Source organism: Rhodococcus sp. ACPA4, assembly GCF_002300185.1.
Lineage (GTDB): Bacteria > Actinomycetota > Actinomycetes > Mycobacteriales > Mycobacteriaceae > Rhodococcus_F > Rhodococcus_F globerula.
Genome location: NZ_NSDY01000001.1, coordinates 57,672 through 288,357, shown reverse-complemented (window position 1 = coordinate 288,357; position 230,686 = coordinate 57,672). Strand labels below are relative to the sequence as shown.

The following is a 230,686-nucleotide window of genomic DNA, read 5'->3' as shown; positions in this document are numbered from 1 at the left end:
GGCAACGGCCAGCGCTGTGTCGAAACCGAATGTGACGTCGGTGCAGTCGATGTCGTTGTCGATTGTCTTGGGCACTCCGATCACCGGAACACCGCTCTCCGCGAGCCAACTGGCCGCGGTGAGTGTGCCTTCACCGCCGATCGGGATCAGGACGTCGATTCCGTTGTCGTCGAGAGTTTGTTTGATCTGATCGAGTCCGGCCCGCAGTTTGTCGGGGTTGACGCGTGCGGTTCCCAGAATGGTTCCGCCGCGCGTGAGGATGCGATTGATGCGGTCGTCGGCCGCGAGGGGAACCTTGCGATCTTCGAGCAGACCACGCCAGCCGTCGCGGAAGCCGACGACGGTACTGCCGTACCGCCCGTCCGACGTGCGAACCACCGCACGGATAACCGCGTTCAACCCTGGGCAATCGCCGCCACCTGTGAGGACTCCGATTCGCATTGTAAAAAGCACCTCTCAACAGTTGGGTGATTGCAGGATCTGCTGTCCATCTTCCCCCAGCAGGCGCGGTGGCGCAGGATTGTCACTTTTCAGATCAAGCCCGGCAATCATCCCGGTGTGACAAGTCCACTTTCGTATGCAACGACAACCGCTTGTGCTCGATCTCGCAGGTCCAGTTTCGAGAGAACCTTGCCGACGTGTGTCTTCACCGTCTGTTCCGCGACAAACAGGTGCTCGGCAATTTCGATGTTCGACAGCCCTCGTGCGATCAGTTCCAGCACTTCACGCTCGCGTGGGGTCAACATGTCGAGAGCGCTGGAACGAACCCGGGTGGGTGTTCTCCTACTCGTCACTTCCTCGATCAACCGCCGTGTCACGGTCGGAGCCAGCAATGCATGCCCTTCGGCGACGACGCGCACCGCCCGAATCAGTTCCTCGGCGGGGGCGTCCTTGAGCATGAAACCACTCGCCCCGATCCGCAGAGCCTCGTAGACGTAGTCATCGATGTCGAAAGTCGTGAGCATGAGGACCCGAACCGGTGGCTCCCCACCCGTTGCCAGAATCTGGCGCGCTGCATCGAGGCCGTTCATCTCCGGCATCCGCACGTCCATCAACACGACGTCGGGGCGCAGGCGCGCTACTTCGGCAACCGCAACCCTGCCGTCGGGGGCATCTCCGATGACGCTGATATCGGGTTGCGCGGCGAGCAGGGCTCCGAATCCCTGTCTGACCATTGCCTGATCGTCGGCGATGAATACTGTGATGGGCACTCCGACAGCCTAGGCGGCGACCGTCGGCAATATAGCGCGGACCTCGAACCCGCCGCCCGCCAGCAGTTGCGTGTCAACCATTCCGCCGACGGCGGACGCACGCTCGACCATCCCGCGGATTCCATTGCCACCGGCGGTATCCGAAGACTTGGCGACACTGGAAGTCGGGACACCGCCACCCGCCGGCGGTCCGTTCACCACCCGAACCTGCGTGGACGCTTGGCCGAACTCGACGGACACCTCGATGGGGCTACCCGGTGCATGCCGGACGGCATTGGTGATCGATTCCTGCACGATGCGATACACGACAAGACCGGTGGACGCCGACACGCGTGTTCGATCACCATCCACGTTCCATACCAACGGAATTCCCGCGCGGGCGCTGCCTGCCAGTAGCTCGTCGAGTTGCAGCGCTCCCGGTTGCGGCGCGACCTGGGTGGCTTCGGCGTCGCTGCGCAGTACACCCAGCAACCCGCGAATCTCGTTGAGCGCAGCGCGCCCCGTGTCACCGATCGAATCGAACTCGGCGCGGATCTCGGGCGTCACGTCGCCGAGTCGGTACGGCGCACTCTGCGCCTGCACCACCACCATCGACATGTGGTGGGCGACAATGTCGTGCAGCTCGCGGGCTATCCTGGCCTTCTCTTCCAACACGGTTCGGCGGGCACGTTCGACTTCATTTACCTCTTCCTGCTTCGCCAACGCACGACGTGAAAGAACAAGCCACCGAATCAGGAAGCAAAAAACCACCAGCGCGGTCAGACCCACCGCCCACCCGGCACCGTCCTGGCCCGGCGTCTCGGCAAAGAACAACAGGACCGTCGAGATCCACGCAACCCCCACCACCGGTACCGCAGCAGTGAGACTGACCGCGGCAAGCAGAGCCATGATCACCATGATGTGAACGACCTGCCAGGGATATTCGTACCCGGGCACGAGATCGAATACGTGTGGAATCACCAACGCCGAGATCGCGGAAACAGCCCATCCCAGAGCGGGATTGATTCGGATCAGGACAAAGGGAAACGCGGCCAACGCAGCCACGAACGGCTGAATCGGCGGTGACACCGCATGCGTCAGGTGCAACGTCGGCCAGGCGACCGTAAAGAGAATCAACGTCACGACAACTACAGCTACGTTCGCGAACTGATCACCGGTCAACCGCCGCGACGCGCGGGTCACACTCGCCTGCGCCACTTTCATCTTTCCTGCCTTCATCACCTGTCCAGCCTAGAAAGCGAACCCTCGAAAGTCGTCATACTGCGGAGTGAGAAACCCCTAACTCCGCAGTATCAGTGGTCCAGGGTTCCTCTCACCCCAGAGCACAGACAAACCACTCTGCGGAGCGATGCTCAGGTGCACCCGCCGTTCATAGCGTCAACTGCATGCGAATCACACGAGCAACGACGCTGCCCCAGCGCAGCGCTATCTGGGCGACACAGCGTAGCGCAACCTGGGCAGCGCTGAGTGTTGTCGCAGCGGCGACGGTCACCATCAGTGCCGCGCCTCGCGACGTGCAAGCGGCAGCGCCGGAGAATCACCTTGCCGCACAGGCCGTTGCAGCGGTCACCAGCTCTGATGCCGCACCAAGCGTGCCGCGCGACTTTGCCGCGTTCTCAGGCTACGAACCCGTCATCGTCGCCGGTCACCTCGCCAATCCGAAGGGTGCCTGCTCGTCCCCCGTTCCCCTTCCCGACGAGTTCGACTCCGCCTGCAAGGCCCACGATCTTGGCTACGACCTGCTCCGCTACGCACGGTTCCACGGCGACGAGCTCGGCCCATGGGCACGGCAAGCACTCGACGGCCAACTCGACCAGAGAATGCACGATGCCTGTGACACGAGGGAATCCCCGGCGTCGCGGTCCTACTGCTTTGCCATGGCCGACATCGCAACCACTGCCGTGAACGGGAATTCGTGGCGTCAGAACTACCTGACGCCGGTTCAGGAATCCGGGTTCGGATACGCCGCCGCTGGTGTGCTCGGCCTCTCCGCACTCGGACTCACCTTCCTTCGGTCACGGCGACCTGCCGCGGCCGGCGCCTACTCGCAGAAAGCCGTTGCAGCATGAGCGTTCTCGATACCGTCCAACCGTCGGTGCTCTCCCGGATCGCAGCGGTCCCGCTCCCCCGCATCTCGGCAACGGTAGCCACGGGTTCGATGGCCGCAGTATCTCTGGCACCCGGCCTGTTGCCGAGAACCGCCGTACTGCAAGGACTCTTCAGCGGTGTGCTCATGGCGGTGGGAATCTTTGTTGCCTGGGCACTGACGACTGCATGGCACGCACTGCCGCTGCGGGCACGATCGGAACGGTTCGACACTCGATCCTGGCGCACCCGAACTGCGATCGTTGCCACCGCCGTTGTTGCGCTGTTCGCTACGTCTGCCAACGGCTGGCAGAACTCACTCCGCGTTGCAATGGGGGCGCCGCCGGTCGGAATTCGCCACTGGATCGAAGTCATCTGCATCGCTGCACTGACCGTACTGATCCTGACCACAATGGCATCCGGCATTCGGAAAGTACTGCACCGCCTGGGTTTTGCCCGCACCATCGGCATAGCAGCGATCTGCGCCTTCGGACTTCAGCTGACCTTCGGCAGCATCGCCACCGCGTCGGCGCAGTCAGTGGAAGGGCAGAAGTTCCTTGCCGCCGGAACCGATTCGGTGCGTGTCTATGCCGATCTCGACTCCGGACCGGACGCAGGATCGCGGGCCAACCACGCGGTGGCCGAACTCGACCGCGTCGGCGGATTTGCTCGTAGCGCCGTCGTTGTAGCCGTCCCCACCGGTTCGGGGTGGATCGACACTCGGGCCGTCGACGGTATCGAGCAGCGATTCGGCAGTGACGTCGCGATCGTCGGTCAGCAGTACTCCGCTGCACCGAGTTGGGCTGCATTTCTGTTCCAACGCTCCGATGCCGAGGAATCGGCGCAGGCAATACTGACCGCGGTCGCCACCCGCATCGCGGAACTTCCCGCCACCGAACGCCCCGACCTCTATCTCTACGGCCAGAGTCTTGGCGCCGTGGGCGGCAGCGCTGCCCTGGCCGAGGCCCTTCCGACGCAGTTGTGCGCCGTCCTCTGGGCCGGACCGCCCGCCGGCGCTACCCGAGTGGACGGGACAACCGTTCTGGCCAACACCTCCGATCCTGTGGTGTGGTGGTCGCCGGCCCTCGCGACGACGCCACCAGACCTGAGCCGCGCGGTCCAGGACGCCCCGATGCCGCAGTGGATTCCGGTGGTCAGTTTCCTTCAGACCAGCGTCGACATGCTCGCCTCCCTCGACGTCCCCGCGGGTCACGGTCACCGATACGGCACCGAGCAGGGCACGCAACTCGGAACCTGCCACTAGAACACAAGCGCCTAGAGTGGGTGCAGTGGCCAAAGGAACGCGCAAGACCAAGACTCGCAGCACCACCCCCGACCGCCGAGACGACGGACCTGTTCCCGGCGTCTTCCCTATCGACACCGGCACGTGTGAACTTGTTCGTGATCAGTACTCGGACACGGGGTGGATTCTGCAGATCAACGGTGTTCCCAGCTCACACATCGATCTGGCCGACCCGAAGACCTTGGACTTCGAGTACATGCGCTGGATCGCCCACCTGGTCGATTCGGAACGCGATCCGAAAGAGCGTCTGCGCGTCCTGCACCTCGGCGGCGGCGCCTGTTCGATGGCTCGGTACATCTGCGCGACGTACCCCGACGCCCGTCAGGTTGTTGTCGAAATCGACGGCGCATTAGCCGAATTGGTTCGCGACTGGTTCGATCTGCCGCGTGCACCACTGCTCCGCATCCGCGTCGGCGAAGCGCGCGCGGTCACGGAAACTCTCACCGATTCGACGCGGGACATCATCATCCGAGATGTCTTTGCGGGCAGCACAACTCCGGTTCCACTGACCACGGCGCAGTTCACCACACACGTACGACGCGTCCTTGCGCCGGGCGGGATTTACCTCGTCAACTGTGGCGACACCCCGGACTTGCAGGGGGCGCGCGCCGAAGCCGCAACTATCGGTGCGCAGTTCGAGCACCTGGCCATCATCGCCGATCCGGCAATGCTCAAGGGCAGGCGCTACGGAAACATGATCATCGCGGGTAGCGACGTTCCGATCGCGCAGTCGCCGGCCCTTGCCCGTGAACTCCTGGGCGGCGGAGTTCCCGCACATGTGTGGGGAGACGCCGAGGTCCGCAAGTTTGCGGCCTCGGCATCCGTCCGAGAAGACTGAAGTCGGCGTTACTCTCCGCCGAACACCCGTTCCACCACAGCTTTTGCCCGTCGCGTGATGCGGAGATAGTTGTCGAGGAACTCCCCCGAGTCATCTCCGTATCCCGCAACCTGCGCCACGGCGGACAGGACGCGTCCCGGTCCTGGCAGTTGATCGGTCGGCTTTCCGCGAACCAGCACAAGGCAATTGCGGGCCTTGGTCGCCGTGATCCACGCATCGCGCAGCAACTCCACGTCGGATTCACTGAGCAACTCGGCTGCACCGATCGCGTCCAGCGTTTCCAGCGTCGATGTGTTGTGCAACGACGCGATCTTGTCGGCGTGACGCAGCTGGATCAGCTGCACGGTCCACTCGATATCGGCCAGTCCGCCGCGACCCAGCTTGGTGTGTGTCGCGGGGTCGGCTCCACGAGGGAGACGTTCGGAATCGACGCGAGCCTTGATTCGGCGAATCTCGCGAACCGCCGTTTCGCTGACGCCGCCCTCTGGATAACGGGTCTTGTCGATCATGTGCAGGAACCGCAGTCCCAGATCGGGATCACCGGCTACCGGGTGGGCGCGAAGCAGTGCCTGAATCTCCCACGCCTGCGCCCATTTTGCGTAGTAGGCGTCGTACGATTCGAGGGTGCGGACCATGGGGCCGTTGCGTCCCTCGGGGCGCAGTCCCGTATCCACCTCGAGCGGCGGATCCGTGCTCGGTGCACCGAGAAGCTTGCGCACCTTGTCCGCAATGCTGTTGGCCCACTTGACCGCAACGGTCTCGTCGACGCCCTCGACGGGCTCGCACACGAACAGAACGTCGGCGTCGGAGCCGTATCCCAGTTCGCCGCCGCCGAGTCGGCCCATGCCGATCACGGAGAACGCCGCAGGGGCGGGCGTTCCCAGTTCGGCAACACTGGCCTTGATCACGGCGGACAGCGACGCGTTGAGTACCGCGGCCCACACCGACGACAGTGCCTTGCACACCGCCGGAACGTCGAGCATTCCCAGAATGTCGGCCGACGCGATGCGCGCCAACTCGTGGCGACGCAACGAACGTGCCGCTGCGACAGCGCGATTGGGGTCACTGTGCCGCGCTGAGGCGGTGAGAATACCGCGCGAGACGTCCTCGGGTACCGGTTCGATCAGACGCGGGCCACTCGGCGAATCCGCATACAGACGAATGACGTCTGGTGCCTTGATCAGCAGATCCGGCAAGTACGCGGAAGAGCCAAGCACCGTCATCAGACGTTCGGCGACGGCAGCCTCGTCGCGAAGCAACCGAAGGAACCAGGTCTGATCGACCAGTGCGTCGGACAAGCGTCGGTACGCCAACAGTCCGGCGTCGGGATCCGGTGTGTCGGCAAGACATTCGAGTAGCGTCGGCAAGAGCAGCGCCTGGATCCGCCCCTTGCGGGACGCTCCCGCAGTCAAGGCCGTGAGGTGACCGAGCGCATTCTCGGGGGCGGTGTATCCCAACGCCGCCAACTGGCGAACGGCAGCTTCCGGCCCGAGAGCCAACGATTCCTTGTCCATCCGCGCCACGGACTCGAGCAGCGGACGGTAGAACAGCTTGGCGTGCAACCGGCGGATTCGATGGGAGTTCCGTTTGATCTCGGCGCGCAACACCCCGAGCGCGTCGAGGCGGCCGTCGGGACGCATGTGCGCGGCGCGGGCCAGCCAACGCAACGCCTCGTCGTCGTCCGGCGGCGGCAACGTGTGGGTGCGCTTGAGCTTCTGCAACTGCAGACGATGCTCGAGGAGACGCAGGAATTCATAGGACGCGGTGAGGTTCGCGGCGTCGTCTCGGCCGACATAACCACCGGCGGCCAGCGCTGTCAGCGCATCGACTGTGCTCTGCACGTGCAGAGTGTCATCGGCGCGGCCGTGCACCAATTGCAGGAGCTGAACGGCAAATTCGACGTCTCGCAAACTTCCGCGACCGAGTTTGAGCTCGCGCTCTCGCATCTCGGGCGGAACCATTTCCTCGACGCGTCGGCGCATGGCCTGCACTTCGGGAACGAAGTCCTCACGTTCGGACGCCGTCCAGACCATCGGGCTCATGGCCTCGGCGTACTGACGCCCGAGTTCCATGTCCCCCGTCATCGGACGGGCCTTCAGAAGAGCCTGGAACTCCCACGTCTTGGCCCACCGCTTGTAGTATGCGATGTGGGAATCGAGTGAACGCACCAGTTCGCCGCGCTTACCCTCGGGGCGGAGCGCAGCATCCACTTCGAAGAACGCGGACGTGCCGATCCTCATCAACTCGCCCGCTACGCGAGAAGCAGTAGCGTCGGCCGGTTCGGCAACAAACACGACGTCGACGTCGGACACGTAGTTCAGTTCGCGCGCACCACATTTGCCCATCGCGATAACCGCAAGGCGGATGGGGCATGTGCCTTCGGGGCACACGGTGGCGATCGCTACCGACAGAGCCGCAGTCAGTGCCGCGTCGGCCAGATCCGAGAGCTGATGCCCGATGGTCTGATACGGAACCACGGGTTCGTTTTCGACGGTGGCCGCCAAATCGCACGCGGCCAGCAACATCAGCTGATCCTTGTACGACTTCCGAAGCGCAACAACCGCGTCCGGACCGGTCATCGCAGCGCGGTACGTCTGCGAGCCTCGGGTTGCGCCCTCGTCCAACGTTGCGCCGACGGCCCCGAGCAGCGCCGTGGTGGCGGCGGCCTTGGTAGGCAGCGATGCGCCGTCGAGAATGCGCCACGCGGACGGATCGGCAACGATGTGATCACCGAATGCCGCCGACGCTCCGATCAGTCCGAGCAGCCGTCCGCGCAGGCTCTTGTCCTTACGCAGCGCGTCGTCGAGGTCACTCCATCCGTCGCCCAGCGAATCCTTGATGCGCACCAACGTGCGCAACGCAAGATCGGCGTTGGCGGAACGCGAGAGTGACCACAGGAGTTCGATGCTCTCCGAGTCCACCCAGCCGAGTTGGCGAAGCTCGTCGGCTGCGGTGTTCTCGACCAACCCGAGCCGGCCCGGCCCGGGTACCACGGATCGTGCGGACGGCGGCTTGACCATCACAGGCCGAGGTAGGTCTTGAGCTCGAACGGCGTCACGTGGCTGCGGTATTCCTCCCATTCACGCCGCTTGTTCCGCAGGAAGAAGTCGAAAACGTGCTCGCCGAGAGCCTCGGCCACCAGCTCCGACTTCTCCATCTCGCGCAGAGCACCGTCGAGGTTGCTCGGCAATTCCTTGTACCCCATGGCGCGACGCTCGGCGGAGGTCAACGACCACACGTCGTCCTCGGCCTCGGGAGGCAAGGTGTAGCCCTTCTCGATGCCGCGCAGACCGGCCGCGAGCAGCACCGCAAACGTCAGGTACGGGTTGCATGCCGAATCTGGGCTGCGGATCTCGACACGACGCGACGACGCCTTGTTCGGCGTGTACATCGGCACGCGGATCAGCGCCGAGCGGTTGGAGGGTCCCCACGACGCTGCCGTCGGAGCCTCGCCGCCGTGGACCAGGCGCTTGTAGGAGTTGACCCACTGGTTCGTGACGGCACTGATCTCGTTGGCGTGCTCGAGAATGCCGGCGATGAATGCCTTGCCGGTCTCCGAGAGCTGCATCGGATCGTCCGGGTTGTGGAACGCGTTCGTGTCGCCTTCGAACAGGCTCATGTGCGTGTGCATCGCCGAACCGGCCTGATCGCTGAACGGCTTGGGCATGAAGCTCGCCCGCACGCCTTCGCCGATCGCGACCTCCTTGACGACGTACCGGAACGTCATCACGTTGTCGGCCATGGACAACGCGTCGGCGTAGCGGAGATCGATCTCCTGCTGCCCGGGAGCGGCCTCGTGATGGCTGAACTCGACCGAGATCCCCATGGACTCGAGAGCGTCGATCGCGTGACGACGGAAGTTGGGAGCCGAATCGTGCACGGCCTGATCGAAGTAGCCACCGGAATCGGCCGGGATCGGCGGAGTGCCGTCCAAGGGACCGTTCTCGAGGAGGAAGAACTCGATCTCGGGATGCACGTAGCAACTGAAGCCCAGGTCACTGGCCTTGCTCAGCTGACGACGCAGCACGTGCCTCGGGTCAGCCCACGACGGCGAACCGTCCGGGTTGGTGATGTCGCAGAACATGCGAGCCGAATGCTGCGCGCCGTCCTTGTGCGCCCACGGCAGGATCTGGAAAGTCGACGCGTCAGGGCGGGCAACGGTGTCCGCTTCGGACACTCGGGCGAATCCCTCGATGGCGGAACCGTCGAAACCGATTCCCTCTTCGAAGGCACCTTCGAGTTCCGCGGGGGCGATCGCCACCGATTTGAGGTAACCGAGAACGTCGGTGAACCACAAGCGGACGAACCGAATGTCGCGCTCTTCCAGGGTACGAAGCACGAATTCTTTTTGGCGATCCATGCACGCGAGAGTAAGCAAGCCACGTTAAATCTGTGTTACATCAGCGGCACGAGTTACCCGAGTGATGCGTCACTCTCACATAGCCCCTGCATGCGGGCCTACAGGCGCTAACATGTCAGGCCGTCCTCCGGGACCTTCAGGTAGACGAGGTAGTTGACGACCGCGTCGTCGACGCACGGTTCGCCGTCCAGAACAACGGTGTGCTGTGTTCCCTCGAACGTGATGAGCGCGGCCCCGAGTTGCTTCGCGAGATCCACGCCGGCCTGATACGGAGTAGCCGGATCCTGCGTCGTCGACACGACGACCAGCGTCGGGAGGCCGGCATCGGCCAGAGCCTGCGGATCGAGCTCATGCGGACTGCCCGTCGCCGGGACCGGCCAGAACGCACACAGATCCAGCGGCGCCTGACCGGTGCCTCGGCCGTCGTCGAGGAACGGTGCGGCCTCGCGATACCGCGTGTCGGCCTCACCGGCTTCTGCCCGATCGGTTGTAGCCGGATCGTCGACGCACCGGATGGCATTGAACGCATCGTTGATATTGGAATACGTGCCGTCGTCATTTCGCCCCTCGTACTGGTCGGCCAAACTCAACAGCGCATCACCCCGGCCGTCCGCCAGGCCGGACAGCCCCATCCGCAACGTGGTCCACAACTGCTGTGAATACAGCGCCTGCTGCACACCGGTGATCGCGTCCCCGTAGCTGAGACCGCGCGGATCCGTGGTGTCGGCAGGGTTGTCGATCAGCGGTTCCAGCAACGCCTGCAATCTCTCGCGCGCCTGCGCCGGATCACTTCCGAGCGGGCAGTCCCGCTGCGACACGCAGTCGGCGACAAAGGCGTCGAACGCGACCTGGAAGCCCTCTCCTTGCAGTACAACTTCGTCGACGACGTCCTGATTCGGATCCAACGCGCCGTCGAGCACCATCGCCCGAACGTTCTGCGGGAAGGTTTCGGCGTAGGTCGAACCGATTCGCGTCCCGTACGAGAACCCGAGGAAGTTCAACTCGGAATCACCGAGCGCACCGCGGATCACGTCCATATCTCGCACCACTTCATACGTGCCGACGTGGGCGAGGAAGTCGGTTCCGGTGTTCGCCACGCACGCGGCGGCATAGTCCTTGCTGTCCTGCTCCGCGTCGGCAATCCCTTCGGGCGTCATGTCGATATCGACATCCGCGCGCTCGGCATCGAACTCCGCCGGCGTCAGGCAGCGCACCTGAGGCGTCGACGCACCCACGCCCCGCGGATCGAACCCGATCCGGTCGAAGCGCTCGGCGAGCTGTGTCCTGGAGCCCTGAGTTGCCATCGCCAGCCCCGATGCACCCGGTCCACCTGGGTTGATCAGCAGCGATCCGATTCGATCCCCCGTCGCTGCCGCTCGCGAGATGACAACCTGCGCCGTGTCTCCGGTCGGATTCGCGTAGTCGACGGGAACCGTCACCGCGGCGCAGTCGACCGAACTACTGAGCGGCGAATCACCTGGCGTGGCAAATCGTTCGCAGGAACCCCAGTCGAGGGTCTGCTCGTAGAACTTCTCCAACCCTGCCGGAACCGAAGCGGGTGCCGCGGACGTTGCAGACCCCGAAGAATCGGTGGAGGGATTGTCGCCGTCGGCAACAGTGCAACCGGCAACTAACAGGAGAGCAGCGACGCTTGCGGCACACACACCGGAGAGGCGAACTAACTTCGACATACCGTCGATGGTGCCAGGAAATAGCGGTTACCAGCCATTCGCTACTTCGGATGGCCGCTCGCCGATGTGACCCATCGCACCAGGTTTTGCTATTCGCACCGACGGTTTCCGGTGGCAGACTGATCGTGTCATCACCCACACCCGGGGACCCGACGGCAATCAACGCCTAAGGCCTCGAGGCACGAAAGGGACAACGATGTCCGAGACTCCTCTGTACGGTTCTGCAGCTGCTACCCCGGCTGCTCCTATGCGCAAGACCCGCGTCCATCACCTCGCCGAGATGAAGCAGAACGGCGAACGTTGGTCGATGCTCACGGCCTACGACTACTCGACGGCCCGAATCTTCGAAGAAGCCGGCATTCCGGTTCTCCTCGTCGGTGATTCCGCCGCCAATGTCGTATACGGCTACGACACGACGGTGCCGATCACCGTCGACGAACTTCTCCCGCTGGTTCGCGGTGTTGTTCGCGGCGCACCCCACGCACTGGTTGTTGCCGACCTCCCGTTCGGCACCTACGAAGCCTCCGCCGAACAGGCTCTGGCAACTGCCACCCGCTTCATGAAAGAGGGCCTCGCCCACGCCGTGAAGCTCGAGGGCGGCGAGCGGATGACCAAGCAGATTGCCGCTATCACTGCTGCCGGTATTCCCGTCATGGCGCACGTCGGCTTCACCCCGCAGAGCGTCAACTCGCTCGGCGGATTCCGCGTCCAGGGCCGCGGCGACGGTGCCGACCAACTTGTGGCCGACGCCATTGCCGTGCAGGAAGCCGGCGCTTTCTCGGTGGTCATGGAAATGGTTCCGGCCGACATCGCGGGCCAGGTCACACGCAAATTGACCATCCCCACCGTCGGCATCGGGGCGGGCAACGAATGCGACGCCCAGGTCCTCGTCTGGCAGGACATGGCCGGCTACACGAGCGGTAAGACAGCCAAGTTCGTCAAGCGTTTCGGTAACGTCGGTGACGAACTGCGCTCCGCGGCCGCAGCCTATGCATCAGAAGTTCGCACAGGCGCCTTCCCGGCCGTCGAGCACAGTTTCTGATCCGAGACCGGCGAACGCCGCCTGTCTCTCGAAAAGAAATTCAGGGGTGCGTTCATGATCGGTAACCGTCGTCATTTCACAGCTGCCGTTGTTGGTTCGGCTGCTCTCGTGACGGTTCTGAGCGGATGCGCGGGAGGGACCACAACCTCTCCCGCGCCCAGCTCGGCCACACCGACCACATCGGCCGCGGCAACCACGACCGCTGCCGCGGCGGGCACGTTCACCGAAGCGCAGGTGCAGCAGCTGTGCTCGGACATGGAAGCCGAACTGCAGAATTGGCGAACAGTCACCCCGACGCTCGGCAAGGGCGCGCTCAACCTCCTGGTCGGATCCTGGGCGAGCCAGAACGGCATCAATCTGATCGACCTTGCGGCGCATCGTGATCGCGTCGACACGGCGATGGCGGCCACGTGCCCGGAAATCCGGGATGGCGCGTTGTACGCGCTGGAGATCCCCGACCTCGCTTCGGGCATGGTCGGTTTCTGATGACCGAAACCGGTGAACTCCGCGAACTCTATCCCCCGATCGAGCCACACACGTCGGGCTTTCTCGACGTCGGCGACGGCCAACGCATGTACTGGGAGATCAGCGGAAACCCCGACGGCAAACCCGTCGTATTCCTGCACGGCGGCCCCGGCGGTGGGACACACCCGTCGCTGCGGCAGTTCTTCGATCCCGACGCATACCGGATCATCCTTCTCGACCAGCGCGGATGCGGTCGGTCGACGCCGCACGTCGCCGACGGCGCCGATCTGTCGGTCAACACCACCGACAAACTGCTGCACGACATCGAAGCCCTGCGTGAGCATCTCGGAATCGAGAAGTGGATGGTGTTCGGCGGGTCGTGGGGTTCGACTCTCGCACTCGCCTATGCCGAAACCTTCCCGACTCGGGTCACCGAACTCGTGCTGCGCGGGATATTCCTCCTGCGCCGAAGCGAAATCGATTGGTACTACAACGGCGGAGCGGGTCATATGTTCCCCGAACGTTGGGCCAAGTTCCTCGAACCGGTACCCGAGAACGAGCGCGGCGATGATCTGGTTGCGGTCTACCACCGCCTCCTGCATTCCGACGACGCGGATGTGGCAGAGCGCGCCGCTGTCGCCTGGTCCGCATGGGAGGGTTCGACAAGCTTCCTGATCCCGAAACCGGAGAAGGTCGAGGAGAATTCCGAAGTACGCTTTGCCCTGGCTTTCGCGCGGATCGAGAACCATTACTTCGTCAATGCCGGCTTCATCGACGAAGCTCAACTGCTGACCAAGAGTTCGGCCCTGCACGGCATTCCCGGAACAATCGTGCAAGGCCGCTACGACGTCGTCTGCCCCGCAACCAGCGCCTGGGACCTCCATAATGCCTGGCCGGAGTCGAAGCTCGTCATCGTCGACGACGCCGGCCATTCCGCGATGGAACCCGGCATCACCCATCACCTGCTCGAGGCAACAGACTCCTACCGGTAACTCGGCTCTATGCCGGGAAGCTGAACTCCACAGTTCGCTTAGCTGTGTCGACGGCGGTGAGTCGCACCTTCACCAGCTCACCGTCGTCGGGAGTGCCGACGCACTTGGCGATCACGGTCACCGACGGTATGAACACCTCGGCAGCGCGCTTGCCGTCCTTGGATCGCATCACCACAGCATCGAATACCTCGCCGACGCGGCCCTCGAGCAACGTCACCTCGGTCAGATCGATGCATGCGCGATCCACCTTGTTCGCGACGGAATCCGATCCGCTCATGATCGGCGGCAATTCAGGCAACGCGGTCCGCACCCAATCCGGTACGGGCGTACCAGCACTGATCGCCAGACATATCTCGGTACTGAATCGATCGGACAGCCGGCGCAGCGGAGCAGTCACGTGAGCGTAGGGCGCGCCGATGCCCGCATGCACTGTCAGATCGGGCAATTGGCCGTCGAACGCCGCATAGTCGGCGCCGCGCAGCAAAGACGGCGCTACCGACATCAAGGCCATCGTGGACGGCTCCTGCGCGTCGAGTCCGGCAAGAATCTGCCCCACCGTCTTGCCCGGCGGCCACGTAATACCCAGCGCAACCGCAGTTCTCCGCAACGTGTCCACTGCCGATTGCTCGGCCGGCGGCAACGTCCGCAACAATCCGACACCTGCGTCGATCATCATCCGGCCGGCGCACATCCCGGTCAACAGAGACACTTCGGCATTCCAGTCGTCGGCTTCCGTCCGCGGTTCCAACACAATTCGCCACCGACCGGATTGATCCGGTCCGGCCTCTTCCCGCACCACGGACTGCTCCGGCAACTTCAACTCGATGGCACCGCGGGCTACCGCCGAGTCACCGCGGAGACGGCCGAATTCCGGTAGCGCCGCGATCGACGGGTGCAAGGTACCGGCATCAGCGTCGGCCTGAACCGTCGAATAGTCCAGACGCGCCACGGATTTCACGAGGGCTCGGGTTACGGACCACGACGTCGGCTCGGCGTTGACGTCGAGTTCGATTCGCCAGAGTGCAGCCGGACGAACCACGTCCGGCAAGAGACTGGCCGAATCTTCCGACAACACACGCGGATGCAGGGGTACGGAACCGTCCGGGAGATAAAAGGTTTGGCCCCGTCCCCGGGTTTCGACGTCGAGCGCGGCGCCCGGAACCACCACCGCGGCAACGTCCGCGATGGCGTAGTGGACGACAAAGCCGTCTGCTGACTTCTCCAGATGCACTGCCTGATCGAGATCCATCGATCCGGGCGGATCGATGGTGACGAACTCGATGTGCGTAGCGTCCAGTCGGCCGTCCGCATGGCGATCTCGGGCATTCTCGGCCTCGACCATCGCCGCACTGCCGAACGCGTCGGGCAACGAAAACTCAGCCCGAATCGTCCCGAAGTCGATTCCCTGCACCGTTATTCGACCTAGGGGCACGCGTCCTCCACCTTCGATTCGGCGCATAAACCGAACTTAGTTGTTCCAGTCGTCGTCGGCCCGATCAGCGGCTTTGTTGCGTTCCGCGGCGATCTGCAGTGCATGCTCTGCCGACTCCCGATCAGGGTACGGCCCCATTCTCGTCAAAGATGAGGGACCCTTGCCTTGGGAGACAGAACCATCGGACACATCGAAGTACCAGAGTCGATCTTCATCAGTCATGAATACAGTGTGGCATTTCAGTGGGAGTCAGGCTTGTAGATCGCTGTGAGACTGCTATTCTTTCGACTTGGCCTGGCAGGTGAAAACCGGACAATCGAACGGTGAGTTCTGCTTGATCGCCCTCGACAAGCTACGAACAGAAATTGGAGCGCGCAATGTCCGCAATTCTTTACGATTACCTTCTCCCGCTCATGGGCCATGACGCGGCAACCTACTGGGCGACCCTGTTGGTCATCAAGCCCATCTGATAACCGCCACACGAACTACGACATACAACCCCCGTCGGCCATGCCGGCGGGGGTTGTATGCGCTTGCGAAGCCTTGAAAAAGTCAGGGCGAACGAGTTGGCGTATAAGCCGGATCCTGTCCTCGACACCGAAGTGACGAGTGGCGACCATCCATCTGGACACACCGTCGCCGGGTGCCTCACGCGGTTCACCCGCAAGCTCGGGCGAGCAGCCCTCGAACACTTGCGCAGCCGCACCGCACGCGATGCGACCTTCAACCTTGCTCCGGGCGGGGTTTACCTAGCCACCCCGGTCACCCGGGGTGCTGGTGCGCTCTTACCGCACCGTTTCACCCTTACCTGCCCCGAAAGGCAGGCGGTCTGTTTTCTGTGGCACTGTCCCGCGAGTTGCCTCGGGTTGCCGTTAACAACCGCCCTGCTCTGTGGAGTCCGGACTTTCCTCGACTCGGGGCCTGTGCGCAGTACGCGCTGGTTCCCTGATCCGCGGCCGCCCGGCCAACTCGTCCGCCCCAGTAGGTTACCGGGTGGCTGTCGGTGACCCGAACTATGGTCGCTGTATGACTCGGTACGTGGCCCTGCTACGCGGCATCAATGTCGGCGGTATCAACATCAAGATGGTGGACCTTGCGCGCGTCTTCACAGAACTCGGATTCGAGCGTGTGAAAACGGTCCTGGCGTCAGGCAATGTCCTCTTCGACAGCACCAGTGCCGATGTGCCCGCGCTGAAGAAAGCCATCGAAACCGCCCTCAACCGCGAATTCGGGTACGAAGCCTGGGTCTTCGTGCTCGACACCGCAGCGCTGCAGGCCATTGTCGACGGATATCCCTTCGACCCCGGCCGCGAAGGGTGGCACGCATACGCGATGATCGCGTCAGAGCCGTCGGTGCTCGCAGAGCTCGCCGAATCGGCCGCGGGACTCGACCCGGCAGTCGAACAGGTAGCACCGGGTGACGGCGTTTTGTACTGGGAGGTCGAGAAAGGCATGACCGTCAAGAGCGCCTTCGGCAAGAACACCGGTAAACCGAAATTCAAGGCGTACACCACCACCCGCAATCTGAACACGCTCCACAAACTTCTGAAGTGAGTCTGCTTCCGATCATTCTGGTCGGCGTTGTGCTCGTGTTCGCGATCGTTCGCCCACGCGGGCTGCCCGAGATCGTGGTAGCCGGCCCCGCCGCGATTGCCGTGGTTCTCGCCGGCGCGGTCACTGTCGGTGAAGCCCGCGATGAAGTGACAGCAATGGCACCGACCGTCGTGTTCTTGGTTGCGGTGCTGATCCTCGCTCATGCCGCCGACGCTCTCGGTGTCTTTCACTGGGTGAGTCAGGTACTGCGGCAAGGCTCGCGCCGCGATCCGCGCCGCCTGCTCACCTACGTCTTCGGCGCAGCGGCCCTGACAACCGCGGTACTGAGCCTCGATGCAACGGTCGTGCTGCTCACGCCGGCCGTGATCGTTGCCGCCCGATCCATCAACGCCAGCCCACAACCGAACTCGTATGCCGCTGCGCACCTCTCGAATTCGGCGTCTACCCTGCTGCCCGTCTCCAATCTGACCAATCTCATTGCGTTTTCGGCAACTGGACTGACCTTCCTGCACTTCACCGCCCTGATGGCGCTGCCGTGGATCGTGACGATCGTGATCGAGTACGTGATCTTTCGATGGTTCTTCCGATCGGAGCTGCGCGCGGACACAACCGACGGACCGGTTCCGGAAATCCGTCACTCCCCCGCACCCGTGCTGCCGTTGTCGATCATCGGCGCAACGCTGTTCGGCTTTGCCGCTTCGGGATTCGTCGGCATCGAACCGGCGTGGGTGGCCGTCGCCGGCGCGGCAGTGCTGTCTGCGATCGCTCTCCGTCGCCGCAGAACCGACCTGAAGCGCATCGTGTACGCGGCTGATCTGTGGTTCTGCGCATTTGTGCTGGTGCTCGGCGTTGTGGTGGCAGGCGTCGCACACGGTCCCGTCGGGGACGCTGTTGCACGGATACTGCCGTCGGATACCGGCTATGTCTCGCTGCTCGTGGTGGCAGCGGTCGCGGCGATCGCGTCGAACCTCGTGAACAACCTGCCGGCCACCTTGCTGATGATCGCGGCCCTTGGCCCCTCGGCCCCGACCGGCCTGGTACTGGCCATGCTGATCGGGGTGAACCTCGGCCCTAATCTGACCTACGTCGGCTCACTCGCAACAATGCTGTGGCGGCGAGTGGCCACCAGCGTGGACGCTGCGCCCACGCTGGCAACCTTCACACTGCTCGGTCTAGCTACGACGCCACTGACCCTTCTCGGGGCAGTCAGCGCGCTCTGGCTTGTTCTGTAGTCAGCGCAGGTGCGACGTGTCGTTCACGAGTCGCACCGATGCTCCACCGTCGGGGTAGAACTCGGCGATGCTCAGCGACGCCAAATCCAGGTGCAGGCGGTACAGCAACGACGGACCAGCGTCGAGCGCCAATTGCACCAGGGTCTTGATCGGTGTCACATGAGAGACGACGAGCAGTGTCGACCCACCGTACGTTGCGATCAGATCGTCACGCGCGGCAATAACGCGCTCCCGAACCTCGTCGAAGCTCTCACCGCCGGGCGGCTTCACGGACGTGTCGGACAACCATGCCGTGTGCAGTTCCGGATCACGCTGCGCCGCTTCACGAAACGTGAGCCCGTCCCAGTCACCGAAATCGGTTTCGATCAGACCTTTGTGCTCGATCACCGGCAGGCCGAGAACTCGCGCCGACTCTTCAGCTGTCTCGCGCGTGCGGCCGAGTGGAGACGAGACAATGGCGTCGATACCACCGCGACTGCCGAAACGTGCTGCTGCGCCGGCGGCCTGAGCGCGCCCCAGTGCCGTGAGGATCGGATTACCCCGGCCCGAATAACGGCGATCGACCGACATCGCTGTCTGACCGTGACGCAGCAACAACATCCGCGTCGGCTTGCCCACGCTGGCCGTCCACCCAGGCGAACCGGCGATCTGCGGTTCGGACGAGGTCTCGGCGGGCGCAGTTCTCGGTGTGGACACCGGGACGGGTTCGCTTGCGGTCTCGATACCTGCAGAGTCAAGGCCGGCAGTTTCCATTCCGGCTGCCGCGTCCATCGCCTCGTTTGCCAGCCGATCCGCATGCGAATTCTCCGCGCGGGGAATCCAGGTGTACGTCACGCTCGCGAACTGCGCCGCCACCTCTGCGGCCTTGCGCTGGAGCGGAATCATGTCCGGGTGCTTGACCTTCCAGCGACCGGACATCTGCTCGACAACCAGTTTGGAATCCATCCGGACATCAACATCGGAGGCGCCGAGTTCACCGGCAGCGGTCAATCCCGCAATGAGCCCGCGATACTCCGCAACATTGTTGGTGGCAGTGCCGATGCTTTCCTTGCGTTCGGCCAGCACCGTGCGAGAGCTGTCGAACACGACAGCGCCGTACCCCGCCGGACCTGGGTTTCCCCGCGATCCACCGTCGGCCTCGACGATGACTCGTGACAAACTCACAGACCGGACTCCTTGGTACGCACCATGATTGCGCCGCACTCGGGGCAACGGACAACAACGTCGGATGCCGTGCCGGCAATGCGCGAGATCTCACCGCGGTCGATTTCGATCCGGCAGGCACCACAGCGGCGAGCCTGTAGCAGGGCTGCGCCCGGTCCCCCGAGGGTGCGCTGCTTTTCGTAGACTGCCAGGAAATCGGCGGGGAACTCGCCGACCAGACGCTCACGGTCCGCGACGCAGCGCTCCTGCGCCTTGTTCAGATCGGCCATAGCGTCGTCGCGACGACGCTTGGCGTCGATCAGTTCCTCTTCTGCCTGCGACAGCTGCGCGCCGGCGTGATCGTAATCTGCCTGCAGCGCCTCACGCTGTTCCATGACCTCGAGCAACTCGTCTTCGAGAAGCCCCTGCCTACGCACAAGGCTGCCGAGTTCGTGTTCGAGTTCGGTGAGCTGCTTGGCTGCTACGTTGCCGCTCTGCAAGAGAGTGCGGTCTTTGTCTTCGCGCTGACGGACAGCGTCGATCTCACCTTCGAGCTTGCGGATATCGCGATCGATGTCGTCGATCTGGATTTCGACGCCGACGGACGCGTCCTTGCGGCTGATGCGCTCAGCCTCGAGACGGTCCACTTCCTGCTGCTCGGGAAGCGCACCGCGTCGATGTGCGATCCGGGTGAGCTCCGCATCCACGCCGGCGAGGTCGAGAAGCTTGGCTTGCACCTGTGGTTGGACGTTCACGCTGTGTAACTCCTGCTGTATGTCCGGTGACGGGTCTGCTGTTGAAATGTTCGTGCAACCGTACCTTGATCGGTGGCCACCTACGACGCACTCAGGCACCACGGATCGGTGCGGATGGTGCTGACTCGACTGTGCCACTCGGGAACGGACCCGAATGCGGCGTCGACCACCGACTTCGCCTGGGCACACCACGGATATTCACTGGCCCAATGTGCAACGTCGACGAGCGCCGGTCCACCGGCCCGCAGATGCTCGTCCGCCGGATGATGCCGCAGGTCGGACGTCACGTACGCGTCGACGCCCAGCGCGGACACCACACCGAGATACGAATCGCCGGAACCGCCGCAGACCGCGACGGTACGCACCATCGCGTCGGGGTCGCCGGCCGCGCGAACGCCCCATTCCGTCGACGGCAGTGCTCCTGCGACTCGCGCCGTGAACTCACGCAGCGTTTCGGCGTGCGGAAGCTCACCGATGCGGCCGAGGCCCCGAGAACTCGGGAAGGTGGCCAGCTCGAACACGTCGAAGGCCGGTTCTTCGTAGGGGTGTGCGGTGCGCAGAGCGTCGAGTACCGCCGCGCGTTTGGTGCGCGGCGCGATGACCTCGATCCGATCTTCCGAGACCTGCTCGAGCGCGCCGACGCTTCCGATTGCGGGAGTTGCCTTGTCGCCGGGAAGGAATTGCCCGGTGCCCGTGACCGTCCAGCTGCACTCGCTGTAGTCGCCGATGCGGCCGGCGCCCGCCTCGAAGAGTGCGCCCTGCACTGCGTCGGTGCGGTCGATCGGCACCATGACCACCCACTTGTCCAGGAGCGGTGAAGGCTTCGGCTCGATCGGGCGCAGCACTGTCAGACCCAAGGCGTCCGCCAAAGCGTCGGAGACGCCGGGATCGGCCGAATCGGCGTTGGTGTGCGCCGAGAACAAGGCACACCCCGCTTTGATCAGCTTGTGTACCAAGGCGCCCTTCGGCGTGTGCGCGCCGACCGTGTCCACTCCGCGCAGCAACAACGGATGGTGCACAACCAGCAGGTCCGCACCGGAGGCAATTGCGTCGTCGACCACGGATTCGGTGGGATCCACGGCAAAAACGACGCGGCTCACCGAATCGGCCGGGTCACCGCACACCAATCCGACGGAGTCCCACGACTCGGCCAATGCCGGTGGGTACGCGGCCTCGAGTACAGCTATGACGTCGGCGAGGGTTGTGCTCACAAGATCTCCTTCATCGCGTCGATCAGGATCGACACCTGATGCGGCGGGCGGACTGCCAACCGCAGATGATTCGGGCCGAGTCCGGGGAACGTATCGCACCGTCGAACAGCGATGCCGCGCTCGCGCAGATGCAGACGCATCGCTTCGCCATCGGCAAGTTCGAGAAGGACAAAGGGTGCCGACGCAGGCTCGTGGACCGAAATACCGTTGGCCGAAAAGCTGAGGGCGCGAAGCTCGCGGCACAACGACTCGCGATCACGGGCAATTGCCGCTGCCTTCTCTTGCGACTGCGCCACCGCCGACGGTTCACAACAGGCCCTGATCGCTTCGATCTGCAAACTTCCGAGGGGCCAATGTGCCCGGCCTTCGGTGAGCCGCGTCAGCACGTCGGGTGCTCCGAGAGCGTAGCCGCATCGCAATCCCGCCAGCGCCCATGTCTTTGTCAGACTGCGCAGCACCAGCACGTCCGGCAGAGACTGATCAGCGACACTCTCGGTTTCACCTGGCACCGCGTCGCCGAAGGCCTCGTCCACGACCAGAATTCGGCCCGGTCGACGCAGTGCAAGCACATCGTCTTTCGGATGCAACACCGACGTCGGATTGGTGGGGTTACCCAGAACCACCAGATCTGCCGATTCGGGGACGGCTGCGTCACGCAACAGATACGGCGGTTCCAGGATCACCTGCGTCACGGGTACACCGGCTTCCCGCAGAGCCAATTCCGGTTCCGTGAACGAGGGATGGATCAACGCAGCCGATGTCGAGCCGAGCCGGGGCAGCATCGCAAATCCCTCGGCCCCACCGGAGAGCAACAACACCTCGTCGAGCCGTCGGCCATGGCGCGCAGCGACGGTTTCCCTGGCCCGCAGTTCCGCGGCCGCAGACGGGTACGCACCGAGGCTCGACAACTCCTGAGCCAGGCGCTCCCGCAGCCACTCCGGTGGCCCGTCGCCTTGAACGTTGACGGCAAAATCGAGAAGGCCCGGCTGCGCGTCGACGTCCCCGTGGTGACGCAAACTGTCCAGGTTGTCCGCTGCGATACTCACGGTGACGAGACTACGGGTGCGGACAGGGCTCCCCACGTGCGGGATAATGACCTTCTGTGAGCTCACTTCCCCTCGATAGTTTTCCCGTTGTCCTCTTCGACCTCGACGGAACCATCACCGATTCGGCCCCCGGAATCCACCGCGGGTTCCGTCATGCGCTGGCTACCGTCGGCCGGCCCGAACCCACCGAAGAGATGCTCGCCGCAGTCATCGGCCCGCCCATGATCGACACGTTCCGCTCAATGGATATGCCCGCCGACGAGGTCGAGGCGGCGATCGGCGCGTACATCGAGCGCTACGACGCCGTCGGCTGGAGTGAAAACTCGGTCTTCGACGGTATGGACGATGTACTCGCCCGGGCCAGCGCGCACGGCACCCGCTTGGCGGTCGCGACGTCGAAGTCGGAACGGTTTGCGATTCGTATCCTCGAGCACTTCGGCCTCGCCCACTATTTCGAGTTCATCGGCGGCGCCAGCGACGACGGTTCCCGGCGGGCCAAGCCGGATGTCATCGCGCATTCGTTGACCGAACTCGGGCTGACCCCGGTGAGCGCAACCGACGGCGGCACCGCGGATGTGATCATGGTGGGCGATCGCGATCACGACGTTCTGGGAGCAGCCAAGTTCGGAATTCCCGCGCTGTTCGTCGAATGGGGTTACGGTCACGCATCCGAAGCGGACGGCGCCCGTCACTCGGTTGCGTCGACCACCGAACTGGGAGGACTACTCGATGGCCGGTACTGAGTCAGTACTGCAGTGACGTTTGTCTGCACCGGCAATATCTGCCGGTCGCCGATGGCAGAGAAAATCCTGCTCGGCCATCTGCAACGCGAAGGTCTCGACGATCAGGTTCGGGTGACCAGCGCCGGTATCGACGGCTGGCACAGCGGCGAGGAAGCCGACTCACGAACCAACAAGATTCTCCTCGCGGCCAACTACCCGACCGGCCACAGCGCAGCTCAGGTCAACGACGACCACCTGTCGGCGGACCTCGTCGTACCCCTCGACACCGGCCACGATCGTGAGCTCGCTCACCTTGGCGTTCCGACGGAACGACGTCGGCTGCTGCGTTCCTTCGACCCCGATGCCGACGGGGACTCGGTGCCGGACCCCTACTACGGTGACTTCTCCGATTTCGAACTGGTCCAGGATCAGATCGAAGCGGCAATTCCGGACATCCTGGTCTGGATCCGCGAACGACTGTAGGACGCGGAGCTGAATTCACTCAGTTCGGAAGAACGGATACCGTAGTAGTCGTGCGGAGACTCAAATTCTTGTTGCGGCCCGGTTGGTTGGTACTGGCAGCTGTGGTCGGCATCTTCGCCTACATGTGCTTCACCGTGCTGGCGCCATGGCAGCTCGGAAAGAACACGTCCACCGAGTACCGCAACGATCTGATCTCCAATTCCATCAACGCGGAGACAGTGCCCATCGGCAATGTCATCGCCGACGGCACCATCGCGCCGGCCGACGAGTGGCGAAACATCACAGCCACCGGGTCCTATGTCCCCGATGCCGACATCCTCGTCCGCCTTCAGTCCGTCGAGGGTGCACCGGCCTACGAGGTCTTGACTCCGTTCGCCCTCGACGACGGCCGAACCATCCTCGTCAATCGCGGCTTCGTGCGGCCGATCACGGGTGCGGAAGCGCCTCCGATTGCCGCGCCGCCCACCGATCCCGTCACCTTGAACGGCCGGGTTCGCTTGTCGGAGGGCACGGCCCCCGGCCGAGTTCCGATGTTCGAAGACGGCGCTAAGCAGGTCTACTCCATCGACGCGGGCCCGATCGGCGAATTCATCGGCACCGATCTTGTCAACGCGTACATCCAGCTCGAGCCCGACCAGCCAGGCGGACTCGGCACCATTGCGCTCCCCCAACTCGACGCCGGCCCGTATCTCTCGTACGGATTCCAGTGGCTCGCATTCGGCATCATGGCACCACTCGGACTGGCGTACTTCATCCGTGCGGAATGGCGGGAGCGACGCAAGGAGAAGGAAGAGTCCGCCGATACAGCTGGCGACGACTCGACTCCAGCGCCGACTCCGACCCCGGCACGCACTATCGGGCGTCGCAAAAAGCCGGAGCCCGAGTCAGTTCCGCGAACGGCGAAGGAAGTCAAACTTGCCGACCGCTACGGCAACAGCCGCTGACGTTATCGCGGCTCCGATCTGAACTATCGAGGACAGCCTCGACGCCCGGCGCAAATCCGTCGGCGTCGGGGCTTGTCCGTTTCCGAGCACTGGACGCATTTCGACGCCGTAGGAGTACTGCGTGCGTCCTCCGAGCGAGATACCCAATGCTCCCGCAGCGGTGGCCTCGGCCACGCCCGCATTGGGACTCGGATGCGCCGACGCGTCACGACGCCACGCGGACAGAGACTCGCGCGGCGAACCGCCGACCAACGGTGCCGATGCGGCGGTGATCACACCGGTCAATCGGGCGGGCACAAGATTGACCAGATCGTCGAACCTGGCTGCGGCCCATCCGAAGTTGCGGTACTTCTCGGAGCGGTAGCCGATCATCGCGTCCAATGTGTTTGCGGCGCGGTAGACGAACAAGCCCGGGATACCGAGCACGGCACCCCACAGCAGCGCGCCCACTGTCGCGTCGGACGTGTTCTCGGCCACCGATTCCAGAGCCGCTCGGGTGAGGCCCTCCTCGTCCAGGACCGATGGATCGCGTCCGCACAGTGACGGGAGTAGGTCGCGCGCAGCGGTAAGGTCCCCACTTCGCCTGGATTCCTCGAGCCGCACGGCCATGTCGTGTCCGGTGCGCGCGAGCGACGTCCCGCCGAGCACCGCCCACGTGGCCGCGGCCATGACACCGGCGTGTGCGAGCCACCCGCCGCGTCGAGCAACGCTTTCGGAGACCAGTCCGAGTGCCCCCACTCCGGTCAACAACACCGTTACGTGCACGGTGCCCGCAACCTTGCTGTCGGAGTAGGAAACCCGCTGCAGAGCAATCGCACTCGTACCGAAACCGGCGACGGGATGAAACCTTGCGGGGTCGGCAAAGTAGCGGTCGGCCGCAAAGCCGAGGAGCAGGCCGGCGGCGCGAGCAGTGACAGGGTGACGGTTCTTGGACGCGTTGAGCACAGAACAGTTCTACCCGCGCCCGCTGCCGTCAGGTTCAGACGGCCTGGAACCGCATGGTTTCCGCGGTCAGTCCCGGACCGAAAGCCATCGCACAACCGGCCTTTCCACTGTGCTCGCCGTTCTTGTTCTGCTCCATCATCTCTGCCAGCACGAAGAGCACGGTGGCCGAGGACATGTTTCCGTAGTCGTTGAGGATCTTTCGTGATGCGGCCAGATCGGTCGGCGCCAACTCCAAAGACGTTTCGACGGCATCGAGTACGGACCGACCGCCGGGGTGCACAGCCCACAAGCCGATGTCACTCTTGTCCGCACCGGCAAGAATCAGCTTCATGCTTTCATCGTCCAAAGCGCGCGACAGGGTCCCGGGAACCTTGCCGGACAACACCATGTCGAAGCCGAGCTCACCGATTCTCCACGTGATCAGTTCCGCGGAATCGGGAACCATCACTGCCTGGAAGGAATTCATCGCCAGCCCTTCGGACTCGGCGGAGATCAGGACGGCGGCACAACCGTCGCCGAACACGAGGAACGAGAGCATCGTCTCGAGATCCTCGGACTTCTGCAGATGCAGCGAGCAGAGTTCCGTGCTGACCACGAGGACCCGCGCATTGGGCTCCGAACGAACGATGTGATGCGCCAGCTTGAGTCCGTTGATGCCGGCGAAGCAGCCCATGAACCCGATCTGCGTGCGCTCGACGGACGGGCTGATCCCACACTGTTTGATGATCTCGAAGTCGATTCCGGGAGAATAGAATCCGGTACACGTGATGACGATCAGGTGGGTGACCTCGGAGGCACGGTCACCGAGATTCAGACCGTTCACGGCGCGCACGGCCAGTGCCGGTGCGGTGCGTTCGAACTCGATCATGCGCGTTTCGGTGTTGATTCCGTTGGGGTCGCCGCTGTAAAAGTCGTCAACCGAGCTGATTCCGGAGTATCGGTGCGAAATCTGCGCCCGATCGGCCATACGGCGGAACAGCAACTGCTTGCGCCGAAGAGTGAAGGAATTGTCTGCGAACTCCACGAAGGCATCGTGTATGTCATGCTCTGGCACAACCGTCGAGATCTTGTTGATGTAGGCGGTAGTCATGTCGAGCCTCCGAGGCACTTGGTTGAAGCTTCTACAGTGTGCAGAATTCAGATGAAATCACATCGGAGAACAAAACGGGGACCTACGTCGTTTGGCGGACTGTCCAGTCTCACAATGCATCCGAGACCGATACACAGAAACAAGGAGACCGGTGAGTTCGATACTGCTCTGCAGCGCACCGCTGACAGGCCACGTTGTTCCGATGCTCGCTGTCGGAAAAGCTCTGATCGAAACGGGTCACTCCGTATCGATACTGACCGGCGACAAGTTCGCGCGGCGCGCCGACTCAGCGGGAATCACACACATCCCCCTTCCCCCCGAATGCGATTTCGACGAGCACAACATGGAAGCCGCGTTCCCAGGACGGTCACGTCGGCCCGGACCACTTCGTTCCCGATTCGACCTCGAGAGAATCTTTGTCGCATCGATGTCCGCGCAGTACAGGGCAGTTGAGCGCATCATCGAATCCACATCCGTCGATGCCGTCGCCGCCGAGAATTTGTTCATGGGATTGATCCCGCTGCTGAGCGGATCACCCGCTTCCCGACCGCGTGTATTCGCGATCTGCACATCACCTCTCATGTGCACGAGCATCGATACCGCACCGTTCGGACCGGGGTTTCCACCGTCGTCGACCCGCGCCGGACGCATCCGCAACCAGGCGCTCAACAGCGCTTTCGAGTACGGAATTCTGCGCGCCGCACAGTCGTCCGCCGACCGCCAACACCAACAACTGACCGGCACACCGATCCCGGATTTTGTTCTGAACTGGCCCATACTCGCCGATGAAACATTTGTGCTGACCACCGAATCGTTCGAGTATCCGCGCAGCGATCGCGACCACCGATTGACGTTCAGCGGCCCGATCCTCTCGACATCGAGCAGCGATTTCACGCCACCCACATGGTGGAACGACCTCGACGGAGACCGACCAGTGGTGCTCGTCACACAAGGGACCCTCGACAACGGTGACCTGAATCGATTGATGGAACCCACAATTCGCGGCCTGGCCGATCAGGACGTACTTGTGGTCGCCACTACGGGGGGCCGCCCGATCTCCGACGTGTCGGCCACCGCCGAGAACCTCCGCGTCGCGGAGTTCCTCCCCTACGATCAACTTCTTCCCAAGGTCGATGTCATGGTCACCAACGGAGGCTGGGGCGGCGTGCACTACGCCCTCGCACACGGCGTCCCCTTGGTCGTTGCCGGAACCACCGAGGACAAAGCCGAAATCTGCCGCCGGGTGGAAATCTCCGGCACCGGCATCAACTTGCGACGCGGCACCCCACGTGCGCGTTCCATCGCCACCGCCGTCCGACGTGTCCTCGACGACAAAGCGTTCCGCACACGCGCTCAGGAATTGCAACGAGACCTCTCCGAGCTATCAGCCAGCGCAACCATCGCGGCAACCATTGCGGGGGCGTCCGAAAACGTAACTCCCCCATCTGGTTCACAATTGCACTAATCTTCGCCCTCATGAACAAACGATGGTGGTGGGTGATCGGCTCCGCGGTGGCCGTAGTGCTGGCAGTCGTACTTGCCGGACCCTGGGTGTACGCAAATTTCATTCACGGTGATCAGCCGGACGCGCTCGGACTGAGCGACGACGCCGCTCCCGCCGACGCGTCGGCAGAAATCGACGGTACGTGGACCGTCGGGCCCGGATCGAAGGCCGGCTACGAAGTGTGGGAAACGCTCCAGGGACAACGGGTCTTCGTCCGCGGACAGACCGAGAAAGTCAGCGGCACCGCGACCGTCGAATCCGAGAAGCTGACCGAGGGAACCGTCGAGGTCGCCGTTGCCACCATCGCAACCGACGACGGCCGACGCGACTTCCAGTTCAGCAACTCCGTGATGAACGCCAGCAAGTTCCCCAAGGCGACGTTCACCATCACCGAACCCGTTGACCTGAGCACAGTCCCAGCCGACGGCACCATCACCACCATCCCGATCACCGGCGAGCTCACTCTCAAGGGCGAAACCCGTCCGGTGACAACTGATTTCGATATCCGTAGGTCGGCTGCCGGAATCGAAGCCGCCGGCGCCATCGATGTCACGTGGACCGATTACAAGATCGACAAGCCCACCATGTTCGCCAACATCATCGTCGAGGATGCCGGCCAGATTCAGTTCTCGATCATCCTGTCCAAGTAGTTCGCCGCGACTCGGGAACCGACCAGCGCACGCGCCCACGTGGATTCGCGCGCAGGCCCGTTCCCGAGTTTTGCATAATCCGCCACCACCCGATCCGGGCGCACGAGAACTGCGCGGGCGCGGTGTCGATCCATCCACGACGACACCGCGCGACCGGTTTCGTCACTACCGACGAGCACTTCCACAGCTCCGAGCGCCGACGCGAGAACCCTGAGATGGGTGTCCATCTCACCGCGATACACCAGAGAAAAACCAGTGCCAAGACGATCGTCGTCCCCGGCATGTGGCTGTGGAAACATCAATCCGACAGGGTTTCTCTCCAACACGGGGCGCCTCGCCAACAGCCCTGCCCGCAGCCTCGGAGAAATCGACTTCATCGCCGGTCCACTGAACCCCGGCACTCGGCACACCGCTGTCAGGATGGATTGACGCGCCTGCGAGATGAAGCCCTTTCCGCCGGCCATCACCCAGCCGATCGCCACAGCAGCTCGAACAATCTGCGTCACATGCGGTTTCCGTTCCTCCTGATAGCTGTCGAGGATCGACCGTTCAGCAGTGCCGTCCACCACCGCCGCCAGCTTCCACGCCAGATTGGCCGCGTCACGCAACCCTGCACCCATGCCTTGCCCGATGAAGGGTGGCGTCAAGTGCGCGGCATCGCCGAGCAGGAAGACGCCCCCGCGCCCCCACACGTCGGCCACAGCGGCACGGAATGTGTATCCGGTATGACGCAGCACTTCCGCTGCCTCCCAGGGCACCTCGCGGAACCACGGTGCCAGTAATGCGCGTAAAGAATCCGCTGACGCGAGTTCGTCGACGCTCTCCCCGGGATTGATCCGGAACTCCCACCGGTAGCGGTCTGGGCCGATCTGCATGAACGTCGACGGGCGCGACGGGTCGCACACTTGGTAGACGCCATCCCACACGTCGAGGGAGACGCCGCACCGCACATCGACAACCAACCAGAGTTCTTCGAAATGGAGATCACGCATCTTCGTGCCGAGGAACTCGCGGGTCCGACTGTTCGCGCCGTCGCATCCGAGCACAAAGTCAGCAGTGACTGTGCGCCTCGCTCCGGAATCCTGTTCCACCAGTTCAACTTCGACAACGGAATCCACGCTGCGAGTCACTGTCGCCTCCACCCCGGCGACTACGGTGGCTGCGGGAAAGCCCGCAAGATTGTGCCTGAGCAGGTTCTCGAGGTCAGGCTGATCGAACATATTCGCCTGGGGCCAGCCGTGTTCTCCGACGCCCTCACGGCGTAACTCCAACAGGGTTTCCAAACTGCCGTCCACCAACCGCATCCCTCTGGCGGTTTTGCTGATTGCGGCGAATTCGTCAGCTACACCCAGCTTTTGGAGTATCCGGTGGACCTCGTCGTCGAGGTGCACCGCACGGGGCAGCGGGTAGATGCCGCGGTGGCGTTCGACGACCATGGTCTCGACACCACGTTGGGCGAGCAACGTCGCGGCGGCAATACCAGTCGGTCCGGCTCCGATGATCAGTACAGCTACATGTTGGGCGTGCGTTGGCACCGATGCTCCAGAGTTCGACGTGCAAGAGTTCGATCATCTGTGGGCGGGCCCGCTGCGTCAAGGGGTTCCTCAGCCAGATTAACCCGGAGACCGGGATACATCGGAGACTAGAAACAACAAAACCCTGACCGCGCCGGAGCGCAGATCAGGGTTTTGTCATTCGGTGGGCGCGGAGGGTTTCGAACCCCCGACCGCTGGTGTGTAAAACCAGAGCTCTACCACTGAGCTACACGCCCGAACTCCCGGCGAGAACCTCACCGGGAGTGCTCTAAGACTCTAGCGCGGCAATCGCATTTGCCCAAAGCGCGTGGTCACGGGCCTCTCCGGGGCCATTCATCTCGGCAAAACGAATGATTCCGTCCTTGTCGATGACAAAGGTTCCACGGTTAGCGAAGCCCAGCTTGTCGTTGAACACGCCGTACTTCTGCGCAACCTCACCGTGCGGCCAGAAATCGGAGAGCAACGGGAAGGTGTAGCCCTGCTCGGCGGACCAGATCTTGTGTGTCGGCGAAGCGCCGACGGAGATGGCCAGGATTGCCGTGTCGTCGTTTTCGAACGTCGGAAGCTCGTCGCGGACCTTGCAGAGTTCGCCCTGGCATGTTCCGGTGAAAGCCAACGGGTAGAAGACGAGCAGAACGTTTTTCTTACCGCGGAAGTCTGCGAGGGAGACTTCCTGGTTGTTCTGATCCTTCAACGTGAATTCCGGTGCCTGAGCACCAACTTCGAGAGGCATGGATTTCATCCTTCACTGACGATAGGAAAAGTTTCGGAAATACGACAGTGCATCGGACGTCGCACTTGCGTCATCCGATGCACTGTTGCTTGATGCCGGCTTGATCAGCGCTTGCCTGCCGGGCGAGCCTTCGGCTGAACGAGTCGGCTTGCCGACCAGTCACCGAGGTTCGCAGCAGACGTCTGAGTCAGTCCTGCTGTAGGGGCAGATTCAGCGATCTCGCTGGGCTCGACGTGTCCGTCGCGCCCTGTCTTAGGTGTGAGAACCCAGACAAAACCTTCGTCTGCGAGAGGACCGATGGCATCCATCAGAGCGTCGACAAGGTCTCCGTCTTCGTCGCGCCACCACAGCAGCACGACATCAATGACTTCGTCCGAATCCTCGTCGAGCATTTCCCCGCCGATGGTTTCCTCAACCGCGGCACGAATGCCGTCGTCGGTATCCTCATCCCAGCCCAGTTCCTGCACCACCATATCGGCAGTAATCCCGAGTTTCTGAGCGTAGTTCTGGGCATCCGCCGCGGCGACCACGGTGGGGTCCTCCTTTTGTTGATGGTGCACGGAGTCCCCGCGCACCGACCGTTTAACGTTCGATTAGGGAAAGCGAACATGGTCGAAGGCGTTAGCGCAAGCCGACCACGCCGAAAACTTTTCCGGATTTGTGTCCGCAGACACGCCCGGAACCCTACGCCTTCGAAAATCTGCAGGTCACAGCGCTCCGCATTCGGTGCGGATCGAATCCCGAATTGAATTGGTTGTATCGGTGATCGAATTGATTTCGTCCGGCGAATGGTCGCGCTTGACGACGCCGGCGATCGACCGGAGGTTGTCGGCCAGGTCTCCGAACAGTCCGGACAGCGCGGCTGGAACGTCCGCGGTCGCGGTGTCGAGCCACCCTGCGAATTCGTCTGCCGAGGACGCAGCTGCCTGCGCTTTGCTCGTCACGTCGGACTCGTCGTTGTTGTTGGCGTCGATGTAGGCGTTGAAGACGGCCACGTCGTCCTTCGATCGGCGTATCAGCTCTTCACAGGTCTGGAACGCGATCTCGACCGCGTCGGCTGCAGCTTTCGACGACGATGCTGCAATCGACGCCGTCACCTCGGCCTGATAGGCAGCAGCCTGCACCCTGTTCGGAGTCGGTGATCCCTCGACGGCACCCGAACACCCCACGATCACCACAGAACCCACCGTCAACGCGCCGATCGCGACAACTAATCCACGACGTCGATACCGGTCCACGCTTTTTCCCGATCCCCTGACCGGTCCCGCCTTCATCACCGACGAATCCCCCCTCACATCGCGTTGCCACCGGCAACTCTTGCAGCCGAACGTCGAACTCGAGAACGCTACCCGACGGTAACCGGGGCCACAGTGTGCCGGGCCGACCGGGATGGTGAAAGATGAGGTACGCGCCATATTCATCATGGAAGTGGATCGGACCTAACAAGGTCCCGGTCACCTACGTAAGGACGCCCAACCACGCGTCCCTAACCCCTCTGAGGAGCACACGTTGTCTGACCTGATCCAGGGTCCCTCGTCCGAGCCGAACGCCGAGTCCGGGGGCACGGGAGTGCCAGGTTCACCATCCCCAAGCGCACCCCCTGGAGCGGACGGCCGTGTTCGCGTCATTCGCGAAGGCGTCGCGTCGTACCTGCCGGACATCGACCCGGACGAAACCACTGAATGGCTCGAGTCGTTCGACGGACTTCTGGATCGATCAGGACCGACCCGCGCCCGCTACCTGATGCTGCGCATGCTCGAACGCGCCGGCGAGAAGCACGTCGCACTGCCCGCTCTGACGTCCACCGACTACGTCAACACGATCCCGACCGAGAACGAACCGTGGTTCCCGGGCGACGAAGAAGTCGAACGCCGTTACCGCGCTTGGATCCGCTGGAACGCAGCCATCATGGTGCACCGCGCGCAACGCCCCGGCGTCGGCGTCGGTGGCCACATCTCCACCTACGCGTCCTCCGCCGCCTTGTACGAGGTGGGCTTCAACCACTTCTTCCGCGGCAAGGATCATCCGGGCGGCGGCGACCACATCTTCATCCAGGGCCACGCCTCCCCCGGCATCTACGCGCGAGCGTTCCTCGAAGGCCGCATCCCGGCCGAGCAGATGGACGGCTTCCGTCAGGAGCAGAGCCACGCCGACAAGGGCGGCGGACTCCCGTCGTACCCGCACCCCCGCCTGCTCCCCGACTTCTGGGAGTTCCCGACGGTATCGATGGGCCTCGGCCCGATGAACGCCATCTACCAGGCGCGGTACAACCACTACCTCAACGATCGCGGCATCAAGGACACCACCGATCAGCATGTGTGGGCATTCCTCGGCGACGGCGAGATGGACGAGCCGGAGTCGCGCGGTCTTGCACACGTCGCGGCGACCGAAGGCCTCGACAATCTGACGTTTGTCGTCAACTGCAACCTGCAGCGCCTCGACGGCCCGGTTCGCGGCAACGGCAAGATCATCCAGGAGCTGGAGTCGTTCTTCCGCGGCGCAGGCTGGAACGTCATCAAGGTCGTATGGGGCCGCGAGTGGGATTCGCTGCTGCACGCCGACAAGGACGGCGCGCTCGTCAACCTGATGAACGTGACTCCGGACGGCGACTTCCAGACGTACAAGGCCAACGACGGCGCGTTCGTGCGTGATCACTTCTTCGGTCGCGACCCGCGCACCAAGGAACTGGTCAAGGACCTCACCGATCCGGAAATCTGGAACCTCAAGCGTGGTGGCCACGACTACCGCAAGGTTCACGCCGCATACGCCGCCGCGATGGCTCACAAGGGCCAGCCGACGGTCATCCTCGCGCACACCATCAAGGGCTACACGCTCGGCAAGCACTTCGAGGGCCGCAACGCGACGCACCAGATGAAGAAGCTGACGCTGGACGACCTGAAGGCCTTCCGCGACATGCAGCACATCCCGATCTCGGATGCCGAGCTCGAGAAGGATCCGTATCTGCCTCCGTACTACCACCCAGGCAACGACGCTCCCGAGATCCAGTACATGCTCGATCGCCGCAAGGCACTCGGCGGTTTCCTGCCGTCCCGCAATACGGACGCAGCACCGCTGAAGCTTCCCGAGGACAAGACGTACGACGTCATCCGCAAGGGATCGGGCAAGCAGGAAGTGGCCACGACCATGGCCATCGTCCGCATCCTCAAGGAACTGCTGCGCGACAAGGAGATCGGCAAGCGCATCGTGCCGATCATCCCGGACGAGGCCCGCACCTTCGGTATGGACTCGTGGTTCCCGTCGCTGAAGATCTACAACCGCAACGGACAGCTCTACACGTCCGTCGACGCCGAACTCATGCTCGCCTACAAGGAGAGCCCGGTCGGCCAGATCCTGCACGAGGGCATCAACGAAGCCGGCTCGACGGCGTCGTTCACCGCGGTCGGCACGTCGTACGCCACGCACGGCGAACCGATGATTCCGCTGTACATCTTCTACTCGATGTTCGGTTTCCAGCGCACCGGCGACGGCCTGTGGGCAGCAGCCGACCAGATGGCCCGCGGATTTGTTCTCGGCGCAACCGCCGGTCGCACCACGCTGACCGGCGAGGGCTTGCAGCACGCCGACGGACATTCGCTGCTCCTGGCATCCACCAACCCGGCCGCGGTCACCTACGACGCGGCGTTCTCGTACGAGTTGGCGCACATCGTCAAGGACGGCCTGCGTCGTATGTACGGCGGTACCGAGGGTGTTGCCGGCTTCGGCGGCGAGAACATCTTCTACTACCTCACCATCTACAACGAGCCGTACGTGCAGCCTGCCGAGCCTGCCGACCTGGACGTCGAGGGACTGCTCAAGGGCATCTACCTCTACAAGGCATCCGATGCGCAGGGCCCGAAGGCTCAGATCCTCGTTTCCGGTGTTGCCATGCCGGAAGGCCTGCGGGCTCAGCAGATGCTCGCAGACGACTGGGGTGTCTCGGCTGACATCTGGTCCGTCACGTCGTGGGGCGAACTGCGCCGCGAGGGTGTCGAGTGCGAGCGTCAGGCTCTGCTCAACCCGGGCGTCGACGCTCCGGTTCCCTTCGTCACCAACGCGTTGGCGTCGGCGCAGGGTCCCGTTGTGGCGGCATCGGACTGGATGCGCGCCGTCCCGGATCAGATCCGCCAGTGGGTTCCGGGCGACTACATCACGCTGGGCACCGACGGATTCGGATTCTCCGATACCCGCACTGCCGCTCGTCGTTACTTCAACGTCGATGCCGAGTCGATCGCCGTGGCCGTGCTCAACGGTCTGGCCAAGGAAGGTTCGATCGACCGAAGCAAGGCCGTCGAGGCAGCTGGTCGGTACCGCATCGACGATGTGAATGCTGCTCCCGAGCAGACCGGGGACACCGGTAGCGCATAGTTTCCACCGCTACCGATAACCACTTCCGCCCATTGCTGCGGGTGTCATCACGACATCCGCAGCGATGGGCGTAGGTTTTTGTCATGCCTGATCCTGATTCTGATGTGCCTGCATCCGGGGTACCTCCGGTAGGAGTACGACGCATCCGGTCGTCGACTTCCGGGTTGCAGGCGTCGCTGTCGCGGCGGCGTCAGGTTCGCGATCCACTGCCCGAGGCTTTGCTGCGGCGGGTCAAACAGTTCTCCGGACGGCTGGCGACCGAAGCCGTGACGGTCATGGAGGAACAACTCCCGTTCTTCGACACCCTGGACGCGTCCCACCGCGCAGACGTTCAACTTTTGGTGCAGACGTCAGTGGTGAATTTCCTCGAATGGCTCAGGCAGTTGGATTCGGAGATCAGCTTCGGATACGAGTCCTTTCCGGTCATTCCTCAAGAGTTGGCGCGGCGGCTGACGCTGCGGCAGACGGTCGACATGGTTCGCGTTGCCATGGAGTTCTTCGAGAAGTGGTTGCCGGCGTTGGCTCGCAACGATCAGCAGCTCATCGCGTTGACCGAGGCTGTTCTTCGGTACGGACGTGAACTCGGATTTGCTGCTGCATCGGTGTACGCCAGCGCCGCTGAATCGCGTGGCGCATTGGACAGCCGACTGGAAGCACTGGTGGTCGACGCCGTTGTGCGCGGCGATACCGGCTCGGACATGCTCTCGCGCGCTGCCACGTTGAATTGGGATGCAACTGCTCCGGCAACGGTCATCGTCGGATCACCGCCGCCCGATGAACGGGTCTCGGTCGCAGGAACCGTCCACGCCACTGCTGCGGCCCACGGCCGAGCGGTACTCGCAGTCGTTCAGGGCAGCCGCCTGGTGATGGTTGTCAGCGGCGACGTGACCAGCAAGTCCGCGCAGAGCGAGTTCATGCAGGATCTTCTGCGAAGCTTCGCGGGCGGCCCGGTGGTGATCGGCCCGACGACCCCAAGTCTGAGCGCCGCGCATTTCAGTGCGTCTGAGGCTTTTGCCGGAATCAAAGCGGTCGTGGGATGGCGGGGAGCGCCGCGCCCGGTGTTTGCGACGGAGCTACTGCCGGAACGCGCACTACTCGGCGATCAAGCTGCCGTCGACGCTCTCCAGGATCATCTCGTTACTCCGTTGGCGGAAAGTGGCTCCGTCTTGACCGACACTTTGGACACTTATCTCGACTGTGGAGGTGCGGTTGAGACTTGTGCACGTCAGCTGTTTGTTCATCCAAATACGGTGCGATACCGCCTGAAACGAATTACCGAAGTGACCGGTCGGGATCCAACCAATCCACGCGACGCGTACGTCCTGCGTATAGCCGCTACCGTGGGCCGATTAAGCGAAATCGATAACAAATCGGACACAACGTTCACTCCCGTCACACCGTTCACAGTGTGACAAATTGCCTTGTAACCCTTTCGCGTCCAATTCCGATGAGCAAACGCGACGTGGGAATTTGTGGGAAACCTACAAAACACACCACCAGAGTTCATCGCCACCGACATCTCGAACTTCACTGCTGCCAGTGTTCTCTTAATAAGTGATTTCCTTGCTTGCCCCCGGACAGGGCTCTCAGACACCCGGCATGCTCAGCCCATGGCTGGCATTGCCCGGAGCGCAAGACCGCCTGGAAATGTGGTCGAAAGCCGCAGGTCTCGACCTCGTCCGTCTCGGAACCACCGCGACCGCGGAAGAAATCACGGACACGTCCGTGACTCAGCCCCTGGTCGTCGCAGCAGCACTTCTTGCCTACGAGGAAATCGAATCGCAGGGCCTCCTCGGAACTGACGTCATTGCCGCCGGTCACTCGGTTGGCGAACTCGCCGCGGCGGCAATCGCGGGCGTCATCACTGCTGACGAAGCTGTCGCACTCGCAGCACTGCGCGGCGCGGAGATGGCCAAGGCATGTGCACTCGAGCCCACCGGCATGTCCGCGGTCCTCGGCGGTGACGAAGCCGAGGTACTGGCCCGCATCGAGGAACTCGGACTCGAAGCCGCTAACCGAAATGCTGCGGGTCAGATTGTTGCAGCCGGTTTACTCAGCGCCCTCGAAGAGCTTGCTGCCAGCGCACCCGAGAAGGCTCGCGTGCGGGCACTTCCCGTCGCCGGTGCCTTCCACACCCGATTCATGGCTCCGGCCCAGGACGCTGTTGCAGCTGCTGCCGCCAAGATCACCCCGTCTGATCCCACGCGCACGCTGCTGTCCAACTCGGACGGCGCACCGGTCTCCTCCGGTGCCGACGCACTCACCAAACTTGCCGCGCAGGTAACTCGACCCGTTCGTTGGGACCTCTGCTCCGCTTCGTTGCGGACCGCAGAAGTCACCGCGATCGTCGAACTCCCGCCGGCCGGAACCCTCGTCGGTATTGCCAAGCGCGAAATGCGTGGCACTCCGACGGTGGCACTCAAGAACCCGGAGGATATCTCCGCTCTTTCCGGACTGACCTAGCCCGGGCGCTTCACCCTGAGTTCAGCTGACCAGAAGCTGGACTTGGTTCACCACCTCAATCGATCAAGAAGGGAGCCACACCAGTGGCCCACACTCAGGAAGAAATCATCGCGGAACTCGGCCAGATCGTCGAGGAGGTCACCGGAATCGAGCCTTCCGAGGTCACCGCTGACAAGTCGTTCGTCGACGACCTCGATATCGACTCCCTGTCCATGGTCGAGATCGCAGTTCAGACGGAAGACAAGTACGGCGTCAAGGTTCCGGACGAGGACCTGGCCGGCCTGCGCACCGTCGGCGACATCGTCGCGTACATCCAGAAGCTCGAAGCCGAAGGCGCCGAAGCCAAGAACGCAGAGTGAGCCGACCGTGACTTCCGCTTCTACCCGCAGGGGGAAATTTCCCGACATCGTTGTCACGAGCCTCGCGACGACGACGTCGGTGGCTGGTGATGTGGATGGCACGTGGAAGGCTTTGCTCGCCGGCGAAAGCGGCATCGGAGTCCTCGACGACCCGTTCATCGACGAATTCGACCTTCCGATTCGCATCGGCGGGCACCTCAAAGTTTCACCGGACGAGGGTCTGTCGAGAGTTGAAATCCGACGGATGAGCTGGGTCGAACGACTCGCGCTGACCCTCGGCCGGACTGTGTGGAGCAATGCCGGCAGTCCCGAGGTCGATCAGGACCGCCTCGCGGTTGTCATCGGCACCGGACTGGGCGGCGGCGACACGCTGATCGACGCAGTCGACAAGCTTCGCGGAGGTGGATACCGCAAGGTGTCCCCGTTCTCGGTGCAGATGGTCATGCCGAACGGGCCGGCAGCAACGGTGGGACTCGAGCTCGGCGCCCGTGGTGGCGTCATTACTCCCGTCTCCGCATGTTCGTCGGGTTCCGAAGCGATCGCCCACGCTCACCGCATGCTTGTCATGGGTGACGTGGACATGGTGGTGGCCGGCGGAGTCGAGAGCTTCATCGACGCCGTTCCCATCGCAAGTTTTGCCATGATGCGTGCGATGAGCACCAATAACGACAATCCGACCGCGGCTTCGCGTCCGTTCGACAAGGACCGCGACGGATTTGTGTTCGGTGAAGCCGGCGCGCTGATGATCCTCGAAACCGAGGAGCATGCAAAGGCGCGTGGCGCCACGATTCACGCACGTTTGTTGGGCGCGGGAATCACATCCGACGGTTACCACATCGTGGCACCGCATCCCGAGGGTCTGGGCGCGGCTCGAGCCATGACGCGGGCAATCGAGATGGCCGGTCTCTCGAAGGCCGACATCAAGCACATCAATGCTCACGCCACCGCGACGCCGATCGGCGACATCGCAGAGGCAACGGCAATCAACTCCGCCGTGGGCAACCACGCGGCGGTGTACGGACCGAAATCCGCACTGGGACACTCGATCGGCGCTGTCGGTGCCCTCGAGTCCGTTCTGACGGTTCTGGCTGTGCGCGACGGGATCATTCCGCCGACGCTCAATCTCGACAACCAGGATCCAGAGATCGATCTCGACGTCGTCAAGGGCGAAGCCCGAACCGGCAGTTTCGATTTCGCACTGAACAACTCGTTCGGTTTCGGTGGGCACAATGTTGCGCTCGCTTTCGGCCGGGCATAGCCAGTCGTTGACCTTGTCCGCGGGTGATGTTGGAACGGAAATGACAACATCACCCGCGGGCACACCGATCGGCATTTCTGCCGAAGGCACGTATTGAAGGAGGACGCGATGACCATCCTGGCCCCCGTGACTAAGTCCGAATCGTCGACAGATCCGCGTGATCCCCTTGCGCGCCTGGAGAATCTGTTCGATCCGGGAACCACGGTTCCGCTTCACCCGCGCGACAAGTCAGGTGTGCTCGCCGCATCCGGAAAAATCGACGGCGTCCGCACCATCGCCTACTGTTCCGACGCCACCGTCATGGGTGGCGCCATGGGCCTCGACGGATGCAAGCATCTGGTCGACGCCATCAACACCGCCATCGACGAGCAGACCCCCATCGTGGGGCTCTGGCATTCCGGTGGCGCTCGCCTCGCTGAAGGCGTCGAAGCTCTGCACGCTGTCGGACTTGTCTTCGAGGCAATGGTCCGCGCATCAGGCCTTATCCCACAGATTTCGGTTGTCCTCGGATTTGCCGCAGGCGGCGCCGCGTACGGGCCGGCTTTGACCGACGTCGTCATCATGGCGCCCGAAGGTCGAGTGTTCGTCACCGGACCCGACGTCGTACGCAGTGTGACCGGCGAACAGGTCGACATGGTCTCGCTCGGCGGACCGGACACCCACAGCAAGAAGTCAGGCGTCGCACACATCGCCGCGCATGACGAGTCCGACGCCCTGCACCGGGCCCGCCGACTCGTGTCCATGCTCTGCGACCAAGGCACCTTCGATCAGCGCGCCGCCGAACTCGGCGATTCCGATTTGCGGGCGATGATGCCGGCGTCGGCGAAGCGCGCATACGACGTGCGTCCGATCGTTCACGAACTGCTCGACAACGTCGAAGGTGAATCGAGTTTCGAAGAGCTGCAAGGTAACTACGCGCGCAGCATCGTCACAGGATTCGGCCGGATGGCCGGTCGCACTGTTGGTGTCATTGCCAACAATCCGCTGCGACTCGGCGGCTGCCTCAACTCCGAGAGCGCCGAGAAGGCCGCGCGATTCGTTCGCCTCTGCAATGCCTTCGGTGTGCCACTCGTCGTAGTCGTCGACGTCCCCGGATATCTCCCCGGCGTGTCGATGGAATGGGAAGGCGTCGTCCGCCGCGGGGCAAAGCTGTTGCATGCCTTTGCCGAAGCCAGCGTCCCCCGCGTCACCGTTGTCACCCGAAAGATCTACGGCGGCGCCTACATTGCCATGAATTCACGGGCCCTCGGTGCCACGGCTGTATTTGCGTGGCCGAATTCCGAGGTCGCCGTCATGGGCGCAAAGGCCGCGGTGGGCATCCTGCACAAGCGCGCCCTCGCCGCCGCTCCCGACGACGAACGCGAAGCCCTCCACGACCGGTTGGCCGCTGAACACGAAGCCATCGCAGGCGGCGTCGACCGGGCCGTCGAGATGGGTGTGGTGGATCGGGAAATCGATCCCGCGAAGACTCGCAGTATCGTCACGGCCGCCCTTGCCGCCGCTCCGAATGTGCGTGGGCAGCACAAGAATATTCCGCTGTAGGAACGCGTCGAACGCAAGGTGAGCCCCGCCGATAACGGCGAGGCTCACCTTTTCATTCACGCTTGCGGATCAGCTGACGCGGCGGTGCAACCACATCACTTCAGCGCCCTCGCCGGAGCATCGATACGGTTCCAACTCTTCGTCCCAGGGCGCCCCCATTGCCCGGTCGATTTCTCCGACGATGTCGCCGCCCGCGTCGATGATGGATCGAAGCCGCAGTTCGCCGACAACAACGTCTCCGTTGGCACTGGTTGAACCGCGCCACAGACCGAGACTGGGAACGTGGCTGTAGCGCTCACCGTCCACGCCGGCACTGGGGTTCTCGGTGACCTCGAATCGAAGCTTCGGCCACGCCCGTAGTGAATCCACCAGTCGGGCACCGGTTCCGACGGGCCCCGACCAATCCGTTGTTGCACGCAGCAGTCCATTGTCTGCCAACTGCGATGTCCACCGCAGTTTGGCAGGACAGCCCAACGCGGCGGACAAAGCCCAATCCACGTGCGGGCACAGCGCTGCGGGTGACGAGTGGATGAAGACCACACCAGTCGTCAGTTCCGCGAGGTGATTCGGTTGCACTCGAGCCTCCTGCTTCGACGAGGGACGTCTTCCCCAACGACCTCTGTCGAATGTGTGAAGCAGGCTCGATTGAATAGTGTGCCTGTGTTACCCGTGTTGCGCTAGTGGAACAAGAGAAAATTGTTACCGAATGTCCGTTATAACGTGATCGGACAATTCAGTCCATAGCGGCTTTGCCCAATCACCGAAGGCGCGATCGGTCAGGACAACGCAGGCAGCGTCGATATCGGGATCCACCCACAGGAAGGTTCCGGACTGACCGAAATGGCCGAAAGTCGACGCGGAATTCTCGCGTCCGGTCCAATGCGGATTCTTTTGTCCGCGTATTTCGAAGCCCAATCCCCAATCATTAGGCCGCTTGGAGCCGTATCCCGGCAAAATGCCGTTGAGCCCGGGGAATTGCACCGAGGTCGCCGTTTTGTACGTCTGCGGTGAAATCAGCGTCGGGGCTAGTAGTTCAGCAGCGAAGCCGGCCAGGTCGGCCGCCGATGCCTGCGCTCCGTGGCCCGCCGGGCCGACCAGCGCCGCGCTCGTCATCTTCAGCGGTTCGAACACCGCCTCAGCCAGGTAGTCGGCAAACGGAATCGAGGTTTCGTGTTCGACCAATTCGGCAAGCACCTCGAATCCCGCACTCGAATAGATCCGCTTCGACGCGACGGGAGCTTGGACGGTCCGCTCACCGAAGGCCAGGCCGGACGCGTGAGCCAGCAGATGCCGCACCGTGGATCCTTCGGGGCCTGCTGGTTGATCCAGCTCGACGGCGCCTTCCTCCACGGCAACCAGAATTGCGTAGGCGCACAGGAGTTTTGTTACCGAAGCCAATGGGAACACGCGGTTCTGGTCGCCGTTCGACGCAGAAATGCGGCCGCCCCCGCCGGAATGTTCTCCCGTGAGGACGACCGCTGCCGCATTGTCGACGGGCCACTGATCGATGACGTCAAGACTGTGCACCCGATCAGACTACTGGCCCACGAATTCAGCTGTAGATCACCAGTCCGCTTCGGTGTAACGGATCACGCCGCGGATATTCTTGCCGTCCAGCATGTCCTGGTAGCCGTCGTTGACACCTTCGAGGGTGTAGGTGCGGGTGACCATGTCGTCGAGGTTGAGCTTGCCCGCCTTGTACATCGCGAGCAGGTTCGGAACGTCCTGGCGGGCGTTGCCGCCGCCGAAGATGTTGCCCTGGAGGTCCTTCTGCAGCATCGACATCAGGAACAGATTGAGCTTGACGTCCATGTCCGTCAGATGCCCCATCGCAGTGACAACACAACGTCCGGCCTTGGCCGTAAGGATCATCGCCTCTTCGACGTATTCGCCCTTCATCTCACCGACGGTGATGATGGTCTTCTGCGCCATCCGTCCGTGTGTCGCCTCGATGATGGGTTGAATTGCCGCAGCAGCACTCTCGAACGCGTGGGTGGCACCGAACTTCAGAGCCTGCTCACGCTTCCACGGCACCGGGTCGATGGCAAAGACGTACCGCGCACCGGATGCAACGGCACCCTGCAGCGCGCTGATTCCCACGCCGCCGACGCCCATGATGACAACGTCCTCGCCTGGCTTGACGTCGGCAATGTGCGTCGCAGATCCCCAACCGGTGGGCACGCCGCAACCGACAAGCGCGGCAACCTCGAACGGGATGTCCTTGTCGATCTTCACCACCGAGGACTGGTTCACCACCATGTACGGGGCAAACGTTCCGAGCAAGCACATCGGGATCACGTTCTCGCCGCGAGCCTGAATTCGGTACGTGCCGTCACTGATTGCCTGACCGCTGAGGAGTCCCATGCCGAGGTCGCAGAGATTCTGATGTCCGGCCGAACACGCGGGACAAGTTCCACATGCCGGGATGAAGGACAGCACGACGTGGTCGCCCACCTCGAGACCTGAGACCTCGGGGCCGAGTTTGGTGATGACGCCCGAGCCTTCGTGGCCGCCCATCACGGGGAACGACGGCATCGGCGTGGCGCCGGTGACGATGTGGTGATCGGAGTGGCACATTCCGGCCGCTTCCATGCGGATCTGGACTTCGCCGGCTACCGGATCGCCGATCTCGATCTCCTCGACGGACCATTTCTCGCCCAGGCCCCACAGGATTGCACCCTTGGTCTTCACGTCAGTTCACCCTTTCATTCGCACACCCGCATCTATCACTGTGACCATAGCCACAAATAGCGGAAATTGGAACGTGTTCTAACGAAAGTTTTCGTGCCGCAGGTCAGACGTCCAATTGAGCAGGGAAAACACGTGCCGGGTATTTCGGAATCGGCCCGCTCAGTGGGACAACCTCTCAATGGGACAACTCTGCCGACCACGGCGGGTCCGCGCCGGGTCGTGACACCGTGACGGCAGCCGCACGCGCCGCAAACTCCAGCGCCGCCTGCCATTGAGGTGCCGTGAAGCTGCGAACAGCTGCCGGATCGAGTGCGTCGTGGCGCTCCAAGTAAGCCAACAGAGCGCCGTGCACCGTGTCCCCCGCTCCGATGGTGTCGGCAACGCGAACCGTCGGCGCCGGTACCGAAACCTCGAATCCCGATGTCAGCACTGTCAATCCATCGCCGCCTCGCGTCAACAAGATTGCTCCGACACCGTCGGCCAGCCACTCACGACCGTCGACCGAACCCAGCCACGCCGCGTCGTCGTCGCTCACTTTGAGAATGTCGATGGACGGCAACCAGGTGCGGAACCGTCGACGGTACGCGTCGGGGTCGCTGATGACGGCCGGTCGAATATTGGGGTCCACCATGGTCAGTCGTCCGCGTCGATGCGCCTCGAACAGCAACGCTTCGTACGCCGACGCTCCGGGTTCCAAGACCAGCGAGAGGGTTCCGAACGAGAAGGCGCGGGCGTCGGGAAGTTCCGGCGCACTGAAAAGCCGATCCGCTGTCCCCTCCAGATAGAAGCTGTACCGGGCGCTGCCGTCGTCGGAAAGATTGACGACGGCAAGTGTGGTCGGTTCAGGTCCCCGTTCCACCGCGCCGGTGTCGACGCCCGATGCGGTCAACGAGTCGATCATGCGATCACCGAACGCGTCGGACGACAATCGGGAGACAAACCCGACGGCCGACCCGAGTCTGCCCAACGCGAGTGCGACGTTGAACGGTCCGCCGCCGAGCTTGGGCGAGAAGTTCTCCCCCACCGGCACCAGATCGACCAGTCCCTCACCACACACCACGACGGATCGATTTCGGGTATCACTCATCGGTAGACCTTAACTTTGAGGCGATCATGCTAATGCCCTGCTCGGCGCGATCGAGTTCGAGCGCCGAGCAGGGCACGATTTCGGATGGGGACTCAGTTACCCACGCGCTCACCCGTCGTGGGGTCGAAGAGGTGCACCGGTCCGTCTACCCGCTCGAACCCGAGCGTCTGGCCGTACTGCAGTTGAGATCGCCCACCTGTACGTGCGACGAGTGAAATCGGGTCGGCATCCGTTCCCGGCACATGGGCGTAGATGTACGACTCGTTGCCCAGTTCTTCGACCAGATCGATCTGAGCGGCGATGCCGGTTCCCGCGGGAACCACCTGGAATTGTTCCGGCCTGATTCCGACGGTGACTGAATCCAGTCCGGCGGCAGCAATTGCCGTCATCTGCTCTCGCTCCAAGGGAACGTCGACGGATCCGAATCGAACGCCGCCGGACGTGACCGGCGCCGTCACCAAGTTCATTCCGGGCGATCCGATGAAACCAGCGACAAACGCGTTTGCGGGACGATCGTAGAGTTCGGTCGGTGACGCAAACTGTTGCAACTTGCCACCTTTGAGCACTGCGACTCGATCACCCATCGTCATCGCTTCCACCTGATCGTGAGTGACGTACACGGTGGTGGTTCCGAGTCGACGCTGCAATGCCGCGATTTGCGTACGTGTCTGGACCCGCAGCTTTGCGTCGAGGTTGGACAGCGGCTCGTCCATGCAGAACACCTGAGGTTCACGAACGATGGCACGTCCCATGGCAACTCGCTGACGCTGACCACCGGACAGCTTGGCGGGCTTGCGGTCCAGGTAATCCGTCAGATCGAGGAGCTTTGCCGCTTCGGCAACCTTCTTCTTTCGTTCCTCCAAAGGAACTCCACGCATCTTCAGCGCGAAACCCATGTTCTCGCCGACGGTCTTGTTGGGATACAGGGCGTAGTTCTGGAAGACCATCGCAATGTCGCGATCCTTCGACGGGACATCGGTCATGTCCTTGCCGTTGATCGTGATTGCACCGGAGTCGATGTCCTCGAGCCCGGCCAACATGCGCAGCGCAGTTGACTTTCCTGATCCTGACGGTCCGACGAGGACGATGAACTCACCGTCCTTGATATCGAGGTCGAGCGAATCGACAGCGAGGGTTCCGGCACCTTCGTAGATGCAAGACGCTTTCCGGTAAGAGATTTCAGCCATGACGAACTCCTGAAAGTGTGGGGCGAACTAGTGGATTGCGCCGGGTCATTTGATGGCGCCGAAGGACAGGCCGCGCACCAGCTTGTTCTGGGCGAACCAACCGGCCAGGATGACGGGCAACGCCGCCATGGTTGCTGCTGCAGAGAGGCGAGCCCAGTACAGGCCCTCGCCCGTGATGAAGCCGACCAGGAAGACCGGAATCGTCTGCGCTTGAACAGCTGTCAGGTTGACTGCGAAGAAGAACTCGTTCCACGAGAAGATCACGCAGATCAGCGCAGTGGCAGCGATTCCGGGCGAGATCAGGGGCAAGATCACCTCGCGAACCGAGGTCCACAAACTGGCGCCGTCCATGCTGGCTGCTTCGAGGAGCTCGCCGGGTACTTCGAGGAAGAACGAGCGCATCATCCACACCGCAATCGGCAGATTCATCGACGTGTACAGGATGACCAGAGCCCAGATGTTGTCGAGCAATCCGATGTCGTTGACGATCACGTACAGCGGCACGATCGCTGCCACGACGGGAAGCATCTTGGTACTGATGAAGAAGAACAGCACATCTTGCGTCTTCTTCACCGGGCGAAGCGAGAGCGCAAACGCCGCTGGAACACCCAGTAGCAGAACAAGAATGGTGGACATTCCCGTGGCAAATGCCGAGTTCGCCAGCGTCGTACCCAGACCCGAATCGAGAACGGCACGGAACTGCTCGAGTGTCGGGGTGAAGAACAACTTCGGCGGATCCGTGTAGGCATCGGCCTCGGTCTTGAACGCCGTCAGAACCATCCAGAAGACCGGAAAGAAGAAGCCCAGAGCGGCAATCCACGCCACTACCGACCAGGGACTGAACTTGCTGCTTTTCTTTTTCTTCACTACGGGCTTGTCGGTCGTCGCGCTTGTCGTATCTACGGTAGTCATCACGCAGCCTCCTCATTACCGGTGAAGCTCTTGAAGATCAATCGGAGCGCGAGTGTCGACACGATGATGGTCGCGATCACTGTCACGACGCCCATCGCCGCAGCTTGACCGACGTCGAAGCCGAGGAACGCACGCTGGTAGATGTAGAACGGCAGGTTCGAGCTGGCGACTCCTGGCCCTCCCGCCGTCATCATGTACACCGCGTCGAAGGTGTTCACGAGGTAGATCGCACCGAGCACGGCGCCGAGTTCGATGAATCGGCGCAGATGCGGCAAGGTCAATTCGCGGAACATCGCAAACGGCTTGGCGCCGTCGACTCGCGCGGCCTCGAGAATGTCGCGGGGCATGGACTGCAGCCCGGCCAGGATCAGCAACATCATGAACGGGGTCCACTGCCAGATCAGATTGATCATGACTGCCGCGAGCGGGAACTTGCTCACCCAGTCGACCTGGCCGACACCGAATGGTTGGAGGACGAAGTTCACGATGCCGAATACCGGGTCGAACATCGTTGTCTTCCACAGCAATGCGCCGGCGACCGGGGTGATGAGGAACGGCGTGATCAGCAGCGTTCGCACAATCCCGCGGCCGAGGAACGCCCGGTCGAGAAGCAGTGCCAGCGCCAGTCCGAGTATCACGGACACGATGACCGTTCCCACGATCATGATGACCGTGTTGACAGCCACCTCACGGAACTGACTGTCCTTGAACACCTCGATGTAGTTGTCCAACCCATTGAAATGCCGTGATCCCGGCCGCACGAGGTTCCACGACTGCGTGGAGTAGTACAGCGTGAACAGGAACGGAATCTGGGTGACGACGATCGCGAAGATCAACGCCGGCAACAACGGACCTCGACGACGCCATCCCTCGGCGCGGGAGATCTTCTTGTCGATTCGGACCGGCGGCGCGTCGTCCACCGCAGTTCTGGGCTCAGCAACCGTAGTCATCGGTTCTCCTGATAGGTCTTGCCGACCACCTCGGCATACTGCTGCGATTGTTCGAGTGCTTCTTTCACACTCTTCTGACCCGCGATGGCAGCGCTGATCTGCTGGCTGACGCGAGTGCCCAGATCCTGGAACTCAGGAATGGTGAGGAACTGGACTCCGGTGTACGGAACCGGTTGCACTGTAGGGTTTTTCGGATCTGCGTTATTGATCGATTCGAGGGTGATTTCACCGAATGCCTTGGAGGCTTCCTGATACTCCGGAATCTCGTACGTCGAAAGACGACTTCCCGGCGGCACCCTCGACCAGCCGAGCTCCGTGCCGACTCGCTGGATGTAATCCTTGTTTGTCATCCACGAGATGAACTTCCACGCATCGTCCTTGTTCTGGGCCGACTCCGGGATCCCGAGCGCCCACGTGTAGAGCCATCCTGGATCTGATTTCTCGACCTTCGGAGCCTTGGCGTAGCCGATGTTTCCGAACACCTTCGACGACGCGGGATCTTCGAGAACCGACACCGCCGACGTCGCGTCGTACCACATTGCGGTATTGCCCTGCGCGAATTGTGTTGCACACTCACCGAATCCACTGGTCGCGGGACCTGGTTGACCATGTTCCGTGACCGTGTCCACGTAGAACTGAACGGCGTCTTCCACCTGCGGACTGGTCAGCTGCGCATTCCAGTCTTCGTCGTACCAGCGACCTCCGAAGGTGTTGATCACGGTATTCAGTGGTGCGAGGACCTCGCCCCAGCCGGGCTTTCCGCGAAGGCAGATGCCCGACATCTTGGCGTCTGGGTTGTCGAACTGCTCTGCCCAACCGGCAACTTCCTGCCACGTCGGATCTTCGGGAACCGTGATGCCGGCCTGGTCGAACAAGTCTTTGCGATACATCAGGAACGACGACTCACCGTAGAACGGAACGGCGTACATGCTGTCCTCGTAGGACAGGGACGTCTTGATGGACGGAATGAAGTCGTTTTCGTCGTAACCCGTTGTGGCATTGGCATACTCGGACAAATTCACGAGCCAACCATTGGCAGCCCATTGCGGCGTCTCGTAGTTGCTGATCATGACTACATCGAATTCACCGCCGCCCGTAGCCGTCGATGCCGTGATCTTGGCGCGCGCCTGATTCTCGGAGAGGCTGACGAACTTGAGGTCGATCCCCGGGTTCTCGGCTTCGAAAGCGGGTGCCAATTTGATGGCGTCCTGCATCTGTGAGTTCGACACCATCGCAATGGTGACGGTTCGTTCGCCGGAACCACCGAGTGCGCCCGCACCCGCACATCCCGACACCAGGAGGCAGAGAGCCGCAGCAGCAGCGCCCCACACTCGTCTTCCTGTTTTCACGGATTACCTTCCTTCACACTCACGTGTCAGTTGCACGCTCAGCCGGCAGAACTCGTGAGAGCTAGCTTTCGAGCAGCCACTGGGCGCACTCGACATCGGTGACGAGTACGTGTGCCAAACCTCCGCGCAATGCGCCCAGAACGGCCTGGCGTTTGTGTGTTCCCCCCGAAATCAGAATGGTCTGATCACAGGATTTCACTGCGTCGAGCGATACGGATACCGTGCGCTCGGGTAGTGGCCCCTCCACTGGAGTTCCGTCGATCGTGTAGAAACGGCCCCCGATTTCGCCGACCGCGCCACGACTTTCCAACTCGTCCAGCATGGTCGAGTCGACAAAGCTACCGGCAAACAACGTGGTGGCCGTGGATACGGCGCCAACACCGAAAACCATGATGTCGGAATCGGTTCCAGCTTGCAGCGCCTTTGATATGACCGAATCGTTTTGCATCGACTCCACAGTCGCCGGATCGGCGTACAACGGAGCATTGAGGCGAATCGGATTGGCCTGCAACTGTTGTGCACATCGGCCGATAGTGAAGTCAACGCCGGTTTGATAGTCGGTCACCGTCATGGAGCCGTCAAGTTGTACCACAGCCGAGCACTTTGCCGCCCGGTCCGGCAAAGAACCCGCTACTGCAACGGTTTCCGGCCCCCACGTGAATCCGAGAACACTCGACGGCTGCAGACGCCGAACCAGCACGTCAGCAGCGCGACGGCCCAACGCATCGTAGTCGGGATCGTCTGAATCCGAATTCGCTTCGGGGACAACCAAAACTTCCGCCAGGCCGAAACGCTTCTCGAGCTCGGACTCCAATTCCGTGTTCACCGAACCTTCCAACTCCGGCGGAACCAAGATCTCGACCCTGACCAAGCCTTGCGACCGCGCCCGAGCCAGCAAGCGGCCCGCCGTCGGCCTCGAGACACCGAGTTTTGCCGCGATCTCCGCCTGAGTAGCACCTTCGAGGTGATACATCGTTGCCGCGCGCAGCGCGAGTCGGACATCCTCGGACGCCGGCGTCTTCGACGTCTTGAGTCCCGTTGGCTGAGCCGACTGGTTCACGCGTTCTCCTCGTTGATTCTTTTGGTTGATTCTTTTGGTCGTGAGCAAATGCTCACTAGATGTTCTTATGCTCATTAAGCTAACATCTACGTTGTGACCCACACAACAGTTTCCGGTGAATCCATCGATCTACCTGCGACAATTCGGGCAAATGTCCTTATTTCAGTCGGAAAGATGCAGATGGAGGAAAGACCGCGACCGTCGCCCAGGCCTGGCGAAGTGCTCGTCCGCGTCCATGCGGTTGGCGTATGCGGATCGGACGCCCACTATTTTCGCGAAGGCCGCATCGGCCCCTACGTCGTCGAGGCTCCCCTCGTTCTCGGGCACGAGGCGTCAGGTCGGATCGCAGCCGTCGGGGACGGCGTTGATCCCAGTCGCATCGGACAACGGGTCTCCATCGAGCCACAGAAGCCCGATCCGACCAGTTCGGAATCGAAATCCGGCCGATACAATCTCTGCCCTCACATGGAGTTCTTCGCGACGCCTCCCATAGACGGTGCGTTGACGGACTACGTGACCATTGGCGCAGACTTCGCACATCCCATCGCCGATTCCGTGTCCTATGAAGCCGCAGCGCTGTTCGAGCCACTCTCCGTGGGCATCGCTTCCGTCCAGAAGGCGGGTATCACCGGTGGGTCCCGAGTCCTCATCGCGGGCGCCGGACCGGTGGGAATCGTGACGACACAGGTAGCCAAGGCTTTTGGCGCCACCGCGGTCATCGTCTCGGACATCGACGCCGCCCGACGCGAGGTGGCACTGACGTTCGGCGCCACCGCCGTGGTGGATCCCCGCGAGTGCGATGTACGTTCACTCGGCGTCGACGCGTTCATCGACGCCTCGGGAGCCACAGCCGCCGTGATCGACGGCATCCATGCTGTTCGGCCGGCCGGGACAATAGTGTTGGTCGGAATGGGCGCAGACGAAATCCCGCTGCCCGTCCCCATCATTCAGGGTCGCGAGCTCGTCCTCACCGGTGTGTTCCGATACGCCAACACGTGGCCGATCGCCGCGGCACTGGTCGCGTCCGGTCGCGTCGACCTGGATTCGATGGTCACAGCCCGCTTTTCACTCGAACGCTCGCGCGAGGCGCTGGAAGCCGATCGCGTCCCCGGCAGCATCAAGGCCGTTGTCATCGTCGCCGAAGGAGACTAGAACTTTCATGGAACTCAACACGAAGACCTTGCGCGACTTCGATGCTTCACTCGAAGTGCCGAACTACGACCGGAGCAAAGTCACCACCGGCATAGTGCATTTTGGTGTCGGCGGCTTTCACCGCGCGCATCAGGCCATGTACATCGACACCCTCCTACGCCAAGGAGAAGGCTTCGACTGGGGAATCTGCGGCGTCGGAGTGATGCCGTCGGACAAGCGGATGAAGGATGCGCTCGGCGCTCAGGACGGTATGTACACGCTGGCGCTCAAGCATGCCGACGGAACGCTCGAAGGCCGTGTCATCGGGTCAATTGTCGAGTACCTGTTTGCTCCGGACGATCCACGTGCTGTCATCGAGAAGATGGCGTCGGAGTCGACAAAGATCGTGTCCCTCACCATCACCGAGGGCGGTTACAACATCTCGCACACCACCGGTGAGTTCGAGGCATCCAATCCCGATGTCGTACATGATCTTCGGCCAGGAGCTCTCCCCCGCACGACGTTCGGACTGGTCTGCGATGCTCTCGCCCTTCGCCGAGAACGCGGCCTCGCACCCTTCACGATAATGAGCTGCGACAACATCGAAGGAAACGGCGCCGTCGCACGAACAGCTTTCGGAGCCTTTGCCGCCCTGAAAGATCCGGAACTTGCAGAGTGGATCGAGCAGAACGGTGCGTTCCCCAACTCCATGGTCGACCGGATCACGCCCGTCACTACTGCCGAGGTGACTGCCGAGATCGCCCAGGCATTCGGCGTCGACGATCAATGGCCTGTCGCAGCGGAACCGTTTACTGCGTGGTTCCTCGAGGACGAGTTCACGGTGGGCAGGCCACCTTTGGAAAATGCCGGCGTGAATGTGGTGCCGGACGTGCGCCCGTACGAACTCATGAAGCTGCGTCTCCTCAATGCCAGCCATCAGGGCATCGCTTACTTCGGCTACCTCGCCGGATACCGTCTCGTTCACGAGGCATGCCAGGACGAACTCCTGTCCGGGTTCCTGCTCGACTACATGAACCTCGAAGCGACCCCCACCCTCGATCCGGTCCCCGGCGTCGACCTCGATCAGTACAAGAAGACGCTCATCGAGCGCTTCTCGAACCCACAGGTTCGTGACACGATTGCGCGTCTGTGTGCCGAATCGTCCGATCGAATTCCCAAGTGGCTCTTGCCGGTCATCCGCAAGCAACTCGACACCGGAGGGCCCATCAATCTGTCCACGGCCATCGTGGCCAGTTGGGCGCGCTACGCCGAGGGCGTCGACGAGAAGGGCGACCCGATCACCGTGGTCGATCAATTGGCCGACACGTTGGTGCCCCTTGCCCAGAAGCAGGCGGTCGACCCACTCGCCTTCATCGGCAACCGTGCCGTTTTCGGAGATCTGGTCGACAACCGGCGATTTGTCGCGAGCTTCCGAACAACACTCGACTCGTTGCACTCGGTCGGAGCGCGGAAAACTCTCGAGGAGGTGCGTGGGCTCTGACTACCCCGACACGTCGTGCAGGTGATGGATCGGATCATGAATGAAGTACATGGCCAATGATTCGACGGTGAACGCCGATCCGTCACCGCGGAGCCCACGCCTACCCAGCTGACCCTCCGCGACTGATTCGAATGCACTCGCAACGGCGTCAGCAGCGTCGGCCAATTCCGAAGCGACTGTCGCCGAATCCTGCTCGTTGTAGCGCTCGGCAATTGCTGTCGCGTCCTGATCCCAGTTCTCGAAGTACGGATCGTCGAATGTGAGCATCTGCTCCAACCGGGCTCTGAAAATCCTGAACACGTCACGCACATGGGCGGAATACTCCAACGCGGACCAGGTTTCGCTGTTCGGCCGTACCGTCACGTCCTCGCGCTGCAGCACCTCACCCCAAGCGGCGGCATTCCTGCGAACCAGATCGGGAACATCAGCGAAGGTGATGGTGGTCGAGTCGAACCCGCACTCTGTGCACGGGCGTTCGAGTACCCATGTCCAATTCTTTGTGTCCGGCGTGATCGGCATGGATCGAGAATAGTCCGCTCACGGCGGGTATTGATTCCATCGCCGATCGTGGAAGAGAGTTGTGGGGCGGGCGGGGCTCGAACCCGCGACCAATGGATTATGAGTCCACGGCTCTAACCGACTGAGCTACCGCCCCATCCGAGTTGCCTGACATCTCGGCGCGTCCGAATGTTACCGGCACCGCTGACGCGAATCACAACCGGGCAGGGTGTGACTGGTGTAACTCATATCGGAGCAGGTACCTCGACTTGGTTCGCACGGGTGCCGGAACCCGATAACGTTGGAGAGCACACCCCACTGAACAGGATCATCACATGAAGCTTGCACTCTCTGAATTCAAGAACTCCAAGGCCACGATCCGGATCATCATGTCCGACGGCGCAAAGCTCAACGGCACCGTCAAGGACTTCTCCGAGGACACGTTGGTGCTCAACTCCCCCAACGGGGTCTACTACATCAACCCGGCCCACATCGTTCGCTTGTTCGAGCCTTCGGACCGCGCAGCGAAGTAGTCGCTCGCACCATGAACACCGAAGCCCGGCGCAGAATCCTGCGCCGGGCTTTCGCTTCAGACAACCACCGACTTCGAACGACCACCGACAGGAAGGGCAACAAATGAAGGTCACCGCCAAGGTCACGAAATCCGGCGATTGGTGGGCCGTCGAGGTGCCCGAGGTCGACGGCGCATTCACCCAAGCACGCCGACTCGATCAGATTCCCGACATGGTCGCTGACGCGGTGCACCTTCTCACGGATGTTCCTGCCGGGGATGTCGAGGTCACGCTCGACGTCAACCAAACCCACAGCCCCGGCGCGCAATTCGAATAGATCTCAGTCGGCCGACTCGCCCTGCAGCCTCGGGGGCTCGTCCGGGCGATCATCTTGTAGACAGGGCGGAATGTGTCCGCTAGCGGCATAGTTGGCATGGTGTTGGATATGCGGCGATGTCGTTTGGGGCCGGTATTGGCTGGCTCCGTTGCTGTTCTCGCGGTTGGGGTAGTTGTTGCTTTCCAGATTGTGGACGACCGACGGTCCCCGGCAGCTGCCCCGCAGGGGCAGGTTATCGGGCAACCCACATGTCTGGCGCCTGACGTGCTCGAGGCGGTCATTCCTATACCGGTCCAGTCACCGGAGTACCTAGTAGACCCATTACCTCCGGCAGGAACGATTCCCGAGAGCTTCCAACCGACATCGGTGGTGGTGTGCGAATTCCTGAAGTTCGCGGACGACAACAGTGGGGCGATCCTGAGGCAGACGAGGAGAAGCGGTGATTTGACGCGAGTCATCGCTGAATTGGCGCAGCCCTCGCTCGATCGTCCGTGGTTCGGCGAATGCCCCACTGCGTCGACCATTCCCACTCCTGTGGTTTGGCTGGTCGATGCCAGCGGACACGGTGTGAGAGTTGCTTTTCCGACAGGAGGTGCGTGTGGGCACCCACTACCGGAGGCATACGAGGAAGTCATGAACCTGGCCGTGCAGGACGACCAAGCGCACTATCTTCCCAGTGCATTGTGAGGTTCTTACCTACCTGACAACGATCAAATCTCGGACGAATACCTCCCCTAGATATCTGAGTACCCGTCCGGATCCAGCTGATCAGCGCCAGCCTTCGCATCATCGCGGTCACGCGCCCCAAAAAAACCTAACCCAGTGGTCTGCCATAGACGATCAGGGACGCGGCGGCATAGATCTACCGACTGCGCCAGCGATCAACCTGCGGCATGGCACCGGCGCATGGCGGCGTTCGCACAGTCTTGCCACACTTGCGGCAGTAGTGCGTTCGATGCCCGCCGTTCTCGGCCGTCACACAGCCGCAGACTTCCCATCCGACGAGACAGGTGCCACCGGTGAGGGCGTGCCCGCTGGGGCAACTGGTCGGCGCAGACTCGACAGACATATCAGAATCTTCGCACACACATTCGAATGACAGTTGTCGGTCACGCGGCGCCTGGCAGGCCTTCGACATAATCGTGCAACAAAAAAATCCCTGATCCGCATTGCTGCGGATCAGGGATTCTTCTGAACGCTCCCCCGGCTGGACTCGAACCAGCAACCGTCCGATTAACAGTCGGAAGCTCTGCCAATTGAGCTACAGGGGATTGTCTTGCTCGCTTCGCCCGTTCCGGCGTTGCCTGAGAAACTGTAGCGAATCCACCGCCGAAGTACCAAATCGCCTGCCCAGCGAGTCATCAGGCAGGATGGAGTCAGGACGATCGGTGCTGGAGGGAAGCAGGAATGATGCGTTTGTTAATCGGTGTTGCCGCTGGGTACGTCCTGGGGACGAAAGCAGGGCGGGCCCGGTACGAACAGATCAGTCGGGCCGCGAAGGCGGTGGCGACCAGTCCTGCCACGAAGAAGGTGCTCGACGCGTCGCGTCAGAAGCTGGCTGATTCGCTCAGCACGCAGCCGAAATTGGAGCCCATGAAGCCGATCAACGAGGAAACCACGATCCTGATCCCTCATGACCAGTTGAAGAAGAACCGCTAGTCAGACGCTGTTGTCGCCGACGGCTTGCTCACGCAGCTGTCGGCGGTACTGCTCGAGGGCGACGAGGTCGCCGAACAGCGAGTTGTACTCGTCCGGTGCTGCGGCGGGTGAGATGCGCTGCAGTTTCGATTTGAGGTCTGCGACCTGTTCGCCGACCCAAGCCTCCTGCAGTCGCGCGAGCACGCCGCTGATGTAGCGGGGAACTGTGTCCTCGTCACATGGCATCGGTTCGACGGCAAGTTCGGAGATCACTGAGGCAACTGTCACATCTTCGACTCCCTTGGTGACAACCTCGATCCATTCGGCGCCGCCGAAGCCCTTGCTGGTGCCGCCGGCGTCGGACATCGACTGCCTGATTGCCACGTAGGCGGGATGAGTGAACGTCTCGACGGGCAGTGAGTCGAACACCGTTCCGGCGATCCCTGGGTACTGTAGGGCCGCTTTGAGCACCGCTCGCTGCGTGGACAGCCCCGGGTCGTTGGGCCGGGGCCGTGAGATGCCGATCGGGAGGGCAAGGGCGTCGTCGCTCGGCTCCGGAATGACCTGACGACGCTTCGGGGCGGGTGAAGAACCTCGGGTGGACGCACGTTTGCGAGCTTCGTCACGGACACGTCGACGCACGGACGGCAGGTCGTCCCACCCGACCCATCCGCACAGCAGGTTGGCGTAACTGTCACGCAGAGTCGATTCCTTGATCTGCGCGACGACGGGAACGGTGCGACGCAAAGCCTCGACGCGACCTTCCGCTGTGTCGAGATCATGCTCGGTGAGTATCGACTTGACCACGAACTCGAACATCGGGGTTCGCCTCGCCACGAGGTCGCGGACTGCGGCGTCGCCCGACGCCAGCCGAAGATCGCACGGGTCCATTCCGTCGGGTGCGACGGCAACAAACGTCTGCCCGGCCATCTTCTGATCACCTTCGAAAGCCTTCATCGCGGCAGCTTGCCCCGCGGCATCGCCGTCGAAGGTGTAGATGATTTCGCCGCGAAAGTAGCTGTCGTCCATCAGGAGTCGGCGCAGCATCGCGAGGTGTTCCTCGCCGAATGCGGTGCCACACGACGCGACAGCGGTCTTGACGCCGGCCAGATGCATCGCCATGACGTCGGTGTACCCCTCGACCACCACAGCCTGATGCCCCTTGGCGATGTCGCGTTTCGCGAGATCGAGGCCGAACAAGACCTGAGACTTCTTGTACAGGATGGTTTCCGGGGTGTTGACGTACTTGCCTGGCATGGTGTCGTCGTCGAAAAGTTTGCGGGCACCGAAGCCGATTACGTCGCCGGCAACGCTCCGGATGGGCCACAGGAGTCGACGATGGAAACGGTCGATCGGGCCGCGTCGCCCCTCCTTGGCCAGGCCGGCGGCTTCGAGCTCCTTGAACTCGAATCCCTTGGCCATCAAGTGCTTTGTGAGTGTGTCCCAGCCTTCGGGGGCGTAGCCGCAGCCGAACTGCAAGGCCGCAGCGCCGTCGAAATTTCGCTCGGTGAGGTAGTCGCGCGCAGCTTGGGCGTCTGGCTCCCGCAGGCGCGCCGCATAGAACTCCTGCGCTGCCGCGTTGGCCGCGATCAAGCGCGCACGGGTGCCGCGATCGCGCTGAACCGAGGGACCGCCGCCCTCGTAGGAAATCGAGTAGTTCAGCCGGTCGGCCAACTGCTCGACAGCCTCGACAAAACTGATGTGATCCATCTTCTGCAAGAAGGAGTAGACGTCGCCGCCCTCACCGCAGCCGAAGCAGTGATAAAGCCCGTGGTTGGGGCGAACGTGGAACGACGGCGACTTCTCGTCGTGGAACGGGCACAGCCCCTTGATGGAGTCGCCACCCGCACGCTTGAGCGAGACGTATTCACCGACGATGTCTTCGATGCGTGTGCGTTCGCGAATGGCCGCGATGTCTCTGTCAGAAATTCGGCCCGCCACGTATGTCAGTCTAGGCGGTCCACGAACTGCGCCTGACACGGCAAGTTCGTCACGGGTGGTCTGGAGCCTGGCGGTACGAGTTCGGTGTGAAACCGAGGACGTTGCGGAAGTCGGCGGACAGGTGGGCATGGTCTGCATAACCGAGATCGGCCGCCACCTGCGCGATCTTCACCGACGGATCTTCGCGTAGCCGTTGTGCGGCTTCCTGAAGTCGGTAGCGTCGAATGATTGCCAAGGGCGGCAACCCGACGTATCGCTGGGCAAGGCGTTGAACACCACGGACAGAGGTGCCGAGAAGTTCGGCGATATCACCGACACGGATCACTGTCCGATCCGAAGCGATCAGGTCTTCCATTGCATTTGCCTGTCGACCACTCTCGTCGTCGGGCGCAATGTGCTGGGCCGCCCACTCGGAGAAAGCCGCAATCGCACGCTGCCTACCCACCTCGTGGTCAGCCTCACCCATCGCCGACATCACTGCCTCGTGCAAGTCCGGCGCGGCGATCTGCACTTCGGTGTTCTGGATGGTCTGCGGATCAGCTCGCAACGACGCGAGGCCCGCCGGCCGCAACAGTGCACCCACCGCCCAGCCACTGCCGGACAGGTCACGGTGCGACGCCCCTGTCGACGGGCCGACCAGGGACACCCCGCCGGGTTCGACCACGAGATTGGAAGCGGGGAATGGCAGCACTTCCTGTCGGACAGTTCGGCCGGGCGCCAGCTGCCATCGCGGAATCCAGAACCAGCGGATACGCCCTTCCAACGAGGCGTCGGCCGGTTCGCGGTGGAACGTCGGGAGTTTGGTCGGGTACAGAATCCCGCGACTGTCATTGGGCGTGACCAACTGCCGTCCTCCTCGTTCGTCGCAAATCTTCAAGCCACAGCCCATCTGACGGCGCTACCTTCGTTTCATGAACGCAGACAGCATTTCCCAGCAGGGCGTGACCGGCGAGCACACAACAGACGGCATCCCGCACGGCTCGACGAGCTTGACCCCGTTTCTGGCGATCAAGGGAGCCGCCGACGCGATTGAATTTTACCGGTCGGTGTACGGCGCACGCGTCGTCGACATCACCGAGTTCAGCGGCGTCGTCGTCCACGCCGACCTCGATTTCGGAAACGGTCGGCTCCAACTCGGCGAACCCAACCCCGATTACGGCCTCGTCGAGGCACCTTCCGGCGACGCCGACTCCTACTCGATGGGCCTGTACTGCTCAGATGTCGACGCAGTCGTCGAGCGCGCAGTACAAGCCGGCGCGACCGTTCGTGAATCGGTAAGCACGTTCGTCTCGGGCGACCGGTTTGCCTCGATCCGCGACCCCTTCGGCGTGCGTTGGTCCATCATGACGCGCGTCGAGGACCTCAGCGAAGCCGAGAGTGCGCGCAGGGTCGCAGAATGGGCGCTGACGCAAACGCCGTCGAGTTGAGCAGTCAGCCCCAACTCGCCTGGGCGCCGAGGCTCGCCTTGTCGACCCGCTCGAGGCGACTCTCGGTGTACGACGCGATCTGATCCACGACAACGCGCGTGCGCGCCGCATCGTTTTCCGCTCGCTCCCAGGCAGGCAGCAAGATGGGGTCCAATCCGGCGGGCGCTGTTGCCAGCAGCCATTCCGCGACACGATGAACTCGGTCACGTTGACGGTCTTGGCGGGCCTTGTGCCCGTTGTCGGACATCACGTAGTACAGCGCAACGGTTTTGAGCAGCGCTACTTCGGATGCCACCGCTTCGGGGATGTCGAGGTCTGCTTGGTACCGCGACAGCGGCCGGTCTCCGTTGGTCAGCCGGGTGCGGGCGATGGCTGCCGTCGCAAAGCGTCCGACCAATTCGCTGGTCAGGTTTTTCAATGCCACGGAACTGTTCAGGGTCCCGTCGTAGCTGCCGACGCTCTGCACGACGGGCAGTTCCGACAACCGCTGCGCAGCGTCGATCAGATCGTCGATCACCAGGCCGCGAAACTCCGAGGCACCCAACTCGGCGAGTGCCCGTTGCTCGCTCGGATCGGCCAGTGACCGAAGGTCGATACGGCCGGCGATCACGCCGTCCTCGACGTCGTGCACCGAATAGGCGACGTCGTCGGCCCAGTCCATGACCTGAGCTTCCAATGCTTGCCGACGCCCGGGCGCTCCGTCGCGGACCCAGGCCAGCACATCGGCGTCATCGTCGTAGGCGCCGAACTTGGCTCCGGGTTCCGGCCTGGTCCACGGATATTTGATCGCGGCGTCGAGGGAAGCCCGGGTGAGGTTGAGTCCGGCACTGCGACCGTCGGGCCCCAAGATCTTGGGTTCGAGGCTCGTGAGGATGCGCAGGTTCTGGGCGTTGCCTTCGAACCCGCCGCAGTCTTTCGCGACCTCGTCGAGTGCCTTCTCACCGTTGTGCCCGTACGGAGGGTGCCCGATGTCGTGGGCCAAACCGGCGAGGTCTACGAGATCGGGGTCACAGCCGAGGCCGTCGGCGATACCGCGACCGATCTGCGCAACTTCCATCGAGTGCGTGAGCCGGGTACGCGGGGTGTCACCATCGCGAGGACCGACTACCTGGGTTTTGTCGGCCAGGCGTCGTAGCGCCGCGGAGTGCTGCACGCGAGCGCGATCCCGCGAGAAGTCGGATCGATGTTGGGCGGCGGCAATCTGAGTTCCGGGCAATCCCGCTCGCTTCGGCGCCTCGACAATGCGGCGCTCCAGATCGTGCTCGGAATAGGTTCCGCCGCCGTACGTGGTGTGTGCCGTCATGTCGGTTGTTCCTATTGCCCTGCCGTGTAGGGAAAATCAGCGGAGAAGTGCGTCAGTTGGTACCAGAGCAGAGCGCCCGTTTCGCGCGCGATGCCATGCAGTTGGGATTCGCGGGTGAACACGGCCGGCCCTTGTCTGGTCGGCGCCGTCCAGGCTTCGAGGCCGGTGTCGCGGGCCATGGTTCGAGTGCGCAGTGAATGCCACGGGTCACTGACCAGAACTGCGGAATTGATTCCCTGCGAAGCCATTTCGTCACTGACGGCATCAATGCTCAGCAGGGTGTCCGAGCCGGTTTCCACAGCGGTAATCGCACTCGACGGAATCCCGCGGTCGGTGAGATACATCTTTCCGGACGCGGCTTCGGTGTACTCGTCACCTTCCTGCTTGCCGCCGACGGTGATGATCTGCGGCGCTACCCCACGCTTGTACAGCTTGTACGCCTGCTCGAGCCTGGCTTCGAACACCGACGACGGAGTTCCCGAATACTGAGCGGCTCCGAGAACAACAATCGCGTCGGCTGGTGTTGTGTCGTCGATCCGCGCAACCTGCCAGACCCGGACGGCGGTTCCGCCGATCAAGACGAAGGTCATCAGTAGAGCCCCGGCGATGAGGCGTCGGGTCCATCGAGCCAGACCTTCGCCGAAGCCGCCGCCAGCCCCGGAGGGCGCAGAGTTGCGGGAGCGGTTGCCGAAAGCTGGTTTCACTCCCGCAATTGTGCCAGCCCTGATCGCTCCCCCGCGCTGCCGACGCGCCATAACGGTTAGATTTGCGTCATGGCCTTCGCAGCACACATCGAGCAGTCGTCTCCAGCAGACCACGACCGGGCATTCGTCCGGCCGATCCGGCGTTGGGGCAGCGCGAGCGCCGTTGCGGCGATCTTCGCGATCCTGGCATTGATCTTCAGTCCTGCCACTGCGTCGGCTGATCCGCCGTTGGTCCTTCCCAACCAGATCACCGATACCTCTGGCGTACTCAACGACGGCCAGAAGGAGGACATCCAAGCTGCGCTCGACCAACTCAGCGAAGACCATCAGATCGATCTGTGGGTTGCGTTTGTCCCCGACTTCAACGAGATGGGTGGCCAGGCGTGGGCCGATCAGACAGCAACGAAGTCCACTCTCAGCGGCACCGACGTCCTGCTTGCCGTCGCGACCACGGAGGGCGCCTACTACCTCGACGTGCCGCCAGCTCTGACAAACATCACACAATCCGACATCGACTCCATCAAGTCCGACGCGACGGAACCGGCTCTCGCCGACGGTGATTGGGCAGGTGCGGCAATCGCCACCGCCGGCGCGCTCGGCGACGCAAACGCCAAGAGCGGCGGCATGTCCGTGAGCACCCTCCTTATCGGCGGCGGCGCGGTCATCGTCGGAACCGGTGGAGTGGTTCTGTACTCACGCAAGCGGAAGAGCGATCGAGACAAGGCCAGCCTCGAGGCCGCAAAGAACATCGCACCCGACGACATCGCCGCCTTGAACGCACTTCCGTTGCCGACGCTGGACGAGCGAGCTCAGGCCATTCTCGTCGAGACCGACAACGCCATCGCGTCGAGTCAGGAAGAACTCGAACTGGCGCGGAGCGAATTCGGTGATGCGGCGGTCGCGCCGTTTGCCCAGGCCTTCGACAAGGCCAAAGCGACACTCGCCGGAGCCTTCGGCATCAGGCAGAAGCTCGACGACGCCATCCCGGAGTCACCCGAGCAGCGGCGCCAGATGCTCATCGACATCATTTCCTCGTGTGGCCGTGCCGATCAGGAACTCGATGCGCGGGTCGACGAGTTCGACACGATGCGCGACCTTCTCATCAACGCGCCCGCTCGCCTCGATGCACTGACTCAGGCCGTTGTGGCCGTCAGCGTGCGACTGCCGGAGTCCGAGAGGATCCTGAACGAGCTGAAGAACCAGTTCCCCGCTCCAACGTTGGCGCCGGTCGCCGGCAACGTCACGATGGCCGGAGAACGGTTGACTCTGGCCGAGCAGTCCATCGAACAGGGCCGCGACGCTGTTGCCTTGCCCGCCGGTAAGCAGGGCGCCGCCGTCACAGCGATTCGGACCGCGGAGGCCGCGCTTGATCAGGCTCGCAAACTTCTCGACGCCGTGGATCACGCGGCAGACGACATCCGCAACGCTATCGCTACCCTCCCCGCCGCGATGGACGACGTTCAGCAGGGCATCACCGCTGCCGACGCCTACCTGGCCCAGGGCGGCGATCGATTGGCCGCCGCCAAGGCTGGTGCACAAGCCGCGTTGGCTCACGCACAGACATCGAAGGACAGTGATCCACTCGGCGCCTTCAACCAGATTGTGGCCGCCGACGCACAACTCGACGCATTGCTCGCAGAGGCTCAGGAGCAGAAGCAACAGCTCGAACGGGCGCAGCAGCGCCTCGCGCAGGACATCCTGGCGGCCCAGGCACAGGTCACTGCTGCCGGCGATTTCCTCAATACGCGACGCGGCGTCATCGGCGCCGAGGCGCGCACCCGCTACGCCGAGGCGCAGCGCCATCTGCAGGCAGCTCAGCAGTTGCAGGGCACCGATCCGTCGACGGCTCTGCAGCACGCGCAGGCTGCAACGACGCTGGCCACGCATGCTCTGCGGGCGGCCCAGAGCGACGTCAGCACATGGGAGGCAAACCAGCGTCCCCGCGGCGGAAGCGGCGGCGGCGGCAACGCGGCAGGCGCCATTCTCGGCGGCATCCTGATCAACAGCGTTCTGCGTGGCGGCGGCGGTGGACCGCGTTCGTACGGCGGTCCGAGCAGCAGCGGCCGGGGCGGCGGATTCGGCGGCGGCGGGTTCGGCGGCGGCGGTGGAGGACGCGGCAGTCGCGGCGGTGGCGGCGGCGGCCGGTTCTGAGTCAACTACCCGAGGTAGTAAAATTCTGACTTTGTTCGCGACCGACCTCGTCGTACGCTTCATCCGGCAAGTCGGGATCACAGATCATACGAAGGTGTTATGAACAACGTCGCTCCGCAGATTACCGTCGTGGTACCCACGTACAACGAGCGTGAAAACCTGCCCAAGCTCGTCGATCGTCTCGCCGCATTGAAGATCCCGAACCTGGCAGTACTCGTGGTGGACGACAACTCCCCCGACGGAACCGGCGAGGTAGCTGACAAGCTCGGCATCGACGGCCCCATCCCGGTGGGTGTTCTGCATCGCACCGCCAAGGACGGACTTGGCCGCGCGTACGTCGCCGGTATGACGCGGGCCCTCGCCGAGAACGCCGACATCGTCATTCAGATGGATGCGGACCTGTCTCATCCGTCCGAAGTGATCCCCGCCATGATCGAGATCCTCACCACAACCGACGCTGCGGTGGTGCTCGGTTCGCGTTACGTCGAGGGCGGCGCCGTGGCCGGCGACTGGCCGTGGCACCGCAAGGCACTGTCGGCATGGGCCAACTTCTACGTCAACGCAATCCTTCGGCTGCACGTCAAGGATGCCACCGCCGGATTCAAGGCGTGGCACGCAAAGACGTTGCGCGCCATCGACGTCGAATCGGTGCAGAGCAACGGTTACGCCTTCCAGGTCGAGATGAACTACCGAGTTGTGCAGCGCGGCATGAAGATCGCCGAAACCCCCATCCGTTTCGAGGAGCGCACCGACGGCGTCTCGAAGATGAGCCTGGCTGTTCAGCTCGAATCGGCACTGGTTCCCTGGAAGCTGAAGTTCGGCAAGAAGTCACTCTGATTTCGCTCTGAAGAACTCCGCGGTCTCGCGGTCCGATGGATAAAAACATTCGATCGCGATCTCTGCCAAAGTGACATCGCGCGGCGTACCGAACACGGTGGTGGTACTGAACATCGCCAGTTCGGTGTCGCCCGCGCGAATCCGCAAGGGCACCAACAGAGAACTCTCGTCCTCATACCACTCGCCGCCGCTGGGATAAGTCAGCAATTCTTCCAACAGCGCACCCAACTGCGCGTCGGCGGTTACCTCGACCTCACGCCGCAGCCGAGCGATCACGTGATTTCGCCACTGCGCCAAGTTCACGATGCGCTCAGCCATGCCTTCGGGATGCAAACTCAGCCGCAGAACGTTGACCGGCGGCTCCAGAAGAAACGACGCAGCGCCCTCCGTCAGGATGCTTACCGCCCGATTGCCGACGATCAGATCCCACTGGTGATCGACCACCACAGCCGGGTACGGGTCATGGGCGTCGACGATGCGATTGATGGCGTCGCTGACCGCGGACATCGGCGTTTCCGCCAGCGCATTCTCCGAATAGGCCGGTGCATGACCGCCCGCAAGCAACAGCGTATTCCGCTGCCGTAGTGGCACTTCCAAACACTCGGACAGATGGATGATCATGTCCTTGCTGGGTTTCGATCGACCGGTTTCGATGAAACTCAGGTGCCTCGTCGAAACTCCGGCAGCGGAGGAAAGCCCCAACTGAGTGAGCCGTCGTCTCTCACGCCACGACTTCAGCTGGGCTCCCACATGCGTGCTCTGAGTCATCCACTCAACGTAGCGACAAGGTGTAATCAACGCCATGACCTCCGAGGTAATCGACGGACGACACATCCGCTTGGCACAGTGATCTCAGCCGGGAAACAAACCCCGGACCTCGACAACCAGGAGGATCTGCCATGAGCGACTTCGACGCAATCGCACACGCCTACATCGACCTGTGGAACGAAACCGATGCCGGCGCTCGTCAGGAACGAATCGAGCAACTGTTCGCGGCCGACGGCCGGTACACCGATCCACTGGCAGATGTGACCGGACACAGCCAGATCGACGCGATGATCAGCGCTGTGCAGCAGCAGTTTCCGGGCATGACCTTCACACTCGCCGGACCGGTGGACTCACACCACAGCCAAGCTCGCTTCGGCTGGAAGCTCGGCCCGGCCGGCAAAGAATCCCTGATCGACGGATTCGACGTGCTCGAACGAAATGACGACGGCCGGTTGACCCTTGTTCTCGGGTTCCTCGACAAGGTGCCCTCGGCCTGAATCCCCCACCACCGACAGCGCTGCACCTTCAGCGCTGTCGGTGCCCCGTGCCATCATCATTGCCGATGAACGCTCACGGATGTACCTGGTCCACACCGATTCCCGAACCCGAGGGCGCGGAGTACAGCGCTCACTCCCTCACTGTCGACGGGCGCAGCGCCGTATACCGTCGCGCAAAGACGACTCCTACCAAACTCGGGCAGTTCGTGACGCTGTGGCGACGATCGGACGCCGGGCCGATCCGCCCGTTCGATGTTTCCGACGGCGTCGAGTTGTTCATCGTGAAGGTATACGACGGAGAACAACTGGGGCACTTCATTTTTCCCGTCGACGCTCTCATCACGAATCGAGTGGTTTCGACAGACTTCACGGGCGGTAAACGCGCCATTCGCATCTACCCGCCGTGGGTAACGCCGACCAGTGTGCAGGCCGTCAAATCCCAGCGCTGGCAACTCGATTATTTTCGCCCCACTCACTGCAACTGATACGTCGCCATGATGACTCCGGTTGTGGTGGAAACACTTTCGGCGAGAGTGAACCGCGCGAGTGCGGCGCCGTCAGGAAACAACCTGCGTCCCGTTCCGAGAACCACAGGATGGATGAGCAGAATGTAGGTGTCGATCAATTGGCGCTGCGCCAACGACGTGATCAGTTCCCCACTACCCAGAATCACCAGATCCGGCCCCTCGGTGTCCTTCAACTCGGCAACCGCGTCGGCGGCGTCACCGCGGAGCAACGTCGAGTTCTTCCACGGCAGCGGTTCGGTCAATGTCCGCGACGCAACATATTTCTGCGTGTTGTCGAGCACTTCGGTGAACGGATTGTCGGTCTGGTGCGGCCAGTACGACGCAAAACTCTCGTACGTCCGTCGCCCGAAGAGTAGCTGCGATCTTGCAGCCATTCCCTCGCCCATCTTCCGCGCCATGACCGCGTCACTGAACGGCGCAGCCCATCCCCCGTGCTCGAAGCCGCCACGACGGTCCTCGTCGGGCCCACCCGGCGCCTGCATGACACCGTCGAGAGTCACGCTGTTGGTCACACTGAGTTGTCTCATATGTCTGTTCTTACGCCTCGAAGGCCGCCGGGAACAGCAAACGGGCGGCCTCCCTCGTTATCGAGGAAGGCCGCCCGAGACGGATACGGCTTAAGAACCGATCAGTCGCGTCGCAAGGTAGCTCTCGACCTGATCGAGTGCGACGCGTTCCTGAGCCATGGAGTCACGCTCGCGAACGGTGACGGCCTGGTCTTCGAGGGTGTCGAAGTCGACCGTGATGCAGAACGGGGTGCCGATCTCGTCCTGACGACGGTAGCGGCGGCCGATGGCGCCGGCGTCGTCGAATTCGACGTTCCAGTTCTGACGCAGTTGCGCTGCAAGATCTTTTGCCTTTGGCGTGAGATCCGCATTGCGCGAGAGCGGCAGGACAGCGGCCTTGACCGGAGCGAGACGACGATCCAGGCGCAGCACCGTGCGCTTGTCGACGCCACCCTTGGCGTTGGGGGCTTCGTCCTCGGTGTACGCGTCGACGAGGAAGGCCATGAGCGAACGGGTAAGACCTGCGGCCGGCTCGATGACGTACGGCGTGTAGCGCTCGCCGGTTGTCTGGTCGAAGTAGTTCAGCTCGGTGCCCGAGTGCTTGGAGTGCGTCGAGAGGTCGAAGTCGGTGCGGTTCGCGATGCCCTCGAGCTCACCCCATTCGCTGCCCTGGAAGTGGAAGCGGTACTCGATGTCCGTGGTGCCCTTGGAGTAGTGCGAGAGCTTTTCCTTCGCGTGCTCGTACAGGCGCAGGTTGTCCTTGTTGATACCGAGGCCGGTGTACCAGTCCATGCGGTAGTCGATCCAGTACTTGTGCCACGCGTCGTCCTCGCCGGGCTTGACGAAGAATTCCATCTCCATCTGCTCGAACTCGCGGGTGCGGAAGATGAAGTTGCCTGGGGTGATCTCGTTGCGGAAGCTCTTGCCGATCTGGCCGATGCCGAACGGCGGCTTCTTACGCGACGTGGTCAGCACGTTCGCGAAGTTCACGAAGATGCCCTGCGCGGTTTCGGGACGCAGGTAGTGCATGCCCTCTTCGCTCTCGACGGGGCCGAGGTACGTCTTGAGCATCATGTTGAAGTCGCGCGGTTCGGTCCACTGGCCGACGGTGCCGCAGTCGGGGCACCCGATGAGGTCCATCGTGACGTCGTCCGGGTTGTCGAGCTTCTTCTTCTCCGCGTACGCCTCCTGCAGGTGATCCTGACGGTGACGCTTGTGACAGTTGAGGCACTCGACCAGCGGGTCGTTGAAGACGCCGACGTGTCCGGATGCAACCCACACCTCGCGGGGCAAAATCACCGAGGAGTCGAGGCCGACAACGTCCTCGCGGCTGGTGACCATGTTCCGCCACCACTGACGCTTGATGTTCTCCTTGAGCTCGACACCCAATGGGCCGTAGTCCCATGCGGACTTGGTGCCTCCGTAGATCTCACCGCACGGGTAGACCAGGCCTCGCCGCTTGGCGAGATTGACGACGGCTTCGATCTTGGACTTGGGTGCCACTGGATTGCTCTCCATCTGGGTAATAGATGCACGGTTTTCCTGCGCTTTTTGCATGTCCAGACTAACCGGCCCCGGAAGTGGACTTCGCGCCACGGTTGACATGCGTACTTGTGCATATCAAAATGAATGTGATTTGCAATAGTGTGGTCTTATGGCTACGCAGGAACGTTGTGACACACCCCTCGAAGGAGCCTCGCTGTGAGCATTGCGGATACCGGCGATCTCCACAACCACCATGATCACGACGCGCTCGATCACACACATGACCCGTTCGAACCCGTCCCCCCAGCCGTGGTTCCACCCAAGGAAACTCTGGCTGCGGCCGGTGAGATCCTGCGAGCGCTCGCCGCACCTGTCCGCATCGCGATCGTGCTCCAACTCCACCAGTCGCAGCGGTGCGTCCACGAACTTGTCGGCGCCCTCGGCGTCACCCAACCGCTCATCAGCCAGCACCTTCGTGTCCTGAAGGCTGCGGGCGTCGTGCGTGGCGAACGCCACGGACGCGAAGTTCTCTATCGACTGGCCGACGACCATCTGGCCCACATAGTCGTGGACGCTGTCGCCCACGCAGAAGAAGGATGATCACCACCAACATGAACACCACCGGTCAGTCTGCATTCAAGCGCAGCGCCACTGTCGGCATTCGATCGACCAAACAGCGCAGCGCGATCTCCGCACTGCTCGACGACATCGGCGAGTTCAAGTCGGCGCAAGAGCTGCACGATGAACTGCGCAAGCGTGGTGAAGCCATCGGCCTGACCACCGTCTACCGAACCCTGCAGACCCTCGCCGACGCCGGAACCATCGACGTCCTACGCACCGACACCGGTGAATCCGTCTATCGCCGTTGCTCTTCCGGCCACCATCACCACCTCGTGTGCCGCAATTGCGGCTACACCGTGGAGGTGGAAGGCGCGATGGTCGAGCAGTGGTCACAGACCATCGCCGACGACAACGGTTTCACCGACGTCAGTCACACCGTCGAAATTTTTGGTACCTGCCGCGATTGCGCGGCCGCGACTTAATCAGCCAGCGAAAACCGAAGCAGATTGGATTCGCGCGGCTCGAAACCGAGTTTCCGGTAGAGCTGATTCGCGGCTACCCGCGAGCTCCTCGAGGTCAGATCCACAGTGCGGGCACCGAGCTCCTCGGCGCGAGCGAGGGCTGCTGTGGTCAGCGCGGATCCGACCTGTCGGCCTTGAGCCGCCCCGTCGACCACAACGTCCTCGATCCAGGCGCGGTAGCCGGTCGGGGTCGGAAAGACGACCAGGGTCAGCGTTCCGACGATACGACCGTCGAGCCTGGCCACGAAAAGTGTGTTCGTGGGGCAGGCCACAACCTTCTCGAGCGACGCCGCGGTGACTGGTGGCGCCGACTTCGACAGCTGCGGAATGAGTCTCGCGCAGGCTTCAACCAGCTCGTCGGTGACTTCGCAGGCCTTGTGGATCTCGAGCGTCATGGACTACTCCTCGAAGAATCGGTGCGTTCAGGTTTAAGGAAGTAGTCCCTGTCGAGCCGTATCGGCTCCCGTGAGCGCCAGGAGCAGCATCGTAGTGAGCGCTTCGTCTTCCAGTCCCGCTGCCGGGAACGTGTACCGCAGAATGACATCTGCGAGACTGCCGTGCCCGAACACCGCGATGGATCCGAACTGGATGGTGCGGTTGCGCTCGGCTACCTTGCGGTGCAGCGCGGCGCTGACCGGTCGGTCCCACGCCAGCACGCACGTCATCGACAGAACGTCGAGGCCGTCGGAGAGGTTCATCGCCTGAACCGAGCACAATGCGCCGGAGTACTGGAAACCCAGTGAACCGTCGTCAGCCACGTCGACGGTCACAAAATGTGCCAGCGCTTCGGCGGCACGCTCTTGCAGTCGCGCGGCGTTGTCGGTCTCGGTCATATTTTCACCTGTCATTTCACTCCACCAAATCGGCGGTCACGTGAGGCATATTCGACACACGCGGCCCACAGGTCGCGACGATCGAAATCGGGAAACAGCTTCTCCTGGTACACCATTTCGGCGTACGCGGACTGCCAGATCAAGAAGTTGGACGTACGCTGCTCCCCTGACGGGCGCAGGAACAGGTCGACGTCCGGCATGTCGGGTTCGTCGAGGTACTTGGCAACGGTGGCCTCGGTGATCTTGTCTGGATTGATCTCGCCGGCAGCCACCCGCTTGGCGATTTCCTTGACCGCGTCGGCAATTTCGGCGCGCCCACCGTAGTTGACGCACATCGTCAGGTTCATCACCGTGTTGTTCTTGGTGAGCTCTTCGGCGATCTCGAGTTCCTTGATGACACTCGCCCACAATCGTGGCTTCCGGCCCGCCCAGCGAACACGCACGCCCATCTCGTTCATCTCGTCACGTCGACGACGAATCACGTCACGGTTGAAGCCCATGAGGAAACGCACCTCGTCGGGGCTGCGCTTCCAGTTCTCCGTGGAGAAGGCGTACGCGGAAAGCCACTCGACGCCCATCTCGATGCACCCGCACACCGTGTCCATCAGTACGGCTTCGCCGCGCTCGTGACCAGCTGTGCGCGGCAAACCGCGCTCCTGAGCCCAGCGTCCGTTGCCGTCCATCACCAGCGCAACATGGCGCGGGATCAATTCGGTTTGCAGGATCGGCGGTTTTGCTCCGGACGGGTGTGGGTCCGGTGGCCGGATCACCCGATCTGCAGCAGAATCAAGCGGGGTGCGCGGTTCGCGTCGTCGAATCACGCGTTCCATCCTGCCCCACCGCCGCAGCGCCCTCGACCGCCGCATGCGGCCTTGACCGTTCGATGAGCGGTAGCGTGCGCAATTGCCGCTCCAGATGCCACTGCAAATGCGCTGCGACCAGGCCACTTGCCTGAGTGCGTAGTGAGGTCGGCGCCACGTCGGTACCTTCCCACTCCCCCCGCAGCAACGCTTCCATCAGATCAAGGACACCGGGCGACGGAGTCGCAGATCCGGGTGGGCGACAGTACGTACAGACCGCCCCGCCGGCCGCGACGTGGAAAGCGCGGTGCGGGCCGGGAGACGAACACTTGGCACATTCCCCGAGTGCGGGCGCCCAACCCGCGTAACCCATGGCCCGGAGAAGAAAAGCGTCGAGAACAAATTCGACGGGACGGCCCTGCTCGGCGATAGCCCGCAGGGCGCCGACAGTGAGCCGCTGAAGTTGCGGCGCCGGTGCACGTTCTTCGCCGGCCAGTCGTTCCGCGGTTTCGAGTACCGCGCAGGCCGTGGTGTACCGGCTGTAATCGTCGACGATGTCGGTGGCAAAGGCGTCCACCGTCTGGACCTGCGTGATGATGTCCAGATTTTTACCCGGCAGGAGTTGGACGTCGACATGCGCAAACGGTTCGAGTCGCGCACCGAACTTGGAGGTAGTTCTGCGGACACCCTTGGCCACGGCACGCACCAACCCGAATTGACGGGTGAGCAACGTGACGATGTGGTCGGCTTCGCCCAGCTTATGCAGGCGCAGCACCACCGCCGTGTCTCGATACAACCTCACCGAACAAGTGTCCCACGCGGCACCGACGGTTTATACGACCGCTAGCGACGGGATTTTGTCCAGCGCCTCGGTTCACCGCGATACCGGGCCCTGTCGCCGGCGATTCCGAACTTCTTCCAAGCCCGTCGCGAGACGGGATTCATCAGCCCCAACTCGTCTGCCAATGCGCGCATTTCACCGAAGTAGTTACCCAGGATTCGGCGCGACGTAGGACTGTCCCAAAATGCTTCCCGGATCACCGAGTCGGGAATGTCGAACTTTTCCGCAAACTCCTTCGGCGGTGCCATGATTTCGCCGGACAGCCAACGCATCGCGCCGGGGAAGGCGACAGACGTCATCGCGCGGCCGAACGGGCTCAGTCTCGGAACATGCGTGCGCAGGAAATCGTGCGCGAAGGAAATGTGCCTGGCCTCTTCCGCGATGTGAATCTCCATGGTGCGCAACATCACCGGGACGGTGTCCTTGCCTTCGCGGATGAGATCCTTCTGGAAGTGATCAATCGGTTCCTCACCGGCCAGGATGCCGATGAAGAAGATGACCGGGAACCTAGCGCCCAGCAAGCCGACATACGGAGACATTCGGCGAAACAGCGGGCGCATCCCCGGCACGTCGACGCCAACCCGATTGACGAATTCCTGGAACATCTGAATGTGATTGCACTCTTCGGTCATCTCGTGCAGGCAGTACCGAAACTCCGGGGATTGGTTCGGCAGCGCCATGATGTAGTCCATCATTCCGCGAATCAGGATGCTCTCGAACGCCGAACCCACCTTGGTGACGTTGGCCTGGCGCCACTTCCCCATCGCGATGCGACGCTCGAGGGACTGCTCCTGATACCAACTCGTGGCACCGAGCGGATCGGATATCGACGACAGCACCCACCGGGGGTCGTCGGGATCGATCGCGTATTCCGGTGCATCCCAATCGATGTCGAGATAGGGGTCGAACCTCCTGTGCACCGAGCCGTCGGACAGCGTCGCCAGCAACTCGCGGTACGACTGGTCCATGGTGATCGATGTCGACCTGGCCATCGGTGTCTCCTCACAGTGCCTGTAACTCGATGTGGCTCAACTTAGTGCTACGGCGAGTCTCACACAACCCCTCTTGGTGTCGACGCGGTAAGCGAGCATGGTTTCTGTACAGTGAACACGCACTCCAGCAGGCCGAAACAGCTGCTCACTACACACAAACCGTGCTCACTTCAGCTCATTCATCGCCTCTTCCCGAATACGCGGAAACTGCTCACCCATGGCGGCAGCAAGAGCATTGGCACCCGACAGCGGCCGGACCATCACCGTGAACTCGTCGATCAGCCCGTCGTCGTCGAAATGCAGAAAGTCGCAACCGTTTACGAGCTTGCCGTCCACTGTTGCCTCGAAGACCAAGGCATGATCGCGACCGTCTGCCGACTCGATCTCGCGCACATACCGGAAATCCTCGAACACCCGCATCACACCGCGCAGGATCGACGCCGTGATCGCCTTGCCGGGATACGGCATGAAGGCAACAGGACTGGTGAAGACCACGTTGTCAGCGAGCAGCGCCTCCATGGCGTCGGTATCGCGCGCTTCGACAGCACTTCGGAAGGACTTCATGGTGACTCCTCGTCATGGGGTTGTTCGGCGGGGTTGTTCGGCGGCCAAGTAATCATGCGCGCTGCGACGCCCACCCACGCAGCAATCGAAGACCGTCGTTCAGCCCTATCGCACGCGTCACTCGACCGAGGACAATGGAACGTACGCCGAAGGGGGTCACATCATGAACGAAAAGCACTGGTCGGTGGATATCACCATCGACGAACACACATCCGACACGGCAAACCGAACTCGCGCGATTGCCCGACTGCGGGCGCAGGAAGACACGCACTTCGCAGGAGCTGGTTTCGCGCGCTGCAATCCCGCCGACCGAGACGTACCCGAGATCGGTGACGAACTTGCGGTCGCGCGCGCTTTGGCCGACCTTTCTCGTCAATTGATCGAGGCCACAACTTCTGATCTCGCAAGCGCTACGCACGAAACAATTCGGCTGACGTCCTGACGCTGCTGCGCGAGCGGCTAGTCCGGGAGCAGCGGCACCGAAACGTCGGGATCGCGGCCGATCAGCACTGCCCGCGTGAGCGCCCCCGAGCCGAACTTCTTCCGCACACTGTCCATCGCGGAGTCGAGGGCCGCGGTATCCGGCCCGCCGTCGAAGGACAGTTCCAATTGCTCCGCGCCGCTTCGGTCCAGATTGGATACGGCAACACCGATCAGCGTGATGCCTTTGTCGGCGATGAGTGGCGCCGCATCGCTCAGCAGCGCCATCGCCGCATTCAACAGATCTGTGGTTTCCGCCGTCGAACGGCGCAGCGTGTGAGAACGGGTTGCCCGCGTGAAATCGCCGAAACGCAGCCGGAGTGTGACGGTGCGGCCGGTTTGTTGCGCGGAGCGCATGCGGCGCGACACCCGATCGACCAGCGACATCAACGACACCTCGAGTTCGGATCGTGAGTGCACACCTCGACCTAATGCGTGCTGAGCGCCCATCGAGCTTCGGCCGCCGTACGCACGCACCGGCCGCGGATCCCGGTTGTGCGAGAGCGCGTACAGGTGTCGGCCGGCGCCGCGACCCAGAATCGACACGATGGACGACTCGTCATGCCGCGCGATGTCCCCCACCGTCGCGATGTCGAAATTCCGCAGCTTCTGCGCCGTGATCTTTCCGACGCCCCACAGCCTTTCCACGGGCAGCGGATGCAGGAATTCACGCTCACCGTCCGGTGGCACCAGCAGCAATCCGTCGGGTTTGGCATAGGCACTGGCGACCTTGGCCAGGAACTTCGTGCGGGCAATGCCGACGGTGATGGGGAGGCCAACCTGCTCGGCCACGTCTCGTCTGAGGTTGGCGCCGATCTGCAGTGGCGTGCCGACAATGCGTGCCAGTCCCCCGACTTCCAGGAAGGCTTCGTCGATCGAGATCCCCTCTACTAGCGGCGATGTGTCATGAAAGACCTCGAATACGTCCTTGCTCGCCTGTGAGTACGCGTCCATGCGCGGCGGAACGACAATTGCCTGCGGACACAACGTACGCGCCTGACCACCACTCATTGCGGTCCGGACCCCGAACGCTTTGGCCTCGTAGCTGGCCGCCAGCACCACACCCCCGCCCACGATGACGGGTCGCCCGATCAAACCAGGATCGTCTCGCTGTTCGACGGAGGCGTAGAACGAGTCGAGATCGGCATGCAGGATCGTGGCGCCACCGGACCGGTGATCGCCGCGAGCATCTGACGACATCGACACGAACAGATGTTCGCACAGGCCACCGACACACTTCGCCCTCTTCCACGGGGAAGCGCTGAGGCGCACGATTAAGTGGTGAACGACATCGCCGGAACTTCGACGCCAATGGCCTCGTGGCAGGTACACCAGCCTGGGCCGGTCCGAACGCACCCATTGGTCGAGGTTCAGCAATCGCGGCCGGTGCCTACCTCGGGCGAATTACTGGTCCGGGTTCTCGCCTGCGGAGTGTGTCGCACCGACCTGCATATTGCCGAAGGCGAACTGCCCGTACATCGCGCAAATGTGGTTCCCGGCCACGAAATTGTCGGTGTGGTCGAAGAGGTCGGTACGGCGGTCGAGGACTTCTCCCCTGGCGATCGCGTCGGAATTCCGTGGCTGCATTCCACGTGCGGCGCGTGCGAGTACTGCTTGCGCGGCCGGGAGAACCTGTGCCCGAACTCCACGTACACGGGCTGGGACATCGACGGCGGCTACGCCGAATATGCCGTGGCGACAGCCGAATTCGCGTTGCGCTTGCCGGACGGGTACAGCAATGCCGAAACCGCACTGCTGCTGTGCGCCGGCATCATCGGATTTCGGGCACTTCAGCGCGCCGAGGTCCCCGATGGTGGGCGACTGGGGATTTACGGTTTCGGCGGGAGCGCACACATTGCCGCGCAAGTCGCGATTGCGCGGGGCGCAGAAGTCCACGTCATGACGCGCAGCGAATCGGCGCGCGCACTGGCCTCTCAGCTCGGCGCGGCCTCGGTGCAGGGTAGCCGCGACCGTCCACCCACTCCGCTGGATTCAGCCATCCTCTTTGCTCCCGCCGGAGATCTGGTTCCGACTGCACTCACCGCGCTGAACCGTGGCGGAATCCTGTCGATCGCCGGGATACACCTCTCCGACATACCGAGCCTGAACTATCGGCACCACTTGTTCTACGAGCGCGAAATTCGTTCGGTCACCGCAAACACACGGCGCGATGCTCGGGAGTTCCTCGCGTTTGCCGGCGAGCACCACCTCGAAATCACCGCCAACACGTATCCACTAGCCGATGCGAATCGGGCCTTGGTCGACCTGGCCGAGGACCGAATTACCGGCGCTGCCGTCTTACTGCCTCAACTTGTCGACTCAGGAGGACGAGCATGAATGCACCAATTGTCGTGGGAGTGGACGGTTCGACGCGCTCGTTGGACGCGGTTCGCTGGGCGTCGCACGAGGCAGTTCTCCGCCGGCGGCCTCTTCATATCGTTGCCGCGATCCGCGGCGAACCGAGCACGTACGGAAACGCTTTCACTCTCGCTGCGCCGCAGTTTGCCGCGAAGCGCCGGGAAGGAAAACTCAGACTGTCCCGTGGCCGAGCGGCGGCGCTGCCTGCAACAGGTGACGGCCCGGTTGTCACCGAACATCTCGGTTTCGGTCACCCCGTCGACATTTTGCTCGAACAATCAGCGGACTCCGCAATGCTGGTCGTAGGCTCGCGTGGCCTCGGCCGGTGGGCTGACGGGATCCTCGGTTCCGTCAGTACCGCGATCGTCTTGCACGCCCGGTGTCCGGTGGCCGTGATCCGAGAACTACCCTCGGAGGACGAACCGGCGCGAGGCCGTCCCGTTGTTGTCGGCGTCGACGGCAGCGAACACAGCGAACCTGCACTGGCCCAAGCCTTCGAAACGGCTTCGCTGCACGGCGTCGAACTTGTTGCCGTCCACGCTTGGAGCGATTCTCACCTGTCCACAGCATTCCGCACCGATCCCGACGGCGAGTCTCTCGACTGGGATGCCGTCGCTATTGCCGAGCACGCAGTTCTCGCCGAACGGCTTGCCGGATGGAAGGACCAGTATCCCGACGTCGTCGTTCGTCGAGTTGTGGTGCACGACAACCCTGCTCAAGAGCTAATCACCGAGTCGAAGTCTGCGCAATTGGTTGTTGTCGGCCGACGGGGACGCGGCGGTTTCAAGTCCATGTTGCTGGGCTCGACAAGTCGAAACCTCTTACACCGAGCGCTGTGTCCACTGCTGATCGTCACGCACCCCTGAGCCGACACCACCCGAATTCTCACACCACCGAGCTCTCACACCACGAAGCGGTAACCCATCCCCGCTTCCGTGATCAGGTGCTTGGGGTGAGCCGGGTCGTCTTCGAGTTTGCGACGCAGTTGAGCCAGATATACCCGCAGGTAGTGGGTCTCTGTGTCGTAGGCCGGTCCCCACACCTCACGGAGAAGTTCCTTCTGCCCGACCAACTTTCCGCGGTTGCGCACCAGCATCTCGAGCATTCCCCACTCGGTGGGCGTCAGATGTACCTGCTCGCCGCGCCGACTGACCGTCTTCGCCGACAAATCGACGGTGAACGAGGCCGTCTCCACCGACGGTTCCGACGTGTCGGTTGCCGATACTCCTCGCCGCGCTGCCGCGCGCACTCTCGCCAGGAATTCGTCCATCCCGAACGGCTTGGTGACGTAATCGTCCGCACCGGCGTCCAACGCTTCGACCTTGTCTGCCGAGTCGGTGCGTGCCGACAACACGATGACCGGTGCGGTACACCAGCCACGCAGTCCGGCAAGCACTTCGGTGCCGTCCATGTCCGGCAGACCGAGGTCGAGAATCACCACGTCCGGCGGCCGTTCCGCTGCAGCGCGCAGCGCCCCTGCTCCGGTGGACGCCGTCACCACGTCGTATCCACGCACAGTGAGGTTGATGCGTAGTGCCCGCAAGATCTGCGGTTCGTCGTCGACAACCAGTATCCGGCTCATGACTCGCTTCCATTCGTTCCTGCACCGGCCAGTTCGACCATCATCGTCAACCCACCGCCCGGAGTGTCGGTGGCACTGACCGTTCCGCCCATCGCGTCGACAAATCCGCGAACCACGGACAGTCCGAGCCCGACGCCGCCCGTGTTGTCGCGATCCCCCATTCGCTGAAACGGCTGGAACATCGATTCGGCTTCGCCGCGGGGTACACCGGGGCCGGTATCTGCGACGGTGATGACGGTGCGGTCTCCGACGCGTGCTGCTCCCACCCGCACCGGAGTTCTGCCGCCGTACCGCAAAGCGTTGTCGACGAGGTTGGCGATCACTCTCTCGAGCAAACCCTGATCGGCTTGCACGGCAACAGTACCCACGTCGACGATCACACTGTGGGATCGGGAGTCCGACCGGCCGCCGATGCCCAATCCGAGCAGCGCCCGGTGAACAACTTCGTCGAGGTATACCGCCCGCAACGTCGGCTTGACCACTCCCGCAGCCAGTCTGGACGAATCGAGCAGGTTGCCGACCAGAGCGGTCAACTGATCCGCCGACTCCTCGATGGTGGCCAGTAGTTCTGCCGTGTCCTCGGGTGAGAACTCGATGTCGTCGCTGCGCAAGCTCGACACAGCAGCCTTGACGCCGGCAAGAGGTGTCCGAAGGTCATGGCTCACAGCCGAAAGCAACGCTCGGCGCAGTTGATCGGCCTCGGTCAGTGCTGCCGCTTTGCTCGCTTCGACCGTGAGCTTGTCCTGACGGATCATGCCGACCGCCTGGTGCGCGACAACGGTCAGCACCCGTCGATCACGCGCACTCAGCTCCGGCCCCGATAGCAGTAGCGCGTATTCGCCGTCGTTGACCTCGCACACGGTATCCGCGTCAGCCTCACGTGCCGGCGGTTCGGCGCCCACCGCAGCGACTACGCCGTCCTCATGATGCACCACCGAAACCCCACGTTGACGGTAGATTTCGCGAGCTTTCTCGAGCAGCGTGGACAGGTCAGCGCCGCGGAGAACCGACCCCGCAAACAGTGTCAGAAGTTCCGCTTCCTCCGAAGCGCGCTTCGCTTCCCGCGCTTTTTTGGCGGCCGCATCCACCAGAACAGCCACTGCCACAGCCACTATCAGCAGAACGACCGTCGTGATGAAGTTGTCGGGTTCGGCAATCGTGAAGCTGTATTTGGGGTCGGTGAAGAAGTAATTGAGCAGTAGTCCCGATATCAGAGCAGACACCATGGCCGGCCCAACACCACCGAGTAGCGCGACCAGAACCACCACCACGAAGAACAACGCGTTTTCGCCCTGCACACCGGAGATCCGGTCGATCAGACCCATGAGTCCGGCTGCGGCCGTCGGAACCACCACTGCCGCAATCCACGACAGCAAGCGGCGCTCGGATCGGCCGAACAACGAGATCCGACGGCGGACGGTCGCTTCCTCGTGGGTGACCATGTGCACGTCGATGCCGCCGGACTGCTGAACGACCGCCGCGCCGATCCCCTCGTCGAGAATTCGGGCCAACCGCGACCGCCGCGACGTCCCCAAGACCAACTGCGTGGCGTTCTCCTCACGCGCGAACTCGAGGAGCGTCGACGGTACGTCGTCGCCGACCACGGTGTGCAGAGTTGCGCCCACCCCGGTTGCCAGTGCGCGCACCTTTCCCATCTCCGGTGCCGAGACACCGGTGAGGCCGTCGCCGCGAACGACGTGCACCACCATGAGTTCGGCACTCGACTTGGAGGCGATCCGAGAAGCGCGTCGTACCAGGGTTTCCGACTCCGGTCCCCCGGTCACCGCAACCACAACGCGCTCGCGCGCTTCCCAGGTGTCGGTGATCTTGTTCTCGGCCCGGTACTTCGCCAGCGCCGCGTCCACCTGATCGGCTACCCACAGAAGCGCCAACTCGCGTAGCGCGGTGAGGTTTCCGCGCCGGAAGTAGTTTCCGAGGGCCGCGTCGACTCGTTCGGGGGCATAGACATTTCCGTGGGACAGTCTGCGTCGCAATGCTTCCGGAGTGATGTCGACCAACTCGACCTGCGCCGCACCGCGCACAATTTCATCCGGAACCGTTTCCTGCTGTGTCACTCCCGTGATGTGCGCGACTACGTCGTTGAGGCTTTCGAGGTGTTGCACGTTGACGGTCGAGAGGACGTCGATTCCGGCGTCCAACAACTCCTGCACGTCCTGCCACCGCTTGTGATTCTTACTTCCCGGTGTGTTGGTGTGCGCCAATTCGTCTACCAGCACCAAGGCGGGGCGACGGGCGAGCACCGCCTCGACATCAAGTTCCGGCATCCGTGTGCCCCGATATTCGACCAGCTTGGGCGCGATGATCTCGAGGTCGCCGATCTGCTCGGCGGTGCGGGCGCGGCCGTGTGATTCCACAACGGCCGCGACCACATCAGTTCCACGGGCCCGGCGGCGATGAGCCTCACCGAGCATCGCAAAGGTCTTTCCGACGCCTGGCGCTGCGCCGAGGTAGATGCGCAGTTCACCTCGTTTGCGCGTACCGACCTTCTCAGAAGAACTCACGTGACAATCATCCACCAGCAGTCGACGTGGCACACGTAGGCGCCGTCAAACCGAGAGCAAGATTCAGTTCGAGGACGTTGACGCGCTCCTCACCGAGGAAGCCCAACTGCCGCCCGTCGGTGTGCTCGCTCACCAATTCCCGTACCGCGTCTTCGGATATCCCGTTGGTCGAGGCAACCCGGGGCACCTGCAGCAGCGCGTAAGCCGGGCTGATGTGCGGATCGATGCCCGAGCCCGAACCGGTGACGGCGTCAACGGGGACGGACGACGGGTCTACGCCCTCGCGATCCGCGATGGCGGCCCGACGCTCGGCGATGAAGTCGGCAAGAATCTCACTGCTAGGCCCCTGGTTCAAGGGCAACGCAGCGGCGGGATCACCCGTTGCAAAGGGGTCCTCGTCCGCAACCGAGCCCACAACCCGGTTGTGGAAGAACGGGTCGCGCGCTCCCTCCGGCACCTGCGGATCGACGCCTACCCAAGCACTTCCGACTACGCACCCGGCCGCATCGGTCACTGGTGATCCTTCAGCGGAACCGGAACTGATCCGGCCAACTCCCCAGACCGCGGCGGGATAGATCACGCCGAGAATCACGGTGAGCGACAGCAGCACCAGAAGGCCCGCCCACACCTGTTTGGCAAAACCGATAGTGAAACGCATGGCAGGTCACCCAATCCCGGGAATCAAACGAACAACAAGATCGATCAGCCAGATACCGATGAACGGCGTGATCACACCGCCGAGTCCGTACACCAGCAGATTTCGGCCGAGCAGCGCCGATGCCGTCGACGGCCGGTATCGAACGCCCTTCAGGGACAGTGGAATCAGCGCGATGATGACGAGCGCATTGAAGATCACGGCCGAGACGATTGCCGACTCGGGAGTGGCCAGTCGCATGATGTTCAGCGCATCCAACTGCGGGTAGATACCACTGAACAGCGCCGGCAGAATGGCAAAGTACTTCGCGAGGTCGTTTGCCAGCGAGAACGTGGTCAACGCGCCGCGAGTGATGAGCAACTGCTTGCCGATCTCGACGATCTCGATCAACTTGGTGGGATCGGAATCAAGATCCACCATGTTCCCGGCCTCTTTGGCCGCCGAGGTACCGGTGTTCATCGCGACGCCGACGTCCGATTGCGCCAGTGCGGGAGCGTCATTGGTACCGTCGCCGGTCATCGCCACGAGGCGACCACCCTCCTGTTCCTTTCGGATCAGGGCAAGCTTGTCTTCCGGCGTTGCTTCCGCCATGAAGTCGTCCACACCAGCTTCGTCCGCAATGGCCTTGGCGGTCAACGGATTGTCTCCGGTGATCATGATCGTGCGGATTCCCATGGCGCGCAGTTCCGCAAACCGCTCTGCCATACCGGGCTTGACGACGTCCGAGAGTGCGATGACGCCCAGAACCGACGCTTTCTCACCCTCTGCGACAGCCACAACAAGTGGTGTACCGCCCGCCTGGGCTATCTCGCCCACGGAATCGGTGACGGCAACATCGACTGTTCCGCCGTTTCGCGCAATCCAGCCCAGGACGGCATCGGCCGCGCCTTTGCGGATCTCGCGACCAGGCAGGTCCAGTCCGCTCATACGCGTCTGCGCTGTGAACGGAACGAACTCTGCCCGGTTCTCGTCCGCTGTCGGTTCGGTTCCCAGGCCGAACTGTGCGGCGCACAGTTCGACAATGCTGCGTCCCTCGGGAGTTCCGTCCGCAAGGCTCGACAACCGCGCTGCGGCAGCAAGTTCGAGCGCCGAGACACCCGGAGCGGGATGCAGCGCCGTGGCCCGGCGATTACCGAAGGTGATGGTTCCGGTCTTGTCCATCAACAGCGTGTCGATATCCCCGGCAGCTTCGACGGCGCGTCCCGACATCGCAAGCACGTTGCGCTGCACCAGACGATCCATCCCGGCGATGCCGATAGCGGACAGCAGTGCGCCGATCGTAGTCGGGATCAGGCACACCAGAAGGGCGATCAATTTGATCGGATCCTGCTCGTGGCCGGCGTACAACCCCATCGGACCGATCGCAACGACCGCGAGCAGGAAGATCACCGTGAGCGACGCAAGCAGGATGTTGAGCGCAATCTCGTTCGGTGTCTTCTGACGCGAAGCGCCCTCGACCAACGCAATCATCCGGTCCACGAACGACTGGCCCGGTGCCGCCGTGATCTCTACGACGATGCGGTCGGAGAGTACCGTCGTACCACCGGTGACGGCGCACCGGTCACCGCCCGATTCGCGGACCACCGGCGCGGATTCGCCGGTGATGGCGGACTCGTCGACGGACGCGATGCCTTCGACGACATCGCCGTCGCCCGGTATGACCTCACCCGCCACCACGATCACCCGGTCGCCGACAACGAGGTCGGTACCGGACACCATCTCGATGGCACCACTCTGCGTGATGCGATGGGCAGTAGTGTCCTGCTTCACCTTTCGCAGACTGGCGGCCTGCGCCTTACCGCGCCCCTCGGCCACGGATTCGGCGAGGTTGGCAAAGATCACCGTGAACCAGAGCCACAGTGTGATCACCCAAGAGAAGACGGACGGTTCGGCAATCGCCATGACCGTCGTGATGACGGAGCCGACGAACACTACGAACATCACCGGATTGCGGGCGAGATGCCGCGGGTCGAGCTTGCGTACGGCGCCCGGTAGTGCAGTGATCATCTGCCGCGGGTTGAACGCGCCGGCCTTGACGTGGTGGGAATGGACGGCGCCGTCGACGCTGTCCACCGCCACAGGTTTTTCTTCGGTATTGAGGGTCGCTTCGGTATTCATGGTCATTGGAGCGCCTCCGCGATAGGGCCCAGTGCGAGGGCCGGGAAGAATGTGAGTGCGGCAACCAACACAACGGTGCCGGTGAGGAGTCCGGTGAACATCGGCCCCGACGTGGGCAGGGTACCGACGGTGGGCGCCACCTTCTTCTGCGACGCCAATGATCCGGCCAATGCGAGCACAAAGATGATGGGCAGGAAGCGGCCGAACAGCATGGCGATACCGAGCGAGGACTGGAACCAGTCGCTCGTGACGGTCAAACCGCCGAATGCGCTGCCGTTGTTGTTCGACGCCGACGCGAAGGCGTACAGCACTTCACTGAAGCCGTGGATGGACCCCGGCGAACCCGGATCTCCGCCGTTTCCTTGATATCCCAAGGTCGACCCGAGAATCACTGTGATGCCGGTGCCGATCAACACCAGCGCAGGCATCACCAGAATCGAGAGCGCTGCCAGGGTGATTTCACGTCGGCCGAGTTTCTTACCGAGGTACTCGGGCGTGCGGCCAACCAGGAGTCCGCCGACAAACACCGCGATCAGCGCGAGGACCAAGATGCCGTACAGACCGGTTCCGACTCCGCCGGGAGCGATTTCTCCGAGCAGCATATTGAGTAGGACCGCACCGCCGCCCAAGGGAGACATACTGTCGTGTGCGGAGTTGACTGCGCCGGTGGATGTTCCGGTGGTGCTCACCGCGAACAATGCCGATCCGGGAATCCCGAAGCGAACTTCCTTACCTTCCATCATCGAACCTGCTGCGGTTGCGGCGACACCGCGGGCACCGGATTCAGCGGCCAATGTGACGGCCAGCAATCCGCTCCACAACAGACCCATCACAGCGAGCAGCGTCAGCCCTTGACGGCGGTCACTGACCATCGTTCCGAAAGTCCTTGTCAGACACACCGGAATCAGCAGTATCGCCAGAATCTCGACGATGTTGCTGAGCGGCGTCGGATTCTCGAACGGATGGGCGGAGTTAGCAGCAAGGATTCCGCCGCCGTTGGTTCCGAGTTCCTTGATCGCTTCCTGCGACGCCACCGGTGCGAGGGCATTGGTGACGGCATTTCCGTCGAGACCCGTCGACGCAAATCCGCTGTGGAACGACTGAATCACGCCCTGACTCAACAGGATCAGTGCGATCACAAACGAGAACGGCAACAGGATACGAAGGCATCCTCGCGTGAGGTCTACCCAGAAGTTCCCGATCTCACCGCCCCTCGCTACTCGGACGAAGCCGCGAACGAGCGCAATCGCCACCGCCATACCTACAGCTGCCGATACGAAGTTCTGAACAGCCAAACCCAACGGCTGAACGACATTGCTCATCGTCGTTTCCGGAGTGTATGACTGCCAGTTCGTATTGGCCACAAAGGAAATCGCCGTATTGAACGCCACCGCCGGGCTCACCCCTGACAGCCCGTCACTGAGCGGCAATACACCTTGGATCCGCTGAAGGAAGTAGAGCAGCAACGCACTCGCGAGCGAGAATCCCAGCACACTGGCGGCGTAGCCGTACCACGTCTGCTCAGCCCGTGAATCGATCCGGCCGACTCGGTAGATGACGCTCTCCACCCGCAGATCACGGGTCGAGGTGTACACCCGAGCCATGTAATCGCCGACCGGAACGTACGCGATCGCCAACACAATCAGAACAAACGCAATCTGCAGTCCGGCTGCCAGAGCGGGCGACATCAGAACCTCTCAGGATCTACGAGCGCAACAAGGAGATAAACAACCAGAGCCGCGGCCACGGCAATCAGCACGACGCTGACAACACCGGCGACCGTCATTTGGGAGCGCTCGCTTGTAAGGCGCGAAGAACCAGTGCGCACACGAGAAAACCACCAAGAATCAGAGCAACGTAGGCCAAGTCGGCCATGAGCTTCCCTCTTCGACATCAAAAACCGTGCTGCAGTTCATCGCAGCCATGACGCACCAGGAGCGCTCTCCCAGCTTCGACCTGAAAATGCCGGCTTTGACGCTCTCTGACGATCCGTTTACACAGCGAACAACCGTCTTGACGGAATCTTGACGCGCCACCCACCGTCGTCAATACTGAAACGCGTTGCTGATCGGTCGCTCCATAAGTTCCGAATAAAGGAGTTCAATGCCGCCGAGACCGCATACGGAACTGCGCGATGCCCCTACCTTGATCGATCAGGTAGCCGGTCTGACGTCGGGCGCCACGTCGTCCGTAACGGCCACGACCGAGACACTCGACCGCATCGACGCAGCGCAGTCGACTCTCAATGCATTCAAGATCGTTCGCCGCCAGAAAGCACTCGAGGAAGCCGCCGACGCAGACCGCCGGCTTGCCCGCGGTGAGCGACTCCCGCTCCTGGGCGTACCCATCGCGGTCAAGGACGATGTCGACATCACCGGCGAGCCCACCGCATTCGGTTGCCCCGGCGACTTCCCCGTCAAGACGGAAGATTCCGAGATGGTTCGACGGTTACGCGCCGCCGGCGCTGTCATCGTCGGAAAGACCAACAGCCCTGAACTAGGCCAGTGGCCGCTCACCAGCGGTAGCGCCTTCGGATACACCCGCAATCCATGGTCACGTGAGCACACTCCCGGCGGTTCGTCCGGCGGTACCGCAGCCGCGGTTGCGGCCGGATTGGTCAGCGCCGGAATCGGTTCCGACGGAGCCGGGTCGATCCGGATACCGGCGGCCTGGACCAATCTGGTCGGCATCAAACCACAGCGTGGCCGCATCTCCACGTGGCCCGACGCCGAAGCGTTCTACGGCCTGACCGTCAACGGACCGCTTGCCCGCACGGTCGCCGACGCAGCCCTTCTCCTCGACGTAGCAGCCGGAAACCATGACGGCGACCTACACACGCCGACGCCACTCACGGTCAGCGACGCGGTCGGCCGCGATCCCGGAAGGCTGAACATTGCTCTCTCCCTGCGTAATCCGTTCACCGCTACACCAGTCACACTCGATCCCGAAGTGCGAAGGGCTGTATATGCCGTCGCCGACACGCTGCGCAGCCTCGGCCATCGCGTCGTCGTGGACGATCCCGCCTACGGACTGATCTTCGGCCTCAACTTCCTGCCACGCTCACTCGTCGGGGTACACGATTGGCTCGGGCGCCTCCCCGACCCGGCGCTCGCAGACCCGAGAACTCGCGGAAATGCACAGAGCGGCAAGCTACTTCGCGGGGCACCGTTGCGTGCCGCTCGGGCGGCCGAGCCGAGAATGCGCAGGCGCATCGGCGCAATCTTCGACAAGTACGACGTCGTCCTTGCGCCAACCACGGCAACTCCGCCGATCCCGGTCACCGCTATCGACGGTATCGGCGGCTGGGAAACCGACAAGGTGATGACTGCGGCGTGCCCGTATGCCTGGCCATGGAATGTCCTCGGGTGGCCCTCGATCAATATTCCCGCGGGATTCAGCAGCGCCGGACTGCCGATCGGAGCACAATTGATGGGTAGCGAGAGCACTGAGCCGTTGCTGGTTTCGCTCGCCTCGCAATTGGAGTCGGTGCTCCGCTGGGATCAGAGTCGTCCTCAACAGTGGTGGTGAGCCCAAATGGCCGCAGTAGACATCCGAACAAGCATCCTCGACGCGGTACTTCACATCGTTGCCACCGAAGGTATCTCCGGTGTGAGTAACCGTCGCATTGCATCCGACGCCGGGGTGTCACTGGGTTCCGTCACGTATCACTTTCCGAGCCAGTCGGACATGCTCCGGGCCGCACTGTCCCGGTTTGCCGCCGAGGAGACTGCCCGCATTCTCGACCTCGTCGAGCAGTACCGCGACCAGGATTTGAGCGCGGAGGATGCGGCGGCCGCCACGGAGAGCATCGCGGAGGACATCGCTTTTGTGGTCGAGCGGATCGCACCGTTCGAAATGTTCGTCGCCGCAGGCCGCGATCACGAACTTCACCAGATTGCCGCGGAGTGTTTTGCGGCGTACGACTCTTTGGGAGTCGCAGTCCTGACCGCGCTCGGGGCACCTGATCCGGAATCCGTCGCGTCCTACCTCGTCGCGATGATCGTGGGCCTACAACTGCGCCGCCTGGCAACAGGTATCGACAACGCGGATGTTGCGTCGTCGATCCTGTTGGTACTCAAAGGGGCTGCGCCCTAGAACCCGAGCCGGCCCAACTGCTTGGGGTCGCGCTGCCAGTCCTTGGCAACCTTGACGTGCAACTCCAGGAAGATCCGCACACCGAGGAGCTTCTCGATCTGCAGACGCGCGCTGGTGCCGACTTCCCGTAGGCGCGCTCCGCCCTTGCCGATGACGATGCCCTTCTGGCTGGGCCGCTCGACATAGAGCAAAGCGTGGACGTCGAGCATCTCGCCCTGCTTCTCGGTGCGTCCTTCACGCGGAATGACCTCTTCGATCACGACGGCGAGGGAGTGCGGCAATTCCTCGCCCAGACCCTCGAGCGCGGCCTCACGGATGAGTTCGGCCATGAGTACCTCTTCGGGCTCATCCGTCAATTCACCGTCGGGGTAGAAGGCCGGACCCTCGTCCATCAGACCGGACAGCACGTCGACCAGTATCTCGACCTGCTCACCCGACTGGGCGGACACAGGCACAACTTCGCACTCGGGTCCGAGCAGGGTGGACAGTGCTAGCAACTGCTTGCCGACGGCGTCGCGGCTGACCTTGTCGATCTTGGTGACGATGCCGACCAGCGTCGTCTTCGGCGCCATCTGGCGGACCTGCTGCACGATCCAGCGGTCGCCGGGGCCGATGGGCTCGTCAGCCGGAATGCACAGGCAAATGACGTCGACCTCGGAGTACGTATCGCGAACCAGGTCGTTGAGGCGCTGGCCGAGCAGGGTGCGCGGCTTGTGCAAACCCGGGGTGTCCACCAGGATCAGCTGGGAATTCTCGCGGTGCACGATGCCGCGGATCGTGTGGCGCGTCGTCTGCGGACGCGAGGACGTGATGGCGATCTTGCTGCCGACCAACGCGTTGGTCAACGTGGACTTACCCGTATTGGGCCGGCCGACGAAACACACGAACCCCGACCGGAATTCCTTCTTACTCATACCTACTCCTCGTAGAACGTCTCGCTCAGTCATCGTTGTCTTCTGCCGCATCGTCTTCCGAGCGAGGCGCACGCTGCACAAAAACCGTGCTGATGCGCACACGTCCACGGCCGGTGTTCGTTCCCTCACCGCGCAGGATCAAACCGTCGTACTCCACCTCGGATCCGGGTAGCGGCACCCGGCCGAGCACGTAACCGATCAAACCGCCGACGGTCTCGACTTCGTCGTTCTCGAGTTCCAGATCGAACAGTTCGCCGAGGTCCTCGATGGGCAGGCGCGCCGAGACGCGGAACATCCCGTCACCAAGATCTTCGACGGGTGGTGTCTCGTCTTCGTCGTACTCGTCCGCGATCTCGCCGACGATTTCCTCGATGACGTCCTCGATGGTCGCGAGGCCGGCAATTCCGCCGTACTCGTCGACGAGGATCGCCATGTGGTTGCGGTCGCGCTGCATTTCGGCGAGCAGGCTGTCGAGTGGCTTTGAATCCGGAACGAATACCGCCGGACGCATCACCTCACAGACATTGACGCTGCGGCCGCCGTCGGGCAGGTGATAGGTCTGTTTCACCAGATCTTTCAGGTACACGACACCAAGAACGTCGTCGACGTTCTCACCGATCACCGGTAGGCGCGAGTGTCCGCTGCGCACTGCCAACGATGTTGCCTGTCCGGCGCTCTTGTCGTTCTCGATCCACACCATGTCGGTGCGCGGCACCATGACCTCGCGGGCGGACGTGTCGCCGAGATCGAACACGGACTGGATCATGCGACGCTCTTCGTCGTCCACGACGCCGCGAGCCTGTGCCATGTCGACCAGTTCACGCAGTTCGATTTCCGACGCGAACGGGCCGTTCCGGAAACCTTTACCCGGCGTCAGCGCATTACCCAGAAGAATGAGGATGCGACTGACCGGCCCGAGAAGAACACCGATCCACAACAGCGGCAACGACGCCGTCAGAGCAATCGAGTACGCATGTTGACGACCGAGCGTCCTCGGCCCGACACCGATCACCACGTACGAGACCAGCACCATGACAGCCGCCGTGGTTGTCAGAGCCCAGCCCATCGACATCACATCGATGAGTGCGCCTGCCAACACGACTGTTGCGGTGATCTCGCACAAAATGCGAAGCAACACCATGAGATTCACGTATCGCGGACGATCGGTCAGAATGCGTTGCACGCGCTCAGCGCCTGCTCGCTCCTCTTTTGCCATCTCGTCGATGCGTGCCGACGATATTGTGTTGAGCGCCGAATCCACGGCGGCGAAGAGTCCACCGACCGGGACCAGAGCAACGGCTAGTACCAACAGCGCGATTGCGCTACTCACTACAGATCCCCCGGCTGTTCGATTATCGGTCTGCGCCGTCGACGAACCCGGTCTTGCCGAGCAGTTTCTGATCTCGCTCCGCCAGCGCGGCCTCGCGTTCGATCCGACGCAAATCCTCGTACCACTCTTCGAGGAGACTGTTCTGCAGTCCGAACATCTCCTTCTCCTCTTCCGGCTCCGCGTGGTCGTAGCCGAGGAGGTGCAGCACCCCGTGGACCGTCAGCAACGCAAGCTCGTGGGCCAGTGAATGCCCGGCCTTGTCTGCCTGATCGGCCGCAAACGACGGGCACAGGACGATGTCGCCGAGCATCGACGGTCCGGGTTCCGGGGAGTCGGGGCGTCCGCCTGGCTCCAGTTCGTCCATCGGGAAGGACATGACGTCGGTCGGACCCGGAAGATCCATCCACCGGACGTGCAGATCTGCCATCGTCGCGGAGTCGACGAGAACCATCGACAGCTCGGCCGCCGGATGGACATCCATCCGTGCGATCACGAAACGGGCGACACTGATCAACTCCGGTTCGGAGATGTCCATGCCCGATTCGTTCGAGACCTCGATGCTCATGTGCGACGCTCTTTCCTGGGAAAAGTAGGGGTTGGTGCGTCGCTCAGCCTACCGTCGAGGTGAATGAGCATGCGCAGCGCGGCGTTGTGCTCGGTTGCCGAGCCTCGGCTCCCCGTCGCGATCCGTTTCGTGGCGTTCATAGGCGTCGACGATGTCGGAGACCAATCGATGGCGGACGACGTCGCTGCTGTCGAGCTTCGCGAAGTGGATATCGTTGATGCCCGTAAGGATTTCGGATGCCGCCCGTAGTCCCGATCGCGCACCGCCAGGCAGGTCGACCTGCGTGACGTCTCCGGTGACAACGATCTTGGATCCGAATCCGAGCCTGGTGAGGAACATCTTCATCTGTTCGGCCGTGGTGTTCTGCGCCTCGTCCAGGATGATGAACGCGTCATTCAGGGTGCGACCACGCATGTACGCCAGTGGCGCTACTTCGATGACCCCGGCTGCCATCAACTTCGGAATGGCTTCGGGATCCATCATGTCGTGCAAGGCGTCGTGCAAGGGGCGCAGGTACGGATCGATTTTCTCGTGCAACGTGCCGGGCAGGAATCCCAACCGCTCGCCCGCCTCGACGGCCGGACGCGTCAGGATGATGCGTGAGACCGACTTGGACTGTAAGGCCTGCACAGCCTTGGCCATCGCAAGGTACGTCTTACCGGTGCCTGCCGGCCCGATGCCGAAGACGATGGTGTTCTCGTCGATCGCGTCGACGTAGCGCTTCTGGTTGAGAGTCTTGGGACGAATTGTCTTGCCACGCCGCGACAAGATGTCGAGCGAGAGCACCTCGGCCGGGGACTCCCCGACCTCGTTGGTGAGCATGCCGATGGTTCTGCGGACGGCGTCGGGTGCGATGGGCTGCCCGCGCCTGGCCATCACGGCCAGCTCGGCGAATACCCGCTCCGCGAGAGCAACGTCGGCCGGCGTTCCGGACAGTGTGATGGTGCCGCCACGAACATGAATATCGGCAGAAAGCTCACGTTCGATCGCGGTGAGATTTTCGTCCGTCGATCCCAGGAGTTGACGCACGGTCTCCGGCGCCAGGTCCATACTCGATCGGACGGTGCGCTCTGCCGGCAGAGCGCGCTCGGTAACGGTGGATGTACGGTTGCCGCCGAACTCACTGTGTTCACTCACGTGGAGAATATGGCCTGCTTCCTGGTCCGAAAGAGCCCGCTCGACCCGAGGGCTCCGATACCTCGAAGTCTAGCGCCCGAGTCCGACACCGCCCACTTGTTAATCCCCGGGCGCAACGGGCGGCACTGACTTTCGGATCCATTTCCAGGCGTCCGCGACTATCTCCGCACTGCGGTCCGGGCTGATCCCGACCAGGACGAGACACACGATCGCGAAGGACTCTCCCGAGTCCGTGATCACCCCACTGTTTGCCTGGTCGAACAGCGTGATGGTCACCGATTCGGTCATCGCAACCAAGGTTTCGGCCGGCAGATAGGTCGAGAAGATACCTTCCCTCTGGCCTTGCTCGACAACTCTGATGCTCAAGGCGCGAGCGGGTTCCATCAGGTCGAGGATGCGCTGCTCACCCAATTCTTTTCGGGCGAAACTGAGCAGCACCCGGAACCGATCTCCCACCGGCCAGGCCAACAACGCCAGCACGGCGGTCGCAAGTTCCGGGTTCTCGGGAGGCTCCCCCGCGCGACTCAATGCCGCCACCAGATCAGCGGACGCCTCGTCCACGATTCCGTTGATCAGGGCGTCACGGCTCTCGAAGTGTGCGTACACGGTCCGCCGCACGACGCCGGCGGCTTTTGCGACGTCGTCCATGCTGGCGTCGGGATCGACTGCAAATGCTGTGATCGCCGCTTCGATGATGCGACTGCGGTTCGCCCGCGCCTGACTGCGTCGCTGCCGCGTTGCCGGCACAGCAGTTCCCGATTCCGTCAACGCGTTGTCCACCTTCCTCGTGTGATCTACATCAATGATAGTTGCACAATGGTGTGCAAGTTATTAACTTACACAGCACTGTGCAAATAGATCAGAAACGGAGTCGCGCCATGACAACACTCGTGAGCAAACCGGTCACAGAAATGGACCAGCCGTATCCACGGCGATGGGCCGCGCTCGGGGTGCTGTGTCTGAGCTTGCTGATCGTGGTCATGGCCAACACGGCACTGATCGTCGCGGCGCCGGACATGACCCGCGACCTCGGACTCACCAGCACACAACTTCAATGGGTCATCGACGGCTACACGGTCCCCTACGCCGCGTTGATGCTGCTGTTCGGCGTGATCGGCGACAAGTACAGTCGTCGCGGGGCACTCCTCGCCGGGCTCGCGGTCTTTGCCGGCGGCGCAGTCTTCGGCAGCATTGCCGACACCACCAACGCCGTCATCGCGGCCCGCATGATCATGGGCGTCGGTGCCGCGATCATCATGCCCGCGACGCTGTCACTCCTGGTCGCGACCTTCCCGAAATCCGAACGCTCACGCGCTATCGCAGCGTGGGCAGCCACCTCGGGTCTTGCCATCGCGCTCGGCCCTCTGCTGGCCGGATGGATTCTCGAAAGTCATTCCTGGAGTGCCACATTCCTGATCAACGTTCCAATCGCAGCAGTTGCGGCCCTGGCCGCCGTATTCCTGGTGCCGCCGAGCAAGGCCGAGCACCTCGGTCGCATCGACTGGATCGGCGGCGCGCTGTCGGTTGTCACCATCGGCGCACTTGTCTACTCGATCATCAACGGCTTCCACTTCGGTTGGACCGCAGGACCCATCAGCGCAGCAGTGCTTGCCGCACTCGGCCTCGCGATGTTTGTCGTCTGGGAACTGCGTCATCCCCAACCGCTCCTCGACGTCCGTAAACTCGGTCAGCGTGTGGTCGGCGGCGCAACACTTGCCGTACTGCTTCTGTTCCTGGCCGCATTCGGCGCTATCTACTACATCTCGCAGCAATTCCAGTTCATTCTCGGATACGGAGCACTCGAGACCGGTGTCCGTCTGTTGCCCTTGGCAATTGCCGTGTCGATCGGTGCCGTGGTCAGCGGCCGGATCACCCCGCTGATCGGTGTACGCGCGTCCATCGTCGGTGGCATGCTCATCGCTGCGATCGGCGTCCTCATCCTCACGCAGGTGGACGGTGACTCCGGCTACTGGATGTTCGCGGTCCCGCTGATCCTGCTCGGTCTCGGCATCGGCCTCAGTGAACCACCGGCCACCGACGCCATCATGGACAACTTCTCCGAGGACGATCTTGGCGGTGCCGGCGGTCTCAACGACACTGCCATCGAACTCGGCGGTTCACTCGGAATTGCCGTCCTCGGCTCGATTCTGGCTGCAAGCTACAAAGATTCGATTGCAGGATTCATCAGCGGAATGCAGGTCCCGCAACTGACCGGCGAACTGGCCGAGCAAGCCGCATACGCACTTGAAGTATCCGGAGAATCCGTCGGCGGCGCTTCCCTGGTCGCCGAAGAGATGGCCCACAATCCATTGGCCGCGGCTCGAGCGCAGCCGCTACTCGACGCAGCCGGTGCCGCGTATGCCGACGCGATCTCGGCCGCCAGTTGGGCGGGCGGCCTCGCACTGCTCGTCGGCGCGATCGTCGTCGCGTTCATCCTGCCGGGCAAAAAGGCTCTGGTATCAGTGTGACGTAGCCGGTGGGTCTTCCAGAACCAGTTCACGGGAGACCCTCCACGACTCGGCCCCGGGCGAGAGAAACGCATCGTGCCCCTCGCCCTCGACCACACGCAATGCCACGGGATCACCGGCTGCCTGCGCCGCTTTCACATACCGCGCACTGACCTTGGCTGGGACTTGCAGATCATCGCTGCCCGTCACACATACGACGGGAACGCCGATCGGTAACCGATGTTGCGGCGACGCACTCCGATACAGATCCGGATCCGATTCGAAGGGGATGCCGAAAAGATCCTCGATGTAGCTGATCCGTCGACCACGCTCGGCCGCCGACGCAAGATCCAGTGCGGCGGCCTGCGCGACAACGCGCTCCGGGCGCGTGAACACGTCCTTCTCCCCCGCCAGCCAGACTGCGAGGTGCCCACCGGCGGAGTGCCCGACAAGGCGAACCTTCGTCAGGTCGAATTCGACCTCGGTAGCTTCGGCCACAATCCCGGGAATCGCGTCGTACGCGGTTTTCACGTCTGTGGACATCTCCGGCCAGCCGCCGCCGGCCCCGAGGCGCCGGTACTCGATGTTCCAGACCGCCACACCAGCTCGCGCGAGTTCGACGGCAAACGCGGTGCCGAGGTTCAGCCCGTACTGCCCGCTCCAGAATCCGCCGTGGATCTGCACGACAACAGGCACTGGGCCGTCAACGGTATCGGGAACGTACAGATGACCGAACTGCTGACCGTGGGAACCGTAGGAGATCTTGATCCGAGACACCAGGAAAACCTAGCTCAGGCGAGGGCGCTGCCCGCGGCCCACTGGTCCCAGGACAGGGTCCAGTCGCCGTTCTGCCACACCTCGAGCGGAGCGCCACCGGTGTTCTTGATCTCGACAACGTCACCGGGCTGTGCGAAGTCGAAGAACCATTTGGCATTGGCCGCACTGAGATTGAGGCAACCGTGTGACGTGTCGGTGTTGCCCTGAGCCCAGACGGTGCTTTCCAACTCGTGCAGATAGATACCGTCGGTGCTGATGCGCGTCGCCCAGTTGATGGTCTCCTTGTACCCGAGCCGCGAGTTGATGGGCAGACCGTACGTGGACGAGTCCATGATGACCGGGTTTGCCTTGTCCATGACGGTGTACGTGCCTGGTTGTGTCCAGAAGGACAGTGTGGTGTCGCCGATGGTTTCGGTTCCACCCATGCCCATGGACGTCGGCATTTCCTTGATCACCTGACCGTTTTCGTACACGGTCACCATCTTGGTGTTGTCGTCGGCAATGGAGATGTGGGAGTCACCGATCGTGAAGGCGACGGTGTCATCCTGCTCGCCGTACAGACCCTTGCCTAACTCTTTGCCGTAAATGTTTGCGCTCACCGACACCGTGGTTCCCGGCGTGTAGTACTCCTGCGGGCGCCAGTGCACGTTCTGGCTGTCCACCCAGTACCAGGATCCGGTGACCGGCGGATTGGTCGTCACCAGTAGCGACTTCTCGGCAGCGGCCTTGTCTCCGATCGATTCGTCGAAGTGAACCGCAACGACGGTGCCGACGCCGTAAGTGCCGCCCTCGGAGATCGACGCGCCGCCGGTCGTGTTGATGTATGCCCGCGTCTGATTGCTCGGGGCGACGGTGGTGAGCGTCGTATTCTTGGTTGTGGCAACACCATTCGAGTCGACTGCGTCGACAACCAGGTCGTAGGACTTGCCGTAGCCGAGTGGCTCACTCGGCTTCCACGCGGTCTTGTCCGGGGTGATGATTCCGGCGACGTCCTTACCCTCAGGGTTCGTGAGGGTGACACTCGTCAAAGTGCCTTTGGCGACCTCGACGGTGATGGGGTCGAGCGGGTTGATCGGAGTGCCGCCTTCTGCAGGCGACACCGAGATGACAGCGACGCTGGTTGCCGTGGTGGCAACAGCACTCGCAGCCGGATCGGCCTTGTCGTCAGTGGATACGGTGCACCCCGCAGCCAGCATCATTGCCGCGACGGCAGCCACCGCGCCTGCAACTCGCTTGTGCGCACGTGAGCGCATCATTCCTCCTGAGATTTCCGAACGAACCCGCGGAACGCCGCCGGGCAATTCAACGATAGTGGTCATGGCTGACACTTCGCTGAGCGCAAGGTCTCAATTGGCTTCAGATCACATACCGATCAGTGCAGCGGTCGTGGTCCCCAGCGATCGGTCAGAACACCGATGGCCCCCAATGCAACTGCGCCGGCCGTCGAGGTTCTCAGCACAGTCGGGCCGAGTAGCACGGGGGTTGCGCCCGCCTCCGAGAGTGCAGCGATTTCCGAGTCGTCGAGCCCACCTTCAGGTCCGACAACCAGAAATACTTCTTCCGCACTTGCCAGGGGAAGTGCCGCCAGCGCAGTGGTGGCCGACTCGTGCAGAACAGCTACCACGGCGCCGCGCGCAACGGCTTCGCGAACCACCGCGACCACAGCCGCGGTCTTGTGCAGCTCAGCGATCTCCGGAACAAATGCCCGGCGCGACTGCTTGGCCGCCGACACCGCGGCACTACGCCAACGAGCGACGCCTTTGGTGAGCTTCGCGCCTTCCCATTTGGCGACGCACCGCAGTGACTGCCACGGAATGACGGCGTCGACACCGGCCTCGGTGGCCAACTCGACAGCCAACTCGGAACGCTCCGCCTTTGGCAATGCCTGAACGAGCGTCACCAGCGGCTTCGGTTGCTCGAGTACCTGTACGTCACTGACCAGAAGTTCCAAGCGGTCTTTCCCGGCTGCGGTCACCTCGGCGTCGGCGACGCGGCCACGGCCGTCAGCCAGTACAAGGCGCTCACCGACACCGATCCGGCGGACGGTCGCCGCATGGCGACCCTCCGGACCGTCCAGAACCGCAGTCTCACCGACGCCCGGAACGGGGTCGAGGAAAAAGACCGTCGCAGCCACTGTCAGCGGCCGCTGAATGCTTCGCGAAGACGCGAGAACAACCCGCCACTGTTCTGCGACCCGGTGGAGACAACTTCGGCCTCGTCACGATCGCGGAGCAACTTGAATTCCTTGAGCAACTTGGACTGCTTGTTGTCGAGGCGGCTCGGGATGACCACTTCGAGGTGAGCGTGGAGATCGCCGCGCGTACCGGACCGCAACTTCGGCATACCGTGTCCGCGAACAACGGCGACGTGACCGGGCTGAGTTCCCGGCTCGATGACGATTTCCTTGGGGCCGTCGATGATGGTGTCAACGGTGACCGTCGTACCCAGCGCCGCATCGACCATGGGGACGCGAATGGTGCAGTGCAGATCTTCGCCGTCGCGGACGAAGACCTCATGCTGCTGCTCGACGATCTCGACGTACAGGTCGCCGGGATGTCCACCACCGGGGCCGACCTCACCCTGCGCGGTCAAACGGATACGCATGCCGCCTGCAACACCCGCCGGAACCTTCACGGTGATGTCGCGCTTCGCGCGGACGCGGCCGTCGCCACCACACTTGTGGCACGGATCGGGAATGGTCTCGCCGGCGCCGCGGCACGTGGGGCACGGACGCGACGTCATGACCTGGCCGAGGAACGAACGCTGGACAGACTGCACTTCACCGGCGCCGTTACACGTCTCGCAACGGACAGGCTTGGAATCACCGTTCGTGCCGGCGCCCGTACAACTGTCACACAGAATCGCGGTCTCGACGGTGACGTGCTTGCTGACGCCCGTCGCACATTCTTCGAGAGTCAGTTTGGTGCGCAGCAGGGAATCGGCACCGGGTTGCACGCGTCCGCGAGGTCCACGGCCTGCGCCACCGCCGCCACCGAAGAACGCTTCGAAGACGTCGCCGAGGCCGCCGCCACCGAATCCACCGCCGAAGCCGCCACCGCCGCCCCCACCGGATTCGAGGGGATCGCCGCCGAGATCCACGATGCGACGCTTCTCCGGATCGGTGAGAACCTCGTACGCCGTCGAGATCTCCTTGAACTGGGCCTGCGCTGCCTCGTCCGGGTTGACGTCAGGGTGCAGTTCGCGAGCCAGCTTGCGGTATGCGCGCTTGAGTTCCTGATCGGTCGCGTTCTTGTCGACGCCGAGCAATCCGTAGTAATCCCGTGCCACGTTTTTTCTCTCGTCCTTCTCTTACTTCTAGTTTTCCTCGTACCTCACGAAGAGGAGCGTCGGCCTGCGGCGACGCACGTCATCGTTCGGAGAGGACTTCGCCGATGTATCTGGCAACGGCGGCAACCGATGCAATTGTTCCCGGATAGTCCATCCGAGTGGGACCGAGCACACCGACACCACCGAAAACGGTACCGGCCGCACCGTAGCCCGTCGAAATCACGGAGGTCCCGCGCATTTGCTCGACCTGAGTTTCTTCACCGATCCGGACGGTGACCATCCCGGCGTTCTGGGTCGATGCCAGCAGTTTCAGCACCACCACCTGCTCTTCGAGCGCTTCGAGAACCGCCCGCAACGAACCCGGGAATCCGGCCAGGCCGGAGAAGTCGGAGGCGTTGCGCGTCAGGTTGGCCGTTCCGCCGAGGACAAGACGCTCCTCGGGATGCTCGACCAGCGTCTCGACCAGGATCGTCGCGGACCGGACAACGGCGTCGCGCAGATCGTCGGGAGCCTCGTCGGCCAGTTCGGAGACGGCGATGGAGGCTGCTGCCAGACGCTTGCCTTCCAGCGCGCCGCCCAGCAGTGCACGCAACCTGGACAGATCCTCGTCCACCAGAACGTCACCCAACTCGACGATGCGTTGATCGACGCGCCCGGAGTCGGTGATGAGAACGAGAAGCAACCTCGCCGGGGTCAACGCCACCACTTCGAGATGACGGACCGACGACGCCGAGAGTGTCGGGTACTGAACTACGGCTACCTGCCGGGTCAATTGAGCCAGCAGACGCACACCGCGCCGCAGCACGTCGTCGAGGTCGACGCCGGATTCCAGAAATTCCAGAATGGCGCGGCGCTCGGGCCCGGACAGCGGTTTGACGTCGGCTATGCGGTCGACGAACTCACGGTATCCCTTGTCTGTCGGCACGCGCCCAGAACTGGTGTGGGGTTGGGCGATGTAGCCCTCGGCTTCGAGAAACGCCATGTCGTTGCGCACGGTGGCACTCGACACACCAAGGTTGTGACGCTCGACCAGAGCCTTCGATCCGACCGGATCCTGCGTGGAAACGTAGTCCGCGACAATTGCGCGCAGAACCTCGAATCGCCTGTCGTCGGTACTCGACATCGTTGCGACCTCCGTTTCCCGCGCGCTGTGTGCACTGATCTCAACTGGCAGTCTAATCGCCCGAGCGCCAGTCTCGGGTGGTGGCCTTACTGTGGAGTCATGATTTTCAAGGGCGTGATGGACGGCAAGCCGTATCCCGACCACGGACTGTCCCTTCGTGACTGGTCCAAATTTCCGCCGCGTCAGGTCCGGCTCGACGAGATCGTGACCACCACCAAGGTCCTCGAGCTTGACCGCCTTCTGTCGGAGGACTCCACGTTCTACGGCGATCTCTTCCCACACGCCGTCCAGTGGAAGGGCACCTTGTACCTCGAAGACGGCCTGCACCGGGCGGTGCGTTCAGCACTGCGGAATCGCGTCGTTCTCCATGCGCGAGTCTTCGACTACGACGCGATGCCCGGAATCATCGAAGGTTCGCACTAACCGATCTGCAGCGACGCGAGCAAGGCGCGCTCAGCCTGGCCGGGCCACGTTCCGGTCAGGCTGAGTTCACCCAATTCAGCGCCGGCGTCGATCACTCTGAACACCGTCAGTTCCAGCATCCCGGATGTGATCGTTGTTGCCGAACCCATCGTTGTTGCCGAACCCGCGGTGGAGCAGTTCACCGCCCCGATCGACGGAACGTCTCCGGACCCGCTACCCAACACATGTGTTGTGACCTCACGGGCATTGCCGGGGTCAGCGAACTCCAGCGCCGCTTCGGTTCCTCCGGTGACGATGGTCGTTGCCAGTGCGCGGACGTACACCGGATCGCAGCACGCGTCGTACACCCAGCGCTGCCCCAGGACGGAATGGTCCATGGTGGAGACCAGGAAGGCTTCCGCCCCGACTAGTGGAGCACCTCGATACGTGAGCGGGATCTGGAGAACCGCTCCGTCCGCAGTGCGGAGCAGATGCGTCTCGATGCCGACCTCGCCGTCCGGATCATCGAAGCGGTACGCGTCGATGTGCTCGAGGCTCGAGGTATCGGCGGATCCGACCCACGGTTGCCCAGGCACCCAAGCACTGAGCAGTTCGATCTTCGACGGATTCAATTGCGCACTGTGTATGAGGGCCACGCAGGTGAGGTTACTGCGACAGCGCGGTTACTGCGATGACGAGTAGCGCCGCACTGCAATCGGGATCGCGACCGCTAGCAGCACCGCAGTCCACCCGAACGCCGCGGCAACGGGATGCTGCATGGGCCACGATGCATCGGGCGCAACACTGGTACCCGAACCGAACAGCTCACGCAGCGCTGCGACCACCGCACTGACGGGATTCCACTCGGCCACCGTTGCAACAACACTCGGCATGGTCTCGGTGGGGACAAAGACGTTCGAGAGCATGATCGTCCCGAAGATCAGCGGGGCGAGCTGTTGGAGCATCTGCTCGTCCCGGATGGCACTGCCGAGCACGATCCCGAGCCAGGCGAGTGCCCACCGGAATGCGACGAGCAGCACGATCGCAAGCGCCACGTCTGTGGCCGACGCGTCGATCCGCCATCCCGACAGATACCCGACTCCCGCCATAGCGGCCAAAGCCACTGCGCCGGTGACGGTTTCCGCCAGTGCCAGGCCCGCAGGCATAGCAACAGGATGGATGGGCAATGCACGAAGTCGGTCGGTCAGGCCGCTGTGCAGATCGGCATTCACTGTCGAAGCGGTGACCACCAAGCCCATCGACGCAACAAGGACAAGTACACCCGGAGTGAGATACGACCGATACGCGACCCCGTCGGCGCCACCGGACAGTGCACCACCGAAAACGAAACCGAACAGCAGCATCATGCCAAGGGGCGCAGCAAGAGTCACTGCAACCAGTGCGGGCGCGTGGCGATACACCGCAACGATCCGCATGAACAGAATTCGGGTGCCGGTAAACGCCGAGACGGCACTTCGGGTGGGCGTGGTCATGCGGAAATCCTCTCGCTGGTGTGGCCGGTGAGGGCCAGGAAGGCGTCGTCGAGTGTTGCCCGGCGACGCCCGATGTCCTGCACGGCAATTCCGGCGTCGTCGAGCGCCCGCAGTATCGGCAGCAGCGCGATCGACTGCCCGTCGAAGGCAAAGGACAGTTCCGTCGCCGAATCGTGAGAAGCACCTGGCCGGCCGCCGAATCGCCCGACAATCTCGGTGACCTCACCACATCGGTGCTCGTCGGCGATCACCACGTCGAGACCTGTTCCCACAGCCTCGACGATCTCGTCCGGGGTTCCGGCAGCAACTACTTTTCCGGCGTCGATGATGGTGACGCTGTCCGCCAGCTTGTCGGCCTCGTCGAGGTATTGGGTGGTCAGTACGACGGTCGTACCGTCGTTCACGAAACTTCGTACGTATTCGTAGATTTCGTGTCGGCTTCGGGGATCGAGACCTGTCGTCGGTTCGTCGAGGAACAGAACGGCCGGGCGCACCACCATTCCCGCGACGATGTCGAGTCGCCTTCGCATGCCGCCGGAATACGTCTGCACCTGCCGGTCGGCAGCATCGAGGAGTTCAAATCTTTCTAGTAGTTCCCCCACATGCAGACGCGCAGCCTTAGCCGCATATCCATTGAGCCGAGCAAACATAGCGAGATTCTCGGCGCCGGTCAGACGAGGATCCACGGCATGAAATTGTCCGACCAGTCCGATGCTCTTCTTCACCTGCGCGGCGGCCAGGACTGTGTCGAAACCGAGAACACGAGCGCTGCCCGCACTGGGCCGCAACAGCGTGGCAAGCATCCGCACGATCGTCGTCTTGCCGGAACCGTTCGGTCCGAGCAACGCATGAACAGTCCCCGCGGGGACGCTCAGATTCACACCGTCGACCACCGTGCGTTTTCCGTAACACCTGGTGAGTGATTCCGCTTCGATAGCCGGCATGTCTACCTCCTCAATTGGGAACACTGTTCGCAATTAGAGAATAGACAACTGCGAACAGTGTTCGCAACTACTGAAGTGGGGCATGCTTGGTGCTATGACCAACGCCGGACCACCGGCCTCGATGTGGCTGCGAGGCGAGGACACCAAACGAGGACCCCGCCCGGCTTACACGCTGGAACAACTTGCCGACACGTGCGTCCGAATCGCCGACGACCAGGGGCTCCGCGCAGTGTCGATGCGCGGTGTCGCACAAGAACTGGGCACGGCCGCCGCGTCGTTGTACCGGTACGTCAACGGCAAGGACGACCTGATGGCGCTCATGGCCGACTCCGTCGGGGCCGAATACGACTACCCGCCACTGACCGGAAACGTGCGCACCGACGTCCTCGCCATCGCCGTGCAGTCGAGGGCGATTCACCGCCGACACCCTTGGCTCAGTCAGATCCAGCCGACCGGCCTCGGCCCGCAGTCGATGCGCTACCTCGACCAGATGGTCGGCGCGCTGTCACCGACCGGCCTGAGCGCACCAGCGACGATGACCGGAATCGCACTACTCACAGGCTGGGTTACCAGCTTCGCAGCGCAAGAATCTGCGGGAATGTCCGCCCGCTCCTCTGCCAACAGCGGGGCCGAACACATCGGCGCACTACTCGCCCACGGCGACTATCCGCACCTGGCGGCACTGTATGCGAGCACCGATATCAGCACACCCACAACAGAATCAGCACCCACAACAGAATCGATAGACAACAACACGGCATTCGAAGCCGGAATCGACGCACTACTGTTCGGCATCGCCCCGAATAATTGAGCCCCCACCACCACATCGCAGTGGCCAGTTTCGTCCACACGCACATAGTGGCCAAAAATGGCCCTAAATAATGCGTGCTTTTGACCCAACTGTCCGTTATCTTTGCTCAGTGGTTACCGACGGTGCCACACCGCCCCTGTGCGGGATTTTGCCGCAGAGAGGCACAGCCATGGTTCACCGGCGCCGATTACGCCCTGTCAGTCGTTTACAGGGTCTCGCCGTCGTATTGACTGGAGGTGTGCTCACTCTTGCTGCTGTGACAATCGCTGCGGCCGGACCAGATGACATGCCGGTCGAACCACTCGGAAACGTGGCCTCCTGGGGATGGGACGGCTCCGCCCTCGCCGCAAAGACCCCTCGAGGTAGTGGCTTCACCGCCTACGCCGAAGGCGGCAGCCATTCGCTGGCGCTGAAATCCGACGGCACCATCACATCTTGGGGAAACGACGGCTCCAAGCTGGTCACGAACACCCCCACCGGTAGCGGCTTCACCGCCATCGCCACCGGCACCTACCATTCGGCGGCACTGAAATCCGACGGCACCATCACATCCTGGGGCTGGGACACCTACAAACAGGTCACGAACACACCTACCGGCAGCGGGTTTACCGCCATCGCCGCCGGAGACAGCCATTCGGTGGCGCTCAATGCCGACGGCACCATCACATCCTGGGGAGACGACGGCTTCAACCAGGTCACGAACACCCCCACTGGAAACGGCTTCACTGCCATCGCCGCCGGCAACTACCACTCGGTGGCATTGAAATCCGACGGCACCGTCGTCTCCTGGGGAGGCGACAGCCACCGGGTGGTCACCGGCTCTCCTCGGGGCAACGGTTTTACTGCGGTCGCCGCCGGCGCACACCATTGCGTGGCACTGAAATTCGACGGCACCATCACCTCGTGGGGCTGGGACAACGACAAGCAGGTCACGAATACGCCCAGGGGTAGCGGCTTCACCGCCGTCAGTGCCGGCGCCAACCATTCGTCGGCCCTGAAATCCGACGGCACCATCATCTCCTGGGGCGATGACAACTTCACTCAGGTAACGAACACCTACCCGAAGTAGCCGCTCAGGTCAGTACCGTGCGGATGACGGCGTCGGCAAGTAGCCGACCACGATCGGTCAGGATCAGATGGCCGTCGTCGACGATCGCCAAACCGTCGACAACAACCTGATCGGCCGAATCACGTTCGGACACAGTTAATTCCGATAACGGCAGGCCGGTGCGCAACCGTGCGGTCAGCATCACCCGCTCCATGTGAATGTCGTCGGCGGACAGTTCCTCACTGCCACCGACGGGCAGTTCACCCTGTGCGAGTTGCTCCGCGTAGCGCGCCGGGTGCTTGACGTTCCACCACCGCACTCCGCCGACGTGACTGTGCGCGCCGGGACCGGCACCCCACCAGTCGCCGCCGTCCCAGTAACCGAGGTTGTGACGGCAACGGGTATCCCCGGATTCGACTGTTTCCGTCTTCGCCCAATTGGAGACCTCGTACCAGGACAATCCAGCCTCGGACAGCCGCGCGTCGATCCGTTCGTACCGCGACGCCAACACATCGTCGTCGGGCGCGGGCAATTCACCACGGCGAACCTTGCGTGCCATCGCAGTGCCGTCCTCCACGATCAGCGCATAGGCCGAGACGTGATCGACGTCGGCGGAAAGAACTGCATCCAAGGAAGCATCGAGATCAATATCCCGCTCCCCCGGCGTTCCGTAGATCAAGTCGAGGTTCACGTGCGCAAACCCTGCCGCGCGCGCCTCTTTTGCGGCCGCTACTGCCCGGCCCGGTGTGTGCGTGCGGTCCAGGATCTTGAGCACATGCTGGGCCGCCGACTGCATACCGAGAGAAATTCGCGTGAAACCGGCGCTGCGCAGGGCGTCGAAAAACTCCGGCGACGTCGATTCGGGATTCGATTCCGTCGTGACCTCGGCACCGGGAGCCAGACCGAAACTGCTCCGTACTGCCTCGAGCACCTCGGACAGACCGTCGCCGCCCAGCAGCGACGGGGTTCCGCCACCGACAAACACCGTCTCGGCCGCCGGTGCTCCGGTCATCTGCGCCGCGAGGTCGAGTTCGCGTTTGAGCCCTTCAAGCCAGGACTGCGGCGACGCCGAGGTCCCCAACTCGCCCGCGGTGTACGTGTTGAAGTCGCAGTAGCCACATCGCGTCGCACAGAACGGGACGTGGACATAGATTCCGAACGGCCGCGTCCCGACGCCCTCGAGCGAGCGAGCGGGCAACACGAAGGGGGTTGTAGCGGTGACATTCACTCCACCAGTCTCCCAGCATCGCGCGTGCCGACCTATTCGCCGACCTGGCCGGACCACCAAGTCCCCTGAGCACGCTATTTCCCCCATTTTTCGTGGAAATAGGTCCCCGAGTCGGAATTATCGAGTTGACGTGGCACAATGGTCCGCATGACCGGACCAGGAGTACGACTTGTGGCGCGTCGCCACGTCGACTTCAAGCGCGTGTGCAGTTCCACGTGTCTGCACTGCTGTTGCTGTTGATCTTCAACTGATCAACAAGCCTTCCCCGCTCATCTCCACCTGTTTCCCCAGCCTTCAGCGTTTCCGCTGCCTGCTTGGTGAGCACATCTGCCGGCCGCAAGCCTTTCGAGCCCGAGGACAGCCCCCTCACTCGACACGGTCCGGTGCACCCCGATCGGACAGAGTCACAATGCTGCAGCGTTTGCGTGCCTCGTGCCTGATCAACACCGCCGAAGATCCAGGAGTTCATCGATGACGTCGACAACCGACGCCGCCCCGACTGCCGATTCGGCAGCGCCCGCCGAGGCACGGCCCGCTCGCGCTGCTCGCCCCACGAAGCAGCGCGCCGAAGGTCAGTGGGCCCTCGGATACCGCGAGCCGCTCAACGCCAACGAGCAGGCCAAGAAGGACGACAACCCGCTCAACGTGCGAGCGCGCATCGAGAACATCTACTCGAAGCAGGGTTTCGACAGCATCGACAAGAGCGACCTGCGCGGCCGGATGCGGTGGTGGGGCCTCTACACCCAGCGAGAGCAGGGATACGACGGCACCTTCACCGGCGACGAGAACCTCGATCTCCTCGAGGCCAAGTACTTCATGATGCGAGTGCGCTGCGACGCCGGCGCTCTCAACGTCGAGCAACTGCGCACCATCGCCGGTATCTCGAAGGAGTTCGGCCGCAACACCGCAGACCTCTCCGACCGTGAGAACGTTCAGTTCCACTGGATCGAGATCGAGAACGTCCCGGAGATCTGGAAGCGTCTCGAAGACGTCGGACTCAAGACCACCGAAGCCTGCGGTGACTGCCCCCGCGTTGTCCTCGGTTCTCCCCTGGCCGGCGAATCGTTCGACGAAGTCCTCGATCCCACTCCGGCGATCGACGAGATCGTGCGCCGCTACATCGGCGACCCCAAGTACTCCAACCTGCCGCGCAAGTTCAAGACCGCCATCTCCGGTCAGCAGGATGTTGTTCACGAGATCAACGACATCGCCTTCATCGGCGTGAACCACCCCGAGCACGGCCCCGGCCTCGACCTCTGGGTCGGCGGCGGACTGTCCACCAACCCGATGCTCGCGCAACGCGTCGGCGCCTGGATTCCGCTCGACGAGGTTCCCGACGTCTGGGAAGGTGTTGTCTCGATCTTCCGCGACTACGGCTACCGTCGTCTGCGCGCGAAGGCCCGGCTCAAGTTCCTCATCAAGGACTGGGGCATCGAGAAGTTCCGCGAAGTTCTCGAGACCGAGTACCTGAAGCGTCCGCTCATCGACGGTCCCGCACCGGAGAAGCCCACGCGCCCGATCGACCACGTCGGCATCCAGAAGACCCGAAACGGCCTCAATGCAGTCGGTTTCGCGCCGATCGCCGGCCGAGTGTCCGGCGATATCCTGGCGAAGGTCGCCGACGCGGCAGAGAAGGCCGGCAGCGACCGGATCCGCTTCACCCCGTACCAGAAGCTCATCATCCTCGACGTTGCAGACAACACGCTCGAGCCGCTGATCGCCGACCTCGACGCACTGGGCCTTCCCGCCCGTCCGTCGCACTGGCGCAAGAACCTGATGGCCTGCTCCGGCATCGAGTTCTGCAAGCTCTCGTTTGCCGAGACCCGCAAGCGCTCGCAGGTTCTCGTTCCGGAACTCGAAGAACGTCTGGCCGACATCAACAGCCAGCTCGACGTGCCGATCACCATCAACATCAACGGTTGCCCCAACTCGTGCGCCCGCTCGCAGGTCGCGGACATCGGCTTCAAGGGCCAGCTCGTCGACGACGGCGACGGGAATCAAGTTGAGGGTTTCCAGGTTCACCTGGGAGGCAGCCTCGGATTCGACAGCGCCTTCGGACGCAAGCTGCGCCAGCACAAGGTCACCAGCGTCGAGATGGGTGACTACATCGACCGCGTCGTACGTCAGTTCGCGAAGAACCGCAACGAAGGTGAGCGGTTCGCCGAATGGGCAGTGCGAGCAGACGAAGGAGATTTGCGATGACAGTGGACATTTCGCGAGCAACCGTCGACGAGCTTCGGGCGATCGCCGAACGCGGTGCCGTAGAACTCGACGGAGCCAGCGCGCAGGAACTGTTGCAGTGGACCGAGGACACGTTCGGCGACTCGTACATCGTTGCATCGAATATGCAGGACGGTGTGCTGGTTCACCTTGCCGCACAGGTACATCCGGGCGTCGACGTACTTTTCCTCGACACCGGCTACCACTTCCCCGAGACCATCGGCACGCGTGACGCTGTCGAGCAGGTGTACGGCGTCAACGTCATCAACGCTCGCGCATTGGCAAGCGTCGGTGAGCAGGACATCGCGGAGGGCAAGGACCTCTTCGCCCGCGATCCCAACCGTTGCTGCGCACTTCGCAAGGTCGCGCCGCTCAAGCAGACGTTGTCCGGCTACAGCGCCTGGGTTACCGGCATCCGCCGCGTCGAAGCTCCTACTCGCGCCAACGCTCCGCTGATCTCCTTCGACGAGGGCTTCGGACTCGTCAAGATCAATCCGATCGCTCCGTGGTCGGACGAGGAGATGCAGAACTACATCGACACCCATTCCATCCTCGTCAATCCGCTTGTCGACGAGGGCTATCCATCCATCGGCTGCGCGCCCTGCACCAGCAAGCCAGCCCCCGGCAGCGATCCGCGTAGCGGTCGTTGGGCCGGTGCCTCCAAGACAGAATGCGGGTTGCACGCATCATGACAGTTGACTTGACACTTTCACGTCCTCAGCTCGACGGCACACAGTTCGATACTCTCGACGCCCTCGAGTCCGAAGCGATCCACATCTTCCGAGAGGTGGCCGGCGAGTTCGAACGCCCGGTCATCCTGTTCTCGGGCGGCAAGGACTCCACGGTGCTTCTGCACCTGGCGATCAAGGCCTTCTGGCCTGCACCGCTGCCATTCACGCTGCTGCACGTCGACACCGGCCACAACCTGCAGGAAGTCCTCGACTTCCGTGACCACGTCGTGGCGAAGTACAACCTGCGCCTGCACGTGGCCAGCGTCGAGGAGTACATCGCGGACGGTCGCCTCACCGAGCGTCCCGACGGTATCCGCAACCCGCTGCAGACCGTTCCGTTGCTGGACGCGATCTCCGAGAACCGCTTCGACGCCGTCTTCGGTGGCGCTCGCCGCGACGAAGAGCGGGCCCGCGCCAAGGAGCGAATCTTCTCCTTGCGCAACGCTTTCGGCCAGTGGGATCCCAAGAAGCAGCGCCCGGAACTGTGGAACCTGTACAACGGTCGCCACTCCCCCGGCGAGCAGGTCCGCGTCTTCCCGCTCAGCAACTTCACCGAGCTCGATATCTGGCGCTACATCGCCCGCGACAACGTCGAACTCGCCAGCATCTACTACGCCCACCAGCGTCCGGTGTACCAGCGCGACGGCATGTGGATGACCCCCGGCGTCTGGGGCGGACCGGCCGAAGGCGAAGAGCTGCAGACCCTTTCGGTGCGTTACCGCACCGTCGGCGACGGTTCGACCACCGGTGCTGTTCTCTCCGATGCAGCCGACAATGAAGCCATCCTGGCCGAGGTTGCGGCATCACGTTTGACCGAGCGCGGCGCGACCCGCGGCGACGACCGAGTTTCCGAAGCGGCCATGGAAGACCGCAAGCGAGAGGGCTATTTCTGATCATGAGCGACTTGCTGAGACTGGCAACTGCCGGCAGCGTCGATGACGGAAAGTCCACCCTCGTGGGCCGCCTGTTGTACGACACCAAATCCGTTCTCGCCGACCAGATCGACGCCGTGACCCGCGCGTCGGTGGACCGCGGTCTCGACACCCCTGACCTCTCGCTCTTGGTCGACGGTCTGCGCGCCGAGCGTGAGCAGGGCATCACGATCGACGTGGCGTACCGCTACTTCGCGACCCCCAAGCGCACGTTCGTGCTGGCCGATACACCGGGCCACGTGCAGTACACCCGCAACACGGTCTCCGGTGCGTCGACGGCTCAGCTCGTGATCCTGCTGGTCGATGCCCGCAAGGGTGTCATCGCGCAGACTCGTAGGCACGCAGCGGTTCTCGCCTTGCTCGGTGTCCCGAAGCTCGTTCTCGCCGTGAACAAGATCGACCTCGTCGAGAACCCCGAAGAGGTCTTCACCTCGATCTCCGCAGAGTTCAACGAACTCACCAGCTCACTGGGCTGGGCAAGCGAAGACGTCGTCGAGATCCCGGTGTCGGCTCTGCACGGCGACAACGTCGCCATCCGCTCGGACAAGACCCCGTACTACACCGGCCCCACGCTGATCGAGCACCTCGAGTCGATTCCGGTCGACGCCGAGCCGCACCGCGTCGGCCTGCGATTCCCGGTTCAGTACGTGATCCGCCCGCGCACCGCGGAGTTCCTCGACTACCGCGGATATGCCGGCCAGGTTGCTGCCGGTTCCGTCGTGCCAGGAGACGAAGTGGTAATCCTGCCTTCGGGTACGCGCACCACCGTCGTCCGGATCGACACCGCCGACGGTGAACTGGATGTCGCTCACGCCGGACGCAGCGTCACGCTGATCCTGGCCGACGACGTCGACGTCTCCCGCGGCGACACCATCGCGTCGCCGTCGGACGCACCCGAGCCCATCGGCGAATTCGACGCCACCGTCTGCTGGCTGGCCGAGAAGCCGCTTCGCCCCGGTGCACGCTTGCTGCTCAAGCACGGCACGCGTACGACGCAGGCCATCGTCGGCAGCTTGGTGGAGCGCTTCAACGAGCAGGATCTCACCACGGATCAGGGCCCGGAAACACTCGAGCTCAACGAGATCGGCAAGATCTCGATCCGGGTAGCCGAGCCGATCGTGGCCGACGACTACGCCGTCAACCGCCACACGGGCAGCTTTCTGTTGATCGATCCCGCTGGTGGAAACACTCTCGCAGCCGGCCTGGTCGGCGACGTCATTTCCGCTGTCGAATTGGGCGAGCGCGTCTAAGAAGATGGTTCCGCTCATTGCTGTTGCACACGGAAGCCGTGATCCCCGTTCCGCTCGGGCGATCACGGCTGCCGTGGCGGCTCTTCGTGAAGCCCAGCCAGGTCTCGATGTCCGGCTGGCGTTTCTCGATCTCAATGCGCCGTCCATCGATCAGGTCCTTGACGGTGTTGCACACGACGGCCACACTCACGCCGTTGTTGTTCCGATGTTGCTGGGCCACGCTTTCCACGCCCGCGTCGACCTGCCCGGACTCCTCGCAGCGGCCACACTGCGCCACCCGCAGTTGACCGTGACCCAAGCCGAGGTACTGGGTCGTGACGATCGATTGATCGAGGCGCTGCGGGAGCGAATTCTCGAAGCCGGTGCGCATCCCGACGATCCGTCGGTGGGTGTAGCGGTTGCCGCGGTCGGCTCGTCCGACGCGGAAGCCAACTCCGCAACTGCCGAGATTCCCGGCGCCCTCGCTACCGGAACGAAGTGGTCCGGTGTTCGAGTCTGTTTTGCCACCTCGGCGCAGCCCAGCGTGGGGGCCGCAATTTCCGCACTCCGCGAAGGCGGCGCCAACCGCATAGTTGTTGCGCCATGGTTTCTTGCACCCGGCCTTCTGACCGATCGCCTCAGTGCTGCCGCAACTACCGCTTTCGACGGCACGGTTTTTGCAGACACCATCGGTGCCCACGCCCTGCTGATCGAGACGATGATCGACCGATACAACGCCGCTGCTGAAACTCTTCCCGGCCGGTTGATTCGCTCCGCCTGAGCAATTTCACAGGCCGTTATCAGATTGTTACCGTACTGTTGGTTCCACCAACCAGTTGGGAGCAAGACGATCACTCACAATTTCCGTCTCGGCACCGCCGGCGTCGCCTGGGTCCTGTCCGTCCTGTATCTACTGGTCGAGATCCTCACAGCCGGCGCCTGGAAGACTCCCTACAGTTTTGCGCGTGATTCCATCAGTTCGCTGGGCGTCACAACCTGCAGCACCGATTCGTGTTCACCGCTACACGACGTGATGAATGCCGCGTTCATGGTCCTCGGCGCCCTCACCATTCTCGGAGCAGCGTTGCTGCACAAGTACATTCCGGACGGTCGCACGAAGAAATGGATACTGGGACTGGCAGTCGTCGTGGCCTTGAGTACCGCTGCCACCGGAATGTTCCCCGCCAACGACGGCACCTTCGTTCACTGGACTGCAGTCCTGCCCGGATTTGTCGCCCGCCACGCCGTCCTCGTGCTTCTCGCCGTCGCGTTCTGGAACCACCAGCGGTGGATCGCAGTGTGGTCAGGCCTGTGCGCGGCAACAGGACTCGTCGGTGCTGTCCTTCTCCTCGGCCGAACCCTCACCTTCGGACTCGGTGAACGTCTCACGCTCTACCCGCTTCCCATGTGGATGGCCGTCACAGGCGTCGCAGCGATCCTCGCCCTGATGCGCAGAACCGTTCTGAAAAACGTCGACATGACACTTCTCGGTAACGGATTCATCACTGCCCTGCTGTCATTGCGGCCACGTCGATCGCTGCCCCCGGTCTCCACCGACGTGCTTGCCCGGCGGGCAAAGGCTTCCGTGTAGCGAACCCGAGGCGAGCAGGGACACACTGGAAGGAGGCGACGCGAGGAGACTCCCATGACCAGTGCATCTGTTCGACACGGAATCGTGGCCGGAATCGACGGCTCCCCCGGTGCGGTGAACGCTGCGCGATGGGCGGCGTCTGCGGCCCGGAAATTCGACGAGCCCCTACGCCTGACACATGTGCTGCGCGGACAACCGGATTTCAGCGAAGGCGGCGCCGTGACCGACGAAGAGATGTTCGATCGTCACGTCCGTACCGAAGGTGCGAAGTTGGTCGAGGAGGCCGAGAACGCCATTCGTGACGACCACACCGACGTCACCATCGAGCGTGTATTCGTCTCCGGCACCACGGCGGCAGCGCTCGTCGAACTCTCGAAAACCGCACGAATCCTCTCGCTCGGACAAGCCGGAACCACCGAGATGCAGTCGGTGTTTCTGGGATCCGACACGATCAGAGTGGTGAACCGCGCCCATTGCCCGGTGACCGTCTTCCGCGGCAGCAGCGACCACGCCACCACCGACACCAGGCCCATCGTCGTCGGTATCGACGGCAGCAAACTCAGCGAACTCGCCACCGGCCACGCCTTCGAGTTTGCGGCGTTTCTCGGTGTGCCCCTCGTTGCCGTCCACACCTGGAACGAACACGCCTCGCTCGGGGGCTACTCGGAAGCGCGGCGGTTCACCGATTGGGGTCCGTACGAGGAGCACGAAAACGCGCTGCTCTCCGAATGCCTCGCCGGCTGGACCGAGAAGTACCCCGAGGTCGAGGTCACTCGCAGCGTGCAGAGAAGTGGACCGATGAAGGCGCTTCTCGAACATTCAGCCGAGGCTCAACTTGTTGTCGTGGGAAGCCACGGTCGAAGCCCGTTCATGGCCTCGATCGTGGGATCCACCAGTCAGAGCCTCATTCACCACGCCCAGTGCCCGGTGATGGTGTGCCGCGAGGGGTGAGAAACCGCGTCACACCTGGCCTACGAGGCTCACAACCGTCGGAGAGTCCACCGGCTCTTCCGGAAGGTCCGGAACCCGAGTCGCACGGGCGTACACCGTCTCGCCGGCTTCCAAATGCAGAGCAGCACTGTCTCCGCGCGTGACCTGAGCTGAGAACAGCTCCCCCGTCGCTTCGTTGCGCAGGTCCACACGAACCTCGAAGCCCAGGTACACCACACGTTCGACTGTTGCCCGGGTGACGCCGAGCGATTCTGCGGTTCCGGCTTCCTGAGCGAGAGCCATGCTGGGGTCGCGGCCGAGCCGGATGTCGTGCGGGCGTACCAACTGGCCGTTGAGCTTGGCGACAGATCCGAGGAAGGACATCACAAAATCGTTGGCCGGGCGGTCGTAGAGGTCGGCAGGTTCACCGATCTGCTCGATCCGTCCCTTGTTCAGCACAGCGATGCGATCCGCGACATCGAGGGCTTCTTCCTGGTCGTGGGTGACCAGAACCGTCGTGACATGCACTTCGTCGTGCAACCGGCGGAGCCATGTGCGCAGGTCTGCGCGAACTTTCGCGTCCAGCGCGCCAAAAGGCTCGTCGAGCAGCAGCACCTGCGGATCGACGGCAAGGGCACGCGCCAATGCCATCCGCTGACGCTGACCACCGGAAAGCTGTGCCGGATAACGATGCTGGAAGCCGTCGAGGCCGACGATCTCCAGAAGTTCGTTGACTTTCTTCTCGATCTCCGGCTTCGGACGCTTACGGATCTTGAGACCGAACGCGACGTTGTCGCGAACCGTCATGTGCTTGAACGCGGCGTAATGCTGGAACACGAACCCGATGTCACGCTTCTGCGGGGAGACGCCGGTGACGTCCTTTCCCGCAATCGTGATGGTGCCGGAATCGAGTTGCTCGAGACCCGCGATCGACCGCAATAGCGTCGACTTGCCGGAGCCACTCGGCCCGAGCAGTGCGGTCAGGGAACCGGACGGGATGTTGACGGACACGTCGTCGAGCGCCGCGAAGTCACCGTAGTTCTTACGCGCCCCGGTCACAGTGATCATGTGTTGCTCCTCTTGCGGTCCAGCAGCGTCATCAGCAACAGGACAATGATGGCGATGCCCATCAGCAGAGTAGCTGCCGAATACGCACCAAAGGTGTTGTGATCGTCGATGTATCGCGAATGCACGAGCAAGGTCAACGTCTGGGATACCCCGGGGAAGCCCGACGACACCATGATGACAGCTCCGAATTCACCGAGAGAGCGGGCAACGGTCAACACGATTCCGTAGGTCAAGCCCCACCGAATCGCGGGCAACGTGATGCGCCAGAACGTCTGCCACCCCGAAGCACCGAGCGTCGCCGCGGCCTGCTCCTGCTCGTCACCGATCTCGTGCAGGACGGGTTCGACCTCACGGACGACAAACGGCAACGTGACGAAGATGGTTGCGAGCACCATGCCAGGCAATCCGAAGATCACCTTGAATCCCAAGGACTCGATTCCGCCGAACCATCCGTTTGCGCCCCACAGCAGGATCAGCGACACACCGACCACAACAGGCGAGACCGCAAACGGCAGGTCGACGACGGACTGCAAAACACCGCGACCGGGAAAACGCCCGCGCACCAAGGCAAGTGCGGTGACAATTCCGAAGATCACGTTGATCGGTACCACGATCACCACGATGAGCAGCGACAGATTCAGTGCCGAAATCGCCGCAGGCGTCGTGATCGAGTCGATGAACGCGCCGATCCCGTTCTCGAACGTACGCGTCAAGATCACGCCGATCGGCACCACAAGAAGAACGAACAGGTACAGCAGCGCGACGGACCGCAGTCCGATCCGCGATTTCGTGGAAATGTTCATCAGCCGCGTTCCTCACGTCGTTGACCCCGAGAAGAGAAGAGACGCAGCACGAACAGCGTCACGAACGCGATGAGCAGCAAGGCCACCGACACCGCAGCAGCATTGGTCGGACGATCGATTTCGATCTGCTGCTGAATGTACTGCGACGTCACCTGCGTCACGCGCGGAATGTTGCCGCCGATGAGAACTACGGAACCGTACTCACCGATCGCTCGCGCAAACGCCAGGCCGGCTCCTGAAATCACGGCAGGAGCCAGCGTCGGCAACACAACGGAACGGAAGATCGTCCAGTTGGACGCGCCCAAAGACGCTGCCGCTTCCTCGACTTCACGATCGACCTCCATCAGAACCGGCTGCACCGAACGCACGACAAACGGCAGCGTCACGAATGCCAGCGCGACGATCAGGCCGGGCTGGGTTGCGTTGAGGTGAATGTCGATCGGTGACTGCGGCCCGTACAGCGACAGCAGAACGATCGACGCCACGATGGTCGGCAACGCAAACGGCAGGTCGATCATCGCGTTCACAATTCGCTTGCCCGGGAACTCGTCTCGCACAAGCACCCACGCGATGATCGTGCCCATCACGACGTTGATCAACGCCACGACGATCGAGGCGAACAGCGTCACCCGCAACGACGCCAGCGCGACCGGTGCGGTGATGGCGTCCCAGAACCCGGCGATACCGTCGTCGAAAGCGGTGACGGTCAGCGCCGCGAGCGGCAGCAGGACGATGATGGAAAGCCAGAGTGTGGCCACGCCGATGCCGAGTGGCCCGACGCTTCCCGTGACCCGCGCGAGTTTGGGTTTGCGGGTCACGGGTGTGCGTTCAATGGTGTCGGTCACGGCAGTCTTACTTGGTTGCGTTGTCGTAGATTACGGCGATGGAACCGGTGTCCTTGGTGAACAGTGTGGAGTCGACGGTCTTCCAGCCACCCAGATCCGTGATGGTCCACAGCTTCGTGGGCTCCGGGAACTTGTCGGTGAACTCGGCGGCAACCGCGGGATCAACCGGGCGGAATCCTGCTTCGGCCCACAGCTTCTGGCCTTCGGTGGTGTAGAGGTAATCCTTGAACGCCGTTGCCTGATCCAGAACCTTGCTGTTCGACAACACAGCGACCGGATTCTCGATCTTGAACGTCGTCGGCGGGGTGACGTGCTCGACCGGATCTCCGTTGCCCTCGATGAACAGTGCTTCGTTCTCGTAGCTGATCAGAACGTCGCCGCTGCCCTGCAAGAAGGCTTCCGATGCTTCGCGGCCCGACTTCGGCTGGATCTTGACGTGGTCGTTGACGAGCGCGGTGATGTAGTCGAGGCCGGCCTGCGGGTTCTTGCCGCCGTCACTCTTTGCCGCGTACGGCGCCAACAGGTTCCACTTGGCCGAGCCCGAACTGAACGGATTCGGGGTGACAACCTCGAGGCCGGGCTGGAGCAGGTCGTCCCAGTCCTTGATGCCCTTCGGGTTTCCGGGACGCGTCACGATGGTGACAACCGATCCGAACGGAATTCCGTTGTAGGCGTCCTGATTCCAGTTCTTGTCCACCAGGCCCGCGTCGACGAGACGCGTAATGTCGGGCTCGACGGAGAAGTTGACGAAGTCGGCTTCCGCGCCGTCCTTCACCTTGCGCGACTGGTCGCCGGAGGCGCCGTACGACGGGTTGAACGCAACGTTCTTCCCGTCTTCCGTCTCCTGGAAGGCGGGAATCAGCTTGTCGAAGCCGGGCTTCGGGACCGCGTAGGCAAACAGGTTGATCGTGCCGGCGCTACCGTCGCTGGCAACCGTATCGGCACCGACGGTATCGCTCGAGCCACCGCTGCACGCTGTGAGTACCACGGCCCCCATGGTCGCGATAGCAGTGAGGAGTGTGCGGGAACGGCGTTTCATTGCAGATACCTTCCGAGAGGGCTGACAGAAAAGGGCTGACACAGCGTGAAAGTCCGAGACCTCTGGGGCTGAATCCATCGGAATGTTCGGACATGAAGAGCCGACGGGGCTTTAAGATGCCCATGGTCGGGGGGCGCGAACTACGCGCAGAAGAGTTCGAGCGGGGCGCACGTGCGCCGCCGAGGAATTCGAACTACAGGGAAATCAACAACAGGCGACGTCAGCGACGTCAAGCATGCCGACAGCGATCAACGCCAACTGGTGGCGGATCTGGGGAGCTGCTGCTTCGGACACGTCGAGGACTCTAGCAGAGCATTCCGGCGGTCTCGAATCGAATCTCTAACGAGTGAGAAGCCACGCCACGATACAAAGAAGGATCAGGGCGATCAGTGCAAGAGTGACCCGTGAGCGGGGCATCAGTTTTCCTCGACTTCTCTGAAAGATTTCTCGGGGGTTTTCTCGGAGATTGCCGCTGGGGTGCGTCGTAGCCACTCGAAGACCGGCGACGACAGCACTGCTGACAATCCACGATCCAGACCGATCGCGATGCCGGCACACAGTGGAACAACAACGGCAAGGACCAACACGACCTGTGGGATGAAGGGAAGGCCGGCAATCCACAGCTCCACGCCGTCCCACCAACCCGCAATTCGCTCCACGCTCATCACCCTATCGTTCGCCGCCGCGGGCACCGAACGACTGTGGAGTGGACGTGCCTCAGATCTGGCCGGACAATGTCCGAATGAGTGTCGACGACGAAGTAATGCAGGCCGTCCCCTCCACCACGGCAGGCCACCACCGAAGCACCTTCCCACCCATCGACGACTACGCATTTCTGTCCGACTGCGAGACATCCTGCTTGATCGCCCGGAACGGATCAGTGGAGTGGATGTGCGTCCCGCGTCCCGACTCTCCGAGCGTCTTCGGCGCGATCCTGGATCGCAGTGCAGGGCACTTCCGGATCGGCCCGTACGGTCAGAACGTTCCGGCAGCTCGCCGCTACCTTCCCGGCGGGCTCATTCTCGAGACCACCTGGCAGACCGAGACGGGATGGCTGGTCGTGCGCGACGCGTTGGTTCTCGGCCCGTGGCACAACGTCGACAAGCGTTCCAGCACTCATCGGCGCACACCCACCGACTGGGATGCAGAACACATCCTGCTCCGCACTGTGAAGTGCGTCAGCGGCACTGTCGAACTCGAAATGAGCTGCGAACCGGCCTTCGATTACCACCGGGGTGCCGCAATCTGGGAGTACACCGGCAAGGTGTACGAGGAAGCGACGGCCACGTGCCATTCCTCACGGCCCGGCGATCATCCGTCACTGCGCCTCACCACCGATCTGCGCCTCGGACTCGAGGGGCGCGAAGCCCGTGCCCGCACCCGGTTGGTCGAGGGCGACAACGCGTTCGTCGCACTGTCGTGGTCCGAACTGCCGTCGCCGCAGACCTTCGACGAAGCCGCCGAGATGATGTGGCAGACCGCAAAATCGTGGCGTGAATGGGTCACCATCGGCAAGTTCCCCGACCATCCGTGGCGGGCCTACCTCCAGCGCAGCGCACTCACCCTCAAGGGGCTCACCTATGCCCCCACCGGCGCCCTCCTTGCCGCCTCCACGACATCTCTCCCGGAAACACCTGGCGGAGAACGTAACTGGGACTACCGCTACGCGTGGGTTCGCGATTCCACCTTCGCGCTCTGGGGCCTCTACACCCTCGGACTGGACCGCGAAGCCAACGATTTCTTCAACTTCATCTACGACGTCTCCAGTTCCGACCACGGGAAACCACACCCGTTGCAAGTGATGTACGGCATCGGCGGTGAGCGAACCCTCGAGGAGTCCGAACTGAGCCACCTGTCCGGCTACGACGGTGCGCGGCCGGTACGGATCGGCAACGGCGCGTTCGACCAGAAGCAGCACGACATCTGGGGCACCATGCTCGACTCGGTGTATCTCCACATCCGCACCCGCGAGCGTGTCCCCGAAGCATTGTGGCCGCTACTCAAGCGGCAGGTCGAGGAAGCCATCAAGCATTGGCGTCAACCCGACCGCGGGATCTGGGAAGTGCGCGGCGAACCGCAACACTTCACGTCGTCGAAGATCATGTGCTGGGTTGCTCTCGACCGCGGCGCCAAGCTCGCAGAAATGCAGGGCGAGAAGAGCTTTGCGCAGCAGTGGTCCGCCATTGCCGACGAGATCAAAGAGGATATCCTCGCTCACGGCGTCGACTCTCGTGGTGTGCTCACCCAGCGATACGGGCACAATTCACTCGACGCGTCGCTGCTTCTCGCGCCGCTCCTGCGTTTCCTCCCGGCCGACGATCCCCGTATCCGGGCAACCGTGCTTGCCATCGCCGACGAACTCACCGAGGAAGGCCTGGTTCTGCGCTACCGCGTCGAAACCACCGACGACGGATTGAGCGGCGAAGAAGGCACATTCACCATCTGTTCGTTCTGGTTGGTCTCGGCGTTGGTCGAGATCGGCGAACTCGAGCGCGCGAAGCACCTGTGTGAGCGTCTACTCGGATTTGCCAGCCCGCTCAAGCTCTACGCCGAGGAGATCGACGCACACACCGGCCGTCATCTCGGAAACTTCCCGCAGGCGTTCACCCACCTGGCATTGATCAACGCCGTGGTGCACGTGATCCGCGCCGAGGAGGCCGCCGAAGCCGGCGCATTCCAGCCTGCGCACAACGCGACGTAAGTCCCCTGCTGTGCGCCTTTCTCAACCGCCCGCGGTCAAGAAAGGCGCACAGCAGATAGGTGGCGCTCCGCATCCGCGCCGATCCGCCGAACCACGTCACCGGCGGGGTGAGTTCCATGCACGAGTCCCACCGCTTCTCCGGCATACACGACGCCGTTGTTCGGATCGGACGGGTCGTACGCCTTTGCGAGAGTGCCCTCATCGGCATCGACGCCGTCCCACGCTGCCGTGAAGTCGTTGGCGATGGCTCGGCCACCCCAACGCTGCGGCCACGGCTGACTGCGCGCTCGGTCGAACACGGACGTGTAGACGGTGTCCGCACTCCCGGCTTCGACGACGCGATCACGCGCGTAATCCGGGCCGACAGTTTCGGGGCTGGCGAGCAACGCGGTCCCGATCATCACGCCCTCCGCGCCGGCAGCAAGAACCGCGGCCAGACCGCGCCCGGTCCCGATCCCACCCGCAGCGAGCACCGGCAGCGAGGTTGCTTCGAGGATCTCCTGCAGCAGCGGGAGAGTTCCGATGCGGCCGGTGTGCCCGCCGGCCTCACCGCCCTGCGCGATGACGGCGTCCACTCCCGCGGCCTCGACAACGCGGAGGTCTTCGAGCGTATTGATCTGTGACACAACGGGAATCCCGGCATCGTGGATGCGGCCGACATAGGCGGCGGGATCACCGAACGACAAGGTGATCATGGTCGGTTTGACCGCTATCGCGGTGTCGAGCATCAATTCGTTCTCGGGCAGTGACCACGTCATGAGCCCGACACCGAATTTCCCGCCGATCGAGCGAGCCACGTCGGCTTCGGCCTCGATCCACTCGGGTGTGTTGTACCTGGCCGCCCCCAGCAGACCCAGCCCACCGGCAGCGGAGACCGCGCCGGCGAGAGCGCCACCGGCCCGCCCACCCATGGGTGCCCCGAGTACCGGGATCTCGATTCCGAATTCTCGGGACAACCAGGTGGTGATCATGCGCTCCTACTTCTTGGGCTTCTCGCCGACCGATTCGGATGTCAGTGCTGCCACGAATGCTTCCTGCGGAACCTCGACGCGGCCGATGGTCTTCATCCGCTTCTTGCCTTCCTTCTGCTTCTCGAGCAGCTTGCGCTTACGGCTGATGTCGCCGCCGTAGCACTTGGCAAGGACGTCCTTGCGGATTGCGCGAATGTTCTCGCGCGAGATGATCTTCGCGCCGATCGCGGCCTGGATCGGAACTTCGAACTGCTGACGCGGGATGAGCTCGCGCAGCTTCGATGTCATCCGGCCACCGTAGGCACCGGCGTTGGAGCGGTGAACGATCGAGGAGAACGCGTCGACGGCCTCGCCCTGCAGCAGAATGTCGACCTTCACCAGGTCTGCCTGCTGCTCGCCGGCCTCTTCGTAGTCGAGGCTGGCGTAGCCCTTGGTGCGGGACTTGAGCGCGTCGAAGAAGTCGAACATGATCTCGCCCATGGGCAATTCGTAGCGCAGTTCGACGCGGGTCTCCGACAGGTAATCCATGCCGCCGAGCTCACCACGACGCGACTGGCACAGCTCCATGATTGCGCCGACGTACTCGCTCGGCGCGATGACGGTGCACTTGGCGACCGGTTCGTACACTTCACGAACCTTGCCTTCAGGCCAGTACGACGGGTTGGTGACGATGACCTCGGACCCGTCTTCCATCACGACGCGGTACACGACGTTGGGCGCCGTGGAAATCAGTTCGAGACCGAACTCGCGCTCGAGACGGTCACGGGTGATTTCCATGTGCAGCAGTCCCAGGAAGCCGCAGCGGAAACCGAATCCCAGAGCAACCGATGTCTCGGGCTCGTACGCCAGGGCCGCGTCGTTGAGGCGGAGCTTGTCCAAAGCGTCGCGCAGCACGGGGTAGTCCGAGCCGTCCATCGGGTACAGACCCGAGTAGACCATCGGCTTGGGATCGCGGTAGCCGACGAGCGGTTGTGTGGCGCCGTTGCGCGTTGTGGTGACGGTGTCACCGACTCGCGACTGACGAACGTCCTTCACACCCGTGATGAGATAGCCCACCTCGCCGACGCCCAGGCCGATACTGGCCTTCGGCTCGGGCGAGATGATGCCGACCTCGAGCAGTTCGTGCGTGGTGCCGGTGGACATCATCGTGATCTTCTCGCGCGGACGGATCCGGCCGTCGACAACACGCACGTACGTGACCACGCCGCGATACGCGTCGTAGACCGAGTCGAAGATCATCGCGCGAGCCGGACCGTCGGCATCACCGACGGGTGCGGGAATCTGCACGATTACTTCGTCGAGCAGTTCCTTGACGCCCATGCCGGTCTTACCCGAGACGCGCAGGACATCGCCGGGCTCACAGCCGGTGATGTGCGCAATTTCCTCGGCATAGCGGTCGGGATCGGCAGCCGGGAGGTCGATCTTGTTGAGGACGGGAATGATCTTGAGATCCTTCTCCATCGCCAGGTACAGGTTGGCCAGTGTCTGAGCCTCGATGCCCTGAGCTGCGTCGACCAGCAGGATCGCGCCTTCACACGCTTCGAGCGCACGCGAGACCTCGTACGTGAAGTCGACGTGGCCGGGGGTGTCGATGAGGTGGAGGACAAACTCTTCACCGTTGACAGTCCAGGGCAGGCGCACATTCTGGGCCTTGATGGTGATGCCACGTTCGCGCTCGATGTCCATGCGGTCCAGATACTGCGCGCGCATCGCCCGCTCTTCGACCACGCCGGTGAGCTGCAGCATGCGGTCTGCCAGCGTCGACTTACCGTGGTCGATGTGCGCAATGATGCAGAAGTTCCGGATCTGCGCAGGATCCGTGAACGTCTTGTCGGCGAAGCTGCTGATGGGAGACCCCTTAATCGGACCGGCACCGGCCCGGATCCGGGCCACTGTCAACCCTTAGGATATCCAAGTCTCACCGCCGCCGCGCCAGCGGTTCCCGCACAGAGCACTCGGGTGTGCCCGCACCAAGCGCTCAGGGTTCCCGCGCACCATGCGATTATGCTCGGTCGCCATGGCAAGCATGTGGAAGCAGCTCGGTAGAACCCTCGGTAACTTCGCTCTGGACAAGGGCCCGACACTGCTACGCCAACTGCAGTCGTCGAACGCGTCGACGGGCACGTCCGGCCGACCGGTCGCGGCGCGCACCGTCCCCACCGCGCATCGCGCCCGCAAGGTCGAATACTCCCCCGATCTCGACGGCAAAGCCGATCCCGGCGAGATCGTCTGGACCTGGGTCGCCTACGAAGAGGACCCGACGCAGGGCAAGGACCGCCCGGTTCTGGTTGTCGGCCGAGACGGGGACACACTTCTGGGCTTGATGCTGTCGTCGCAGAGCAAGCGCAACGGCGAGCGAGATTGGGTCGCCATCGGGTCCGGCCCGTGGGACAGCGAAGGCCGCCCAAGTTGGATCAGGTTGGATCGTGTTCTCGACGTCCCGGAAGCCGGTATTCGCCGCGAAGGAGCCGTCATGGACCGCAAAAAGTTCGAGTTGGTCGCCACAAAACTTCGGGCCGACTTCAGCTGGAGCTGAAGCCGACCCGAAGGACAAAGCACTACCGAAATCGCTCAGCTGTTGAGGCGGCTCAGCTGTTCAAGCGATTGAATCGGCCGAACAACGCGCGGTAGATCAGTGCGCCGAGTGCGCCGCCGATGATCGGGAACACGATGAACAGCCACACTTGGCCCATGGCACCGACCTGATACGGGGCGACGGCAAGGCTGCGGGCGGGGTTCACGGACGTGTTGTCGATCGGGATCGAGATCAGGTGGATCACGGCGAGCGTGAAGCCGATGGACACTCCGGCCAGCGGAACGTCGGAGATCTGGTCGGTGGACGCCAGAACGACGAACACCAGAAGCGCGGTCAGCAAGATCTCGATGATCATCGTGGCGCCGATGCCGTAGCCGTCGGACACCACCATTCCCAGGAGGTTCTTCTCGGCCGACGGACTGTGCGCTCCCCATCCGTTAGCACCCAGGCCGTCTGCGACTCTGTTGTAGGCAGGAAGGCTGTTTGCGACGGTGTAGATGACAACACCTGCAAGAAGACCACCGATTATCTGAGCGACGATGTAGATGCCCGCATTCACTGCCGAGATTCGCCCGATGGCAAATTGGCCGACGGTCACCGCGGGATTGACGTGACAACCCGAAATCGGGCCGATGGCGTACACCAGAAACAGCAAGGTCAAACCGAAAGCCAGAGCAACTCCGAGGTTTCCGACTTTCGCACCGGCAAATACGGCGGTGCCGACGGCGGAGAACACCAGTACAAATGTCCCCACCGCTTCGGCCACATATTTCTTGACGTCCGAAATCGGTTCGACCTCGGTTAATTCCTGTGCAGTTGGAGACATATTCCCACCTTCTTCGTCAATGAAACGGCAGTAATGCTCACGCGTCTAGATTTGCCGGACTTTACGCAAGGCGAGTGATCTCCACAACAACTTCGAGATCTGTCGATCGACCGCCGGAATAGATTCCCTTCAGCGGCGGCACATCCGAATAGTCCCGACCTATCCCGACCGCGACATGTTGTTCATTCACAGCTATCACGTTTGTCGGGTCGTATCCCCACCAGGCACCCGTCCACGCCTCGATCCAGGCGTGTGATTCCCCGACCACCGTGTCCCCGATAGCGGCATCGCGCGTCGGATGCAGATATCCGGAAACATATCGACACGGAATTCCCATGGTGCGCAGTATGTCGAGTGTCAAATGCGCATAATCCTGACACACACCTTCGCGTGCGGCCCAGGCTTCGACCGCCGACGTGTGGACGCCGGTAGTCCCGGGCACATACGACATTTCGCTGTACACCCATTTCGACACGGCCACTACCGCTTCCTCCGGCGATAAACCCTGTCGCAATTCTTCGGCAATTGCCGTGAACTTCTCGTCTCGCGGGACATAATCCGTGAAACTCAATTGTTCGTTGAACCGATCCTTGATCGAATTACCGGCCAACTCGTCCCAGCCGACCTTTTCTTCCGGCGCGACAAACGGTTCCGTCTCGACAACGGAAAGACCGGTGACTTCCAGTTCCTTATGCGGCGCATGAAGATCGAAAGCCGTCACGGCAGTACCCCAATAGTCGGTGTACCGGTAGGCACGCGAAGCCGGTTGGGTCTCGACGCGGTTCAAGATGACAGTTTGCCGGTTGTCACCCCGTGGAGTCAGTCGCACCTCGTTGTACGACGACGTCACCGGAGCTTCGTAGGCATATCCGGTCGTGTGTACAACCCTCATTCGCCAACTCACAGTTCCCCCTCCACAGTCGCCTCGGCGTAGACAGCACTTGCGTCAGTCCACGCGACCCATGGCGCGGCATGGAAGTACTGCAACGAAATAGCCTCACCCAGTTCGCGACACGTCTCCTGCCAACCCAACAGTCTCAACTGCAAATCCTCGAGCAACACTCCCTGGGGGAGGAACTCGAGCTCACTTCGTGCCCTACCGAGCAATCGGGTGGCCTCAGCGCGGATCCCGACCCGGCTGGCCTGCTGCGGGTCCAGTTCCTCCAGGCACTTCTCCGCTTGCCGAATCGAGTGGAACACCGACCGCGGAAACAGCCGATCGAGAAGGATGAACTCCACGACCCGGTTCGCGTCGAGAGCACCACGGTAGGTACGGAGGTACGTGTCGTGCGCGCCGGCCGAGCGCAGCACCGACACCCAGGCAGGCGACGTCGGCTTGTCCCCCGCACGGGCCAGCAGCATGCGCACGATCATGTCGACTCGCTCGATGGAGCGACCCAACAGCAGGAACCGGTAACCGTCGTCGCGGCTGAGCGTCGAATCCGCCAGTCCCGCAAACATTGCCGCGCGTTCCTCGACGTAGCGGAAGAACTCGTGTGGCCCGAGGTAGCGCGACGCTCGCTCGCGCTCCCCCAAGCCGTTGTACGTCGTGTTCAGGCACTCCCACATCTCACTGGACGTCACCTCACGTGCGCCACGAGCGTTTTCCCGGGCGCTCGACAGTGAGTCGACGATCGATCCGACCTGATTGCGACTGAACGCAACAAGATCCGTCAGCGACCGCACATCCAGTTCCTCTTCCGGCGCGTCGATTCCGAGGACCCGAAGCAACAACCGCGACGTTCGATCCGGATCGAGGGTCGTGTCGTCGAGCAGTTGGTGGACGGTCACGTCGAGGATGCGCGCGGTGTCATCGGCCCGTTCCACGTAACGGCCGATCCAGTAGAGAGATTCGGCATTTCTGGCAAGCATCCTTACATCACACTCCGTTCTGTTGATCGCTTCGGCGTGATCACTGTTGTTGTTGATTCAGTTGTGACGGAGTCAGTTCCGGGCCCTTGTCAGGTTCTGCGGATTCCGGCGGTTCGCCGACAAGTTCCTCACCCGCCAGTTCCCCGGCGTCGGTTGATGTCGCCGCGGCCAATACCCACGTGTCCTTGCTTCCCCCGCCTTGGCTCGAGTTGACCACCAACGAGCCTTCCGGGAGCGCCACGCGAGTCAACCCGCCGGGCAATACCCAGATGTCGTCACCGTCGTTGACCGCAAAGGGACGCAGATCGACATGACGCGGCGACAACACGTCCCCGATCTTCGTGGGCACTGTCGACAACTGCACCACCGGTTGAGCGATCCAGCCGCGCGGATCGGCTCTGATCTTTCCGGTGATCTCGGCCAGTTCCGCCGGGCTCGCGTCCGGGCCGAACACGATGCCGTACCCACCGGACCCCTCGACGGGTTTGATCACCAGTTCCGCGACGCGGTCGAGTACTTCCTCACACTCGTCGTCGAGCCAGCAACGGAACGTGTCGACGTTCTGCAGCAACGGTTTCTCACCGAGGTAGTAATCGATGATCTGCGGCACATAGGTGTAGACAAGTTTGTCGTCTCCGACTCCGTTTCCCACAGCACTCGAAATCACGACGTTGCCCGCCCGGGCCGCGTTGAGCACGCCGGCCACACCGAGAATCGAGTCCGGGCGGAAGTGCATCGGGTCGAGGTAGTCATCGTCTATCCGTCGGTAGATCACGTCGACCTGACGTTCACCTTCCGTCGTGCGCATGTAGACGACGTTGTCGCGGCAGAAGAGGTCGCGGCCCTCCACCAACTCGACACCCATCTGTCGCGCGAGCAGCGAGTGTTCGAAGTACGCCGAATTCGCGACACCCGGTGTGAGAACAACCACAGTTGGGTCGGCTTCGTTCGTGGCCGCACCGGCTCGCAGGGCGCGCAGCAAATGAGTTGCATAATCACCGACAGCACGCACCCGGTGCGACATGAACAGGTCCGGGAACACCCGCGTCATGGTCCGACGGTTCTCCATCACATAGGAGACCCCGGACGGTGATCGCAGATTGTCCTCTAGCACCCGGAAGTCACCGACTTCGTCCCGGACCAGGTCGATCCCGGCCACGTGAATACGCACGCCGTTGGGCGGCACAATTCCCGTGGCCTCCCGGTGGAAGTGCTCACACGAGGTGACCAGCCGCCGGGGAAGCACGTGATCACGCAGAATCCGCTGTTCGCCGTAAATGTCTGCCAGAAACAACTCCAGCGCTTTGACCCGTTGTTTGATGCCCTTTTCGAGGTGCGCCCACTCCTGCGCCGCGATAACGCGCGGAACCACATCCAACGGGAAGGGGCTTTCCTGCCCCGAGAGCGAGAACGTCACCCCCTGATCGATGAAGGCGCGACCAAGTGCGTCTGCGCGGGCCCCGAGGTCCTTACTGCTCGTCGGCGCCAGCGCGGAGTACACCCCTCGATAGGACTCTCGCACTGATCCGTCGGCGTCGAACATCTCGTCGAAAGCCAACTCGTAGCGACCGATGTCCGCATATCCGTCGAACACTCCGGAGGGACGCGCCCGCGTCGTGGCCGAGCCTGTATTCACCACATTGTCTGCCGTCGGCGTCATAGCAAACATGCTGCTACACGTCCGCGATTTGAGCAGTGCGGAAACATCCCCGCAAACCCCGTGTAACCTTCTCAATCAGGCGCATCGTGCGGCGGTTTGGGATATTCGACCCTGGACTGGTAATCTTGCCAGTCGGTGCATCAGTGCGCCCACAGCTTTCTCGACCGTAACCAGCTAAAGACGACAAGGATTTTACGCGTGGCCAACATCAAGTCCCAGGTGAAGCGAATCCGTACCAACGAGGCGGCCCGACTCCGTAACCAGTCGGTGAAGTCCTCGCTGCGTACCGCGATTCGTTCATTCCGCGAGGCTGCGGCAGCCGGTGACAAGGACAAGGCCAACGAGCTCCTCGTCGCCACCAGCCGCAAGCTCGACAAGGCAGCCAGCAAGGGCGTTATCCACGCCAACCAGGCTGCAAACAAGAAGTCTGCACTCGCGCAGGCTGCAAACAAGATCTGACACATCCTCGTTGGCGGTTCGCCGTCATCAGTGGTGTTTCAATAGCCGCTCCGGTCTACTCGACCAGAGCGGCTATTGTTCGTTCAAATAATGCGTTCGAATAATACGGGGTGCCGAGCGCGTCTTACTTACGCAGCGCACAGACCTTACGCACCGCTGATTCCAGCGCATAGGACGAGTCGACGGCCGCACCCTTCACATCGGCGTTGAGCGCGGCAACAATCTGCATTGCTGCGCCGATCGACGCCGGGTCCCAGCCCTTCACTTCCTTGATTGCCTTCTTGACCTTCCACGGCGGCATCCCGAGCTCCGACGCCAACCGGAACGGATCACCGCCCCGGGCATACGGGCCGACCTTCGCGACGGTATGCACCGCGTCGGCGAGGGCGTCGGCCAGAAGAACGTGCGGGGTTCCGATCTGGTCAGCCCAGCGAAGTGCTTCGAGCGCGCCCCGGGTATCGCCGACGATTACTTTGTCCGCGACGTCGAACCCCGACACCTCGGCCCTGCCGGAGTAGTACTGATGGACAGCGTCGACGTCGATCTTCCCGCCGGTATCTGCAGCCAACTGGGAACACGCCGATGCCAACTCACGCAGGTTCGAGCCGACGCTTTCGATCATCGCCCCGATGACAGCGGGCGAAACCTTGACCTGTGCGGACGAAAACTCGGCCCGAACAAAATCGGTCAACTGAGATTTGTTGAGTTTGGCGCACTGATGAACTACGGCGCCCAACTTCTCCAGCGCGGGCGCCAGTGCTTTTGCGCGTCCACCACCGGAGTGCAGAACAATCAGCACAACACCTTCGGACGGTTCGCGGGCTGCGTCGAGTACCAGTGCAACGGCGTCCTTGCCGGCCTCCGCTGCCGCTTCCAGAACGATCACACGATCTTCCGCGAACAGCGACGGACTGAGCAGTTCGGCAAGTTCTGGCGCATTGGCATCGCCGGCACGCATCCGGGTGATGGGTAGATCCGAGATTCCCTGCCCACGATCACCACGAACGGCCTTGATCAACGTCGACACTGCCCGTTCGATCAGGAATTCGTCGTCTCCGAGAACGAGGTGCAACGGATCGAGGCCAGCCGGAGTACTCACCCGAAGATCGTCCCACGAGGTACCGACACCACGGACACGGACCCGTCGCCGCTTCCGTACACCGCGAGCGTGCCACCTTGATCGGTACGTGCCACGACGCCGCCCAACGATTCCAGCTCGCTCAACACCTGCGGATGCGGATGCCCGAAGGTGTTGCCGGCGCCGGCGCTCACCAAGGTCAGCCGGGGGCGAACCGCCTCGAGAAATGCTTTCGATGTAGTTCGTGAGCCGTGATGCGGCAGTTTCAGGACATCTGCCCGCACGTCGATTCCGCTACGCATGATCGACGCTTCACCCGCGGTTTCCGAGTCGCCGGTCAACAGTATGCGGCCTGCACTCGTGTGCGCCATCAGCACCAGGGACTGATCGTTGGCCGACGCGTCCGCGTCCACGACATCACGGGGTACCGGCAACACGGGACCGAGAACGTCGAACTGCACCGTCCCGAGAACAAACGTGGACCCGGCGCGCAGACCGACCAGCGGAACTCCATGGGCTCGTGCGGCCGCGTCCACATCGCGAAAACCTGATTCCGGCAACAACATCGGGCCGACACCCACAGCCGACACCGAACGACCGGCAAGCACGGCGTCGAGCCCGGCGATGTGATCGGCATGAAAGTGACTGATCAGAACGAGCGCAATATCGTCGACCCCCAACATGTTCAGGCAACGGTCCATCGACGTCGGATCGGGCCCGACGTCGATCACGATTACCCGCCCATCCCCCGTGGCCAACACCAGTCCGTCGCCCTGCCCCACATCGCACATCACCATGGCCCATCCCGGCGCCAGCCGCCCACCGGAGAAGACGTGGTGAAACGCCAGTGCCAGCACCAGTCCCGTCAGCACTGCGCCGAGTAGCCACCGCGAGATGCGATTCCACAGCAGGAGTATCGAGACAAGCACCAGCCCCAGGACTACAAGTGCCCCGAGCAATCCCGACGGCACGGTGAGGTTTGCCCCTGGCACCGAGGCAGCCCGGTCCGCGACGGAGAGCAGCCACCACATCGGCGGCCGCACAGCCAAAGCCAGAAGTGCGGCCGCGGGCACACTGACCAAGGCGAGCAGCGCCATCAGCGCTCCCAATACCGTGAGAACTCCGATCACCGGTGCCACCAACAGGTTTGCGGCTATCGACACGACACTGAGCGTGCCTGCCATCGCGGCCACTACCGGCGCGGTGACAGCAAACGCGGCACTCGACACTGCCGTCATCTCTGCCAGCCACCGCGGCCAACCGCGCAGCCGAAGTGCGTCGACCCACACGGGCGCAAGGATCACCAATGCCCCGGTTGCCGTGGTCGACAACACAAATCCCCAGTCGACGGCCAGTTCCGGCATGACGATCACCAACACGATGACGGCGGCACCCAACGCGGGCAGCGCCTGTTTGCGTCGTCCCGTCACCAAACTCAACAATCCGATCGTGCCCATCACCGCGGCGCGAAGCACACTCGGCGACGGCCGCGCCACAATCACGAACGCCAGGATCGTCACAGCTGCAAGTGCCGCCCCGATCCGCGGATCGAGTGCGGCAGCCCGCACCAGCAGTAACACAGCGCCCAGGAGAATGCTGATGTTTGCACCGGACACGGCGGTGAGATGAGAAAGACCGGCCGCCGTGAAGTTGTCCTTGACCACCGGAGACAAGGCAGAGGTGTCCCCCACGACCAAACCGGGCAGCAGGCCCGCCGCATCGGGAGCCAGCGCCTGAGCACATACCTCCGCAAATCGAGACCGCACGACGCCGGCCCACCGCTGATACCACGGTGCGCCGCCGATCTCGAGCGGCCCGCCTTCGGTGGTGATCACTGCCAACGTCAGATCCGAGCGCGATGGAACGCTTACCTTTCCCCGAATCGTAAGCGCCTGTCCGGGAAGCGTTTCCGGCCACAGTCCGCTCGGCGCGCGTACTGTCACGGCGCCGCCGGCGTCGTAGTGCTGATTACCCACGGTCAACGATCGCACCGATGCCCGGAAATACACCTGACCGGGACCCATCGACGACGCCGTCGCCCGTGGGTCCTCGGTGGGGTTCACCTCCGCGGTCACCCACCCTCCGGATGCCGCCGCGCGCGCCAGTGGATGCGCTTCGACATCTGCCATCCGCCACGCAGTCACAGCGCTGAATGCACCGCCGAATACGCAGGCCACCAATAGGACCGGAATCCAGCCCGTAGATCCCCACCGCCACACGCAAACAGCCAGGCCGGCGCAGGCAATGCCCGAAGCCACCGCGACGCACCACGCAAGTCCGGGCCCGAACACGATGCCCGCAGCAGTTGCTCCCCACACCGCCACCGCTGCGGGCACAAGCCTCGCGTCGAGAACCCGCTGCTCTGCATCCCCGTTCACACTGTGACCAGAGCTCGCAGCTTGTCGAGCCGCGCCGGGCCTATGCCGTCCACCTCACCCAATTGCTCTACATCCGTGAACTTTCCGTTGGACGTACGCCACGCGAGGATCGCACTGGCCGTGACGGGTCCAACTCCGGGAAGCGCGTCGAGTTCGGCTTCCGTCGCAGTATTCAGATTGATCGGCGCCCCATTTGCACCCGAGGGAGCGGATGCACTCGGCGTAGCCGACCCCCCGCCCGCTGTAGTCGAACTGATCTGCTGATCCGGCGAATCACCCACCGCACCAACAACTACTTGATCGCCGTCGGACAGTTTCTGTGCCAAGTTCAAGCTGAGAGTGTCAGCGTTGTCGAGCACCCCACCGGCCGCGCTCAGTGCATCAGCGATCCGTGAGGTATCGGGCAGTGTCACCAATCCGGGGTTGTGCACCAGCCCGACAACACTGACAACCACCGATGCCGGACGAGAGTCATCGACGAGCGCTGACGGCTGAGCCTGATTCGATGTCGCGACCGGAATCCCCACAGCTGCAGGCAGTGCCGGCACCGCCTGGATTGTCGGCGAATCCCACCACAGTGCAAAAACACCGAGCCCGGCGGCAACAAGCGCAATGAAAACCAACACAATTGCACCGCGCCGGTGCGGACTCCATCGCATACCGCGCCAACGTTCGGGCACCGCGGCAAACCGAGCATCCTCCTCAGATCCGTCTTCCTCGTCGACATCCAGAAGCCACTCGGGCACTGCCGGACGGGCGACGTCGCCGCTCATCGCGGAAAGTCGATCACGCACCCTCTCCCGCTCTTGATTGATCCGCATGAAGCGACGCTAGCGAGCGGCCACTGATCTGTGCAGCGAGAGAAATCGTGTTGGGGATAACTGGCAGTCTGTGGATAACCGACTGTTCAGGGCACATCTTCCGGAAGTGGGCACACCACAACACCGATCGCGCCTACGCCTACGTGCACGCCCAGGACTGCGCTGAAATCGGTGACCACGGTTTCGGCGACATTCGGGATTCGCTCGCACAGTTGTGCGGCGATGCCCTCGGCTCGTTCCCGAGCTTTCATGTGATGGACGGCGATGGCCACGCGGCTGCGCCCCGCTCGCTCCACTGCCGCATCAACCAATCTCGCGAGCGCTTTGGTGCTGGTGCGAGTTTTTTCTTTCAAGACCAGTTTGCCGTCCACCAGGTGCAGCAGCGGTTTCATCGCCAGGGCGGTACCCAACAACGCTGCCGCGGTACTGATCCGGCCACCACGACGCAATTGGTCGAGCTTGTCGACGAAGATGAAGGCGCGCCCGCGTTCGGCAACGTCGACAGCGCGGTCGTACACGAGGTCGAGCGGAGATCCGGTCGCTGCGAATCGTGCCGCTTCCAAGGCCGGGAACCCCAAACCCATACCGGTGGACGCTGAATCGACGATGCGTACCTTGCTGCCGAATTCCTCCGCCGCCTGCCTCCCGGCGTCCCAGGTGCTCGAAAGTTGCCGCGAGATGTGGACTGCGACAACACCGTCGCCCTGGCTCAGGTCCAGTGCGCGCCCGTAGGCCTCGGTCAGCTCTGCCGGTGAGGCACCAGCCGTCGAGAGCCCGGACAGGTCGTCGGGAATGGTGTCGACGCCTTCGAGGAAATCAGTGCTGTCCCGAAGGATGTGCAACGGAACGACTTGAAGCCCACACGCTTCGGAAGATTCGTGTGGGACGCAGGCAGACGAATCCGTGACGACGACAACTGACACTTCGCTACCCGACCTCACTCGCGGACGTGGGCGCACGCTGAGCTTCGGCGGCGCGAATTGCGGCAGTCATGGCCCGGGCGACACCGATGTGTCCGTCCCAACCCCAGTGAATTCCGTCCGGGTTGCCATTGTCGGAGAACACGTTTTCACGTACCGCGTCGGCAAGATCCACAACAGGTACGTCTTTGGCTGTTGCCCATTCGGTGATCGCAGATACTGCGGCCGGACGACCGGCATGGACACTCGCGTACGCGTCACTGCGATGCACGGACGGCAACGTCGCGATCATCGGCAGTTCGGGACGCATGTATTCCAACGCGTTTCGTGAGCTCTCGAGGTATTCGACGCTCAGCTTCGGTGGCAGCGCCACGGGGCGGCCGAGTGGTGCCAGGCGCGGTTGAAGCCACTGGTATCCCTCGCGGACCACGCGTCGTAGGGCCGGTGGCCGCACGTAGCGGATGGTTTCGCGCAACGCGGTGGGCAACGGTGACGGCAGAGAATCCATACCGCCGACGGCAAACACAACAGCCCCGGCGCGCGGGACAGCAGCCCACACTCGTGGGTCCTGGGTCAGCGCCCACCACGCGTCGCGACACGTCCAGCCGATGCGCGCGACAAGCTCGACGTCCCACCCCAACTCCTCGGCGACGAGGTTGGGCCAGATCCGGGGATGGTCGGCGGCCAGTCCGCCTTTGGGGCCGAAATACGACAGCGAATCGGCAATAACCAGAAGGACGGGGCGCTGCCCGTCGGCACTCTCAGAGGACGTCATTTGCGACACTCGCAGAAGCATTCCATACGTCGAGTCGCCATTCGATGGAAGCCGGATTTCCGTGTCCGCTGAGCTGAACCCAACTCGTATTTCCTAGACCGCCCAGAATCGCCCAGCGGTCGATCGGCAAGTCGAGCAGTGCGGCGGTCAACGCCGCGATCAAGCCGCCGTGTGCCACCAGGACAACCGGCCTCTCGGCCCAGTCGGGAAGTGCCGCCAGAAGTTCCGTCACCACCGGCACACTGCGCCTCGCAACGTCGATGCGGCTTTCACCGCCAGGCGGGGCCAATGTCGCGTCAGCTCGCCACGACGCCCGGAGCCCAGGTGTCTGCTCGTCGACGTCGCTGTGGGTCAATCCCTGCCAGCCGCCGAGGTGCGTCTCACGCAGACGCGTGTCGGTGAGGACCGGAAGCCCGGCCGCATCACCGACAGCGACTGCCGTGAAGTACGCGCGCTTGAGGTCCGAGGACACGATAGTCAGCGGCGCACGGTCGGCGATCACCGGACCAGCACTCTTCGCTTGCGTGCGCCCCAACTCCGACAAGTCGGTGTCGAGTTGCCCCTGCATCCGAGAATCGGCGTTGTACACGGTCTGCCCGTGGCGGAGCAGAATCAGCCGCCGCACAGGATTCGACGCCGCTCCCGGCGCCGAGGAGGTCACAGTGAAGGTTCCTGCGCGTCCGGCTCGGCAACCGTGTCGGTGTCGAACACTGTGTGTGCGTCAGCCGGTCCCGGGATGTTCAGGCCGAGTCCTTCGACCTCGACTGCCGGGCAGTCCTTCCACAGACGATCGAGAGCGTAGAAATTGCGCTCCTCGTCGTGCTGCACGTGAACAACGATCTCGGCGTAGTCGAGAAGTGCCCAACGACCCTCGCGGGTGCCTTCACGACGGATCGGCTTGTGGCCGGCCTCGCGGAGGCGATCTTCGATGTTCTCGACGATCGAGTTCACCTGACGCTCGGTAGCGGCGGATGCGATGACAAAGCAGTCCGTGATGACCAATTGCTCGGACACATCGAGCACCACCACTTCAGTGGCCAGCTTCTCGTCGGCTGCCAGGGCCGCGATGCGTGCCATGTCGATGGCTTCGGTTGTTGCGCTCACTCGATGTTCTCCAGTTTCGTCTTCTTGGTATTGCTTCTAGTTCGAATCGGCCGTCTTGCCAGGCGCCGGTTCCGACATGGTTGTCGCACCGTCACGGCGCTCCGCGTCGACAGGTCGATACAGGTTCCGCTTCGAGATGTACTGCACCACTCCATCCGGTACGAGGTACCAGACAGGACGGTCTTCGCTTGCTCGACGCCGACATTCGGTCGACGAAATGGCAAGAGCCGGGATCTCGATCAACGTCACCGCATCGGCGGGCATCGTGTCGAGGTGAGCGGCCAGGTGCTCGGTGTTGAGATCGAAACCCGGTCGCGATACTCCGACAAATTTTGCCAATGCGAACAACTCTTCCCAATCTTGCCAGGAAAGGATGCTGGCCAGCGCATCGGCACCAGTGATGAAGAACAGTTCCGCGTCCGGATGATAAGCCCGCAGGTCGCGAAGTGTGTCCACGGTGTACGTCACTTTTTCACGGTCGACATCGACCCGGGAAACGGAAAACCGCGGGTTGGAGGCGGTGGCGATGACCGTCATGAGGTACCTGTCCTCTGCCGGGCTGACGCCTCGAGCCTCCTTCTGCCACGGTCGGCCGGTGGGGACGAAGATCACTTCGTCGAGTCCGAACCTGTCGGCGACCTCACTCGCTGCGACGAGGTGACCGTGGTGAATGGGGTCGAAAGTGCCGCCCATCACGCCGAGGCGTCGAGCACGTTCCACCGATTGTCCCTTCTGCACAGCTGCCGAGCTTACGTGTCTCACACCGGCAGCAGGCCGGACACCACGTCGGCCAGCTGCTGGGCGGAGCGGCACTCGTGCATGCTGATGACCTCGTTGTACACCTTGGCAGCCGAGTCGCCCGACCCCCACTGCCCCTTGGGCTCTGGATTGAGCCAGTGTGCGTGCTTGGCCACTGCAACCATCTGCACGAGTGATTGCAGGTTTGGGTCGCGGTAGTTGTTGCGACCGTCGCCCAGTACCAGCAGTGATGTGCGACTGGTGATGCTCTGTGCGAACTTCTCCTGGAATACCCCGAAGGCGTGGCCGTAGTCGGAGTGACCGTCGTACGTGATCAGCTCCGCTTCACGAACCATCCGTGACATCGCGGATCCGAGGTCGGCATTCGAATCGAAGTACCGGGTGACCTCGTCGGTGGTGTCGATGAACGCAAATACGCGTACGCGGGAGAACTGCTCTCGCAGAGCGTTGACCAACAGCAAGGTGAAGTGGCTGAACCCGGCTACCGAACCGGACACGTCGCACATCACGACAAGTTCGGGACGCGCGCGTTTGGGTTTGCGCTGCACCAGATCGATCGGCACCCCGCCCGTCGACATCGATTTACGCAAGGTTCGACGCAAGTCGATGGAACCGGCTCGGCTGCGACTGCGACGGACGGCAAGTCTGCTGGCGAGCAACCGTGCCAGCGGAGTCACGTTCTTCTTGAGCGTCGTGAGTTCCGCGTCGGACGCGCGTAGGAAGTCGACTTCTTCGGCCAGCTTCGGAACACCGTAGGTGGCGACGCGCTCCTTGCCGAGATTCTCGGCCGTACGTCGACGCGTTTCCTTCTCGACCATCTTGCGGAAGTCCGCGATGCGCTGGGCCGCTGTCCGCTTGGCAACCTCCGATTGATAGTCGGAGTTGTCCTTGCCCTCACTACCGCCCTGCTGATTACCGAGTAGTCCTTCGAGGATCTTGTTGAGCAGTGTTTCGGGAGCGACATCCCGCAACGCCTGGTACGCGGAGAACGACGGTCCGTTGCTCGACTGGTACTGCCCCAGCTCTTCGACCATCGCGGCAGTGAGAAGCTCGGTCAGCTCCATGGCCTCATCGCTGCCGTCGGTCAGCAGTTCGGCGATCAGCTCCCGCAGTGCCTGTAGATCGATGCTGCCGTCAGGCTTACGCGGCAGGCTGACGTCGACGTCGCCGACCGCACGGTCGCCGATCGCCCGCGGGAACCACAGGTCGAAAACGGCGTCGAAGGTCGCGCGATGGGTGGGCCGGCGCAGCAGCGAACAGGCCAGCCCTTCGCGGAGAGCTTCACGATCGAGGAGATCGAGAACCGACATGACCTGGCCGGCGTCGACGGTCTCGGAGGGGCCGACCATGATGCCGCGTCGGCGAAGGGCCTCGACAAAATCGACGAGGTGACCTGGCAGACCGTATGGCGCCGCCAACCCACCCGGCTTGATCGGTGACGTACCTCCGAGTGCCATGACCAGACCTCAGTTCAGCCGAAGTTCGGCGGTGGCTCGCACCTGATCGGACTGGTGCTTGAGGATGACGCCGAGTGTTGCGCGTACGGCGTCGTCGTCGAGTGTGTCCATGCCAAGGGCGAGGAGCGTGCGTCCCCAGTCGATGGTTTCGGACACCGAGGGAACCTTCTTGAGCTGCATGCCGCGCAGAACGCGGATGGTGTTGACCAGCTGCTCGGCAATGGCTTCGGGCAGTTCGGGGACACGGCTGGCAAGAATGCGACGTTCGAGGTCTGCATCGGGGAAATCGAGATGCAGGAACAGGCAACGACGCTTGAGTGCCTCGGACAGCTCACGGGTGGCGTTGGACGTCAGCACCGTGAACGGCTTACGTGTTGCGGTGATGGTTCCGAGTTCCGGGATGGTGACCGCGAAGTCGCTGAGAACTTCGAGGAGCAGTCCCTCGATCTCGACGTCGGCCTTGTCGGTCTCGTCGATCAACAGGACTGTCGGGTCTTCGCGGCGAATCGCCTTGAGCAGTGGACGCGCGAGAAGGAATTCCTCCGAGAACACATCAGCCTTGGTGGAATCCCAGCTGTGGTCGGAGCCGGACTGAATGCGCAGGATCTGCTTCGCGTGGTTCCACTCGTACAGCGCACGAGCCTCGTCGACGCCCTCGTAGCACTGCAGGCGCACCAGCTCGGCGCCTGTCGTCTGGGCTACCGCACGCGCCAACTCGGTCTTACCGACACCGGCCGGTCCCTCGATGAGCAGGGGTTTGCCCAGTCGGTCGGCGAGAAACACTGCCGTTGCAGTGCCCTTGTCGGACAGGTAACCCGTCTCGGCCAAACGCTCGATCACGTCGTCGACGCTCGAGAAGAACGGTGTTGTATCGGGGAGAGCTCGGTCCACGGTTAACTCCTAAAAAGGGTGGGGCAAGTCCAGGTGAACGATCAGGCGGGTCGGGTGTGTCCGTCGCCCCAGACGATCCACTTGGTGGACGTCAGTTCCGGCAACCCCATGGGGCCGCGTGCGTGAAGTTTTTGCGTCGAGATGCCGATCTCGGCTCCGAATCCGAACTGCTCGCCGTCGGTGAAGGCAGTTGATGCGTTGACCATGACGGCTGCTGCGTCGACGCGGGCGGTGAACTCGCGGGCAGCCGAGAGATCCGACGTCACGATTGCCTCGGTGTGGCCGGTGCCGTACGTGTCGATGTGCTCGACTGCCTCGTCCAGGTCGGCAACAACCTTCAGTGCGACGTCGAGGGTGAGGTACTCGTTCGACCAGTCGTCCTCGGTGGCCGGAACGAGGCCGGGCAGATCGCCGTGAACAACAACGTCATGCATCTGCAGCGCCTGAAGCAGTGCGGGAACCGCGGTGTCGGCAATGGCTTTGTCGACCAGGATCGTCTCGGCGGTGTTGCACACGCTTGGCCGACGGGTCTTGGAGTTGAGCACAATCTTCTCGGCCATCACCAGATCGGCAGCCGAGTGTACGTAGACGTGGCAGTTTCCGACACCGGTCTCGATGGTGGGGACCGTGGCATCACGAACGACGGCACTGATCAGGCCCGCGCCACCGCGCGGGATGACAACGTCCACGAGACCACGGGCCTGAATCAGGTGCGTCACCGTGGACCGGTCTGCGCTCGGCAGAAGTTGAACGGCGTCTTCGGGGAGCTGCTGCGCAGCCAACGACGCACGAAGAGCGACCACAAGAGCTTCGTTGGATTTGACTGCCGACGACGAACCGCGAAGCAGTGCAGCATTTCCCGACTTCAGGGTCAGACCGAACGCGTCGACCGTGACGTTGGGGCGGGCTTCGTACACCATGCCGACAACACCGAGCGGGACGCGCTGCTGACGCAGTTCCAGGCCGTTGGGCAGCGTGGAGCCGCGGAGCACTTCACCGATGGGGTCGGGTAGTCCGGCAACCTGACGCAGACCCGAAGCGATACCTTCGATGCGATCCGCTGTCAGACGCAATCGATCAAGCAGCGATTCCTCGGTACCCGCAGCTTTCGCGGTGTCGATATCGACGGCATTTGCCGCCAGGATCTGATCACTTGCGGCAAGAACCGCGTCGGCCGCGGCGTGGAGCGCGCGGTCCTTCTGTGCTGTGGTCAGCAACGCCAGGACCCGCGAAGCCTTACGCGCCCGGCGGGCAGCCTCGTGCACTACGTCGCGAGTGTCCGAGCCGGTGGAAGTTACAGCAGTCATGAATACACATTAGCCATTGGCTCCGACGCGTTCCTTTCGGGAATGATTCGGACTGTTACCGCTGTTGCACGGGATCGACCACCTTCGGGTGATCCTCCCCTTCCCCGAGTCAGGAGTTACTCCGTGAGCGTGCTGTTCGAACCTCTCACCTTGCGCGGCGTCACCATTCCCAACCGCGTGTGGATGGCACCGATGTGCCAGTACTCCGCTGATGTCATCGGCGATCAGGTGGGAGTGCCCAACGAATGGCATCGAACGCATCTGGCGAGCCGAGCTATCGGTGGTGTCGGCCTGATCCTCACCGAGGCGACCGCTGTGAGCCCGGAAGGACGAATCAGCCCCGCCGATCTCGGTATCTGGAACGAGCGGCAGGCTCGCGCGTTTGCCGAGATCAACGCGCAGCTCGCGTACTTCGGAGCGGTGCCCGGAATTCAGCTGGCGCACGCCGGCCGCAAGGCGTCGACGAAGGTTCCGTGGCGCGGCGGTAGATCGCTCGACCAGGATGACCGCCTGTCCTGGACCACCGTCGCCCCGAGCGCGGTGGCATTCGGTGATTACCTACCGCCAACGGAACTGACAACAGATGCGATTGCCGGCATCGTCGCCGACTTCGCAGCGGCAGCCACCCGCGCGCTTCAGGCGGAGTTCAAGGTCGTCGAAATTCACGCGGCGCACGGATACCTGATCCACCAGTTCCTCTCCCCGCTCAGTAACAAGCGAACAGATCACTACGGCGGCAGTTTCGAGAACCGCATCCGCTTCCTCCTCGAAATCCTCACCGCGGTTCGAGAAGTGTGGCCCGCCGAGTTGCCCCTGTTCGTCCGTGTGTCAGCCACGGACTGGGTCAGCGAGGAGCGTGGGCTCGAGGTCGGCAGTTGGACTGCGGATCAGACTGTGTCACTTGCCAACATCCTCACCGACTACGGCGTCGACCTCGTCGACGTGTCCACTGGCGGTAATTCGCCGGGTGTACAGATCCCGGTCGAGCCCGGCTACCAGGTTCCCTTCGCCCGCCGGATCCAGAACGAATCCCTGGTTCCCGCAGCGGCAGTCGGACTGATCACCGAACCCGAGCAGGCAGAGAAGATCGTCGAGGACGGCAGTGCGGTGGCCGTGCTGTTGGGACGCGAACTCCTGCGTGATCCCTACTGGGCACGGCGCGCCGCACGTGAGCTGAATGCCGAAGTAGGACCGCGAGTTCCGTCGCAGTACGCCCGCGCCTACTAGATTCGACCCCGCACCTAGACGATCAGACTGTCGCGTCCATCCCAGTAGTGTTCCCGCAACCGACGCTTGTACAACTTGCCGTTCGGGTCCCGAGGTAATGCGTCGACAAAATCAATGCTGCGTGGACACTTGTAGGTGGCCAATTCTCGGCGGCAATACGCCATCAGTTCCGATTCGAGCAGGTCGTTCGCAAGCGTGGGATCGATCAGTTGCACAACCGCTTTGACCGCCTCACCCATCTCGTCGTCGGGCACTCCGATCACGGCTACGTCAGCGACGGACGGGTGTCCGGCGAGGATGTTCTCGGTTTCCTGAGGGTAAATGTTCACGCCACCCGAAATGATCATGTGCGCCTGACGGTCGGTGAGAAACAGATATCCCTCCTCGTTGAGGTATCCCATGTCGCCGAGCGTCCTCCACCCAGCGGCATTTTCTACCGACGCCGTCTTTTCGGCATCGTTGTGATACTCGAAAGGTCGACCACCTTCGAAGAAGACAACGCCCGCCTCCCCTACCGGCAGTTCGTCACCGTTTTCACCGACAATGTGGCACGGCTGCATCGGTCGCCCGACTGAACCCGGATACCGCAGCCACTCTTCCGCAGTGATCGTCGTAGCACCGACATCTTCTGTGCCCGAGTAGTACTCATTGATGATTGGCCCCCACCAGTCGAGCATCTGCCGCTTCACTGCAATCGGACACGGCGCAGCTGAGTGCACAACGTTTCGCAGACTCGAGAGATCGTGCGAAGTTCGGTCCTGCGCCGGTAAGCGCAGCATGCGCACGAACATGGTCGGTACGAATTGGGCGTCGGTGACCCGGTACTGCTCGATCAGTTGCAGGGCGCGACGGGGATCGAATGTTTCCATCACCACGACAGTTGCACCTGCGCGTTGCCAGGACATCGAGAAGACCAACGGCGAGCCGTGATAGAGCGGCGCCGGCGAGAGGTACACGACCTTCCCACTCGAACTGTGCTCGAGCATGCCTTTCGCGATCTGGACCGGCGCCGACGACGGGTCCCCGAATACCGCGCCCGACAGAGGCTTACGAATACCCTTCGGTCGACCGGTCGTGCCGGACGAGTACAGCATCTCTCGCCCCTCGCGCTCGTCTTCCAGAGGCTCCGCCGACGTGCGCGCAAGTATGTCGTCATAGCGTTCGAATCCCATGAGATCACCCGCGCCCGAGATTTTTGCCCGAATCCGGGTGAGGTTCAGATCGCGCACGACGTCGGCCATCGATTCGCTTGCCACGAGGGCGACCGCACCACAGTCGTCCAGTACGTACTGCACCTCGTCCGGACGCAGATGTCGGTTTATTGCGGTGTAGTACAGCCCTGATCGCTGTGCAGCCCAGGCAATTTCGAGGAACGATCGGTTGTTCTCCATGAGAATTGCGACGTGGTCACCCGAGTGAAGTCCACGATCACGCAGGGCACGCGCGAATCGGATGGACCGATCCTCCAACTGCTGATACGTCACGACCTCACCGCTCGATCCCATCACGATCGCGGCAGCTTCCGGCGTTTCGATCGCGTGGAATCGTGGAGTCATTTGCAAAACAGGGGGCATCTGCACCTTGTCCTTTCGTCGATATCGATGGACCTATCTCGTGCGAGCACGCCGCGAAAACTGATCCAAAATGATATTTCCACAAAAAAGAATAATATTCTTGCATTTCGAAGTAACCTTCCCGAGAATCCGGCGAAGAGGGTTCACCGCGCCCTCGCTGCTGGCATCACAGTTTCGACATCGACTGAGAGGTCCACATGATCCGATACAAACATGTTCTGATCGCAGCTTTGTCCGCGTCACTCCTGGTCAGCGCATGCGGAAGCACTACCGCCAACACAAACAGCTCCCCCGACGCAGTGGGTGATCCTGTTGCCGGTGGCACACTGGCGGCCATTCAGGGCGGTGAGCCACGTTCACTCGATCCTGCCGCGATGATCAACGTGTGGATGGCAAACGGACTGGTGGGGAACGCCCTGTACGGAACGTTGATGATCAACAATTCCGAGACTCTCGACATCGAATACACCATGGCCGAAGCGTTCGAAACCAATGACGGAGGATCAACTTTCACACTGATACTTCGGCCCGGACTGATGTTCACCGACGGCACACCACTCGACGCCGAGGCGGTCAAGTTCAACTGGGATCGACTCCGCGAACCGGCAACTGCATCGCCGTCGCTCCCTCAAGCTTCGCAGGTAGCCGCCTCGAAGGTGGTGAACCCCGCCACGCTCGAAGTAACGATGGTGGCACCAAACCCGCATTTCGCCCATTCTCTGGTCGCGAGCGCCATGAATTGGATAGCGTCGCCGACTGCTCTAGCGAAGGGCCAGGCAGCATTCAACGACGCACCGATCGGCGCCGGACCATTCGAGTTGGTCAGCTGGCAACGACAGAGCGCAATGGAACTGAAGAAGAACCCGGGCTATTGGGATGCGCCGAAGCCGTACTTGGATCAGATCACCTTGCGAACTGTCACGGACACCACCCAACGGATCAACTCGATCAAGACCGGAGGCGCCGATATCGCGATGGAAGCCAGCTGGTCGAGCATCGCCGACGCACAGGACGCCGGTTTCCCCACCGAAACCGTTCCGACCGGCGGAGGACAATTCATCGGAATGAATATGCGGCGTGCACCATTCGACGACGAACGTGCTCGCCGTGCCGTTACCCTCGCGGTAGATTTGGATGCGATGAACACCGCCGTGTACAACGGCAAGGGGAAGATCCCGGAGACGTTATTCACCGAAGGCTCTCCCTTCTATACACCGAATGCTCTACCACAATCCGATAAAGCCACTGCGCAAGAACTTTTCGACGAGCTAGCCGCAGCAGGGAAACCCCTTTCCTTCACCTTCCTCGCATACTCCACACCCGAGAACAAAGCTGTTGCAGAGGCGCTGCAAGCCCAGTTGAGTACCTTCGACAACGTCGACGCGAAGGTCGAAATAATCGACTTCGCCGCTGGAGTCCCACGGATCGCCGCTCACGAATTCGACATGATTATTCTGTCGTCCACGATTCAAGATCCGGATTCGTCGCTATGGAACACCTTTCACTCCACATCTCGAGGAAACTACACGGGTATCAACGATCGACAACTAGACACAGCACTAGACGAAGGCCGCACCGCAACAACTGTCGAGGCACGCACAGCTGCGTACGAGATCGCGCAGCAACGACTGATCGAGCTCAATCCCGGTGTGTGGTATACACGTTCAGCACCGACCGTCGTGTCAGGAAAGAATGTGCAAGGCGTTGAGATGTACACGGTCGGGTCAACCTTGCCTGAGGAGCTGTGGATGGTGAAATAGCACTTCACACCCGAGAATCGTTTTCTGCGTTATCTTTTGATAGCGTGAATGTCTTACTTGCCGGACGTCCGGAGCCCACCAGGGCTTCGGACACTGCCGCGAGCCAGAGCCGAGCGACGGGGGTCGCATCGAGCCACAGGGCCCGCGGACATCATGTTCCCAACCGGCTCATCGGCGAGTGGGCAAGACAAAGATGCGTGCATCAGGTACGTGCCCCGCTCGGTTCGATGATTGCGCTGGGGAGCGCATGTCATGACAACACCAGAGAACTCGATCAGCGCTCTCGAAGTGGCCGAATCACCTGATGTCACCGTCACCGACGACGCATCGGTGAAACGGGCAGTCAAAGCGACCATGCTCGGAAATGCCATGGAGTGGTTCGATTTCGGCGTCTACGCCTATCTGGCCACCACTATCGGCAAAGTATTCTTCCCAGAGGCCAGTGGCAGTGCGCAATTGCTGTCGACCTTCGCGATCTTCGCTGCTGCCTTCATCGTCCGGCCATTGGGTGGCCTGTTCTTCGGGCCACTGGGTGACCGCATCGGCCGCAAGAAAGTCCTGGCCACCACCATAATTCTGATGGCCGGCAGCACCTTTGCCATCGGCCTCGTACCGAGTTATGAATCCATCGGCATGGCCGCGCCGATACTGCTCGTACTCCTTCGCTTACTGCAGGGGTTTTCCACGGGCGGCGAATACGGCGGTGCCAGTACGTTTGTCGCCGAATACGCGCCGGACAAGCGTCGCGGCTTCTTCTCCAGCTTCCTGGAATTCGGCACCCTGGCCGGCTATGTCGCCGCGGCGAGCCTTGTGACGATCATCCAAACAGTGGTCAGCCCGGAAGAGCTCCTCCAGTGGGGCTGGCGCATACCGTTTCTCCTTGCCGGGCCTCTCGGCCTGATCGGCCTCTACCTGCGCCTTCGACTCGAGGAGACGCCCGCGTTTCAGCAGATGGAACAGGCCGAAGAACGTTCTCTCGCCGACGAATCCACGGGGAAGAAACTGCGCGAAACGCTGGTCGAGAACTGGCGACCACTTGTTCTGTGCATCGTGCTGGTCGCGACCTACAACATCGCTCACTACGGTCTGCTCAGCTACATGCCGACCTATCTGACAAATACCCTCGGCTACGACGAATCCCACGGACTGGTTCTCATGATCGTGGTCATGCTCGTCATGATGGTCGGCATCAGCTACGTCGGCAAATTATCCGATCGGGTGGGACGTAAGCCGTTGCTGCTCAGCGGTTTCATCGGATTCTTCGTGTTGTCGCTGCCTGCGTACCTGCTGATCGGAGTGGGCAACTACGTCACCGTTTTCCTCGGACTCGCCATTCTCGGCGGACTGCTTCTCCTGTTTGTCGGAGTGTTCCCCTCGGTCCTTCCCGCACTGTTCCCGACCGGAATCCGATACGGCGGCTTGGCAATCGGATACAACCTTGCCGTGTCGATCTTCGGCGGCACCACTCCCCTGGTCTTGACGGCACTCGAGAGTACGACCGGTAGCAATCTTGTCGCGCCGATGTACATGATGATCGCCGCAGTCATCGGCGGCATCGCGGTGCTGATGATTCCGGAAACAGCGCGCAAGCCACTCGAAGGCTCACCACCGGCGGTGTCCACCGACGAAGAGGCCAGGCGGATCATCCGCAGGGTTCGACGGAAGAAAACTGCTGCCGCCGATAACCTGGAGGTATGAGCAAGCCCCGCATTGTTGTCGTCGGCAGCATCAACATGGACCTGACCACCTCGATCCCCCGATTTCCTGCCCCCGGTGAAACCCTGCTCGGCACTGCCTTTGCCACTACGCCAGGTGGCAAAGGCAGTAATCAAGCGATCGCGGCAGCAAAGGCAGGCGGTGACGTCACGTTCATCGGCGCAGTCGGCGACGACGGTTTTGCTACCCAATTGCGCAGCACTCTCGCCGACGCCGGGGTGGATACCTCACTGCTGCGTAGCGTGAACGGTGCCAGTGGAGTTGCCGCAATTACCGTCGACGCTGACGCCGAAAACAGCATCATCGTGGTTGCCGGCGCAAATGCTTCCGTCACCGAGTTGACCGAAGACGACCTCGGTGCCATCGCTGGCGCGGATATCCTGCTGTGCCAGCTCGAAATTCCCCTTGCCACTGTTACCGCCGCGGCGCGACACGCCCGGCGCAACGGCACCGTCGTCATCCTCAATCCCTCACCGGTGCAGGACCTTCCGGAAGAGCTGATCGGCTCGGTGGACATCCTGATCGTGAATCACACCGAATCGACCCAGCTCGGCTCGGTCACCGATCGAGTTCCGTACCTCGTCACAACACTGGGCGCGGGTGGTGCCGATCTGCGCGAGCGCGACACGACCGTTCACGCGGATTCCCCGACGGTGACGCCCGTAGACACCACCGGCGCGGGTGACGCCTTCACCGGTGCCTTCGCGGTGGAATGGGTACTCGACAGCGATCGCGCTCTGCACTTTGCCGCCATCGCAGGCGCTCTCGCAACTACTGTGAACGGCGCAGCGGTGTCATCGCCGACCCGATCCTCCATCGAGCGTCACTTACCGAAACGAGGCTGAAAGATGACCGACTACGAAGTTTCCGTGAAGTCCGTGCCCACCGTCCGGGTGGCGGAGTTGACCGGCACCGCCGAAGCCATGGACCCGTCGTCGATCGGCCCGGTTGTCCAAGGACTCTACGACCAGCTCAGCGCTGGATTAGGACGCGCCGGTCTGGTTCCGACCGGCCCCGCGATCGCGTACTACGAAGATGCCGATGACGGGGCGAAGACCGTCGTCCACGCCGCTTTGCCAGTAGAAACGGACCCCAGTGACGAATATGACTTCACCGTGACCGATCTGCCTGCCGAACCCCAGATGGCGACGCTCCTGCACACCGGGTCGATGGACAACTGCCTACCCGCCTACCAGGCACTTGGCCACTGGATCGAGCAGGGCGGATACCGCGCGGCCGGGCCGAGCCGCGAGGTGACCTTGGCGTTCACGGGTGACGCCGACGGCTGGGTAACCGAACTTCAGCAGCCGATCGAGAAGGTCTGAAACGCCCACCTGTCGGTGCCGTCCTGCACCATGGAAGCCATGACCGCCACCACTGCACCCGTACTGCGCGATGAAGCCGAGCGTCTGCTCCGTGAACTCGCCGGGCCAGACGCCCGCCTGCGCGAGGACCAGTGGACGGCTATCGAGGCTCTGGTGGTGCAGCGCAAGCGCGCGCTGGTGGTGCAGCGCACCGGCTGGGGTAAGTCCGCGGTCTACTTCATCTCCGCGAAGTTGCTACGTGCGTCCGGTCACGGCCCGACTGTCATCGTCTCGCCACTGTTGGCCCTCATGCGCAACCAGGTTGCCTCGGCCGAGCGAGCGGGTGTTCGAGCCGCCACCATCAACTCCGGCAACGTCACCGAGTGGGACGACATCCACGCGCGGGTAGCTGCCAACGATCTCGACGTTCTCCTGGTCAGCCCCGAGCGTCTCAACAACCCCGACTTCCGCGATCAGGTGCTGCCGTCATTGGCAGCTGATGCGGGCCTCGTTGTGGTGGACGAAGCGCACTGTGTGTCCGACTGGGGTCACGACTTCCGTCCGGACTACCGGCGCATCCGCACCTTGATCGCCGAACTCGGCGACGGCATTCCCGTCCTCGCGACAACGGCTACGGCCAATGACCGGGTAGTGGCCGACGTCTCGGCACAACTGGGTGTTGGCGGCGAGGAAACACTGATCCTGCGCGGCGGACTCGAGCGAGAATCGCTGCACCTGTCCGTCGTGCACATTCCCGAGGCAACAGCGCGCGCAGCCTGGCTTGCGCAGATGCTCGACACCTTGCCGGGTTCCGGCATCATCTACACCCTCACCGTCTCAGCTGCACGAGATCTGGCAAGTCTGCTGTCCGAGCGTGGGCATACCGTCGCCGCCTACACCGGACAGACCGACCCCACCGAGCGCGAATCCCTGGAACAGGACTTGCTGGGCAACCGCGTCAAAGCACTGGTTGCAACGTCTGCACTCGGAATGGGTTTCGACAAGCCGGATCTCGGTTTCGTGATCCATCTCGGCGCTCCGTCGTCGCCGATCTCGTACTACCAGCAGGTCGGCCGCGCCGGTCGTTCGACCGATCGCGCCGACGTCATCCTGCTTCCCGGCGCCGAAGACAAGCAGATCTGGAGCTACTTCGCGTCGGTTGCCTTCCCTCGCGAACACCTGGTACGCAGTGTGATCGAGCACCTGGACACCGAAAAGGCAACATCGACACCGGCATTGGAACCCCTTGTCGAACTGAATCGCACGCGCCTGGAGATGGTGCTCAAAGTGCTCGACGTCGACGGAGCCGTCAAACGTGTCAAGGGCGGCTGGATCAGCACCGGCGAACCGTGGGTCTACGACGCCGAACGCTACGGCCGTCTCGACGAAGCTCGCCTGAGCGAGCAGGCCGCCATGGTCGAGTACCAGAGCATCACCACCTGTCGAATGACTTTTCTCCGTGAACAACTCGACGATCCCGGACTCACGCCGGACAACTCGCAGTGTGGACGCTGCGACAACTGCACCGGTCAGCGGTACGACACTTCCGTCGACAGCGCAGCGCTCGACGAGACTCGGGCGCGCCTGCAGCGGCCCGGTTTCGACCTCGAACCTCGCAAGATGTGGCCGACCGGGCTGAGCAAACTGGGAGTCAACCTTTCGGGAAAGATCAAGGACGGGCCCGAATCCGGACGCATCCTCGGACGCCTGTCGGACCTGGGCTGGGGCCAGCGCCTGCGCGCGTTGCTCGACGGCCCCGATGCCGAGGCGCCGGACGCCGTGGTCAGCGCCTGCATCAGCGTGCTGGCGGCCTGGGATTGGGCCGAGCGACCCACCGGTGTGATGGCGCTCGAATCCCACACTCACCCACTGCTTGTCAGCAGCCTCGCAGCAAAGCTGGCTCAGGTGGGTCGACTCACAGATCTGGGTGTGCTGTCACTACGCCCAGAACACCCGCCCGTCTCAGCGGCAAACTCCGCCTATCGCGTAGCCGGATTGGTTGACGCCTGGGATGTCCCGGATATGAGTGCCCACAGCGGGCCAGTGCTCCTGGTCGACGCAACGGCCGACACCGGTTGGACTTTCACGATGGCAGCCCGCGCATTGCGTCAAGCGGGCGCACATTCGGTACTCCCACTGGCGCTCGCGAGCCCCAAATAGTCGCTCGGACAACACCAAAAGTTACACAATGTGAGGACCGTCACATACATGGCCTCACCTGGGCCGTACCCGCTTCCACACGGCCCTAAACGGACATCTGCATGACTTCTGTGTCGATGCTTGTTACGTTCAGATGACCGATGAAGCCAGTTGATACGAGAGCTATCCCGACCACCGCGCCGGACGCGGTGTTGTTACGAAGCCCACAGATCGATGACGGAGTCCGGCTCTGGCAGATCGCACGTGATTCACGAGTGCTCGACCTCAATTCGAGTTATGCATACCTGTTGTGGTGCAGGGATTTCAGTGCAACGTCCATCGTTGCGGAAGTTGACGGACGTGTGGTCGGATTTGTTTCCGGCTACACCCGGCCCAGCGAGCAGGAAACCCTGTTCGTGTGGCAGGTGGCTGTCGACGAAGACCAGCGCGGCAAGGCGATTGCCGGCCGCATGCTCGGCGCATTGATGGATCGCACTGCACCACTCGGCGTTACAACTATGGAGACGACGATCAGCCCCGACAACGAGGCTTCGATCGCACTCTTCACTGCGCTTGCCCGACGGCGCGATGTGCCGATCAGTAGGCAGAGCCTGTTCTCGCCCAACAACTTTCCCGATGGACACGAAGCCGAAGATCTGTACCGAATCGGCAACTAGCGCGTTTCCGCGTTGGTAAACAACCTGCCCCGGAGGAACAAAGAAGATATGAATACCGTCGAAGCAAGCATTTTCGAAACCCTCGAATCCGAGGTTCGCAGCTATTGCCGTGATTGGCCCGCAGTATTTACCAGCGCATCCGGATCCTGGATTCGTGACGAGAACGGCCGCGACTACCTGGATTTCTTCGCCGGCGCCGGCGCACTCAACTACGGGCACAACAACCCGGTCATGAAATCCGCACTCGTGGACTACATTCTCAGCGACGGAATTACCCACGGACTCGATATGTCCACCGTTGCCAAACGCGACTTCCTCGAGACTTTCCAGCGCAACATCTTGGAACCCCGCGGCCTGGACTACAAAGTCCAGTTCCCCGGCCCGACCGGAACCAATGCCGTCGAATCCGCGCTGAAACTGGCTCGTAAGGTGACCGGCCGCGAAGCAATCATCAACTTCACCAACGCTTTCCACGGCATGACTCTTGGTGCGTTGTCCGTCACCGGCAACTCGATGAAGCGCGCCGGCGCGGGCATACCACTCGTGCACTCGACACCGATGCCGTTCGACAACTACTTCGACGGCGTCACCGAGGACTTCCAGTGGTTCTCCCGCGTCCTCGACGATTCGGGTAGCGGAATCAACCGTCCCGCCGCAGTCATCGTCGAGACGGTCCAGGGCGAGGGCGGCGTGAATGTCGCTCGCCCCGAGTGGCTTCGGGCGCTCGCAACACTGTGCTCCGATCGCGAAATCCTCCTGATCGTCGACGATGTCCAAATGGGTTGTGGCCGTACAGGTCCGTTCTTCTCCTTCGAAGAGGCCGGCATCGTTCCGGATATCGTCACACTCTCGAAGTCGATCGGCGGCTACGGCATGCCGATGGCACTCACCCTGTTCAAACGCGAACTCGACGTGTGGGGCCCGGGCGAGCACAACGGAACGTTCCGCGGCAACAACCCGGCATTCGTGACGTCGAAGGTTGCACTCGATCACTACTGGTCGGACGACGCACTCACCAAGAGCACCCTGAAGAAGGGCGCGCGTATCAGCGAGTGCTTCGCCAATCTCGCCGATCAGTTCCCCGGTGAGGTCTCGACCCGCGGCCGGGGCCTGGTTCAGGGCCTCGTCTTCGAGCAGCCCGAGCGGGCCGGCAAGGTCTGCCAACTGGCATTCGACGAGGGATTGCTGGCGGAAACCTCCGGCCCGTCCGACCAGGTAGTGAAATTGCTTCCCGCGCTGACGATTACCGACGACGAGATCGAACACGGCCTGTCCATTCTGGCCGAAGCGACCGTCAAGGTATGCAGCTAGAGAAAGGAACTCCCCCATGATCGTGCGCACCACCACCGAGATCACCGACACCGATCGCGACATCACCAGCGAGGACGGCAACTGGCGCAGCAAGCGCATCGTCCTGGGTGGCGACCGCGTCGGATTCTCGTTCCACGAGACCACCATCAAGGCAGGATCGGTCAACACCTTCCACTACGCTAACCACGTCGAGGCCGTCTGGCTCGTCGAAGGCACCGGAAAGCTGATCGACCTCGACAACAACACCGAGTACGACCTCGCTCCCGGATCGATGTACCTGCTCAACGGGCACGAGCGTCACCGCGTCGAACCTGACACGGAAATGCGGATGCTGTGTGTGTTCAATCCGCCGGTCACCGGGCGTGAGGTACATGACGAGAACGGAATCTACCCACTCGTCGAGGTGCCCGCGTAGCGTCAAACCATGACGACTGACACCTCACCACGTGTAGCGATCGGCCCGTCCCCCGATGCACTGCTCGACAGTGCTGTGCTTCGGGGTGGCGGTTTGATCAGTCCGCTCGAGTCGGCCGACGCCCTGATCTGGGCCGGATCACCGGATTCGTTTCCGAGGGATTTGCCACCGTCGATCCGGTGGGTGCAGCTCCCCTCGGCCGGGATCGAGGACTGGTTCGAGGCCGGGGTGATTCCGAAGGACACCTACATCACGTGGACGTCTGCTGCGGGCGCGTTCTCGTCGTCGGTGGCAGAGCACGCCCTGATGTTGCTGCTGGCCGGAGTCAAACATCTGCCGGCCCACATCGAGGCAAAGACGTGGCGTCAGTTCGAGTTCTTCTCGAAGGTCGGCACACTGCGGGGTTCCACCGTGGCCATTATCGGCGCCGGTGGGATCGGCCGTGCGTTGATCCCGATGCTGGCCGCACAGGGGGCGGACAGCATCGCAGTCAATCGCAGCGGCAGCCCCGTGCCCGGCGCCCTGTCGACCTACCCGGCAATGCGTATGAACGAAATCTTTTCTCGCGCAGATCACTTCGTCATCGCGGCCCCGGCAACGCCCGAAACCCGCCATCTCATCGGAGCGACGCAACTCGCCGCGATGAAGCCACACTCCTGGGTGATCAACGTCGCCCGCGGTTCCCTCGTGGACACCGATGCGCTGGTGGACGCAATCGCGACGGAACGGATCGGCGGCGCCGGACTCGACGTCACCGATCCCGAACCGCTACCCGACGGCCACCCGCTGTGGGATCTGACCAACGCCATCATCACTCCCCACGATTCCAATCCCCCCGGAGTGCGGCCGGCCGCGTTCGCCGATCACGTGTCCAAGAACGTGACGCGGTTTGCGAACGGAGAGACCCTCGCAGCACTGGTCGATCCAATCGCGGGCTACTGATCCTCAGGCTTCGTCAAGTCCGGCCAGGGCTACCGGCAACGGGCCATGATGTAGGACGCCGAGGCGTTGGGTGGCACGGGTGAGGGCTACATACAGTTCGGCTGCACCTCGGGAACCCTCGGCCAGGATCCGTTCCGGTTCCACCACCAGAACGGCGTCGAACTCCAAGCCCTTCGTCTCCGACGCCGGCACCGTGCCCGGCACACCGTGTGGACCGATGACAATGCTTGTGCCCTCGCGACCGGCTTCATCGCGTACGAATTCCGCTATGGCGGAGCCGAGTTCAACGGGGTCGACTCGCTTCGACCACGGGGCTACGCCACACGACCTGACCGACTCCGGCGGCAAGACCGACGGCGCAAACTCCGCGAGCAGGGCCGCAGCGACGCTCATGATCTCGGCGGGAGTGCGGTAGTTCACCGACAGTGATCGGTAGACCCAACGGCCAGGCACGTACGGTTCCATCATCGCGCTCCACGTGATCGCGCCGGCGGCAGACCGTCGTTGAGCAAGATCGCCCACCACGGTGAAGGATCGATCGGGGCAGCGACGCATCAACACCCGCCAGTCCATTTCGGATAGTTCCTGGGCCTCGTCCACCACGACGTGCCGGTACGTCCAATCCCGGTCAGCGGCAGCACGTTCGGCGAGGTCGCGGGTATCGAGCTCGACAAAGCGATCGGCCAGATCCTCGGCGTACAGCATGTCCTGAGCCAGCAGATGGTCCTCGTCGTCCATGAGGTCCTCGCGGCTGATCATCATGTCCAGCACGCCGGCGGCATAGGCGGCTTCCTCTTTGCGTTCGTGCTCAGCCGACTGATCGACGGGCTTGTCCCGGCCGAGAAGGTCGACCAATTCGTCGAGCAACGGCACATCCGAAACCGTCCAGGCGTCACCCTGCGCGCGCAGCAGCGCTGCGTCGCCACCCGCCGCCTGCAGTCGCGCGGTAGACGTATACAGCTCTGCAAGAAGCGTTTCCGGCGTCAGGATCGGCCACAGTTCGTCAAGCGCGGCGATGAACCCGGCATGTTCCGTGAGCTCCTCGATCAGGTCCTCCCGCAGTTGTTCCCACGCGTCGCGATCCGACCGGCTCAGCCAGCCCCGGCCGATCCGTGATATCGCGCGCTCGGTGAGCGCCCACGTGAGTACCTCGGTGAACACCGCCCGGGCGTCGTTGTGCGCGTGACCACTGGCGCGTGCCTCTTCTCTGGCCCACTGCGCAGTCTCGGCGTCGATCCGCACCGTAGCGTCCGCGAGTTCGATCACCACCGGTTCCGTGGGCAGTTGTTGCCGGTCGGCAACAGCAGCCGCGAGCACGTCCAGGAACTTCAGGGAACCCTTGATTCGGGCAGCCTCCGGAAGGTCCTCAGCCGTGACACTGCGACCGGGCACCAGATCACCCGTCGTCATGAACACCACGTCGGATTCGCCCAGCGACGGTAGTACCCGGCCGATGTGGGTGAGGAATGCCGGGTTGGGCCCGACCACCAGTACGCCGTGGCGTTCCATCCGCGCCCGCTGGGTGTACAGGAGATACGCGACGCGGTGCAGCGCCACCACGGTCTTCCCGGTTCCCGGTCCACCCTCGATCACCAGTACCCCGGGGTGATCGAGCCGGACGATGTCGTCCTGCTCCGCCTGAATCGTTGCCACGATGTCGCGCATTCCGTTGCCGCGCGGTGCGTTGACCGCCGCGAGCAACGCCGCGTCGCCCCGCTCGGTACCACCCGGCCGGCCGAGCACCTCGTCGGTGAAATCGACCACACGACGTCCGCGCGTGTGGAACTGGCGGCGTCGACGCATGTTTTCCGGGTGAGCAGCGGTGGCGACGTAGAACGGACGTGATGCCGGCGCCCGCCAATCGAGCAGCACAGGTTCGTACTCGTTGTCCGCGTCCAGAAGGCCGATGCGACCGATGTAACTGTGCTCACCATCGAGACTGTCCAGCCGTCCGAAACACAGCCCGTTGTCTGCCACATCGAGCCGCTTTGCCTCGGTGGCAAGGGCGCGCACCTCGTCGTCGCGTTGCAAGAGGTTTCCGCCGTCTCCCCGCAATGCTGTGGTGTACCTCCCCTTCACTCGCGCACGCTCGGCATCGAGCCGCGCGTAAAGCCCCTCCACGTAAGCCTGCTCGGCGCTCAATTCGTCTTCGTACCCCTGGGTCGGCACGTGCCCCTCCACTTCCATGGCTCTTCCGATCCCTCAGTCACCTGGGATCGGAAGAGCCATTCTGCGGCACTGCCCCGGCCTTGCCGCAAGCCCCCCAGTCGGCTATATATTGAAAGTGGAAGCGCGCGCCTACTGACGCTGACGGCCTATCCTGGAATGGTGCCAACCAGTGACAGTCGCCTCGACGCCCTTACCGAGCTCCTGTCCGGGCGCCGACTCGCAATTCTGACCGGCGCGGGCATCTCCACCGACTCCGGAATCCCTGACTACCGCGGACCCGATTCCCCGCCGCGCAATCCGATGACTTTCCAGCAGTTCATCGGCGATTCCGCGTTCCGGCGCCACTACTGGGCGCGCAACCACATCGGCTGGCGGTACATGGACAGCTCCCGGCCAAACCAGGGCCACCGGGCGGTGGCGACGCTCGAGCGCAGTGGCCGAGCCGTCGGAGTCATCACCCAGAACGTCGACCTCCTGCACACCAAGGCCGGAGCCCGCAATGTCATCGACCTACACGGCACGTACGCACAGGTTCGCTGCTTGAACTGTCAGCGTTTGATCTCGCGGACAACACTGGCCGAACAACTCGAGGAAGCCAACCCAGGATTCGCCGAAACTGTTGCTGCGGCAAAGGGAGTCGAGATAGCACCGGACGCAGATGCGGTCATCGAGTCGACCGCGCATTTCCGCGTTGTCGACTGCGGCGCGTGCGGCGGAATTCTCAAGCCCGACATCGTGTACTTCGGTGAGTCCGTCCCCAAGGAACGAGTTGCCCGCTCGTACAACCTGGTCGACGAAGCCGACGCCGTACTGGTTGCCGGTTCGTCGTTGACCGTCATGTCGGGACTACGGTTCGTCCGCTACGCCGCGAAAGCGGGAAAGCCCGTTGCGATAGTCAATCGTGGACTCACCCGCGGTGACGAATTAGCCGCCCTCAAACTCGACATCGGTTGCACCGAAGCACTTTCCGCTCTCGCGGCGAGCGAAAGCTACAGCGCTACCAAGTCATCGGCGTGAACAACCGGACGCTGCATATCCGCCGGCAGATCCGCGGTGGAGCGTCCGAGGATTTCCTCGATCTCCGACGCATCGAACGCGACAACACCACGGGCAACGGGCTTCTCCCCCGGCCCCATCAACGACACCACGTCGCCGGCATGGAAATCACCTGAGACACCGACGATTCCGGCAGACAGCAAGCTACGACGCTTTGTGACGACCGCCCGAACTGCGCCTTCATCGAGATGCACGTCGCCCTGCGTATCTGCGGCATGACGCACCCAGAACCGGCGGGCCGAGAGCCTGGTGGGCCGCGCGGCAAACGCGGTTCCCACATCGGCGCCGCTCAAGGCTGCAGCCGCGTCGGACGCAGCCGCAAGCAGAACGGGCACACCGGAATCGGCGGCCAAACGGGCAGCTGAGAGCTTGGACGCCATGCCGCCCGTACCCAGCGCGCCACCCGAACCGGCCACGACGCCGTCAAGATCCTCGGGGCTGTTGACCTCGGGAATCAGTGTGGCACTACCCTTCCGGGGATCACCGTCGTACAGACCGTCGACATCCGACAGGAGAATCAGCGCGTCTGCTCCGACGAGGTGAGCCACCAATGCGGCCAGTCGATCGTTGTCACCGAAACGGAGTTCTGTTGTTGCGACAGTGTCGTTTTCGTTGACGATCGCCACCGCGTGCAATGCCCTAAGTCGATCGAGGGTGCGCTGAGCGTTGCGGTGTTGTGTCCGCCGAGCGATGTCGTCAGCGGTGAGCAGAACCTGCCCCACGGTTCGCCCGTAGCGCGCAAAGGACGTACCCCAGGCATGAGCCAGCGCCAACTGTCCGACGCTGGCTGCCGCCTGCTTTGTTGCGAGGTCGCGAGGTCGTTTGGTGAGCCCCAGTGGAGCCAATCCGGCACCCACGGCACCGGAGGACACCACAACGACGTCCGAACCCGCACGCATGCGAGCTTCGATGGCGTCGGCCAGCAGATCCAGCCGATGGGTATCGAGGCCCGCAACCAAACTGGTCAGTGCGGACGACCCGATCTTCACGACAATACTGTGAGCCGACGCAATCGACTCCCTGGTGGAACCGAGCACAGTCCCGTTCCCTCGCTTCTGGTTTCGCGTGTGTTAGCTGTCTTCGTCGAGCAGGCCGCGGCGAACGCGTCGAGCGTGCTTACGCTCGTCGGCGCCGATGCGCTCGACCTGATCGAGTCGCGGATCGGTACCGCGGCCCGTACGGGTCAAGTCGATACCGGCCGGAGTCATCGGCTCCCACTCGAAGCTGACGTCACCGATCGTGACCGACGCCCCGGGCTGTGCGCCCTTCTTGACCAGTGCATCTTCGACGCCCAAGCGTGCAAGACGGTCGGCAAGGTAGCCAACGGCTTCGTCGTTGTCGAAGGCCGTCTGACGGATCCACCGCTCCGGACGCGTACCGCGGACGACAAATCCACCGGGAATATCGGGGTCCTTCTCGATGGTGAAGCTGGAATCCTTGACCTTGATCGGCCTGATGACCTGACGCTTCGGCTCCGGCTTGGGGTTAGCCTCCTGGTAGTCGCGCACCATCTTCGCCAACGCGAATGTCAACGGGCGCAAACCTTCACGGCTCACGGCCGAAATCGTGAATACCGGCCATCCGCGGGCTTCGATCTCCGGTGTAACCATCTCGGCCAACTCCGCAGCCTCAGGCACGTCCGCCTTGTTGAGGATGACAACGCGCGGGCGCTTGTCGAGGTCACCGAGTCCCGAGTCGCCGGACAGCGCGGGCGTGTACGCGGCCAGTTCCGCTTCGAGGGCGTCGATGTCGGACATCGGATCGCGTCCCGGATCCAGAGTTGCGCAGTCGATCACGTGCGCGAGTACGGCGCAGCGCTCGATGTGGCGCAGGAAGTCCAGACCCAGACCGCGGCCTTCGCTGGCACCGGGGATCAGTCCGGGAACGTCGGCGACGGTGAACGTGGTCTCACCACTGGAGACGACACCGAGGTTGGGGACCAGTGTCGTGAACGGGTAGTCCGCGATCTTCGGCTTGGCTGCCGAGAGGACGGAAACCAGTGAAGACTTACCGGCGGAGGGGAATCCGAGCAGACCCACGTCGGCAACCGACTTGAGCTCGAGAACCAGATCACGCTCGACGCCGTCTTCACCGAGCAACGCGAAGCCGGGGGCCTTGCGGGCCTTCGAGGCCAATGCCGCGTTGCCGAGTCCACCACGTCCGCCTTGAGCGGCGTCGTAGCGGCTACCAACGCCGACGAGGTCAGCCAGGACATTGCCGTCTGTGTCGAGCACGACGGTGCCGTCCGGAACCTTCAGGATGAGATCTTCGCCGTTGGCACCTTCACGGTTGCTGCCGGCACCCTGCTTGCCGTTGGTGGCCTTCGCATTGGGATGGAAGTGGAAGTCGAGGAGAGTGTGGATGTTCTCGTCGACGACGAGAACGACGTCGCCGCCGCGTCCGCCGTTCGCACCGTCCGGGCCGCCGAGCGGTTTGAACTTCTCGCGGTGTACGGAGGCGCAACCATTGCCGCCTTTTCCAGCGCTGACGTGCAGCACAACACGGTCAATGAATCGGGACATGACTGCCGGATCCTTCCTCAGTCAATTGCGGGTCTCACGCGATGAGCTGAACTTCTGGTGAGCAGGGTTGCTCGGGGGGTATTAGGTACTGCTTAAACAAACAATAGGGGCGGACCGGGTTATTTCAACCCTGGTCCGCCCCTATTGGGAGCTTGGAACGCGTCACGGCCTCACTGAAAACAGCAGCACCTGTGACACACAACTAGCGAGAGAGACTAGACCTCAGCCGCAACGACGGCCGGAACGATGTTCACGGTCTTGCGTCCACGCTTCTGGCCGAACTCGACTGCACCGGCAGCGAGAGCGAACAGGGTGTCGTCGCCGCCACGGCCGACGTTGACGCCGGGGTGGAAGTGCGTGCCGCGCTGGCGAACCAGGATTTCGCCTGCGCTGACGGACTGGCCGCCGAAGCGCTTCACGCCGAGGCGCTGGGCGTTTGAATCGCGACCGTTACGGGAGCTGGATGCACCCTTCTTATGTGCCATGCTATTGACCCTCCTCGGGTGAAATTAGCTAGAAAGAACTGGTTACTTGATGCCCGTGACCTTGAGCACCGTAAGCGGCTGCCTGTGGCCCTGACGCTTGTGGTAACCGGTCTTGTTCTTGAACTTGTGGATGCGGATCTTCGGGCCCTTGGTGTGCTCGACGATCTCACTGGTGACTGCGACCTTGGCCAGCTTGGCCGTGTCGGTGGTCAGGTCAGATCCGTCAACCACGAGAACGGGAGCAAGCGAGACAGCAGTGCCGGGCTCACCCTCGATCTTCTCGACCTTGACGAGGTCACCAACAGCGACCTTGTACTGCTTTCCGCCGGTCTTGACGATCGCGTACGTTGCCATCGGAGGGCTACCCCTTGCTTCTTCGAACTTGCTCGCGCTGCTGCCTGAGGCGTCAAATGCATCGCGACTGGTCTGGTTTATGTCACCTCGGCTCGATGCTGATGCATCGGGACATTCCCGCACTCTAGGCACACGGAATCTCTACCGCCGGGTGGCGACTATGCAAGGTTACGGGAAAGCAACCGTCATGGTCAAACCGCCCCGCCGAGGGGTGAAACGATCCTGCATTTACTGCGTCTACCAGCAGAAACTTCGGGTCATGGCTTCGGCGCCCGCCACAGCGGGTCGGGCACCGAAGCCAATTTCCGAAAGGAGGTAGTTCTTACTCGCCGTCAACCGGCGGACCGGCCGGACGTGCTGCTGCTCGGCGTCGACGCGGCCTCTTGACCACAACGACGTCGTCTTCGACCGGCGCCGCTGCGCCGGCAGCAACAGGCTCCGCTACGGCTTCCGCCACAGGTTCGGGCGTCGGCAGGACAAAGACCGTGCCGACCTCGGGTGCCTCGACACTGGGCGCTGCCGCAGCCCGAGACGCCCTGCGACTGCGACGACGACTCCGCGGAGCGGTCTCAACTGCTGCGGCATCACCAGCGTTATCTGCCTGCGCCGCAACACCATCCACAGCAACGTCAGTAGCCCGGCCAGAATCGGCAGCGGACGAATCCGCGGCCACCGGCGTGGGCTCGGCACTTTTGGATGCATCTACCTCCGCCGGCACAGCGCTCTGCTCGTCGTGACTGTGCTCGTCGTGATGTGCAGCCATCGCCAATGCCACGGGATGTGCCCGCTTGACTGTCGCGTCGACGGCCGGAACCTCCGGCGCCGGCGCTTCGTGTCCGTTGGACTCTGCGGCGGCCGGCTTGTCCGAGCGGCCACGCTTGTTCTTGCGTGAGCTTCCGGATTCGCTGCGCTGCTGCGAGGACCGTGCACCGCCGTCGTCAGCGGTCTTCATCTCGACCGGTTCGGAATGGACGATGATGCCGCGACCGTGGCAGTGCTCACAGGTTGTCGAGAAGGCCTCGACCAGCCCGGTGCCCAGCTTCTTACGGGTCATCTGGACCAAACCGAGCGACGTGACCTCGGATACCTGGTGACGCGTGCGATCACGGCCCAGGCATTCGGTCAGTCGACGCAGGACTAGATCGCGATTCGATTCGAGAACCATGTCGATGAAGTCGACGACGATCATTCCGCCGATGTCGCGCAAGCGCATCTGACGAACGATCTCCTCGGCAGCTTCGAGGTTGTTGCGAGTCACCGTCTCTTCGAGGTTGCCGCCTGCACCGGTGAACTTGCCGGTATTGACGTCGACGACAGTCATGGCCTCGGTGCGGTCGATCACCAGCGTGCCGCCGGACGGCAACCACACCTTGCGATCGAGAGCCTTGGCCAACTGCTCGTCGATGCGACGGGCCTGGAAAATGTCGATGCCGTTGTTCGGCGTGTACTTCTCGAGGCGCGGCAGGAGATCCGGAGCGACGGAGTTGATGTAGTTCTCCACCGTGCCGTGAGCCTTGTCGCCCTCGATGACCAGCTTGGAGAAATCCTCGTTGAACAGGTCACGAATAACCTTGACCAGCATGTCCGGCTCTTCGTACAGCGCCTGCGGGCTGCCCGACTTTCCGGAGTCCGCCGCGGCGGCCTGCTCTTCGATTCCCGCCCACTGAGCCTGCAGACGTGTGACGTCGCGCGCCAACTCCTCTTCGCTGACGCCTTCGGACGCCGTGCGGATGATCACGCCGGCGTCGGCCGGAACGATGTCGCGCAGGATTTCCTTGAGGCGCTTGCGCTCGGTGTCTGGCAGCTTGCGGCTGATGCCGGTGGAGGAACCACCGGGCACGTAGACGAGGAAACGTCCGGCCAGAGAGATCTGCGTGGTCAGACGGGCACCCTTGTGTCCGACCGGATCCTTGCTGACCTGCACGAGAACCTGATCGCCCGGCTTGAGAGCCTGCTCGATCTTGCGGGAATTGCCGCCGAGACCGGCAGCTTCCCAGTTGACCTCACCGGCGTACAGCACACCGTTGCGTCCACGTCCGATGTCGATGAACGCGGCTTCCATGCTGGGCAGCACGTTCTGGACGCGGCCCAGGTACACGTTGCCCACCATCGACGCGGCGGCCGAGTTGGTGACGAAGTGCTCGACGAGGACGCCGTCTTCGAGAACTGCGACCTGCGTCGTTGCGTGCGGCTGACCGCTGTCGGCGCGATCGCGTACAACCATCACGCGATCAACGGCCTCGCGGCGGGCCAGGAACTCGGACTCGGTCAGGATCGGCGGACGACGACGCCCCGCATCACGCCCGTCGCGGCGACGCTGACGCTTGGCTTCGAGTCGCGTGGAACCACTGATTCCCTGAACCTCGTCCCGCACGACACGCGTCTTGCTGCGCGGTTCGCGCTCGTGAACGACCGTGTTGGGCGGGTCGTCCTCGGACGTCGTTGTGGCATCGGCTCCGCTGTCGGAGCCGGTCTTACGACGACGGCGACGACGGCGACGACGGTTGTTGCCATCCGCGTCGAGGTCGGAATCTTCGCTGTTCTCGGACTCGGCGTCGCTCTCGGCTTCTTCGGACTTGACCGCGACGTCCGTCGACGTGCTCTTGGCTGCATCAGGAGCCGACTCGGAGGTCGATTCATCCGATTCGGACTCGTCCTCGCTCTGTTCGCCTGCCTGCTCACCGCGCCCACGACCACGGCCACGGCGTCCACGGCGACGACGACGCGGCTGGTCGTCGTCTTCCTCGTCGGATTCAGCCTCGGCGTTCTCGCCCTCAGCCTGCGGTGCGGTGACGGTCTCCGGCGCCTGCCCGGTTTCGACTCCAGCTGCTTCGGCTCCAGCTTCGACTGCCGCTGCCTCGACGACAGCTGTTTCGACCGGTGCGCTCTCGGTCTCGACCGGTGCGCTCGACTTCTCCTCGACCACCGGTGCTGCCGGTTCACGACGAGCCCGGCGACGACGCGGCGCAACCTCGACCGCTTCCATGTCAGGCTGCAGGAAGAGCGGGACCTGAGCCGGTGCCTGCTCCGCTTCGGGTGCGTGAGTCTGCGCTGCTTCGAAGGACGTGAAGAGATCCGACTGCTCGGGCTCGCTAACCTGCAACGCTGCGGCCGCATCAAGATCTGCGGCGATCTCGGCAACCGCGGGGTCAACCACAGCAGGTTCAACCACAGCGGGCTCAACCACTGCCGGCTCGTCTGCGACAACCTTCTTGCGTGAACGACGCGCACGGGCCGGCTTTTCCGCAACGGACGGAGCCTCAGGCGTCTCGACAGGCTTCTCGACAGGCTTCTCGACAACGGGGTCGATCAGAGCGTCGAGTTCTGCAGCTACCGGCTCGATGGCATCGGCAACAGCATGCAGAGACGCATGGATGCGCTCGGCGACATCACGGTGCACGCTCGACTGAGCGCTGCGAATCTCGGTTCCGAGCGCAGCAGCCTCCGCGAGGACCTGCTTGCTGGTGATTCCCAGCAACTTAGCCAGCGCATGTACGCGCATCTTGTCCGGAAAGACCGGAGTTTCGTTCGATTCTGAATCTGTTGGGGCTTGATCGGCCACGTAAGTCTCCTCAGCCCCCGGGCGCGTCCAACTCTGCAATCGAGTTGTCACGCGGCCACGCAGGGGCGCGCTGTGTGTACTCGCACTCAGAAGTGAGTGCGAGATTGTAAGGTCTCGCTCCGCATGGTCCGTAGTGCCCGTTATTCACTGCGTACACATGAAGTGCCTGGCTGGATGGCTGTTGTCCGTGAGGTTCGTGGCCCGAGCGCCTGATCATCCAGCGTGCAAAGGTCCAGGGATTTCCTGTTGACCGATAGCAGCGATGAAAGGGCATCGAGCGCAATGTCACGTCGAACCTGGTGTCACATCGAAACTTGGGTGTCATCCGGTTGAACACACGTAGAACAAAAATTGCGCTTCAACCAATAGCAGTATCCCACACCGATGCGCCCGTTACTTGCAAGGGCGCACCAATGTGGGACAAGTACTGCTCGGGGAAACGCGTCGAAGAGTCAGATGGACGACAGAGCCGGGAACCACAGCGCGATCTCACGCTCGGCAGATTCGACGGAATCGCTTCCGTGCACCAGGTTCTGCTGCGATTCGAGACCGAAGTCGCCACGAATCGTGCCCGGTAGTGCCTTCTCGACGGGGTCGGTACCGCCGGCGAGCTGACGGAATGCGGCGATGGCGCGAGGGCCTTCGAGCACTACGGCAACCAACGGACCGGACGTGATGAACTCCAACAAGCTCGGGTAGAACGGACGCTCGGCGTGCTCCGCATAGTGGCTACCAGCCACGTCTTCGGAAGCGGTGCGAAGGTCGAGTGCTGCGATGGTCAGGCCTTTGCGCTCGATACGACTCAGGATTTCTCCCACGTATCCACGGGCAACGGCGTCGGGCTTGATCAGTACGAGGGTGCGCTCAGTCACGTCGGCCAGCCTAAATGGTCAGTCGCGCTGACCCGGAAGCAGGCCCTCATCCATCCGTCGCGCGATGTCCTTACGCAGGTAGACCAGGTACGCCCACACCAAGGCAAAGACGATTCCCATGATGCCGATGGAGTAGTGAACGAAGAACCCGAGGATCAGCAGGACCTGCAGAGCAATGTTGTACTTCATCGCCCACGGACGTCCCTGGATACCGCAGCCCAGGATCATCAACACTGCCAAGCCCAGAATGTACGTACCGGAGAACCAGTTCAGTCCGTCGCCGACAACCTGCACGACGGGGATCGTCAGCAGGACAACGATCACCTCGAGAATCAAGGTTCCCGACGCAATTCCGCGGAAACCCTTCCACGGATCCTTGGTCGGCGCGCCGAACTGAGATCGACCGGGCTCCGGGTTCGATTCTGACGGGGTACTCACGCTGGGTCCTTTCCGAACAATGTGCGGGCCGCGCCGGCTGTCACGACGGATCCGGTGACCACAACACCTGCCCCGGATACTGCTTCGCCTGGTTCGGCTACTTGTTCCGCAATTTCGATGGCGGTCTCCAAGGCGTCCACCAACTGCGGAGCGACGACCACACGCTCGTCGCCGAACTTGGCGACGGCGATGTTCGCGAGTTCCTCGACGTCCATCGCGCGCGGTGAACCGTTATGCGTCACCACGATCTCGTCGAAGACGGACTCGAACGCGGTCATGATCGCGTCGACGTCCTTGTCCTTCATGACGCTGACAACTCCGACGAGCTTGCGGAAGTCGAACTCGGCCGCCAGCGCCGCCGCGAGTGCGCGCGCTCCGTCCGGATTGTGTGCCGCGTCGAGGAAAACCGTCGGCGCACTCCGAACTCGTTCGAGGCGACCAGGATTGACGACGGAGGAAAAACCGGCGCGAATGGCGTCCTGATCGAGTTGCCGATCGGGCCCCGCCCCGAAGAAGGCTTCGACGGCTGCAAGGGCCAGTGCCGCATTTCGCGCTTGGTGCTCACCGTGGAGCGGCAGGAAGATCTCGGTGTAGACGCCGCTGAGTCCTTGAAGTTCGAGCTGTTGTCCGCCGACGGCGATCTGGCGGCCAAGCACCTTGAACTCGGAACCTTCGCGAGCCACCGCAGCGTCGACCTCGACGGCGCGGCGCAGCAGCACCTCCATGACTTCGGGGGTCTGCTCGGCGATGATCGCGACGGTGTCCACCGGCACCAGGCTCTCGCGGCCCTTCTTGATGATCCCGGCCTTTTCCTCCGCGATTCCCGCGAGGTCGTTACCCAGGTACTCGGCGTGATCGAGGCTGATCGGGGTGATGACCGCAACCTGACCGTCGATGACGTTGGTGGCATCCCACCGTCCACCCAATCCGACCTCGACAACAGCCACATCGACGGGCGCTTCCGCAAACGCGGCGTACGCCATCGCCGTGAGCACCTCGAACTTGCTCATGGCCGGTCCGCCGGCGGCTTCGGACTGCTGATCGATCATCTGCACGTACGGTTCGATCTCGCGGAACGTGTCCACGTACAGACGCGGCGAGATCGGCGCCCCGTCGATGCTGATCCGCTCGGTCGCGATCTGCAGGTGCGGACTGGTGGTCCGGCCAGTGCGGCGATGCAGCGCGGTCATGAGCGAGTCGATCATCCGGGTCACCGAGGTCTTGCCGTTGGTTCCGGTGACGTGCACGGACGGATAGTTGTGCTGCGGCGAGCCGAGCACATCCATGAGGGCCTCGATGCGCGTGAGTGACGGCTCCATCTTGGTTTCCGGCCACCGCTTGTCGAGTTCTGCCTCGACCAGCGCCAACTCGGCGATGTCGACCGGAGTCGGCACCGAACTGATCGGCGGGAAACCGGACTCCCCGAATTCCGGAGGTTCTACCGAGCTCACTTGTCGCCCAGCTCCTTCAAACGGTTGGTGATGCGCTCGATCTCTTCGACGGCGATCTGCCGGCGCGTCTTGATCTTGTCGACAACGGCGTCGGGAGCCTTCGCGAGGAAGGCTTCGTTGGCGAGCTTGTTGTCTGCGGTGACCAGTTCCTTCTGTGCTGCCGTCAGGTCCTTCTCGAGCCGCTTCTTCTCGGCGCCCAGGTCGATGGTGCCTGAGGTGTCGATGTCGACCGTGACTGTGCCCTTGCTCAGGCGCACCTCCACCGAGATGGAGGCGGTGAAGCCTTCTTCGGGTTCGGTGAGTTTGGCGAGGGCCTGGACATACGCAAACTGGCCGTCGAGGCCGGCTTCGGAGAGACCGGACGCACGCGCCGGAACCTTCTGAGAAGGCTTGAGGCCCTGATCATTTCGGAAGCGGCGAACCTCGGTGATCAAACGCTGGGTGTCCTCGATGCGAGTAGCAGCATCAGCGTCGACGGCATTGCCGGATTGCGTCGGCCACTCGGCAACAACAACGGATTCACCGCCCGTGAGCACCTTCCACAGGGTCTCCGTCACAAACGGGATGACCGGGTGCAGCAGGCGCAGCAATGCGTCGAGCACGTTGCCGAGCACCGCGCGGGTGTTGGCGGCGACGGTGTCATCGGCGGCAAACTGAACCTTCGCCAATTCGAGGTACCAGTCACAGACCTCGTCCCACGCGAAGTGGAACAGGCCTTCGCACGCCTTGCTGAACTCGTAGCGATCGAACGCCGAATCGGCCTCGGCTGCAACGGTATCCAGGCGATCGAGAATCCACCGATCGGCGTCGGTGAGCTCACTGCGCGCCGGCAGCGGTGCCGGTGCAGCGCCATTCATTAGTGCAAACTTGGTGGCATTGAACAGCTTTGTAGCGAAGTTGCGCGAGGACTGTGCGGAATCCTCACCAACGGAGAGGTCACTGCCGGGGTTTGCACCGCGGGCGAGCGTGAACCGCAGGGCGTCGGCACCGAAACGCTCGACCCAATCCAGCGGGTCGATACCGTTGCCACGCGACTTCGACATCTTCTTGCCGAACTGGTCACGGACCAACCCGTGCAGGAACACGTCCTTGAACGGAACTTGCGGGCCCGTTTTGCCGGCTCCGGCAGTGATCGACTCGTCTTCGGAGACATACGTGCCGAACATCATCATGCGAGCAACCCAGAAGAACAGGATGTCGTAACCCGTCACCAAAACGCTGGTGGGGTAGAACTTTTCGAGTTCGGCGGTGCTCTCCGGCCATCCCATGGTCGAGAAGGGCCACAGACCGGACGAGAACCAGGTGTCGAGAACGTCAGGGTCCTGGACCCAGCCTTCTGGTGCCGTCTCGTCAGGACCGAAGCTGGCAACTTCACCCTCGGGGCCGTACCAGACGGGGATGCGGTGACCCCACCACAGCTGACGCGAGATGCACCAGTCGTGCATGTTGTCGACCCAGTCGAACCAACGTGGCTCCTGGCTGGCCGGATGAATGACGGTATCGCCGTTACGGACTGCGTCACCGGCAGCCTTGGCCAGGCTTTCGACCTTGACCCACCACTGCAGCGACAGGCGCGGCTCGATGGCTTCACCACTGCGCTCGGAGTGTCCGACGCTGTGCAGGTACGGGCGCTTCTCGGCGACGACGCGCCCCTGCTCGGCAAGAGCTTCGCGAACCTTGACGCGCGCTTCGAAGCGGTCCATGCCGTCGAATTGTGTTCCGGTGTCGGCGATCTTGCCGGTCTTGTCCATGATGGTGGGCATGGGCAGGTTGTGCCGCACGCCCATCTCGAAGTCGTTGGGGTCGTGAGCCGGCGTGATCTTGACTGCGCCGGTTCCGAACTCGGGGTCGACGTAGTCGTCCGCGATGATCGGGATCTGACGGCCCGTGAACGGGTGCTCGAGCGTGGTTCCGAGCAGGTGCTTGTAGCGCTCGTCGTCGGGATGAACCGCCACCGCGGTATCACCGAGCATCGTCTCCACACGGGTAGTGGCGACAATCACGTGCGGCTCGCTGTCGTCGAGTGAACCGTAGCGAAGGGAAACGAGCTCACCTTCGACGTCCTCGAACTTGACCTCGATGTCGGAGATCGCGGTCTGCAGCACGGGCGACCAGTTGACCAGACGCTCGGCGCGGTAGATCAGGCCCTCGTCGAACATGCGCTTGAACACGGTCTGCACCGCACGCGAGAGGTTCTCGTCCATCGTGAAGCGCTCGCGGCTCCAGTCGACACCGTCACCGATGCGGCGCATCTGGCCGCCGATGGTGCCACCGGATTCGCGCTTCCACTCCCAGACCTTCTCGATGAAGGCTTCGCGGCCCAGGTCTTCCTTCTTGGTGCCCTCTGCTGCCAGCTGCTTCTCGACGACGGACTGCGTCGCGATACCGGCGTGGTCCATGCCCGGCAGCCACAGAACTTCGAAGCCCTGCATCCGCTTGCGGCGGCTCAGAACATCCATGAGGGTGTGATCGAGCGCATGGCCCATGTGCAGGCTGCCGGTCACGTTCGGCGGCGGAAGCACGATCGAGTATCCGGGCTTGTCGCTGGTGGCGTCGGCGCGGAAGTAACCCGCATCCACCCAGCCCTGATACAAATCAGCCTCTACAGCACTGGGGTCCCAGCTTTTGGGGAGGGCGTCGGCGGGGGTCTGCGGGTTCTCTGGAGCTGCACTGGTCACGCCTTGATCCTAATGACTCCCCCGTCCAGCGTGAATTTGCACCTCTCACCGCCGCAACTGAGGCTTCGTAAATCAGTAGACGTCACGTACGTAGCGTTTCTCCGCTGCCAGTGCCTTGACGTATGCCTCGGCGCTACGGGGTGCAAGCTTTCCGTATTGTGCGACCACACCGCTCAAGGCGCCGTCGACATCCTTGGCCATCCGCTCCGCGTCACCACACACGTAGAAGTGTGCGCCGTTCTGCAGCCACTCCCACAGCTGCGCACCCCGCTCACGCATTCGGTCCTGGACGTAGATCTTCTCCGATTGGTCCCGGGAGAACGCGACGTCGAGTTCTGTGAGGAATCCGTCTCTGCGGAGCTCTTCGATTTCTTCGCGGTAGTAGAAGTCGGTAGCGGCGTGCTGTTCCCCGAAGAACAGCCAGTTCGGTCCGGTATGCCCCAATGCTCGCCGTTCGTGCAGGAACGCTCGGAAGGGCGCGATGCCGGTGCCCGGCCCCACCATGATCATGGGAGCCGCAGGATCCGACGGCGGCCGGAAATGACTGGATTTTTGCACGTAGATGCCGATGTCGTCACTACCGGCGTAATCAGCCAGGTACGTCGAGCACACCCCACGCCGCGGGACGCCCACAACGTTGTACCGGACGGCGGAGACAGTCAGCTGCACCTCGTTGGGATTCTCCTTCGGGCTCGACGAAATCGAATACAGCCGCGGTTGAAGAGGTTTGAGCACGCCGAGCCAGTCGTCGACGGAAGCCCGAACCGGAGACTGGGCCAACACGTCGACGGATTGCCTGCCCCACGACCAATCCTTGAGCACAGCCTTGTTCTCCGGCTTCAGCAGTTCCGCCAGGTCAGTGTCCCGGGTCCGCTGATGCACGAATCGCAGCAGATCACTGTTGACGCGGGTGATCTCGAGGCGTTCGGAGAGCGCGGTACGCAGCGTCATCGCGCCGTACTCCCCCAGTTCGACTGTGCTCTCGCCGTCGAGACCGGAAACCGAGAGCCATTCGTCCACGATCGGAGTGCTGTTGCGGGGCCAGACACCCAGCGCGTCGCCGGCCTCGTAGCTGACGGTGCCCTCCGGCAGATGAAAGCCCAACTGGCGCACATCTTTTGTCGAACCCGGGCGATTGAGAACAACATTTCGGGTCAGGCTGGTGATCAGTGGAGATTTCTTGCTGTACTGGCGCGAACTGTCCGGCGGTGAACTCACACGAGACGTTCCGACCACAACGGGGCTGGGCTGATCTCCTACTGCAGTCGCGTCCCCCACTGCAGCCGCGACTGCGTCCAACCAACCGGCAGCATCGTCCTCGTAGTCCGGTTCACAATCGACACGATCGACGATGCGGGTTGCGCCGAGTTCCGCGAGCCGAGCGTCGAGTTTGCGCCCGTGACCACAGAAGTCGTCGTAGTTGGAGTCACCGAAAGCGATGACGGAATAGCGGGTCCCCGCTAGCGAAGGCGCTTCGTCCCCGGTCAACGCGTCCCACAATCCGCTGCCGTTGTCCGGCGGATCTCCGTCGCCGGTCGTGCTGGTGATCAGCAGCAGTTCACGAGTGTCCGCAAGATCGGCGACCGAGAACTCATCCATCCCGTATACCCGCACCGGCAAGCCGACTCCCCCCAACCGAGTCGCACAGGCTGCGGCAAATTCCTCGGCGTTGCCGGTTTGCGACGCCCAGAGCACCACAATCTGTTCCCGCTGCGCGTCGGGCTTCGGGGGGCCACCCGAAACGAGAGATCGTGAGTACAAGCCGGCCAGGACACCGTCGACCCACATCCGCTTACCCGAATCGAAGGGCGCAGTCGGTGGCAAGGTCGGGACCCCAGGCGTACGGTCGGCATCCGATCGCAGCGCGGCGAGAAGTCCGGCGAGATACTGCTGTTCGAGTGGATCGAATGCTGGTGCAGGCGCATCGGTTTGACCGAAGACATCAGCGAGAACGTCGACCCTCGACACGTGCGTTGTCCTCTCGACGGGAGTAGCTTCCGGCGCTCTGACGGCGACCTTGGTCAAGGTGACAGCGCAGGCCTTGAACTCCGGTTGCTGCGACGCCGGATCGATTGCATCGTTGGTGACGGCGTTGATGGTCAGGTATTCACCGAATGCGTCGTTCCAGTGAAATGGCGCAAAGCAGTTCCCCGGGCGCACCCGGTCGGTGACCAGAGCGGGCAGCACCGCGCGGCCGCGGCGTGAGGCAACCTCGATCGCGTCCTTGTCGGCGATACCGAACCGAGCGGCGTCGTCGGGATGCATTTCGACAAATGGGCCGGGGTTGAGTTTGTTGAGTTTGGCGACCTTGCCGGTTTTGGTCATGGTGTGCCACTGATGTGCCAGACGTCCGGTGTTGAGCAGGAACGGGTAGTCGTCGTCGGGCATTTCGGCGGGCAGCATGTGTGGCCGGGCGAAGAACGACGCGCGGCCACTGGCGGTAGGGAACGCGAGGCGCGGAGTACTGCCGTCGTCCCGGACAAGCAATTGCTGACTGACACCGTCGTTGAGGTATCGAATGGGGTGGCGGTCCTGATCACTGTTGGGAGGGCACGGCCACTGGATCGAGTTCTTGCGGAGGCGCTCGTACGTCACGCCCCTCAGGTCGTAACCGGTCTTCGGATTCCAGAACTGCTTGATCTCCTCGAACACGTCCTCTGCACACGTATAGGTGAATGCGTCGGCATAACCCATCTCGCACGCGATCCGGGCGATGATCTGCCAATCCGGTAATGCTTGGCCGACCGGGTCCAACGCCTGCTGGAAGAGCGTCAGGTTGCGTTCGGAGTTGATCATCACTCCGTCGGACTCGGTCCACAACGACGCCGGGAGCAGAACGTCGGCGTATTCGTTCGTTTCGGTGCCGAGGAATGCGTCCTGTGCGATGACAAGCTCAGCTTGCTCCAGGCCGGCGAGCACCGTCTTTCGATTGGCCACCGTTGCAACGGGATTGGTGCAGATGATCCAGCACGCCTTGATCTCTCCGGCCGCCATCCGGGTGAACATGTCGATGGTCCCACCGCCGACGTCCGTGCGCAGCGACCCGTGCGGGATGCCCCACCGGTCCTCGACGAATTCACGGTCGCCGTCGAACATCACCGCACGCTGACCAGGCAAACCTGGCCCCATGTATCCCATTTCGCGGCCACCCATGGCGTTCGGCTGACCGGTCAGCGAGAACGGGCCACTACCGGTTTTGCAGATCGCGCCGGTGGCGAGATGCAGGTTGCAGATGGCGTTGGTGTTCCACGTTCCATGGGTACTCTGATTCAAACCCATTGTCCAGCAGCTCATCCAGTTGCCGGCCTCACCGATGAACCGGGCGGCGGCGCGGATGTCCGCCTCGGGAATACCGGTGATCTCAGCGACCTTGTCCGGCGTGTACTCCGCGAGGAAGCTGGGCATGACCTCCCAGCCTTCGGTGAACTCGGCGATGAACTCGGGATCGGTGTGACCGTCCTCGACCAGGAGGTGCAGCAGTCCGTTGAGCAGCGCAAGATCCGTCCCGGGTGCAATCTGAAGAAACAGGTCTGCCTTGTCGGCAGTGGCGTTGCGTCGAGGGTCGACGACGATCAGCGTCGCGCCCGCCTTGACGCGTTCCATCATCCGCAGGAACAGGATCGGATGGCAGTCCGCCATGTTCGCGCCGATCACGAAGAACACATCTGCGTGTTCGAAGTCCTGGTAGGAACCGGGCGGTCCGTCGGCGCCCAGGGACTGCTTGTAACCGGTGCCGGCACTGGCCATGCACAGCCGAGAATTGGATTCGATCTGATTGGTTCCGATGAATCCCTTGGCCAGTTTGTTCGACAGGTACTGGGCTTCGAGGGACATCTGCCCCGACACGTACAACGCAACAGCATCCGGGCCGTGCTCGTCGACCATCGCGCGCAGACGGTTCGCCGTCTCGGTGATCACAGCATCGATGTCCGCTGCCTCGATCGCACCGCCGCGACTGTGCCGTAGGTATGCGGACTCCATGCGCCCAGGTCCGGCCAACATGTCCGCAGTTGTGCTGCCCTTGGTGCACAACCGCCCGAAATTCGTGGGGTGAGTCTTCAGACCCGACGATTTTGCCGCTTTCCTACGTCCCGTTTCCGGATCGGTGATGATGTCGAGCACCAGACCGCAACCCACTCCGCAGTATGCGCAGAGTGTGTCGACACTAGTGGTTCCGAGCTGAGTAGTACCGAGTTGAGCGCCCATCGTTCCTTGCATCCCTTCGACCGAGAATCAAGGTCGATATCGATCATCGGATGCCGATGTTTCGGGCCTTCGTGTCCGACGTTGCGGGTCAATCACTCTTTCCTCACGGCGACGTTTGCCGCGATGTGAGGCGCCGACAGTCCTGATCAGCCGAGTATCTCCGGCAGGGAGACGTCCTCACCCAGGATGTGCTCGGACAGGAAAGCGATCACCACCTCATACCAAATTTTGGTGTGAGTCGGTTTGAGGACCCAGTGGTTCTCGTCCGGGAAGTAGAGGAACCGGTGATCGGTCTTTCCGTCAGCGTCGGCAGGCAATCCGGACTCCGCAAGAAGTTCGTACCAGAGGCGCAGCCCCTCACCGATCGGAACGCGGTAGTCCTTGTCGCCGTGAATCACCAACATCGGGGTGTTGATATCCGCCACGTAGAGGTGCGGTGAGTTGTCGACGGCCATTTCCGGTGACATTTCCCGTTGCCAATACCACGCCGAATCCGTCGTCGGACCGAATTGATCCAGCGCCCACAGGCTCGCGTGGGTGACAATCGCGTCGAACCTGTCGGTATGGCCGGCAATCCAATTCGCCATGTAGCCACCGAATGAACCGCCCATTGCGCCGGTGCGGTTCGGATCGATCTCGGGAAGCGCCACGGCGGCGTCGGTCACAGCCATCAAGTCGGTGAAGGGAGCTTTGCCCCACTGGCCCCACCCCCGCTGCACGAAGTCCTGGCCGTATCCCGTGGACAAGGCCGGGTCCGGCAACAGCACCGCGTACCCCTTTGCCACCAACAGCCAGGGGTTCCACCGCCACGACCACGTGTTCCACGAATTCAACGGACCACCGTGCACCCACAACAACAACGGCACCGGCGCATGAGCAGCAGCACCGGTCGGCAACGCCAACCAACTCCGAACCTGTGTCCCGTCCTGCGCCCTGGCGCTGATCTCCGTCAGGGTGCCGGGCAGTTCCGGCAACGCGTCAGGCCCGCGCAACGGCAATACCTCACCCGAGCGAAGAGCAATACGCACCACGTGCGGCGGAGCCTCGTACGATGCGCGCAGCGCGTAGAGGAACTCACCCTCCGCAGACACTCGAATGTCGGTGTAGGCGGCAGCATCCTTGGTCAGCCGCACAGGCTGACCCCACAGATCGATGGTGAAGACGGGTCCGCGACCGCCATCGTCGGCAGTGACGACCAAGCCCGATCCGTCCGAGAGCCACGCGAGCGACGTCGGCCAGCGATCCCAGCCGTCGGCAACAGCGGTTACGGCGCCCGTTCGGAAATCGTAGAGCCCCAAGGACACTCGTGGCGCATGATCCGGAGTTGTGAGAGTTTCGCGAATGAACGCGACGCGAGTGCCGTCCGGAGATACGGACGGACTGTGCACGTCGGCCTCGGCATCGTCCACCAGTGTGGCTCGATCCCCACTCACCGTGTCGATCCGCACGATGGTCGAGCGACGGGCAGCGCCGGAATCTCCCACGGCCCACGTGGACACGACAAACAAACCGTCAGCGCTGATCGACATCGAACCCTCGCGCAGTGCCGCACCGGCGCTCGGTGTCACGTCGCGCAGAACAACAGCACCCTCCGAATCGGATTCCCCGACAACAAGATGCGGTTGATCCGGCCCCAGATCGTGATCCCAGTGCCGCACCGGATATCCGGTGTGGAGCACCGCCGTGACCTTGCCGTCCTTGCGGGCCGCGCGGATCTCGTCGTCGTGCTCCAGCCCACGCGCCGACGCCATCACCGGGGTGTGCGCAACAAAGGTCGGGGCCGACCGCGCGGCCGTCACCGAAGACACGCCGCTGCCGCGACGGCACACCACGCTCGCCTCACCACCGTCGGCAGGTAACCGCCACAGTGCCGGTTGCGGCGAGTCCTCCCCCGGCACGGAACGTGTTGCGGTGAAGAGGATGTCGCCGTCGAAAGCAAACGTGGCACCGGACTCGCTGGTTGTGCCCCAGGTCAATCGCCTGGCCTGCCGACGGCCTTGCGGATCGAATTCCCACAGCGACGATACGTATTCGGTACCGGTGTCGTCGAGAACCGCGCGCCCACAGATCAGCCTCGATCCGTCCACCGAGAGTGCCAGACCCGACAGTCTCGGCAAGGCGATGTAATCGTCCAACTCGTCGAACGGCGTACCGCCGTGCAGCTCAGGCAACATCACTTCGGCTCCCGCAACATCGGATAAACGGTAGGTCCTCCATCAGGTATCACGATTTCATCGGTCACTACGAACCCGAAACGGTTGTAGTACGGGATGTTCTCCTTCTTACTGGATTCGAGATAAGCCGGTATCCGATCGCGATCGCACCGATCGAGCCTTGAGTTCAGCAGCGCCTTGCCGTACCCGCCGCCGCGCGCCTGTGCTCCGGTACCGATGGTGGCGAGATACCAGTGCGGCGTCTGTGGGTGAGCCTTCTCGAGGACCCCACCCACTTCGGCACCCACCATCATGCGGGTTCCCAATGCGCGCACCACCGCCGGAAAACTGATCACGGACTCCCACGTCGACTGCTTCCATCGCCCCGGCGGATCCCAGAGTGCCGCTCCCCCGATCACGCCGTTCTCGTCGACCGCTACTTCCGACCCACCTCCGGCCAGGTGGTGATAGCGAACTTCGGCGGCAAACAAACGTGCCAACCGCGCGCGTCGAGATTCCTCGTCGGGCAGTATCCACACCATCAGCGGGTCATCCTCGAACGCGTCTGCGAGGACTTCTGCAAGTGCTGGAATATCTGCGGTTTCAGCCGGCCGCACGTTCACACCCATCGTGCGAGCGTACCGGCAAGGCGACGCGACACACATTTCCGCTTTCATGGCATACCCGTCGCATTCGGGAGAGTATGGAGTCATGACGCGCAAGGGCCCCATCAAGGACATCGACGAATCCGACCTCGAGGTCACGCACCCGAAGGATTACGCCGCGGGCGTTCCCGCTGTCCTCGTCTCGTTGCAACGTGGTGTCGAACAGATGGGCGCTCTCCGGACCGCGCGCACCTTGGCCAGGCTCAATCAACGCCACGGTTTCGACTGCCCCGGTTGCGCGTGGCCCGAAACTCCAGGTCACCGCAAGCCCGCCGAGTTCTGCGAGAACGGCGCAAAGGCCGTTGCCGAGGAAGCGACTCTGCGCACCGTCACACCGGAGTTCTTCGCCGAGCACTCGATCGCGGAACTCGACGGCAAGACCGACTTCTGGCTCGGTCAGCAAGGACGCCTGACGCACCCGATGGTGCTCACTCCCGGTGCGACGCACTACCAACCCATCGATTGGGAAGGCGCCTACGCGCTGATCGCCGATCACCTGACTTCCCTCACCTCCCCTGACGAAGCCGTGTTCTACACGTCCGGTCGCACCTCCAACGAGGCCGCGTTCCTGTACCAGTTGATGATTCGCAGCTACGGCACGAACAACATGCCGGACTGCTCGAATATGTGTCACGAATCGTCGGGCAGCGCCCTCACCGCGTCGATCGGCATCGGCAAGGGCTCCGTGACGGTTCCCGACCTCGAAAACGCCGACCTCATACTCATCGCCGGGCAAAACCCGGGCACCAATCACCCTCGAATGCTCTCGACACTCGAGAAGGCAAAAGGCAACGGCGCCAAGATCATCGCAGTCAACCCGCTTCCCGAGGCCGGACTGCGACGCTTCAAGGATCCGCAGAAGGTCTCCGGCGTGGTCGGTCACGGTGTCGACATCGCGGACGAATTCCTGCAGATTCGTCTCGGCGGCGACATGGCGTTGTTCCAGGGACTCGGCAAACTTCTTCTCGAGGAAGAGGACCGCAACCCGGGCACGGTCGTCGACCGCGCATTTGTCGACACGTACTGCGCGGGCTGGGACGACTACGAAAAGAACGTTCGCGCTGTTGATCTCGACACCGTTCTCGAAGCAACCGGGCTGACGATGGCGCAACTGACCGAAACAGCGTCGGCCCTCGCTCGTTCCGAACGCACCGTCATCTGCTGGGCGATGGGTCTGACTCAGCAGGCACACGGAGTCGCGACCATCGAGGAAGCCGTCAATCTCCTGCTGATGCGCGGAATGATGGGCAAGCCAGGCGCCGGTGTCTGCCCCGTTCGCGGGCACTCCAATGTCCAGGGCGATCGCACGATGGGCATCTGGGAAAAGATGCCGGAAGAATTCCTGGCCGCTCTCGACACCGAGTTCAAGATCACGGCGCCGCGAAAGCACGGCTGGGACACCGTCGACGCGATCCGGGCCATGAACGCAGGCAAGGCAAGCTTCTTCATGGCGATGGGCGGCAACTTCATCCAGGCCAGTCCCGATACCGCGGCCACCGAAACCGCGCTGCGCCAATGCGAACTCACCGTTCAGGTCTCCACCAAACTGAACCGCAGCCACGTTGTCCACGGGCAAACCGCGATCATCCTCCCCACCTTGGGCCGCACCGACCTCGACGTCCAAGCCGGCGGCAAACAGCTGGTATCCGTGGAGGATTCCATGTCGATGGTGCACCTCTCGCGCGGGCGACTGAACCCGGTCAGCCCATACCTGCGCAGTGAAGTCGCCATCATCTGCCAACTCGCCCGCGAACTCCTCGGCAGTGATCACTCCGTACGCTGGTCCGCCTTCGAGGGAAACTACGACCTGATCCGCGACTCCATCTCACGCGTCGTGCCGGGCTGCGAGAACTACAACACCCGCGTCCGCCAACCCGACGGATTCCAATTGCCACACCCGCCGCGCGATTCGCGCGAATTCCACACGCACACCGGCAAAGCCAACTTCGGCGTCAACGAACTGAAGTGGCTGCCCACCCCTAGCGGCCGATTGATTCTGCAGACCATGCGAAGCCACGACCAGTACAACACCACGATCTACGGCCTCGACGATCGTTACCGCGGGATCAAGGGCGGCCGCAAGGTCATTCTCGTCAACGCCGACGACATCACCGCACTCGGATTCCGCGACGGCGATCTCGTCGACATCGTGTCCGAGTGGACAACACCTGACGGCACACTGGAAGAGCGGCGGGTCACGGAATTCCGCATCGTCTCCTACGACACGCCGCGTGGCAATGCTGCGGCGTACTACCCGGAGACAAATCCGCTCGTTCCCCTCGAACACGTTGCAGCCAAGTCGAACACGCCGGTCTCGAAGGCCGTCACCGTTCGACTCGAAGCATCAGGCGCCTGAGATGGGACGAGTCACCGCACGAACACCGGTCGTTCGAATCTCGGGCGATCGAGTGCTCACCCGCCCCGACACACTTGCCGTCGAGGAACCACTCGAAATGAGGGTCGGCGGCCAGGTGCTGGCGGTGACGATGCGAACACCGGGCAACGACGTCGACCTCGTGCACGGATTTCTTCTCAGCGAGGGCGTCATCGCCACCCGTGACGATGTCAGCATCGTTCGCTACTGCGACGGCGTCGACGAGACCGGTGCAAACACGTACAACGTCCTCGACATCGCTCTGGCTCCCGGAGTGCCGTTGCCCGACCACACCACCGACCGCAACACCGTCGTCAGTTCCGCGTGCGGAGTGTGCGGCAAAACCTCACTCGACGCCGTCCGGACAACCACCAAGCACCCGTTGGTCGGCGACACCACCACCGTCCGCTCGACCACGCTGTCGTCAATGCCGCTCACGCTTCGACGACGACAGCGCATCTTCGAGACCACCGGCGGCTTGCACGCAGCCGGATTGTTCACCACCACAGGCGAACTGCTTGCTCTCCGCGAGGACGTCGGCCGTCACAATGCGGTAGACAAGGTGATCGGCTGGGCCATCACCGACGGCCGAGTACCCCTGTACGACACGATCTTGATCGTCAGCGGCAGGGCGTCGTTCGAACTCGTCCAGAAGGCCGTCATGGCCGGCATTCCGATCCTCGGTGCCGTCTCGGCTCCGTCGTCACTTGCCGTGGAACTGGCAAAGGAGTCGGGACTGACGCTTGCCGGTTTCATCCGCGGCGATTCGATGAACGTCTACTCCCACCCGCACCGAATCGAGGTCGTCGCTACTCCGCGCGCAGCTGAGCCGACAGTCGCACAGCGGAGTTGACCTCGCCGTAACCCTCGTACCCACCCACGCGTTGAACGACCTCGAAGAACAGGTCGGCGCCGACGGTCGGGGTGAACAGGTGGAAGAACTCGCCGTGAGCATCCGCGTCGTAGAGGATTCCCGCGCCGCGCATACGGTCGAGCAGTTCGGCATTGAGACCGAAGCGCGCTTCGAGATCTTCGTAGTAATTCGGCGATATGGGAAGCGGCGCATAACCCCAGTCCGCCATGGTGGCTGCCGCGGCAAAAATATTCTCACACGAGAAGGCAACGTGGCTGACGCCGCCGCGGCGCACGGTGGGCAACCCACTTCGGCTGCCGTCCACCATGTTCAGCGAGATACGCAGAGTGTTTCCCGAACCGTCCTGAACGAGGGTGAGCGCCTGGCTCCGCATGAGTCCCACAGAATCGGTGACATCCAGCCCCTCGTGCGGATGCATCTCGAAGACAGACCGCAGGAGCAGCATGACGGAGTCCCAACTCTCGGCCGGGACGGCAAGGGCAACATGGTCGATGCCCGTGAGCACCGACGCCTCCGCGCGGTTGCGGGCGGCCGAGAGCGGGTAGATATCGAACGCCGATTCCCACGCCGCCGCACTGCCTGGGCCGCGTAGGTCGATCGACGTCGCGTCGGTGACCTTCAGGCGGACGACGTCCGGGACTTCGGCATTCTCGTCCGCCGAACCTGGCAACCGCACCTGTTCGACCGGCACCTCCAACGCGAGTGCTCGCCGGCCCCACACCTCGGGTTCAGTTGCGCGGATACCGATCTGAGTGAGAACCGGCAGGTCGGCCGGGAGACCGGGCGCGCTCCACACCGTCCCAGCCGTCGCGTCGACGGCGATGGTCAGAAGGCCGTGGCGCCACAACTGCAGATCGTGATCACGATGGCGTCCGACCAGGTGAAAGCCCACCGAAGACAGCATCGTGTGAAGCTGATCCTGCTTGGCCGGTCCGGCCGCGACGCGCAGCGAGACGATACCTTCGAGCGGAGTCCGCTCCGGTGCCGTGAACAACTCGGGTCCGTCCCCGACCGACACGGCGGCGGACACCTGCTCCTCCAAGTGGAGCAGCGACCGGTGGGCGTCGACTGCCGTTCGCTGTGTGTCGGCCCGACGAAACACGTCGTTGAAGATTTCGAGTGACCACGGTCCCGTATAGCCGGCGGCGTGGACGTGCCCGGCAAAAGTGCTCAGGTCGAAGCTGCCCTGCCCCGGGAAGTTTCGGTGATGCCGACTCCACTGAAGGATGTCCATCGCCATGAACGGCGCGTCGGCCAACTGCAGGAAAAATATCTTCTCACCGGGGATATCCCGGATTCCAGCGGGATCGTCACCGCGGGACAGGATGTGGAAGCTGTCCAAGCAGGTTCCGAGTGACGGATGATCGACTTCCTCGACGATCTTCCACGCATGCCGGTAAGTATTGACGTGTCCGCCCCAGGCCAGCGCCTCGTACGCCACCTTCTTGCCGCGCTCGGACGCCAGCTCTGCCAGCGCCGAGAATTGTTCGACCAACTGACCGTCGTCATGGCTTGCCGTCGGCAACGGCGAGGAACACACAAGCAGTGTTTCGCAGCCCAGCTCTTCCATGAGCTCGAACTTGCGCTGCGCCCGAACAAGATTCCGGGCGAATTGATCCTCGCTCCGGGAATCGAAATCACGAAACGGTTGATACAGATCCAGGGTCAGCCCCAGATCCGCGGCCCGCGTGCGCAGTTCCTTCGGCGACCACGGAGAGGCGACAAAATCCGGCTCGAACACCTCAAAACCGTCGAAGCCCGCCGCGGCAATCGCAACCAGCTTTTCTTCGAGGGTGCCACTGAGTGACACGGTTGCTATCGACGTTCGAACCGGAGTGCTCATCGTGCTACCGCCGCCTGCTCACCCTGAACAAGGGCGGTCATGTGGGCAAGCATCCGATCACTGTCCGGCTCGATACCGGTGAAGATCCGGAAGGCGTCGACGGCTTGGAAAACGGTCATCCCGCCGCCACTGAGCGTCGGGGCACCGATCAAGCGCGCCTGGCGAAGGAGCTCTGTTTCGAGGGGGCGGTACACGATCTCCGCAACCCACAGGTCCGGGCGCAGAAGATCCGGGGAGAACGCCATACCGGGGTGCGCGGCCATTCCCATCGGGGTGGCATGAATCAACCCGTCGGCGCCGGCGAGTGCATCGGCCAGGTCGTCGGTGTGCTTCGCTACCACGCTCTGAGTGGGAAACTGCACTGCCAACGTCCGCGCAAGTTCCTGCGCCCGAGCAAGACTCGAATCCACCAATGTCAGCACGCGAGCTCCGCGCGTCAGCGCCGCATACGCAACGGCAGCACCCGCGCCGCCTGCACCGAGCTGGACCACCCGGTCCAGCTTCGCGCCGGGGAGTCCCGTGTCGAAGTTACGTCCGAAGCCGGACCAGTCGGTGTTATGACCGATCGCTTTGCCGCCCTCGAAGAGAACCGTATTGACGGCTCCGAGTTTGGCTGCGTCAGGCGACAATTCGTCGAGATGCTCGATCACCAACTGCTTGCAGGGGTGGGTGATGTTGAGGCCGCGGAAGCCGAAACGCTTGGCGTAGGTGAGCAGTTCACCGATATCCGACGGCGCCAGCCCCATCACGTCGAGATCGAGGATGCGGTAGACGTACGGCAGAGACTGCGCCCGTCCCTCCTCCTCGTGCATGATCGGCGTCAGGGACGCACCGATTCCTGTGCCGATAAGGCCACAGAGAATTGTCTCGCTCATCAGTTCTCTTCTCCTCGGACGCACACGAACTCGACTGCGGCGCTGTATCCGTCGATCCCCAGTCCGCAGATGACGGCGTCTGCAATTCCGGACACGTACGAGTGCTGACGGAAGCCTTCACGACTGTGAATGTTACTGATATGGACCTCGACAACGGGAGCTTCCAGCGTGACCAGCGCATCCCGCAAGGCGACCGACGTGTGCGAATAGCCGCCGGGATTGATCACGATGCCGGCAACTCTTCCGCGCGCCTCGTGGATCCAGTCGATGAGCTGACCCTCGTGATTCGATTGCTTTGCCTCGACGACGGCACCGAAGTTTGCGGCCGCGACCTCACAGCGGGCAACTACGTCATCAAGGGTGTCCCGACCGTAGAACTCCGGTTGGCGCTGCCCCAACAGATTGAGATTGGGTCCGTTGAGAACCAGGATCGGTCTTGATACTGCCATCGGGTCACCTCGAAGCTAATGTACGAACTAGTGAGTTAATTTATCGGACACTACTCCTCCGACGCGCACTCGACAAGGAACTCACCCAACTCCGTCGCAGATAGAGTGAGGTCCATGGTCTCCGAGCACTCCGCGAATGCACTGGCATCCAAGCCCGAGAAACGACGTCGAAACAGCGATCTCACCCGAGTGAACATCATCGCCGTCGCGACCGAGGAGTTTGCCGACAAGGGTTTCGCCGGAGCCCGCGTGGACGAGATCGCCACCAAGACTCACACCACAAAACGCATGATCTACTACTACTTCACCGACAAGGAAGGGCTGTACAAGTCGGTTCTGGAACACGCGTACAGCGTAATCCGGGCGCAGGAGCGTGAACTCGATCTCGAGGGCCTTGATCCGACGGCAGCTGTTCGCGCACTTGCAGAACTCACCTTCGATCACCACGAGCAGCACCCGAACTTCATTCGCCTGGTGGCCAACGAGAACATGCTGCGCGGCGAGTACATCGAGAAGTCCGAAGTGCTCAGCGGACTCGGCGCTCCCGCCGCGGACCTGGTGTCACAGATCCTCCTCGACGGCCAGAAGGCCGGCACGTTCCGAGACGACGTCGACGCTCTCGACGTGCACATGCTGATCAGCAGTTTCTGCGTCTTCCGCATCGCCAACCGCTACACATTCAAAGCACTCTTCGACCGCGACCTCATCGCCCCGACGCATCGCGAGCACCTGCGAACCATGCTCGGCGACATGGTCGTCGCTTTCCTGACGGCGCCTACCCCCGCCTGACCGACTACCAACTAATTGACTTCGGAGCACTCGCAACCGGGAGGACACACGTGACCGAGAACAGCGCGCACGGACTTTCACTCGAGGACAAGGCTTCCTTGACCTCGGGATCGGATTTCTGGCACAGCCAGGCTGTCGCCGGAATTCCGTCGATACTGCTGACCGACGGCCCGCACGGCGTTCGCAAACAACCGGAGGGCGGTGACGCACTCGGGCTCGGTCAGAGCATCCCGGCCACGTGTTTCCCGCCGGCCGTCGGACTCGGTTCGTCCTGGAATCTCGACCTCATCCGCCGCGTCGGCGAAGCGCTGGGCGACGAAGCCAAAGCCGAGCAGGTCTCGGTCCTTCTCGGCCCCGGTATCAACATCAAACGATCCCCCTTGTGCGGGCGGAACTTCGAGTACGTCTCCGAGGATCCCTTCGTATCCGGCCGCGTGGCTGCCGCACTGATCATCGGTATTCAGTCCCGCGGCGTCGGTACGTCGCTCAAGCATTTTGCCGCCAACAACCAAGAACACGACCGCATGCGGGTCAGCGCCGATATCGACGAGCGAACCCTGCGGGAGATCTACCTCGCGGGATTCGAGTACGCGGTCACCACGGCAGCGCCCACCACGGTGATGTGCTCGTACAACAAGATCAACGGCGTCTACGCGAGCCAGAACCATTGGCTGCTCACCGAAGTTCTGCGCGAGCAGTGGGGATTCGACGGCCTTGTCGTCTCCGATTGGGGAGCCGTGAACGACCGGGTTGCGGCGATTGCCGCCGGCCTGGATTTGGAGATGCCGCCCTCGGGCACCGACGGACAGATCGTCGACGCCGTACACAGCGGCGACCTCGACGAATCCGTCGTGACCACAGCTGCCGAGCGGGTGGCGACGCTGGTCGACCGTACCGCAGGCGCTCGGATCGAGGGCCACACCTACGACGCTGCGAATCACCATGAACTCGCCCGGACCGCTGCCGCCGAATCCGCGGTCCTCCTCGAAAACGACGGCGAGATCCTCCCCCTGCCCCCGGGAGGGCAGACCGTCGCGGTCATCGGCGAGTTCGCTTGCAGTCCGCGGTACCAGGGCGCCGGCAGTTCACAGGTAGTACCGACCACCCTCGACAATGCGCTGGACGCAATCCTGGCCATCGCGGGTTCCGACCGCGTGACCTTCGCTCCGGGATTCACCTTCGACGGCACCCCGGACAGCGACAAAGTCACCGAAGCCGTCGACGCTGCCCGCAGGTCCGACGTGGCCGTCCTCTTCCTCGGCCTCCCGTCAGCCACCGAATCCGAGGGGTTCGACCGCTCGGACATCGACTTGCCCGCCGACCAGATCGCCCTGCTGAAAGCAGTGCACAGCGCCAATCCGAACACCGTCGTGGTCTTGTCCAACGGTGGCGTCGTCTCGATCAACCCGTGGCGCATGTACGCCGCCGCCATCCTCGAAGGATGGCTTCTCGGCCAGGCAGGCGGGTCGGCGATCGCCGACATCCTGTTCGGTCTCGTCAACCCGTCCGGACACCTCACCGAGACGATTCCCCTTCGGCTGCAAGACAACCCGTCATACCTTCATTTCCCGGGATCTGCGCAACACGTCCGATACGGGGAAGGTTTGTATGTGGGATACCGCTACTACGACTCCGTCGACCACGACGTTGCCTACCCCTTCGGCTTCGGGCGAAGCTACACCACCTTTGCCGTCACCGACACCGCAATCACCGCTGGAGAAAATTCTGCCGAGATCACGGTGACCGTGCTCAACACCGGTGATCGAGCCGGCAGCACGGTTGTCCAGGTATACGTCCACGACGCGGGCTCTGCCGTCGACCGCCCTACCCAAGAGCTGAAGGGCTTTGCCAAAGTCCACCTCGAAGCCGGGCAATCGACAACCACGACGATCACACTCGACCCGCGCGCATTTTCCTACTGGTCCGCCAAGGACCAGGACTGGGCCGTCGAAGCCGGTGACTACGACGTTCGCGTCGGCTTCTCCTCGCGCGACATTGCAACCACGGACAGGATCACCCTGCCGGGAAACATCGGACCTCGCCCGCTGAACGCCATGTCGACCATCGCCGAGTGGTTCGCACATCCGGTCGGAGGCCCAGTTCTCGGCGCCGCGATGGCCGCTGCCGCCACCGAAGATTCCCCGCCGATAGCGCCCGAACTGATGGCCATGGCCGGTTCCATGCCGCTCGGCAAACTCGCGGCCTTCGGCCTCGGCATCACGCAGGAGCAGGTAGCCGAACTGGTTGCGGCCACACAGCGGCCTCAGCCATAGCTCTCTGAACTGGGGTTTCGATAACCAACCGAAACGTAGCTAGATTTTTATGAACTATTTGGTTAATAATCTTGTGTAGTCGGTGTGGCGTCAGTTACATTCTGTGTATCGCTCTCCGCACAAACGTTCAAAGTACGAACAAGTACGCCGAACACCACGTCGCGGATGTAGAGCCCTCCACTTTCGCTTCCACCAGGAGATGAGCATGTCAGCTAGCACGGTCACACCGTCGGGACCTGAGGCAGGGCACTTGCCCACAACAGACACCACCAAGGTCAAACGCGCCGCTACGTCGTCGTTCCTCGGCAGCATGCTCGAGTACTACGACTTCTACATCTACGCATCAGCCGCCGCACTCATCTTCCCGACGGTGTTCTTCCCCGACAGCGGGCACGCGGCACTGCTCTCCCTCGCGACATTCGGAGTTGCCTATATCGCGCGTCCCGTCGGCGCCGTGGTTCTCGGACACTTCGGCGACCGCGTCGGCCGCAAGAAGATCATGCTGCTGACACTCATCATGATGGGCGCAGCCACCTTCTTCATCGGATGCATCCCGAGCGCCGACTCGATCGGAGTGTTCGCGCCGATACTGCTCGTGCTGATGCGCATCGCCCAGGGCATCTCCGCGGCCGGCGAGCAGAGTGGCGCGAGCTCACTCACTCTCGAACACGCACCGGAAGGCCGACGCGCCTTCTTCTGCAGCTGGACGCTCAACGGCACTCAAGCCGGATTCATCCTCGCCAGCCTGGTATTCCTCCCCATCGCGGCGCTGCCCGACGACATTCTCTACACCTGGGGTTGGCGAATCCCGTTCTGGGGCAGCCTGATCGTTCTCATTGCCGCCTACATCATGCGACTCAAGCTCGAAGAGCCCGAAGAGTTCATCGAGCAGCAGGAATCCAAGGCCGTTGCCAAGCTCCCCGTCGCCGACCTGCTTCGCACACACAGCGCAAATCTGGTCCGCGTCATCTGCTGCGCCTTCATCGCCGTCGTGTCGACCATCTTCTCCGTGTTCGGTCTTGCCTTCGCTACCACTGAAGAAGTGGGAATCCCGAAGTCCACGATGCTGTGGGTTGCCATTGCCGCAAACGCTGTCGCACTGATCAGCCAGCCTGCCTGGGCGATATTGTCCGACCGAATCGGCCGTCGACCGCTCTTCGTCGGTGGCGCACTGGGCAGCGCGGTCTTCATCTACGTCTACTTCGGCGCGATCGCCAGCGGCAACGTTCCGCTCATCTTCCTTGCCGCAATCGGCTTGATGTCCGTCTTCTACGCGGCACCCAACGCCATCTGGCCGTCGTTCTACTCCGAGATGTTCAACACCAAGGTCCGCTACTCGGGTATCGCAATCGGAACCCAGGTCGGATTTGCGCTCGCCGGCTTTGCACCCGCCATTGGCAACGCTCTGATGGGCGGCGACAAGACACACTGGATGCCCGTCGCAATTCTGACCTCGGTCGCCTGCGTCATCTGTGCGATCTCAGCCTTCACCGCCAAGGAAACCTTCCGCACCCCGCTCAAGGAACTCGGCAACCCGATCTAGTCGAACACCCCACAAACAACTGTGGCCCGGCATCTCGCGAGAGATGCCGGGCCACAGTTGTTTTGACGTTAAGCCTGTTTTGACGTTAAGCCGTCTTGTCGCGGCGTTCGCCGCGCTCAGGCTTACGCGGGACGATAGTCGGCAGAACGTTGTCGATGACGGTCTCGGCGGTCACCACAACCTTCTCGACGTCGTCGCGACTGGGGATGTCGTACATCACGGGGAGAAGAACTTCTTCCATGATGGCGCGCAGTCCACGGGCACCGGTGCCACGGAGGATGGCCTGATCGGCAATCGCGTCGAGGGCTTCCTCGGTGAACTCGAGTTCCACGCCGTCCATGTCGAACAGTCGACGGTACTGCTTCACCAGAGCGTTCTTGGGCTCGGACAGAATCTGGACGAGCGACGCCTTGTCGAGATTGGTGACCGACGCGATCATCGGCAAACGGCCGATGAACTCGGGAATCAGACCGAACTTGATCAGATCTTCCGGCATGACCTCGGCAAAACGATCGACGGTGTCGAGTTCTGCCTTGGAGCGCACCTCGGCACCAAAGCCGATGCCGCGCTTGCCTACCCGATCGGACACGATGCGTTCGAGGCCGGCAAACGCACCGGCGACGATGAACAGCACATTCGTGGTGTCGATCTGGATGAATTCCTGATGCGGATGCTTACGTCCACCCTGCGGCGGAACGCTGGCCTGCGTGCCTTCGAGAATCTTGAGCAGAGCCTGCTGAACACCCTCACCGGAGACGTCCCGGGTGATCGAGGGGTTCTCGCTCTTGCGAGCGATCTTGTCGACCTCGTCGATGTAGATGATGCCGGTCTCGGCGCGCTTGACGTCGTAATCCGCAGCCTGAATCAGCTTGAGCAGAATGTTCTCGACGTCTTCACCGACGTAACCCGCCTCGGTCAGGGCCGTTGCGTCCGCAATCGCGAACGGAACGTTGAGCATCTTCGCCAAGGTCTGCGCGAGATACGTCTTACCGCAGCCGGTGGGGCCGAGCATCAAGATGTTGGATTTTGCGAGTTCGACGGTTTCGCCGCGGGCATCGCGGCCCTTGTCGCCGGCTTGAATACGCTTGTAGTGGTTGTACACAGCCACTGCGAGCGTCCGCTTGGCGGAGTCCTGACCGATGACGTAGTTCTCGAGGAAATCGCGGATCTCCGCGGGCTTCGGCAGCTCGTCGAGTTTGACCTCACTCGACTCGGCCAGTTCTTCCTCGATGATCTCGTTGCAGAGGTCGATGCACTCGTCGCAGATGTACACCCCGGGTCCTGCAATGAGTTTCTTGACCTGCTTCTGGCTCTTACCGCAGAAAGAACACTTGAGCAGATCCCCGCCGTCGCCGATGCGTGCCATCTCGTGAGGTCCCTACTTCCTTCGTGTACGTGCACTCGCCAGAACGCAGATCCAGAACCAGCCCGTGATGTGACGGTACCCGTTGTTCCGAACCACGGTCGACCTGTTGTCGGCGATTCGTCGACGGATTATCAAGAATATTGTCGGGGAAATAGTTCAGGCATGTCTTCCACCTGGCACTTCCCGACCGATCCGCCTCGCGTCGCGCACCGAATTTCGGTGGTCGACACGAGGCGGAAAACGACTACTTCTGTGCGCTGAGCTTCCGGTACGCCAGAACGTCGTCGATGATGCCGTATTCCTTGGCCTGCTCGGCCGTGAGGATCTTGTCACGATCGGTGTCGACGCGGATCGTCTGCGGATCCTTGCCGGTGTGCAGAGCCAACGTGTTCTCCATGAGACGACGCATACGCTCGATCTCGGCTGCCTGGATCTCCAGATCGGAAACCTGGCCCTGGATACCGCCGGTGGCCGGCTGGTGAATCAGGATGCGCGAGTTGGGGAGCGCAAAACGCTTACCCGGCGTACCGCCGGCGAGCAGAACAGCAGCAGCCGACGCGGCCTGGCCGAGGCAGACGGTGGAGATGTCTGCACGCACGTACTGCATCGTGTCGTAGATCGCCATCAGCGCGGTGAACGAACCACCGGGCGAATTGATGTACATCGTGATGTCGCGGTCCGGATCCTGCGATTCCAGAACCAACAGCTGTGCCATGAGGTCGTTCGCGGACACGTCGTCGACCTGCGAGCCGAGGAAGATGATGCGCTCCTCGAAAAGCTTGTTGTACGGGTCGGACGTCTTGACGCCGTAGCTGGTCTGCTCCGTGAACTGGGGCAGGATGTAGCGCGACTGCGGGCCCGACGGCGCCTGGCCGCCCAGCGAGTTAGCTCCGAAAAGGTTTGTCATCAGTTCTCCAAAGTATGAATTGGGCAGCAATAGGACGGATCAACCGACTCAGTTGCCGGTGCCGCCGGCCTGATTCGCACGAGAGACGACATGGTCGACGAAGCCGTACTCGAGGGCTTCCTTCGCCGTGAACCAACGGTCACGGTCCGAGTCAGCGGTGATCTGCTCGACCGTCTGACCGGTGTGCTGAGCGATAAGCTCGGCCATTTCACGCTTGGTGTGCTTGAACTGTTCGGCCATGATGGCGATGTCGCTGGCGCTACCACCGATACCGGCGGACGGCTGGTGCATCATGATGCGGGCGTGCGGTAGGGCGTAACGCTTGCCCTTGGTGCCTGCGGAGAGCAGGAACTGCCCCATCGACGCGGCGAGACCCATGCCGAACGTCGCGATGTCGCACTCCGCGAACTGCATGGTGTCGAAAATCGCCATACCGGCGGTGACGGATCCACCAGGCGAGTTGATGTAGAGCGAGATGTCTCGCGTCGGGTCCTCGGCCGAGAGAAGCAGGATCTGCGCGCACAGCTTGTTTGCGATGTCGTCGTCGACCTGGGTACCGAGGAAAATAATGCGCTCACGGAGCAAGCGCTCGTATACCGAGTCGCTGAGGTTCAACCCAGCGGTGGCTGAAGTCATGGCGGGACTCTGCAAAGTCTCCAGGTGATTGGAAGTCACGGTACCTGCCTTCTATGTGGATCTTCTTTGCCAAATACGAATTGCTGACACAGACACTAACCAAGTAGGGCGGCACCGGAGTCCCGGTGCCGCCCTACTTCGCTCAAAGCGGAAAACTCATTGCAGCCGATCGCGGTGAAAACACCCGATAACCTGCTTTTTTACTTGTCTTCGCTCTCGGCAGAATCAGACGCCTCTGCGTCCTCGTCAGCCTTGCCGTTACCGAAAAGCTCAGCGGTGTCGACAGCAGCGCCGCTGCTGTCGGTGACGCCGGCAGCCTCGACGACGGCTGCGAGAGCCTTGCCGCGACGGACATCGGCGAACATCGCACCAAGCTGGTTGGCCTGCTGGATCTGCTGGATGAACTGCTCAGGAGCCATGCCGTAACGCTGCGCCTGGAACAGGATGCGCTCGGTGAGCTCGTCCTGGCCGACCGTGACGTCGTTGGCGTCCGCGATGGAGTCGAGCAGGAGCTGCGTCTTGACGGAGCGCTCAGCGGCCTCCAACGTGTCCTTGTCGAACTCTTCGCGGCTGCTGCCCTGCTCTTCGAGAGCCTTGTTCAGAGCCTCTTCGTCGTGATCGAGACCGTGAACGGCGTCGTGCAGCGCAGCGTCGACCTCAGCCTTGACGATGGCCTCGGGCAACGGAACCTCGACCGTCTCGAGCAGCTGCTCGAGAACCTTGTCGCGGATCTGGCCGGCCTGCTCGACCTTGCGGACGCGTCCGACGCGCTCGCGGAGGTCTGCCTTCAGTTCGTCGAGGGTGTCGAACTCGCTGGCGAGCTGAGCGAACTCGTCGTCCTCGTCCGGAAGCTCGCGCTCCTTGACCGTCTGAACGGTCACGGTGACAACGGCTTCCTTGCCTGCGAATTCACCGGCGACCAGAGTCGACGTGAAGTCCTTGGACTCCCCCGCCTTCAGGCCGATGATGGCTTCGTCGAGGCCCTCGATGAGCTGGCCCGAACCGACCTCGTGTGACAGTCCGCTGGCGGTAGCCTCGGCAACGTTCTCGCCGTCGACGGTGGCCGACAGGTCGATGGAGACGAAGTCGCCGTCCTCGACTGCGCGGTCGACGCCCGTGAGGGTGCCGAAACGCTGACGCAGCGAGAGCAGCTGCTCTTCGATGGCCTCATCGGTGATCTCGATCGGATCGACCGTGACGTTGATGGAGCTGAAATCGGGGAGTTCGATCTCGGGGCGCACGTCGACCTCGGCAGCGAATTCGAGGACGTCGCCGTCTTCGAGCTTCGTGACCTCGATCTCGGGCTGGCCGAGTGCCTTGACGCCGGCGCTGGTGACAGCCTCGGAGTAACGCGACGGCAGAGCGTCGTTGATGACCTGCTCGAGCACAGCGGCGCGACCGACGCGTGCCTCGAGGAGGCGGGCCGGGGCCTTGCCCGGACGGAAGCCTGGGAGACGAATCTGCTGCGCGAGGGCCTTGTAGGCCTTGTCGAAATCAGGCTTGAGTTCCGCGAAGGGCACCTCAACGTTGATACGGACTCGCGTCGGGCTGAGCTGCTCGACGGTGCTCTTCACGAAACTTCGCTCCTTCGTCTGGTCTTGCTCATAACTGGCTTACTGCAGGTTTTCGGTCTTGCTCGTGTGGTCTTGCACGACACTCCACTCCTGCGTGTGCAGTAGTGGAGTCTCGTATACGTACTTGTCGGGATGACAGGATTTGAACCTGCGACCCTCCGCTCCCAAAGCGGATGCGCTACCAAGCTGCGCTACATCCCGTTACTCGCAAACATGCTTCTTACGAACACGCTCGCGAAAACAGCCGCGTACTTGCGACTGCGCCAAACCTTATCGCGCTCACTACTCTCTCACGAACCCGCCCACCATTTGTACACGGATAGCCGTAAGCACGTGCAGCCTGCATCCGGCTCGAAACTCCGGCCGCACCGGCGCGACCGACCCTCGACTGCACCCTCGCCGGAGATTCCCCTGGTGAGAAGGCTTTCGACCCCCCGATTATGAAATCCGCACACGCATTGGGTACAGTTTCGAATCGCAGACGACGAACACGGCGATCCCGAGTTCGCGTGTGCACGGGGATGTAGCTCAATGGTAGAGCCTCAGTCTTCCAAACTGATCACGCGGGTTCGATTCCCGTCATCCCCTCCATCGGAGGGAAACTTCCACAAAGATCCGCATCGGCCTCGCCGGTGCGGATTTTTTGTTGCAGCGATCCGTATCCTGGAGTTGTCCGGATCGATACTGCTCGGAGGCCACCCGTGACCACGATTCTTCTCATTCTCGTCGTTCTGGCTGTTGTCGTGTTCCTGGTCATGAAGAGCCAGCAACGCGGTTCCACCCACAGCGCGACACAACTCGACGACGCCAAAGCTGATGCCAGGCAGGCAATCGAGCGTCTCGGTGGCCAGGTGTACAACCTCACCGGCTCCGACGAACCGTCGCGGCAAGCACTCGCCGACGCAGCCGAGCGCTACACAGCGGCGGGCTCGCAGATCGATCAGGCCGCTACCCCGGTTCAAGCGCGTCTCGCGAAACAGACTGCGCTGGAAGGGCTTTACTACATTCGCGCGGCACGAGTCGCCATGGGAATGGATCCGGGTCCTGACGTTCCCACCATCGACGGCCAGAAAGCCGCCGGCGCGGTGACCGAGTCCCGCGAAGTCGAGTTCGAGGGCCGCAAGGTCGCGGCATCACCTACCCCGTCGTCGCGTACCCCCAACTACTACCCCGGCGGTCGCGTCGCCGGCCGGCCCGTTCCGGCCGGTTGGTACTCCGAGCCGTGGTGGAAGCCCGCCCTCGTCGCAGGCGCCTGGGGCCTGGGTTCGATGATGCTGTTCTCGACCATGTTCTCCGGGATGGCCGGAGTTCCTTACGGCGCAGAGGCTTTCGCAGCGGGCGGTGATCCCGACGCAGATCAAGGCGCAGATGCAGGTGATCAAAGCCAAGGCGACGCCGGCGATCAGAGCTACGACCAAGGCGACCAGGGCTACGACTCAGGTGACAGCGGATTCGGCGACAGTGGATTCGGCGACGGCGGCGGGATGGACTTCGGCGGCATGGACTTCTAGACCGCAGGGTCGTCTACACAGCCTGACACACCGGGCACCAGAACAGGTTTCGTGCCTTCATGACGGAATGAAGGACCGGTGACCCGCAGACCCGGCAGGGTGATCCCGCGCGCCGGTAGACGTAGGTGCGCGGACGATCCTTGGCGTAGGCCGGATCGCCGTTGTCGTGTTCGGCCCGCACGACGTGCATTTTTCCGCGTCGCACGCCGACCTTCATGAGTTCGACGAGGTCCGCCCACATGGCAGTCCATTCGTCGTAGCTGACGAGGTTGCCGGGGCGTTCGGGGTTGATGCCGTGACGGAACAGCAATTCGGCGCGGTAGACGTTGCCAACCCCGGCCAGCACTGCCTGATCCATGAGCAGTGCGCCGATTGCCGTCTTGGACTTCGAGATTCGCGCCCACGCCTGCTGCGGGTCCGCGTCGCGGCGCAGTGGATCGGGGCCGAGCCTGGCTTCGATAGCGGCTACTTGCGGCGGCAGCAAGACTTCACAGGCGGTGGGACCACGAAGGTCGGTGCCGAAGCCGGCACCGACCATTCGCATCCGGACCTGCCCCACCGGTTCTTCCATCGGGAGGGCACTGTCGGTGAACTTTCCGTACAAACCGAGGTGTACGTGGACGATCAGACCATTGTCGTATGTGTGCCACAGGTGTTTGCCCCAGGCATCCGACGACGTGAGTACATGCCCGTCCACCAGAGCCGCGTCCGTGGCAAATCGCCCCTGCGGGCTGAGTACGCGCACTGGTGAACCGACAAACTTCTTTGCATGCAACCGTGCCAGTCGATGCAGGGTATGACCTTCTGGCACGGGACTACTTCTCGATCAGGCCTGCGGCAATGCCGGTGCGACGCCGGTCTTCTCGTACTCCGAGAGGATGTCGATGCGGCGCTGGTGACGCTCTTCGCCTGACCACTCGGTGGCAAGGAAGGCGTCGACGATGGCAAGCGATTCCTCGAGGGAATGCATGCGTCCACCGATGCCGATGAGCTGTGCCTTGTTGTGCTCGCGGGCCAGCTTGGCGGTTTCGACGCTCCACGCCAGAGCGCAGCGGGCGCCGGGAACCTTGTTGGCGGCAATCTGCTCACCGTTGCCGCTTCCGCCAAGGACGATGCCCAGGCTTCCCTCGTCGGCGACTACCCGCTTCGCTGCTTCGATGCAGAAAGCCGGGTAGTCGTCCACGGCGTCGTACTCGTGAGCACCACAGTCGATGGCTTCGTGGCCATTGGCTGTGAGGTGTTCGATGATCTCGTTCTTACGTTCGAATCCGGCATGGTCGGCACCCAGGTATACGCGCATGGGGACAATTCTCTCAGGCTCATCCCCCGGCGCGCACCCGGCCCTGGTGCGGTCGAACTCAGTCGAACTGCGGATCCTCGTTGCGCGTGCGCTTGAGTTCGAAGAAGTGCGGGTAGCTCGCCAGCGCAACTGCGCCGTCCCACACTCGTCCTGCGTCCTCGCCGCGCGGGATGCGCGAGAGAACCGGGCCGAAGAAGGCAACGCCGTTGACGTGGATGGTGGGAGTTCCGACGTCGGGGCCAACCGCGTCCATGCCGTGATGATGGCTCTCACGCAGGGCTTCGTCGTACTCGGTCGACTCGGCTGCGTCGGCAAGTTCAGCCGGGAGTCCGACCTCGTCGAGTGAACGCTTGATGACGTCGGCAAAGTCCTTGTTGCCTTCGTTGTGGATCTTGGTTCCCATGGCCGTGTACAGCGGCAGCAGGATGTCGTCGCCCTTCAGCTTCGCAGCGGCGATTGCGACGCGCACGGGTCCCCATGCCTTGGTCATCATCTCGCGGTACTCCTCGGGCAGGTCACGTCCTTCGTTGAGGACGGCCAGGCTCATGACGTGGAATTTCGCGTCGATGTTGCGCACCTGCTGCGCTTCGAGGATCCACCGCGAGGTGATCCAGCACCACGGGCACAGAGGATCGAACCAGAAATCAGCTCGGTCGGCACTCTTGTTCTCGACTGCACTCACGTAAACAACTCCCTATCGGTCACGGTCCTAGCGGGAACGAAAAATTGCGTACCCCGCCATGGCAACAATCATCCCCCACCAATCCTTCCCACATACTCCCGAACCACCTTCTCTCACCAGTAATGTCGAAAGAACACGAGTGCGAAGGAGTGGTTCAACCATGAGCGCAAATCGGAGATTCGTCATCATCGGCGGCGGCTTGGCCGGAGCAAAAACTGCGGAGGCCCTGCGAGAGCGGGACTTCGACGGAGACATCGTCCTTCTGAGCGAAGAGGACCATCTGCCGTACGAGCGTCCACCGCTGTCCAAGGAGTTCTTTGCGGGCAAGAAGACCCTCCCGGAATTCACGGTCCACGACGGTGAATGGTTCCGCGATCAGCACGTGGACCTGCGGCCCGGAACAACCGCAACCGCTTTCGACCCCGTTGCGCACACCGTGACTCTCCCCGACGGTTCCACGCTCTCGTACGACAAACTGGCGCTCGCCACCGGTTCGCGTTCTCGGCGACTCGACATTCCAGGGGCGGACGCCGACGGCGTGCACTACATCCGCACCATCGACCAGGCGTCGTCGCTGCTGAAGGCTCTGTCCGCGGACAAGAAACTGGTTGTGGTGGGTGCCGGCTGGATCGGCCTGGAAATCGCCGCGTCCGCGCGCGGATTCGGTGTCGGGGTGACGATCCTCGAGCATGCGAGTCTTCCCCTCGAAGCAACGCTGGGGCCGGAGATGGGCGAAGTGTTTGCGGCACTGCACCGCGCGAACGGCGTTGACCTACGAACGAGCACCGACGTGAAGTCCATCGCGGTGACAGACGGAGTTGCTTCCGGCGTCACCCTGGCCGACGGCAGCGTAGTTCCCGCCGACGCCGTCCTGATCGCTGTGGGCGCTCTCCCCAACACCGAGTTGGCCACGGCCGCCGGTATCGAGGTCGACGGCGGAGTCCTCGTCGACGCGGGTCTGCAGAGCAGCGACCCAGACGTCGTGGCGATCGGCGATATCGCGGCGGCGACGCACCCGATCCTGAACGCGCGAATCCGGGTGGAGCACTGGGCAAATGCTCTCAACCAACCGGCGACAGCCGCGGACACCATGCTCGGCAAACCGGCCGAGTACGTGCGGATGCCGTATTTCTTCACCGACCAGTACGACCTCGGAATGGAGTACGTCGGGCACGCTCCGCATGGCAGCTACGTCTCCGTGGTCACCCGCGGTGACGTCGACAACCGCGAGTTCCTGGCCTTCTGGCTCGACGGCGACAACAAGGTTCTGGCGGGAATGAACGTCAACATCTGGGATGCCGGTGACGCAATCAAGGAGTTGGTGGCGTCGAGTGCACCGGTGGATCCGAAGCGCCTGGCAGATCCCTCGGTTCCATTGACGGAGGCGTCCGCGATCACGAAGTAGTCCCCGCCGTGATGGGATGGACTCATAAAGATCCACACCATCGACGAGGAGATCTTCGTGGCCGCACCGAACCTGACACGCGAGACGGCAGCCGAACGGTCAGCGCTGCTGACCGTCGACAACTACCTGATCGAACTCGATCTCACCGACGGCAGTGATGCCCCTGGTGAGGAGACGTTCTTCTCCAAGACCACCGTGACCTTCTCGGCCACCGCCGGCTCGAGCAGTTTCATCGACATCATCGCTGCCCGAGTTCATTCCGCAGTGCTCAACGGCACCCCGATCGATATTTCCGACTACGACGAGGCCACCGGAATAGCCTTGACGGACCTCGCCGCGAGCAACGAACTGGTGGTCGAGGCCGACTGTGTGTACTCGCACACCGGAGAAGGTCTGCACCGCTTCGTCGACCCGACGGACAGCGCCGTGTACCTGTACTCGCAGTTCGAGACCGCCGACGCCAAGCGCATGTTCGCGTGTTTCGATCAGCCGGATCTCAAGGCCACGTTCGATGTCCGCGTCACTGTGCCGACCTCGTGGAAGGTCATCTCCAACTCTGCCGTCGTGGAAACCCTTGCCGCCGATCCCGGCAAGCATGTCTTCCGCACAACACCGAAGATGAGCACATACCTCGTTGCGCTCATCGCCGGCCCGTACGCCGTGTGGACCGACAACTACTCCGACGAGCACGGCAACATCCCCCTCGGAATCTTCTGCCGCGCCTCACTTGCCGAGTTCATGGACGAAGAGCGCCTGTTCACCGAAACCAAGCAGGGCTTCGATTTCTACCACCGCAACTTCGGTGTGCCGTATGCCTTCGGGAAGTACGACCAGTTGTTCGTCCCGGAGTTCAACGCAGGCGCGATGGAGAACGCGGGAGCGGTGACGTTCCTGGAGGACTACGTCTTCCGGTCCAAGGTCACTCGCTACTCGTACGAGCGTCGTTCCGAAACCGTGCTTCACGAAATGGCCCACATGTGGTTCGGCGACCTCGTCACCATGACGTGGTGGGACGACCTGTGGCTCAACGAATCCTTTGCGACTTTCGCGTCTGTGCTCTGCCAGACCGAGGCCACCGAGTACAAGAACGCCTGGACAACCTTTGCCAACGTCGAGAAGTCGTGGGCTTACCGTCAGGACCAGTTGCCGTCCACCCACCCCATCGCCGCCGACATCCCGGACCTGGCAGCAGTCGAGGTCAACTTCGACGGAATCACGTATGCCAAGGGCGCCAGCGTTCTCAAGCAATTGGTGGCCTACGTCGGCCTCGATCCCTTCCTCGCGGGACTGCGGGAGTACTTCCGTGAGCACGCATTCGGCAACGCCACCTTCGACGACCTCCTCGGCGCTCTCGAAAAGTCCTCCGGCCGCGACCTTTCCGACTGGGGAACCCAGTGGCTCAAGACCACCGGCCTCAACATCCTTCGCCCCGACTTCGACGTCGACGCAGACGGAAAGTTCACCCGTTTTGCCGTGTTGCAGGACGGCGCAGCTCCCGGTGCCGGTGAGCGACGTGTTCATCGCATCGCGGTCGGCATCTACGACGACGTCGACGGCAAGCTCGTGCGGAGCCGCCGCGTCGAACTCGATCTCGACGCCGCCGAAACCACCGACGTTCCTGAGCTTCTCGGAGTTCATCGCGGTCAATTGATTCTGCTCAACGACGACGACCTGACGTACTGCTCGGTGCGACTCGATCCGCAGTCCCTCTCGACGGCAATCGACCGCGTCGGCGACATCGCCGAATCACTCCCCCGCACTCTGGTCTGGTCCGCAGCGTGGGAGATGACTCGTCAGGCCGAACTCAAGGCCCGCGATTTTGTCGCTCTGGTTCAGCGCGGCATCAGCGCCGAAACCGAGGTCGGTGTGGTTCAACGCCTCCTGCTCCAAGCACAGACCGCCATCGGAAGCTACGCCGATCCGGTCTGGGCCTCGGCCGAAGGCTGGGCGGACTTCGCCAACCGGCTTCTCGAACTTGCCCGCGAAGCCGAGGCCGGTTCCGATCACCAACTCGCATTTGTCAACGCACTCACCGGAGTTGCACTCTCCCCGTGGCACACCGAGGTCCTGAACGAATTGCTCGACGCCGACCCCGCGACCGTCGGCCTCGACGGTCTGGTTGTCGACACCGATCTGCGGTGGCGCATTGTCGGAGCTCTCGCCGCGGCAGGCGAGGTGGATGCCGAGGGGCTGGAGACCCCGTTCATCGACGCCGAGGCCTTGCGCGACCCGACTGCTGCAGGTGCCAGGCAGGCCGCTGCCGCAGCTGCCGGTCGACCGCAAGCTGCGGTGAAGGAGCAGGTGTGGGCAAAGGTGGTCGGCGACGATTCGGTACCCAACATCACGGCGCGGTCCATCATCGGTGGTTTCGCCCGCGAAGGACAGGACGATCTCCTCGAACCGTTTGTCTCGCGCTACTTCGACGACATCGCGGGCGTGTGGGAACGCCGCTCGAGTGAGGTGGCGCAGACCGTCGTCGTCGGTCTGTACCCGTCGTGGTCGGTCAGTGAAGAGTCCGTCGCAGCGGCTGATCGTTTCCTCGAGGGCGACATTCCTCCCGCGCTGCGTCGCCTTGTCGTGGAGGGCCAGGCCGGTGTAGTTCGATCGCTCACCGCCCGAAAGTTCGACGCCAGCTGATACACAAGGCCGGTGCCCGCCTCGAGGAAATCGAGGCGGGCACCGGCCTTACTGCAAGGACTGCGAACTACGGCGCAGAGGAACTACGGCGCAGAGATTGCTGCTGCCATGACACGGATTCCGCTGATCAGTCCGTCGATCAGGTTTCCTTCACTGATGGAGCTCACTGCTGCGGTTGCGCCGAGCTGCGCAACGCGGTCGGTGACCCGATCGGCAACGACGCGGCCACTGCGGACCTCGACGACACGCTGGTTGGGCGATACGGCGATGAGAACCGAACGCTCCGCCTCAGGTGTGGTCGGGAACAGTGCGTCGGCACCGGCGGCCGGGTCTGCGCCCAGGTCGCCGACGTACGCATTGAAACGCACCTTGGTGGAACGGGTGGCCTCGGTCAGCGCGACGTCGAGGGCTACCAGGTCCTTGGTCGTGAACGGAAGGTCGTCAACGAACGGCTCTCCCACACGATGCACGCCGGAGATACGGCCACTGGTCGTGATGACGCTGCCGACGGGCAGGTTTTCGGGCGCTACTGCGACCGCTGTCGAATGATCACCACTTGCCACTTGCGGTTCCTCCAATCAGATCAGCCGAGCCGGCTTCGATCGCGTGTGCGCTGCCGTGGTGACCGCCGCGAACGGTCACTTCGTCGACAGCACTCCACAGGATGGGGGCGTGATCCCACGACTCACCCAGATGGAACGCCGGCGGAACCGGACCCGGCGTCTTCTTCCCGAGGAAGGACGCACCCGCGAAGAAGGCGGTGATCAGGGCCGGGATCCCAACGTATATCAGTACTACCTCGAGAATGCTCACACCAGATAACGTAGCCCAGAACGCCAGGAAGGACAGCGTCAGGGCCACAAATTATCGAGCAATTTGTTCCGGGCAGTTCGAGTCAGGCGGCACCGACACCGAGATACGGCACCCACGACGGGTGCAGTTCCTTGGTTGCGGCCAGCAATCGCCAGTGCGGACCGGAGGGCGGAACCAATTCCGCGCGCAGTGTCCACCCCAGTTCGCTGAGCATCTTGTCGGCTTTGCGGTGGTTGCACGGCGCGCAGCACGCTACACAGTTCTCCCATGAATGCCCGCCGCCGCGACTGCGCGGTACCACGTGATCGATGGTCTCGGCCTTTGCGCCGCAGTACGCACATCGGAAATGGTCACGATGCATCAGTGCCGCGCGGGTCATGGGAATACGGGCGCGGTACGGGACGCGCACATAAGTTCGTAGGCGAATGACCGATGGCACCTGCACCGACCAGTCCGCAGAGTGGACTATGGGTCCGAATTCGTCTTCGTGAACCGTGTCGGCTTTACCGCAGGCCATCAAGACCACGGCCCGTCGTGCCGGCAGGGCCGTCAGCGGTTCGTAGGTGACATTGAGTAGTAGCACTCGGCGTTTGATCCACTCGGGGACCACGTGATCCGTGGCGAACTCGGTGGTCTGACCGAATCCGTCAGGAACAACTTCCAGAACAGCCCCTGACGCGTGCTCATGCCGCGCGTCTGCGCGAGCGATGGCACCACGGCCGCCAGCGGGCTGAAGTTGTCGGTGATTTCGTGCAGCGTGTCGGTTCTTCATACGACCTCCGGGAGACTGCCCCCAAGTTGACCACGGATATTCCGGTTACGCACTCCCATTTCGCACAAAATTGCTCGGATTGCCGGTGAATTTCGGGTGAACGGACCTCCGGTCGACCCGGAAACCGACCACGTCCGCCATCAGGCACAATGGAACACGCCATGAATGACGTACAGCAGACCTTCTACGACGCCGTCGGCGGAGCCGAGACGTTTCACAAGCTCACCGCGCGGTTTTACGAGGAAGTCGCGAAGGACGAGGTTGTTCGCCCGCTGTATCCGGAAGAGGATCTCGGTCCAGCCGAGCGCCGCATGCGGATGTTTCTCGAGCAGTACTGGGGCGGCCCGCACACCTACTCCGACGAGCGCGGACACCCTCGCTTGCGGATGCGGCACAATCCGTTCGTGATCGGCCCGATCGAGCGGGACGCGTGGCTACGCTGCATGCACGTTGCGATCGCGTCCATCGACGAAAAGACCTTGGACGCCGCACATCGCCAACAGTTGATCGATTACATGGAGATGGCTGCAGCGTCCATGGTCAATTCCGCCATCTGAACCACTAGCGTCTGACCATTCGTCCGAGCTTGCGGACAGCCCGAACACCGAACGACACGCTCGGGTGCAGCGGCACGCTCAGAATCGCGTGTTTGCGGACGTAATCCTCGACGTGCCATTCCGACCAACTGCCGGCGCGGAAGAGCGCGGCGTCACCGACAGACAGAGTGCGCTTCTCGACCCCCGCGGACTCGACCGTCACCGATCCTTCGAGGATCTGAACGATCTCGTCGGCGCTGAAGTACCACCGGAACCGCCCTTTGGTGCAGTCCCACACGTGCGTTGTCGTGGTGCCGTCCTTGCTGGCAGACCATTGCGCGGCGCGGGCGACCGGATCCCCGGAAATGATCCAGTCCGCGTTGATCGGATCGTCGTTCAACGGAAGTTGGTCCAGACTCACTGCTTCGATTGCCGACAAACTCATGATTTTCCCCCCTCGAGAAACCGGTAGCGCAAAGATTGCCGACGGCAGAGTCTTCGCTCCTGGAAAGTACACCAAGGTGAGGTAAAGAACCACCAAACAGCCGTGTCCAAGTCGTGCGAGTGCTCGAGGTTTGGCACTATGAGAACTTGTGAGTAGCCCTGCGGATTCGACCGTTACCAACCCGTCCACTCCGCCTTGGTGGAACGAGGCAGTTTTCTACCAGATCTATCCGCGATCTTTTGCCGATTCCAACGGCGACGGCATCGGTGACCTCGGCGGAATCGAGGACAAACTCGGGTACCTGGAACTGCTGGGCGTCGACGCCCTCTGGTTGAGTCCGGTCATGCGCTCGCCGATGGCCGATCACGGGTACGACGTCTCAGACCCGCGTGACATCGATCCCCTGTTCGGCGACATTGCCGCGATGGATTCACTGATCAGAGCCGCACATGAGCGCGATATCAAGATCACGATGGACCTGGTCCCCAACCACACCAGCGACCAGCACGAATGGTTCCAAGCTGCGCTGGACTCCGCACCAGGTTCTCCGGAACGATCCCGCTACATCTTCCGCGACGGCAAGGGCGAGAACGGCACCGAACCACCCAACAACTGGCCAAGCATCTTCGGCGGTCCGGCGTGGACCCGCATCAGCGATGCCGACGGAAAACCGGAGCAGTGGTACCTCCACATCTTCGCGAAGGAACAGCCCGATCTGAACTGGGACAACCCGGAGGTTTTCGAGGATCTGGCCAAGACTCTGCGCTTCTGGCTCAGCCGGGGTATCGACGGATTTCGGATCGATGTCGCCCACGGAATGGCCAAGCCGGAGGGTTTGCCGGACCATGACTGGGATCTCAACGAGCTCATGCGCAACGACGACGACGACCCGCGATTCAACAATCCGGAGGTCCACCAGATCCACCGCGGAATCCGCAAGGTCATGAACGAATTCCCCGAGGCTATGACCGTGGGAGAGATCTGGGTTCGCGACAACGAGCGCTTCGGTGAGTACATCCGTCCGGACGAGCTTCACCTCGGATTCAACTTCCGGTTGGCAGAAACCGAGTTCGCGGCGGAATCCGTGCGGGCAGCGGTGGAGAACTCCCTCGCCGCCGTAGCCGAGGTCGGCGGTGTTCCCACGTGGACGCTCTCCAATCACGATGTCGAACGTGAGGTCACCCGCTACGGCGGCGGCCAGATCGGAACTCTGCGCGCACGGGCGATGGCCTTGGTCGAGCTTGCACTGCCCGGTGCCGCCTTCATCTACAACGGCGCCGAACTCGGACTGCCCAACGTCGATCTTCCCGACGACGCCCTGCGGGATCCGGTGTGGGAACGCTCCGGTCACGCCGAGCGTGGTCGCGACGGATGCCGAGTGCCGTTGCCGTGGGAAGGAGCCGCTCCGCCCTTCGGATTCACCACAGCCTCGAGCACGTGGTTGCCGATGCCACCCGAGTGGTCGACGCTGACGGTCGAGGCTCAACTCGAGGACGTCGATTCGATGCTCTCGCTGTACCGCAGCGCCCTCGAACTGCGTTCGTCCCGACCGGAGATCTCGGGTGCCGATATCGACTGGTACGGGAGCCCTCCCGGGTGCCTGGCGTTTCGTCGACGGGGCGGTCTGATCTGTGCCCTCAACACGTCGGATGTGCCTATTTCCCTGCCCGCCGGCGACGTTATCCTCAGCAGCGCTCCCCTGGTCGACGGTCTGTTGCCCGTCAACACCGCTGCGTGGCTGATCTGAGTCGGACCTCAACTCACCGGGGATCGGTCCTGGCCGTTGTAGCCGCGGCCGTGCTGTTCGGAACCACCGGAACCGCACAGGCCTTGGCCTCGGAAAGCCTCGGATACGACCTCGATCCCCTGGCCGTCGGTTCCGCGCGGGTGGTTCTCGCTGGCCTGATCCTCGCGGTGTTTGCGTACGCGCGCGGCGGCCTCGGGTTCACTCGCTCGACCAGCCGATCCGCGCTCACGGGCGGATTCGGTGTCGCCGCATATCAATTGGGGTTCTTCACCGGAGTGCAGGCAGCGGGAGTTGCGGCAGGCACGATGATCGCACTGGGATCAGGTCCGGCGTTCACCGGCGTACTGCAGTACCTGGTGGACCGCCGCATGCCCGGCCCGCTGTGGTTCCTCTCGACCCTGGTCGCCGTCGCCGGTATGACGCTCATCGTCGCCGGCCAACCCGGCGACGGATCGGCGAACGTACTCGCCGGCGCGGTGCCGGCACTCATCGCCGGACTGGGCTACGCGATCTATACCGTTGCCGGCGCACACATGATCACGGCGGGAGTGTCCACGCAGGGCGCGATGGGTCAGATGTTCGGCATCGGCGGGATCCTCCTACTACCGATCCTGATCTGGCAGTGGCCAGGTGGGCTCGATACCGGCGCCGGGGCAACCGCGGTGGTGTACCTCGTTGTGGTTCCGACCGTGTTGGCCTACCTGCTCTTCGCGGCGGCACTGCGACACCTCAACCCGGCAACCGTCGCAACGCTGACGCTGCTCGAGCCGGTAGTCGCAGCTATTCTCGGCGCAGTGGTTCTCGGCGAGACCATCACCACCGTGGCCATGCTCGGCATGGCCACCGTCGTCGCGGCCCTCGGCTTGTTGACGGCAGGGACACTGCGTAACAGCTAGCTAGCGAGCCACCATCAGCGGAATCGACCCGCCGCGGTGGCGATAGATCGAACCGAAGCGCGCGTCGAGACGAATCCACGATCTACTGGCCCGAACCCGCACCAACTCCGTCTCGTTGATTCGGTTCACATCGACGAATCCCATTGCGGTCAGCGCAAATATCGCCCGCATCGAGATCCCGGCCGTGATGCTCGGCCCACTGACCTCGAGCACCTCTTGATCGAGCAACGAGACGGGCGGTCCCGAACTGCTGCCGTGCTCCTGCGCCAAAGCATTTCCGCGCTGGGCCAATTCGATCAAGACGTGCGCCGGGACATCGTCGAGGTGCTCGAATCCTTCGGCCGGCGGCAGCGCTCCACGCCACGCCGAGTCCATCGAGAATCCCGGATCGATCAGTTCACCGGACGCGTGGGACAGTGCAGCCAACAAGGTATCCCCGGCCGCCGAGGTGTCGTCGGGATTGACGGTACCGACGATAGTGCGCGTCGCCAGGGCGTCGAACCCTGTTGCTGCCCACACACTCACGTGATCCGGGCCGCGTCGACGCATCCTGATGACGGCCGATTCGTCCAACCGCAACGCGTGCCCGATGAAGCCGGCCAAGTTCTTGCGCTCGGCTTCATCGGGCACGGTCAGCATTCGCTCATGCACGCTGCCAACGCTCCAGGTACCCACGCTCGGGACCACTGAGCCGCCGCAGTCGTTGCGTATCGATATCGAACGCCGCGATCTGCGTCGACGCGACGATGGACGGCGCGACCGAGAGTCCCGCCGACTTGGGGCGCACCTCGTATCCGATCGTAAAGTCCACGGCTCGAATCTTTTCCACCCACATCAACACGTCGAGCGGTGAATCGTCGTGCCGCAGCTGCCCCCGATACCGCACATGCAGATCCGCGACAACCGCACCGTCACGCAATGACACCGTCGGACATCCGTCGTGGAACAGCCACGGAATCCGAGCTTCTTCGAGCAGTGTCACCATGCGCGCATGGTTGACGTGTTGGAAGACGTCCATGTCGGACCATCGAACCGCCACGTCGGCATGAAATCCTTCGCTCAACGCCCTACCTCCGATCGGGTGCCCATGCTGCGCACCATGCTGCGAACCTGCCGCGCCGCTACCGAGAGCGTCGCGAGGTCAAGCGTCCCAGACTCGAAGATCTCACCGAGAGCGGCCCTCGCCCGGCTCAGCCTCGACGCGTTGGTCGCTTCCCATTCGTCGATCTTTTCCTGCGGCGATTCTCCCGGCTCACCGCCGACGAGCACTTCCATCGTGAGCTGCCGCAACGAGCTGTACAGATCGTCACGCAACGCCAGCCGGGCCAGTGAATGCCAGCGATCCCCACGCTCGAGTCCGGACACGGCCGTGAGCAGCCAGTCGATTCCGAGATGCGCGTCAAGCGCGTAGTAGAGCTGCGCGACTTCCGCGATGTCGTGCTCGGCGATGTCGGCGATATCCGCGATGTCGAGGAGGCAGTACACGTCCAGGAGCCGGAAGACTTCGAGCGCCAGAGCTTCGGGGGCCCCACGGTCGATGACTGATTGGGCCCGGGAAAGCAGATCCGTCAATTGATGGCCGGCAAGCAAATCGGGAACAAGGGGCGCCGTCGACCGGTAGGCCGCGGAGTAGCGAGACACTTCTGCCCCCACCGCGATGGGCTGTGGCCGATTGGCGAGAAACCACCGCGAGGCTCGGTCGAGGAGTCTGCACGTTTCCACGATCAGATCGTTCTCGAGATCAGCTGCGAGTCCGGCCGAACGAATCCGCCCCCACACGTCGTCGAGCGCAAACACCTCACGGACGGCTGCGTACGCCCGAATCGAATCCGTACTGCTGGCGCCGGTTTCCTCCGCAAGCCGGTACGCGTAGGTGATTCCGCCGTTGTCGATGACCTCGTTGACCAGCATGGTTGCCACGATCTGTCGGCGCAGTGGGTGGTCCTTGATCTGTGCGGCAAACCGATCGCGCACCGCACTCGGGAAATATCCGGGAATCTGTTGCGCGAAGTACTCGTTGTCCGGCAACTCCGTGGCGAGCAGATCGTCCTTGAGCGCGAGCTTCACATGCGCGGTGAGAGTCGCCAATTCCGGTGACGTCAAACCGGATCCGATAGCCAGGCGCCGATCGATTTCCTTGTTGGTCGGTAGCGCCTCCAGTGCGCGATCGAGTCCGCGTGTAGCGCTCAGATCGCTGATCTGCCGCCTGTGGACGGCAAGCATTTGCGGGGCCGTGACCCGCGAAATACCCAGCAGAGCATTCTGGGCGATGTTGTCCGCCAGAACGAGGCGCGCAACATCGTCGGTCATCAAGGCCAACAACGGGTTCCGCTCATCTGCGGGTAACGCACCCGACCGAACCAACGTGTCGAGCAGGATCTTGATATTGACCTCGTGGTCGGAGCAGTCCACCCCCGCCGAGTTGTCGATCGCGTCGGTATTGATGTGTCCACCGTTGGCACTGAACTCGATTCGCCCCAGCGCCGTCACACCGAGATTGCCGCCCTCGCCGACCACCTTGACCCGTAGGTCAGCGCCGTCGACACGGACCGCATCGTTGCTCTTGTCGCCGACCTGCGCGTTGGTTTCGGCCGACGCCTTGATATAGGTACCGATGCCGCCGTTCCACAGCAGATCTACCGGTGCGGACAGGATCGCGCGCATCAATTCGGGCGGCGAGAGTTTGGTGACTCCCTCGTCCAACCCCAGGGCAACGCGCACACTTTCGGCGATGGGGACGGACTTGACGGTACGGTCCCACACACCGCCGCCGTCACTGATCAGGCTGGCGTCGTAATCCGCCCACGACGATCGCGGAAGTTCGAAGAGTCGGCCACGCTCGACAAATGATCGCGCGGCATCCGGGTTGGGGTCGAGGAAGATGTGCCGGTGATCGAATGCCCCGACCAGTCGGATGTGACGGCTCAGCAACATACCGTTGCCGAATACGTCGCCGCTCATGTCCCCGACTCCGACTACGGTGAAGTCATCGGACTGCGTGTCGACACCGATTTCCCGGAAGTGCCGCTTGACGCTTTCCCACGCGCCGCGAGCGGTGATCCCCATTCCCTTGTGGTCGTATCCCACCGAACCACCCGAGGCAAATGCGTCGCCGAGCCAGAAGTTGTACTGCGCAGCAACGGAATTCGCCAGGTCCGAGAATGATGCCGTCCCCTTGTCCGCGGCGACGACAAGGTATCGATCCTCGTCGTCGAGTCGCACGACCCGATCCGGCGTCACCACTTCCCCGGTCTCAGGATGAACGTTGTCCGTGATGTCGAGCAGACCCGAGATGAAAGTCCGGTAGCAGGCTTTGCCGGATTCGAGTGTGGCACTGCGATCGGTTGCCGGATCTCCGGTCGGGACCGGCGGGTTCTTCACGACAAATCCGCCCTTGGCACCAACGGGGACGATGACCGCGTTCTTGACCGCCTGCGCCTTCACGAGGCCAAGCACTTCGGTCCGGAAATCTTCCCGACGGTCCGACCACCGCAGACCACCACGAGCCACCGCACCGAACCGCAGGTGCACTCCCTCGACCTCCGGCGAGTACACAAAGATCTCGAAAGCCGGCCTGGGCTTGGGCAATTCACTGATCCGAGAAGGATCAAGCTTGATCGACAGATACCCGCGCGAGCGCCCATCCGTATCCAGGACATAGAAGTTGGTGCGCAGGGTTGCCTTCACCAGCGAGAACATTCCCCGCAGGATGCGGTCGGCATCGAGGCTGAGAACTTCGTCGATCGAGGCTCGCAGTTGCGCCTCCAACTCCTCGATACGCTTCCCACCAGTCAAGTTCGGATCGAACTTCGCTTCGAAAAGTTCCACCAGAGCCGCCGCAGTCCGCGGGTGCGACAGTGCGATCCCCTCGATATGAAACTGACTGTACGGAAAAGTGGCCTGCCGCAGGTATTTTGCGTAAGCCCGCAAGATGACTGCCTGCCGCCACGTCAATCCTGCCCGCAGTACCAGTTCGTTGAACCGGTCAGCCTCGGCGCGCCCGAACCACACGGCACCGAACGCCGCAGTGAACCGCTTCTGCACCTCGGTCAGCGCTACCGTGCTGGTTTCGAGTGGTACTTGGGTGTCGAGGTCCGGCTGCACGGATGCCCGCAATTCCGCCGGTACAGACAGCCCGAAATCGTAGATCCAGCACTTCACCCCGTCGAGTCGCTGGACCACGTGTGGCCGTTCGTCGAGCACCTCGACACCGAGCGACTGCAGTACCGGGAGAACCTGGCTCAGCGAAATGGCGTCGCCGCCGACAAACAGCGTGAACCGCCACTGACCTGGTTCGGAATCCTCACCGCGATAGAGCAACACGTCGATCGAACCAGGAGCCAACGCTTTGAGCCGAGAGATATCGGACAACGCGCGAGAGGGCTCGAAGTCCTCCTTGTATCCGTCGGGAAGAACCCGGATGTACCGCTGCACCAATTCCAGATCGAGGTCGGAGCGCTCACGGACGAGATCGGTGATGCGGTCGTCCCAACTACGACTGACCTCGGTCAGCAGCGCCTGTACTCGTTCACGGTTTTCCTCGGACACATCGAGCCGAATCGGTTCGCTGCCAGGCTCACGCCGGATCGTCACATGCAGCAAAGCAAGGTCGTTCTCACTCACCCTGGCTGTGTAATCCACTGTGCCTGGACCGAATTCACTCCAGAGCGTGTGCTGCATCGCCAACCGGACACGCGTTGTGTAGCGGTCGCGTGGCAGGTACACCAGGCAGGAGACAAACCGACCGAACGTGTCTTCGCGAACGAACAGCCGCACCTGGCGACGCAGGCCGATGCTGTGCACCGCGTGAACAGTCTCGAACAAGGTGTCGGTGTCGCTGGAAAACAACTCCGTGCGGGGGAAGGACTGAATGACCTCGAGCATCGCCTGGCCGGAATACGAATCGAGGTCGACACCGGCGCGGCTGATCACCTCGCGCACCCGGCGCTCGATCAGCGGAATGGCAAGAACGTTTTCGTGGAGGGCCACCACGGTGAAGACGCCGAGGAACCTGTGCTCCCCCACGATGTTTCCGTCGTCGTCGAGTATCGACACCCCGACGAAGTAGGGATACACGGCGCGGTGAACGGTGGCGGGGAACGACCCCTGGGTCAGGACGAGCAGCGGCCGATCCGGGAGATCGGCAACCGGCGGCAAGCTCATCGGACCGTCGGTGACGGCGTCGGATCGCAGTACGCCGAGTCCACTTCCGTCCACCGTGCGGGAGCCGTCTGCAGTGCCGACGAACCGTCGATAGCCGAGCACGGCGTAGTTGCCGGCAGCCATCCACCGCAGGAGGCCTGCCGTGTCGGAGAATTCTTCCGACGAGACGCGGCCGGTAGCCGAGGCTGCCGACGCCTCGAGTTCGTCGGCGATACTCAATTGCAGGGCAGTCATGGACGGGGTGTCGTCGGCGACGACGCGAACATCGGCCAACACCTTGCCCAGGTGTTCTTCGATGGCGTCGAGTTCGAAATCCTGCGCTGCCGCGTCCAACTGCACGTGCATCCAGGATTCCTGGATACCGGTGTCTCCCAAAGACTTCAAATTGCCCGAATTGTCCCGATCCGCTCGAAGGATCGGATGGGCGTACTGACTGATACCCACACCTAGGCGATTGAGCAGCGCGGTGATGGATTCGACCAACAGCGACATGTCGTCGTTGACGATCTGGATCGCCGCACCCAACTTCGCCGGATCCCAGGGACGATAGACTCGCCACACCGCCGTGCCCGGCACCCGAGTGCGCCCGAGTTCGAGATGCGCTTTCAGTACGCGATTGGATCGGCCGTTGATCACATCGCCGCTGTCACCCTCGTCGATATGTGTGAAAAAAGCCTCGCGAAGGCGCGTGAGTAACGTCGCTTCGTCGAGGCTTTCGGAATTGTGTGGTGCTCGGTCGGTCATTCCTGGCTCACATCCTGTGGGTTCTGATCACCGCGGCCAATCTCATGCTCGAGACTAGCCGCGGTGACCGCTACCTAGGGTGAACTACGCCGGAACAAGCGCTGCTTCCAGCACCAAACGCTCGCTGTCCGCGAGGGGTCTGGACTTTTCGGACACAGTGTCGAATCCGACCATCAATGCGTCACCGGATGCGCACTCCGCACCGGTGTTGTCGCGGACGACGTGCCGGACCGTGAACGAGGAAGTCCCGACATGAGTCGTGAAGATCTCGACATTCAAAGGACCCGAACGATCCGTTACCGGCTTGAGGAACTCGATGGACATCTTCCGGACAACGACGTATCCCGGACGGCCACCATGGGCGGCAAGCTTCGACGTCAGGAACTGAATGCGAGCTTCCTGCATGTACTCGGCATACCTGGTGTTGTTGACGTGGCCCAACCGGTCGGAATCACCCCACCGAACCTGAACCTCACACGTGAATACGTCCGACACCGATCAGTCCCTCGTGAGCTTGCGGTGCGTGACGCGGTGCGGACGCGCGGCGTCGGGGCCGAGACGCTCGACCTTGTTCGCCTCGTAGCCTTCGAAGTTGCCTTCGTACCAGTACCACGCAGCTTCGTTGTCGCCGAAGCCGCCTTCCCACGCGAGGATGTGAGTACACGTGCGGTCCAGGAACCAGCGATCGTGCGAGATCACGACGGCGCAGCCGGGGAACTCTTCGAGAGCGTTCTCCAGCGAACCGAGGGTTTCGACGTCGAGGTCGTTGGTGGGCTCATCGAGCAGGATCAGGTTGCCGCCCTGCTTGAGCGTCATCGCCAGGTTGAGGCGGTTGCGCTCACCACCGGAGAGAACTCCGGCCGGCTTCTGCTGATCGTGGCCCTTGAATCCGAACGAGCTGATGTACGCACGCGACGGGAATTCGGTCTGACCGACAACGATGAAATCGAGCCCGTCGGACACGGTCTCCCAGACCGTCTTCTTCGGGTCGATGCCGGATCGGTTCTGGTCGACGTAGCTCAGCTTGACCGTCTGACCGATCTTGACCTCACCGGCGTCTGGCTCTTCGAGGCCGACGATGGTCTTGAACAGCGTCGTCTTACCGACACCGTTGGGGCCGATGACGCCGACGATGCCGTTGCGCGGCAGGGTGAACGAAAGGTCCTTGATCAGGACACGGCCGTCGAAGCCCTTGTCGAGGTTCTTGACCTCGACGACGACGTCACCGAGACGCGGCGGTGCCGGGATCTGGATCTCGTCGAAGTCGAGCTTGCGGGTCTTCTCGGCCTCGTTCGCCATTTCCTCGTAGCGATCGAGACGAGCCTTGTTCTTGGCCTGACGAGCCTTGGCACCGGAACGAACCCACGCGAGTTCGTCCTTGAGGCGCTTCTGCAGCTTTTGGTCCTTCTTGCCGGCAACCTCGAGGCGTGCGGCCTTCTGCTCCAGGTAGGTGGAGTAGTTGCCCTCGTACGGGTAGAGGCGACCGCGGTCGACCTCACAGATCCACTGCGCCACGTGATCGAGGAAGTAGCGATCGTGGGTGACGGCGAGGATAGCGCCGGGGTATGCAGCGAGGTGCTGCTCCAACCACAGAACCGACTCGGCGTCGAGGTGGTTGGTGGGCTCATCGAGGAGCAGGAGGTCGGGCTTGCTCAGCAACAGCTTGCACAGCGCGACGCGACGCTTCTCACCACCGGAGAGGTGGGTGACCATATCTTCCGGCGGCGGGCAACGAAGCGCGTCCATGGCCTGCTCGAGCTGGGAGTCGATCTCCCAGGCGTCAGCATGGTCGAGCTTCTCCTGAAGCTCACCCATCTCTTCCATGAGCTCGTCGGAGTAGTCCGTAGCCATGAGCTCGGCGATCTCGTTGTATCGCTTGAGCTGAACCATGGTCTCGCCGAGGCCTTCTTCGACGTTCTCGCGAACGGTCTTGGTCTCGTCGAGCTGCGGCTCCTGCATGAGGATGCCGACGGATGCGCCGGGGGCGAGGAAGGCCTCGCCGTTGCCCGGCTGATCCAGCCCGGCCATGATCTTGAGGATGCTGGACTTACCAGCGCCATTTGGTCCGACGACACCGATCTTCGCGCCGGGGTAAAAGCTCATCGTGACGTCATCGAGGATGACCTTGTCACCGTGCGCCTTGCGCACCTTCTTCATCGTGTAAATGAACTCAGCCATGACCGCCAGCCTATCGGTGTTTGTCGCATTACCCACATTGCGTCGACGGGTTCACACGCTCTGCAGTTCGGTCGGCAGTTCCAAGGCTTCGCTGGAAGAAGCTGCGAGAAGCTGCGCGTACCGTCCGCCTTGTTGCACCAGTTGGTCGTGTGTGCCCTTCTCGACGACAACACCCTGATCCAGAACAGCGATCAGATCCGCGTCACGGACCGTGGAAAGCCTGTGCGCCACAACCAAAGTGGTGCGTCCGACCATCAGTTCGTCGAGTGCGTCCTGCAGCGCGCGCTCGGTGCGGTTGTCCAACGCACTCGTCGCTTCGTCGAGAACGAGAATCGGCGGATTCCGCAGGACTGTCCGTGCGATGGCGATGCGTTGCTTCTCACCTCCGGAGAAGCGGTAACCGCGCTCACCCACCATGGTGTCGTAACCGTCATCCAGGCCGGAGATGAACTCGTGAATCTGGGCGATCCGCGCAGCTTGCTCGATCTCCTCATCGGTTGCATCCGGCTTTGCGAACCGCAGATTCTCGCGAATCGTCGTGTGGAACAAGTATGTCTCCTGAGACACCACACCCACCAGGTCGGACACCGTCGCCAGATCGAGGTCCCGCAGATCGACGTCGTCGATCCTGACCGATCCTGCCGTCGGGTCGTACAGCCGCGCGGCCAGGTAACCAAGGGTGGTCTTGCCAGAACCGGTGGAGCCGACAAGCGCCAGTGTTCCGCCGGCCGGGACTGTGAGGTCGATGTTGTCGAGAGTCTTGCGCTCTGTTCCCGGATATGAGAAGTCGACACGATCGAATCGCAGTTCGCCCGACAGTGCCGATACGTCGAACTCCTTCGACTCTTCCGGATCAGCGATGTCGATCGGCAGGTCCAGGTACTCGAACACGCGACTGAACAATGCCATGGAACTCTGCACCTCGACGCCCGTGTTGAGCAGCATCATGGTGGGCCGGAACAACTGAGTCTGCAAGGTCGTGAACGCGACCAGCGTGCCGACGGTGATGGTGTTGCCGTGGTCGAGCGTGAATCCCGCAAACCAGTAGACCAGTGCCGGCATGGCCGCAAACGTGATCGACATCGACGCCATGCGCCACTTACCGGCCATCATCGCTCGGAGTTCGACGTCGGCGACCTCGGCCGAGCGTTCGGCGAAGCGGTCGGTCAACGCGGACTTCGCACCGGTTGTCTTTCCCAGCAGAATGCCGCTGACCGAGAGTGATTCCTCAACTTGAACGGACAGATCGCTGAGCAACTTCTGCCGCTTGCCTGAGATCTTGCGGCGCTCGTTACCGATCTTGCGGGCGATCCGAATGAACACCGGCAGGATCGCCAGCGAGAAGATCGCCAGTCGCCAGTCGAGCAGGAAGAGCGCAACTATCGTCGCTGCAACGGTGGTCGCGTTCTGCGCAATCGACGTGGCTGTGTTGGTGACAACCGATTGCATTCCGCCGATATCGTTGGCGATACGTGACTGCACCTCACCGGTCCTGGTTCTCGCGAAGAACCCCAGCGACTGATTCTGCAGGTGCGTGTACACCCGGACACGCAGTTGGTGCATCAGTTTCTGGCCGATGCTGTTGGACATCCACGTCTGCACAACACCGAGGCAACTGGTGATCACGGCAATCGCGATCATGCCGATTGCCAGGATGCTGACCAGTCCGAGGTCCTTGTCCGGGATTGCCTTGTCGAGCATTTCGCGCAGGAGCAGTGGGCTACCCAAGGCCACAATGGCGCTGAGCGTGATGACCGCCGTGACGATGGCGATCTGTGTCCGATACGGCGTGAACAGCTCGAGGACACGTCGTGGTGATACGGGGTCCGCCGGAGTGGTCTCGACAGCGGAATTTTCGAAATCTCTGATGTGATCTGGTTTCACGTTTACCTCCTGGAGGCTTTCTCACCTTAATTTCATATTGATGAGGTTACCTCACTATGAGGCTGACACCAACAACGCTAGACTGACGCCATGCATTCCCGAGAGCGCGAACTCACCGATGTCGTGTTGTCCGTGGCGCGAACCATTCGACGACGCCAGGTCGCGGCCCTCGAGCCATTTGGCCTCTCCCCGTCACAGAGTCGTGCTCTGAGAGTGCTCACCCGAGTAGGCGAACCGGTCCGATTGGGCTTTCTCGCGGAAAAGCTGCGCATCGTTCCCCGCTCCGCCACGGATGTCGTGGATTCCCTCGAAGCGGCGGGATGGGTCAAGCGCACTCCCGACCCCCATGACCGACGAGCAGTGCTCCTCGAGCTCACCGATGCCGGTGCCGCCCTCGCGGCCGAGGTCGCACAGGCTCAACGCCGAGAATCCGCAGATATCTTCGACGACCTCGACAAATCCGAACGAGCTGTTCTCACCGAATTGCTCGAGCGAGTAGACGCGGGGCACGACCACGGCCGCCCCCGCGACTGCCCGAAAACTCGCGCCTAAACCTAAGCCGCCGCAGTCTCTGTCTCTGTCGGTTCGTCCCCTGACACAGGTTTGCTGTGCCGCTCGATTTTTGCGATGCACCGGGCAAGATCGGGCCCCACTGCAGTTGCTCTCATCTCCAGATCGGAGCGAGCAATCCCCTCCTTCGTGGTGTATTCGTTGGTGCGCAACTCCCCCGTCGCCATCACCGGATCACCCTTCATGATGGATGCGCCGACGCCGGTCACCAGCCGCCGCCAACACGTGACCGTGAGGTAGAGCGTCGCGCCGTCGGTCCATTCCCCGGTCACCGCATCCTTGCGTCGTGCGTTGCTGGCCATCCGAAAGCTCAGCACCTCTTCGCCATTGGTGGTTTGCCGCTTCACCGGATTGGTGATGACGGTGCCGACAACCGTTGCAGATGTCTCGTACATGTTTGATCCCCCTTGAATCTCTTAGCCCACTGAATCCCACCTGAAAGATTCTGAATCGAAAACAGGATTGCCGTCACAATCAAAATGAACCTGGGGATGAACACAGTGCCTGTGGAAAAACAGCACTGCCCGGACCAGTTGGTCCGGGCAGTGTCGGTGTGTGGTGCTAGGTGTTACGGCCGCCATTGACCCCGAGGATCTGCCCGGTGATGTAGCTGGCGTCGTCCGAGATCAGGAAGGCACAGGCCGCCGCGATGTCTTCGGGCTTGCCGACCCGACGGACCGGCGTCGTCAAGATATGGTCATCGACGCTTCCACCGAGTCGATTGAGTTCCTCGTCGCGTCGCAGCAACGGAGTGTCGACGAATCCGGGTGGCACTGCGTTCACCGTGATACCCAATGGACCGAATTCGAGGGCCAAAGATTTTGTCAGCCCGTTGACCGCGGACTTCGCCGCAACGTAGTGCGCCATGTATGGCTGACCCGAATGTGCACTGGAAGAAGAGATATTGACGATCCGGCCCCACTTTCCCGCGATCATGTCGGGCAGCGCCGCCTGGGTGCAGTGATAGGTCCCGTTCAAGCTGACTCCGATGACCTTCTGCCATTCGTCGAAGTCGATGTCGACAAAGCGGCCGTTTCCGACGATGCCTGCCGCATTGACGAGAACAGTGATCGGACCGAGCCGTTCGCGAATCGCGGCCATTGCCGCATCGACCTGCTCGCGACTGGTGACGTCTGCGGTGTGGGCATTCTCGGAGTCGCTTGGCGTCCAATCGATGGTGGCAACCTGATAGCCGTCGGAGTCCAGACGCCGAGCGATGGCCTGACCTATTCCCGAAGCCCCTCCGGTAATGACAGCAGTCTTTGTCATCAGGGCACCGGCTCGAAGATCGCATCCATGGTTGATGCGCCGGTATCCGGCACCCTCGGTTGCGACCAGGCCTCGATGGGAAACGACACGTTGATCAGCGAATAACACAGTTGCAGTAGCCGATAGGCGTCGTCAGGCAAAGCATCGAGCGGGAACTCGTCGAGATAACTCCCCGCGTCCAACAAACGAGGCAAGGCTGCGTCGTAGAACTTCTGCAGTTCGGTCATGTTGCTGGACAAGCGCTTTGCATAGCGCTCAGCTTCGGTGGGCAGTGCCCACTCCGCGAAAGGTTCGAGATCCGCGAAGGCAACGGGCAAAGTGTTGGGCATCTGTTTTCTCCTGATTCCGTTTACTCCGTGGCGAGTTACGTACGTAGCAAAATCTCGTCGACAAACCGCTGCGAGGCGGTGTGCAGGTGACGGACCAGCACTTCCTGATCGCACAGTAGAAAATGCGATACAGCCCTCGACTCGAGCATTGTCTGCGTAGCTTCGAGCGTGTTGCAGTCCTGGAGACCGAACTCCTTGAAGGTGACCGCAGCCATTTCCTGCCGCATACGCTCGGTGGCGTTCTTCGGTGGCGGCATGTACAGCGTGCCTTCAAAGGTGTGCTCGTTGTAGGCGGTTGGCCAGTAGTGGTAGGTGAGGTACCACCCGGGTTCCCACACCACGATCATGAAATTCGGGAACAGGACGTAGGAGTCGAGACCCCAGGATTTATGCTTCGTCGGATTGAGTCCGGTTGGCAGCGTGGCAAGTTCGGGGAAATCGGGTTTGTCCCATGGACCGAAGTTGCCACTACGCAACAGTCGCTCCGTCGGTTTCACCATCATCGGATCCTTCGGCGGAGCCATGCCTCCCCACGACGACACCATTCCGTGTGGTCCGTCGATGTCGTACGCGAGCGCCTCGAAACCGTAGCTCTTGAGCTTGTTGGACTCGTCGGACACGTACTGCTTCGAATGAAGGATCGGCGCGTGATAGAACTCGGCGAATGCGTCGATATAGAGCTTCCAGTTGCTGCGCACGTGCGCCTGATACTTGTAGACCTGAGTCATCCGGCCGAACGGATAGCCCGTCATGCCGGCAGCGAACTTTCCGAGGTAGTCATCCAGCGAAATCGTGTTTGTATCATCGAAATTGACGAATACGAACCCTTCCCACACATCGACCTGCAGCGGAACCAAGCCGTTCCCGGCACTCGACCAGGCAGTCACGGACTCGTCGGCGCCGCGAGTAACGACTACTGAGGCGCGGACTGCGTCGATCACCCGGATGAAGTAACTTCCGGGAACAGGCGCCTGCTCGACTCGACCTACGTTGAGCCAGGTGTGGCCGAAGACGGCTTCGCGCTCGACTTCGAAATACTCGGGGCTGATCGAATCCTCGAACGTAATCGGCCCGGTATCCAAGCCGAAATGCTCAGTCCAACTTCCCTCGGGCGGCTTCGGAAAATGCGGCATCTGTGCGTCCCTTTCCAATCCCAACAACATGACCGACGGTCAACTTACGGGTTCCTGTAACATATGGACCGCCGGTCAACTTGTCAATCAAAGGCGTGCTCATGGGTCAGGAATTGAAACGGGAGCGCAGCGATGCAGCTCGAAATCGTCGAGCGATTCTCGACGTAACAGAGTCACTACTCGCGCAGTTCGGGGCCGAACACGTCTCCATCGACCAGATAGCCACAGCGGCAGGGGTCGGCAAGGGCACGATCTTCCATCGATTCGGAAGTCGTGCGGGATTGATGCGAGCGCTGGTTCTCGAGCGCGCTCAGATTCTGCGCGACGCGGTCAACGAAGGCGACCCGCCACTGGGACCAGGTGCACCCGCGTCCGACAGATTGCTTGCTTTTTTCGACGCTATGTTCCGGCTGATCGTCGACAACGTCGAACTGATGATTGCGTACGACAACGCCACCACCGATTCACAAGCCGAAGAAATCAATGCCTTCTGGCATCGTCACATCACCGAGTTGCTCAAAGTGGCCACACCGGATGTCGACGCCGTGGTGATGTCCAGAGTGCTACTGAGCGTTCTCAATCCCGACGTCGTCCTTCACCACATCCGAACGCGACAAACCGAGCGCCTCGCCGCTTCGGTTCACGGCCTCGTCGCAGCCGTGGTCGCGCAATCCTGAGGGATCAGCGCGGGCCCCAGCCCTCACGGTCGCGCCTGGCAAGTTCGGCAAACATCGCATTGTGCGCGGCCAGGTCTGCGTCGTGATCACGTTCGGCTGCGCGGTCCGTTCGCACGGCCGTTTTCCGGTCGGAGCGTGACCACTGCACCAGCAGGGCGAGCATGACCACCATCAGCGGGATCTCACCCGTAGCCCAGGCGATACTGCCGCCCAACTTCTGATCACCCAGAAGATCGTCGTTCCATCCCAAGCCAAGTGAGCGGAAGAACTCGCCGCCCATGATCGTGGTGGTGCTCATCAAGGCGATACCGAAGAACGCGTGGAACGGGAGCGAGCCGAAGACCATGGCCAGTTTGGTCACGGGTTGGAGTTGGCGCGGCGACGGGTCGACTCCGATCGCCACCCAGTAGAAGAGATAGCCGCTGAGAATGAAGTGCAGGTTCATCAGCAGGTGCGCGCTGTGGGAATCGACCGTGGCTCCGTAAATACCGCCGAGGTAGAGCACGTAGAAGCCGCCGACAAAGAGAACCGCAGCAACAATCGGGTGAGTGATGAATCGCGAGAACGGACTGTGCAGGGCAACGAGAATCCACTCACGAATGCCGGGTACACCGTCCTTGCCCGCGGGTTCGAGAGCGCGCAACGCCAACGTGATGGGCGCGCCCAAAACCAGCAGAACGGGCGCCAGCATCGACAGCGCCATGTGTCCGGCCATGTGAACGCTGAACACCGCGGTCGCGTATTTGCCCACGCCCGACGAGGTCGCGATCAGCAGGACCGCGCATCCGATCATCCAGGAGATGGTTCGGCCGACGGGCCAGGAATCGCCACGCTTCGACAGCTTGCGCAGGCCGAGGAAATACAGAACCGCAGCGACGATCGCGGCTGTGCCGAACATCAAATCGAAACGCCACTCGGTTACGAATGCCATGAACGACGGCGGGTCCGGCAGGTTGTAGCCGAGTTCGACCTCGGGAATGGTCGGGATGCTCGTCGGCGGAGGCGGCGGTGTGCGGCCGAGGCCGATTGCCAGCCCGATGGTGGCAGCAAAGATGATGCCTTCGCCGCCGGCAAAACGGATCAGCGCCGAGCGGGAGTTCGGGTTCTCGGCGAGCGCAGGCAACGCGCGACTGCGCTGCAACCACCCGAAGAATCCGAGGACGATCAACGCAACGATCTTCGCGACGATCAGGCGACCGTACGTCGTCGTGAACAGGTCGTCGAGTGGGAGACGCACAATCGCGTTGATGACACCACTGAAACCCATGACGACAAAACAAATGGTGGCGACGGTCGAAAAGCGCTGAGCAGCGACGTCGGTGTGGTCACCGCCGCGGCGAGCGTGTGCCAGGAGCGCAAACAATCCACCGGCCCACAGCGACGCCGCAACGAGGTGCAAGATCAGGCTGTTGGTAGCGATGTCGTGCGAGCCCCCCGACGACGAGTGGCCGGTGAGAGCGAGGGGCATAAGGCCGAGCAGGCCGACCACCAGCAGCAACGGCGTCCACCACCAGCGCAGTGTCAGCCGAGCCAGAATTGCCAGGACCACAGCAATGACGGCTGTCCAGCGCCAGGCACCGGCGATTTCCACCTGATCGAGTCCGGACCACAGATTTGCCGGTTTGATCGCTTCGGAGAACGGCTGACCCGACGTATCGGAGAGCGTCAGCGGGATCAGCACCAGCGAACATGCCGCCCACACGATCGCGGCGTGCGATGCCGTCCGGACCGCACGATAGCCGTCGACGTCGAGCACACCGGACTTTTGTGGTGGCACGAAAAACGCCGCTAACAGGAGGGAGCCGATCGCGATGACAGCGGCAACCTCGGCAACAGCGCGAACTGCGGGCAGCCCATATGTCGTGATCGCGCCGGGGTCGGGAATGCCGAGCAGGGTCAACGCCTGAGATGCGGAAAACCCGACGACGAGAGCTGCGACCATCCCGGCAATCAGTCCACAGACCACAAAGATTGCGGTCGAAGAAGCGCGGACGCTCGTTTGTGGAGGGGACTGCGTCTGCGCAAGGTCGGGTGTAGCCATAGCTACCAGGGTAGGACCTATGGGATCGTCGACGACAATCCACCTACTACTGTGCGTCGGAGATGGTCGTGAACAAGGCCCGCAGAGCGGTCAATCGATCAGCCGGGAGCACGGTGTCGCAGTAGGGCAAGGCCGCTGCCATGGAACCGGTCAGGGGTTCGAACCCGGTCGCACCTGCACGCGGATTGAGCCACACGACCCGGTGGGCGCGGCGCCGGACTCGGGCCAGAGCGCGCACAAGAATGTTGGGATCGTCACTATCCCAACCGTCGGAGGCGATGACGACTACGGCCCCTCTCAAGGTGTGTCCGTGATGTGAGGCGAGCAGTGACGCAACAGATGTTCCGATGTGGGTGCCGCCGTACCGATCGGCAACTCGATTATTGGCTTCGGCGATGGCCGCGTCGGCGCTGCGATGCGCCAGGATCGGAGTGAGCCGGGTCAACGTGGTCGAGAATGCAAAAACTTCGGCGTCGCCGCGCCGGGCGGCGACTCGCATCAAATGCAAGTACATGTCCGCGTATCCGTGCATCGAGCGACTGACGTCGCACAGCACCACAATCGTGCGGGGCCGCTGCTGTGGGCGGGCACGGGCGAGGCGAACAAATTCGAATCCGGTGCGCCTCGCGATACTCATACTTGCGCGCAGGTCGACGGTTCCGCGCCGGCCGAGTCTGCGTCTTCTCCGGCGGCGCCGTGGCCAGTCCGACTCCGCTTGTTCGATCCACTGCCCGAGGAGTGCAAGATCGCTCGGGCTCAACTGAGCAAAAGGCTCCTCGGATTTCCCGGCAAGGGCGCTCGGGAGTAGTAGACCCGGCCGAACCTGGTCCGGCACGGCTTCTCGCCCACTCGACGTCGCACGCCCGATCCACGGCACGTCGATGATGTCCGCGCCCCCACTAGAAACACCAGCAACAGGAAGAGTCGCGTCGCCGACCGTGCGGTCACTGCCTACCCGCCGCGCAATCGGGTCCAGGCCCAGAGTCGCACCGACAAAAACTCGCTCGAACTGCGCGTCGAAAATCTCGAGATCTTCCTGACGGTTGATCAGAGTTATCCGCGCGGTCCAGTACAACTGTGTCCGGGTGCGTGGCGAGTGGACATGCACGGCTTCACTGAAGTTCGCGGCCCCGACGGCCGACACTCCAACTCCGTGCCGACGCAACAGGTCGACCAAGGCGGTCGCGAAGGCAGCAACATCCACACCGCGCAATAAAGTCGCGCCCGCGTCAGGAATCATCTGCTTCGGCGACGCAGCAGCACAAACACGACGATCGCCGCGGCCACCGCAACAAGAAGTGGCAGAGCACGTTTCGCGACGGACCCGCCGGCAAGTTCGACTAAGTCGAGAGGTTCGGCATTCGGTGTTTCCACAGCTTGTGCCGGTCCGGCTAGTTTCTCTTCCAACGATTCCGCGAACTCCCCCATCAACTTCTCCGATACCTGCGTGATCATGGAACTGCCGAACTGCGCCAGTTTTCCGACGATCTTCACATCGGTGTCCACACTCACTCGTGTCTGCGCTCCTTCGGGATGTAGCTGCGCGGTGATGGTGGCGCTCGCATTTCCGGATCCGCGCTTGTCACGGCCGCGGGCATTGATCACAGCCTTGTGTGTTTCTTCGTCCCTCTCCACGAATGTTGCGCGGCCGGCAAATTCGCTGAGCACCGGACCCACTTTGACTGTCACGGTGCCCAGGAAATCGTCTCCCTCGCGTCCGGTCATCTGAGCGCCTGGCAAGAGCGGCGCGATTCCTTCGAGGTCGGTGAGGGTTGTCCACGCCTCCTCGACGGGTGCGGTGACGGTGAATTCGTGTGCGATCTTCATGGTGGCCCTTTCATCAACTCGCCGCGCAGTACCGCGCGATCGTCCGGAGTTTTTGCCAATGCACCCAAGCTGACAACGACGTCATCCCGAACCAGATCAGCCACCCCCAAAGTCACAAGAGCCGATACCCAGTCGATGGTTTCGGCGACGCCCGGCGCCTTGTCGAGATCGGCACCTCGAATCTGTCCGACAAACGCGGTGGCATGCTCGATCAATGCCAGATTCGCCGACGGCACCATGCGTCGTACGATCGCAACCGCACGCTCCGGCTCGGGATAGTCGATCCAGTGGTAGAGGCAACGCCGCCGGAGCGCGTCATGGAGATCGCGGCTGCGGTTCGACGTCAAGACCACTACCGGAGGGCGCATGGCTGTGAACGTGCCCAGTTCGGGAACCGTGACGGCCGATTCACCCAGAAACTCGAGGAGCAACGCCTCGAATTCGTCGTCCGCACGGTCGATTTCGTCGACGAGCAGCACAGGAGCTGCCGGCCCGCGGTGCCGCACACATCGCAGAATCGGGCGTTCCTGCAGGAACTCCTCGGTAAACAGATCGGCTTCGTCGAGCGCATCCCCACGCGCTTCGGACAGTTTGATCGCCAGTAGCTGACGTTGGTAGTTCCAGTCGTAGAGAGCTTCGTTGGCGCTGAGCCCTTCGTAGCACTGCAACCTGATCAGCGGCGCATCGAGCGAGAGCGCCAAAGCCTTTGCCGCAGTGGTCTTCCCCACACCCGGCTCACCTTCCAGCAGCAGTGGCCGACCCAGTTCCAGAGCAAGATACAACGCCGTTGCCGTGCCCACATCCAAGAGATAGTCATATGCGTCGAAGCGGCGGATCAACTCCGCAACATCGGTGAACTCGCCGGTCATGTCTTCTCGTACTTATGCCGACAAACCGGTGAACAGAACCACACGTCGACGCCGTCATCCTCGAGATGTGGTGTGTCAGCAGTGATGGTGACAGTCATTCCACAGATCGGATCGAGGGCCGTCTTCGCCACCGGGTCATTCCGCGCAACACTCACACCATCGAGACGGATAGCGCGGACCACGTCGACAACGATGGAAAGTGCGATCTCTGCTGGCGTTTTGGCGCCGATGTACATCCCGACCGGGGTGTGAACTCGCGCTCGCTCCGAATCCGTCAACTCCAGTTGTTCGAGCACCGCGGCGCCCCGCACTCGGCTTGCGACCAGGCCGATGTACTGCACTCCGGCATCGAGCGCAGCGCGGATCGTCAGTGCCTCTTCGCCGCCGAGGCTTGCGATAATCACGGCTGTTGCATCGTCAGTCACGGCTTCCGCCGCAGAACTCCGCACAACGTCGAGGTCAAGCACACGGGCAAACTCGACCACCGCATCCGCGATCGGGGTATCGCCGTACAGAGACAGCACATGTGCCGGCAGCGTGGGTTCCAAGAATATTTCCATCGCGCCACCGGACAGACACGGGTTGACCACCACGTCGGCACCGCTGGTTTTCGGAAATGGCGGCGCTCCATCGGGAAGTACTCGCAGCAGCACACTTTCACCGCTGTCCAAAGCACCTCTGGCTGCTTCGCGTACCGAATTCTGAGCACATTGCCCGCCGACAAATCCTTCGATTGTTCCGTCCGAGAACACTATTGCCGTATCTCCGGGATGCGCCGACGTGGGTTGCTGGGCCCGGACGACGGTTGCGGTCACAAAGGGGCGCCGCTCACCGATCAATTGCTCGGCGCGCAATCGCACGTCGTGAGTGGTGCCGTTCATTGCCCAACCCTTTCTCAGATCCAGCCTTTCTCAGATAGGTGGCCTACCTCGACCATTCATCGCTTCCCACACCCGCGACGGTGTCAACGGCATGTCCGCGTGCCGAATCCCGAAGGGCTTCAACGCGTCGACCACCGCATTCACGATGGCCGGCGGCGAGCCGACGGTTGCGCTTTCCCCAATTCCCTTGGCACCGATGGGATGGTGGGGCGACGGGGTCACGGTGAACCCGGTTTCGAGGTTGGGTACTTCCATCGCTGTCGGGATGAGGTAGTCCATGAGGGAGCCGCCGAGGCAGTTGCCGTCCTCGTCGAAGCTGATGATCTCCATCAACGCCATGCCGATACCGTCGACGATACCGCCGTGCACCTGGCCCTCGATGATCATCGGATTGATCCGGGTTCCGCAGTCGTCCACCGCGAGGAATCTGCGAACAGTCACCTGCGCCGTTCCCGGGTCGATGTCGACCACACAGAAGTACGCACCATACGGATAGGTGAGATTCTCGGGGTTGTAACAAATTTGGGCTTCGAGACCGCCTTCGATCCCCTCCGGCAGATCGGCGGCACCGTGTGCCCGCATCGCAATGTCCGCGATGGTGACCGCTGCCGACGGATCGCCTTTCACATGAAAGGACCCCTTCTCCCATTCGAGGTCCGCGACGGACACCTCGAGCATCCCCGACGCGATGATCTTGGCCTTGTCGCGCACTTTGCGTGCAACCAGCGCAGCGGCGGCACCGGAAACCGGCGTTGATCGACTGCCGTAGGTGCCCAGCCCGAATGGAGTGTTGTCGGTATCGCCGTGCACGACGTCGATATCGTCCGGCGGAATCCCGAGCTCTTCAGCCACGATCTGAGCAAACGTCGTTTCGTGTCCTTGCCCTTGTGTCTGAACCGAAATCCTCACTACCGCTTTACCGGTGGGGTGTATTCGCAATTCGCAACCGTCGGCCATTCCCAGCCCGAGGATGTCCATGTTCTTGCGTGGACCCGCGCCGACGGCCTCGGTGAAGAAGGACATGCCGATGCCCATCAATTCGCCGCGCGAGTGCTTCTCGGCTTGCTCGCGTCGTAATGCGTCGTAGCCGATCATGTCCATCGCTTTGCGCATGGTTGTCGCATAGTCGCCCGAATCATATTTCCAGCCGGTCTTACTCGTGTACGGAAACTGGTCTGGCGTCAACAGGTTTTTCAACCGCAGTTCCGCGGGGTCCATGTCCAGGTCGAACGCCAGGCAGTCGACCAACCGCTCCACCAAGTAGACCGCCTCGGTGATTCGGAAGGAACACGCGTAGGCAACTCCGCCCGGAGCCTTGTTCGTGTACACCGCCGTCATTGCGCAGTATGCAGCCTCGAGGTCGTAGCTGCCGGTGAAGACGCCGAAGAAACCGGCCGGGTATTTGGTGGGCGCCGCCGTTCCGTTGAATGCCCCGTGGTCGGCCAGCACATGAGTACGGATGGCCTGGATCTTGCCTTCCTTGGTTGCCGCGATCTCCCCGAGCATGATGTAGTCGCGGGCAAATCCTGTGCTGGTGAGGTTTTCGCTGCGATCTTCCATCCACTTGACTGGTTTCCCGGTCACGAGTGAAGCGACTATCGCGCACACATACCCCGGATAGATCGGCACCTTGTTTCCGAACCCGCCCCCGATATCCGGGGAAATCACCCGGATCTTGTGCTCGGGTAAACCTGCCACTAGAGCGTACAGAGTGCGATGCGCGTGCGGCGCCTGACTGGTGGACCACAAGGTCAGCTTTCCGGAGACACGGTCGTAATCGGCAACTGCCCCACAGGTTTCCATCGGAGCCGGGTGCACACGCGGATAGACGATTTCCTGTTTTGTCACAACGTCGGCTGCAGCGAACACCGCGTCGGTGGCAGCTTTGTCACCGGTCTCCCAGTCGAAGCAGTGATTGTCCGTCTTGCCGTCGAGATCGGTGCGGATCACCGGTGCGTCCGGCGACAATGCAGTACGCGCGTCGATCACCGGATCGAGGATGTCGTATTCGACTTCGATCAACTCCAAGGCGTCCCGCGCCGAGTACCGATCCTCGGCCACCACAAATGCTACCTCCTGCCCTTGAAAGCGCACTTTGTCTGTAACCAGTACCGCCTGCACGTCGCTGGACAGCGTCGGCATCCATGCAAGACCTTGCGCGGCCAGATCCGCTCCTGTCACCACCGCTTTCACCTTCGGATGTTCCTGCGCCGCAGTGGTATCGATGCTCACCAGCCGAGCATGTGCCACGGGCGCACGCAGAATTGCGAGATGCAGCATGCCAGGCAGTTGCACGTCGTCGACGTAGTGACCCTGACCTCGAATGAAGCGGGGATCTTCCTTGCGGAGCATTCGCCCATGCCCGCACGGCTTTCCGTCGTTGACCTCCAACTCAGGCGCCGAGTCCACGCTGGTCATGACGCACCTCCTACCGGATGCGCCGCTGCCCACTGCACTGAGCGCACGATCGTCGTGTATCCCGTGCAGCGGCAGATCTGACCGGAAATCGCTTCCCGGATTGTTAGTTCGTCAGGGTCAGGATCGCGATCAAGGAGCGCTCGCGCGGTGATCATCATCCCGGGAGTGCAAAAACCGCACTGCAATCCGTGGCAGTGCATGAATCCCTCTTGAATGGGGTCGAGCACACCATCTCGTTCAAGACCTTCGACGGTTCCGATCTCGTGACCGTCGGCCATAACCGCGAGCATGGTGCACGACTTCACCGGTTCCCCGTCCACCGTCACCACGCAGGTCCCACAATTGCTGGTGTCGCATCCCCAGTGAGTTCCTGTGAGCTGCAGTTGGTCTCGCAGGAAATGCACCAACAACACGCGCGGTTCCACGTCTTCCGACACCGGCTCACCGTTGACCGTCATCGATACCCGCATATCAGTCTTCCCCAATCCTGGTCACAGCGCTTCGCAGAGTGCGGACGGTCAGTACGCCGGCGAGGTGGCGTTTGTAGTCGGCACTTCCGCGCTGATCGGTGACGGGCTCGCAGGCCTGCTCGGCCATCTCCCCGGCGCGCCGGTAAACCTCCTCGGATGGCGCCTTGCCCTCCAGATATCCGGAAATCGCGGCCAGCGCCTGCGGATCGGAATTGACCGCGGTAAGGCCGAGCTGTCCTCTCCTAATCGCGCCGCCTTCCATCCACACCGATGCACCCGCAGCAGTGATGGCCCAATCCCCCACGCGCCGTTCCACCTTTGCGTACGCGCTCGAACTGTCGGCCCGGCGCGCGATCCGAACCTCGACCAGAATCTCGTTTGTGCTGAGGGCCGTCTCATAGGGGCCGACATGAAATTCCGCCATCGGAATGTCGCGGGTTCCCGAAGGACCACGTACGACGCACGTCGCGTCCAACACCGAGCACACGGTGCTGAGGTCTTCCGCGGGGTCGGCCTGACACAACGAACCGCCGATGGTTCCGCGGTTTCGCACCACCGGATCGGCGATCACTTTTTCCGCGTCTCGAAAGATCGGGAAGGCGCCGGCAAGGTCGTCGGATTCGAGTAACTGACGATGACGCGCCATCGCGCCGATCCGAACGTGTCCGTCCCCGAACGTGATGTAGCCAAGTTCCTCGGCCAAGTCGTTGATGTCGATCAGATACTCGGGGTTTGCCAGTCGCAGCTTCATCATCGGAAGCAGGCTGTGTCCGCCCGCAACAACGCGCGCCTGATCGCCCAGTCGCTCCAGCAATCCGATGGCGTGGTCGATACCGGTTGCCCGCTCGTACTCGAACGGCCCAGGAACCTGCATGTGATGCACCCCACATTCGACTGTCATCTCAGCTTCTGCCGAGCGTCACAGCGAGTCAAGGGGCCCATCAGCTGCCTCACAATTCCCCAGGTCAGCGGCTCTCGGATTCCCCTGAACTGCGGTGAATGGGGCCCTCCAACCCGCTCAGCGGCTTGCCCTCACCACCCCACCGAAGCGCGATGATCTCCGCCGCGATCGACACTGCGGTTTCCTCCGGCGTTCGCGCGCCGAGGTCCAGACCGATCGGACTCGCCAGCCTCGCCAACTCGAGGTCGGTGACACCTGCCGAGCGCAATCGTTCGAGCCTGTCTTGATGTGTGCGACGCGAACCCATCGCGCCGACAAACCCGACTTCCGGTAGTCGGAGCGCAACCTCGAGCAGGGGCACGTCGAATTTCGGATCGTGAGTCAACACGCAGATGACCGTGCGTGAGTCGATTGCCCCGGCTTCCGCCTGTGCTGCCAAGTACCGATGCGGCCAGTCGATCACCACTTCGTCGGCTGTCGGAAACCGCGACGGAGTCGCAAAAACCTCGCGGGCGTCGCACACCGTCACCCGGTACCCGAGAAATGAACCTTGCTTGGCAACCGCGGCCGCAAAATCGATGGCCCCGAATACCAGCATCCGGGCGCGGGGAGCGTAGCTCGCGACAAAAACCCGCATCCCCTCACCTCGACGCTCACCGTCCGGTCCGTACGTCAGCACTTCCGTACGTCCTGCCGCCAACAGGCCACGAGCGTCGTCGGTCACCGCGGAATCCGCGCGCGCCGATCCGATCGAACCGTCCGTGATGTCCGGTCGTATCACCAGGCGTCGGCCCACCCAGAACGGATCCGGGTGAGCAATGACTGTTGCCACCGCTACCGGGCGATGCTCCTCGACGTCGGTGGCCACACTCTCGAGACTGTCGAACGTCTGCCTCGACACAGCCTCGACAAAGACCTCGATCGTGCCGCCGCATGTCAGCCCCACCGCAAAGGCGTCGTCATCGGCAACGCCGTACCTTTCGAGGGTCGGTACACCGGATTCGATTACCTCCGTGGCTGTTTCATACACGGCACCTTCGACGCACCCACCCGACACCGAGCCCGTCACCGAACCGTCCGGGGCCACCAGCATCGACGCGCCCGGCATCCGGGGAGCTGACCGGAACGTCCGCACCACTGTTCCGACACCTGCCGTACCGTCGGCTCGCCACACCTTCATCAGTTCGGACAGAACATCCCGCATCTGCAGCTCCCATTCGGTGTCTTCTCCTATCGAGCGTATTCCAGACGGGGGTGATCGAGCGCCGTCACGGGGAAGGTAATATCGTCTCCGCGCCTCCGTAGCTCAGGGGATAGAGCAAGAGCCTTCTAATCTCTTGGTCGCAGGTTCGAATCCTGCCGGGGGCACCATACTTTCTGGTCAGAACGGTGGTGGCTCGTTCACCACGTGGGATGGAATCGCAGCGCGAGCAAGTGGTCGCCGCCATCCCGCCACCGTGGAATCGAGCATGAACTCGAGATCTGCCTCGACGCCACGACCATGGCATCGGAACAATCGCTCGACCACATGACTTTCCGTAAGCCGGAACCGCTCGACTTCATCGGACTGCACATCGGGATCACAAAACGCACCCCGCGGCTTCGTCACGACAAGAGAACCAGTCGGTGCGACCCATTCGAGTTGGCCACCTCCGATCTGCCGCACGGTCCAGTACCCCCAGGTCTTGAGCCGATGATGCTTGCGGCACACGGATGCCAGATTCTGCTCCGTGGTGAGCCCACCGCGGTCAGGATTCTCGTGATTGAACGCCACCGTGTGATCGAGATCGCAATTCTCGGCCCGTACAACACAATTCGGGAACCGGCACGTACCGTCGCGGGTCCGGACCGTCCGCGCAAGCGCAGCCGAAGGTCGATACGTCCGCTCCTCCCGGTACCGCTTCCGCGCTGCAACGGCGGCAGGCGACACTAACGGTGCGCTCGACCGCCTACCCACTCCGAGTACAGGTCCACCAGCCTTGAAACCATGTGTTCCCGTGAGGTTTTGGCAGAGAATATGACGATCCTTCTCCGAGAGCGTCAGCACTTGCCGCCACACAGCATCGGCCGCAATTTCCCGCGCCAACTCCGCATCGATAGCACCGTACCCATGCAGAAAAGCCGGCAGATCATCAAAGCCGAGCAACGTGGAAACATTAACGCCCACCAGAATTGTCGCTTGCGACGGGGCTGATACCGGCTCCACATCCCGCCCGCAATCAGTGCCACATGCACAGGCGAGAACTGCTCGCCCCTCCGACAGCGCTACCAAGGCGTCGGCGCGACGTTGCGCCAAAGTACGAGGATCGCGCGCACATACCTGCCGCGACATCGTCTGCAGCTTTGCCGCCACGATGTGCGCACCAACCGCCGGCAGCACACCGTCGAGCGTCGACATACCGTCAACGCCTGCACTGATCCGCACATCGCGGTCTTCCTGCGCGCGCCGCCGCCGAGCGCGCACACCTTCCGGATCATGGCGTGCGATCAGGCTGCGCGCTCGGGCCTTGAGCCTGCTGCTGCTGCATTTGTCGGCGCCGTCCAGAAGTAACTGTTCAATGAGATCAAGTGCATCATCGGACACATTGGCCAGCGCATCCGAAAGCGCTGTCGCCTTACCGAGATCAATCTCTCCCGACGCAAATGCCGCAGACACCCGATGCAACCGCAAGCGCAGATCGCACCCCAACGAGATCATCCGCGTCGCCGCATACTCGGTGATACTCAGAACGAACGCAACTTCGACATGAACGAATTCACCCTGCACCGCGGCATTGCGACCGGCGTTCTCATCCTCGGAACACCGCTCGAAGTACAGCGACGTGACGGCATCAACTTCGAGGAACTGGGCGCGCGCAATGGACGCATGTCCTTCGACCAATGCATCCACAATGCCGCTCATCAACACCCCCCAGTTCGAACGTACATTCGATTCTAACAGCAATCGATACCTATGGGAATATATGCGTCACAACACTTTTGAATAAATCCGCGCCGGCGCAGCCTTCTCCAACCTGTCCAGGGCCGCAACCAACCGCACAAAATGATCGGTGTGCGTGTGAGCGTCCAGGTGCGCCTGGGATTCCCATTCCTCCACCAACATCAGCTCACCGGGATTGTCGCTTTGCTGCAGCAATTCGTAGCTGATGCAGCCGCTCTCCTTGCGGGTCTCGCGAACAAGTTCGCGATAGATATCTATGACCTGCGCGAGATTTTCCGGTCCGACCGCACTGCCCACCAACACCCTGATCTCTGACATTCGGCAATCCTGCCCGAACCCACCGACAAGTCGAGGGCAGGCGCAATGTCTGTGAAACATTCCCGATACAGAAGGTTCGTAAAGTGATCGGCAATCGGGTCGCAACAAGCTACCCTGGGCCGCGCGAGGGGTACGTAGATGAGTGGAAATGCAGTTCGTCTGCAAGCGATCAAGGACGTCGAGGCCTACACACCTCCCGTCGTGAGTTTCTCAGGCGACGAAGCTCCCGGCGAGGTGTTCGGCGCCAACGTGTTCAACAAAGTGGTGATGCAGAAGCGCCTGCCCAAGCAGATCTACAAGTCCGTGATCGCCACGATCGAACAGGGCAAGCCCCTCGACCCGGCGGTTGCAGACGCCGTTGCATCCGCCATGAAGGACTGGGCACTCGAGAAGGGCGCCACCCACTACGCGCACGTCTTCTACCCACTGACCGGACTGACGGCCGAGAAGCACGACAGCTTCTTCGAGCCGGTCGGCGACGGGTCAGCGCTCGCCGAATTTGCGGGCAAGACACTCATCCAGGGTGAGCCGGATGCCTCGAGCTTCCCCAACGGCGGCCTGCGCAACACGTTCGAGGCTCGCGGATACACCGGCTGGGACGTCACCAGCCCGGCATACGTTCTCGAGAACCCCAACGGCAATACCCTCTGCATCCCTACGGTTTTCGTATCGATGACCGGCGAAGCGCTCGACCACAAGACTCCGCTGCTCCGCTCGCAGCAGGTGATGGGCGTGCACGCCGAACGCATCCTGAAGCTGTTCGGCCACACCGAACCCGAGCAGATTGTGTCCTTCTGCGGTCCCGAGCAGGAGTACTTCCTGATCGATCGGCACTTCTTCCTCGCCCGCCCCGACCTGCTCAATGCCGGCCGCACGCTCTTCGGCACCAAGCCACCCAAGGGCCAGGAGTTCGACGACCACTACTTCGGCGCCATCCCCGAGCGAGTCCTCGGCTTCATGATGGATACCGAACGCGAACTGTTCAAACTCGGCATTCCCGCGAAGACCCGTCACAACGAGGTTGCTCCCGGCCAGTTCGAGATCGCGCCGATGTTCGAGCGCGGCAACATCGCCGCCGACCATCAGCAGCTGTTGATGACCACGTTCAAGACCGTCGCCAAGAAGCACGGCATGGAGTGCCTGTTCCACGAGAAGCCGTTCGACGGTGTCAACGGCTCCGGAAAGCACGTCAACTTCTCGTTGGGTAACTCGGAACTCGGCAGTTTGCTTGTCCCCGGCGATAATCCGCACGACAATGCTCAGTTCCTGGTGTTCTGTGCAGCTGTGATCCGCGCCGTCCACAAGTACGCGGGACTCCTGCGCGCCTCCGTGGCGTCGGCTACCAACGATCACCGCCTCGGCGCCAACGAGGCTCCGCCCGCGATCATCTCGATCTTCCTCGGCGACCAACTGGCCGACGTCTTCGAGCAGATCGCGAAGGGCGCTGCGACGTCGTCGAAGGACAAGGGCACCATGATGATCGGTGCCGACACGCTCCCCGTTCTCCCCACTGATCCCGGCGACCGCAACCGGACAAGCCCATTTGCCTTCACCGGCAACAGATTCGAGTTCCGCGCTCCGGGGTCCATGCAGACCGTCAACGGTCCGATGGTGACCATCAACACGATCATGGCCGAAGCTCTCGACTACATGGCAACCGAACTCGAAACGGCAGTTGCCGACGGTGCCGATTTCGACACCGCTGTCCAGAACCTGCTGACCGACATCATCACCAACCACGGTGCCGTCGTCTTCAACGGTGACGGCTACTCGGAAAACTGGCAGATCGAAGCGGAGGCACGCGGCCTACCCAACCTACGGACCACGTTGGACGCTTTGCCCGAACTCATCTCCGAATCCGCTTTG

210 protein-coding genes, 6 tRNA genes and 1 other RNA gene (2 of these 217 only partly in view) are annotated in these 230,686 nt (G+C 62.5%); 78 read left to right on the top strand and 139 right to left on the bottom strand.

Translation table 11 applies throughout. The features are described from left to right. The 3 genes from CJ178_RS01330 to CJ178_RS01320 all read right to left on the bottom strand — a co-directional run. Positions 1-441, bottom strand: partial view of an ATP-dependent 6-phosphofructokinase gene (locus CJ178_RS01330; RefSeq protein WP_033233152.1) — the start only. 591 nt of this gene lie to the left of the window's left edge; 441 of the gene's 1,032 nt are visible here — the first part of the coding sequence; its start codon is at positions 439-441; its stop codon lies off the left edge, out of view. 107 nt (positions 442-548) lie between these two features. Continuing rightward, a complete protein-coding gene (locus tag CJ178_RS01325; RefSeq protein WP_033233151.1) occupies positions 549-1,211 on the bottom strand; it encodes a response regulator in 663 nt (220 codons plus the stop codon). Positions 1,212-1,220: 9 nt separating this feature from the next. Beyond that, on the bottom strand, positions 1,221-2,429 hold the full coding sequence (locus tag CJ178_RS01320; protein ID WP_033233150.1) for a sensor histidine kinase: 1,209 nt from the start codon (positions 2,427-2,429) through the stop codon (positions 1,221-1,223). 167 nt (positions 2,430-2,596) lie between these two features. On the opposite strand from CJ178_RS01320, the gene CJ178_RS01315 reads away from it, so the two are divergent. The 3 genes from CJ178_RS01315 to CJ178_RS01305 are packed head-to-tail and all read left to right on the top strand — an operon-like array spanning position 2,597 to position 5,437. Continuing rightward, on the top strand, positions 2,597-3,280 hold the full coding sequence (locus CJ178_RS01315; protein ID WP_257012958.1) for a hypothetical protein: 684 nt from the start codon (positions 2,597-2,599) through the stop codon (positions 3,278-3,280). Next, positions 3,277-4,560 (top strand): alpha/beta-hydrolase family protein, encoded by a 1,284-nt coding sequence (locus tag CJ178_RS01310; protein WP_095885951.1) that lies wholly within the window; start codon positions 3,277-3,279, stop codon positions 4,558-4,560. The genes CJ178_RS01315 and CJ178_RS01310 overlap by 4 nt, the downstream gene beginning before the upstream one ends. Before the next feature lie 25 nt (positions 4,561-4,585). Then, positions 4,586-5,437, top strand: a complete 852-nt coding sequence (locus CJ178_RS01305; protein WP_033233197.1) for a spermidine synthase — start codon at positions 4,586-4,588, stop codon at positions 5,435-5,437. A gap of 8 nt (positions 5,438-5,445) precedes the next feature. Here CJ178_RS01305 and CJ178_RS01300 read toward each other — a convergent pair whose 3' ends face one another. From CJ178_RS01300 to CJ178_RS01290, 3 genes are all read right to left on the bottom strand, one after another. Further along, a complete protein-coding gene (locus CJ178_RS01300; RefSeq protein ID WP_095885950.1) occupies positions 5,446-8,457 on the bottom strand; it encodes a bifunctional [glutamine synthetase] adenylyltransferase/[glutamine synthetase]-adenylyl-L-tyrosine phosphorylase in 3,012 nt (1,003 codons plus the stop codon). Beyond that, positions 8,457-9,797 carry a glutamine synthetase family protein gene (locus CJ178_RS01295; RefSeq protein WP_033233146.1) on the bottom strand — a complete coding sequence of 447 codons (1,341 nt, stop codon included), beginning with the start codon at positions 9,795-9,797 and terminating at the stop codon, positions 8,457-8,459. Before CJ178_RS01295 ends, CJ178_RS01300 begins: the two co-directional genes overlap by 1 nt. Positions 9,798-9,904: 107 nt before the next feature. Further along, positions 9,905-11,488 (bottom strand): alpha/beta hydrolase, encoded by a 1,584-nt coding sequence (locus CJ178_RS01290; RefSeq protein ID WP_095885949.1) that lies wholly within the window; start codon positions 11,486-11,488, stop codon positions 9,905-9,907. Positions 11,489-11,684: 196 nt separating this feature from the next. On the opposite strand from CJ178_RS01290, the gene panB reads away from it, so the two are divergent. From panB to pip, 3 genes are read left to right on the top strand one after another with little or no spacing between them, the layout of a single operon-like run. Beyond that, positions 11,685-12,530 carry a 3-methyl-2-oxobutanoate hydroxymethyltransferase gene (gene panB, locus CJ178_RS01285; RefSeq protein ID WP_033233144.1) on the top strand — a complete coding sequence of 282 codons (846 nt, stop codon included), beginning with the start codon at positions 11,685-11,687 and terminating at the stop codon, positions 12,528-12,530. A gap of 54 nt (positions 12,531-12,584) precedes the next feature. Continuing rightward, a complete protein-coding gene (locus tag CJ178_RS01280; RefSeq protein WP_033233135.1) occupies positions 12,585-13,016 on the top strand; it encodes a lipoprotein in 432 nt (143 codons plus the stop codon). Beyond that, positions 13,016-13,987 (top strand): prolyl aminopeptidase, encoded by a 972-nt coding sequence (gene pip, locus CJ178_RS01275; protein WP_045067144.1) that lies wholly within the window; start codon positions 13,016-13,018, stop codon positions 13,985-13,987. Before CJ178_RS01280 ends, pip begins: the two co-directional genes overlap by 1 nt. A gap of 7 nt (positions 13,988-13,994) precedes the next feature. Here the strand turns inward: pip and CJ178_RS01270 are convergent, their stop codons facing one another. From CJ178_RS01270 to rnpB, 3 genes are all read right to left on the bottom strand, one after another. Next, the gene (locus CJ178_RS01270; RefSeq protein WP_095885948.1) at positions 13,995-15,446 is read right to left on the bottom strand and encodes an RNB domain-containing ribonuclease; all 1,452 of its coding nucleotides are present in this window, start codon (positions 15,444-15,446) and stop codon (positions 13,995-13,997) included. Between the two features lie 9 nt (positions 15,447-15,455). Then, on the bottom strand, positions 15,456-15,641 hold the full coding sequence (locus CJ178_RS01265; RefSeq protein ID WP_033233133.1) for a hypothetical protein: 186 nt from the start codon (positions 15,639-15,641) through the stop codon (positions 15,456-15,458). Between the two features lie 336 nt (positions 15,642-15,977). After that, positions 15,978-16,391, bottom strand: an RNA gene (gene rnpB / locus CJ178_RS01260) — RNase P RNA component class A. A 54-nt stretch (positions 16,392-16,445) separates the two neighbouring features. Between rnpB and CJ178_RS01255 the strand changes: the two genes are divergently transcribed. Both CJ178_RS01255 and CJ178_RS01250 read left to right on the top strand, forming a co-directional pair. After that, entirely contained in the window at positions 16,446-16,973 is a 528-nt protein-coding gene (locus tag CJ178_RS01255) for a DUF1697 domain-containing protein (protein WP_095885947.1), read from the top strand. Further along, positions 16,970-18,205: an SLC13 family permease gene (locus CJ178_RS01250; protein WP_045067140.1), complete on the top strand. Its 1,236-nt coding sequence runs from the start codon at positions 16,970-16,972 to the stop codon at positions 18,203-18,205. The genes CJ178_RS01255 and CJ178_RS01250 overlap by 4 nt, the downstream gene beginning before the upstream one ends. Here the strand turns inward: CJ178_RS01250 and CJ178_RS01245 are convergent, their stop codons facing one another. From CJ178_RS01245 to cobC, 4 genes are all read right to left on the bottom strand, one after another. Continuing rightward, entirely contained in the window at positions 18,206-19,369 is a 1,164-nt protein-coding gene (locus CJ178_RS01245; RefSeq protein ID WP_033233129.1) for a bifunctional RNase H/acid phosphatase, read from the bottom strand. After that, positions 19,366-20,103, bottom strand: coding sequence for a zinc ribbon domain-containing protein (locus CJ178_RS01240; RefSeq protein WP_095885946.1), 738 nt, complete (start codon positions 20,101-20,103; stop codon positions 19,366-19,368). The genes CJ178_RS01245 and CJ178_RS01240 overlap by 4 nt, the downstream gene beginning before the upstream one ends. An 80-nt stretch (positions 20,104-20,183) precedes the next feature. Next, positions 20,184-21,314, bottom strand: a complete 1,131-nt coding sequence (locus CJ178_RS01235) for a Nif3-like dinuclear metal center hexameric protein (RefSeq protein ID WP_095885945.1) — start codon at positions 21,312-21,314, stop codon at positions 20,184-20,186. After that, positions 21,311-22,360, bottom strand: coding sequence for an Rv2231c family pyridoxal phosphate-dependent protein CobC (gene cobC / locus CJ178_RS01230; RefSeq protein ID WP_095885944.1), 1,050 nt, complete (start codon positions 22,358-22,360; stop codon positions 21,311-21,313). The genes CJ178_RS01235 and cobC overlap by 4 nt, the downstream gene beginning before the upstream one ends. Before the next feature lie 56 nt (positions 22,361-22,416). Between cobC and CJ178_RS01225 the strand changes: the two genes are divergently transcribed. The 3 genes from CJ178_RS01225 to CJ178_RS01215 are packed head-to-tail and all read left to right on the top strand — an operon-like array spanning position 22,417 to position 24,509. Continuing rightward, on the top strand, positions 22,417-23,103 hold the full coding sequence (locus CJ178_RS01225) for an HAD-IA family hydrolase (RefSeq protein WP_095885943.1): 687 nt from the start codon (positions 22,417-22,419) through the stop codon (positions 23,101-23,103). Between the two features lie 12 nt (positions 23,104-23,115). After that, positions 23,116-23,565: a low molecular weight protein-tyrosine-phosphatase gene (locus CJ178_RS01220; RefSeq protein WP_095885942.1), complete on the top strand. Its 450-nt coding sequence runs from the start codon at positions 23,116-23,118 to the stop codon at positions 23,563-23,565. A gap of 50 nt (positions 23,566-23,615) precedes the next feature. Further along, complete coding sequence (locus tag CJ178_RS01215) at positions 23,616-24,509, top strand: SURF1 family cytochrome oxidase biogenesis protein (protein ID WP_095885941.1); 894 nt, start codon at positions 23,616-23,618, stop codon at positions 24,507-24,509. On the opposite strand, the gene CJ178_RS01210 is transcribed toward CJ178_RS01215, so the two are convergent. Beyond that, positions 24,450-25,454 carry a cobalamin biosynthesis protein gene (locus tag CJ178_RS01210; protein WP_095885940.1) on the bottom strand — a complete coding sequence of 335 codons (1,005 nt, stop codon included), beginning with the start codon at positions 25,452-25,454 and terminating at the stop codon, positions 24,450-24,452. The genes CJ178_RS01215 and CJ178_RS01210 overlap by 60 nt on opposite strands. A 34-nt stretch (positions 25,455-25,488) precedes the next feature. Continuing rightward, positions 25,489-26,544 (bottom strand): type III polyketide synthase, encoded by a 1,056-nt coding sequence (locus tag CJ178_RS01205; RefSeq protein WP_033233112.1) that lies wholly within the window; start codon positions 26,542-26,544, stop codon positions 25,489-25,491. A 151-nt stretch (positions 26,545-26,695) separates the two neighbouring features. Here CJ178_RS01205 and CJ178_RS01200 point away from each other — a divergent pair, with 151 nt between their 5' ends. Together CJ178_RS01200 and CJ178_RS01195 are read left to right on the top strand one after the other, a co-directional pair. Then, on the top strand, positions 26,696-28,009 hold the full coding sequence (locus CJ178_RS01200; RefSeq protein WP_095885939.1) for a glycosyltransferase: 1,314 nt from the start codon (positions 26,696-26,698) through the stop codon (positions 28,007-28,009). An 11-nt stretch (positions 28,010-28,020) separates the two neighbouring features. Continuing rightward, entirely contained in the window at positions 28,021-28,698 is a 678-nt protein-coding gene (locus CJ178_RS01195) for a YceI family protein (protein WP_045067125.1), read from the top strand. Here CJ178_RS01195 and mhpA read toward each other — a convergent pair. The 5 genes from mhpA to CJ178_RS33130 form a co-directional block, all read right to left on the bottom strand. Next, entirely contained in the window at positions 28,671-30,233 is a 1,563-nt protein-coding gene (gene mhpA / locus CJ178_RS01190; RefSeq protein WP_095885938.1) for a bifunctional 3-(3-hydroxy-phenyl)propionate/3-hydroxycinnamic acid hydroxylase MhpA, read from the bottom strand. The genes CJ178_RS01195 and mhpA overlap by 28 nt on opposite strands. Before the next feature lie 164 nt (positions 30,234-30,397). Next, positions 30,398-30,469: transfer RNA gene (locus tag CJ178_RS01185), tRNA-Val, on the bottom strand. Between the two features lie 32 nt (positions 30,470-30,501). After that, positions 30,502-30,966 (bottom strand): peroxiredoxin, encoded by a 465-nt coding sequence (locus CJ178_RS01180; RefSeq protein WP_033233192.1) that lies wholly within the window; start codon positions 30,964-30,966, stop codon positions 30,502-30,504. A gap of 104 nt (positions 30,967-31,070) precedes the next feature. After that, entirely contained in the window at positions 31,071-31,496 is a 426-nt protein-coding gene (locus CJ178_RS01175; RefSeq protein WP_033233108.1) for a DUF3052 domain-containing protein, read from the bottom strand. 177 nt (positions 31,497-31,673) lie between these two features. After that, the gene (locus CJ178_RS33130; RefSeq protein WP_242484692.1) at positions 31,674-32,204 is read right to left on the bottom strand and encodes a hypothetical protein; all 531 of its coding nucleotides are present in this window, start codon (positions 32,202-32,204) and stop codon (positions 31,674-31,676) included. A gap of 271 nt (positions 32,205-32,475) precedes the next feature. Between CJ178_RS33130 and aceE the strand changes: the two genes are divergently transcribed. From aceE to CJ178_RS01135, 6 genes are all read left to right on the top strand, one after another. After that, a complete protein-coding gene (gene aceE / locus CJ178_RS01160) occupies positions 32,476-35,331 on the top strand; it encodes a pyruvate dehydrogenase (acetyl-transferring), homodimeric type (protein ID WP_095885936.1) in 2,856 nt (951 codons plus the stop codon). Between the two features lie 83 nt (positions 35,332-35,414). After that, positions 35,415-36,743, top strand: a complete 1,329-nt coding sequence (locus CJ178_RS01155) for a PucR family transcriptional regulator (protein ID WP_084702724.1) — start codon at positions 35,415-35,417, stop codon at positions 36,741-36,743. Positions 36,744-36,885: 142 nt separating this feature from the next. Further along, positions 36,886-37,794: an ACP S-malonyltransferase gene (locus CJ178_RS01150; protein WP_095885935.1), complete on the top strand. Its 909-nt coding sequence runs from the start codon at positions 36,886-36,888 to the stop codon at positions 37,792-37,794. 83 nt (positions 37,795-37,877) lie between these two features. Beyond that, a complete protein-coding gene (acpM, locus tag CJ178_RS01145; RefSeq protein WP_033233096.1) occupies positions 37,878-38,153 on the top strand; it encodes a meromycolate extension acyl carrier protein AcpM in 276 nt (91 codons plus the stop codon). Between the two features lie 7 nt (positions 38,154-38,160). Further along, a complete protein-coding gene (locus tag CJ178_RS01140) occupies positions 38,161-39,411 on the top strand; it encodes a KasA/KasB family beta-ketoacyl-ACP synthase (RefSeq protein ID WP_033233094.1) in 1,251 nt (416 codons plus the stop codon). Between the two features lie 108 nt (positions 39,412-39,519). After that, the gene (locus tag CJ178_RS01135; protein WP_033233092.1) at positions 39,520-40,953 is read left to right on the top strand and encodes an acyl-CoA carboxylase subunit beta; all 1,434 of its coding nucleotides are present in this window, start codon (positions 39,520-39,522) and stop codon (positions 40,951-40,953) included. Between the two features lie 69 nt (positions 40,954-41,022). Here CJ178_RS01135 and CJ178_RS01130 read toward each other — a convergent pair whose 3' ends face one another. The 9 genes from CJ178_RS01130 to CJ178_RS01090 all read right to left on the bottom strand — a co-directional run bounded on the left by CJ178_RS01130 (position 41,023) and on the right by CJ178_RS01090 (position 50,189). Beyond that, entirely contained in the window at positions 41,023-41,529 is a 507-nt protein-coding gene (locus tag CJ178_RS01130) for a DUF3145 domain-containing protein (RefSeq protein ID WP_033233089.1), read from the bottom strand. A 123-nt stretch (positions 41,530-41,652) separates the two neighbouring features. Beyond that, positions 41,653-42,480, bottom strand: a complete 828-nt coding sequence (locus CJ178_RS01125; RefSeq protein WP_045067032.1) for a serine hydrolase domain-containing protein — start codon at positions 42,478-42,480, stop codon at positions 41,653-41,655. Between the two features lie 36 nt (positions 42,481-42,516). After that, positions 42,517-43,644 (bottom strand): NDMA-dependent alcohol dehydrogenase, encoded by a 1,128-nt coding sequence (locus CJ178_RS01120; protein WP_033233085.1) that lies wholly within the window; start codon positions 43,642-43,644, stop codon positions 42,517-42,519. Between the two features lie 175 nt (positions 43,645-43,819). Beyond that, the gene (locus tag CJ178_RS01115) at positions 43,820-44,731 is read right to left on the bottom strand and encodes a carbohydrate kinase family protein (RefSeq protein WP_095885934.1); all 912 of its coding nucleotides are present in this window, start codon (positions 44,729-44,731) and stop codon (positions 43,820-43,822) included. A 92-nt stretch (positions 44,732-44,823) separates the two neighbouring features. Further along, complete coding sequence (locus CJ178_RS01110; protein ID WP_045067030.1) at positions 44,824-45,918, bottom strand: ABC transporter ATP-binding protein; 1,095 nt, start codon at positions 45,916-45,918, stop codon at positions 44,824-44,826. A 45-nt stretch (positions 45,919-45,963) separates the two neighbouring features. Then, positions 45,964-46,830 (bottom strand): carbohydrate ABC transporter permease, encoded by an 867-nt coding sequence (locus CJ178_RS01105; protein WP_045067029.1) that lies wholly within the window; start codon positions 46,828-46,830, stop codon positions 45,964-45,966. After that, positions 46,830-47,780, bottom strand: a complete 951-nt coding sequence (locus CJ178_RS01100) for a carbohydrate ABC transporter permease (RefSeq protein WP_033233075.1) — start codon at positions 47,778-47,780, stop codon at positions 46,830-46,832. Before CJ178_RS01100 ends, CJ178_RS01105 begins: the two co-directional genes overlap by 1 nt. Continuing rightward, the gene (locus tag CJ178_RS01095) at positions 47,777-49,129 is read right to left on the bottom strand and encodes an ABC transporter substrate-binding protein (RefSeq protein ID WP_045067028.1); all 1,353 of its coding nucleotides are present in this window, start codon (positions 49,127-49,129) and stop codon (positions 47,777-47,779) included. The genes CJ178_RS01100 and CJ178_RS01095 overlap by 4 nt, the downstream gene beginning before the upstream one ends. Before the next feature lie 61 nt (positions 49,130-49,190). Next, positions 49,191-50,189 carry a sugar-binding transcriptional regulator gene (locus tag CJ178_RS01090; protein WP_033233071.1) on the bottom strand — a complete coding sequence of 333 codons (999 nt, stop codon included), beginning with the start codon at positions 50,187-50,189 and terminating at the stop codon, positions 49,191-49,193. 141 nt (positions 50,190-50,330) lie between these two features. On the opposite strand from CJ178_RS01090, the gene CJ178_RS01085 reads away from it, so the two are divergent. Continuing rightward, on the top strand, positions 50,331-51,341 hold the full coding sequence (locus tag CJ178_RS01085; protein ID WP_095887780.1) for an NAD(P)-dependent alcohol dehydrogenase: 1,011 nt from the start codon (positions 50,331-50,333) through the stop codon (positions 51,339-51,341). Positions 51,342-51,348: 7 nt separating this feature from the next. Continuing rightward, positions 51,349-52,821, top strand: coding sequence for a mannitol dehydrogenase family protein (locus CJ178_RS01080; RefSeq protein ID WP_095885932.1), 1,473 nt, complete (start codon positions 51,349-51,351; stop codon positions 52,819-52,821). Here CJ178_RS01080 and CJ178_RS01075 read toward each other — a convergent pair whose 3' ends face one another. Continuing rightward, positions 52,822-53,340 carry a DinB family protein gene (locus tag CJ178_RS01075; RefSeq protein ID WP_045067026.1) on the bottom strand — a complete coding sequence of 173 codons (519 nt, stop codon included), beginning with the start codon at positions 53,338-53,340 and terminating at the stop codon, positions 52,822-52,824. 62 nt (positions 53,341-53,402) lie between these two features. Further along, positions 53,403-53,476: transfer RNA gene (locus tag CJ178_RS01070), tRNA-Ile, on the bottom strand. Between the two features lie 178 nt (positions 53,477-53,654). Between CJ178_RS01070 and CJ178_RS33125 the strand changes: the two genes are divergently transcribed. The 3 genes from CJ178_RS33125 to CJ178_RS32405 all read left to right on the top strand — a co-directional run bounded on the left by CJ178_RS33125 (position 53,655) and on the right by CJ178_RS32405 (position 54,855). Then, positions 53,655-53,852 carry a hypothetical protein gene (locus CJ178_RS33125; RefSeq protein WP_230590060.1) on the top strand — a complete coding sequence of 66 codons (198 nt, stop codon included), beginning with the start codon at positions 53,655-53,657 and terminating at the stop codon, positions 53,850-53,852. A gap of 103 nt (positions 53,853-53,955) precedes the next feature. After that, the gene (locus tag CJ178_RS01060) at positions 53,956-54,168 is read left to right on the top strand and encodes a hypothetical protein (RefSeq protein ID WP_045067024.1); all 213 of its coding nucleotides are present in this window, start codon (positions 53,956-53,958) and stop codon (positions 54,166-54,168) included. Between the two features lie 135 nt (positions 54,169-54,303). Further along, a complete protein-coding gene (locus CJ178_RS32405; RefSeq protein WP_143547487.1) occupies positions 54,304-54,855 on the top strand; it encodes a hypothetical protein in 552 nt (183 codons plus the stop codon). 511 nt (positions 54,856-55,366) lie between these two features. On the opposite strand, the gene CJ178_RS01050 is transcribed toward CJ178_RS32405, so the two are convergent. Beyond that, positions 55,367-55,439, bottom strand: a tRNA-Asn gene (locus CJ178_RS01050). 136 nt (positions 55,440-55,575) lie between these two features. Here CJ178_RS01050 and CJ178_RS01045 point away from each other — a divergent pair. Further along, complete coding sequence (locus CJ178_RS01045) at positions 55,576-55,827, top strand: hypothetical protein (RefSeq protein WP_033233058.1); 252 nt, start codon at positions 55,576-55,578, stop codon at positions 55,825-55,827. On the opposite strand, the gene dnaG is transcribed toward CJ178_RS01045, so the two are convergent. Continuing rightward, complete coding sequence (dnaG, locus tag CJ178_RS01040; RefSeq protein WP_033233056.1) at positions 55,828-57,747, bottom strand: DNA primase; 1,920 nt, start codon at positions 57,745-57,747, stop codon at positions 55,828-55,830. Between the two features lie 49 nt (positions 57,748-57,796). Further along, positions 57,797-58,591 carry a helix-turn-helix domain-containing protein gene (locus CJ178_RS01035; protein WP_257012950.1) on the bottom strand — a complete coding sequence of 265 codons (795 nt, stop codon included), beginning with the start codon at positions 58,589-58,591 and terminating at the stop codon, positions 57,797-57,799. Between the two features lie 67 nt (positions 58,592-58,658). Here CJ178_RS01035 and CJ178_RS01030 point away from each other — a divergent pair, with 67 nt between their 5' ends. Further along, complete coding sequence (locus tag CJ178_RS01030; RefSeq protein ID WP_033233054.1) at positions 58,659-59,174, top strand: VOC family protein; 516 nt, start codon at positions 58,659-58,661, stop codon at positions 59,172-59,174. Positions 59,175-59,178: 4 nt separating this feature from the next. On the opposite strand, the gene CJ178_RS01025 is transcribed toward CJ178_RS01030, so the two are convergent. Further along, the gene (locus CJ178_RS01025) at positions 59,179-60,477 is read right to left on the bottom strand and encodes a deoxyguanosinetriphosphate triphosphohydrolase (RefSeq protein ID WP_095885929.1); all 1,299 of its coding nucleotides are present in this window, start codon (positions 60,475-60,477) and stop codon (positions 59,179-59,181) included. A gap of 11 nt (positions 60,478-60,488) precedes the next feature. Next, entirely contained in the window at positions 60,489-61,181 is a 693-nt protein-coding gene (locus CJ178_RS01020; RefSeq protein WP_033233188.1) for a YdcF family protein, read from the bottom strand. A 69-nt stretch (positions 61,182-61,250) separates the two neighbouring features. On the opposite strand from CJ178_RS01020, the gene CJ178_RS01015 reads away from it, so the two are divergent. Then, a complete protein-coding gene (locus CJ178_RS01015; RefSeq protein WP_095885928.1) occupies positions 61,251-63,332 on the top strand; it encodes a TPM domain-containing protein in 2,082 nt (693 codons plus the stop codon). 99 nt (positions 63,333-63,431) lie between these two features. Beyond that, positions 63,432-64,169, top strand: a complete 738-nt coding sequence (locus tag CJ178_RS01010; protein WP_033233048.1) for a polyprenol monophosphomannose synthase — start codon at positions 63,432-63,434, stop codon at positions 64,167-64,169. Here CJ178_RS01010 and CJ178_RS01005 read toward each other — a convergent pair. After that, positions 64,161-64,937 carry a helix-turn-helix domain-containing protein gene (locus tag CJ178_RS01005; RefSeq protein ID WP_095887779.1) on the bottom strand — a complete coding sequence of 259 codons (777 nt, stop codon included), beginning with the start codon at positions 64,935-64,937 and terminating at the stop codon, positions 64,161-64,163. The two genes, CJ178_RS01010 and CJ178_RS01005, sit on opposite strands and share 9 nt — an antisense overlap. Positions 64,938-65,068: 131 nt before the next feature. On the opposite strand from CJ178_RS01005, the gene CJ178_RS01000 reads away from it, so the two are divergent. Next, a complete protein-coding gene (locus CJ178_RS01000) occupies positions 65,069-65,434 on the top strand; it encodes a nuclear transport factor 2 family protein (RefSeq protein ID WP_095885927.1) in 366 nt (121 codons plus the stop codon). A 65-nt stretch (positions 65,435-65,499) separates the two neighbouring features. Continuing rightward, positions 65,500-65,919 carry a MepB family protein gene (locus CJ178_RS00995; protein ID WP_202026262.1) on the top strand — a complete coding sequence of 140 codons (420 nt, stop codon included), beginning with the start codon at positions 65,500-65,502 and terminating at the stop codon, positions 65,917-65,919. On the opposite strand, the gene CJ178_RS00990 is transcribed toward CJ178_RS00995, so the two are convergent. Both CJ178_RS00990 and CJ178_RS00985 read right to left on the bottom strand, forming a co-directional pair. Beyond that, positions 65,907-66,488 carry a dihydrofolate reductase family protein gene (locus CJ178_RS00990; protein WP_095885926.1) on the bottom strand — a complete coding sequence of 194 codons (582 nt, stop codon included), beginning with the start codon at positions 66,486-66,488 and terminating at the stop codon, positions 65,907-65,909. The two genes, CJ178_RS00995 and CJ178_RS00990, sit on opposite strands and share 13 nt — an antisense overlap. A gap of 90 nt (positions 66,489-66,578) precedes the next feature. Next, positions 66,579-67,970, bottom strand: a complete 1,392-nt coding sequence (locus CJ178_RS00985) for a glycine--tRNA ligase (protein WP_033233186.1) — start codon at positions 67,968-67,970, stop codon at positions 66,579-66,581. A 198-nt stretch (positions 67,971-68,168) separates the two neighbouring features. Between CJ178_RS00985 and CJ178_RS00980 the strand changes: the two genes are divergently transcribed. Both CJ178_RS00980 and CJ178_RS00975 read left to right on the top strand, forming a co-directional pair. Next, positions 68,169-68,552 (top strand): ArsR/SmtB family transcription factor, encoded by a 384-nt coding sequence (locus CJ178_RS00980; RefSeq protein WP_033233027.1) that lies wholly within the window; start codon positions 68,169-68,171, stop codon positions 68,550-68,552. A gap of 11 nt (positions 68,553-68,563) precedes the next feature. Next, complete coding sequence (locus CJ178_RS00975) at positions 68,564-68,995, top strand: Fur family transcriptional regulator (RefSeq protein WP_092808755.1); 432 nt, start codon at positions 68,564-68,566, stop codon at positions 68,993-68,995. Here the strand turns inward: CJ178_RS00975 and CJ178_RS00970 are convergent. The 6 genes from CJ178_RS00970 to CJ178_RS00945 form a co-directional block, all read right to left on the bottom strand. After that, positions 68,992-69,429 (bottom strand): GNAT family N-acetyltransferase, encoded by a 438-nt coding sequence (locus CJ178_RS00970; RefSeq protein ID WP_033233025.1) that lies wholly within the window; start codon positions 69,427-69,429, stop codon positions 68,992-68,994. The two genes, CJ178_RS00975 and CJ178_RS00970, sit on opposite strands and share 4 nt — an antisense overlap. A gap of 33 nt (positions 69,430-69,462) precedes the next feature. Next, on the bottom strand, positions 69,463-69,882 hold the full coding sequence (locus CJ178_RS00965; protein ID WP_095885925.1) for a YbjN domain-containing protein: 420 nt from the start codon (positions 69,880-69,882) through the stop codon (positions 69,463-69,465). Continuing rightward, entirely contained in the window at positions 69,879-70,697 is an 819-nt protein-coding gene (locus CJ178_RS00960) for an isoprenyl transferase (RefSeq protein WP_092808653.1), read from the bottom strand. Before CJ178_RS00960 ends, CJ178_RS00965 begins: the two co-directional genes overlap by 4 nt. Then, positions 70,654-71,469 carry a DNA repair protein RecO gene (recO, locus tag CJ178_RS00955; protein WP_033233019.1) on the bottom strand — a complete coding sequence of 272 codons (816 nt, stop codon included), beginning with the start codon at positions 71,467-71,469 and terminating at the stop codon, positions 70,654-70,656. The genes CJ178_RS00960 and recO overlap by 44 nt, the downstream gene beginning before the upstream one ends. A 41-nt stretch (positions 71,470-71,510) precedes the next feature. Beyond that, entirely contained in the window at positions 71,511-72,500 is a 990-nt protein-coding gene (locus CJ178_RS00950) for an AurF N-oxygenase family protein (protein ID WP_045067005.1), read from the bottom strand. A gap of 165 nt (positions 72,501-72,665) precedes the next feature. Continuing rightward, a complete protein-coding gene (locus tag CJ178_RS00945) occupies positions 72,666-73,064 on the bottom strand; it encodes a nuclear transport factor 2 family protein (RefSeq protein WP_033233015.1) in 399 nt (132 codons plus the stop codon). Positions 73,065-73,227: 163 nt separating this feature from the next. On the opposite strand from CJ178_RS00945, the gene CJ178_RS00940 reads away from it, so the two are divergent. Continuing rightward, the gene (locus tag CJ178_RS00940) at positions 73,228-73,506 is read left to right on the top strand and encodes a DUF1876 domain-containing protein (protein WP_092808655.1); all 279 of its coding nucleotides are present in this window, start codon (positions 73,228-73,230) and stop codon (positions 73,504-73,506) included. 17 nt (positions 73,507-73,523) lie between these two features. On the opposite strand, the gene dinB is transcribed toward CJ178_RS00940, so the two are convergent. Continuing rightward, positions 73,524-74,744: a DNA polymerase IV gene (gene dinB / locus CJ178_RS00935; protein ID WP_095887778.1), complete on the bottom strand. Its 1,221-nt coding sequence runs from the start codon at positions 74,742-74,744 to the stop codon at positions 73,524-73,526. Between the two features lie 111 nt (positions 74,745-74,855). Here dinB and CJ178_RS00930 point away from each other — a divergent pair, with 111 nt between their 5' ends. Together CJ178_RS00930 and CJ178_RS00925 are read left to right on the top strand one after the other, a co-directional pair. After that, positions 74,856-75,881, top strand: coding sequence for a zinc-dependent alcohol dehydrogenase family protein (locus CJ178_RS00930; protein ID WP_033233183.1), 1,026 nt, complete (start codon positions 74,856-74,858; stop codon positions 75,879-75,881). Next, positions 75,878-76,768, top strand: coding sequence for a universal stress protein (locus tag CJ178_RS00925; protein WP_045067003.1), 891 nt, complete (start codon positions 75,878-75,880; stop codon positions 76,766-76,768). The genes CJ178_RS00930 and CJ178_RS00925 overlap by 4 nt, the downstream gene beginning before the upstream one ends. A 35-nt stretch (positions 76,769-76,803) precedes the next feature. Here the strand turns inward: CJ178_RS00925 and CJ178_RS00920 are convergent, their stop codons facing one another. The 6 genes from CJ178_RS00920 to kdpF all read right to left on the bottom strand — a co-directional run bounded on the left by CJ178_RS00920 (position 76,804) and on the right by kdpF (position 84,565). Next, positions 76,804-77,484 carry a response regulator gene (locus tag CJ178_RS00920; RefSeq protein WP_033233006.1) on the bottom strand — a complete coding sequence of 227 codons (681 nt, stop codon included), beginning with the start codon at positions 77,482-77,484 and terminating at the stop codon, positions 76,804-76,806. Beyond that, positions 77,481-80,006 carry a sensor histidine kinase gene (locus CJ178_RS00915; RefSeq protein WP_095885924.1) on the bottom strand — a complete coding sequence of 842 codons (2,526 nt, stop codon included), beginning with the start codon at positions 80,004-80,006 and terminating at the stop codon, positions 77,481-77,483. Before CJ178_RS00915 ends, CJ178_RS00920 begins: the two co-directional genes overlap by 4 nt. Positions 80,007-80,013: 7 nt before the next feature. Beyond that, a complete protein-coding gene (locus CJ178_RS00910; RefSeq protein WP_045067001.1) occupies positions 80,014-80,664 on the bottom strand; it encodes a potassium-transporting ATPase subunit C in 651 nt (216 codons plus the stop codon). A gap of 6 nt (positions 80,665-80,670) precedes the next feature. Then, positions 80,671-82,668, bottom strand: a complete 1,998-nt coding sequence (gene kdpB, locus CJ178_RS00905; protein ID WP_230590070.1) for a potassium-transporting ATPase subunit KdpB — start codon at positions 82,666-82,668, stop codon at positions 80,671-80,673. Between the two features lie 113 nt (positions 82,669-82,781). Further along, positions 82,782-84,467 (bottom strand): potassium-transporting ATPase subunit KdpA, encoded by a 1,686-nt coding sequence (gene kdpA / locus CJ178_RS00900; RefSeq protein WP_045066999.1) that lies wholly within the window; start codon positions 84,465-84,467, stop codon positions 82,782-82,784. Further along, complete coding sequence (gene kdpF, locus CJ178_RS00895) at positions 84,467-84,565, bottom strand: K(+)-transporting ATPase subunit F (RefSeq protein WP_033232997.1); 99 nt, start codon at positions 84,563-84,565, stop codon at positions 84,467-84,469. The genes kdpA and kdpF overlap by 1 nt, the downstream gene beginning before the upstream one ends. A 317-nt stretch (positions 84,566-84,882) precedes the next feature. On the opposite strand from kdpF, the gene CJ178_RS00890 reads away from it, so the two are divergent. Together CJ178_RS00890 and CJ178_RS00885 are read left to right on the top strand one after the other, a co-directional pair. Continuing rightward, the gene (locus tag CJ178_RS00890) at positions 84,883-86,307 is read left to right on the top strand and encodes an amidase (protein ID WP_033232995.1); all 1,425 of its coding nucleotides are present in this window, start codon (positions 84,883-84,885) and stop codon (positions 86,305-86,307) included. A 6-nt stretch (positions 86,308-86,313) separates the two neighbouring features. Next, on the top strand, positions 86,314-86,874 hold the full coding sequence (locus CJ178_RS00885) for a TetR/AcrR family transcriptional regulator (protein ID WP_095885923.1): 561 nt from the start codon (positions 86,314-86,316) through the stop codon (positions 86,872-86,874). Here the strand turns inward: CJ178_RS00885 and era are convergent. The 5 genes from era to CJ178_RS00860 all read right to left on the bottom strand — a co-directional run bounded on the left by era (position 86,871) and on the right by CJ178_RS00860 (position 91,600). Further along, positions 86,871-87,788, bottom strand: coding sequence for a GTPase Era (gene era, locus CJ178_RS00880; protein ID WP_033232991.1), 918 nt, complete (start codon positions 87,786-87,788; stop codon positions 86,871-86,873). The two genes, CJ178_RS00885 and era, sit on opposite strands and share 4 nt — an antisense overlap. Positions 87,789-87,813: 25 nt before the next feature. After that, entirely contained in the window at positions 87,814-89,118 is a 1,305-nt protein-coding gene (locus CJ178_RS00875; RefSeq protein WP_033232990.1) for a hemolysin family protein, read from the bottom strand. Positions 89,119-89,140: 22 nt separating this feature from the next. Next, positions 89,141-89,683: an rRNA maturation RNase YbeY gene (ybeY, locus tag CJ178_RS00870; RefSeq protein WP_033232989.1), complete on the bottom strand. Its 543-nt coding sequence runs from the start codon at positions 89,681-89,683 to the stop codon at positions 89,141-89,143. A gap of 48 nt (positions 89,684-89,731) precedes the next feature. Beyond that, positions 89,732-90,820, bottom strand: coding sequence for a PhoH family protein (locus CJ178_RS00865; RefSeq protein WP_033232988.1), 1,089 nt, complete (start codon positions 90,818-90,820; stop codon positions 89,732-89,734). Positions 90,821-90,919: 99 nt separating this feature from the next. Further along, a complete protein-coding gene (locus CJ178_RS00860; protein ID WP_045066997.1) occupies positions 90,920-91,600 on the bottom strand; it encodes a TetR/AcrR family transcriptional regulator in 681 nt (226 codons plus the stop codon). A gap of 98 nt (positions 91,601-91,698) precedes the next feature. Here CJ178_RS00860 and CJ178_RS00855 point away from each other — a divergent pair, with 98 nt between their 5' ends. Continuing rightward, positions 91,699-93,288, top strand: coding sequence for an MFS transporter (locus tag CJ178_RS00855; protein ID WP_095885922.1), 1,590 nt, complete (start codon positions 91,699-91,701; stop codon positions 93,286-93,288). Here CJ178_RS00855 and CJ178_RS00850 read toward each other — a convergent pair. The 5 genes from CJ178_RS00850 to hrcA form a co-directional block, all read right to left on the bottom strand. Beyond that, positions 93,280-94,044, bottom strand: a complete 765-nt coding sequence (locus CJ178_RS00850) for an alpha/beta hydrolase (RefSeq protein WP_095885921.1) — start codon at positions 94,042-94,044, stop codon at positions 93,280-93,282. The two genes, CJ178_RS00855 and CJ178_RS00850, sit on opposite strands and share 9 nt — an antisense overlap. Before the next feature lie 14 nt (positions 94,045-94,058). Next, entirely contained in the window at positions 94,059-95,297 is a 1,239-nt protein-coding gene (locus tag CJ178_RS00845; protein WP_095887776.1) for a L,D-transpeptidase, read from the bottom strand. 119 nt (positions 95,298-95,416) lie between these two features. Further along, positions 95,417-96,178: a 16S rRNA (uracil(1498)-N(3))-methyltransferase gene (locus CJ178_RS00840; RefSeq protein ID WP_095885920.1), complete on the bottom strand. Its 762-nt coding sequence runs from the start codon at positions 96,176-96,178 to the stop codon at positions 95,417-95,419. A 2-nt stretch (positions 96,179-96,180) separates the two neighbouring features. Next, the gene (gene dnaJ / locus CJ178_RS00835) at positions 96,181-97,332 is read right to left on the bottom strand and encodes a molecular chaperone DnaJ (protein ID WP_033232981.1); all 1,152 of its coding nucleotides are present in this window, start codon (positions 97,330-97,332) and stop codon (positions 96,181-96,183) included. Positions 97,333-97,411: 79 nt separating this feature from the next. Beyond that, on the bottom strand, positions 97,412-98,455 hold the full coding sequence (hrcA, locus tag CJ178_RS00830; protein ID WP_033232979.1) for a heat-inducible transcriptional repressor HrcA: 1,044 nt from the start codon (positions 98,453-98,455) through the stop codon (positions 97,412-97,414). A gap of 99 nt (positions 98,456-98,554) precedes the next feature. Between hrcA and CJ178_RS00825 the strand changes: the two genes are divergently transcribed. Then, on the top strand, positions 98,555-98,878 hold the full coding sequence (locus CJ178_RS00825) for a type II toxin-antitoxin system VapB family antitoxin (protein WP_033232977.1): 324 nt from the start codon (positions 98,555-98,557) through the stop codon (positions 98,876-98,878). On the opposite strand, the gene CJ178_RS00820 is transcribed toward CJ178_RS00825, so the two are convergent. Genes CJ178_RS00820 through CJ178_RS00810 form a run of 3 tightly spaced genes read right to left on the bottom strand, consistent with a single transcriptional unit; the run spans position 98,875 to position 101,294 of the window. Further along, positions 98,875-99,513: a CG0192-related protein gene (locus CJ178_RS00820; protein WP_095885919.1), complete on the bottom strand. Its 639-nt coding sequence runs from the start codon at positions 99,511-99,513 to the stop codon at positions 98,875-98,877. The two genes, CJ178_RS00825 and CJ178_RS00820, sit on opposite strands and share 4 nt — an antisense overlap. Before the next feature lie 27 nt (positions 99,514-99,540). After that, complete coding sequence (locus tag CJ178_RS00815; RefSeq protein ID WP_095885918.1) at positions 99,541-100,350, bottom strand: ABC transporter permease; 810 nt, start codon at positions 100,348-100,350, stop codon at positions 99,541-99,543. Continuing rightward, positions 100,347-101,294, bottom strand: a complete 948-nt coding sequence (locus CJ178_RS00810; protein ID WP_095885917.1) for an ATP-binding cassette domain-containing protein — start codon at positions 101,292-101,294, stop codon at positions 100,347-100,349. Before CJ178_RS00810 ends, CJ178_RS00815 begins: the two co-directional genes overlap by 4 nt. 94 nt (positions 101,295-101,388) lie before the next feature. On the opposite strand from CJ178_RS00810, the gene CJ178_RS00805 reads away from it, so the two are divergent. Further along, positions 101,389-102,105 (top strand): TetR/AcrR family transcriptional regulator, encoded by a 717-nt coding sequence (locus CJ178_RS00805; RefSeq protein ID WP_257012947.1) that lies wholly within the window; start codon positions 101,389-101,391, stop codon positions 102,103-102,105. 256 nt (positions 102,106-102,361) lie between these two features. Continuing rightward, on the top strand, positions 102,362-103,174 hold the full coding sequence (locus CJ178_RS00800; RefSeq protein ID WP_165826307.1) for an RCC1 domain-containing protein: 813 nt from the start codon (positions 102,362-102,364) through the stop codon (positions 103,172-103,174). A 4-nt stretch (positions 103,175-103,178) separates the two neighbouring features. Here the strand turns inward: CJ178_RS00800 and hemW are convergent, their stop codons facing one another. Further along, the gene (gene hemW / locus CJ178_RS00795; protein ID WP_095885915.1) at positions 103,179-104,381 is read right to left on the bottom strand and encodes a radical SAM family heme chaperone HemW; all 1,203 of its coding nucleotides are present in this window, start codon (positions 104,379-104,381) and stop codon (positions 103,179-103,181) included. A 471-nt stretch (positions 104,382-104,852) separates the two neighbouring features. Between hemW and CJ178_RS00790 the strand changes: the two genes are divergently transcribed. The 7 genes from CJ178_RS00790 (at position 104,853) to CJ178_RS00760 (ending at position 112,035) form a co-directional block, all read left to right on the top strand. Beyond that, positions 104,853-106,583: a nitrite/sulfite reductase gene (locus CJ178_RS00790; protein ID WP_095885914.1), complete on the top strand. Its 1,731-nt coding sequence runs from the start codon at positions 104,853-104,855 to the stop codon at positions 106,581-106,583. After that, positions 106,580-107,293 carry a phosphoadenylyl-sulfate reductase gene (locus tag CJ178_RS00785; protein ID WP_045066981.1) on the top strand — a complete coding sequence of 238 codons (714 nt, stop codon included), beginning with the start codon at positions 106,580-106,582 and terminating at the stop codon, positions 107,291-107,293. Before CJ178_RS00790 ends, CJ178_RS00785 begins: the two co-directional genes overlap by 4 nt. Then, positions 107,290-108,225 carry a sulfate adenylyltransferase subunit CysD gene (cysD, locus tag CJ178_RS00780; RefSeq protein WP_033233176.1) on the top strand — a complete coding sequence of 312 codons (936 nt, stop codon included), beginning with the start codon at positions 107,290-107,292 and terminating at the stop codon, positions 108,223-108,225. Before CJ178_RS00785 ends, cysD begins: the two co-directional genes overlap by 4 nt. A 2-nt stretch (positions 108,226-108,227) precedes the next feature. Then, on the top strand, positions 108,228-109,514 hold the full coding sequence (locus CJ178_RS00775) for a sulfate adenylyltransferase subunit 1 (RefSeq protein WP_033232967.1): 1,287 nt from the start codon (positions 108,228-108,230) through the stop codon (positions 109,512-109,514). 4 nt (positions 109,515-109,518) lie between these two features. Then, entirely contained in the window at positions 109,519-110,274 is a 756-nt protein-coding gene (locus CJ178_RS00770) for a sirohydrochlorin chelatase (RefSeq protein WP_033232965.1), read from the top strand. Between the two features lie 114 nt (positions 110,275-110,388). Beyond that, positions 110,389-111,084, top strand: coding sequence for a DUF998 domain-containing protein (locus tag CJ178_RS00765; RefSeq protein ID WP_239654745.1), 696 nt, complete (start codon positions 110,389-110,391; stop codon positions 111,082-111,084). Between the two features lie 54 nt (positions 111,085-111,138). Then, positions 111,139-112,035 carry a universal stress protein gene (locus CJ178_RS00760; protein WP_045066976.1) on the top strand — a complete coding sequence of 299 codons (897 nt, stop codon included), beginning with the start codon at positions 111,139-111,141 and terminating at the stop codon, positions 112,033-112,035. A 9-nt stretch (positions 112,036-112,044) separates the two neighbouring features. Here the strand turns inward: CJ178_RS00760 and CJ178_RS00755 are convergent, their stop codons facing one another. The 6 genes from CJ178_RS00755 to CJ178_RS00735 all read right to left on the bottom strand — a co-directional run bounded on the left by CJ178_RS00755 (position 112,045) and on the right by CJ178_RS00735 (position 116,428). Continuing rightward, positions 112,045-113,082, bottom strand: a complete 1,038-nt coding sequence (locus CJ178_RS00755) for a sulfate/molybdate ABC transporter ATP-binding protein (RefSeq protein WP_033232961.1) — start codon at positions 113,080-113,082, stop codon at positions 112,045-112,047. Then, positions 113,079-113,885, bottom strand: a complete 807-nt coding sequence (gene cysW / locus CJ178_RS00750) for a sulfate ABC transporter permease subunit CysW (protein ID WP_033232959.1) — start codon at positions 113,883-113,885, stop codon at positions 113,079-113,081. The genes CJ178_RS00755 and cysW overlap by 4 nt, the downstream gene beginning before the upstream one ends. Next, positions 113,885-114,730, bottom strand: coding sequence for a sulfate ABC transporter permease subunit CysT (gene cysT / locus CJ178_RS00745; protein ID WP_033232957.1), 846 nt, complete (start codon positions 114,728-114,730; stop codon positions 113,885-113,887). Before cysT ends, cysW begins: the two co-directional genes overlap by 1 nt. A gap of 7 nt (positions 114,731-114,737) precedes the next feature. Then, a complete protein-coding gene (locus tag CJ178_RS00740) occupies positions 114,738-115,769 on the bottom strand; it encodes a sulfate ABC transporter substrate-binding protein (RefSeq protein ID WP_045066974.1) in 1,032 nt (343 codons plus the stop codon). A 204-nt stretch (positions 115,770-115,973) separates the two neighbouring features. Next, a complete protein-coding gene (locus tag CJ178_RS33680; RefSeq protein ID WP_309599224.1) occupies positions 115,974-116,063 on the bottom strand; it encodes an Ms4533A family Cys-rich leader peptide in 90 nt (29 codons plus the stop codon). Between the two features lie 122 nt (positions 116,064-116,185). Next, positions 116,186-116,428: a hypothetical protein gene (locus CJ178_RS00735; protein ID WP_033233174.1), complete on the bottom strand. Its 243-nt coding sequence runs from the start codon at positions 116,426-116,428 to the stop codon at positions 116,186-116,188. Positions 116,429-116,511: 83 nt separating this feature from the next. Here CJ178_RS00735 and CJ178_RS00730 point away from each other — a divergent pair, with 83 nt between their 5' ends. Then, complete coding sequence (locus CJ178_RS00730) at positions 116,512-118,470, top strand: glycoside hydrolase family 15 protein (protein WP_033233173.1); 1,959 nt, start codon at positions 116,512-116,514, stop codon at positions 118,468-118,470. A gap of 35 nt (positions 118,471-118,505) precedes the next feature. On the opposite strand, the gene CJ178_RS00725 is transcribed toward CJ178_RS00730, so the two are convergent. Together CJ178_RS00725 and lepA are read right to left on the bottom strand one after the other, a co-directional pair. Beyond that, on the bottom strand, positions 118,506-119,441 hold the full coding sequence (locus tag CJ178_RS00725; protein ID WP_045066971.1) for an NAD(P)H-dependent flavin oxidoreductase: 936 nt from the start codon (positions 119,439-119,441) through the stop codon (positions 118,506-118,508). 6 nt (positions 119,442-119,447) lie between these two features. Next, positions 119,448-121,340: a translation elongation factor 4 gene (gene lepA, locus CJ178_RS00720; protein ID WP_033232951.1), complete on the bottom strand. Its 1,893-nt coding sequence runs from the start codon at positions 121,338-121,340 to the stop codon at positions 119,448-119,450. Positions 121,341-121,458: 118 nt separating this feature from the next. Here lepA and CJ178_RS00715 point away from each other — a divergent pair, with 118 nt between their 5' ends. Then, positions 121,459-121,977, top strand: coding sequence for a type II toxin-antitoxin system PemK/MazF family toxin (locus tag CJ178_RS00715; RefSeq protein ID WP_045066969.1), 519 nt, complete (start codon positions 121,459-121,461; stop codon positions 121,975-121,977). 52 nt (positions 121,978-122,029) lie between these two features. Here the strand turns inward: CJ178_RS00715 and CJ178_RS00710 are convergent, their stop codons facing one another. The 4 genes from CJ178_RS00710 to CJ178_RS00695 form a co-directional block, all read right to left on the bottom strand. Further along, complete coding sequence (locus CJ178_RS00710) at positions 122,030-122,803, bottom strand: aquaporin (protein WP_033232946.1); 774 nt, start codon at positions 122,801-122,803, stop codon at positions 122,030-122,032. 61 nt (positions 122,804-122,864) lie between these two features. Continuing rightward, complete coding sequence (locus CJ178_RS00705; protein ID WP_095885913.1) at positions 122,865-123,695, bottom strand: transglutaminase family protein; 831 nt, start codon at positions 123,693-123,695, stop codon at positions 122,865-122,867. Between the two features lie 8 nt (positions 123,696-123,703). Further along, the gene (locus tag CJ178_RS00700) at positions 123,704-124,675 is read right to left on the bottom strand and encodes an alpha-E domain-containing protein (protein WP_033232943.1); all 972 of its coding nucleotides are present in this window, start codon (positions 124,673-124,675) and stop codon (positions 123,704-123,706) included. Between the two features lie 40 nt (positions 124,676-124,715). Next, on the bottom strand, positions 124,716-126,335 hold the full coding sequence (locus CJ178_RS00695) for a circularly permuted type 2 ATP-grasp protein (RefSeq protein WP_045067891.1): 1,620 nt from the start codon (positions 126,333-126,335) through the stop codon (positions 124,716-124,718). A 198-nt stretch (positions 126,336-126,533) separates the two neighbouring features. Between CJ178_RS00695 and rpsT the strand changes: the two genes are divergently transcribed. Beyond that, entirely contained in the window at positions 126,534-126,794 is a 261-nt protein-coding gene (rpsT, locus tag CJ178_RS00690) for a 30S ribosomal protein S20 (RefSeq protein WP_033232941.1), read from the top strand. Positions 126,795-126,918: 124 nt separating this feature from the next. Here the strand turns inward: rpsT and holA are convergent, their stop codons facing one another. From holA to CJ178_RS00635, 11 genes are all read right to left on the bottom strand, one after another. Continuing rightward, entirely contained in the window at positions 126,919-127,893 is a 975-nt protein-coding gene (holA, locus tag CJ178_RS00685) for a DNA polymerase III subunit delta (RefSeq protein ID WP_095885912.1), read from the bottom strand. Continuing rightward, positions 127,890-130,250, bottom strand: coding sequence for a ComEC/Rec2 family competence protein (locus CJ178_RS00680; RefSeq protein ID WP_095885911.1), 2,361 nt, complete (start codon positions 130,248-130,250; stop codon positions 127,890-127,892). The genes holA and CJ178_RS00680 overlap by 4 nt, the downstream gene beginning before the upstream one ends. Then, a complete protein-coding gene (locus CJ178_RS00675; RefSeq protein ID WP_095885910.1) occupies positions 130,247-131,071 on the bottom strand; it encodes a ComEA family DNA-binding protein in 825 nt (274 codons plus the stop codon). Before CJ178_RS00675 ends, CJ178_RS00680 begins: the two co-directional genes overlap by 4 nt. A gap of 86 nt (positions 131,072-131,157) precedes the next feature. Then, a complete protein-coding gene (locus CJ178_RS00670) occupies positions 131,158-131,994 on the bottom strand; it encodes a DegV family protein (protein ID WP_095887775.1) in 837 nt (278 codons plus the stop codon). A gap of 4 nt (positions 131,995-131,998) precedes the next feature. Beyond that, on the bottom strand, positions 131,999-132,766 hold the full coding sequence (gene octT / locus CJ178_RS00665) for a diglucosylglycerate octanoyltransferase (RefSeq protein ID WP_095885909.1): 768 nt from the start codon (positions 132,764-132,766) through the stop codon (positions 131,999-132,001). After that, on the bottom strand, positions 132,753-133,427 hold the full coding sequence (locus CJ178_RS00660; RefSeq protein ID WP_095885908.1) for a histidine phosphatase family protein: 675 nt from the start codon (positions 133,425-133,427) through the stop codon (positions 132,753-132,755). Before CJ178_RS00660 ends, octT begins: the two co-directional genes overlap by 14 nt. After that, a complete protein-coding gene (rsfS, locus tag CJ178_RS00655; protein WP_033232927.1) occupies positions 133,424-133,870 on the bottom strand; it encodes a ribosome silencing factor in 447 nt (148 codons plus the stop codon). Before rsfS ends, CJ178_RS00660 begins: the two co-directional genes overlap by 4 nt. A 36-nt stretch (positions 133,871-133,906) precedes the next feature. Then, positions 133,907-134,608 carry a nicotinate-nucleotide adenylyltransferase gene (nadD, locus tag CJ178_RS00650; protein WP_072782446.1) on the bottom strand — a complete coding sequence of 234 codons (702 nt, stop codon included), beginning with the start codon at positions 134,606-134,608 and terminating at the stop codon, positions 133,907-133,909. A 20-nt stretch (positions 134,609-134,628) separates the two neighbouring features. Continuing rightward, positions 134,629-136,086 carry a vWA domain-containing protein gene (locus tag CJ178_RS00645; RefSeq protein WP_095885907.1) on the bottom strand — a complete coding sequence of 486 codons (1,458 nt, stop codon included), beginning with the start codon at positions 136,084-136,086 and terminating at the stop codon, positions 134,629-134,631. 9 nt (positions 136,087-136,095) lie between these two features. Continuing rightward, on the bottom strand, positions 136,096-136,977 hold the full coding sequence (locus CJ178_RS00640; protein ID WP_033232924.1) for an AAA family ATPase: 882 nt from the start codon (positions 136,975-136,977) through the stop codon (positions 136,096-136,098). Positions 136,978-137,018: 41 nt separating this feature from the next. Then, positions 137,019-138,284: a glutamate-5-semialdehyde dehydrogenase gene (locus CJ178_RS00635; RefSeq protein WP_045066954.1), complete on the bottom strand. Its 1,266-nt coding sequence runs from the start codon at positions 138,282-138,284 to the stop codon at positions 137,019-137,021. A 123-nt stretch (positions 138,285-138,407) separates the two neighbouring features. On the opposite strand from CJ178_RS00635, the gene CJ178_RS00630 reads away from it, so the two are divergent. After that, complete coding sequence (locus CJ178_RS00630) at positions 138,408-139,511, top strand: NADH:flavin oxidoreductase/NADH oxidase (RefSeq protein ID WP_095885906.1); 1,104 nt, start codon at positions 138,408-138,410, stop codon at positions 139,509-139,511. A gap of 14 nt (positions 139,512-139,525) precedes the next feature. On the opposite strand, the gene CJ178_RS00625 is transcribed toward CJ178_RS00630, so the two are convergent. Continuing rightward, positions 139,526-141,067 carry an acyl-CoA synthetase gene (locus CJ178_RS00625; protein WP_095887774.1) on the bottom strand — a complete coding sequence of 514 codons (1,542 nt, stop codon included), beginning with the start codon at positions 141,065-141,067 and terminating at the stop codon, positions 139,526-139,528. Positions 141,068-141,282: 215 nt separating this feature from the next. On the opposite strand from CJ178_RS00625, the gene CJ178_RS00620 reads away from it, so the two are divergent. The 9 genes from CJ178_RS00620 (at position 141,283) to CJ178_RS00580 (ending at position 151,349) form a co-directional block, all read left to right on the top strand. After that, positions 141,283-142,845 carry an ABC transporter substrate-binding protein gene (locus CJ178_RS00620; protein WP_045066948.1) on the top strand — a complete coding sequence of 521 codons (1,563 nt, stop codon included), beginning with the start codon at positions 141,283-141,285 and terminating at the stop codon, positions 142,843-142,845. 252 nt (positions 142,846-143,097) lie between these two features. Further along, positions 143,098-144,543 carry an MFS transporter gene (locus CJ178_RS00615; protein ID WP_033232904.1) on the top strand — a complete coding sequence of 482 codons (1,446 nt, stop codon included), beginning with the start codon at positions 143,098-143,100 and terminating at the stop codon, positions 144,541-144,543. Next, positions 144,540-145,406, top strand: coding sequence for a ribokinase (locus tag CJ178_RS00610; protein ID WP_095885905.1), 867 nt, complete (start codon positions 144,540-144,542; stop codon positions 145,404-145,406). Before CJ178_RS00615 ends, CJ178_RS00610 begins: the two co-directional genes overlap by 4 nt. Positions 145,407-145,409: 3 nt before the next feature. Further along, positions 145,410-145,886, top strand: a complete 477-nt coding sequence (locus CJ178_RS00605) for a GyrI-like domain-containing protein (RefSeq protein ID WP_095885904.1) — start codon at positions 145,410-145,412, stop codon at positions 145,884-145,886. A gap of 39 nt (positions 145,887-145,925) precedes the next feature. Then, positions 145,926-148,025, top strand: coding sequence for a RecQ family ATP-dependent DNA helicase (locus CJ178_RS00600; RefSeq protein ID WP_095887773.1), 2,100 nt, complete (start codon positions 145,926-145,928; stop codon positions 148,023-148,025). 140 nt (positions 148,026-148,165) lie between these two features. Continuing rightward, positions 148,166-148,681 (top strand): diaminobutyrate acetyltransferase, encoded by a 516-nt coding sequence (ectA, locus tag CJ178_RS00595; protein WP_033232901.1) that lies wholly within the window; start codon positions 148,166-148,168, stop codon positions 148,679-148,681. Between the two features lie 48 nt (positions 148,682-148,729). Continuing rightward, complete coding sequence (gene ectB / locus CJ178_RS00590; protein WP_045066943.1) at positions 148,730-149,992, top strand: diaminobutyrate--2-oxoglutarate transaminase; 1,263 nt, start codon at positions 148,730-148,732, stop codon at positions 149,990-149,992. Positions 149,993-150,008: 16 nt separating this feature from the next. Continuing rightward, a complete protein-coding gene (locus tag CJ178_RS00585; RefSeq protein WP_033232898.1) occupies positions 150,009-150,407 on the top strand; it encodes an ectoine synthase in 399 nt (132 codons plus the stop codon). 9 nt (positions 150,408-150,416) lie between these two features. After that, positions 150,417-151,349 (top strand): D-isomer specific 2-hydroxyacid dehydrogenase family protein, encoded by a 933-nt coding sequence (locus CJ178_RS00580; RefSeq protein WP_095885903.1) that lies wholly within the window; start codon positions 150,417-150,419, stop codon positions 151,347-151,349. Between the two features lie 3 nt (positions 151,350-151,352). Here the strand turns inward: CJ178_RS00580 and helR are convergent, their stop codons facing one another. After that, positions 151,353-153,518, bottom strand: a complete 2,166-nt coding sequence (gene helR, locus CJ178_RS00575; RefSeq protein WP_179300704.1) for an RNA polymerase recycling motor ATPase HelR — start codon at positions 153,516-153,518, stop codon at positions 151,353-151,355. A gap of 156 nt (positions 153,519-153,674) precedes the next feature. Here helR and CJ178_RS00570 point away from each other — a divergent pair, with 156 nt between their 5' ends. Then, positions 153,675-154,535 carry an NAD-dependent protein deacetylase gene (locus CJ178_RS00570; RefSeq protein ID WP_033232896.1) on the top strand — a complete coding sequence of 287 codons (861 nt, stop codon included), beginning with the start codon at positions 153,675-153,677 and terminating at the stop codon, positions 154,533-154,535. Here the strand turns inward: CJ178_RS00570 and proB are convergent. The 12 genes from proB to CJ178_RS00510 form a co-directional block, all read right to left on the bottom strand. Next, on the bottom strand, positions 154,508-155,611 hold the full coding sequence (gene proB, locus CJ178_RS00565) for a glutamate 5-kinase (RefSeq protein ID WP_033232894.1): 1,104 nt from the start codon (positions 155,609-155,611) through the stop codon (positions 154,508-154,510). The two genes, CJ178_RS00570 and proB, sit on opposite strands and share 28 nt — an antisense overlap. Positions 155,612-155,644: 33 nt before the next feature. Then, complete coding sequence (gene obgE, locus CJ178_RS00560; protein ID WP_033232892.1) at positions 155,645-157,096, bottom strand: GTPase ObgE; 1,452 nt, start codon at positions 157,094-157,096, stop codon at positions 155,645-155,647. 215 nt (positions 157,097-157,311) lie between these two features. Then, entirely contained in the window at positions 157,312-157,581 is a 270-nt protein-coding gene (rpmA, locus tag CJ178_RS00555) for a 50S ribosomal protein L27 (protein WP_003944532.1), read from the bottom strand. Between the two features lie 42 nt (positions 157,582-157,623). Next, on the bottom strand, positions 157,624-157,935 hold the full coding sequence (gene rplU / locus CJ178_RS00550) for a 50S ribosomal protein L21 (protein ID WP_033232889.1): 312 nt from the start codon (positions 157,933-157,935) through the stop codon (positions 157,624-157,626). A gap of 322 nt (positions 157,936-158,257) precedes the next feature. Next, a complete protein-coding gene (locus tag CJ178_RS00545; RefSeq protein WP_095885902.1) occupies positions 158,258-161,497 on the bottom strand; it encodes a translation initiation factor IF-2 N-terminal domain-containing protein in 3,240 nt (1,079 codons plus the stop codon). 452 nt (positions 161,498-161,949) lie between these two features. Further along, positions 161,950-162,369 (bottom strand): nucleoside-diphosphate kinase, encoded by a 420-nt coding sequence (ndk, locus tag CJ178_RS00540; protein ID WP_045066939.1) that lies wholly within the window; start codon positions 162,367-162,369, stop codon positions 161,950-161,952. 18 nt (positions 162,370-162,387) lie between these two features. Beyond that, the gene (locus tag CJ178_RS00535) at positions 162,388-162,807 is read right to left on the bottom strand and encodes a DUF4233 domain-containing protein (RefSeq protein WP_095885901.1); all 420 of its coding nucleotides are present in this window, start codon (positions 162,805-162,807) and stop codon (positions 162,388-162,390) included. Then, on the bottom strand, positions 162,804-164,210 hold the full coding sequence (gene folC / locus CJ178_RS00530; protein WP_033233167.1) for a bifunctional tetrahydrofolate synthase/dihydrofolate synthase: 1,407 nt from the start codon (positions 164,208-164,210) through the stop codon (positions 162,804-162,806). Before folC ends, CJ178_RS00535 begins: the two co-directional genes overlap by 4 nt. Before the next feature lie 44 nt (positions 164,211-164,254). Continuing rightward, the gene (locus CJ178_RS00525) at positions 164,255-166,936 is read right to left on the bottom strand and encodes a valine--tRNA ligase (RefSeq protein WP_095885900.1); all 2,682 of its coding nucleotides are present in this window, start codon (positions 166,934-166,936) and stop codon (positions 164,255-164,257) included. A gap of 72 nt (positions 166,937-167,008) precedes the next feature. Then, entirely contained in the window at positions 167,009-171,142 is a 4,134-nt protein-coding gene (locus tag CJ178_RS00520) for a bifunctional nitrate reductase/sulfite reductase flavoprotein subunit alpha (RefSeq protein WP_095887771.1), read from the bottom strand. 146 nt (positions 171,143-171,288) lie between these two features. Next, the gene (locus CJ178_RS00515; RefSeq protein WP_095885899.1) at positions 171,289-173,316 is read right to left on the bottom strand and encodes a prolyl oligopeptidase family serine peptidase; all 2,028 of its coding nucleotides are present in this window, start codon (positions 173,314-173,316) and stop codon (positions 171,289-171,291) included. Continuing rightward, positions 173,316-173,924, bottom strand: a complete 609-nt coding sequence (locus CJ178_RS00510) for a GNAT family N-acetyltransferase (RefSeq protein ID WP_033232876.1) — start codon at positions 173,922-173,924, stop codon at positions 173,316-173,318. Before CJ178_RS00510 ends, CJ178_RS00515 begins: the two co-directional genes overlap by 1 nt. An 82-nt stretch (positions 173,925-174,006) precedes the next feature. Here CJ178_RS00510 and CJ178_RS00505 point away from each other — a divergent pair, with 82 nt between their 5' ends. Together CJ178_RS00505 and fdhD are read left to right on the top strand one after the other, a co-directional pair. After that, positions 174,007-176,316: an FdhF/YdeP family oxidoreductase gene (locus CJ178_RS00505; RefSeq protein ID WP_179300703.1), complete on the top strand. Its 2,310-nt coding sequence runs from the start codon at positions 174,007-174,009 to the stop codon at positions 176,314-176,316. Between the two features lies 1 nt (position 176,317). After that, on the top strand, positions 176,318-177,187 hold the full coding sequence (gene fdhD, locus CJ178_RS00500) for a formate dehydrogenase accessory sulfurtransferase FdhD (RefSeq protein ID WP_095885898.1): 870 nt from the start codon (positions 176,318-176,320) through the stop codon (positions 177,185-177,187). On the opposite strand, the gene CJ178_RS00495 is transcribed toward fdhD, so the two are convergent. Genes CJ178_RS00495 through aroQ form a run of 3 tightly spaced genes read right to left on the bottom strand, consistent with a single transcriptional unit; the run spans position 177,144 to position 180,375 of the window. Further along, positions 177,144-179,051, bottom strand: coding sequence for a sugar phosphate isomerase/epimerase and 4-hydroxyphenylpyruvate domain-containing protein (locus CJ178_RS00495; RefSeq protein ID WP_095885897.1), 1,908 nt, complete (start codon positions 179,049-179,051; stop codon positions 177,144-177,146). The genes fdhD and CJ178_RS00495 overlap by 44 nt on opposite strands. Further along, positions 179,048-179,926, bottom strand: a complete 879-nt coding sequence (locus CJ178_RS00490; protein WP_033232868.1) for a shikimate dehydrogenase — start codon at positions 179,924-179,926, stop codon at positions 179,048-179,050. Before CJ178_RS00490 ends, CJ178_RS00495 begins: the two co-directional genes overlap by 4 nt. After that, complete coding sequence (gene aroQ / locus CJ178_RS00485; RefSeq protein WP_033232866.1) at positions 179,926-180,375, bottom strand: type II 3-dehydroquinate dehydratase; 450 nt, start codon at positions 180,373-180,375, stop codon at positions 179,926-179,928. Before aroQ ends, CJ178_RS00490 begins: the two co-directional genes overlap by 1 nt. Before the next feature lie 114 nt (positions 180,376-180,489). On the opposite strand from aroQ, the gene CJ178_RS00480 reads away from it, so the two are divergent. From CJ178_RS00480 to CJ178_RS00470, 3 genes are all read left to right on the top strand, one after another. Beyond that, the gene (locus CJ178_RS00480; protein ID WP_051730375.1) at positions 180,490-181,164 is read left to right on the top strand and encodes a TetR family transcriptional regulator; all 675 of its coding nucleotides are present in this window, start codon (positions 180,490-180,492) and stop codon (positions 181,162-181,164) included. 50 nt (positions 181,165-181,214) lie between these two features. Then, positions 181,215-183,437 (top strand): glycoside hydrolase family 3 C-terminal domain-containing protein, encoded by a 2,223-nt coding sequence (locus CJ178_RS00475; protein ID WP_095885896.1) that lies wholly within the window; start codon positions 181,215-181,217, stop codon positions 183,435-183,437. Positions 183,438-183,642: 205 nt separating this feature from the next. Further along, complete coding sequence (locus tag CJ178_RS00470; RefSeq protein ID WP_033232862.1) at positions 183,643-184,980, top strand: MFS transporter; 1,338 nt, start codon at positions 183,643-183,645, stop codon at positions 184,978-184,980. Positions 184,981-185,065: 85 nt separating this feature from the next. Here the strand turns inward: CJ178_RS00470 and clpX are convergent, their stop codons facing one another. From clpX to CJ178_RS00445, 5 genes are all read right to left on the bottom strand, one after another. Further along, complete coding sequence (gene clpX, locus CJ178_RS00465; RefSeq protein ID WP_033232860.1) at positions 185,066-186,346, bottom strand: ATP-dependent Clp protease ATP-binding subunit ClpX; 1,281 nt, start codon at positions 186,344-186,346, stop codon at positions 185,066-185,068. A gap of 244 nt (positions 186,347-186,590) precedes the next feature. After that, entirely contained in the window at positions 186,591-187,253 is a 663-nt protein-coding gene (locus CJ178_RS00460) for an ATP-dependent Clp protease proteolytic subunit (protein WP_033232858.1), read from the bottom strand. Positions 187,254-187,301: 48 nt separating this feature from the next. Beyond that, positions 187,302-187,889 (bottom strand): ATP-dependent Clp protease proteolytic subunit, encoded by a 588-nt coding sequence (locus CJ178_RS00455; protein WP_007730960.1) that lies wholly within the window; start codon positions 187,887-187,889, stop codon positions 187,302-187,304. Between the two features lie 200 nt (positions 187,890-188,089). Continuing rightward, entirely contained in the window at positions 188,090-189,463 is a 1,374-nt protein-coding gene (gene tig / locus CJ178_RS00450; RefSeq protein ID WP_033232854.1) for a trigger factor, read from the bottom strand. A 127-nt stretch (positions 189,464-189,590) separates the two neighbouring features. Then, positions 189,591-189,664 (bottom strand) — tRNA-Pro (locus tag CJ178_RS00445). A gap of 316 nt (positions 189,665-189,980) precedes the next feature. Here CJ178_RS00445 and CJ178_RS00440 point away from each other — a divergent pair. Further along, positions 189,981-190,054, top strand: a tRNA-Gly gene (locus tag CJ178_RS00440). Between the two features lie 164 nt (positions 190,055-190,218). Beyond that, positions 190,219-190,974 (top strand): hypothetical protein, encoded by a 756-nt coding sequence (locus CJ178_RS00435; RefSeq protein WP_095887769.1) that lies wholly within the window; start codon positions 190,219-190,221, stop codon positions 190,972-190,974. Positions 190,975-190,987: 13 nt separating this feature from the next. On the opposite strand, the gene CJ178_RS00430 is transcribed toward CJ178_RS00435, so the two are convergent. From CJ178_RS00430 to CJ178_RS00420, 3 genes are read right to left on the bottom strand one after another with little or no spacing between them, the layout of a single operon-like run. After that, positions 190,988-191,785, bottom strand: a complete 798-nt coding sequence (locus tag CJ178_RS00430) for an Fpg/Nei family DNA glycosylase (protein WP_033232850.1) — start codon at positions 191,783-191,785, stop codon at positions 190,988-190,990. A 15-nt stretch (positions 191,786-191,800) separates the two neighbouring features. Next, positions 191,801-192,274, bottom strand: coding sequence for a ribose-5-phosphate isomerase (locus CJ178_RS00425; protein WP_033232848.1), 474 nt, complete (start codon positions 192,272-192,274; stop codon positions 191,801-191,803). Positions 192,275-192,332: 58 nt separating this feature from the next. Beyond that, positions 192,333-192,956 (bottom strand): DsbA family oxidoreductase, encoded by a 624-nt coding sequence (locus CJ178_RS00420; protein WP_033232846.1) that lies wholly within the window; start codon positions 192,954-192,956, stop codon positions 192,333-192,335. Positions 192,957-193,116: 160 nt separating this feature from the next. Here CJ178_RS00420 and CJ178_RS00415 point away from each other — a divergent pair, with 160 nt between their 5' ends. Then, positions 193,117-194,361 carry an NAD(P)/FAD-dependent oxidoreductase gene (locus CJ178_RS00415; protein WP_095885895.1) on the top strand — a complete coding sequence of 415 codons (1,245 nt, stop codon included), beginning with the start codon at positions 193,117-193,119 and terminating at the stop codon, positions 194,359-194,361. A 57-nt stretch (positions 194,362-194,418) separates the two neighbouring features. Beyond that, positions 194,419-196,998, top strand: coding sequence for an aminopeptidase N (gene pepN / locus CJ178_RS00410; protein ID WP_095885894.1), 2,580 nt, complete (start codon positions 194,419-194,421; stop codon positions 196,996-196,998). An 83-nt stretch (positions 196,999-197,081) separates the two neighbouring features. Here pepN and CJ178_RS00405 read toward each other — a convergent pair whose 3' ends face one another. From CJ178_RS00405 to CJ178_RS00395, 3 genes are all read right to left on the bottom strand, one after another. Then, positions 197,082-197,561: a DUF5130 family protein gene (locus tag CJ178_RS00405; protein ID WP_033232840.1), complete on the bottom strand. Its 480-nt coding sequence runs from the start codon at positions 197,559-197,561 to the stop codon at positions 197,082-197,084. Further along, positions 197,548-197,811 (bottom strand): aa3-type cytochrome oxidase subunit CtaJ, encoded by a 264-nt coding sequence (ctaJ, locus tag CJ178_RS00400; RefSeq protein ID WP_033233164.1) that lies wholly within the window; start codon positions 197,809-197,811, stop codon positions 197,548-197,550. The genes CJ178_RS00405 and ctaJ overlap by 14 nt, the downstream gene beginning before the upstream one ends. A gap of 82 nt (positions 197,812-197,893) precedes the next feature. Then, on the bottom strand, positions 197,894-198,583 hold the full coding sequence (locus CJ178_RS00395; RefSeq protein ID WP_172936716.1) for an HNH endonuclease: 690 nt from the start codon (positions 198,581-198,583) through the stop codon (positions 197,894-197,896). Positions 198,584-198,744: 161 nt separating this feature from the next. Here CJ178_RS00395 and CJ178_RS00390 point away from each other — a divergent pair, with 161 nt between their 5' ends. Continuing rightward, on the top strand, positions 198,745-199,140 hold the full coding sequence (locus tag CJ178_RS00390; RefSeq protein WP_033233162.1) for a globin: 396 nt from the start codon (positions 198,745-198,747) through the stop codon (positions 199,138-199,140). A 4-nt stretch (positions 199,141-199,144) separates the two neighbouring features. On the opposite strand, the gene CJ178_RS00385 is transcribed toward CJ178_RS00390, so the two are convergent. Continuing rightward, positions 199,145-199,564, bottom strand: coding sequence for a cupin domain-containing protein (locus tag CJ178_RS00385; protein ID WP_033232838.1), 420 nt, complete (start codon positions 199,562-199,564; stop codon positions 199,145-199,147). 148 nt (positions 199,565-199,712) lie between these two features. On the opposite strand from CJ178_RS00385, the gene CJ178_RS00380 reads away from it, so the two are divergent. Beyond that, positions 199,713-201,311 carry a glycoside hydrolase family 13 protein gene (locus CJ178_RS00380; protein WP_095885893.1) on the top strand — a complete coding sequence of 533 codons (1,599 nt, stop codon included), beginning with the start codon at positions 199,713-199,715 and terminating at the stop codon, positions 201,309-201,311. Further along, positions 201,299-202,207 carry a DMT family transporter gene (locus CJ178_RS00375; RefSeq protein ID WP_095885892.1) on the top strand — a complete coding sequence of 303 codons (909 nt, stop codon included), beginning with the start codon at positions 201,299-201,301 and terminating at the stop codon, positions 202,205-202,207. The genes CJ178_RS00380 and CJ178_RS00375 overlap by 13 nt, the downstream gene beginning before the upstream one ends. On the opposite strand, the gene CJ178_RS00370 is transcribed toward CJ178_RS00375, so the two are convergent. The 6 genes from CJ178_RS00370 to CJ178_RS00345 all read right to left on the bottom strand — a co-directional run bounded on the left by CJ178_RS00370 (position 202,208) and on the right by CJ178_RS00345 (position 212,176). Further along, positions 202,208-202,858: a hypothetical protein gene (locus CJ178_RS00370; RefSeq protein WP_033232834.1), complete on the bottom strand. Its 651-nt coding sequence runs from the start codon at positions 202,856-202,858 to the stop codon at positions 202,208-202,210. After that, positions 202,851-203,270 (bottom strand): acyl-CoA thioesterase, encoded by a 420-nt coding sequence (locus CJ178_RS00365; RefSeq protein ID WP_033232832.1) that lies wholly within the window; start codon positions 203,268-203,270, stop codon positions 202,851-202,853. Before CJ178_RS00365 ends, CJ178_RS00370 begins: the two co-directional genes overlap by 8 nt. Continuing rightward, positions 203,267-208,114 carry an NAD-glutamate dehydrogenase gene (locus CJ178_RS00360; RefSeq protein WP_095885891.1) on the bottom strand — a complete coding sequence of 1,616 codons (4,848 nt, stop codon included), beginning with the start codon at positions 208,112-208,114 and terminating at the stop codon, positions 203,267-203,269. Before CJ178_RS00360 ends, CJ178_RS00365 begins: the two co-directional genes overlap by 4 nt. Before the next feature lie 84 nt (positions 208,115-208,198). Beyond that, positions 208,199-208,609 (bottom strand): acyl-CoA thioesterase, encoded by a 411-nt coding sequence (locus CJ178_RS00355; protein WP_033232828.1) that lies wholly within the window; start codon positions 208,607-208,609, stop codon positions 208,199-208,201. A 3-nt stretch (positions 208,610-208,612) separates the two neighbouring features. After that, positions 208,613-210,292, bottom strand: a complete 1,680-nt coding sequence (ettA, locus tag CJ178_RS00350; protein ID WP_033232826.1) for an energy-dependent translational throttle protein EttA — start codon at positions 210,290-210,292, stop codon at positions 208,613-208,615. Between the two features lie 51 nt (positions 210,293-210,343). Then, complete coding sequence (locus CJ178_RS00345) at positions 210,344-212,176, bottom strand: ABC transporter ATP-binding protein (protein ID WP_172936719.1); 1,833 nt, start codon at positions 212,174-212,176, stop codon at positions 210,344-210,346. Between the two features lie 90 nt (positions 212,177-212,266). On the opposite strand from CJ178_RS00345, the gene CJ178_RS00340 reads away from it, so the two are divergent. Next, positions 212,267-212,728: a MarR family winged helix-turn-helix transcriptional regulator gene (locus tag CJ178_RS00340; RefSeq protein ID WP_033232822.1), complete on the top strand. Its 462-nt coding sequence runs from the start codon at positions 212,267-212,269 to the stop codon at positions 212,726-212,728. A 2-nt stretch (positions 212,729-212,730) separates the two neighbouring features. Here CJ178_RS00340 and CJ178_RS00335 read toward each other — a convergent pair whose 3' ends face one another. The 4 genes from CJ178_RS00335 to CJ178_RS00320 form a co-directional block, all read right to left on the bottom strand. Continuing rightward, a complete protein-coding gene (locus CJ178_RS00335) occupies positions 212,731-213,141 on the bottom strand; it encodes a single-stranded DNA-binding protein (RefSeq protein ID WP_033232820.1) in 411 nt (136 codons plus the stop codon). Between the two features lie 166 nt (positions 213,142-213,307). Beyond that, complete coding sequence (locus tag CJ178_RS00330; RefSeq protein ID WP_033232818.1) at positions 213,308-214,015, bottom strand: SDR family NAD(P)-dependent oxidoreductase; 708 nt, start codon at positions 214,013-214,015, stop codon at positions 213,308-213,310. After that, positions 214,015-214,344 carry a hypothetical protein gene (locus CJ178_RS00325; RefSeq protein ID WP_045066922.1) on the bottom strand — a complete coding sequence of 110 codons (330 nt, stop codon included), beginning with the start codon at positions 214,342-214,344 and terminating at the stop codon, positions 214,015-214,017. The genes CJ178_RS00330 and CJ178_RS00325 overlap by 1 nt, the downstream gene beginning before the upstream one ends. A gap of 35 nt (positions 214,345-214,379) precedes the next feature. Beyond that, a complete protein-coding gene (locus tag CJ178_RS00320; RefSeq protein WP_033232814.1) occupies positions 214,380-215,477 on the bottom strand; it encodes an SRPBCC family protein in 1,098 nt (365 codons plus the stop codon). Between the two features lie 101 nt (positions 215,478-215,578). On the opposite strand from CJ178_RS00320, the gene CJ178_RS00315 reads away from it, so the two are divergent. After that, positions 215,579-216,154, top strand: a complete 576-nt coding sequence (locus tag CJ178_RS00315; protein ID WP_095885890.1) for a TetR/AcrR family transcriptional regulator — start codon at positions 215,579-215,581, stop codon at positions 216,152-216,154. A gap of 4 nt (positions 216,155-216,158) precedes the next feature. Here CJ178_RS00315 and CJ178_RS00310 read toward each other — a convergent pair whose 3' ends face one another. From CJ178_RS00310 to CJ178_RS00270, 9 genes are all read right to left on the bottom strand, one after another. After that, on the bottom strand, positions 216,159-218,195 hold the full coding sequence (locus CJ178_RS00310) for a cytochrome c oxidase assembly protein (protein WP_033232810.1): 2,037 nt from the start codon (positions 218,193-218,195) through the stop codon (positions 216,159-216,161). A 46-nt stretch (positions 218,196-218,241) separates the two neighbouring features. After that, positions 218,242-219,435, bottom strand: coding sequence for a vWA domain-containing protein (locus CJ178_RS00305; protein ID WP_095885889.1), 1,194 nt, complete (start codon positions 219,433-219,435; stop codon positions 218,242-218,244). Next, positions 219,432-220,022, bottom strand: coding sequence for an SRPBCC family protein (locus tag CJ178_RS00300; RefSeq protein ID WP_045066918.1), 591 nt, complete (start codon positions 220,020-220,022; stop codon positions 219,432-219,434). Before CJ178_RS00300 ends, CJ178_RS00305 begins: the two co-directional genes overlap by 4 nt. After that, positions 220,019-220,891, bottom strand: coding sequence for an AAA family ATPase (locus tag CJ178_RS00295; RefSeq protein WP_045066917.1), 873 nt, complete (start codon positions 220,889-220,891; stop codon positions 220,019-220,021). The genes CJ178_RS00300 and CJ178_RS00295 overlap by 4 nt, the downstream gene beginning before the upstream one ends. Further along, on the bottom strand, positions 220,888-221,772 hold the full coding sequence (locus CJ178_RS00290) for an XdhC family protein (RefSeq protein WP_095885888.1): 885 nt from the start codon (positions 221,770-221,772) through the stop codon (positions 220,888-220,890). The genes CJ178_RS00295 and CJ178_RS00290 overlap by 4 nt, the downstream gene beginning before the upstream one ends. 30 nt (positions 221,773-221,802) lie before the next feature. Then, entirely contained in the window at positions 221,803-224,190 is a 2,388-nt protein-coding gene (locus CJ178_RS00285; RefSeq protein WP_033232800.1) for an aerobic carbon-monoxide dehydrogenase large subunit, read from the bottom strand. Further along, positions 224,187-224,660 (bottom strand): (2Fe-2S)-binding protein, encoded by a 474-nt coding sequence (locus CJ178_RS00280; RefSeq protein ID WP_095885887.1) that lies wholly within the window; start codon positions 224,658-224,660, stop codon positions 224,187-224,189. The genes CJ178_RS00285 and CJ178_RS00280 overlap by 4 nt, the downstream gene beginning before the upstream one ends. A gap of 1 nt (position 224,661) precedes the next feature. Then, positions 224,662-225,534 carry an FAD binding domain-containing protein gene (locus CJ178_RS00275; RefSeq protein WP_095885886.1) on the bottom strand — a complete coding sequence of 291 codons (873 nt, stop codon included), beginning with the start codon at positions 225,532-225,534 and terminating at the stop codon, positions 224,662-224,664. A 91-nt stretch (positions 225,535-225,625) separates the two neighbouring features. Next, positions 225,626-226,765 (bottom strand): XdhC family protein, encoded by a 1,140-nt coding sequence (locus CJ178_RS00270; RefSeq protein WP_095885885.1) that lies wholly within the window; start codon positions 226,763-226,765, stop codon positions 225,626-225,628. A gap of 91 nt (positions 226,766-226,856) precedes the next feature. On the opposite strand from CJ178_RS00270, the gene CJ178_RS00265 reads away from it, so the two are divergent. After that, positions 226,857-226,932, top strand: a tRNA-Arg gene (locus tag CJ178_RS00265). A gap of 10 nt (positions 226,933-226,942) precedes the next feature. On the opposite strand, the gene CJ178_RS00260 is transcribed toward CJ178_RS00265, so the two are convergent. Both CJ178_RS00260 and CJ178_RS00255 read right to left on the bottom strand, forming a co-directional pair. After that, positions 226,943-228,463, bottom strand: coding sequence for an HNH endonuclease signature motif containing protein (locus CJ178_RS00260; protein WP_095887767.1), 1,521 nt, complete (start codon positions 228,461-228,463; stop codon positions 226,943-226,945). A 66-nt stretch (positions 228,464-228,529) separates the two neighbouring features. Beyond that, positions 228,530-228,820 (bottom strand): putative quinol monooxygenase, encoded by a 291-nt coding sequence (locus tag CJ178_RS00255; protein WP_095885884.1) that lies wholly within the window; start codon positions 228,818-228,820, stop codon positions 228,530-228,532. 138 nt (positions 228,821-228,958) lie between these two features. On the opposite strand from CJ178_RS00255, the gene CJ178_RS00250 reads away from it, so the two are divergent. Then, a protein-coding gene (locus CJ178_RS00250) for a glutamine synthetase III family protein (protein ID WP_092808728.1) crosses the window boundary here: on the top strand, positions 228,959-230,686 show its 5' portion. The gene runs 450 nt beyond the window's last position; 1,728 of the gene's 2,178 nt are visible here — the first part of the coding sequence; the start codon lies at positions 228,959-228,961; its stop codon lies beyond the right edge, outside the window.

What these genes read in the sequence shown, in the direction of transcription:
- CJ178_RS00515 (WP_095885899.1), bottom strand. Translation starts at nt 173,316, where the DNA reads ATGTTGCCTGAGCTGCACGGCGGTACGCCGTTCGACGAGTTGGACGAT.
- CJ178_RS00700 (WP_033232943.1), bottom strand. Translation starts at nt 124,675, where the DNA reads ATGCTTGCCAGAAATGCCGAATCTCTCTACTGGATCGGCCGTTACGTG.
- CJ178_RS00705 (WP_095885913.1), bottom strand. Translation starts at nt 123,695, where the DNA reads ATGAGGGTTGTACACACGACCGGATATGCCTACGAAGCTCCGGTGACG.
- CJ178_RS00260 (WP_095887767.1), bottom strand. Translation starts at nt 228,463, where the DNA reads ATGAGCGGCATTGTGGATGCATTGGTCGAAGGACATGCGTCCATTGCG.
- CJ178_RS00940 (WP_092808655.1), top strand. Translation starts at nt 73,228, where the DNA reads ATGAACGAAAAGCACTGGTCGGTGGATATCACCATCGACGAACACACA.
- CJ178_RS01110 (WP_045067030.1), bottom strand. Translation starts at nt 45,918, where the DNA reads ATGGCTGAAATCTCTTACCGGAAAGCGTCTTGCATCTACGAAGGTGCC.
- CJ178_RS00615 (WP_033232904.1), top strand. Translation starts at nt 143,098, where the DNA reads ATGACAACACCAGAGAACTCGATCAGCGCTCTCGAAGTGGCCGAATCA.
- CJ178_RS00810 (WP_095885917.1), bottom strand. Translation starts at nt 101,294, where the DNA reads ATGCCGGCTATCGAAGCGGAATCACTCACCAGGTGTTACGGAAAACGC.
- ybeY (WP_033232989.1), bottom strand. Translation starts at nt 89,683, where the DNA reads ATGAGCATCGAGGTCTCGAACGAATCGGGCATGGACATCTCCGAACCG.
- CJ178_RS00490 (WP_033232868.1), bottom strand. Translation starts at nt 179,926, where the DNA reads ATGAGCGAGACAATTCTCTGTGGCCTTATCGGCACAGGAATCGGTGCG.
- CJ178_RS01265 (WP_033233133.1), bottom strand. Translation starts at nt 15,641, where the DNA reads ATGACTGATGAAGATCGACTCTGGTACTTCGATGTGTCCGATGGTTCT.
- CJ178_RS00470 (WP_033232862.1), top strand. Translation starts at nt 183,643, where the DNA reads ATGTCAGCTAGCACGGTCACACCGTCGGGACCTGAGGCAGGGCACTTG.
- CJ178_RS01000 (WP_095885927.1), top strand. Translation starts at nt 65,069, where the DNA reads ATGAGCGACTTCGACGCAATCGCACACGCCTACATCGACCTGTGGAAC.
- CJ178_RS00845 (WP_095887776.1), bottom strand. Translation starts at nt 95,297, where the DNA reads ATGCGCTCACGTGCGCACAAGCGAGTTGCAGGCGCGGTGGCTGCCGTC.
- CJ178_RS00310 (WP_033232810.1), bottom strand. Translation starts at nt 218,195, where the DNA reads ATGGCTACACCCGACCTTGCGCAGACGCAGTCCCCTCCACAAACGAGC.
- CJ178_RS00815 (WP_095885918.1), bottom strand. Translation starts at nt 100,350, where the DNA reads ATGACCACGCCCACCCGAAGTGCCGTCTCGGCGTTTACCGGCACCCGA.
- CJ178_RS01180 (WP_033233192.1), bottom strand. Translation starts at nt 30,966, where the DNA reads ATGCCTCTCGAAGTTGGTGCTCAGGCACCGGAATTCACGTTGAAGGAT.
- CJ178_RS00805 (WP_257012947.1), top strand. Translation starts at nt 101,389, where the DNA reads ATGACCAACGCCGGACCACCGGCCTCGATGTGGCTGCGAGGCGAGGAC.
- CJ178_RS00945 (WP_033233015.1), bottom strand. Translation starts at nt 73,064, where the DNA reads ATGAAGTCCTTCCGAAGTGCTGTCGAAGCGCGCGATACCGACGCCATG.
- CJ178_RS00520 (WP_095887771.1), bottom strand. Translation starts at nt 171,142, where the DNA reads ATGGGCGCTCAACTCGGTACTACTCAGCTCGGAACCACTAGTGTCGAC.
- CJ178_RS01205 (WP_033233112.1), bottom strand. Translation starts at nt 26,544, where the DNA reads ATGACTACCGCCTACATCAACAAGATCTCGACGGTTGTGCCAGAGCAT.
- CJ178_RS00885 (WP_095885923.1), top strand. Translation starts at nt 86,314, where the DNA reads ATGGCCGCAGTAGACATCCGAACAAGCATCCTCGACGCGGTACTTCAC.
- cysW (WP_033232959.1), bottom strand. Translation starts at nt 113,885, where the DNA reads ATGAACATTTCCACGAAATCGCGGATCGGACTGCGGTCCGTCGCGCTG.
- CJ178_RS00725 (WP_045066971.1), bottom strand. Translation starts at nt 119,441, where the DNA reads ATGATCACCACCTGGTTGTCCCGAGAATTCGGAATCGAGATCCCGGTA.
- CJ178_RS00290 (WP_095885888.1), bottom strand. Translation starts at nt 221,772, where the DNA reads ATGAACGGCACCACTCACGACGTGCGATTGCGCGCCGAGCAATTGATC.
- CJ178_RS00970 (WP_033233025.1), bottom strand. Translation starts at nt 69,429, where the DNA reads ATGACGCTCGAGATCCACAAGGCCTGCGAAGTCACCGACGAGCTGGTT.
- CJ178_RS01315 (WP_257012958.1), top strand. Translation starts at nt 2,597, where the DNA reads ATGCGAATCACACGAGCAACGACGCTGCCCCAGCGCAGCGCTATCTGG.
- CJ178_RS00890 (WP_033232995.1), top strand. Translation starts at nt 84,883, where the DNA reads ATGCCGCCGAGACCGCATACGGAACTGCGCGATGCCCCTACCTTGATC.
- CJ178_RS00715 (WP_045066969.1), top strand. Translation starts at nt 121,459, where the DNA reads ATGGCAAGCATGTGGAAGCAGCTCGGTAGAACCCTCGGTAACTTCGCT.
- hrcA (WP_033232979.1), bottom strand. Translation starts at nt 98,455, where the DNA reads ATGTCGAGTACCGACGACAGGCGATTCGAGGTTCTGCGCGCAATTGTC.
- CJ178_RS01290 (WP_095885949.1), bottom strand. Translation starts at nt 11,488, where the DNA reads ATGTCGAAGTTAGTTCGCCTCTCCGGTGTGTGTGCCGCAAGCGTCGCT.
- dinB (WP_095887778.1), bottom strand. Translation starts at nt 74,744, where the DNA reads ATGTCGTCAGATGCTCGCGGCGATCACCGGTCCGGTGGCGCCACGATC.
- ectB (WP_045066943.1), top strand. Translation starts at nt 148,730, where the DNA reads ATGAATACCGTCGAAGCAAGCATTTTCGAAACCCTCGAATCCGAGGTT.
- CJ178_RS01015 (WP_095885928.1), top strand. Translation starts at nt 61,251, where the DNA reads ATGGCCTTCGCAGCACACATCGAGCAGTCGTCTCCAGCAGACCACGAC.
- CJ178_RS01030 (WP_033233054.1), top strand. Translation starts at nt 58,659, where the DNA reads ATGAACGCAGACAGCATTTCCCAGCAGGGCGTGACCGGCGAGCACACA.
- CJ178_RS01045 (WP_033233058.1), top strand. Translation starts at nt 55,576, where the DNA reads ATGATGCGTTTGTTAATCGGTGTTGCCGCTGGGTACGTCCTGGGGACG.
- CJ178_RS00570 (WP_033232896.1), top strand. Translation starts at nt 153,675, where the DNA reads ATGGTGCCAACCAGTGACAGTCGCCTCGACGCCCTTACCGAGCTCCTG.
- CJ178_RS01300 (WP_095885950.1), bottom strand. Translation starts at nt 8,457, where the DNA reads ATGGTCAAGCCGCCGTCCGCACGATCCGTGGTACCCGGGCCGGGCCGG.
- CJ178_RS01100 (WP_033233075.1), bottom strand. Translation starts at nt 47,780, where the DNA reads ATGACTACGGTTGCTGAGCCCAGAACTGCGGTGGACGACGCGCCGCCG.
- CJ178_RS00710 (WP_033232946.1), bottom strand. Translation starts at nt 122,803, where the DNA reads ATGTCTCCAACTGCACAGGAATTAACCGAGGTCGAACCGATTTCGGAC.
- CJ178_RS33125 (WP_230590060.1), top strand. Translation starts at nt 53,655, where the DNA reads ATGAAGCTTGCACTCTCTGAATTCAAGAACTCCAAGGCCACGATCCGG.
- CJ178_RS01295 (WP_033233146.1), bottom strand. Translation starts at nt 9,797, where the DNA reads ATGGATCGCCAAAAAGAATTCGTGCTTCGTACCCTGGAAGAGCGCGAC.
- CJ178_RS00300 (WP_045066918.1), bottom strand. Translation starts at nt 220,022, where the DNA reads ATGAAGATCGCACACGAATTCACCGTCACCGCACCCGTCGAGGAGGCG.
- CJ178_RS00785 (WP_045066981.1), top strand. Translation starts at nt 106,580, where the DNA reads ATGACAGTGGACATTTCGCGAGCAACCGTCGACGAGCTTCGGGCGATC.
- octT (WP_095885909.1), bottom strand. Translation starts at nt 132,766, where the DNA reads ATGACGTCCTCTGAGAGTGCCGACGGGCAGCGCCCCGTCCTTCTGGTT.
- CJ178_RS00390 (WP_033233162.1), top strand. Translation starts at nt 198,745, where the DNA reads ATGAATGACGTACAGCAGACCTTCTACGACGCCGTCGGCGGAGCCGAG.
- CJ178_RS01195 (WP_045067125.1), top strand. Translation starts at nt 28,021, where the DNA reads ATGAACAAACGATGGTGGTGGGTGATCGGCTCCGCGGTGGCCGTAGTG.
- CJ178_RS00790 (WP_095885914.1), top strand. Translation starts at nt 104,853, where the DNA reads ATGACGTCGACAACCGACGCCGCCCCGACTGCCGATTCGGCAGCGCCC.
- CJ178_RS00740 (WP_045066974.1), bottom strand. Translation starts at nt 115,769, where the DNA reads ATGAAACGCCGTTCCCGCACACTCCTCACTGCTATCGCGACCATGGGG.
- CJ178_RS01310 (WP_095885951.1), top strand. Translation starts at nt 3,277, where the DNA reads ATGAGCGTTCTCGATACCGTCCAACCGTCGGTGCTCTCCCGGATCGCA.
- obgE (WP_033232892.1), bottom strand. Translation starts at nt 157,096, where the DNA reads ATGTCCCGATTCATTGACCGTGTTGTGCTGCACGTCAGCGCTGGAAAA.
- CJ178_RS00990 (WP_095885926.1), bottom strand. Translation starts at nt 66,488, where the DNA reads ATGAGACAACTCAGTGTGACCAACAGCGTGACTCTCGACGGTGTCATG.
- CJ178_RS00960 (WP_092808653.1), bottom strand. Translation starts at nt 70,697, where the DNA reads ATGGAACGCGTGATTCGACGACGCGAACCGCGCACCCCGCTTGATTCT.
- CJ178_RS01060 (WP_045067024.1), top strand. Translation starts at nt 53,956, where the DNA reads ATGAAGGTCACCGCCAAGGTCACGAAATCCGGCGATTGGTGGGCCGTC.
- CJ178_RS00510 (WP_033232876.1), bottom strand. Translation starts at nt 173,924, where the DNA reads ATGGGTGTGAACGTGCGGCCGGCTGAAACCGCAGATATTCCAGCACTT.
- CJ178_RS01270 (WP_095885948.1), bottom strand. Translation starts at nt 15,446, where the DNA reads ATGCGCCGAATCGAAGGTGGAGGACGCGTGCCCCTAGGTCGAATAACG.
- CJ178_RS01320 (WP_033233150.1), bottom strand. Translation starts at nt 2,429, where the DNA reads ATGAAGGCAGGAAAGATGAAAGTGGCGCAGGCGAGTGTGACCCGCGCG.
- CJ178_RS00495 (WP_095885897.1), bottom strand. Translation starts at nt 179,051, where the DNA reads ATGAGCACTCCGGTTCGAACGTCGATAGCAACCGTGTCACTCAGTGGC.
- pip (WP_045067144.1), top strand. Translation starts at nt 13,016, where the DNA reads ATGACCGAAACCGGTGAACTCCGCGAACTCTATCCCCCGATCGAGCCA.
- CJ178_RS00270 (WP_095885885.1), bottom strand. Translation starts at nt 226,765, where the DNA reads ATGCGGGATGTTCTGTCCGAACTGATGAAGGTGTGGCGAGCCGACGGT.
- CJ178_RS00255 (WP_095885884.1), bottom strand. Translation starts at nt 228,820, where the DNA reads ATGTCAGAGATCAGGGTGTTGGTGGGCAGTGCGGTCGGACCGGAAAAT.
- CJ178_RS00605 (WP_095885904.1), top strand. Translation starts at nt 145,410, where the DNA reads ATGACCGACTACGAAGTTTCCGTGAAGTCCGTGCCCACCGTCCGGGTG.
- ectA (WP_033232901.1), top strand. Translation starts at nt 148,166, where the DNA reads ATGAAGCCAGTTGATACGAGAGCTATCCCGACCACCGCGCCGGACGCG.
- CJ178_RS00425 (WP_033232848.1), bottom strand. Translation starts at nt 192,274, where the DNA reads ATGCGCGTATACCTGGGTGCCGACCATGCCGGATTCGAACGTAAGAAC.
- CJ178_RS00755 (WP_033232961.1), bottom strand. Translation starts at nt 113,082, where the DNA reads ATGATCACTGTGACCGGGGCGCGTAAGAACTACGGTGACTTCGCGGCG.
- CJ178_RS00995 (WP_202026262.1), top strand. Translation starts at nt 65,500, where the DNA reads ATGAACGCTCACGGATGTACCTGGTCCACACCGATTCCCGAACCCGAG.
- CJ178_RS00620 (WP_045066948.1), top strand. Translation starts at nt 141,283, where the DNA reads ATGATCCGATACAAACATGTTCTGATCGCAGCTTTGTCCGCGTCACTC.
- aroQ (WP_033232866.1), bottom strand. Translation starts at nt 180,375, where the DNA reads ATGGCAGTATCAAGACCGATCCTGGTTCTCAACGGACCCAATCTCAAT.
- CJ178_RS00695 (WP_045067891.1), bottom strand. Translation starts at nt 126,335, where the DNA reads ATGACGCCGACGGCAGACAATGTGGTGAATACAGGCTCGGCCACGACG.
- CJ178_RS01280 (WP_033233135.1), top strand. Translation starts at nt 12,585, where the DNA reads ATGATCGGTAACCGTCGTCATTTCACAGCTGCCGTTGTTGGTTCGGCT.
- CJ178_RS00480 (WP_051730375.1), top strand. Translation starts at nt 180,490, where the DNA reads ATGGTCTCCGAGCACTCCGCGAATGCACTGGCATCCAAGCCCGAGAAA.
- CJ178_RS00910 (WP_045067001.1), bottom strand. Translation starts at nt 80,664, where the DNA reads ATGCGTTTCACTATCGGTTTTGCCAAACAGGTGTGGGCGGGCCTTCTG.
- CJ178_RS00775 (WP_033232967.1), top strand. Translation starts at nt 108,228, where the DNA reads ATGAGCGACTTGCTGAGACTGGCAACTGCCGGCAGCGTCGATGACGGA.
- rplU (WP_033232889.1), bottom strand. Translation starts at nt 157,935, where the DNA reads ATGGCAACGTACGCGATCGTCAAGACCGGCGGAAAGCAGTACAAGGTC.
- CJ178_RS00625 (WP_095887774.1), bottom strand. Translation starts at nt 141,067, where the DNA reads ATGACTCCACGATTCCACGCGATCGAAACGCCGGAAGCTGCCGCGATC.
- CJ178_RS00730 (WP_033233173.1), top strand. Translation starts at nt 116,512, where the DNA reads ATGAGTGTCGACGACGAAGTAATGCAGGCCGTCCCCTCCACCACGGCA.
- CJ178_RS00635 (WP_045066954.1), bottom strand. Translation starts at nt 138,284, where the DNA reads ATGACTGCTGTAACTTCCACCGGCTCGGACACTCGCGACGTAGTGCAC.
- CJ178_RS00930 (WP_033233183.1), top strand. Translation starts at nt 74,856, where the DNA reads ATGGCCTCGTGGCAGGTACACCAGCCTGGGCCGGTCCGAACGCACCCA.
- rpmA (WP_003944532.1), bottom strand. Translation starts at nt 157,581, where the DNA reads ATGGCACATAAGAAGGGTGCATCCAGCTCCCGTAACGGTCGCGATTCA.
- CJ178_RS00610 (WP_095885905.1), top strand. Translation starts at nt 144,540, where the DNA reads ATGAGCAAGCCCCGCATTGTTGTCGTCGGCAGCATCAACATGGACCTG.
- kdpF (WP_033232997.1), bottom strand. Translation starts at nt 84,565, where the DNA reads ATGACGGTCGCCGGTGTTGTCAGCGTCGTGCTGATTGCCGTGGCCGCG.
- CJ178_RS00435 (WP_095887769.1), top strand. Translation starts at nt 190,219, where the DNA reads ATGAAGAGCCAGCAACGCGGTTCCACCCACAGCGCGACACAACTCGAC.
- CJ178_RS00675 (WP_095885910.1), bottom strand. Translation starts at nt 131,071, where the DNA reads ATGCGGATCAATCAAGAGCGGGAGAGGGTGCGTGATCGACTTTCCGCG.
- CJ178_RS00280 (WP_095885887.1), bottom strand. Translation starts at nt 224,660, where the DNA reads ATGCGGGTATCGATGACGGTCAACGGTGAGCCGGTGTCGGAAGACGTG.
- CJ178_RS01115 (WP_095885934.1), bottom strand. Translation starts at nt 44,731, where the DNA reads ATGAGTGATACCCGAAATCGATCCGTCGTGGTGTGTGGTGAGGGACTG.
- CJ178_RS00460 (WP_033232858.1), bottom strand. Translation starts at nt 187,253, where the DNA reads ATGACAAACCTTTTCGGAGCTAACTCGCTGGGCGGCCAGGCGCCGTCG.
- CJ178_RS00925 (WP_045067003.1), top strand. Translation starts at nt 75,878, where the DNA reads ATGAATGCACCAATTGTCGTGGGAGTGGACGGTTCGACGCGCTCGTTG.
- CJ178_RS01105 (WP_045067029.1), bottom strand. Translation starts at nt 46,830, where the DNA reads ATGACTACCGTAGATACGACAAGCGCGACGACCGACAAGCCCGTAGTG.
- CJ178_RS00950 (WP_045067005.1), bottom strand. Translation starts at nt 72,500, where the DNA reads ATGGCCAGGTCGACATCGATCACCATGGACCAGTCGTACCGCGAGTTG.
- cysD (WP_033233176.1), top strand. Translation starts at nt 107,290, where the DNA reads ATGACAGTTGACTTGACACTTTCACGTCCTCAGCTCGACGGCACACAG.
- CJ178_RS00320 (WP_033232814.1), bottom strand. Translation starts at nt 215,477, where the DNA reads ATGCCGCATTTTCCGAAGCCGCCCGAGGGAAGTTGGACTGAGCATTTC.
- CJ178_RS01010 (WP_033233048.1), top strand. Translation starts at nt 63,432, where the DNA reads ATGAACAACGTCGCTCCGCAGATTACCGTCGTGGTACCCACGTACAAC.
- CJ178_RS00275 (WP_095885886.1), bottom strand. Translation starts at nt 225,534, where the DNA reads ATGCAGGTTCCTGGGCCGTTCGAGTACGAGCGGGCAACCGGTATCGAC.
- era (WP_033232991.1), bottom strand. Translation starts at nt 87,788, where the DNA reads ATGAGTAAGAAGGAATTCCGGTCGGGGTTCGTGTGTTTCGTCGGCCGG.
- fdhD (WP_095885898.1), top strand. Translation starts at nt 176,318, where the DNA reads ATGGGACGAGTCACCGCACGAACACCGGTCGTTCGAATCTCGGGCGAT.
- CJ178_RS00585 (WP_033232898.1), top strand. Translation starts at nt 150,009, where the DNA reads ATGATCGTGCGCACCACCACCGAGATCACCGACACCGATCGCGACATC.
- CJ178_RS00305 (WP_095885889.1), bottom strand. Translation starts at nt 219,435, where the DNA reads ATGATTCCTGACGCGGGCGCGACTTTATTGCGCGGTGTGGATGTTGCT.
- kdpA (WP_045066999.1), bottom strand. Translation starts at nt 84,467, where the DNA reads ATGTCGCCCGCTCTGGCAGCCGGACTGCAGATTGCGTTTGTTCTGATT.
- ettA (WP_033232826.1), bottom strand. Translation starts at nt 210,292, where the DNA reads ATGGCTGAGTTCATTTACACGATGAAGAAGGTGCGCAAGGCGCACGGT.
- CJ178_RS00295 (WP_045066917.1), bottom strand. Translation starts at nt 220,891, where the DNA reads ATGACCGGCGAGTTCACCGATGTTGCGGAGTTGATCCGCCGCTTCGAC.
- CJ178_RS01025 (WP_095885929.1), bottom strand. Translation starts at nt 60,477, where the DNA reads ATGACGGCACACACCACGTACGGCGGCGGAACCTATTCCGAGCACGAT.
- CJ178_RS00315 (WP_095885890.1), top strand. Translation starts at nt 215,579, where the DNA reads ATGGGTCAGGAATTGAAACGGGAGCGCAGCGATGCAGCTCGAAATCGT.
- CJ178_RS00395 (WP_172936716.1), bottom strand. Translation starts at nt 198,583, where the DNA reads ATGAAGAACCGACACGCTGCACGAAATCACCGACAACTTCAGCCCGCT.
- CJ178_RS00325 (WP_045066922.1), bottom strand. Translation starts at nt 214,344, where the DNA reads ATGCCCAACACTTTGCCCGTTGCCTTCGCGGATCTCGAACCTTTCGCG.
- CJ178_RS00580 (WP_095885903.1), top strand. Translation starts at nt 150,417, where the DNA reads ATGACGACTGACACCTCACCACGTGTAGCGATCGGCCCGTCCCCCGAT.
- CJ178_RS00455 (WP_007730960.1), bottom strand. Translation starts at nt 187,889, where the DNA reads ATGACTTCAGCCACCGCTGGGTTGAACCTCAGCGACTCGGTATACGAG.
- CJ178_RS00770 (WP_033232965.1), top strand. Translation starts at nt 109,519, where the DNA reads ATGGTTCCGCTCATTGCTGTTGCACACGGAAGCCGTGATCCCCGTTCC.
- CJ178_RS00600 (WP_095887773.1), top strand. Translation starts at nt 145,926, where the DNA reads ATGACCGCCACCACTGCACCCGTACTGCGCGATGAAGCCGAGCGTCTG.
- CJ178_RS00505 (WP_179300703.1), top strand. Translation starts at nt 174,007, where the DNA reads ATGACGCGCAAGGGCCCCATCAAGGACATCGACGAATCCGACCTCGAG.
- CJ178_RS00360 (WP_095885891.1), bottom strand. Translation starts at nt 208,114, where the DNA reads ATGACCGACCGAGCACCACACAATTCCGAAAGCCTCGACGAAGCGACG.
- CJ178_RS01255 (WP_095885947.1), top strand. Translation starts at nt 16,446, where the DNA reads ATGACTCGGTACGTGGCCCTGCTACGCGGCATCAATGTCGGCGGTATC.
- CJ178_RS00330 (WP_033232818.1), bottom strand. Translation starts at nt 214,015, where the DNA reads ATGACAAAGACTGCTGTCATTACCGGAGGGGCTTCGGGAATAGGTCAG.
- CJ178_RS00415 (WP_095885895.1), top strand. Translation starts at nt 193,117, where the DNA reads ATGAGCGCAAATCGGAGATTCGTCATCATCGGCGGCGGCTTGGCCGGA.
- CJ178_RS00385 (WP_033232838.1), bottom strand. Translation starts at nt 199,564, where the DNA reads ATGAGTTTGTCGGCAATCGAAGCAGTGAGTCTGGACCAACTTCCGTTG.
- CJ178_RS00285 (WP_033232800.1), bottom strand. Translation starts at nt 224,190, where the DNA reads ATGACCAGCGTGGACTCGGCGCCTGAGTTGGAGGTCAACGACGGAAAG.
- CJ178_RS00760 (WP_045066976.1), top strand. Translation starts at nt 111,139, where the DNA reads ATGACCAGTGCATCTGTTCGACACGGAATCGTGGCCGGAATCGACGGC.
- CJ178_RS01155 (WP_084702724.1), top strand. Translation starts at nt 35,415, where the DNA reads ATGCCTGATCCTGATTCTGATGTGCCTGCATCCGGGGTACCTCCGGTA.
- CJ178_RS01075 (WP_045067026.1), bottom strand. Translation starts at nt 53,340, where the DNA reads ATGCCGATCACGCCGGACACAAAGAATTGGACATGGGTACTCGAACGC.
- CJ178_RS01135 (WP_033233092.1), top strand. Translation starts at nt 39,520, where the DNA reads ATGACCATCCTGGCCCCCGTGACTAAGTCCGAATCGTCGACAGATCCG.
- CJ178_RS00340 (WP_033232822.1), top strand. Translation starts at nt 212,267, where the DNA reads ATGCATTCCCGAGAGCGCGAACTCACCGATGTCGTGTTGTCCGTGGCG.
- CJ178_RS00335 (WP_033232820.1), bottom strand. Translation starts at nt 213,141, where the DNA reads ATGTACGAGACATCTGCAACGGTTGTCGGCACCGTCATCACCAATCCG.
- CJ178_RS00855 (WP_095885922.1), top strand. Translation starts at nt 91,699, where the DNA reads ATGACAACACTCGTGAGCAAACCGGTCACAGAAATGGACCAGCCGTAT.
- kdpB (WP_230590070.1), bottom strand. Translation starts at nt 82,668, where the DNA reads ATGATCACTGCACTACCGGGCGCCGTACGCAAGCTCGACCCGCGGCAT.
- CJ178_RS00920 (WP_033233006.1), bottom strand. Translation starts at nt 77,484, where the DNA reads ATGAGCCGGATACTGGTTGTCGACGACGAACCGCAGATCTTGCGGGCA.
- CJ178_RS00825 (WP_033232977.1), top strand. Translation starts at nt 98,555, where the DNA reads ATGATTTTCAAGGGCGTGATGGACGGCAAGCCGTATCCCGACCACGGA.
- panB (WP_033233144.1), top strand. Translation starts at nt 11,685, where the DNA reads ATGTCCGAGACTCCTCTGTACGGTTCTGCAGCTGCTACCCCGGCTGCT.
- CJ178_RS00975 (WP_092808755.1), top strand. Translation starts at nt 68,564, where the DNA reads ATGAACACCACCGGTCAGTCTGCATTCAAGCGCAGCGCCACTGTCGGC.
- CJ178_RS01080 (WP_095885932.1), top strand. Translation starts at nt 51,349, where the DNA reads ATGGAACTCAACACGAAGACCTTGCGCGACTTCGATGCTTCACTCGAA.
- CJ178_RS00965 (WP_095885925.1), bottom strand. Translation starts at nt 69,882, where the DNA reads ATGACAGGTGAAAATATGACCGAGACCGACAACGCCGCGCGACTGCAA.
- CJ178_RS01005 (WP_095887779.1), bottom strand. Translation starts at nt 64,937, where the DNA reads ATGACTCAGAGCACGCATGTGGGAGCCCAGCTGAAGTCGTGGCGTGAG.
- CJ178_RS00645 (WP_095885907.1), bottom strand. Translation starts at nt 136,086, where the DNA reads ATGGCACTCGGAGGTACGTCACCGATCAAGCCGGGTGGGTTGGCGGCG.
- clpX (WP_033232860.1), bottom strand. Translation starts at nt 186,346, where the DNA reads ATGGCACGCATCGGCGACGGCGGGGATCTGCTCAAGTGTTCTTTCTGC.